The organism is Sinorhizobium arboris LMG 14919 (genome assembly GCF_000427465.1).
Taxonomy (GTDB): domain Bacteria; phylum Pseudomonadota; class Alphaproteobacteria; order Rhizobiales; family Rhizobiaceae; genus Sinorhizobium; species Sinorhizobium arboris.
The window spans coordinates 1,564,536-1,788,353 of the sequence record NZ_ATYB01000014.1 but is presented as its reverse complement, the minus strand read 5'-3'; the positions used below and the strand labels follow the sequence as shown (position 1 = coordinate 1,788,353).

Below are 223,818 nucleotides of genomic sequence, written 5' to 3'. Positions count from 1 at the left end.
GCCGCCGCCGAGCAGCGTGGTGTTCACCTTGACCTTGTCGGGCGTGGTTCCGAGCACCTCGGCTGCAAATGCCTGAGTGCCTGTGGGACCTTGCGTCGGCGCCCAGAGCTCGATTGTGTCGCCGTGCACGAGCGCCGTGGCATTCATCGGCTCCATGGCGGCGTGGGCGACGTGGTCGCTCATATAGTCGGCTTCGATGACTTTCGCTGCGCCGGCGATGGCGTCGGCGGCATCGCCTTCCGAGTGGGCGGCTACCCCTGCCTGGCCGAGATCGCGCGCGGCGGCGCGATATTCCTCGAGCAGGCGATCGCTGGTGTAGTTGCGCACCCGGGACGAGGTGCTCCATGTAACCTGGAGCAGTTCCTTGGCCCGCAGCGTCGCCTCGACCGTCTCGCCGATGATGCCGACGCCATAGGAAAGCGGGACGATGTGCAGGACGCCACGCGCGGCCCTGGCTTCGGCGTCTTCTATGGATTTCGGCCGCTCGCCCTGAACCGGCGCCCGTAGCACCGCGCCGTAGAGCATGCCGGGACGCTGCACGTCGATGCCGTAGATCGCGGTTCCGTTGACCTTTGACGGCACGTCCACGCGTGGAATGTCCCGACGTCCGATGTAGCGCCATTTGTCCGGCGACTTGAGATCGGCTTCCGTCGCCTGCGGCAAAGGGTCGGGAAGATAGCCCGCCGCCGCCACCTCGCCGTAGTCGAGTCGGCGGCCGGAGGACTTATGCTCGACCTTGCCGAGGTCGGTCGTGAGCTCCCCCACGGGCACGCGCAGCATATCGGCCGCAGTCGCCAGAATCACCATGCGGGTTTGGGCGCCGACGAGGCGCAGCATTTTGTAGTAGCCCCGGGTGGACTCGCTGCCGCCGGTGAGCTGGACCCCGTAAAAGCCTGGATTGCCATATTTCTCCGCATCGGAAGGCGATTGGACGACGCGGACCTTGTCCCAGTCGGCGTCCATCTCTTCGGCGATGATCAGCGGCAGGGTCGTCATGATGCCTTGCCCCATCTCCGAAGCCGGCGAGACGATGCTGATGGCACCATCCGCATCGAGGAACACCCATGCGTTCGGCCTGTAGTCACCTGCGCCAGCAGGCGCGACGGTGGCGCTGAAGGCGGCGCCGGGCAGTCCGGCGAAGGCGACCGTCAGGCCAACCCCGCCGAAAGTGATCAGGAAATTCCGCCGCGAGAGCGCGGCGTCACCAGGTCGCAGACGTATGGTCACGGTTCAGGCCTCCCGGGCGGCGCGCTCGATGGCGCTGATGATCCGCACATAAGTTCCGCAGCGGCAGAGATTACCGTCCATGTGCTCGACGATCTCCTGCCGCGTCGGCTTGGGATTGCTCCTGAGGAGCGCCGCCGCCTGCATGATCTGGCCGGACTGACAATAGCCGCATTGCGGCACCTGCTCGGTGATCCAGGCCTTCTGCAGCGGGTGGCTGGCGTCGGGCGAGAGGCCTTCGATGGTAGTTATCTCCCGGCCGGCAACATCTTCCAGAAAAGTCTGGCAGGAACGCACAGGCTGGCCATCCATGTGAACGGTGCACGCGCCGCATTGCGCGATGCCGCAGCCGAACTTGGTGCCGGTGAGCTTGAGATGCTCACGGATCACCCAGAGAAGAGGAGTGTCGGATTCGGCGGCGACATCCACCGCACGCCCGTTGATCGTAAAGGCTGTCATGCCGGCGTCTCCTTGGTTTGAAGGCTGGTGGTCGAGGCAGCCGATGATCGCCGCCCGTTGCGCAGCGTCAGGGACGCTGACGGTCGTTCTCGTGCCGGCTGGGGGAGGAAAGTGTCGGGCGACTGCCTGTCCCCGTTGACGCCTGCGGACGGCAGCGCCCGCACTTGTCTGCCAGGGTGGGGCTCCCATATGCCGACGGATCATGAAGTCTGCCGCAGATCATTTGATTGCCTCATTGCTTTGCGACCACGATAAGCAGCCGCTGGAATACGAGCTATGCTTCGAAATCCAGAATATCTCTCCGGTCGTCCAGGATGGCTTCGATGGATCCTCTTTCAGACGTGCTTTCTTTGCTCAAACCGCGCAGCCACGTCTCGTCCGGCTTCGATGCCGGCGGGGACTGGCTGATCCAGTTCTCCGACCTTCATGAGCGCATCAAGTGTTATGCGGTCGTGTCCGGCCGGTGCTGGCTGTCGGTCGACAATGTCGCCGATCCCGTTCGCCTGGAGGCCGGAGAGTGCTTCGTGCTGCCGAGCGGCAGGCCGTTTCGGCTCGGAAGCGACATGGCCCTGACGCCGGTCGATGCCGTCAGCATATTCCCGCCGGCGCGGGCGGGGGGCGTGGTCACGGTGAATGGCGGCGGCGACTTCTTTCTCGTCGGCAGCCGGTTCACGGTGAGCGGGCAGCACGCCCGCGCCCTGCTGCGAACGCTCCCGCCCATCGTCCACATCAGGAAGGAGTCGGATCAGGCGGCGCTGCGCTGGTCCGTGGAGCGGATGATGGCGGAACTGCGAGAGCCTCAGCCCGGCGGTTTCCTCGTCGCCCAGCACCTCGCCCATATGATGCTGCTTCAGGCGCTGCGGCTGCACCTTGCGGATGGAGTGGGAAATCAGGTGGGGTGGTTCTCGGCGCTCGCGGACAGACAGATGTGCGCCGCGATCACCGCGATGCATGCCGAGCCCGCCTATCGCTGGACGTTGCAGGACCTGGCCGAACGCGCCGCCATGTCGCGATCGGCCTTTGCAATGAAATTCAAGGCGACGGTGGGAGAGACGCCGATGGACTATCTGACCCGCTGGCGCATGACGCTGGCGGCGGAGAGACTCGAGAACTCGGGCGATTCGGTTTCGACGATCTCCTTTTCGCTCGGCTACGAATCCGAGAGTTCGTTCAGCGCGGCCTTCAAACGGGTCATGGGTTGCTCGCCGCGGCAATATCGCCGGAATCCGAATGGCGTTCCATTTGCGCCGTCGGGTACGAACGTGGCGAGGGAAACGCAGATCGAGATGACCGCGAACTGAAGCATTCTCAAGCATAGAACTGCTACGGGAGCGCGCCGGCGGATCGGCTCTTTCCATCGGAAGGGGGCTTTCGCCGACGGGTCACAGGTCGGCTTCGGAAAACAGTTTGACGACCCAGTCGATAAAGACGCGCACCCGCGGCGAGAGCTGGCGGTTCTGGGGGTAAAGCGCCGAAAGTTGTGTCGGCGGGGGAGGAAACTCGGCAAGGACCTCGACCAGGGTTCCTTCGTCCAGGTCTCGCTGCAGGCGGTAGCGCGGCGCCTGAATCAGACCGAAGCCGCGGCGGGCGAGATCGGTCATCGTGTCCGAGTCGTTGACGGTCAGCCGGCACGGCAACGCCACGTAGCGGACATTGCTCCCGATCGTGAATTCGAGCGGCATGACCTGTCCGGTGCGGGAGGAGATGAACCCGACGGCGCGGTGCCCATCCATCGCATCGGGGGAGCGGGGTCTTCCGCGCCTTTCTATGTAGGCCGGGCTGGCGCAGGTGATTTCAGTGATCATCCCGAGGCGGCGCATGATCAAGCCGCTATCCGCAATCTCTCCGGCGCGGATGACGCAGTCGATACCCTCCCGGACGAGATCCACCAGCCGGTCGCCCTGACCGATCTGCAGGTCCAGCAGTGGATAGCGATCGAGGAATTCGTTGAGGCGCGGCAGCAGGAACGTGCGTGTCAGCAGGGGATGCGCATCGACGCGCAGCAGGCCGCGGGGCTGCATGTCGCGGAAGGCGTTTTCCGCCTCGTCCACCTCGGCGAGGATCGCAATGCAGCGCCGGTAGAAGGCCGCGCCGTCCAGCGTCGGCGCCACATGCCGGGTCGTTCGCTCGAGAAGCCGTGCGCCGAGATCGTCTTCCAGCTGCTTGATCGCTTCCGTGGCGGTGGATCGGGCAAGGCCGAGGTCGGACGCCGCAGCAGCGAAGCTGCGCCGCTCGACAATCCGGATGAAGAGCTGCATGCGGTCAAGCCGGTCCATAGCTTTGTTCACCACAGCCGAATTCTCATGTCAATCTTTGCCCAATTGTTCTGAAGCGGTGCCGGGAATATCTCCTGTTCGTCAAACAGGAGAGTATGACATGACCATCAAAGGACAACGCGCCGGGATCGTCACCGGAGCATCCAAGGGCATCGGCCGGGCCATCGCGCTACGGCTCGCAAAGGACGGCATCGCCGTCGTGGTGAATTATTCAAGCAGCAGTGAAGCTGCGGCCGCCGTGGTTGCGGAGATCGAGGCGGGCGGCGGCAAGGCGGTCGCGGTGCAAGCTGACATAAGCAGCCCGACCGCCGCTGCTGACATGTTCAATGCTGCCGAAGAGGGCTTCGGCGGCGCCGACATCCTCGTCAACAATGCGGGCATCCTGAAGCTGGCGCCGCTTGCCGATACCGACGACGCCAGCTTCGAGCAGCAGATAGCGATCAATCTCACCGGCACGTTCCGGGCCATGCGCGAAGCAGCCAGCCGGCTCCGTGACGGTGGCCGCATCATCAACTTCTCGTCCAGCGTCGTCGGCGCCTATGGGCCGACCTATGGAGCCTATGCTGCCAGCAAGGCGGCCGTCGAGGCGATGACCCACGTTGCCTCGAAGGAACTCGGTCGCCGGGGTATCACGGTCAATGCTGTCGCGCCCGGCCCGGTCGAGACCGAGCTTTTCATGACTGGCAAATCCGACGAACTGGTCCAGAGGATTGTCGGCACGATTCCGCTGGGGCGTCTGGGTCAGCCGGACGACATTGCCTCGGTCGTTTCCTTCCTTGCCGGCCCCGAAGGCGGCTGGGTGAACGGTCAGGTGCTCCGCGCCAATGGCGGCATGATCTGAAGCAGACCTCAGGAAGGGAGAATCCCATGCCATTCGTGAACATCAAGACGCCGGAAGGTGCGCTCAGCCGCGCCCAGAAGGAAGAAATCATGCACCGCACGACCGACATGCTCGTGGAGTATTTCTCCGAAGCGGCAAGGCCGCACACAATGGTGCTGATCGAGGAAGTGAAGGATGGCGGATACTGCCGTGCCGACGAGGTCTTCATCGTTCCCGACGATTACCGTGCGAAGGAAAGCAGTTGATTCCGAAGCTCATCGAGAGGCGGCGCGGACCTCCCGCGCCGCCTCTAGACTGCGAAAGCTCATGGCAACAACCAGCCCGGAAGCCTTCCGCCAAGGCTTGCAATCTCGTCCCGGTTTCTTCCTGCGTCATGCCATCCTCCTGTCGAGTGGCCGGATGAAACGGGCATGTCCGTCGACCGCCGCGCCCCGGGTCCATTCGCGGTCACCTTCAGGCGGGTACCATTCCGTCGAGTTCGGCTATTGCTTCTTCCGGGAGATCGACTTCGGCGGCGGCGAGGTTCTCCCTCAGATGCACGCGCGAGGAGGTGCCGGGGATCAGCAGGATGTTTGGTGCGCGTTTCAGCAACCAGGCGAGCGCCACCTGCATCGGCGTTGCGCCGAGCCGGGCAGCCACGTCGGACAGCGTCGAGGACTGCAGGGGCGAAAAGCCGCCGAGCGGGAAAAAGGGCACATAGGCGGTGCCGTCGGCGGCGAGCCGGTCGATCATGGCGTCGTCGGCGCGGTTGGCGAGATTGTACATGTTCTGCACGCAGACGATCTCCGTGATCCTGCGGCCGTCCTCGACCTGCCTCGCGGTCACGTTCGAAAGGCCGATATGCCGGATCAGCCCCTGCCGCTTGAGATCGGCCAGCACCGTGAGCGGCTCCTCGATCGAACCCTCGGCCGGGCCGTGCACGCTGAACATGGCGCGCAGGTTCACGACCTCGATGACGTCGAGTCCGAGATTCCGCAGATTATCATGCACGGCCTGCGTCAGTTCTTCCTTCGTGAAAGCCGGTATCCATGAGGCATCCGCGCCGCGCCTGGCGCCCACCTTGGTGACGATGACGAGATCGCCGCGGTAGGGGCGGAGCGCCTCCCGTATGATCTCGTTCGTCACGTGCGGGCCATAGAAGTCGCTGGTGTCGATGTGGTTGACGCCGCTCTCAACGGCTTCGCGCAGGACGGCGACCGCTTCCGCGCGATCCCGCGGCGGACCGAAAACGCCCGGGCCGGCGAGCTGCATCGCGCCATAGCCGAGCCGGTTCACCGCCCGGTCGCCGAGCATGAAAGTTCCTGATTCTACAACACTGGACATGCGCTGATCTCCGTTTTGAGCCACGAAAACGGGATTAAGCCTGTTCCATTGGCAGGACAATCAGCTAGCATCCGAACGGCCTGTACGGCACGCCGTACAATTGGTGGAGCGGGTATATGAAACGGGACAGGCCCGACATGGCGGATGTGGGCGCTTTCATGAAGGTGGCCCGGGCCGGCGGGTTCCGGGAGGCGGCTCGGGCGAGCGATATCAGCGCGTCGGCGCTGAGTGACGCCGTGCGGCGCCTCGAGGCGGAACTCGGCGTCAGGCTTTTCAACCGCACCACGCGCAGCGTGGTGCCGACCGAGGCTGGCCGCGGGCTGATGGAGCGGCTCGGACCGGCATTCGGCGAGATCAATGCCGCGATCGATTTCGCCCGCGGCTTTCGCGACCGCCCCGCCGGCGTCCTGAAACTCAACGTGCCGGTGAGCGCCGCACGGCTTGTACTGCCGGACATCGTGCCGGCCTTCCTCGCCGCCTATCCCGACATCCGGCTGGAAATCATGACCGACGAGAGTTTTGTCGACGTCATCGCCGCGGGCTGCGATGCCGGGATCCGCTACGACGAGCGGCTGCAGCAGGACATGATCGCCGTGCCGATCGGGCCGCGCGTCCAGCGCTATGCGAGCGGTGCCTCACCGGCCTATCTCGACGCGCATGGCCGGCCGCAGCATCCGCGCGACCTGCTTTCTCACAGCTGCATCCGCGGCCGTTTCGCGGGCCGGCCAGTCAGTCCCTGGGAGTTCGAACGCGACGGCGAGGCGGTGACGATCGACCCGCCCACGTCCCTCGTGGTGCAGGCAGGCGGTGGCTCGGATCTCGGGATCGCAGCGGCGATTGCCGGAACCGGCATCGTCTCGATCTTCGAGGACTGGCTGCGTCCGCACTTCGAAAGCGGAGCGCTGGAGCCCGTGCTGGAGCCGTGGTGGCTGAGCTTTGCCGGCCCTTTCCTTTACTATCCCGGGCGCCGGCTGGTGCCGGCGCCCCTGCGGGCCTTCATCGACTTCATCAGGGCCATGCCGCCAGGTGGAGCCGGTTGAGCAATGAAGGCCTCGTATCGGCATCTTGGAGGCTTAATCAAGCGGTTACGGGCGATATCGCTCCAGGGGCATCAGCGCCTGTCTGCCAGTTCGCCGCCGATCCTCAGGGAATGCGGGCGATCACCTTGATCTCGAAGTCGAATCCCGCGAGCCAACTGACGCCCACCGCCGTCCAGTTCGGATAGGGAGGTCCGCCGATCTCTTCAGCCCGGACAGCCATCACTGTCTCGAGCTGCTCGACCGGGTCGGTGTGAAAGGTGGTGACGTCGACGACGTCGTCAAGGCTGCAGCCGGCGGCCGCCAGGACCGCGCGCAGATTGGCGAAGGCTCGCCGAACCTGACCTTCGAAAGTCTGCTCGGGCGAGCCGTCTTCACGGCTGCCGACCTGACCCGATACGAAGAGAAGATCGCCGGAGCGAATGGCTGCTGAATATCGGTGGACATCGTACAAGGCGTGGCGGTTGGCCGGATAGACGGCTTCACGTTTAGGCATCTTATTTTTCTTTCTGTGCTGGTTGAGGAAAGACCGGCAGTGGCTAGACTCTCGGGGACACCCCATCTTGGGCAAAGAGGCTGAATGGCGCGGCGGCGCCGCTCCGTCGTGACAAGCGGCGCGCGGATCACAGCCGCGCCAACTCCCCGCCCGTGAAATCCGCGGCGACCGCGAGATCCTTCTGTCCGTCGAGCTCGTCGATGCGCCCACCCAGTGCCTTCCGGATTCCGGCATAGGCGTCGGCACCTAGCACCAGCCGCTTCGGAAGTGGTCCCGCCTGATCGGCAAGCCTGATCATAGCGTCCGTCATGCGGTCGGGATCGCCCTTGATGATCCAGGAGCCGCGGGTGGCCTCGCGAATCCGATCGGCAGGGGTTCCGTCATAGATCGCGAGCGGCTCGGTCCGCACAAGATTGCCGCCGAAGGCGGTTCGCGCCGGTCCCGGTTCTATCAGTGTGAACTCGATGCCGAAGGGAGCCGTTTCCTGCGCTACGGACTCGACGAAGCCCTCGATTCCCCACTTGCTCGCGTGATAGAGGCTGAAAGCCGGGTAGGCGATCTGGCCCCCCTCGCTCGACACCTGCAGAATCCGGCCGCCACCCTGGTCGCGCAGATGCGGCAATGCTGCCCGGATGAGTGTGATCGAGCCGACGAGGTTGGTGTCAATGATATCCCGCACCTGAACGTCGCTGGCTTCTTCGGCGGCGCCGAGCAGGCCATATCCCGCGTTGCTGACGAGGATGTCGATGTGAGCTGACGCCGCGAAGGCGCGGTCGACTCCGGCGCGGACCGAGCGCTGATCCTTGAGGTCCATCGCGACGATGTCGAGCCGTTGAGGATAGCGTGAACGCAGGTCGGCAAGCGCGTCTTCGCTGCGGCTGGCGCCGACGACGCGGTCCCCTCGGGCGAGCGCCTTCTCCACCAGTAGCCGGCCCAGGCCGGACGATACACCTGCTATGAGCCAGGTCTTCTCCATTTCCATATCTCCGAGTTGATGGCAGGCAGGAGATAGGGCGGCCGCATTACGAACATTAGCCCTTGAAATCGGCATGAGCTGATGCAAAATCCCCATCAATGCCCCGCCCGTCGCTCAACGATCTCGCTGCCTTCATGGCCGTCGCCACGCACCGCAGCTTCCGCCGGGCGTCTGATGAGATCGGCATGGCGCCTTCCACCTTGAGCCATTCCATACGGGGGCTGGAGGAGCGCATGGGCGTGCGTCTCCTGAACCGCACCACACGCAGCGTCTCGCCGACGGAAGCTGGTTTCCAGTTGCTCGACCGGCTTCAGCCGGCGCTCGCCTCATTGGATGAGGCGCTCGACAGTATCGCTGGGTTCCGGGGGCAGGTCGCGGGAACGGTTCGCATCAATACGCCACGGCTATTGGCCGGGCTTCTGGTCCGCAGGGTTCTCCCGAAAATGGCGAAACTCTATCCGGAGGTGACGGTGGACATCGTCGTCGAGGGACGGCTCATCGATATCGTCTCAACCGGGTTCGATGCCGGCATACGCCTCCTGGGATCTGTTCCCAAGGACATGATCGCAGTACGGTTTGCACGTCCCTTGACATTCATCTGTGTCGCGTCGCCCGCTTATCTCGATCAGTTCGGCGAGCCTGGTACCCCTGAGGAACTTCAGCGCCATCGTTTGATCGGCCACCGCATGCCCAGCGGCAAACTCTATCGATGGGAGTTCGAGCGCGCCGCTCAGGAGATCGTCATCGACTCTAACGGCTCCGTCATTCTCGACGACGAGGAGTTGATGGTGGACGCGGCGACAGAGGGTCTGGGCGTCGCCTATGTGGCCGATTGGGCCGCCGAAGCAGCCCTGTCCGATGGCCGGCTGCGCAGAGTCCTCGCCGCATGGATGCCCGCTCCGGAAGGCGTTGCAGCCTATTACCCTGGACATCGCGCCGTGCCGCCGGCGCTGCGAGCCTTTCTGGATGTCGTGGGCGAGTTGCGGAAGCAAGAGCCTTGACCGGAGGTCGAGCGGCCGTCCCGCTATCTGGCTGGCCGCTTGCGGGATAGCGGGCTCGCCCCCTTTCGGGGTCAACACCTGCCCTTTGTTCGGCCCATCTCCCCCGATCGATTCCTCTGGTGTATCGCTCGATCGCTTTTGCTAAGGTCGGATCGAGGGCGACAGCACCGGCAATCGGCGGATCTGGCACAAAATGAGCGTGAACGAGACGGAGAAGACACCATTGCAAGCGGCCGAAAAAGAGAACTATTTCAAAGCGCCCGTCTTCGCCGTGGCGCCTATGCTCGACTGGACCGATCGTCATTATCGGTTCTTCGCACGCCTGCTTTCGCGGCACGCTCTGCTCTACACCGAGATGATCGTTGCGGATGCTATCCTGCGCGGCGACCGGGAAAAGCTGCTCGGCCACGACGCTTCGGAAAATCCGGTCGCCCTGCAGCTCGGCGGCAACGATCCGGCGAAGATGGCGCAGGCCGCGCGTATTGCCGAAAGCTTCGGCTACGACGAAATCAACATGAATGTCGGCTGCCCGTCCGACCGGGTGCAATCCGGCACCTTCGGCGCGTGTCTGATGCAGGAACCGGTGCGGGTCGCCGACTGCATCGCGGCAATGAAAGCGGCAGTCAAGATTCCTGTTACGGTCAAATGTCGCATCGGCGTCGACGATCAGGATCCGGAAGTGGCGCTTCGCGACCTTGTCCAGGGTGTCAAGGATGCGGGAACGGATGCCGTCTGGGTGCATGCGCGTAAGGCGTGGCTGCAGGGCCTTAGCCCAAGAGAGAACCGCGAAATTCCCCCGCTCGATTACGGCCTCGTGCACCGGCTCAAGGCGGAAAACGCGAATCTTTTTATCGGTCTCAATGGTGGTCTTCAAGGGCTGGACCAAGCGCTCGCCCATCTCGATCCGCGGTCGCTGCCTGCTGGGAGAGACATGAAGTCCGCGCCGAAGGCTGTGGACGGCGCTCCTCTCGACGGCATTATGCTCGGCCGCGCGGCCTATCACGACAGCGGACTGCTGACGGCTGCCGACGGCTATTTCGGTCATCCGCTGACGGGTGCCGGGCCCGTGCCGATCGATCCGGACGACTTTTCCGATCGCAACCATAATCTGTCGCTCGAATTCTGGTCCGGTATCCGGGACGTCATGGCGGACTATGCTGCCGCGCATCTCGACAATGGCGGCCGGCTGATTCACGTCACCCGCCATATGGTCGGGCTTTTTCAAGGCTGGCCAGGCGCACGGCGCTACCGCCAGATTCTCTCCACGGCGCCCGCACGCAAGGAAGCCGGGCCGCAGGTCATCCATGAGGCGTTCGAGGCCGTGTTCGAAGCCGTGACGGCAAGGCAGGCGGCAGAGTAGGGCGCCGGGACGGGGGCCCTGCGGCAGCGCCGGTTATTTTCGATTCGGGGCGGTCCCTCATCCCGCGCCGCGACCTACCGCCCTTTACGGGAAGCAGGTTCCGGCAGGTGGATGACGGGCAGCTGTCCAAAGAAAAACGGCGCCTCCTGCGAAGCGCCGTTCTTCAAACTCTGTCGAACGCCAGGCTTAGAGGGCCTGGAGGTTGACAGCCTTCGGGCCCTTGCCCATGCGATCCGGCTCCGTGTCGAAGCTGACCTCCTGGCCATCGTTCAGCGTAGTGAGGCCTGCGGCCTGAACAGCGGTGATATGGACGAAAACGTCCTTCGAACCGCCTTCCGGCGTGATGAAACCAAAACCCTTGTCCTGGTTGAAGAATTTGACGATGCCTTTGGTGGCCATGGAAGAAGTCCTTTTCCTTCAGTCTGTCTTTGCCGCAACCCTGCGCTTCATTAGCACGCATCGGTTGCTTTAGGTAGTGTGTCCGCGCCCCCGGGAGGAAGCGAACGTATCGTCTTCAGCGAAATGCGCTGAGAGGCGTCGAGTGGTCACGATATCGGGGAAAAGACGTCTACGATGCCGCTTGCGGCTGTCCCGGCGTCAAGCCGGGCTCAAAGCGAAAGTCCAGTCTCCGGGATTGAAAACGCCCGAACAGAGATAGGAGTGGCAGTATTCGGGGAAAAAGGCAAGCGGGGAGTTCTTGCGATCTCGCGCCGGCTGCAATGCCCTGCGCAGAAAGACCTGCGTGATTTCCCGGCGGCACGTGCCGCAAGGCAAATATCGTGGATTGCCTCGTTTCGACCATATTTTCGTCGCGGCTCTGAGCTGAGCGTGCGTTCTCCCTGCGAGCCTCACGGGCTTGCTGCTGCCGCGGTGAACCGGTAGGTCTATATTGGAGACGAATATGACGATGAGCAGGTGGCCGGCGTGATCGATCCCTATGCCCTTCTTGGAATTGACCGCGACGCCGACGAACGGGCGATCCGGACAGCCTATCGCCGGGCGGTGAAGACTGCACATCCGGACCGCGGTGGTGACGCTGAGCAGTTCGGCAAGCTGCAGGCGGCCTACGATCTCCTGAAGGACCCGGTGCGCCGCAAAGTCTATGACGATACCGGCTACGATCCGCAGCTTGCCGATCCGAAAGACTTGAAGGGCCTGATGATGCTCGAGACGCTTGTCAACGATTTCATCCTCGACGAGCGTGAGCCCGGGAGTTTCGATCCGGTCGCGGCGATGCGGCGCAAGCTCTCCGACGACATCGTCAAGAATCGGTTCCACATCCTGGAACTGGAGCGTCACCGCTCCCGCGTGCGCAAACATCTCGACCGCCTCGGCCGGCGGCCGGAGACGGACGTGCTCGGCTCCATGCTGCGCGCCCGCAGCCAGTCGATCGCAGAGGCGATCAAGAATGCCGAAGGGCAGATCGAAGCGATCGAGCAAGCCTACACGATGCTCGAGGGTTATTCCTATGAACTGGAGGCAGTGGAGGCGAAGGCGCGCGCGGCGGAATAGGTCAGGGTCGTAACGCATTTCCGCACGCGAGTGCGTCGTTCAAAGCGTTTAAATGCTCGTCGGGGAGTCGAGCGTTGCCGCGCGTACCGGTAGGGGCACGCCGTGCCGGCTGCTACGGGCCGGACGCGGCGTGCGGGGTCTCATTTGCCGTCGGCGTTGTCGAGCGTTCCTGCAACCAATCCTTCAGTCGCCTGACCTGCCCGCATCGCTGTGATCGCTGTCCTGGTTGCCTTTGAGGCCGCGATCTTGGCTGCCTTTACTGGGTATCTTGATTACCTTTGCCGGTATCTTGATTACCCTTGCCGGTGTCTTGATTACCCTTGCCGGTATCTTGATTACCCTTGCCGGTATCTTGGTTACCCTTGCCGGTGTCTTGGTTACCCTTGCCGGTGTCTTGGTTACCCTTGCCAGGGTCTTGGTTGCCCTTGCCGGGATCTTGGCCACCGCCGCCGCCGGGATCGCCGCCGTTACCGCCGCCACCGCCGCCACCGCCGCCGCCGCCGTTGCCGCCGTTGCCGCCGCCGTTACCGCCGCCGCCATTACCGCCGCCGCCATTACCGCCGCCGCCGTTGCCGCCGCCACCGCCGCCACCGCCGTTACCGCCGCCACCGTTATTGCCATCCCCGTTCCCGGGTCCGTCGGTAGACGTCGTGGAAAAGGCGTTGCCAATGGCCGCCGTGGAGAGGGGCGGACACTGCTCTATTTGCCCGGCTGTGAGGAGTTCAGCTCTGTTCTGAGCCATGCAGCAGGCTTCATAATTCGCGTCCGTCAGAGGGGTGCACTGTTCGGCCATGAGTATTGGACCCGTAGTGGCCTGGGCGCGCGCGGGAACAGTTGCGGATGCGAAAAAACCGACCGAGATGAGAGCGAGGCCGGTGCTCGTGAGAAAGACATTCAGGGTCTTCATTGTTTCCTCCCTAAATTAGTGACAACTTAAATTCGTATCGGGAGGAAAATGTTCCGTAAAAATTTATGGGTTACATGGCCGTATCCGGGCTAATCCTTTTGGGTTACCCTTAAAAATGAAGGCTGCATGTCGTCGCGCTCATCCTCGCGGTCGCTCTCGCACTTTCCCTGAATGCGATGACGGCTACGCGCAGCGTATGGCCGGCTGCTGCGGCGGCGGCAGCTGGTAGTATTCTGTAACGGGTAAGCGCCCCAGAGCGTCCTCGGAATCCGGTGCGGCTGGCTCACCGCCCCGGCCGGCCCGTCTTCCCTTTCGTCCGCCCCTTGCGCCCTTTCTCCTCTGCCGGGTCTTCGTAGGAGCCGACGCCTGGCTTGGCGCGGGTGAGAGTCGGTTTTTCCGGGGCCTGTCCCGGCACCGGCTTCTCCGTGCGGCCGACGGTCATTTCGTCCAAGGTGTTTTTCCTGAACAGCGACCGCCCCTCATCCGCCTTTCGAACACCGTCTTCCTGCCCGCGGGGAGAAGGGACCGCCACGTCGCGACCCATTTCGTCGAGCTCGGGTTTGCGGAAGAGGGGGCGTTCGGTGTCGGTCCCCGGACCCATGTCGTCGAGCGAGGGTTTCTGGAAGTAGGACTCTGATTGCGCCACATCCTTGTGGGGAGCATGACCCGGCGGGAGAGAGGCTGTGGTGCCGGACGCACCCTGGCTGCCTCGTTTGCTGTTCTCCTGCGATTTCGCTTCCTCTCGCGCCATCGGGTCGTCCAACACGGCCAGCTCCGCGGCCTTGAGGCGCTTGATCTCGTCGCGCAGGCGTGCGGCCTTTTCGAAGTCGAGATCGGCGGCGGCGTCGCGCATCTGTTTTTCGAGCGCGTTGAGATGTGCCTGGAGATTATTGCCGACGAGGTGGCCGCCATCAGCAAAGCCCTTGCCGGCGACGCCGGAGATGTCGGCGCGGACATGGTCGCGTTCGTAGACAGAATCGAGAATGTCGGAGATCTTCGCCTTGACCGATTCCGGCGTGATGCCGTGCTCGGCATTGTAGGCCATCTGTTTCTCGCGGCGGCGGCTGGTCTCGTCCATTGCCCGCTGCATCGAGCCGGTGATCGTGTCGGCATAAAGGATGACCTTGCCGTCGACGTTACGGGCGGCGCGGCCGATCGTCTGGATGAGGGAGGTTTCCGAACGCAGGAACCCTTCCTTGTCCGCATCCAGGATCGCGACGAAGCCGCATTCGGGAATGTCGAGGCCCTCGCGCAGGAGGTTGATGCCGACCAGCACGTCGAAGGCGCCGAGGCGCAGGTCGCGGATGATCTCGATGCGCTCCAGCGTGTCGATGTCGGAATGCATATAACGCACCCGCACGCCCTGTTCGTGCAGATATTCGGTGAGGTCCTCGGCCATGCGCTTGGTGAGCACGGTGACCAGGGTGCGGTAACCCGCGGCGGCGGTCTCGCGGATCTCGCCGAGCACGTCGTCCACCTGCGTCTTGGCGGAACGCACCTCCACCGGCGGATCGATGAGGCCGGTCGGGCGGATGACCTGTTCGGCGAAGACGCCGCCGGATTGCTCCATCTCCCAGGCACCGGGGGTGGCCGATACGGCGATCGTGTCCGGGCGCATCGCGTCCCATTCCTCGAAGCGCAGCGGCCGGTTGTCCATGCAGGACGGCAGGCGGAAGCCGTATTCCGCAAGCGTTGCCTTGCGGCGGAAGTCGCCGCGATACATGCCGCCGATCTGCGGAATGGTGACATGACTTTCGTCGATGAAGATCAGCGCATTGTCCGGAATATACTCGAACAGCGTCGGCGGCGGCTCGCCCGGCCTGCGGCCGGTGAGATAACGCGAATAGTTCTCGATGCCCTGACAGGAACCGGTGGCTTCGAGCATTTCGATGTCGTAACGGGTGCGCTGCTCCAGCCGCTGCGCTTCCAGGAGGCGTCCGGCGCGCTCCAGCTCGGCAAGGCGCTGGCTCAGTTCGTCCTTTATCGCCTTGATGGCGGCGTTCAACGTCGGACGCGGCGTCACATAGTGCGAATTGGCGTAGATCTTCACCGACTTGAGGTCGCCGGTCTTCTGGCCAGTGAGCGGATCGAATTCGGTGATGGAGTCGATCTCGTCTCCGAACATGGAGATGCGCCAGGCGGCATCCTCCAGGTGGGCGGGAAAGATCTCGATCGTGTCGCCGCGGACGCGGAAGGACCCGCGCTGGAAATCCATGTCACGGCGCTTGTACTGCTGCGCCACAAGATCGGCGAGCAACTGCCGCTGGTCGAGCCGGTCGCCGATGCTCATCTGAAAGGTCATCGCCGTATAGGTCTCGACCGAGCCGATACCGTAGATGCAGGAAACCGAGGCGACGATGATGACGTCGTCGCGTTCGAGGAGCGAGCGCGTCGCCGAGTGGCGCATCCGGTCGATCTGCTCGTTGATCGAGGATTCCTTCTCGATATAGGTGTCCGAACGTGGGACGTAGGCTTCCGGCTGATAGTAGTCGTAATAGGAGACGAAATATTCGACCGCGTTGTCGGGGAAGAAGTTCTTGAACTCGGAATAGAGCTGCGCGGCGAGCGTCTTGTTCGGCGCCAGAATGACGGCGGGGCGCTGCGTCGCCTCGATCACCTTGGCCATGGTGAAGGTTTTTCCCGAGCCGGTGACCCCGAGCAGCACCTGGTTGCGCTCGCCGGACGAGAGGCCGTCGACCAGGTCTGCGATCGCCGTCGGCTGGTCGCCCGCGGGTTCGTAGTCCGATTGCATGCGGATGGCGATGCCGCCTTCGGACTTTTCGGGCCGGGCCGGGCGGTGCGGCGTCCAGAGCGTGCCGTCCTTGAACAGCGGATTGCCGCTCTCGATGAGCTTGGCGAGTGCCTCGACGGTGGCGGTGACGCCCGAGCCCGACGTGAGCTTGTCGGCATCCTCCAGCGCCACATCGAGGCCGGCGACGGGATTCAGCCCCGCAGCCGCGCGCGTCTTCGGATCGGTCGTTCCGCCCATCGATGTGCCGCGCGCGGATTTCGAGGCGGAGATTTCCACCTTCTTGCGATGCCGGCCCGCCTTCGAGGCTACCTCGCGCCGGCTTTCGAAGGTGCTCGCTTCCGCTTCCGATTCGAGCTGCCTGACCCAGTCGGAGACATTGCCGGAGAGCGGCGTGCCCGAAAGCGGCGCCTGCGGGGTTTCTTCGAAACCGCCGGGTGCCGGCGCCTTCTTCGGAGTATTTTTCGGTGATCGGGCCATGGCGGGAATATGGACAGAGTCAGTTCGAAAGGGAAGGGGGAACGAGTACAAAAGGGAAACGGACGCGCGATTTTTCAATGGCCGCCGGACCTGTTGGGCAGCCGATCGAATCGTCGCACCGAGAGCCGAAGATACTTGCAACGCCGGCGTCCGGCAGAGCATTCTCGGCTGGCGATTCGCGCTCTCCCGAGGTTTCCATGCCATTTGCCGTCAATCCCGCCTATGTCTGGCCGGTCATCCTGCTGCTTCTCTCCAATGTCTTCATGACCTTCGCCTGGTACGGCCATCTGAAATTCACTTCGTCGCCGCTGTACATCGTTATCGCCGCAAGCTGGGGAATTGCCTTTTTCGAATATTGGCTGGCGGTGCCGGCGAACCGCATCGGGCATTCGGTCTATTCGGCGGCCCAGCTGAAGACGATGCAGGAGGTGATCACGCTCACCATTTTCGTGCTCTTCTCGATCTTCTGGCTGAAGGAACCGATTGGCTGGCATCAGTTCATCGGCTTCGCCCTGATCGCGCTCGGGGCGTCGTTCATCTTCAAAGGGTGAGACATCGCCGTGGTCTGCCCCTCATTCCCCTGACGGGACCTTCTCAATCGAGCAGGTCGAAAGCGCGATACATCCATGTGAGCTGGTAAAGAACCGCGCCCACCAGAAACGACGCATGGAAGCGCCGATTGGGCGTGACCGCCGCGACGATGCAGAGCGCGATGTAGGCCCCGTTGCGCAGCGGATATTCGATCCCGAAGGACTGGAAATAGGCTTTACCTTTCAAGGCCGTATCGATGAGATCGACCGCGAATGCGAGGGCAAGGAAGCCGAAGAACCAGGCGCGCCTGGAAATGAAATAATGTTCGTAGCCGCTGTACTCGTCGAGCGTCGTCGGGAAGAGGAACACGCATAGAAGAAAGAAGACGCAGCTATAGAGGATGACGAACAGGTAGACGCTGACATCGATCACCGCCAGCGAGTGCAGGTGGTACTCCCACCACCAGAAGTGGATCAGGAAGACGAACATGAACAGCACCCAGCCGAGATGTATCCAGTAGACCTTCGTCTTGCCCGGGTGCTGCACGAAAAGCGCAACGCCGCTGAGGAGCCGTGCAAGCGAGAGGCTGATCACCATGCCCATGACGACGCGTATGTGCGAAAAGATCGCCGGATCGGGCTGCACCTGCTCCATGGACGTCCGCCTATTGCTCGGCAGGAACCGGCGTCGGCTTGCCGGTCGAGTCGAGCGCCACCATCACGAAGATCGCGTCGGTAACCTTCTCCATGACATGGGAGAGGTAACGCTGTGCCCAGGCCTCGACCTTGAGCGTCATCGACGTCCGCCCGACCTTGACGATATCGGTATAGATGCAGAGCGTGTCGCCGATCTTCACCGGCAGCGCAAAGGCCATTTCCTTTACCGCCGCAGTCACGACGCGGCCCCTTGCACGCTCGGCGGCCCGGATGCCGCAGGAAAGGTCCATCTGCGCCATCACCCAGCCGCCGAAGATGTCGCCGGCGGCATTGGCGTCGCCGGGCATTGCGAGCGTGCGCAAAGTCAGTTCGCCGTTCGGCTTGCTTGCTGCATTCATGCGGCCTGTCTCCCTTGCTGACGAACAAGGTTTAACCCACTGCCGTCGGGCGAGCAAAGAGCGCCGGAACAATTTCACGCTGAGGCAGCAAAGACGCCGCGCGTGACGCTTCAATCGTTAATTCGATCACCCTCAAATCTAGTGAGCGTTTGTTAGGAGCTTTGCAAATAGCCGCTCATATTCTGCATGCCTCGAAATGGAGGCAGGGGATGAGAAGAATTCGGATTTCGGCGCGTCTTTACGCGCTGGTCGCGTTTGCGCTTTTGACGATGGCGGCAGCGCTGACCTTCGGGCTGATCCAGGCGCAGGACAAGCTCGTTGCCGAGCGCAAGGCCATGCTCGCGGCGATGAACGAGAACGCTATCACTGTGTTCGATGCCTATCATAGCCAGGAAAAGGCCGGAACACTCACGCGCCAGGAGGCGCAAAGCCGCGCTCTGGAAGCGATCAGGGCGATGCGCTACCAGGACAGCGGCTATTTCTGGGTGAACGACATGCATCCCAAAATGGTGATGCATCCGATCAAGCCTGAACTCGACGGCGCCGACCTGACGCAGAACAAGGATCCGAACGGGAAATTCCTGTTCGTTGAATTCGTGAAGACGGTGCAGGCGCATGGCAGGGGCTTCGTCGATTATTACTGGCCGAAGCCCGGTGCCGACGAGCCGGTGCTGAAATATTCGCATGTGGCCGGCTTCGAGCCCTGGGGTTGGGTGGTCGGGACCGGCGTTTATGCCGACGACCTCGCCGCCATGTTCCGCGAGCGCGCCTGGCAGATGGCCGGCATTCTGGTGGCTGCGGCTCTCGCGATCCTCATGGCGGCCCTGGCGATCGTGCGCAGCGTGGTTCGGCCCATCGAAAAGCTGAAGGTCTCCATGCGGGCAATCGCAGACGAAGACCTTTCCTCGGAGGTTCCGGAGACCGATCGCGGCGACGAGATCGGCCAGATGGCGAAGGTGCTCGTCGTCCTGCGTGACTCCGTCAAGGAGCGCCTCGAACTGCGCTCCCGCGAGGCGGAGCAGCAGGATCGCCTGGAGGCCGAGCGGCGCGGCAACGAAGACCGCCAGCGTACCACTGCCGCAACCCAGGCCGAGGCCATGGAGACACTCGGCGCCGCGCTCGAGCGGCTGGCAAACGGCGACCTTACCGCCGAGGTTGCCCGGATCGCGCCGGAATACGCCAAGCTCAAGGACGACTTCAATACGGCGGTCGCCGCGCTTCGCGACGTCATAGGCGCCATATCGCAGTCCACCGAAGTCGTCCACGGCAGCGCCGCCGATATTTCAGAGGCGGCGAACAACCTGTCGCGCCGTACCGAGCAGCAAGCGGCCGCTCTCGAAGAGACAGCGGCAGCGCTCGACGAGATCACCTCAACGGTGCGCCATGCGTCGGACCGCGCCCTCGAGGCACGCGACATGGTGGACGAGACAAGGGCGAGTGCTGCGAAATCCGGCGGCATCGTGCGCAATGCGATCGATGCCATGGGGCGGATCGAAGCCTCGTCGAGCCGCATCAGCCAGATCATCGGCGTGATCGACGAGATCGCCTTCCAGACAAACCTGCTGGCGCTCAATGCAGGCGTCGAGGCGGCGCGGGCAGGGGAAGCCGGCCGCGGCTTCGCCGTGGTTGCCCAGGAGGTCCGCGAGCTCGCGCAACGCTCGGCCGGCGCGGCAAAGGAGATCAAGGAGCTGATAGGCACTTCGGTGAAGCAGGTCGGTGCCGGCGTCGAACTCGTCCGCTCGACGGGCGATGCGCTGATGGAGATCGAGGTTCTGGTCAACCGCGTCAACGAGCAGGTGGCCTCGATCGCCACCGCGGCTCGGGAACAGGCCACTGGACTGCAGGAAGTCAACACCGCCGTCAACAGCATGGACCAGATGACGCAGCAGAACGCGGCCATGGTCGAGGAGACGACCGCGGCAAGCCAGACGCTGGCGCAGGAAAGTCGTGAACTGAAGGCGCTGCTCGAACAGTTCCGGCTCGCGGAACAGGACGTTCAGCCGGCCTATGGCAGGGCAGCCTGACGATATCGGCGGGAGAGTCGGAAATGGCCCGCAGCCGGAAGGATGCGGGCCTCTTCCTACGGTTGACGACCCGTCGGGATGGCCTCCTCATGTCGGTAGCGGTGTGGATGGCGTATCCCGCGGCAGTTGACGCGAGACCGCAAGAGAGGCGAGATGGGTGAAGGGAGGATGGGCATTCGCACCCGATCCCGAAACGCCAAACAAGGGGGAGACCTGTGTTGCCTTTCAAGCGTTTCATCATGAAGTCGGCCGCCGTTTTCCTGGTCGCCGTCGGCTTCCTTTCGGCCTGTACCGTCGTGGTCGACGAGCCGCGGCCCGGCCCGGGACCGATCCGCCCGCCGGGTCCGCAAATGTGCACCATGGAATTCGCTCCGGTCTGCGGCGAACGCGGCAACCGCATGCGGACCTTCCCCAATGCCTGCCAGGCACGCGCCGACGGCTTCCGTGTCGTTCATCGCGGTGAATGCCGGCCGGCGTCCCGTCCGCCGGAAGAACAGGCCTGCACGCGTGAGTTTTCGCCGGTTTGCGGGCAGCGCGGGCCGAGAAGGCAGACCTTCCCCAACTCCTGCATGGCGCGTGCCGAGGGCTTCCGCATCATCGCACCGGGTGAATGCCGCCGCGAGGACGATCGCCCGCAGCAACCGCAATTCTGCACGCGGGAGTTCGCGCCGGTCTGCGGCGAGCGAAACGGACGTTCGAGAACGTTCCCGAATGCCTGCGAGGCACGAGCGGACGGCTTCCGCGTCGCCCATCCCGGGGAATGCCGCTAAGCGTTACGCGCACTCCGGTCGCGCCCTACAGCGCCGCGCGTCCTATCAGACGCGCAAAGGTCGCAGCAGCCGGACGGAAACCGGCAATGACGAGGACCGCAGTCGCGAGAATGCGGACCCCGTCATTTCCGGCAGCTCGCCCGATTTGGCGAGCCGCACGAAAGGCTTCGTTTACCACGTTTGCATAAATTAGGTCGCAAGGCCGACTTTCTCGACCGTGCGCCCGTTTGGCGACATCCCGCACGTTCATTCTCGGCCGTGGGCAGGCGGCGCACTGACAAGGCCGAAGCTTTGTCATGGATGAAGGCGGCAATCAGTATGGCGTATGTTTCTCTTCTCCATCGTCCATTGGCGGCGCTGCTATTGTCCATTCCGCTCGTTGCCTGCACGACCGACGTGCTTGCGCCGCCGGCCCGGATCGACGGGGGGTCCCGTGTCGGCGCGATCAGACCGGCGCCTGCCGCCATGCCGGAACAGGGAGTCGCTGCCTATCCGTCGTCAGACCCCGTCGCTATGACCAGCCAGAGCTCGGTTGCCCCGGTATCCGATGACGCGATGCCTGTGCCGCAAGACCAGCTTGCCGCGGCCGGGCCGATGACGATTCCCTCCGAGGGAGTGAACATGGATACCATGCTCGGCGTCGAGCCGGTCGTGGGATTGGCGCAGGAACAGGCCGGCGAAATCGCCGAGGGCAACACGACGCAGCCGGTCGTGGCCGGTATCGGCGAAAACGATCTGCGCCAGCTTGCCGGAGCGCCGCAGCCGATGCCGGTGGCCAAGGCCGATCCCGGCTATGATCCCGACTTGCCGCCGCTGGCCCCACAGGGCGCCGCGCAAGCGAACAGGGCCGGTATGCTCCAGCCGCAGCGGGCGGCGCGGACGCAGGAGCCGCAGCAGGTCGCTTTCATACCACGCGTCCGCAGCCCGCTGTCCGCGCCGGAATATACCGGCGAAATGCCGGGTTCGGAGGTCGCGTGCCGGCAGCGGTTGAAGAAGCTGGGCGTCGTGTTTCGCGACGTGCCGCGCATCCAAAACGGTCCGTCCTGTGGCATCGACTACCCGATAGAGCTCAGCGGGCTTTCCGGCAATATCGCCGTCAAGCCAGCGGTGAAGCTCAACTGCCAGGTGACCGAAGCCTTTGCCAAATGGGTGAAGTACGAGCTCGCGCCGTCGTCGCGCTACCGTTACTGGTCTGGCGTGAAGACGATCAAGCCTCTCGGCGGCTATTCCTGCCGGACGATGAACTCCCGTCGCGGCAATCCCATGTCGGAACATGCGCGCGGCAATGCGATCGATGTCGGAAAATTCGTGCTGAAGAACGGCAAGGAAATCGATGTGCGCAGGAAAGGCCTCTTCGCATTCCGCGAGCGAGGGCTGTTGAAGGCCGTGCGCACCGATAGCTGCAAGTACTTCAACACCGTGCTCGGGCCCGGCAGCGATCCTTTCCACAAGGACCATTTCCATTTCGATCTGAGGACGCGCAAGTCCGGTTACCGGCATTGCGACTAAGACCTCCCTGTGCTCGCCACAAGGATGCCAGCCAGACCAAGTTCCCCGCGCCGAGGACGCGGTGCTGCTCTCATTCATGATTTTGGGCCGACCCGGCCTAAAATCATCGTGATCTAAGCGCGGCCGGGCCGGGCGACCTGAATGCGGAGTTTGGACATGACCGGCCTCCGGCGCTCAATAAACCAGATTCGGTATTAGCGGTCGGAGAAGCGGTGCGGTAAGTTTCCTTTGCGGCCGGTACTGGCTGGATACTGGCCGGATCGACGCATCTTCATAGCTGGATTGACGATATTTATTATATTTAATCGTATATTTATAATGGAGGGCGACCATGCCTGCAGCGGCGACGGCACGACCAAGTGTCAAAGGCTTCTACGAAGCCCGCTCGGGGAGCATCCAATATGTCGTTGCAGATCCACTGACGAAACGCTGTGCGATCATCGACCCGGTGCTCGACTTCGACGAGAAGTCAGGATCGATCAAGACCGAGCAGGCGGACTTGATCCTCGGCCATATCGCCGAAAATGGCCTGACGGTCGAATGGATCCTGGACACCCATCCCCATGCGGATCATTTTTCAGCCGCCGCATATTTGAAGGAGAAGACGGAGGCCCCGACGGGTATCGGATGCGAGGTGGTCCGCGTCCAGGAGCTCTGGAAGAAGATCTACAACTGGCCGGAGCTTGCGACGGACGGCTCGCAATGGGATCACCTTTTCGCGGACGGCGAGCGCTTTTTCCTCGGTTCGCTCGAAGGCCGCGTGATCTATTCGCCGGGCCACACACTTGCTTCGATCACCTATGTCATCGCCGACGCGGCCTTCGTGCATGACACGATCTTCATGCCGGACGGCGGAACCGCGCGCGCGGACTTTCCAGGAGGGGACGCGCGTCAACTGTGGCGCTCCATAGGCGCAATTCTCGCCCTGCCGGATGAAACCCGCGTTTTCACCGGCCATGACTACCGGCCGAACGGGCGTGAGCCGCGCTGGGAAAGCACGGTCGGCGAAGAGAAGCGCTGCAATCCGCATGTTGCCGGCATGAGCGAGGATGCCTTCGTCAAGCTGCGAGAGGCGCGCGACCGCACGCTGCCGATGCCCAAGCTGATCCTGCATGCGCTTCAGGTCAATGTCCGCGGCGGCCGCTTACCGGAACCGGAGGCCAACGGCGCTCGTTACCTGAAGTTTCCACTCAACGCGCTCAATGGAGCGGCGTGGGGCTGAGGGCATGACCATGGGAACGGTGACGAAATTCCGGAACTTTCGCCCTTGCATGAGCGAGCGGGCAGACGAAGCTGCGGCGCTGCTCAAGGCGGCCGCGAACCAGAACCGGCTGATGATCCTGTGCACCCTCATCGAAGGCGAGCACTCGGTCGGTCAGTTGGAGGAGACGCTCGGCATCCGCCAGCCGTCCTTGTCGCAGCAACTGACCGTGCTGCGTGAGGCCGGGATCGTCGCGACGCGACGCGACGCTAAGCAGATTTTCTACCGTCTCGCCGAGGAGAAGGCCGTGAGGCTGGTAATGGCGCTATACGAAATCTTCTGTCGCCAGGGGAGTGGACGCTGAGTGCGGTCTCAATCCGTATAAGGCGCCATTTCGCTGGCCTTTCGTCTCATTCGGCATCGGCAAGGGGCCGCTGAAGCAACTGCTTTGACGGAGTGTCAACGGAAATTTGGCGTAGATGGGCTGCAAATCCGTGTGAATCGGCCCATATAGAGCAGCACCCCGCCGAGTTTGTACCTCTTCCCGGATAAATTTCATGGCGCCAATCGTTTCCGTTTCCAATCTGTCGAAGACCTATGCCTCGGGTTTTCAGGCTCTGAAGGGCGTCAGCCTCGCCATCGAAGAGGGCGAGATTCTAGCGCTCCTTGGTCCGAACGGCGCCGGCAAGACGACGCTGATCTCGATCGTCTGCGGCATCGTCAACGCGACCGGCGGCACGGTTACCGTCGGCGGCCACGATGTCGTTCGCGACTTCCGCCAGACGCGGGCGATGATAGGCCTGGTGCCGCAGGAACTGACGACCGATGCTTTCGAGACCGTGTGGAACACCGTTTCCTTCTCTCGCGGGCTTCACGGCAAGAAGCCGGACCCGGCACATATCGAAAAGGTGCTGAAAGACCTGTCGCTCTGGAACAAGAAGGACAGCACGCTGCGCGAGCTGTCCGGCGGCATGAAGCGGCGCGTGCTGATCGCCAAGGCGCTCTCGCACGAGCCCCGCGTCCTTTTCCTCGACGAGCCGACGGCCGGCGTCGACGTCAGCCTGCGCAAGAGCATGTGGGAGGTCGTGCAGCGGCTGCGCGCTTCGGGCGTGACGATCATTCTGACGACACATTACATCGAAGAAGCGGAGGAAATCGCCGACAGGATCGCGGTAATCAACAGCGGCGAGATATTGCTGGTCGAGGACAAGAACGCGCTGATGACGAAGCTCGGACGCAAGCAGCTGCGCGTCGATCTGGCCCAACCTTTGGATGGGATTCCCGATTCCCTCGCTTCCTACAATTTGCAGCTCGAGGACGATGGCGAACGACTGATCTACGAGTACGACACCAGCGCGGAGCGGACGGGCATCACGGCGCTGCTCGCGGCGCTGGCCGAGGCGGGAATAAGGCTCAGGGACATTTCCACGAGGCAGAGTTCGCTCGAGGATATATTCGTTGAAATCGTGGAGGCGGGGCGATGAATATCGAGGCGGTCAAATCCATCTATTTCTTCGAAATGGCGCGCACGCGCCGCACGCTTCTTCAAAGCGTGGTTTCGCCCGTCATCTCCACCTCGCTTTACTTCATCGTCTTCGGTGCCGCCATCGGCGCGCGCATCCAGGAAATTGACGGGATCTCTTACGGCGCCTTCATCACGCCGGGCCTCATGATGCTGACGCTTCTGACGCAATGCATCGGCAACGGCTCCTTCGGCATCTACTTCCCGAAGTTCACCGGCACGATCTACGAGGTGCTGTCGTCGCCGATATCCATGCTGGAGATCGTGCTCGGCTATGTAGGGGCGGCGGCGACGAAGGGATTGATGATCGGTACGATCATTTTGATCACGGCATCGCTCTTCGTCGATCTCAGTATCGCCCACCCCTTCGTAATGATTTTCTTCTTCGTTCTGACGGCGGTGACCTTCAGTCTTTTCGGCTTCATCATCGGCATCTGGGCGAAGGATTTCGAGCAGCTCAACCTCATCCCGATGCTGGTGGTCCCGCCGCTCGTCTTCCTCGGAGGCAGTTTCTATTCGATCGATATGCTGCCGCCATTCTGGCGGGCGGTGAGCCACTTCAATCCGGTCCTCTATCTGATCAGCGGTTTCCGCTGGAGTTTCTTCGAGATCTCCGACGTCAATCCGCTTGCCAGTGCGGCGATCATCCTCGTCTTTCTCGCTTTGTGCATGTCAGTTCTGACGTGGATTTTCCGGACCGGATACAAGCTGCGCAATTAGAGCACTTTCAGGAAACGTTGAAATGCTCCAACCGGAACCCGGCGGCCTCAATCCCTGAGCCGCAGCTGGTCGCTGCGCATCTGCAGGAAATCGAGTGTCGAAAGGAAGCTCATGCCGAGCAGGCTGCTGTCGAGCCTGCCTTCGGCCGCCACCATGGCACGGATATTCGTTCGCCGGATCGGCCCGATGGCGATTTCCGGCAGGACGACCGGTGCCGCGAGCGCCGGCCCGTTCGCGGTCATGACCGATATCGTATAGGCGAGCGCTGCCACGTCGAGACCGACATTTGCCGCGTCCTCATGGGTGAGCACGACGCTGCTCGCGCCGGTGTCCACAAGCATGTTGACTTCACGCCCGTTGATCGTTGCATCGGCGGTAAAGTGGCCGTCGATCCGCTTATGCAGCACCACTTCCTGCAGACCCTCGCTGTCGGTGATGACCATGGCCCGGCCAGGCATAAGGCCGGCCAGCAGCCGGTCGCCCACCGACTGGAGTTCGAACCGGTAGACATAGAGCGCCACGAGGACGGTCGCGATCAGCAGCCAGATCGCGATCTGCGTCAGCCCTTCGCCGAGCGTTCTGCGGCTTCTGACGATACCGGCCGCAAAAAGCGTTGCCAGCGCGCCGAGAGCTACGAGCTGACCGAAGTCGTCATTGTTCATGCCAAAGGTTCGGCCGGATCCGTGATTGAAGATCAGCAGCACGAGGCCGATACCGAGAATTGCGAGGAGGATGATCAGCCTGTTCATGCGTCGTTTCGTTCTCGGGCCATGCGCGACCGGCGTGTCTCCCGCCGCGGTTTGCGCTCGACCGTTTCCAGTCGTGCCGGCAGGGCCTGCATGATGCTGTGCCGCTCGGTATCGGTGTAGAGCGTCCAGGCGCCGATTTCCTGGCGTGTGCGTCCGCAGCCGAAACAGTAGCCGGTCCTGTCGTCGATCGTGCAGACGAGAATGCAGGGAGATTCCATGATCAGGACAGTGCTCTGCTGGATCACGATGATTCCGGGCCGGATCGGCCTGAAATCATGAACGCGATCGTTTCCATAAGAGCGGAATGCGGGCGGCAAACCGAACACACTTCCTCATCCCGCTCCGGTTTCGTTCGAAAATATATCGGCCTTTCAGATCGCCAGCGCAAGAGCACCCAGAACGGCGATTTCCGTCAGTTGCTGGGTGGCGCCGATCGTGTCGCCGGTATGGCCGCCGAGCTTGCGTTCGGCAAGCCGCGTGAAGCCGGGCACGATAAGTCCGAAAGCACCGAAGGAGAGTAGGACGGCAACAGTCGGGGCGCCGGCGAGGAAAAACAGCACGAGTGCGAGGAGAACGCCAGAGCCGAGGGCAACCGACGTCGCCCGCGCCTCGGGAACGCCCGCCGAGGCAGCCACCCCGCTACGGCGGGCAGGCGGGAGACGGGACCAATGCCAGACCATCGCGGCGCGGCTAAGCGCAGCCGTGGCAAGCACCGCAATTCCGCCGCCCGCCGGCGTCAGCAGCGGCAGAAAGGCGGCAAGCGCCGAAGCTCGAAGCCCGAAGGAAAGAATGAGGGCAACCGCACCGTACGTCCCGATGCGGCTGTCCTTCATGATCTCCAGCGCTCCTTCCCGGTCTCGCCCGCCGCCGAAACCGTCGGCCGTATCGCCAAGGCCGTCTTCATGCAATGCGCCGGTGACCATCGCCTGAGCCGCGACGACGAGAAAGGCGGTAAAGAGCGAGCTCGCATGAAACGCGCCCAGAAGTGCCGCTATCGCGGCGGCGGGAAGGGTGATCAGGATGCCCGCAAGCGGGAAGGCGCGCACGGCGCGGCCGAGCCCGCCGTCATAGCCGCGGAAATATCGATCCGGCAGTGGGATTCGGCTCAAGAACGCAACCGACCGTGCGACGTCGGCCCAGAGTTCGCGAATATCTGTCATCTCGTCTCCCGCACCCGAATCGCCCGGCGTTCCGCGGGATCATGCGAGACGACGGCAAATGGCGCAAATGCCGTTGCCGCGAGCGGTCTCACGCTCTATGACGAGCCCGAACGAGTTTCCTATTGCAAGGGTGATCCATGAGCGCCAGCGGCCTGCCGTTTGATGATTTCCGCGAACTACTGCGCAATCTGCCGGGGCCGGACACGGCGGCACTCGTCGCGGCGCGCGAGCGGGACGGACAATTGACGAAGCCGCCCGGCGCCCTCGGGCGCCTCGAGGAAATCGCCTTCTGGCTTGCCGCCTGGACGGGGCGTTCGCCGGCGGTCAACCGACCGCTGGTCGCGATTTTTGCCGGCAATCATGGCGTGACCCGCCAAGGGGTGACGCCCTTTCCCGCTTCGGTGACGGCGCAGATGGTCGAGAACTTCGCCGCCGGCGGGGCTGCCATCAACCAGATTTGCGTAGCGCACGATCTCGGCCTCAAGGTCTTCGATCTGGCGCTCGATTATCCGACCGGCGACATCACCCAGGAAGCCGCTCTCTCCGAGCGCGACTGCGCCGCGACCATGGCTTTCGGCATGGAGGCGATCGCCGGCGGTACGGATCTTCTGTGCATCGGCGAAATGGGCATCGGCAACACGACGATCGCAGCTGCCATCAATCTCGGCCTTTACGGCGGCACGGCCGAGGAATGGGTCGGCCCGGGAACCGGCTCGGAAGGCGAGGTGCTCAGGCGCAAGATCGCCGCTGTTGAAAAGGCGGTTTCGCTGCACCGCGACCACTTGTCCGATCCGCTGGAAGTCATGCGGAGGCTTGGCGGCCGCGAGATCGCGGCAATGGCGGGCGCAATCCTTGCAGCGCGGATGCAGAAGGTTCCGGTTATCATCGACGGCTACGTCGCGACGGCAGCCGCGGCGATCCTCAAGGCAGCCAATCCGTCAGCGCTCGACCATTGCCTGATCGGCCATGTTTCGAGCGAGCCCGGCCATATGCGGGCGATCGAGAAGCTCGGCAAGACTCCGCTGCTGGCTCTCGGCATGCGGCTCGGCGAGGGCACGGGTGCGGCCCTTGCTGCGGGAATCGTCAAGGCGGCGGCAGCCTGCCACAGCGGCATGGCGACCTTCGCTCAGGCTGGCGTGAGCAATAAGGAGTAGCGCAGGTCGCCCGGCGCGCGCTCCACGCTTGCTGTCGATTGGCCGTCATGCGTGCTAAGCTCGTGTCGCGCAGCTATTGATGCGGGGCGGCTTCTCGCATATCCGGGAAGCGTCGGGTCATTCGGTCGGGTGGTCTCGCAGATGCGGCACTGATGCCGCCTTGGATTCGCCTAAATCGGAACGTCGAAGCTGTGCCCTCTCCCAACCCGCGAGACGAAATGGACGCCAAGAACACAACCTCCCGCAACGGCACTGCCGGGCCCGTCAACAAGCATACCGGCATCCGGCACCTTTTCGCGGCGGCCAGCTATTCCTTCGGCGGTGCCAAGCGTCTGATCGGCGAGGCGGCTTTTCGGCATGAGCTTATCGCCTTCGCCGTCGCGATGGTCGCATTCGCGATCGTCGGAGCCAACCTGTTCCAATATGTCGCCATGGCGATCCTGTTTCTGCTGATGATGGCTTTCGAGGCGATCAATACGGCGATCGAGGAGATCGTCGACCGCGTCTCGCCGGAAATCTCCGAAATGGGCCGGAACGCCAAGGACCTCGGCTCCTTCGCCTGCCTCTGCCTCATTCTCGCCAATGCCGGCTATGCCCTCTACGTGATATTTCTCGCGCGTTTTCTCGGATGATCCGCGACGCCGTCGCTCGTCAACAGGGAGATCCAGCAGCGCCGCGCATGCGGCGGGGAAGAGTCTTTCCAGCCCAATGACTTGGTCTGGCGGGATTCCTGTGACGGGCACAGGAGTGGGGGACGCTCAGCAAGCGTTCAGGCAAAGCTTCTTCGCCGGCGGGTGAGGGAGGGGACGTCCTCGACCGGTGGCAGGCTCTGCAGAACCCGCCGCGGCGGCAGGATGGCGATCGCTTCGGTGCCTTCCCGGAGTTTCGAACGCAGAATGAACTGGCCATTGTGCTTTGCGAGGATCGCCTGGACGATCGGCAGCCCGAGACCGGTGCCCTGCTCGGCGCTCTTGATGGCGATCGAGCCCTGGCCGAAGGCGGACAGGACGATCGGAATTTCCTCTTCCGGAATGCCCGGACCGTTGTCCCGGATCGAAAGATATTGCCCGCCGCCGGCGGTCCAGCCGACCTTCACGGTGACTTCACCGCCCGACGGGGTGAACTTGACGGCATTCGACAGCAGATTGAGGGTCACCTGGCGCATCGCCTTTTCGTCCGCCCAGACCGACGGCATCGCCTGTTCGAACTGCAGGCTGATCGTTATGTTCTTGCCGCGAGCGCGCAGCTGAACCATGCCGATGCAATCCTCGACGATTTCAGCCAGGTTCACCGCATCCTCGCTGAGCTCGTATTTGCCGGCTTCGATCCGCGAAAGGTCGAGAATTTCGTTGATGAGGTTCAAGAGGTGCTCGCCGGAGCGATGGATGTCCAGCGTGTATTCCTTGTACGTCGGATTGCTGAGCGGCCCGAGCACCTCCGTCGACATGACTTCGGAGAAGCCCAGGATCGCATTGAGCGGTGTGCGCAGCTCATGCGACATCGAGGCGAGGAAGCGCGACTTGGCGAGATTCGCTTCTTCCGCGCGGCGGCGGGCCTCGTCCGACATGGACTTCGCCACCTCGAGCTCGGCGATGAGGTCGTCCTTCTCAGACTGGACTGAAAGGATATGGACGTTGGCGCGGTTCATCCTGGCGGTCATGAACGCCAGGAAGACCAGCGAAATCGCCAGAATGCCCGTAAGGCCGATATCGATCGGGTCCCCGGTCGTAAGCGAGGAGAATCCGAGCGCAGCGAGCACTGGTAGAAACGTGTAGTAGAGAGCGTTGCGCAATAGAAAAGTGCCCATGGCGGTGGCCGCAAGAGCAATGAAGAGCACCGTTCCCTCGAAGAGCCCGGAAGCGATGCCGCCGCAGGACGGACAGTCCGGGAGCGTGAAGATCGCCCAGCACAGGCCGGTCAGCATCTGGCCGGCGAGGAAGCGGCGGCGCCAGACGGAGACTTTTTCGGCGGCGACATCCTCGCGCTTGGCCTTTCGCGCGAGCAGGACGGTCACCGCATGCGCCGCCAGGGCCATCAACGCCCAGGCGAGAATAATGGGGTCGCCCGAGAGATGAATGCCGCTGGCCGCGATCAGTATCACGAGTAGGGGCAGGGCCATCGCGCCGTGGAGCACGGACTCGATGTGGAGCAGGAGCATCTCCCGTTCGAAGCCGGATGGTGCCGAAGAGCCGGTCTGCAGCCGCTGTCGCGTCGCGCGAACGGTCTTCGAAACAGCCTTGTTTCGATGGTTCCGCGACTTGTCGACGATGATCTTGTCGGTCGATGTGCTGCCGGCGATGCTCATGCTTCTGGTCAGGATTGCGTTCAGCTTGCACTGTAGGACGCAATCCTTAAGAAGTTGCTGCCCCCATGAAGGATTCGAAAACCATTGTGGCGCGATTGCGGTTTCGGAGCCGGGACGGGTGCAGACAGGACGAGGAGGCGCTGGGCGTGAAGTCGCAGAACCGCAGATTTCGAATTGGCGGCGGCAGCGGTGCAGGCCAGCGCTCCTCGCCAAGACGTTTTGCCTTCGGTCGATCAGGTGTTCCCGCGCCGCGCAGGAGGCCTTCCGGCAGCGGCGGCATGGCCGGCGGCTGGATATTCCTCGTCCTGCTCGGCATCGGCGCCTACGTGGCATCGCAGCTGCCGCCGCCGGAACGCCCGATGACAGGTGAGTTGCGAGGACTGGCGTCGGCCAGTGATGGCGACAGCCTGCGGATCGACGGGCGTCGTATACGCATCGAAGGCATCGATGCCCCGGAGATCGGCCAGATGTGCCGACGCGGGGAGGACGTGTGGGACTGCGGTGCGCAGGCGCGGCAACGGCTGGCGGATCTCGTTGCGGGAGCCATGATCGTCTGTCGCCTTCATGGCCACGACCGTTACGGTCGGGAACTGGGCGTCTGCGCAGCCGATGGGACCGACCTCGGGAGAGAGATGGTCCTCTCCGGTCATGCCGTCAGCTACGGGCTCTACCGCGGCGAAGAGGAAACGGCGCGGGCCGGGCGGTCAGGGCTCTGGGCCGGCGATTTCGTGAGGCCGCAAGAATGGCGGCGCTCGAAGGGCCGAGCGGCCGAGGGTCCGCACCGGGCGACCGGCTGGCTAGAGATCATTCTCGAATGGCTTCAGGAACACGCGAGCGCGATCATGGCGAGGTTCGACATTGACTGAGGAGGACCTGGAGGCGTTACGGGCGGCGATCTCCGCCTGCCGCCGCTGCCGCGACCAGCCGGCGCGCGGCGAGGCTTACCGGCTGCCGCACGAGCCGAGGCCGGTGGCGGTGCTTTCCGCTTCGGCGCGGATATTGATCGCCGGGCAGGCGCCGGGGTTGCGGGTGCATGAAAGCGGGCTTCCCTTCAACGATGCGTCGGGCGACCGGCTGCGGCAATGGCTGTCGGTGGACCGGGCGGCATTCTACAATCCGCAAAACTTCGCCATCGTGCCGATGGGTTTCTGTTTCCCGGGTTACGACAGACATGGCAGCGACCTGCCGCCGAGGGGTGAGTGCGCGCCGCTCTGGCGGCAGAGGGTCATGGATGCCATGCCCCAGATCGAGCTGGTGCTGGCGGTCGGCCGCCATGCGCAGCGTTGGCATCTCGGAAAGCACTGTCCCGGATCCATGACGGAGACGGTACGCGACTGGCAACGCTGCGCGAAAAGCACTTCCGGCGTCTCCGTATTGCCGCTGCCGCATCCGAGCTGGCGCAATACCGGCTGGCTCCGGCGCAATCCCTGGTTCGAGGCCGAGTTGTTACCCTTTCTGCGTGAACGGGTGAGGGCGCTGACGATCTGAAACAATTTTCTTTATTTTCATAAATCCCGCGCTATAGAGGGAAAAATATTCGAGAGGACTTTCGATGGATCGTCTAGACCGCAAGATTCTGCGCCTTTTGCAGGAAGACTCGACCTTGGCTGTGGCCGACCTCGCCAAGAAGGTTGGGCTTTCCACGACGCCATGCTGGCGGCGTATCCAGAAGATGGAAGAGGAAGGCGTGATCCGGCGCCGTGTTGCGCTTCTCGATCCGGTGAAGGTGAACACGAAGGTCACCGTATTCGTGTCGGTGCGCACCAATTCGCATTCGATGGAGTGGCTGCGGCGGTTCTCCGAAGTCGTGGCGGATTTCCCGGAAGTGGTGGAATTCTATCGCATGAGCGGCGACGTGGATTATCTCCTGCGCGTGGTCGTGCCGGATATCGCGGCCTATGATGCCTTCTACAAGCGTCTGATCGCCAAGATTGAGATCCGGGACGTTTCCTCGGCCTTCGCCATGGAACAGATCAAGTATACGACGCAGTTGCCGCTCGATTACATGGTCATCGATCAGGCAAAGTCGAGCGAGGATTAGAAGATCCGGTCGCATCTTCGGGTCAAGCCTGGATTGACGACGTGCTCTCGGGAAGCCCCAGCCGCTGGCGGACCTTGCCGGTCGTCAGCTCGCGCAGCGCATCCTTGCCAGTCCATCGGGCGGCGCGATCCGTGCTTGCCGCGAGTTTTTCCGCGAGCGCCAGGGCGGGGGCGTGGCAAGCGGGGCTGCGCTTGCCGATCTGCCTGAGCGCCCAGTTGACAGCCTTCTTCACGAAATTGCGCTGGTCGGTTGCATGCGTCTCGATCAGCGGCAGCCAGGCAAGCAGCGTCGCATCCGGCTCGTTCTTGAGATGCACGGCGGCTGTTGCGATCATCGCAAAAGCCAGGCGGCGAACGAATTCCCGCTCATCAGCGGCGAATTCGGGAACGAGCACGGCCTCCAGTCGCGCTCCGACGAGGAGATCGGCGACGGTATCCACGACCTCCCAGGAGTCGCAGCTGTCAGCCCATTGCCGCGCCGCCTCAAGCGTCAGCGCCTCCGGGTCCACGGTGAAAGCTGCCAATAGCCGCGCTTCGCGGATGCCTGAGTTCCAGAGGGCCAGCGCGCGGGCATGATCGGTCTTTACCAGGCGGGCGACGCGGCGGAGCTCTACATTTGAGACCCCCAGGGCGGTTTCGATCGCAATGCCGAAGCGCGCCATGCCGGCAATGTTCTCGTCCGAGCCAAGGGTGCGGAGGCGCTTGATGATGTCTTCTGCCGTCGACGCCGGGCCAAGCGTCATTTTTCGAGACGGGCAAGCAGGGAGGACGTATCCCAGCGATTGCCGCCGAGCGCCTGAACTTCGGCGTAGAATTGGTCGACGAGAGCGGTTACCGGCAGCTTGGCGCCGTTGCGCCGGGCTTCGGCGAGGACGATATCCAGATCCTTGCGCATCCAGTCGACGGCGAAGCCGAAGTCATACTTGCCTTCGTTCATGGTCTTGTGGCGATTTTCCATCTGCCAGGAGCCGGCCGCCCCCTTGGAGATCACCTCGATGACTTTCTCGATGTCGAGCCCGGATTTCTTGCCGAAGTGGATTCCCTCGGCAAGTCCCTGAACGAGGCCGGCGATACAGATCTGATTGATCATTTTGGTCAGCTGGCCGGCACCGGCGGGGCCCATCAAGCCGACCATGCGGGCGTAGGCCTCGATAACCGGCTTGGCCCTGTCGAAGGCGCCCGCATCGCCGCCGCACATGACGGTGAGCACGCCATTCTCCGCTCCGGCCTGGCCGCCGGAGACAGGGGCGTCGATGAAATGCACGCCCTTCGCCGCTGCGGCCGCATAGAGCTCGCGCGCAACCTCGGCCGATGCCGTCGTGTTGTCGATGAAGATCGCCCCGGGTGCGATCGTTTCGAAGGCGCCGTTCTCACCGGTGGTAACGGAACGGAGGTCGTCGTCATTGCCGACGCAGGCGAAGACGAAGTCCTGGTCCTTGGCCGCTTCGGCCGGCGTCGCCGCAGTCCCGCCGCCGAATTCGGCCGCCCATTGCTCCGCCTTGGCCGCGGTCCGGTTGTAGACCGTGACCTCATGCCCGCCGCGGGACTTCAGATGACCGGCCATCGGGTACCCCATGACGCCGAGACCGATGAATGCGACTTTGGCCATTTCCTACTCCGTTTGCAGTGGCATGTTCCGGCCGACGATAGCGGCGGCCGCGGCCGGCTGCAATCAGGGTTTGAAACGGGCGATCACCAATTGACCGGCAATCGGCTCGCCTTCCTCCATGCGCACCGTAATGTCGTTGATGTCCACAATCCCGAACCCGGTGGCCGCAAGCCGTTCGCGCAGGTAGGTTTCCGAGTGAGCGAAGCGCTGGTGCGGGCCGACGGCGAAGCCTTGCCCTGCAGGGGTACTCTCTTCCAGGCTCTCACTCGAGAAGATCAGGAGCCCGCCCGGCACCAGATTGTCGACCGCACCGAAGAACAGCGGCTCCAATGCGCCGATATAGGGCAGAACGTCGGTTGCGGCGATCAGGTCGAACGGTTCGTCGTCATTGTCGTCGAGAAAGTCGACCGCCTCTGCGACATAAAGCGTCTCGTAGAGATCCTTCTCGTGGGCGATTTCCACCATGTTTTCCGAAAGATCCACGCCGGTTATGTCCTCGGCCATGTCGCGCAGCGCGCCTCCGGTCAGTCCGGTGCCGCAGCCAAGATCGAGGACCCGCTTGAACGGTCCGAGCCCGAGCGCCTGAATCCGCTGGCGCACCAGAAGCGGTACACAATAGTGGAGCTGGTCGACGAGAACATTGTCGAAGACGTCGGCATGCTGATCGAAAAGCGTTGCGACATAGGCATCCGAAGCCTTGAGTGGCGTCTCGCCGCGCCGCATCGAAGCCAGCCGGACGGCAGCGCCGCCGTGGTCCTCCGGGTCGATTTCCAGCACTTCCCGGTAGGCCGCGGCGGCCGCGTCGAAATGCCCGGACTTTTCCAGGCCAAGCGCGCGGTTATATGCCTCCGCAAGAGCTTCCTCGTCGATCTTTTTGCTTTTCTGCGTCATGGGCGCTTCTTACGACCCCCGGCGGACTTTGACAATCGCCGGTCGCGGTCGTTCCTGTAACTGGCCGATTCAGCTCGATAATAACCTGTTTCTTGCCGGAGCTGGCGAGGGCATCCGGCGCAGGCGGAATCATAGACCTTGCGGCCCGAGGCGAGGGGTCGTCTGAGTCGGTGAATAGGGGGAACATTTGCCTGCGGCAAAGATTTTGTCGAGGTCGGGGCGCGCGCCATTTATCCTCGATCGAAAAGGAGTCATCATTCCGAAAAAGAATGAAAAATCAGGAGGAATGCCGATGTCTGCCGAATTGAGCCCGTTGACATTGGAAACGGAGATGCCGGAGCGCCAGGCGCCGCCTTTGCCGCAGACACCGCAGGAGACGATCAACACGATCATTCATTACTATCGCGGCGAAATCGGGCGTATGGCGGGATGGCGGGACCGCATAGATCGGACTTCGAACTGGGCGATCACCGTCGTCGCGGCGATGCTTTCGGTCTCGCTCTCGACGCCGTCGTCCCATCACGGCGTACTCCTCTTCGCTATGCTGCTCATCAGCCTGCTCCTGCTGATCGAAGCTCGGCGTTATCGGTTCTTCGACGTCTATCGTGCCCGCGTGCGCCAATTGGAGCGCGGCTATTTCGCGCAGATTCTTTGTCCCGAAGGCTCGCCGAGCTTCAAATGGTCGGTGTCGATCGCCAAGAGCCTGCGCCAACCTGCGTTTCTGATGAGCTATCGGGAGGCCGTCTGCCGGCGGCTGCAGCGCAATTATTGCTGGATGTACCTGATCCTGCTCCTGGCCTGGGCCGTCAAGATTTCCTCGCCGAAGATTGCCGCGAGCGGCGAGCCTTTCGGCCATGTCCGCTCCTGGGCCGATGTGGCCGAGAACGCAGCCCTCGGTCCGGTACCGGGCTTTGCAGTGGCGATCGGCGTCGCGCTGTTTTATGCGGTCGTGCTCTACGGTTCGCTGCATAGGGCGACGGGCGCCGGCGAACTGGCTCATGGCGAGGTTCATGTCTGACAAGCTGCGGGCGCGCATTGCTGATGCTGCCTGCAGAAATTCTCATTTGATACCGGCGCGCAGGCCTGCTTCAACTGCGCGTATCGGGGTAAGACCAAATGGAGCGCAAGATGAGCGAACAGAAGGTGGCAATCGTCACAGCCGGCGGTTCCGGTATGGGAGCCGTCGCGGCACGGAGGATGGCAGCGGAGGGTTATCGGGTGGCCATCCTCTCCTCGTCCGGCAAGGGCGAGGCGCTCGCCAGGGAACTCGGCGGCATCGGTGTCACCGGATCGAACCAATCGACCGACGATCTGAAGCGGCTCGTCGATTCGGCCTATGGTGCCTGGGGGCGGGTCGACGCGCTGATCAATTCGGCAGGGCATGGCCCACGGGCTCCGGTGCTCGAACTCACCGACGAGGAATGGCACAGGGGAATGGAGGTCTATTTTCTCAATGTCGTGCGGCCGACCCGTCTGGTGACGCCGATCATGGTGGAGCAGAAATCCGGCAGTATCGTCAATATATCGACCTATGCCGCTTTTGAGCCCGACCCTCTCTTTCCGACATCGGGCGTGTTCCGTTCCGGGCTTGCCGCCTTCACCAAGCTCTTCTCCGACCGGTATGCCGCCGACAACATCCGCATGAACAATGTTCTGCCCGGCTTTATCGACAGCCTGCCGGAGACGGAGGAACGGCGTCAGCGTATACCCATGGGGCGTTACGGAACGTCGGAGGAAGTGGCCGAACTGATCGCACTGCTCGCAAGCGATCGCGGAGGCTATATCACCGGCCAAAACATCCGGATCGACGGCGGGATCACCCGTTCGGTCTGACGCCTCTGAGCGGGCATCAATGAAGGACGAACTCGCCTTTCAGTGCACGCCACTCGGTGGCCGAGATCAGCTTGCGGTGTACGTAACGTACCGAATGCAGCGGGCCGTCCAGCTTCTCCTGCCAGAACTTCAGAAAGCCGCGCATTTCCGGAAAGTCCGGCGCGATGTCGTAGTGCTGCCAGATGTAAGTCTGCAGGAGAGCAGGATGGTCGGGCATCCGATAAAGTATCTGAGCGGTCGTTAGGCCGTAACCCTTGAGCTGCAGTTCCATGTCGTTCGTCATGCGGACCTCACTTTTCACAAAGGTGGTCTCTATGATGAAGCGCTTGATTGCTTAATCAAGCCTTAATGCGCCTCGTGGAAGCGAAAAATCCCGCGCAAAAACAAAGGTTTGGCAGCGGTCAGCAAAGAGTGCTGCCAAAACGCGGCGCAGTCGCAGGCCGCGCCGCATCGCGATCAGCGCTTCAGATGGCGCGTCAGCCGAGCCTCCAGCCAACCCCAGATGTTGCGCAGCAATTCGACCATCAGCAGGTACAGGATCGCTGCCCAGATATACATCTGGTAGTCGAAGGTCCGGGAGAAAGCGCGTCGCGTTTCACCCATGAGGTCGAAGACCGTGACGATCGCCACGATCGCCGAGCCTTTGATCATCAGGATGATTTCGTTGCCGTAGGGACGCAGCGCCACGATCATCGCCTGGGGCAGAATGACCTTGAAGAAGGCGACGCGCTCCGGCAGGCCGAGGGCGGCCGCGCCCTCGCGCTGGCCGCGCGGCACGCTCTCGATGGCGCCGCGCAGGATTTCCGCCTGATAGGCGGCAGTGTTCAGCGTGAAGGTGAAGAGCGCGCAGTTCCAGGCATCGCGGAAGAACCACCAAAGCCCGACGGTTTCGAGTTGCGGACGGAAGCTGCCGAGCCCGTAATAGATGAGGAAGAGCTGTGTGATCAGCGGCGTGCCGCGGAAGAAATAGACATAGACATAGGCAAGCCAGCCCCAAAGCCTGTTCTTCGACATGCGGCCGAGCGCCACGGGCAGCGAAAGAACCGCGCCCATAAGGATCGAGCAGATGACGAGCGTCAGTGTCACGCCGAGGCCGGAGAGAAAACTCGGTCCGTAGCGCGTGAATTTTTCCGGGTCCCAGCCGTTGACGACCGTCAGGAAGATGCCGACTCCAAGGGCCAGCCAGATACCGAGCGCCACGCTGCCGAAAAACCGCGAGAAGGTGTAAGGCTTCGGCGGTGCGGGCGGCGGCGCCTGGGGAGGGATTATGGTTTCGGCAATGCTCATCGGCCCGCCTCCGCGCGTTTGGTCGAACGCTCGAGCGCCGAGAATACGATGGAGGAGACCATCGCCAGGACGAGGAAAAGAATGCAGGCGATGCCGAAGAACTCGAAGGCATGCTTGGTCACGCGCGCCGCAATTCCGGTTTGCCGGAGAATGTCGGGAAGGCCGACGACCGACACGAGGGCGGTATCTTTCAGCAGCGCCATCCAGAGATTGCCGAGGCCGGGCAGCGCGATGCGGACGAGCTGCGGCAGGATGATGAGACGCATCGTCTTGCCCCGATGCAGCCCGAGCGCGTCACCGGCTTCGTACTGTCCCTGGGGAATGGCCTTGAAGGCCGAAAGCAGCACCTCGGAACAATAGGCCGAAAAGACCACTCCGAGTGCGATCATCCCCGCCACGAAGGCGTTGATCTCGACCGCACCCTCATAGCCGACCGTCGCGAGGAACTGCTGAACCAGGATCTGCAGGCCGTAATAGACGATGAAAAGGGTGAGGAGTTCCGGCAAGCCCCGAAAGATCGTCGTATAGATGTTGCCCGCCAGTCGCAGGGATTTTTCCTCGGATCGTTTTGCGAGCGCGACGAAGAAGCCGATGATCAGCCCCACCGGAAGCGTTGCGACCGCCAGGCTGGCGGTGACCAGGAAGCCATAGGCGATTTCATCGCCCCAACCCGCATCGCCGCACGCAAGAAGCGTTCCAGAGCCGAACCAGCGAAAAACCCCTGCAGGACCGCATAGCGGATCGATTATCGCACCGATCCAGGCGAGACCGGAGGAAAGTGCGGCAAACAGTCCGCTCATGCCAATAGTTCCCCGTACCGTTTTTGGCGTCTGCTGCGTGTTTCCTGTAGTCGCAAATAATCGAAGGAAGACATGCAGCAACCTTAAGGGCTGCAGCGCGTCTCTGCGCATCTATAGGATGCGCGGCGCTGCAAACGCTTATTTTCGAGGTTCCTTGTCAAACAAAAACGGCGGAAGGGCAAGCCCGTCCGCCGTTGCATTTTTCTCATCAACCGAGATTTTCCCGGCATTAATGCTTGAATACGCGCAGGAATCCCTGCGATCAGCTGCCGTAGACGTCGAAGGGGAAGTATTTTTCGTTGATTTGCTTGTACTTGCCGTTCGCGCGGATGGCCTCGATTGCCTTGTTGAGTTTTTCGCGTAGGGCGTCGTCGCCCTTGCGCACTGCGATGCCGGCGCCCTCGCCATTGATGACGGGATCGATCGGCAGCGTGCCGAGCAGCTTGCAGCAAGCGCCATCGTCGGTCTTGAGCCACTCGGAGAGCACGACGACGTCGTCGATCGCCGCGTCGATGCGGCCGTTTGCGAGGTCGAGCTTGTATTCATCCGCAGTCGGATAGAGCTTCACCTCCGACTCCTTCATATGCGCTTCCGCATAGTTGGAGTGTGTCGTCGAGCCCTGCGCGCCCAGCAATTTGCCGGAAAGGGCGGCAGCGGTCGCCTCGGTGATCGGCGAGTCCTTCGGCACGACGATTGCCGGTGGCGTATTGTAGTATTTGTTGGTGAAGTCGACCTTCTGCTTACGCTCTTCCGTAATCGACATCGAGGCGACGATAGCATCGAATTTCTTGGCGATCAGCGCCGGAATGATGCCGTCCCAATCCTGCGTCACGAAGGTGCAATCGGCTTTCATCTCTTCGCAAAGCGCCTTGGCGATGTCGATGTCGAAGCCGGTCAGCGTGCCGTCGGACTCGAGATTGTTGAAGGGCGGATAGGCGCCCTCGGTGCCGATCACGACCTTCTCGCCTTCCGCCATGGCAACGCCGGTCATAAGCACGAAAACGGCAGCCGATGCGGTGGCTGCCAGCCGTCTGGAAATACGCATGATGTCCTCTCTGTTGGCTCGGCATCCGGTTCTTCTTGTGTCGCGGATGCCAAATGGCGCCGGGGCTTTTCGCCGCCGGTTGCCGCGATATTCGTACGGTTTTCCTGCAAAAATCAACAGGAAAGCATCGCTGCCCACCGCTTGACGCGAATCACGTCCTTCGATCGTCGCGGCGGTTGCGCGTGAAGATGAACGGGTCGTTCAGGAGCGGTTAATGTCAGCTTCGATAGGCCTTGACGCGGAACCGATCCGCGGCTGCAGCGTTGCGGCTACGGCATTTCGGCCGAGGCAAAAAAGGCCGGACCGCGGATCATGGCCCTGTGACGAGGGCGCCATGGGGGCACCGCGACGGATCGCGGGTGCACACCGGGCGTCAGGACCTCCGAACAAGAGGAAGAAAACAATGTCGATTCGATCCAGACTTTTCGCAACAGTGGCCTTGCCCGTACTTTCGGCTTCCCTGATGATTCAGCCGGCGTTCGCTGACAGCTTGGCCGCACCGTTCGAAGTCGCTCAGGAAGGTGCGGAACAGTCGCCCGAGGATCTGCTGTTGCTGAAGCGCAAGCGGCGCCAGGCCGAGGAGGAGTCCCAGGGACAGGCGCAGGAGCAACAGCCGCAGGCCGAAGAAGAGGCACCTAGACGCAAGAAGCGCCAGCAGCAAGCCGAAGAGCAGCAGCCGGCGGCCGAAGAGCGCGCCCCGCAGCAGGCCGAGGAAGAGGCCCCGAGACGCAAGAAGCGCCAGCAGCAGGCCGAAGAGCAGCAGCCGGCGGCCGAAGAGCGCGCCCCGCAGCAGGCCGAGGAAGAGGCCCCGAGACGCAAGAAGCGCCAGCAGCAGGCCGAAGAGCAGCAGCCGGCGGCTGAGGAGAGCGCCCCGCAGCAGGCCGAGGAAGAGGCCCCGAGACGCAAGAAGCGCCAGCAGCAGGCCGAAGAGCAGCAGCCGGCAGCCGAGGAGAGCGCCCCGCAGCAGGCCGAGGAAGAGGCCCCGAGACGCAAGAAGCGTCAGCAGCAGGCCGAAGAGCAGCAGCCGGCAGCCGAGGAGAGCGCCCCGCAGCAGGCCGAGGAAGAGGCTCCGACGCGCAGGAAGCGCCAGCAGCAGGCGGAAGAGCAGCAGCCGGCGGCCGAGGAGAGCGTCCCGCAGCAGGCCGAGGAAGAGGCCCCGACGCGCAGGAAGCGTCAGCAGCAGGCCGAAGAGCAGCGCCAAACGGACGAACAGAAGGCCGCCGAACAGCCGCGTGCCGAACCTGAAGGCGGTGCAACCGCTGAGCAGCCCGCGACGGAGGCGCCTGCCGAACAGACCGGCGAGGGCGAGCGGCAGCCGCTACCAGGCGCCGAACAACCGGCAACAGCAGAGCAGCAGCGTGAGCAGCCCGAAGGTCAACCGGCTCCCGAAGTCGTCGACGAGCGCACGACGGAAGAGAAGCAGAAGATCGCTGAGGATCCGGCAGCCTCAGACGAGACCGTCGTGCTTCCGGTGGAGAGGGGCGCAGCTGTCCTTGATAGCGACAAGGACGCCGACATCGCCGGTGGCAACCAGGGGCGTGAAGCACGACGCAAGCAGCGCGAGGAACTGCGCGCCAAGCAGGAGAGCGTAGAACCGCCGGCCGACGATGCGTCAGCACAGGCGGCGATTCCGGCCGAAGTCAGGGAAGAGATTCCCCAGAAGATCGAGGCTGCGCTCAGCGAAGAGGGCGAGCGCGTTGAAGAAGCTCCGACCTTCGCCGTGCCGCAGACGACGAACATCGTCAACAACACCATCATAAACAATACGGTCAACAACACGACCATCAATAACATCACCGAGAACAATGTGACGGAAGTGCGCGTCGTCGAAGAGGTCGACAATCGTGTCATCCTCGGGGTTGGCGATCGCATCTTCGTGCGCGGCGACGACCGGCCGCGTCTGCGCCTGAATTCGGAGGAGAGCTACTACGAGAATCTTTCGCGAGGCCGCGTTCGCGAGACGATCGTTCGCCCGGGCGGCTATCGGATCGTCACCATCTACAACCAGTATGGGGACATCCTGACGCGCACGCGCGTCGATCGTGACGGCAACGAATACGTCATGATGTACGCGCCGGAATATGAAGAAGACCGGCCAACTATCGTCGACGTGGGTTACGACCTGCCGCCGATGCGTCTGACGATACCGGTGGACGAATATATCGTCGATGTCGCCGAGGATCCGGATCGGGACTATTACGAGTTCCTGTCCGAGCCGCCGGTAGAGAGGGTCGAGCGGGTCTACACCATCGATGAGGTCCGCCACTCCGCTCGCCTGCGCGACAAGGTTCGTCGTGTCGATCTCGACACCATCACCTTTGCAACGGGAAGCGCCGAAGTGTCGATGTCGCAGGCGAAGACCATGCGCAAGGTCGCGGAAGCGATGAACAAGATCCTGGACAAGGATCCGGGTGAAACCTTCTTTATCGAAGGTCACACCGATGCCGTCGGCAGCGACCAGTCCAATCTCGTCCTGTCCGACGAGCGTGCCGAATCGGTAGCGGTGCTCCTGACCGAGGTCTATGGGATCCCGGCTGAAAATCTCGTCACCCAGGGCTATGGCGAACGATTCCTCAAGATCCGGACCGATGGGCCGGAGCAGGAGAACCGGCGCGTCACGATCCGCCGCGTAACGCCGCTGGTCCGCCCGGTGGCGCAACGGTAAGCATCGACCGCTACAGACCTCCCTGGAGGTGCTCCAAGAACTGAGATCGGGGTCGGGAAACCGGCCCCGATTATCCGAGTCACGGGTTATGAATCACTCGACATGGTGCTGTCCGCCCGTCGCTCAGCCTCGTAGCCTGGTGACCTTTTGGACGAAATCGGCAATCGCCTGCGTGTCGTCCAGATCGAACACGGGGAGCCCGGCGTTCGCGACCGGGTGATCGGCGGCGATGGCCAGGATATGCGGATCGCTCGGTGCAAGCGGCTCGCGGTTGGCCGATTCCTTGCGGCGCGCCTCGATTTTCGGGACAGGTTCGCGCTTGTAGCCCTCGATGAGCACCAGGTCGCAGGGAGCGAGGCGCGACAGGATCTCTTCAAATGTGGGTTCCGGCGTCCCGCGTAGTTCATGCATGATCGCGAAACGCGTCGCGGAAACGATCGCCACCTCATGGGCGCCGGCCTCGCGGTGGCGGTAGCTGTCGGCGCCGACCTTGTCGATATCGAAGTCGTGATGCGCGTGCTTGATTGTGGAGACCGCATAGCCGCGCCGCGTCATTTCGCTGACGAGACGGACCATGAGGCCGGTCTTCCCGGAATTCTTCCAGCCGGCGATGCCGAAAATCTTCGGTGGGTGCAACGGGTTGTTCATGGTTCGCGGTCCTCGAGGTAGGGCAACCACGCTTCGGCCTGCCGGAGCTCTTCGGGGGTGTTGATGTTGAAGAAGGGGTCCAGCGGTCCGGCCGTCGTCGGGATCAGGGGAAACTCCACCGCTGCCGATCCGTGCCGCGCGATGAAGGCGCGAACGCGCCGCTTCTCGTCGGCATGAATCCACGCCTCCAGGTCGTCCGCGAGCGTTACAGGCCAGAGTGCGAAAAGCGGATGTATTTCACCGCCCGAGAAAGCGACGGCGATTTCACTCTCGGAGGTGACGGCAGTCCGGAGCCGGTCGGCAAGGCTGGCGGGAAAGAAGGGCGTATCGACCGGAGCGGTGAGCACATGGGTCGCCTCGGGGAATTTGCGCGTGGCATGGCGCATTGCGGCCAGAACGCCGGCGAGCGGGCCGACGAATCCGGGTATCGTATCCGGCAGTGCCTCGAGGCCCGTCGCCGCAGCAAGAACCGGATCGGCATTCAGATTGATGGCGATGCCGGAGACCTGCGGCCGGAGGCGCTCGATCACGCGCGCAAGCATGCTCCTGCCACCGAGCATCAGCCCGGCCTTCGGGCGTCCCATGCGCGAAGAACGCCCGCCGGCGAGGATGACCGCCGGCGGGTGGGAAATGGCATATGAGGGTCCGCCTGTCATCGAGCACCTCCTCAGTTATTCCAGGGGGCCGGCGAGTGCGCGCCGTGCAACCGCCTGCCGACCGCGCTTGCTTTCGCGATAGAACGTATAAAGGCCCGAACCGATGATGATGGCGACGCCCGCCAGCATCCAGCGGTCCGGCGTTTCTGCGAAGAAGACCACGCCGAGGGTGACCGACCAAAGAAGGCTCATATAGCGAAACGGCGCAATCACGGAGATCTCGCCCTCGCGCATGGCCAGCACGATCGTCTGGTAGCCGAGCATCAGAAGCACACTGGCGCCGGCGATATGGATGAACGACGTCGTCGACATCGGTTGCCAGCCACCGAGCGGAACTATGAGGGCTGCACCGACCAGCGTCGTTACGAGTGAGGTCGTCACCGTGATGTACAGCGACGGCACGTCGGTGCCGATGCGACGGGTACAGAGATCGCGGGTCGCGGTGAAGAAGACGCAGGCGACGACGGTGAGGGCGGCTGCAGTGAAGCCCTCAGGACCGGGACGCAGCACGATGAGGACGCCGGCAAAGCCCACGATGATCGCGGCCCACCGCCGCCAGCCGACGGGTTCGCCGAGGAACAGCGCGGCGCCGAGCGTGACCGCCAGCGGCAGTGCCTGCATGATCGCCGAAGCATTGGCGAGCGGAATCTGGCCGAGCGCGGAGATGTAGGTCACCGAGGCAAGCGCCTCCATGGCGATGCGCAGCAGGATGGCCGGTCTGAAGATAGTCCGAACCGGCCGAAAGGCGCCGAAGCGATATGCGACCACGACCACCATCAGCGTCGTCAACAAACCGCGCATGAACATGATCTGACCGGTGTTCATGGCACCGGTGACCGATTTTACCAGCGCGTCGTTGCAGGCGAACCCGATCATCGCGACGCACATGAAGATGATGCCGCGGAAATTGGCTGACGAGCGCATTGTCGTTCCCGGTGAACTTCTGACCGAGCGGCACTGGGCTCTCGGCAGTAATGGCGAATCCCTGCTTCGAAGGGCAAGCCAATGTTTAAGCATCGGCCGCAAAAAGGTGCAAACCCAATTGCGCTTTTCCCAATCAGGGCTGTGGAAGGCAGGGGCGCGGCCGCCGGGAGAACACCTCTGTCATGCCGCTCATTCGCCGAATCTTAATGTTCGCTGCCTATCGTTTCGCGGACTCCGCAACCAATCGCATGACGCGATCGGCGGATGACGGCCGCATTCGGCCCGTCAGTCCGGAACAGCCCCGCGATAGCAGACCTGGGAGGCGCTCAGCCGGCTGTTCTAAGATGCTTCCGCCAAGAGAAGCACACCGCGCGGACATGTTCCTCATAAAAAGAATCAGGGGTTCGCAATGTCTGTCCTCGACCGCCTTCTGCAGCGTCTGCGTATCGTCACGAAAGTTCTCCTCTTCGTGGTGCCGCTCGTCGCGCTGATCGCCGGCATCGGTCTCGTCGGGTTCTTCACCGCACGCACCCTCAACGGGCACATGACCGTGACGCGCGAGACCATCAGCAGTCTTTCAGACTTTCAGGCACTCCGCAGTGCTCTCCAGAGCTTTATCGACGAGCGGGACGAGGCATCGCGCGACGCGCTTCTGAAAGGCATCGACGATCAGGAGCAGGGCGTGAAGGCCCTCGAGGCGCTTCTGACGCGTGACGCCGACAGAGGGCAGATCGCTTCCGTTGTCGCTCTTGGCGGCGCGATGCGTAGCCAGACGGAGAAGCTCTGGGCCGTGAAGCTCGAGCAGGATGCAGTGACCCAATCGCTGGAAGCGGCGCTTGCCGAAATGACGAAGAACGGCAACAGTGCCTACAAGCAGATCGACATCATTCAGGAGGAATCGGGCGAGAAGGAAGCCTTCGCCAAGGCCTTGCTCTTCGACGCCGCCGCCTATCAGGGTCTTGCGGAACGGATAAAGAAATTCCGCCTGCCGGTGACCATGGCGGTCAGTCCCGATGCGAAAGTCGATCAGGCTGAAAAGCTGCTGCCGCATCTCATGAAGCAGATAGAAGAATCGGAGAAGATCGCGTCCGACAAGGTCAGGAAGCCGATCGGCGAGCTCAAGCAGCAGGCGCAGAAGATCGAAGCGATCCTGGCAAGCGCCGAAAGTAACGAAACCAAGAAGAATGCGCTCGTGCCCGTCCTCGGCAAATTCTCGAAATACGAGGCCGACTTCGCCAAGGAGGCAGCCCGGAACTCCGATACGGCCGCCAAGCGCTTCGTCAGCATGGACGGCGAAATTTCGACGCTTAAAACGCTGATTTCGCTGATGGGTGATACCTTCAAGGGACTGGACAATACCCGCCTCCACATCAGTGAGTTGCACCGTCAACTCGGCGAGGAACGCCGTGCGCTCGTGATCGGTGATATCGAAGCGGTCCGCGGAACAGCGCTCAAGCTTTCCGAACTCGGCGGCAGGAACGCGGCGTTGCGGGATCTTCCGGCGAAGCTCGGGCCATCACTCGACAATATCGGCAAGGGCACGGCTGCGCTGATCGAAGTCGGCGCTCGCTGGCAAACCGCACGACGCGAGGCCGCGTCTCTCGTTGCCGAGGCCAGCAGCACGCTCGAGGGCTTCGTGAGCCACGCCCAGGAGGCGGGCAAGCAGGATAGCCAGCGATCGGCCACCGTTTCGATCGTCGCTATGGTGGCCGGCACTCTTCTCGCGATCGTTGGCGGCCTGATGCTCGTCGAAACGCTCAGGGCCCCGCTGAAACGCGTCAACGAGACGATGACCCGGCTCGCCAGCGGCGACCTGGAGGTGCCGATCGAGGGCCGCAACCGCGGCGATGAGATAGGCGACATGGTTCGTTCGGTCGCCGTGTTCCGCGACAATGCGCTTGAGAACGTCCGCCTCGAGAAAGAGGCTGAAGCGGCGCGTGCGCTCTCCGCCCGCGAGGAGGCTCGCCGGGCGGAGGAGCGGGTAAGGATCGAGGCCGAGCAGATGCAGGCGCTCACCGCTCTCTCGGACGTGCTCGCCAAACTCGCCGCCGGCAATCTCGAGGCGGGAATGGCGGAAGATCTGCCGGCCGACTACATCGTGATGGCCCGCACCTACAACAATGCCGTCGAGGCGCTCCGCGCGACGCTCATGGACGTGCGCCTGTTGACCGAAGAGATCACTGGGGGCACCGGCAACCTTTCGGCCGCGGCGGACGATCTCGCCCGCCGCACCGAGCAGCAGGCGGCTGCGCTCGAAGAAAGTTCACGGGCGCTGCGGCAGCTCACGGAGATCGTCCGGGCGACGACCGAGACCGCCCGCCAGACGACGGTTTCGGTGGACGAGACAAATTCCTATGCCCGGCATTCCGGCAAGGTCGTCGCCAAGGCGATCGACGCGATGGCGGAGATCGACCGATCCTCCGAAAAGATCGGAACGATTATTGGGGTGATCGACGAAATCGCATTCCAGACCAACCTGCTGGCGCTGAATGCGGGCGTCGAGGCGGCACGGGCAGGCGAAGCAGGTCGGGGTTTTGCCGTGGTGGCACAGGAAGTCCGCGAGCTGGCGCAACGCTGTGCCGGGGCAGCGCGCGAGATCAAAGGGCTGATTTCCGCAAGTTCGGCCCAGGTGCGCAGCGGTGTCTCGCTCGTACAGGAGACCGGCGATGCACTTGCGGTGATCAATGACCACATCGCCACCATCCACCAGCTCGTCAGCAATATCGAAGCCGCCGCCGCCGACCAATATACGGGTCTCAGCGAAGTCAATGCGGCGGTGCAAGAGGTCGAACTGATCACTCAGCAGAACGCCGCCATGGTTGAGGAGAACACGGCGGAAATTCACGGCCTGCGCCGGCAGGTGGAAGTGCTGAATGAGAAGATCGAGCGCTTCAAAACCGGCACGGGCGGCAATGAAGGGCCGAGCCGTCGTCTCTACAGGTCCGGCTACGCCGCCTGATTTGATCGGGGAAACTGCCGCTCCCATCGGGTTTGACCCGATGACCCCGCTAGCGGAACGCGCTGCGTGCCGCATCGGGACGGGGCGGTGCGGCACGTCCCTTCGTCCGCCACCGCATCCACAAGCACGGCCGTTCCGGCTAATGAGACTTTGCAAGGTGCCGGCAGGCGGATGAAGGGGAGACTCACCCGCCGGTGACGCTCATGTGCCGGGCGACCGCAGGGCGGTTGTGCTCGCGGTCGATGATGAAGTCGTGGCCCTTCGGCTTGCGGCCGATCGCCTCGTCGATGACCTGCGAGAGGTAGGCGTCGTCGTCGGTGGCGCGCAGTGCGGCGCGCAGATCGGCGGCGTCGTTCTGGCCGAGACACATATAGAGCGTTCCGGTGCAGGTCAGCCGGACGCGATTGCAGCTCTCACAGAAATTGTGCGTAAGCGGTGTTATCAGTCCGAGCCGGCCGCCCGTCTCTGCGACCTCGACGTAACGGGCGGGGCCGCCGGTGCGATAAGGGATGTCGTTGAGTGTGAAATCGGCCTCGAGCCGCGTGCGCATCTCCGAGAGCGGCAGGTAATGGTCGGTCCTGTCCTCGTCCACTTCGCCCATCGGCATGGTCTCGATCAGCGTCAGATCCATGTCTCGACCATGTGCCCAGCGCATCAGTGCAGGTATTTCGGCGTCGTTGAAGCCCTTGAGGGCAACCGCGTTGATCTTCACCTTCAAGCCGGCAGTCAGCGCCGCATCGATGCCTTCGAGCACTTTTGCCAACTCGCCCCAGCGGGTGATCTGGCGGAACTTGTCCGGATCGAGCGTGTCGAGCGAGACATTGATCCGGCGCACGCCGCAATCGACGAGTTCGGCGGCGAATTTCGACAGCTGCGAGCCGTTGGTGGTGAGCGTCAGCTCGTCCAGTCGGCCTGCCTCGATCTCCTTGCCGAGTTCGCGAATGAGGAACATGATGTTCTTGCGCACCAGCGGTTCCCCGCCGGTGAGCCTCAGCTTACGCACACCCTTGGCAATGAATGCGGAACAGAGGCGGTGGAGTTCCTCGAGCGTCAGCAGTTCCTTCTTCGGCAGGAAGGTCATGTGCTCCGCCATGCAATAGGTGCAGCGGAAGTCGCAGCGATCGGTGACCGAGACACGCAGATAGGTGACCGCACGGCCGAATGGATCGACCATCGGGGCAGTGGCGGTGTCGAGCGGTCTGGCGTTCGTCTGGTTTATGGCGGCCGTATTCAAGTCTCTTCTCCCTGCCGATGCAATGTCGTGGTCAAAAAGGGTCGCGTCAAGGCGCATCCTGTCGCAAACTGTTTCGAATATAGGGAAAGTTGTCCTCGGGCGATTTCCGACCGTTCAATTCTGCTTTACTTGAGCGGTGACGAACACGGAGCAAATGACGATGAGCGAATTCTGGCCAACCGAACTGCGGGTATCGAAGGATCGTCACCGCCTGTCCGTGACTTTCGACGACGGCGCCGCTTTCGACCTTTCCGCGGAACTCCTGCGGGTCCTCTCGCCCTCGGCCGAGGTGCAGGGGCATGGGCCTGGCCAGCGGGTGACGGTTCCCGGCAAGCGCAACGTCCAGATCATCACGGTCCAGCCGACCGGGAATTACGCGGTGCGAATCGGTTTCGACGACGCTCACGACACCGGCATCTATACCTGGACCTATCTGCGTGAACTCGGCGAGAAGGGCGAAGAGCTGTTCCGGGCCTATGAGCAGGAGCTGGCCGAAAAAGGCATGTCGCGCGACAGGGCCGAAAGGCCACGCTGAAGCTTTTCCGCGCCGGCCCCCGACGTATGGACGGGAGGATCTCAGTCTCCGGACGCGGTTTCATCCTCCTTGAGCAAGACCGCGATGATCCGCTCCATCGACTCTGCGACCTTGACGCAGTCCTCGATGGGCGCGCCGCCATGCGAAGTCTCGATGAGAGCCGTCTGAATTTCCATCGCCTCCTCGGTCAAAGCCCTTCCTGCTGAGGTGAGCGATAGACGCAACACCCGTTTGTCCCTTGCATCTCCACGACGCTCAATAAGGCCGCGCTTTTCGAGCTGCGGCAGCAGCATGCTCATGTTGGAGCGTCCGACCAGCAGCTTGCGCGCGAGCTCCTGCTGGGTGATGCCGTCGAAGCGGTAGAGGTTGACCAGGATGTCCAGGTGCGGCGGCTTCACGTCGAGATGGCTCAGGCGTCGCGTCAATGTCTGCTGCATCAGCTGACAGGCGCGGGCGACGGCGATCCAGCTACGAAAACGAGGATGATCCCAAGGGAAATGGTGGTTTTCGTTCGGCACTTGCATTTTGTTCATCGTTGTACAAATATGTTCATTGTTGAACATTAGAGAGCCCCACTATGGCATCCTTTTCGATCAGGGTCATCCGTCTATCGTTAAAGGCCGTTTCCGCGTTTTCGGCCGACAAGGCGGGCAAGGCCGCGTTCTGGATCTTCTGCCGCACTCCCAGCCGAAAGCCGAAAAGCGGCAAGGAGGCAGCTCTGTTGAAAGCGGCAGCGCCGATCATGCAACACTCGCGCAAGGTCACATTGTCCTTTGCGGGCGGTTGGGTCGCCGCTCGCCATTTCGAACGCCGGCGGGGCGCTGGCGGACCGCGGGTCCTGGTTGCACATGGCTGGGGTTCTCGCAGCGAATATCTGGCGACGCTTATCGATGGCCTGCTCTCCGCGGGTGCGGAGGTGGTCGCGCTCGACTGGCCGGGCCATGGCGCGTCGCCCGGCCGGACATTGACCATGCCGCAGGCGGTGAGGGCGGTCGATGCGGCCTGGCGACACTTCGACGGTTTCGATGTCGGTGTCGGCCATTCTTTCGGGGGCGCGAGCCTTGCCTGCGCGGCCGGGGCGGTTCTCTGCGACGTGCCGGCGCGCGTTCCGGGAAAGCTGGTCCTGATCGGTGCACCAAGCGAAATGACATGGCTGTTCAGGGGGTTCGGCCGGGTGCTGGGGCTTGCACCGAAGGCACAGGCAGCTTTTGAGGGCATGGTGGAGCGGCTATCCGGGCGTCGCATCGACGGCTTCGATGCCTCCCGCATCCTGGCGACGCTCCGCAAGCCCGTCCTGGTCATCCATGCCGAGGACGACAAGGAGGTTCCTGCCGATCATGCGCGCCGCTATGACGCGGTCGGGCCGAATGTGGAACTGCACTGGGCGAACGGCCTCGGTCACCGTCGCATCGTCTCCGCCGCTTCCGTCATCGAGAAGATCACGGAGTTTCTCCGGGAGCGTGGAAAAGAGGCCCCCATGTCAAAAATCGCCTGATTGCGTCATCAGCCCGTCATGCTAATCCTCGAAACGGGCGCGCAGACATCGCGTTTTTCTGCGTTGCGGCCGCAGCACCGCACAAGGAGGGATGAAATGACGATTATCGGAACGGTCGAAGAGCTGCAGGCGCTCTATGGCGAAACGAGCGAGGCCTCGATCGTCAAGGTGACAAGTTCCCTGACGGCCGAGTACCGGCAAATGATCGAGGCGTCGCCCTTCGCAGCGCTCGCGACCGTCGGTCCGGAAGGGCTCGACTGTTCGCCGCGCGGCGACGATCGATGCGTCGTCCGCATCGCCGACGACAAAACCGTGCTGATGCCCGACTGGCGCGGCAATAACCGGGTGGACTCGCTTGCCAATATCGTGCGCGATCCGAGGGTGGCGCTGCTCTTTCTCGTGCCGGGTTCGAATACGACTATCCGCATCAATGGTACCGCCGTCGTCAGTGTCGACCCTGCCTTGACCGGTTCCTTCGAGATTGATGGGAAGCACCCGCGCAGCGTCATCGTTGTCACGATCGGCGAGGTCTATTTCCAATGCGCTCGGGCTCTGATCCGTTCACAGCTCTGGAACGCGGAGCGCTTCGCCAATCCGGCGTCGCTGCCGTCGCCGGGCGCGTTGCTGAAGGCTGCCAAGGCCGATTTCGACAAGGAAAGCTACGATCGGGAGTGGCCCGACCGCGCGGCGAAGACGATGTGGTAGGCGGCCGCGGCGACATCTGGAGCCGCGGCCGGATGAAGTGCGATCAGGCCGGGCCGATCATCGTTTCCGGACGGACGATCGCATCGAACTCCTCGTCCGTGACATAGCCGCCGCCGACGGCCTCTTCGCGCAGCGTGGTGCCGTTCTTATGCGCGGTCTTTGCGATCTTGGCCGCATTGTCGTAGCCGATCTTCGGCGCAAGCGCAGTCACCAGCATGAGCGAACGGTCGAGCGCCGCCTTGATGTTGTCCTCGCGGGCTTCGATTCCCACGACGCAATTGTCGGTGAAGGAGACGGCCGCGTCGGCGAGCAACTGCACCGACTGCAGGAAGTTGTAGGCCATTAGCGGATTGTAGACGTTGAGCTCGAAGTGCCCCTGGCTGCCGGCGAAGGTCAGGGCGGCATGATTGCCGAAGACCTGGACGCAGACCTGTGTCAGCGCCTCGCATTGCGTGGGGTTCACTTTGCCCGGCATGATGGACGAGCCCGGCTCGTTTTCCGGCAGCGAAAGTTCGCCGAGACCGGAACGGGGCCCGGAGCCGAGGAAGCGGATGTCGTTGGCTATCTTGAAGAGCGCGGCGGCCGTGGCGTTGATTGCGCCGTGGCTGAAGACCATCGAGTCATGGGCCGCCAGCGCTTCGAACTTGTTCGGCGCGGAAGTGAAGCCGATACCCGTAATGGCCGCGATTTCCTCGGCGACCTTCTCGGCAAAGCCGACGGGCGCGTTAAGCCCGGTGCCGACGGCAGTTCCGCCCTGGGCGAGTTCGCAAAGGCCGGGGAGCGTCATCTCGATCCGCTTGATCGAGGAGGCGACCTGCGCGGCATAGCCGGAAAACTCCTGGCCGAGTGTCAGGGGCGTTGCATCCTGCGTATGGGTGCGGCCGATCTTGATGATGTGATCGAACGCCTTCACCTTCTCTTCGAGAGCCTTGTGCAGGTGCTTGAGCGCCGGCAGCAGGTCGTGGATAACGCGCTCCGCGCAGGCAATGTGCATGGCCGTCGGATAGGTGTCGTTCGACGACTGGCTCATATTGACGTGATCGTTCGGGTGAACCGGCTTCTTCGAGCCCATGACGCCGCCGAGCAGCTCGATCGCGCGGTTGGAGACGACCTCGTTCGCGTTCATGTTCGACTGGGTTCCGGAGCCCGTCTGCCACACCACGAGAGGAAAGTGCTCGTCAAGCTTGCCGTCGATCACTTCCTGCGCGGCCTTGACGATGGCCTCGCCGACCGTCGGGTCGAGACGGCCGAGCGCCATGTTGGCACGAGCAGCCGCCTGCTTGACGATGCCGAGTGCGCGCACGATCGCCAGAGGCTGTTTTTCCCAGCCGATTTTGAAATTGCCCAGCGATCGCTGGGCCTGAGCGCCCCAATAGCGGTCGCTCGCCACTTCGATGGGGCCGAACGTATCAGTTTCCGTGCGGGTCGATGTCATCGCGATACCTGCTTTCATCATGCGGTTCATGAAGCCGAGGCGGGGAACCGGGTGAAGGCCGATCTTCCTCCCCGCTGCCGGGCATTTCTCTGCCCCGGCCATGCCGCCTTGTAAAGAGGCGGCCAGGGGGTGGAACCCCTACAATCGTTTGAATTGCAGCCAAGCGCACGCTGCCGGTCATTCACCGGCCGTGCGGATTTCCGGCTGCCGACGATGTGGCCTTTCCGTCACATCCGCAATCTTCCGTTGCGCATCCTGCCTGTGTCGCAGGGAACATCGGGACCGCGCCTGACCAGGCAAAGTAGATGCAAATCAAATTTTTAGGCGGGGGGGCATGGCTGAAAACAGGACGCGGCGACGATCGGAGCGCGGATTCGGGAGGCTTCGTTTCCTTTTCATTCACCATCCTTTTCTATAACTCTCCAAGCACGAGGGCGTGGCGAGAATCTGGCGGCGGCTGCATTCGGCAGCAACGCAATACGGGGACGTTTATACTTATGAGAATTATCAAGTCGGCAGCGATTGTCACACTCATGAGCGGCTGTGCGGCTGCAACCATGGATGTGCAGCCGGCGTCTGCGATCACCTTCATGGATTTCATCCGCGGGGGGAAGAAGCGGGACGTGCAGGAGCAGGTGCAGCCTCGCCAGCAGCCTCCGGGCGTGGATATGTTCGCGCCGCAGCGGCTCAATGAGAAGGCGGCGAAACCCCCGCGCATCACCGGCCCGCGCTATTATACCTATAAGGCGGATCCTTTGCGCCGGATCGCAACGGATCGGCTGCTCGATCCTGTCGTCACCGGTTCGGTGCAGAACGGAGGGCTGCCGCCTATCCTGCGCACGCCGCTTTCCGACGCGCGTCAATTTCTCCCGGAAATCGATGTACGCGCCTCCGGAGACGTCGCGAAAGCGGTCGAGAGCTTCTACGGCACGCGGTCGGATTTCCTGTGGATCGAGGGGACGGGCGTCAACGGCCGCGCCAAGGCAGCGCTCGACATATTGTCGGACGCTGCGAAGGTAGGGTTGGATCCGCTCGACTACGCCGTCGCTGTGCCGCCGGACAATTTCGATCGCGGCGACATGATTGCTCGTGAGAAGGATCTTGTGCGCTTCGAAATTGCGGTGTCGGCCGCCGTCCTGACCTATGTCCAGGACACCGTCCGTGGCCGTATCGATCCGAACAGAATATCCGGCTATCACGACTTCAAACGGAAGAATGTCGATCTCCTTGGCTTTCTGGAGAAGGTAGAAACGAGCAGCGACGTCGCCGCACTTGTCGAAAGCCAGAATCCGAAGAGCGTGCAGTTCACCGCATTGAAGCAGGAACTGGAGCGGCTCCGGACGCGGGTGGAATCGACGGCGCGGGTCGAAATCGCGCCAGGGACGCTGTTGAAGCCCGGCGAGAGCAATCCGGAGCTCGCGAATGTGATCGCCGGGATCAAGCTGAAAGCCTCGGAAGCGTTGAAGACGGAACATGCGGTCGTGCTCGCGGCCTATGACGGGACGCCGGACTACACGCCGGAACTCGTACCGGTCGTCGAGGCCTTCCAGAAGGAACATGGCCTGAAAGCCGACGGCATCGTCGGGCAGGCGTCGATCCGCGCCCTCACCGGCGGTGATACGACCGAGGAGAAGATCAACAAGGTTGAAATCGCGATGGAGCAGGCGCGCTGGCTGCCGGACGGGCTTGGCGACCGCTACGTCTTCATCAACCAGCCGGCCTTCACTGCGTCCTATGCGGAACAGGGCACCGAGCAGTTCTCCATGCGCGTGGTCGTCGGTTCCAAGGCCAACCAGACGTATTTCTTCCAGGACGAAATCCAGACGGTGGAAGTAAATCCCTATTGGGGCGTGCCGCAGTCGATCATCGTCAACGAAATGCTTCCGAAGCTCAGAAACGATCCCGGTTACCTGGACCGCATGGGGTATCAGGTGGAAGTCGGCGGCCGCGTCGTACCTTCCACCGCGGTGAACTGGTACGGATCGACAGCCTCGGTTGCCGTGCGGCAGCCGCCGAGTAGCGACAATGCGCTTGGCGAACTCAAGATACTCTTCCCCAATGCGCACGCGATCTACATGCACGATACGCCGTCGAAGAGCTTCTTCAAACGCGATCAGCGGGCGCTCAGCCATGGCTGCGTGCGTCTTGCCGATCCCCGCCGCATGGCGGCGGCCGTTCTGGGCGTGAGCGTCGACGAGGTCGGCAAGGAAATAGCGGGCGGCCGCAACAAGGCCCTGCCTGTGTCCGCGAAGATACCCGTCTATGTTTCCTATTTCACCGCCTGGCCGAACAAGGACGGAACCGTTGAGTATTTCAACGATGTCTATGAGCGCGACACGTACATGAATCGCGCTTTCGAGGCGACGGGCAAGGTGCGGCACTCGGAAATATGATCAAGCGGGGCCGCGCTGAACTGCGGCCCCTTTTCATTTGGGCTTGCGGGAGAGTACCGTCTCCACCAGATCCGGGGTCAACTCGTCGAAGTGCCCGATGATGCGATCGGGCAACAGGCTTTCGATCGGCACGTCGGAATATCCGAACGGCACGACGATCGACGGAACGGCGGCGTTTCGGGCGACGAGGACGTCGTTGAGGCTATCGCCGACCATCACCGCACGTTCGGCCAGGCCGCCGGCATTCGCGACCGTCGACAGCAGGTGGTCGGCATGCGGCTTGCGAACGGTGAAGGTATCGCCACCGGATATCGCCGCGAAGCGGCCAAGCAGACCCAAGCCTTCCAAAAGTCGCTTTGCCAGCATTTCCGGCTTGTTGGTGCAGACGGCGAGTTTTAGCCCCGCATCCTGCAGCCGGTCGAGCGCTTCGACGAGCCCCGGATAGGGCAGGGATTCACCCGGCATCGATCCGTGATAAAAATCGACGAATTCCTTCATTTGCCAGGTCAGTTCCTCTTCGGCGATCGTTCTGCCGCGAAGCGCGAAAGTCCTCTCGATCATGGCCCGTGCGCCGTGGCCGACCAGATGCGTGAGATCCGCGTAGGTCACCGGCTCGATACCGGCTTGCGTCACCGCATGGTTCAAGCTGGCGACGAGATCGGGCGCCGTGTCGACAAGCGTACCGTCGAGATCGAAGACGACTAGGGGCAGGGACACCGGCAACCTCGCTCTGTAAAACTTTTATTCGTCCGGGTAGGCGAAGTCGGCGCCGAATGCAATGGCGACCTAGGTCGTAGCGCAGCCGGAATCCGGTCCGGGCCATGCATTTTGGCTTTTGTTTGCCGCGGCGGGCGTGTAAGTGTCTCAGCGGAATTGGACGGTGGCGGCCAAGGGCGACGCCCCGCCTGACGTGGATCGAGAGGGAGCGAGTGGCGTATGGACGCCCGCCAAATGAAGATCAAGGCCGCCGAAGCGGCCCTTGAACATGTCGAAAACGGTATGCGGCTTGGAATTGGCACAGGCTCGACCGCTGAAGAATTCGTCCGGCTGCTGGCCGAGAAGGTCGCATCCGGCTTTCAGATCTCCGGCGTTCCGACGTCGGAGCGGACTGCGCGCCTCTGCGTCGAGCTGGGCGTGCCTCTTAAGTCGCTCGACGAGCTGCCGGAATTGGACCTGACCATAGACGGGGCCGACGAGGTCGACGGAAAGCTGCGCCTCATCAAAGGTGGCGGCGGTGCGTTGCTTCGGGAGAAGATCGTCGCGAGCGCTTCGGCGCGGATGATCGTCATTGCCGACGAAACGAAGGTCGTGGATGTGCTCGGCGCTTTCAAGCTGCCGATCGAGGTCAATCCTTTCGGTCAGCTCGCCACGAGGCTGGCGATCGAGAAGACCGCTGCGCGTCTCGGGCTGACCGGGGATATCGTCGTGCGGGCCTCCGGCGACGGACCCTTCATGACCGATGGCGGACACCTCATTCTCGATGCATCATTTGGCCGTATTCCTGATGCAGATGCGCTCGCGGTGGAGCTGAACGCCATCCCGGGGGTTGTTGAGCACGGGCTTTTCATAGACATCGCGTCGATGGCGATCATTGCCGGTCCTGAGGGAGCGCGCACGCTTACGGCGTCTTGAGCCGCTTCGGCCGGGGCCGCGCCGGGGCGTATCGAGAGACAGACTTTTGCACAGGTCAGCCTGGAGGCGGCTATCGGCCGGGCGACACGTGCCAACACAGGAGCATGGATAAATATGAACAAATTCGCAGGTCTTGCCCGCACTTTCGCTACCGCTGCAATTCTCGTTTCGGTTTCGGTTCCGGCGGTACAGGCACAGGACGTGACGGAAGATCAGATCAAAGCCGCGCGTGCGACGATCGCAGCGCTTGGCGTGACCAACAGCTTCGACAACATTCTGCCGAACCTCGCCGAGCGTCTGAAGAACACGCTGATCCAGGCATCGCCGAACCATCAGGAACTGATCACAGCGACGGTGGATGAGAAGGCGCTCAGCCTCGCCGGGCGGCGCTCGGATCTTGAACGCGAAGCCGCGACCATCTACGCGAAGACCTTTACCGTCGAAGAGCTGAATGCCATTGCCGATTTCTACAACTCTACCGCGGGCAAAAAGCTTCTCAACGACGGCCCGATCGCCTCGCGCGAGATGTTGAAAGCAGCCGACATCTGGGCGGCCGGCGTTTCCCGCGACCTGACCACCGAAGCAACAAAGTCGCTGGATGAAAAGATAGGCGACGTTCCCGCCGCAAACGCCGGCACCGCGGCGCCCGCGCAGTAAGGCTGAGGCGACCCGGCGGATCGACCGCCCGATCCCTGCCGCACGACGTCGACCACAGGACAGAAGCCCGGAGCGATCCGGGCTTTTCTTTTTTTGCATTGCAATACTATATCAGGGGCGAAAGGCGACGCCGCTCGCGCTTTCCAGCCCGACGCTTGCGGCCGACGGCCTATTCGACATTCGTTTCTTGCAGGAGTTCCCATGAGCGCTTTCGACTATGACCTCTTCGTGATCGGCGGCGGTTCCGGCGGTGTGAGAAGCGGCCGGCTGGCTGCGGCGCTCGGCAAGAAGGTGGCGATCGCCGAGGAGTTTCGGTACGGCGGGACGTGCGTCATTCGCGGCTGCGTGCCGAAGAAGCTCTATGTCTATGCATCGCAGTTCGCGGAACATTTCGAGGATGCGGCGGGATTCGGCTGGACCGCCGGCGAGAGCCGTTTCGACTGGTCCAAGCTCGTCGCTGCGAAGGAACGGGAGATCGCCCGGCTGGAGGGCCTTTACCGCAAAGGCCTTGCGAATGCCGGCGCCGAGATACTGGATACGCGGGCCGAGCTCGTCGGCCAACACACAGTAAAGCTGCTCGCAAGCGGCAAGACCGTCACGGCGGAGCGCATCGTTATCGCGGTCGGGGGGCATCCGAGCCCACACGACGCGCTGCCGGGCCATGAACTGTGCATCACGTCCAACGAAGCCTTCGATCTTCCGGCGCTGCCGGAATCGATCCTCATTGCCGGCGGCGGTTACATAGCGGTGGAATTCGCCAATATCTTCCACGGCCTGGGCGTGAAAACGACGCTGATCTATCGCGGAAAGGAAATTCTCTCCCGCTTCGATCAGGACATGCGGCGCGGCCTGCACGCAGCCATGGAGGAAAAGGGAATCCGCATCATCTGCGAGGACATCATCCAATCGGTGTCGCCGGATGCGGATGGGCGGCGCGTGGCGACGACGATGAAACATGGCGAGATCGTCATCGATCAGGTGATGCTGGCGCTCGGCCGCGTGCCGAACACGAAAGGTCTCGGGCTGGAGGCAGCGGGCGTCAGGACCACGGAACTCGGCGCGATCATCGTCGATGCCTTTTCGCGCACGAACGTGCCGGGAATCTACGCACTCGGCGATGTGACCGATCGCGTGCAACTGACCCCTGTCGCCATTCATGAAGCCATGTGTTTCATCGAAACGGAATACAAGAACAATCCCACCTCGCCGGATCACGACCTGATAGCGACTGCCGTGTTCTCACAGCCGGAGATCGGCACGGTCGGGATCACGGAAGAGGAAGCGGCGCGGAAATTCGAGGAGATCGAGGTCTATCGCGCCGAGTTCAGGCCGATGAAGGCGACGCTTTCCGGCCGCAAGGAAAAGACGATCATGAAGCTCCTCGTCAATGCCGCGGATCGCAAGGTCATCGGGGCGCATATTCTCGGCCATGATGCGGGCGAGATGGCACAGCTGTTGGGGATTTCGCTGAAGGCCGGCTGCACGAAGGACGATTTCGACCGGACAATGGCGGTGCATCCCACGGCGGCGGAGGAGCTCGTGACCATGTATCAGCCGAGCTATCGCGTCAGGAACGGAGAGAGGATCGGCTGAGCTCCTTGCGCCGTCGCTGTAGCGGCCCACGTTTTCTGGCAGGATGGCTTTCCAAGCCCCCTGTTAACGTTTATAAGCCCGCATCCGCGAAGTGGTCCGCCCGGGCGAGGGTGGCAGATTGCTGGAATCGGCGGGGCTGCCGACGCGGGCGCATGCAAATCCGGATGCCGGGCGGGGTGACCGCCGCAGGGGCGCGACGCGGGCCGATCCGCGTCAGACAACAGGTGATGGAAATGGCACAGACTTGGACTCCGAACAGCTGGCGGCAAAAACCCATTCAGCAGGTGCCGGATTATCCCGACCTCGCAGTGTTGGAAAGCGTGGAAGAACGCCTCGCCAAGTATCCGCCGCTGGTTTTTGCCGGAGAGGCGCGCCGTCTCAAAAGCGCGCTTGCCAACGTCGCGGAAGGTCGCGGTTTCCTGTTGCAGGGTGGCGACTGTGCCGAGAGCTTCGCCGAACATGGCGCCGATACGATCCGCGATTTCTTCCGCGCCTTCCTGCAGATGGCCGTTGTCCTGACCTTCGGTGCGCAACAGCCGGTCGTCAAGGTCGGCCGCATTGCCGGCCAATTCGCCAAGCCGCGTTCCTCATCGATCGAGAAACAGGGTGACGTTTCGCTGCCGAGCTACCGCGGCGACATCATCAACGGCATCGAGTTCACGGAGGAGGCACGCGTGCCCAATCCGGAACGGCAGGTCATGGCCTATCGCCAGTCCGCGGCTACGCTTAACCTGCTGCGCGCCTTTGCCATGGGCGGTTGCCAATCTGGAGAACGTCCATCAGTGGATGCTCGGCTTCGTTAAGGACAGCCCGCAGGCAGAGCGTTACCGCAAGCTCGCCGACCGGATCTCCGAAACCATGGATTTCATGAAGGCGATCGGCATCACGGCTGAAAACCATCCGAGCCTGCGCGAAACGGATTTCTTCACCAGCCACGAAGCCCTGCTGCTCGGTTACGAGCAGGCGCTCACGCGCGTCGATTCCACCTCGGGTGACTGGTACGCGACGTCCGGTCATATGATCTGGATCGGCGATCGCACGCGCCAGCCCGACCACGCCCATATCGAATACTGCCGCGGCATCAGAAATCCGCTTGGCCTGAAGTGCGGCCCGTCGCTGACGGCGGACGGACTTCTCGAACTGATCGACATCCTCAATCCCGCCAACGAGGCGGGACGGCTCACGCTGATCTGCCGCTTCGGCCACGACAAGGTCGCCGAGCACCTGCCGCGCCTCATTCGTGCAGTCGAACGGGAGGGCAAGAAGGTCGTGTGGTCCTGTGATCCGATGCACGGCAACACGATCACGCTCAACAATTATAAGACCCGGCCGTTCGAGCGGATTCTGTCCGAGGTCGAGAGCTTCTTCCAGATACATCGCGCCGAAGGCTCGCATCCGGGTGGCATCCATATTGAAATGACCGGCAACGACGTAACGGAGTGCACCGGCGGTGCGCGTGCGCTTTCCGGAGACGATCTTGCCGACCGCTACCACACTCATTGCGATCCGCGCCTCAATGCCGACCAGGCACTTGAGCTTGCCTTCCTGCTCGCCGAGCGCATGAAGGGCGGTCGCGACGAAAAGAAGATGGTCGTCAACGGCTGATCCGCTGCGCATCATGATGCCCGTTCAATATTTCTGAACCTGCGGCTCATTCTCTGAATTTGACATTGGCCGGGCCAGCTTGAAAGCTGGCCCGGCTTTCATGCTGTGGAGGGGAATGATGGAAATAAACCAGGGCGGTTGCCTTTGCGGTGCCGTGCGCTTCAAGACGCGCGGAAACCTTCGCGAACTGATTTTCTGCCATTGCTCTCAATGCCGAAAGCAGACCGGGCTTTACTATGCGGCAACCAATGTGCTCGACAGCGAAATGGAACTTAGGGGCGCCGACGACGTGACCTGGTACCGTTCCAGCAAGGAGGCGCAACGCGGTTTCTGCCGGCATTGCGGGTCGGCGCTGTTCTGGAAAGCGGACGGACTCGACTACACGTCAATCCTTGCCGGCACGTTCGACAGCTCGGTGAAGCTCAAACCCGGCTATCACATTTTTTGCGCGGACAAGGGCGACTATTACGAAATCGACGATGACTTGCCGCACTTCGCCGGGCCAAGCGCCTAGAGCACTTCCACGAAAATTGTATGACGGTTTTTCGGCCGGAAGTGCGTCGTGGTTCCAATCGGCGAGAGCGGTATCGCGGGTTCAATGAAACGGTCAGACGTTCGCTAACGCGACCGCTCGGCCGCCTGCTCAAAGGCGTGGGCCAACGCCTCGACCTTGACCGCCTGCCAGGAGACATACTCCTCTATCAGTTGTGCGCTCAGCCAGAACCGCCCGCGGCTGCCGTCACCGGCTTTGCCGAGAAAGCCGGCCGCGTCGGCTTTGGCAAATATCCGGCGGACGTGGGTATTTGATATGAGGTAGTGTTCGGCCAATTTCGCCAGGCTGACATCGATCCAGACCTTGCCGTCGATTGGCGTAAAGCTCGAGACGCGCGTCATGAGATCGTCGAGGATCACGCCGCCCGATTCGGACCAGACAAAGATCGCAACGCCCTTCGGCGGCGCCGTCCACCTGCTGTCCGAGAGGAGGCGCCGTGCGGCAAGCGGCTGGGCATGTTCGAAAATCGACTTATCTGCTTCGACGCGGTCGACCCTCGTGCCGCAGTCGAGGAGATCGAGCGTCCTCATCTGACTCTTGAACCAGAGCCGCATTGCGGTTTCGCTGACCTCCGTCGGCTCGAGCGGCCGCGCTCTCCTGGTCCGCCCGCCGGATGCGGGCTGAAGCAGCTTGTAAGCGACCAGTTCCGCAAGGAAAGCAGCCGCCGTGTTGCGGCTGGCGGCCCCGGTTTCGCGCATGATTTTGAGCAATCGTGCGGCAGTGATGCCCGATTCCGGGTTGTTGAGGTCCCGTTCGAGATGCAGGGAATAGGCTGCCTGCGTCAGCATCCATTTCTGGTGCGAAGCCACCAGGCGGGCAACGCGCGGGAACTGGTCGTTGACGGCGATCAGCGTTTGCGCGGCTGCTTGCAATATCTTCGGGAAATCCGGATTTTCCAGCAAGTCGCGGACCGTCAACCCGCTCGGTACCTGCTGCTCAGAACTGTCCTTCTCCGCGACCCGCTGCATCTGCTGCGCGTGCCCCCACTGCTGCGCCGGGGGCACTACGATGGTCCCTTCGCCCCACACTTAACATTCACGCGTTATGCTCAATGCGCAAGGCCACCATTTTGTTTCACACGAAAATTGAAATCAGTACGTGTGGAAACGCCCTATTGAACGAGAACGGGCTGCTGGCATTTGACGCCGGTGACGCGCACGTCGGCCTCGCCGACGCGCACGCCCACCAGAAGCAGCAGATTGTAGAGCAATTGATCGACCGGTGCGGTGACGGCGCCGAGCGTTTGCGCCAAAGCCTGCTGCAACAAAGCCGGGCTTCCGAGCGAGAGGAGGTTGCCGACACTGATCTGCGCGTCGAGATTGCCGAGCAGCGTCCTGGTCGTCGATGAGAGGATATCCCTGGTGGAGACGCTCTTGATCGTCCGCGAGGCGACCTCGGTGGGGCTGAATGTCAGACGCGAGGGCTGAAGGTTCTTGGATTCGACATGTGCGATGCCGTCAATCTTGATGAGACCGTCGAGGAGCCGCGCCCGCGTTACCCGGGCCTCGGACGAAAAGCTCGACAGAACGGTCGGGTCGACGTCGCCGAGTGCGATCTCCGCCACGCCGGGAACCGCATCTATGAGGACGCCGGCGTTCTCCGGCGTTCCGCCATAGCAGCGGATGTCCGAGAGTTTCGCTTCCGCATGGGCGAGTTCGACATAGATCGGCAGGCGAATGCGGGTCCCGGCGAGAGCTGCGAGACCGTCGACATTGACTTCGACTGCGAGGCGCGTTTGTGCGGTTCTTACTGCCGCACCGGGTGTACCCAGCCGATGGCTCGGCATTTCCACCGGCGGCTCACCGATCGCGAGCCTGACTTTTACCGCGGCGATGCCCGGCAAGCCCGCAACGGCGTCGAGCGCGATCTGACGTTCGCCGTTGGCAATCACCGCAGCCGCGGAGACGATCTGCAATGCGCTCACTCTCATCGCCCAATCCGAGCCGGCATCGATCCTAAGGCTCTTCTTCGGGTCGATGTTGAGAATCTGCGCCAGAGTGAATGTCCGCTTGTTTCCGGCAGTCGCGAATTCGAGGGTCTTGACCGCTGATGTCACCGTTCCGGACAGACCATGCACAAGTCGAAGCGATCCGAGCAATTGCGGCATCGTCAGCTTCGCCGTCAGCACGTCTTCGTAGGAAGCGGCCGTAAGGCTGAGGCGAGTGGCGATGATCTTGAGGAAGGGCTGGATGTCGATGTCGGCGTCGATCAATGCCTCGTAATCCATGACCTTCAATGCGACGCTGGTGCCGAGCATCTGGCCGAGGATCGCGTTCAAAAGACCGCCATTGAGGCTGGCAAGGCGGGAGCCGACGGAAAAGGCAGCCACCTTCGAGCTCGCCGCGGTGCCGATGACACTCAAATCCGGAGGATCGCTGAACAGCGCCGCGAGATAGATGTCGCCCTTCTTCTCGAGCCTGACCTGGACGGCATCGGCGGGCACGGCGTCCTTGACGAAGCGCTGGCCGGCATCGATCGACGGATCGGGGACATAGCGTCCGCGCACGACGGTCGCCACCCCCTTGGCTGCGGTTTCGACGTCGTTGGGGAGCACCTTGCCGTCGACCGTCATCAGCCCCGAGGGTGTCGAGACGGCGAAGCCGAGGCCGTTGTTCTTGAAGTGGGCGAGCACGGCCCCTTCGGCGGAGCTCACATTGGCGGCGGCGGCGATCGAGGCAAGGTCTGCGACAGACTGCATCTCCCGCCGTTGGAGGGTGAGATAGCCGTAGTCGATGCCGAGCCCCATCGACGTGACGAGCAACGGCATGACGAGGGCTGCCGAGACGCCGATGTTGCCGGCGCGGGACTTCAGGTATCGCCGGAAGGCGGGTGCCGCTTCACGCATTTCAGATTCCTCCTACCCGTATCGTCGCGTAACGCTCGATCTGCTCGCCCGGCAGGGCAAAGGTAAAGAGTTTCCAGATTGGAAGATCGCTTGCGTCGTATGAGATGGTGACGGTGAACTGATTGGTGTTGTTGGCGTCATCGCGAACGGTGACGTTCATGCGCGCGGAATTGATGAAGGTCTGGTTCATCGTCGTGCGCCGAATGTAATCGGTCGCAAGGCGCTCCCGTTCATCCTCGGAAAGGCCCGCAATCGCAGTCCTTGCCGCATCCGCGGCGATCTGCTGGATGGAGTGTGCGGCACTCAGATAGATCCCGTAGGCGATCAGCGTCAGCACGCACATGAAGAAGAGCGGCGCAATGACCGCGAATTCGATGGCGGCGGCGCCTCTACGGCTGGCGAGCAGGCGCTTGAAAACGGGCATGCAACATCTCCAAGTATTTTGTGTATCGTGGTCTTAAAGTTTTCCTGCATCTTCAAGGTGCGCCTTAATAGTTAATATTCCTATACTTTCGAGTATGGCGATTTTTCTTGTGGATTGTTGGAATTGAATAAATGTTGATTCGAATTTTAACTTCCAGGCATGCTCTTTGATCCACCGCGATCGAGCGTCGGGCTCGGCGGAAAATTTTTCTCTCCGCCATGCCTGCGCTTGTTGTCGCAAGGATCCGGCAGCGCCGCTTCCCGGTGCGGAGGAGGTCCTTTCAGCGCAGGGAGTTGGTCTGGCTGGATTCCTGTGACGAGAACAGGAAATGGGCCAGAAGCCAGAGGACAGAGACGGAGGGGGAGGTTCTGCTGCAGGGCTGCGGCCGGAGCGGATGGTCCGTTCCGGCCGGGACGGTCACAGGCCGGCGCTGTAGAGCTCGGCGTGGGACTTGAAGAAGCGCTCGGTGCTGTAGCGCTTTCCGAACATCATGTCGTGCTGCAGGAAACGGTAGTCCCGCAGCGATGCTGGGATCTTGGGCTGACGCTGCCAGTCGGCGACCTCCTTGCCGTTCTTGCGGATCAGCATGTAACGGTCGAGGACGCGGTAGTGATCGTAGACCTTGCCGAGGAACGCCGTGTAGTAGGGGTGCTCGTAGCCGGCCTGTTTCAGGACTTGATAGGACAGGAAGGCCGGGCTGATCGTGCCGATGTCCTTCTTCGGACCCGTCTTGTTCGACCAGACGACGAGCGGCGTCTCGTGCTCGGCCTTCATCTGATCCTTCGGTCCTTTGCGTTCGGCCGTAAAGCCCTTCATGTATCCGGTGTTGGTATAGACGGAATTCAGCGGCGGCAGGTGATCGCCGAAGAGAACGATGATCGTCTCCCGGTCCCGCTCTTTCGCCCAGTCCATCAGCATCTTAAGGCTGTCGTCGGCCTCCTTGACGCCCTGCGCATAGGTGGCGAGCACCCGGCGATCGGCTTCGGGGAGATCGCCCTCGACCTTGATCGTGTTCTTCGCGTAGCGGTTGGTCTCATAGGGACCGTGGCCCTGCAGGGTCACTGCGAAGAAGAAGAAAGGATCTTCCACTTCGTCCGCCTGGCGGATGATCTCCTTCGTCAAAGACTCATCCGAAGCGAAGATGCCGCGCTTCTGCATAGGCGGCATGTTTTCTTCCGAGCGGAACATGTCGAAACCGAAGGACTTGTACACGGCGGTCCGGTTCCAGAACCATCCCTGGAAAGGGTGGATGGCGCGCGACACATAGCCTTCGCTGCGGAAGAAGGTGGCAAGCGAGGGAATCGGGTTGCGGATATATTGCTGGTAGGGGATGCTGCCATAGGGCAGGAACGCATTGGAAAAGCCGGTCAGCGCCTCGAATTCGACATTGGCGGTCATGCCACCGAACTCCGGAGAGAAGACGTCGCCGCCCTGCAGTTCGCGGATCGTCGGCATGGGATCGGGCGTCAGCTTCACCTTGGGAAGACGGGTAGGATCCCAAAGGGATTCGCTCATCAGCACGATGACGTCCGGCTTACCGCGATGGGTCGTGCCGGCGGGAAGCGGCTTTACCGGAATTCGGTCGATGGCGTCCGCCATGTAGCCGGCCGGCGCGTTTACATTAGCCATCGGGAGGTTGATGGCGAAGGCAAGCGCAAAACCGTTATGGCGGTAATTCTCGGTCTGGTCCCACATGATGGGGATGACCCGGAGCCGGTCACGGACCCACGAGAACTGGTTGTAGTCCATGATGTTCCAGAAGGCGACCAGCAACGGCAGGGCGAATGCGATCCGCGCCAGCCGCTCCCAGCGCGTCAGCCTGGGAAAGTTCTGCCACGCATACCGCAGCAGGATAATGGAAACGACGGTGGCGGCGATGAGCCCGGCAACGATGCCGACCGCGGTCCACGGCCTGTCCTTCACGAGTACCGGCATCAGCTCCATGATCTGCCGGCCGAAAAGAAAATCGGTGGGATAGAGTGGATCGGAGAGGAAGACCTGTTTCTGCTGACTGATGAATGCCGGCACAACGGCAAGCGGCGCAACGAGCAGCGCGGCCTTGTGTTCGCGGCCGAACAGGGCATCGACGCCAAGCAGGGCGAGAAAGAAGACGGCGACCGTGGTCCAGGCCGGACGCATGGGGTCGGTGAAATATGCGACCGTGTCGGGCCAGGACCAGCGCACGATCAGTTCCACGGTGAAGACGAGCGCTATCGCGATCAGAAGCGTGAAGAGCGCACTTCGGACGCCCGACAGAGTTCTGGTGTATCTTGCGGAAGAGCCTTGCCCATCGGCGTAGACTTGAGAGCTGCTCACGGCGGAATCGATACGGGCCAACGGCTTCTCCAATTTCACAAATATTTCACCCTACCGTCATACGACTGTCATCTTGAACAGGGGATGAATGGCGGAAACGGCGCCGTCGTCGCCAGGTTCCTGACGCTTTGAAAGATTTTGTGCGCCGATACTAAGAGGCCGGAATTGTGCGGCTTTTCGGTTTTTTCCGCCCCAGCTTGATTTGTGTGTGGGTTTTTTTCCGCCGGATGCGGTAAGAACTACGCGAACGACACATGCATTCGCTGACGAGAGACGACGGGCCCGCTCATGACCGCACAGAAAGCCGCTCCCTCAACGCTACGGATCGCCGTGGCACAGCTCAATCCGACGGTCGGAGACATTGCCGGAAACATGGCAAAGGCTCGCGACGCGCGGGCGGCGGCGGCGCGCGAAGGCGCCGATCTGCTGCTCCTGACCGAGCTCTTCGTCTCCGGCTATCCGCCGGAGGACCTGGTTTTGAAACCCGCCTTCCTGAAGGCGTGCGAACAGGCGGTGGAGAAGTTGGCGGCGGAAACGGCGGACGGCGGGCCGGGTGTCGTAATCGGCTTCCCCCGGCGGGCCGCCGGGCTCCGGCACAATTCCGTTGCGGTCCTCGACGGTGGCAAGGTCATCGCGATCCGCGACAAGGTCGACTTGCCGAACTACGGCGAATTCGACGAAAAGCGCGTCTTTGACGCGGGTGAGATGCCAGGCCCGGTGAACTTTCGCGGCGTGCGCATCGGAATACCGGTATGCGAGGACATATGGGGCGATCTCGGCGTCTGCGAAACCCTCGCGGAGAGCGGTGCCGAAATTCTCCTCTCGCCGAACGGTTCGCCCTATTACCGCGGCAAGGTCGACGTGCGCCATCAGGTGGTTCTGAGGCAGGTGATCGAGACCGGCCTGCCCATGATCTATGCCAACCAGCTGGGCGGCCAAGACGAGCTGGTCTTCGACGGCGCGAGTTTCGCCTTCAATGCGGACAGGTCGCTGGCCTTTCAGATGAGCCAGTTCGAGGAGGCGGTGGCCGTCTCCGAATGGAAAAGGGGGGCGGACGGCTGGATCTCGGCCAACGGGCTCAAGTCGCGCATACCGGAAGGCGAGGAGGCGGATTACCGCGCCTGCATGCTGGGCTTTCGCGATTACGTCAACAAGAACGGTTTCAGGAACGTCGTTCTTGGCCTGTCCGGCGGCATAGATTCGGCGATCTGTACGGCGCTTGCAGTGGACGCGTTGGGTGAGGAACGGGTTCGCACGGTCATGCTGCCGTACCGCTACACCTCGCGTGAATCATTGCGGGATGCCGAGGCATGCGCCAAGGCGCTCGGCTGCCGCTACGACGTCGTTGCAATCGAGGAGCCCGTCGAGGGCTTCCTGAGCGCGCTCTCCGACGCATTCGAGGGAACCGAAGCGGGCATCACCGAGGAAAACCTCCAGAGCCGTACGCGCGGGACGATCCTGATGGCGATATCCAACAAGTTCGGCTCCATGGTCGTGACGACGGGCAACAAGTCCGAAATGTCGGTCGGCTACGCCACGCTTTACGGCGACATGAACGGCGGCTTCAATCCGATCAAGGATCTTTACAAGATGCAGGTCTACGCGCTGGCGCGCTGGCGCAACGGCACCGTCCCGCCGGGAGCACTCGGGCCTTCAGGCGAAGTCATCCCGCAGAACATCATCGACAAGGCGCCGTCGGCCGAACTCCGTCCCGACCAGACGGATCAGGATTCGCTGCCGCCCTATCCGGTGCTCGACGATATTCTCGAATGCCTGGTCGAGAAGGAGATGAGCACGGAGGAGATCGTCGCCCGCGGGCATGAGGAGGCAACCGTCCACCGGATCGAGCATCTGCTCTACATCGCGGAATATAAGCGCCGCCAGTCGGCGCCGGGTGTGAAGATTACCAGGAAGAATTTCGGCCGCGACCGGCGTTATCCCATCACCAACCGCTTTCGCGACAGGGGGTAATCATGCGCAGTTCGGTGGAGGTCTTCGACATAGCGGCCGGCGAGACGCGCGTCGTGTGGCAGACGGAGCGGCTTGTCGAGGCACCGAACTGGTCGCCCGACGGCAAATTCCTCATCATCAACGGCGACGGCAGGCTCTATCGGCTTGGCTTCGATGGCTCCGAGCCTCAGGAGATCGATACCGGTTTTGCCCGGCAATGCAACAACGATCACGGCATCTCGCCCGACGGCAGCACGCTTGTGATCAGCGACAAGACGGAATTCGGCAGTTCGGCGATCTATCTCCTGCCGGCCGAGGGCGGCACGCCCCGGCTCGTCACGCGCAACCTGCCGTCCTACTGGCATGGATGGTCGCCCGACGGGCGCATGCTGGCCTATTGCGGAATCCGAGACCAGGTTTTCGACATCTACACGATTCCGGTCGAAGGCGGGGAGGAGCACCGCCTGACGCGCGGGGAAGGCCGCAATGACGGGCCGGACTGGTCTGCGGACGGAGAATGGATTTATTTCAATTCGAGCCGTACCGGCCGCATGCAGATCTGGCGGGTGAGGCCGGACGGCAAGGATGTCCAGCGTATCACCGACAGCCCTTATGGCGACTGGTTTCCGCATCCTTCGCCGGACGGCAGACGCCTGCTCGTGCTCTCCTATGACGGCGATGTCTTCGATCACCCGCGCGATCTCGACGTGCGTCTCCGCCTGATGGACCCGGACGGCGGCAATGCTCGCGTACTGTTCGAACTCTTCGGCGGGCAGGGGACGGTGAACGTCCCGAACTGGTCTCCGACCGGTGATCACTTTGCTTTCGTTCGCTACGAACCGGAGCGCTGAGCGGCTGGACAAGAATATGGCTGCGTGCTAGCGATCGTGTCGTTCGCAGGGCGCACCCGATCCGCGGGAAGGGCAAAGCCCACCTGTTTCACTGAACTTGGTTGCCACACCTCTTTTCAGTCTGTGGGCGCGGATACCGGACGTGAATGAAAGGAGGTCTTTCATGATCACGCGCGATCTTCCCGCGAATGCTTCCCTCGAATCCATCCGCAAACAGGCGCTCTAAAGGCTGGTGATCCCGCAGGGCGCCAGCGGGCTCTGCCCTGTTTCAACGAACCAGCCGCAATCGGTCTCCAGGATGCCCAATTGGTCATTGCCCGGGAGTTCGGCCTCTCCAGTTGGAAGCGATTGAAAACACATCTCGAACGCGCGCAACCGGGAAAGCCCGCGACCGAACAGCTCGCTAACCGTTTTCTCGCTTTGGCGACCGCGCGTCAGGCGACGGGCACGTTGTAGGGAGTAATTACCTCAACGGCGGACAGCCGGCTTCCGCCCAACTTCTGGCCAGCGCCGTTGCGTCGCGCGAGAATGGCCCGAAAAGTCGTGCGGGCGTCGCTGCGCAGGTCATGATGCAGGACAAAATGGATCCGGCGCTGGCGCAGCAGCACCAGATTGTCCTGGTCAAGGTCATGGGCGATGAACAACGCGCAGTCGCGGCCGAGGCGCTCGAAGGCGGCCAAAACGGCGTGGTTCCCGCCGCCGATCGAATAGGCGGCATTGATGTCGGCGTCTGCCGCAAGCGCCTTGGCGGCAAGGACACCCGTCTCGGCGTCCCTGCCATAGCCTTCGCTGATCTCGACGATGCGTATTGCCGGATAATGTTCGCGCAGCACGCGGCGAAAGCCGATCTCTCGTTCTTCCTCGCCACGAAAGCGGCTGCTCGAAATGGTGACGAGCACGGTCGCGGCTTGACCGGCGAACCGTTCGCCGACGAGATAGGCAGCCGTCTCGCCAGCCGCGCGATTGTCGGCTCCGGCATAGGCGGAACGCGCCGAGTTCGGCAGATCGGTGACAAGCGTGATGACCGCAATTCCCGTTTGTTCGAGGCGGGCGACAGCACCGATGATTTCGGGCACATCCGGTGCCTTCAGCACGACGCCGTCGGTGCCGCGCAGGCGGATTCGATCGAGCAGCTGGGCGATGTCGTGCGGCCGCATAGTCTCGGCGAAGTGGAAGCGGCAACGGAAGGTCGTCGGCATGAAAGTCGGTGCCTCGGTTTCGAATGCCTGCCTGACCGCCTCGGTGAAGCGCTCCGGTGCCTCCATCACGATGTCGATGGCGCGCTTCTGGCCGAGAATTTCCGATACCGATTGCTGCTTCTCCAATTCGCGGATTGCCGCCTGTACGCGGGCTGCCGTCTGCCGACGCACGCCGGGACGGTCATTCAGGACGCGATCGACGGTCGCGGTGCTGAGTCCCGCCTGAAAGGCGATATCCTTGACCAGAAACGGATGAGCCAACGGCGATCTCTCCTGATGGCTTTTTGATGGATATCTGCTCTATATCACAATCTCACGCCGCCTATAGTCGGGGCATTGAAGTTTCCTGGGAGGAACGAAATGAAGACCGACAACAATGCCCGCGAGCGGCTCAATCGTGTTTGGCTAAGCGAGGATGCCTGCGATATCGAAGCGTTTCGGGCAGAAGTGGAGCGCCAGACAGACCTTGCTGACTATCCCTACGCGCTCGCCTGCGAGAAAAATGTGCTGATCTATGACAGCGCCAGCCTGACTGCCGCCTGCGCCACGGCCGACGGGCGCCGCGCCGCCCTGGCCGAGATTTGTGAGGTGCTTGCGGGCGGCCCCGGCGTGGCCGTGTTCAAACGCGCCTATGCCGACACAGCCGTCATTGATGCCGCAAGCCGCATTTTCGATGCCATCATCGATGAGCAACGCCGCACCAACAGCGGCGGCGGCGACCACTTCGCCAAGCCCGGCGCTAACGACAGGATCTGGAATTCACTCGAGAAGCACTGCCTGAAGGACCCTGAGAATTTCGCGGCCTATTACGCCAACGCCATCATCGCGCTCGTCAGCGAAGCCTGGCTTGGTCCGAATTACCAGATGACGGCGCAGGTCAACCGCGTCAATCCCGGCGGCGCGTCTCAATCGCCGCATCGCGACTACCATCTGGGCTTCCAGACCGCGGCCGCTATAGAGCAGTATCCGGCACATGTGCACAGGCTTTCGCCGGTCCTGACCCTCCAGGGCGCGGTCGCCCATTGCGACATGCCGATCGAAAGCGGGCCAACTCTGTTCCTCCCCTATAGCCAGACCTATCTGCCCGGATATCTCGCTTTGAAACGGCCGGAGTTCAGTGCCTATTTCGAACAGAACCACGTGCAGTTGCCGCTGGAGAAGGGCGATGTCGTGTTCTTCAACCCGGCGCTTTTTCACGCAGCGGGCAGCAACCGGTCTGCCGGGATCAGGCGTGTGGCCAATCTTCTGCAGGTATCCTCCGCCTTCGGCCGGGCGATGGAAACGGTGGATCGCGAACACATGTGCGTCGTGCTCTTCCCGGCTCTGAAAGTCCTTGCGGCCGACGGCAAGCTCACGCAGGACGAAATTGCCAATGCAGTTGCCGCGTGCGCCGAAGGTTATTCGTTCCCGACCAATCTCGATCGTGATCCCCCGGTTGGCGGTCTGGCGCCCAGGACGCAGGCACAGCTGATGCACGAAGCGCTCGCCGGCGAATGGAGTGCTGAAGCGTTTGCCGAGGCGCTGGCTGATCAGGCGGCGAAAAAGCTAAGCTAAACCACCTTGGCTCAATGCACGGCCATTAACATTTCAAAGGGAGGAACAGGATGAGCACGGACCAAGCCGGACTGGACGGGAAGATCGCCATCGTGACAGGGGGCACGCAGGGGCTCGGTGCCACGATTGCCGCACTCTTCGCGGAGCGTGGCGCCGCCGGCGTCGTCATTTGCGGGCGCAACGCGGCGAAAGGCGAGGCGAAGGCTGCCGAGATCGCCGCGGCGACCGGTTCGAAGGTCGTCTACGTACCGGCGGATCTCGAGCGGGTGGAGGATGCCCGTGCCGTGGTAGCGGCTTGTGACCGCGCCTTCGGGCGGGTCGATGCGCTGGTCAACGCCGCAGCGATCACGGACCGGGGCACGATCCTCGATACCAGCCCGGAGCTCTTCGACCGGATGTTCGCGGTCAATGTGCGCGCGCCATTCTTCCTTATGCAGGAGGTGGTGAAAGTGATGCGGCGAGAGAAAAGGGAAGGCACGATCGTCAATATCGGCTCGATGTCGGCGAAGGCAGGTCAGCCATTCATCGCCGCCTATTGTGCGTCGAAGGGGGCGCTGGAGACGCTGACCAAGAACACTGCCTATGCCGTTCTGCGCAACCGCATCCGCGTGAACGGCCTGAACATCGGCTGGATGGCCTCGGAAGGCGAGGACCGGATCCAGCGCGAATATCACGATGCCCCGGCGAACTGGCTGGAAAAGGCGGCAGCCAGCCAGCCCTTCGGCAGGCTCGTCGACCCGGCGGAGGTCGCGCGCGCCTGCGCCTATCTTTCGTCAGCAGAATCCGGCCTTATGACCGGTTCCGTCATCTGCTTCGATCAGTCGATCTGGGGCGCCTACGACGCGTCGCCTCATCCGGAGGAACCGCTCTGAGTTGGCCACCTTGCCGGCTTGCGTTTCGCCGGCGCCTATGGCCATATGCACCCGCCAGGTGCCCGCGAAAATGCGGGAGAATCGGGAAGCCGGTGCAGTTCCGGCACGTGCCCAACGCTGTGACGGGGACGTTCTCGCCAAATCAAGGTCTGAATCTTTTCAGAGCTTTGCCACTGAATATTGAACTTGTTCGGGAAGGCGGTGCGAACGGATGATCCGAAGTCAGAAGACCGGCCTGGCGAGATAGACCGGCCCCGCGCGGACGGCGGGAGGTTGCCGCATTGTTGGGGATCGAACGATGCTGCCTGAACAGAACGGCTGCCTTGCGGCCGCCGGAGCCTTTTCGTCGGACGAGCGCGCCGCCGTCTATCGCGCCATCGAGACGCGCCGGGATGTACGCGACGAATTTCTGCCCGAGCCGCTGCCCGAGGAGTTGGTCGCCCGGCTGCTCGGTGCGGCGCATCAGGCGCCGTCCGTCGGTTTCATGCAACCCTGGAACTTCGTGCTCGTGCGGCAGGACGCGACGCGGGAGAAAGTCTGGCGGGCATTTCAGCGCGCCAATGATGAGGCCGCAGAGATGTTTTCCGGCGAAAGGCAGGCGAAATATCGCTCGCTGAAACTCGAAGGCATTCGCAAGGCACCGCTCAGCATTTGCGTGACCTGCGACCGGACGCGCGGCGGAGCGGTCGTCCTGGGCCGCACCCATAACCCGCAGATGGACGTATATTCTACCGTTTGCGCCGTGCAGAACCTGTGGCTCGCCGCGCGGGCGGAGGGCGTGGGCGTCGGTTGGGTCAGCATTTTCCACGAGAGCGAGATCAAGGCCATCCTCGGCATCCCCCGGCATATCGAAATCGTTGCCTGGCTATGCCTCGGCTTTGTCGACAAGCTGTATCGGGAGCCGGAGCTCGCCGCCAAGGGTTGGCGGCAGCGGCTGCCGCTCGAAGATCTCGTCTTCGAGGAAGGTTGGGGGGTCCGTTAGAAGCATGTATTGATTCAAGAAGATGCGCGCCGTTCTTGCAGCGCGCTCGCAGCTGCGCGCTTCAATTGTCCTGCAGCGGCTGGTATCGCGGCCCAAGCGGATGCTTGAGGTCGATCGCGCTCTCCTCCTGCGGAAGGAACGTCGGACCGACGACGCGGACCTTGCTGTTGGCCGGGTCGTAGGGTCGCTCTTCGATCGGTTTGGGCGGCGTCTTCTTTTCACTGCCGATCGTTATGACGGACGGGCTGACGACCGTGAGCTTGCCGGCCGGGCTTGCCTTCTGCTCGTTGGTATCCGTTGCGAGGTCCGGAATTCCGCAGCCGCATATGCCTGGAGCCCCGACGCCACGCGCCCTGTAGGCGAAGGCCGCTGGGAGTTCGGCGTAAGGCCGTCCGGTCGACGCCGAAACCATCTGGTCGGCCTCTTCCGTTGCGAGCACATGGTAATAGAGCTCCGTCTCCGCTCCGGGGCAACGCGCGCGGCAGAGCTCGGCGTCGCGGCCGAAGTCTGCCGGCGTGGCATGCGAGGAGATGGGAAAGAAGGCACCGTCGCACGTTCTTACGCATATGGTCCTGAGGCTGCCGGCGAAATCTTGCCCCATGAGCGGAAGATCGGTCCCGGGGGCGTCGAGCAGAAGCGGATAGGCATCGCTGTCCGGCGGCAGGTCCCGCAGGATGTTACGGTGGACCTCAGTCGCGCCGGCGGCGGCGTTCGCAAATTGACGCTCGGTGGCACGGGCCTCCCGATTCTCCGGCGGCGCTCCTGAGCAGCCGTTGAGTTCCATGGCAGCGAGAATGCGCCGGCGAATGTCCTCGCCACCGTCGCCGATCAGATGCCGGCGCTGCGCCTTGAGTGTCCGCAGGTTCTGCTCCATCCGCGCGATCGTGTCGTCGATCTCTGCGCAAGCGGCCTCGTCATCGCCGCCGATGATGATGACGCTGCCGCTGCTGCAGTTCATCCGGCGGCGATCGTTCCTCGCGCGGCGCAGCTCGATATTCTGGCGAGCGACCGCGCCTGTAAAATCGCGCAGGCTGGCATTCGTCGTGAAACCCGTGGGAAGGTCGGCGAGACGCGCGCCCAGCCGTTCGCAAACGCCGGATGCAGAGACCGGGCCGGCCGTCGCCAGCGCCAGCGGTATGCAAACCGCCGCGATGCGCCGGATCTTGCGGGATGCGACCTTCGGGGAGGCGAACACTTGCTTCTTCCTGCGTTGCAGCGGACCGCTCCATCATAGGGCGTTGTCATGATGGCGCAACGGGAAGAGGGGATTTGCGTTAACAGGCAAGGCCCCGTGGATGGAGGCCCTGGGCCGCGCGAGATGCACGGCCCGGACCGTCGCTCAGGCGGCGCGTGCCGTTTCAAGCGACATCGGGCGCTCGAGAACGGTACCTTCGATGGCGGCCACGGCCTTCATCGTTTCGAGCAGGGTCTTGCTGACCTCCCAGGCGATGGCGACCGCATAGACGGAGCCGATCCTGTGCGGGTCGGCAATGCGTTCTCCAGGGCAACCCATGCGGCGGAACATCCGCTCCAGGAACACGTCGGTTACCGTGACGATATGGCTGATGCCCGAGGCAAGGCTCATCTCGCCGACGCCGCACATCAGTTCGGCCGCAGCGATCGTGACCTGGTTCGATGAGCGATCCTGGGAGATGTCGGGATCGATGCAGAAGCGGCTCGATTCCCACACCGACGCACTGCGGATTTCCGGATTGTCCCCGAGCAGGATCGGAAACGTATCGTCAAGCATGTTCGGGCCGAGCGTCGGAAGCAGCCTCAGGGAACCGCGAATCTTGCCCGTTTCCGGTGAATACGACATGACATAGAGCGGATTGGCTCTGTCGTAGTGATCTATCTCCCAATCCCCTTCGGTCTTGACGTCCCATTTCAAGAAGTCGTGGAACACGCGTTTGCGCAGCCGGAACATCTCGTCGATGGCCTGGGGATGCTGGCTGCGACCATTTCCGTTCACTATTCTGATCATTTTTCGCTCCATAGCGTCATTACGCGATGTAGCGATGCTGTCAGGCTCGGATGACACATGTAACTGTCTATAGTGACAGTTTATTTCCGCATTTTTTCCCAATAGTTTTGTGGGGGAATCGGCGGGCGGCCGGTCCCACTCCGGGCCGGCAACCCGTCAGATCGTGGGGATCAGAGCGTGTCGAACAGCGTGCGCTACAGCTTGCGTGTTGGACACTACATTGAGTTTGCGGCGGGCATTGGTCATGAAGAAGCGTACGGTTCGCTCGGATATGCCGAGAATCGTCGCAATCTCCCAGTAGCTCTTGCCGGCCGCCGACCAGGTAAGCACCTCTGTCTCCCGCCCGGTCAGGCGGAGGTCGCGCTCGTCGATCGCCCCGGCCATGGCCGAGTGTTCGAGCATGGAGGCGTGGAAGAGGTTGGCAGCAAGCTGGAAATCGCGCAGATGACAACGGCGGTATGCCGACCATTCCACCGGCGACATGTTGGCGCTGATCGCGAGAAGCGCCATGCGGCCCGCGGGCGAAGGGAGCGGTAAGGCCACGCCCTCGGTGGAAAGCCCGATTTCCTCGGCTGCCTCGAAGAGAGGCTCGCACTCAGGAAAGCGCCGCCGCGCCGTCGCCCACTCCACCGGTCTGACGCCGCCGAGCGCAAGCTTGAGGATCGGATCGATTCTATGAAGCCCTCTTGCGGCGTAGACTTCGGCGGCATAGGCGCCGAAGGTGTGATGCAGGCGGCAGATTCTCAACCCATCCGGAAGGGACTCCGCCTCCAGATACAAGAGATGGGCGATGTTGAAGGTTCGACGCATCAGGGCGAAGAATCGCTCGGGGTCCGCGCAACCTCCATATTCCACGATATCCAGCAGATTGAGGACAGCCTGTTCATTAGTCATGCCGTAACACCGAAACTTGCCCCTATAATAAACATGGTTTACGGCGGCCGGTTTTGTCTAGTGCAATATTTCGTAAACGGTGCAGCAATCCCGCTAATGCAATCTGAAATTGCATTTTGAGCGGAGATATCGCTGATGCAGCTGCGTCCTTACCGGTGGAAGGGTGTCCGCCATCCGCTGTGAATGAGGAGGCGCGCCACCCCTCAGTCGGGGTGGCTCGATTCGACAACGGCCAGCGCCGCCATATTGACGACGCCGCGCGAGGTGACGGACGGCGACAGAATGTGCGCCGGCAATGCCGAGCCCAGGAGGATCGGACCGACATGCAGGCTGTCCGTCATGGTTTTGACCACGCCGAGCGTGATGTTGGCAGCGTCGAGGTTGGGGAAGACGAGCAGATTCGCTTCGCCGTTCAGCGTGCTGTCCGGCATTACACGCTGGCGCAGGACCTCGGAGATGGCGGAATCGCCATGCATTTCGCCATCGACTTCAAGATCGGGAGCGAGCTGGCGCACGAGCTGCAGCGCGGTGCGCATCTTGAAGGCGCTCTCGGAATCGCGCGAGCCGAAGTTCGAGTGGGAGACGAGGGCTGCGCGCGGCGTGATGCCGAAACGGCGAATTTCGTTTGCCGCCATGACCGTCGTCTGAGCGATCTCCTCCGCGCTGGGGCTGAAGCTGACATAGGTATCGGTGAAGAAGGTCGCGCCGCGTTGTGAGATCAGGAGGCTGAGCGCCGAAAAGTCGAGCACGCCCGCACGCTTGCCGATGATCTGCGACACATCGCGCAAATGCTTGCTGTAGCGGCCTTCGACCCCGCAGATCAGCGCATCCGCTTCGCCGCGCTTGACAGCGAGCGCGCCGATAACGGTCGTGTTCGTGCGGACGATGGTGCGGGCTGCTTCGGGAATGACGCCGAGACGTCCGACGAGCGCGAAATAATCGTCGACATAGTCGCGATAGCGCGGGTCGCCCTCGGGATTGACCACCTCGAAATCTGCATCGGGACGGATCCTGAGGCCGTAGCGCCGCAGTCGCGTTTCGATGATTTGCGGACGGCCGATCAGGATCGGCTTGGCGGTGCCTTCTTCCAGCAGCACCTGGGCCGCACGCAACACCCGCTCGTCTTCGCCCTCGGCAAAGATCACGCGGTTCTTCGCCGCGTTCTTCGCCGCCGCGAAGACCGGCTTCATGATGAAGCCGGAGCGGAAGACGAAACGGTTGAGCTTATCGAGATAGGCGTCGAAGTCCTGGATCGGGCGTGTGGCGACGCCGCTTTCGGCCGCAGCCTTTGCAACGGCCGGCGCAATGCGCAGGATCAGCCTCTGATCGAAAGGTGAAGGAATCAGGTAATCGGGGCCGAACACCGGCGTCTCGCCGGAATAGGCGCGCGCCGCGACATCCGACGGCTCCTCGCGGGCAAGACCGGCGATTGCGCGCACGGCCGCCATCTTCATCTCTTCGTTGATGGTGCGCGCGCCGCAATCGAGCGCGCCCCGGAAGATATGCGGGAAACAGAGGACATTGTTGACCTGGTTCGGAAAGTCCGATCGTCCGGTGCAGATCATGGCGTCGGGGCGCGCGGCACGGGCCACCTCGGGCATGATCTCAGGCGTGGGGTTGGCCAGCGCCATGATCAGTGGCTTTTCGGCCATCTGCGCCAACAGTTCGGGCTTGAGAACGCCTGCGGCCGAAAGGCCCAGGAACACGTCGGCTCCGCCGATGCTGTCGGAGAGTACGCGATTGTCGCTGTCCTGCGCGTAAACGGCTTTCCACTCGTCCATGAGGGCCTCGCGTCCCTTGTAGACGAGACCTTCGATGTCGTGGACCCAGATGTTTTCGCGCCTCGCGCCCAGCGTGACGAGGAGGTTGAGGCAGGCAAGCGCCGCCGCTCCGGCACCGGAGGCGACGATCTTGGCCTCGGCAATGTCCTTGCCGGCGAGTTCCAGGCCGTTCAATACCGCCGCCGCAACGATAATCGCGGTCCCATGCTGATCGTCGTGGAAGACCGGTATTTCCATTTTTTCGCGCAGACGCCGCTCCACCTCGAAACATTCAGGTGCCTTGATGTCCTCGAGGTTGATGCCGCCGAAGGTCGGCTCCAGTGCCGAGACGACGTCGACCATCCGGTCGACCGTCGGTGCGTCGATTTCGATGTCGAAGACGTCGATCCCTGCGAACTTCTTGAAGAGAACGGCTTTCCCTTCCATCACCGGTTTGGAGGCGAGGGGACCGATATTGCCGAGACCGAGAACGGCGGTGCCGTTGGATACCACGGCGACGAGATTGGCGCGGGCGGTGAAATCGGCTGCGGTCTCGGGGTTGTCTCTGATGGCGAGGCAGGGTGCGGCGACTCCGGGCGAATAGGCGAGCGCCAGGTCGCGCTGGTTCCCGAGCGGTTTGGTCGGCTGTATCTCGAGCTTGCCGGGGCGAGGATAGCGGTGAAAGAAGAGCGCCTGCTGATCGATGTCACCGCTGGCGGGAACGGCTTGGGATTTCGCTTTATCGCCCGTGCTCATGCCTTTGCATTCCTTGAATTCTTGCGTGGGACGCGAGAGCGCGGCTGCGAGATCGCGTTCACGTCCAGTGCTGATCGATGTCGTGCCTTTTGGCATGAATCGACCAGCAGGTACAGTTTCGAGGCGGTTCTTTCCGCGGCATTCGCTGCGAATGCGCTTCGCCCGAATTGCACGACGGTTTTGAAGAGCGCGCCCCGTGTCATCTTCCTGAAACACGAGTCTGATTTTGACGGTCCTGAAACGGCTAACCAGGATGAGGCTGGCATGGCGGCGGCATCGGCACCCCAACAGGATTCCGTTCGGAAACTGCGGACGCTCTTCATTTCCGATGTTCATCTGGGCTCGAAGGCGGCCAAGACGGACTTTTTGCTGGATTTCCTGCGGCACCACGAGGCCGAGACGATCATCCTGGTCGGCGATATCGTGGACGGTTGGCGGCTGAAGCGCAGCTGGTACTGGCCGCAATCGTGCAACGACGTCGTGCAGAAGCTTCTGCGCAAAGCGCGAAAAGGCACGCGGATCATCTACATCCCCGGCAATCACGACGAATTCCTCCGCGACTTTCCGGGCGTTCATTTCGGCGGCATCGAAGTGGCGCAGCGCCACCTCCATCGGGGCGCCGACGGGCGGACCTATCTCGTGCTGCACGGCGACGAGTTCGACGTCGTCGTGCGCAATGCACGCGTTCTCGCCTATCTCGGCGACTGGGCCTACGACATGGCGATCGCCATCAATATCGGCCTTGCGGCGGTACGCCGTCGTCTGGACATGCCGTACTGGTCATTCTCCTCCTGGGCCAAGCTGCAGGTGAAACATGCCGTGAACTTCATCGGCGAGTTCCAGAAAGTCGTGGCCGAGGAAGCCCGTCGCCACAATGCGCAAGGGGTGATCTGCGGTCACATCCATCATGCGGTCATCGAAGAGATCGACGACATCAAATACATCAACACAGGCGACTGGGTGGAGAGCTGCACGGCAATCGCCGAACATCACGACGGTACGATGGAGCTTATCACCTGGCACCAGGTGCGCGGCGACACGGAGGCAAAGCAACACGCCGGCGAGGCAGAGGCGATGCCCGTCAGGCGGTTTGCGCCGCAGGCCGCCTGAGAGATCTTGGGGTGACGAAGGCTTGGCCGGCATGGCGGTTATCGTGGCGGTGGACAAGCTTCCGCTGTGACAACTAGCCGATGGCAAACGCACGCGCGGTTGTGTTAATGGTGGTGTACAGCCATCAGGTTTCTCCATGATTCCCTCATCTGCTCCCGCATTCGTCGCGGGGCCCCCGCCGCGCCATTTCGCACTCCGCATCGCGCTGCTCTTCTCAGCGCCGCTGATCGTCAACGGCTTCGCGATGCCGTATTTCCCGGTCTGGCTCAGCGGCCTGTCGCTCAGCGACTTCGAAATCGGCGTGGTGCTTGCGGTCCCGATGTTCATCCGGGTGATCACCGCCCCGCTGGCGGGCGTTCTCGCCGACCGCATTGGCGAGCGGGCGATCGTCCTGATCTGGTCCGGTATCCTGTCCTTCGCCGGGGCCATCGTTTTATTCTATGCGCAGAGCTTCTGGCCGGTGCTCGTCATCTACACTCTGCAATCGGCGGTTTATTCGCCCTATGTGCCGATTGTGGAGGCGATCGCGCTTTCCGGAGTGCGGCGCTGGGGTTTCGACTATGCGCAAATGCGTGTCTGGGGATCGGTCGCTTTTATCGGGGCGACGATGTTGGGCGGCTGGCTGATTGGGATTGTCGGGGGGCAGGTGGTCCTGCCGGCCATGGCGGCGGGCTTCGCGCTCACCATCCTGTTGGCCGTGGCGGCGCCGCGTGTCGGCCGGCCGCGCAGGCCCTCACCGATTACCGCGATCACCGAGCCGCCGCCGCAGTCGCTGCGCCAGTCCGATCTGCAACTGCTGCTGGTCGGCGTGACCCTGGTCAACAGCAGCCACGCGATGCTTTTCGCCTTCTCTGCCATCTACTGGCAGCATATCGGCTACAGCGGCACGCAGATCGGTGTCCTCTGGAGCGCCGGCGTGGCGGCGGAAGTGCTGATGTTCTTCTTCGCCAAGGCGATCGTCCGTCGTTTCAGCGTCTGGACCATGATCTTTTCCGGCTGCCTGCTCGCGGTCGTGCGCTGGCTGATTTTTCCGATGGATCTCGGCTTCTCGGGCTATTTCGTCCTGCAATGCCTTCACGCCTTCACCTATGCGATCATGCATACGGGCATGCAGCACAAGCTCGTCGAGCGTGTCGCCGAGGAGCAGGAGGCGGCGGCGCAAGGGCTCTATTTTTTCTACACCGGCATCTTCACGGCGATCTTCACCTTTCTGTCCGGCTATTTCTACGCCTGGTTCGGCGTCGACGGCTTCTACTCCATGTCGGTGGTCGCGCTCTCGGGCTGCCTGTTCACTTTCCTCGGCTGGTATCTTCAGCCCCAGAGGCTGGCCTCCGGCGGCAAGACGAGCGAGGTCTCGTAGCGCAGGCCCGGCGAACGGTCTTTGGAGAGCAGCAGCGGACCGTCGAGATCGACGAAATCCGCGCCCTGGGCGACGAGGACCGCCGGTGCCATGGCAAGCGAACTGCCGACCATGCAGCCGACCATGATCTTGAGGCCGAGGCTCTCGGCGGCTGCGCGCATGCGCAGTGCCTCGGTGAGCCCGCCGGTCTTGTCGAGCTTGATGTTGACCGCGTCGTAGCGGCCGACAAGCCTCTCGAGGTCTTCCGTGGCATGCACGCTTTCATCGGCACAGACCGGCACCGGCCGGGCCAGGGAGGCGAGTATCTCGTCGTGCCCGGCCGGCAGCGGCTGTTCGATGAGGCTGATGCCGTGCTCGGCGCAGGCGGCGAAGTGGGCGGCAATATTGTCGGCGGTCCATCCCTCGTTGGCGTCGAGAATGATCCGGCTGTCGGGTGCGCCGCTCCTGACGGCGCGAATGCGCGCCGTGTCATCCGGCGTTCCGACTTTCACCTTGAGAAGCGCCCGATGGGCGTGTTTCGCTGCCTGGGCTTTCATCTCCTCCGGCTCGGCGAGCGACAAGGTGTAGGCGGTGGTCAACGGCGTCGGGTCAGCCAGGCCGGCGAGCGCGGCAGCGGAGCGTCCACTGCCTTTTGCCTCGAAATCCCACAGGGCGCAGTCCACCGCGTTTCGAGCAGCGCCGGCTTTCATCGCCTGCTGCAGGTCCGTGCGCGTCATGCCCTCTTCGATGAGCGGCCGAACCGCCTCGATGGCACTCAGCACCGATTCGATCGATTCGCCGTAGCGGCCATAGGGGACGCACTCGCCCCATCCCGATAGCTCGCCGTCGGCAAGGCGGCAGGTGACGACGCTTGCCGTGGTTTTCGAGCCCCGGGAAATGGTGAAAGCACCGGCAATCGGGAAATGTTCGACGGTGGCTGTAAGAGAAATCGGCATAGGGGACCCTTTGACTGATCCGCTCCGGTCGCGGACGGCGGACTTTTCGCGAAGCTTGTGACCCATTGTGTCATTTCTGTCGCACCAGGGGCACTGTACGACTTTGAATTCCCGCACGATTTTGTCATCAAGCGGAATCTGGTTTAAGAGACTATGAGGAGAACGAGCTGAAAGACTGATATCACGTGACGCGTGCCCAGACAGAGACCGCTGCCGACGTCGTCGTCGAGGAGGGCGCCGCCGGAAACGGTCGGCGATATGTGTTTAGCGGCGACTGGCGGCATGAGACGGCGGAGGCGATGGCTGCCAAGTTGAAGCGGCTTGAAAAACCCGCCGGCGGGCAGAACGAGTTCGACTTTTCCGGCATCACGGCGATGGACACGGCCGGCGCGTGGATCATTCGTCGTTTCATGAATGGGATAGCCGACGAGGTTCGTTTCGCGGGCGGCCAGCGCTACGCCGAATTGGTCCGCGCCCTGCCGAAGCAACTGCGCCGCCCGGAAGAGAATGCGGCCAGAATGCCGCTTTTCCAGCGGCTGTTCACTCCAGTGGGTGAGTTGACGGTTTCCATATGGACCGACACGGTAGCGGCCATGTTCATCCTGGGGTCCGCAGTACGCGGCGCTCAGATGAAGCTCGGGCGTCACGCCGGCGTTTCGCCTGCTGCGATCGTTCACCAGATCGATCGTATGGGTGTCATGGCGACGCCGATCATCACTCTGATGTCGTTCCTGATCGGCGCCATCATCGCTCAGCAGGGAGCATTCCAGCTTCGCTCGTTCGGCGCGGAAATCTTCGTCGTCGATCTTGTCGGCATTCTGCAATTGCGCGAGATCGGCGTGTTGCTCACTGCAATCATGATCGCCGGCCGGTCGGGCAGCGCGATTACCGCCGAGATAGGCTCCATGAAAATGCGCGAAGAGGTCGACGCGCTCAAGGTCATGGGCCTGAGCCCGGTGGGCGTCCTGGTCTTTCCGCGTCTCGTGGCGCTGACGATTGTGTTGCCGCTCCTGACGATCATTGCGAACTTTGCCGCCCTTACCGGGGCCGCCATGGTGGCCTGGGCCTATTCCGGCATCACGATCCCGACCTTTCTGGCGCGATTGCAGGAGGCGGTCGATTTCTCTTCGGTCGCCGCCGGTATGATCAAGGCGCCATTCATGGCGCTCATCATCGGCGTCGTGGCCGCGGTCGAGGGACTGAAGGTCGGGGGCAGCGCCGAGTCGCTCGGGCGGCGCGTGACGTCGTCCGTCGTCAAATCCATATTCGTCGTGATTCTGATCGACGGATTGTTCGCCATGTTCTACGCGGCAATCGATTTCTGAGGTAGCGAACATGGTTCAAGCGGCAATCGAGAAGCAAGAGGATGCAAGGGAACAGCGAGAGGCGGTCCTCTCCGTTCGCGATCTTACCGTCGGATTCGGCGACCATATCGTTCTCGACAACCTCAATCTCGAAGTGCTGCGGGGCGAAATCCTCGGCTTTGTCGGCGCCTCCGGAACCGGAAAGTCGGTGCTGATGCGCACCGTCCTCCGGCTCCTGCCGAAGCGTTCCGGCACGATCGAAATTCTCGGCGCCGATTACGACAAGATGGGCGAGGCCGAGCGCATCGCGCTCGATATGCGCCTCGGCGTGCTGTTCCAGCATGGCGCGCTTTTCTCCGCCTTGACGGTGCGTGAGAATATCCAGGTGCCGATGCGCGAATATCTCGATCTGCCGCAAGATCTGATGGACGAACTGGCGCGGTTGAAGATCGAACTGGTAGGCCTGGCGCCGGAGGCGGCGGAGAAGTATCCGTCCGAGCTTTCGGGCGGAATGATCAAGCGTGCGGCCCTGGCGCGTGCGCTTGCGCTGGATCCCGACCTCGTCTTTCTCGACGAGCCGACATCCGGCCTCGATCCGATCGGGGCGGCGGAGTTCGACGAGCTGATCGCCAAGCTGCGGGACACGCTTGGTCTGACCGTGTATATGGTGACGCACGATCTCGACAGTCTGTTTTCGGTTTGTGACCGGATCGCCGTGCTCGGCAAGAAACGCGTTCTTGTCGAGGGCACCATCGAGGACATGCTCGCCTGTGACGAGCCCTGGGTGAAGTCGTATTTCCGGGGCAAGCGCGCAAGGGCGATCGTGCGCGAGCACGATTGAAACGAGAATGCTGGGGCAGGGAGCTATGGCAAAGCTGCTCGCAGAGGCACATGAACAGGCGGCCAGGACCGCAAGGGTAGGTAATGCCGATGGAAACTAAAGCGAATTATGCCATTGTCGGCTTCTTCACCGTCCTGGTCATCGCCGCGGCTTTCGGTTTCGTTTACTGGATGTCGCAGTATGGCCGGACCGGCCAGATGGTCGAGCTCGTCGTCAACATTCCAGGATCGGCAAACGGTCTCTCGGTTGGCTCGCCGGTGCGCTTCAACGGAATCAACGTCGGCAGCGTCCGCAATCTTGCGATCGATGCCAATGACCCCCGCTATTCCATCGCGATCACCGAGGTCTCGGCCGATGCGCCTGTCATGAAATCGACAAAGGCGACGCTCGAAGTGCAGGGACTGACGGGCGCGGCCTATATCGAACTCAGCGGCGGGCGCAAGGGGGACGAAAATATTCTGAAGACCGCTCTGGAGAGCGGCACCCAGGCGCATATCCTTGCCGATCAGTCGAGCGTCACCAGCCTGCTGGCGACCGCCGATCAGATTCTCGACCGAGCGAATTCGGCGATCACGGATATTCAAAGCTTCGTCACCGACGTCCGCGGTCCGCTGACCGCAACCATCGGCAATGCGGAACGGTTTTCCAAGGCACTGGCGGACAATTCCGATGCGATCGACCAGTTTCTGAAGAGCGTCGAGCAACTGTCGGGATCGGTCAGCGCAGCTTCGAAGAAGCTCGACGATACGCTTGCGAGCGCCGACCGGCTGATCAAGTCGGTCGACCCGAAGAAGATCGATAACATCGTCAGTAACGCCGAACAGGTGAGCAACGATCTGAAGGATGCTTCGGGCGGGGTTTCGGAAGCGATCGCCGGCTTCCGGCGAACGGTGGATACCTACGATCAGTTCGGCAAGAATGCGCAAGAGACGTTGAAACGCGTCGACGCCCTGGTTGCCGCCGTGGACACGCAAAAGGTCGGACTGGTCGTCAACGATATTTCTGCCGCGAGTGCGGACGCCCGCAAGATCGCCGCGCAAGTTTCGGACTTTGCCGAGAAGATCTCCGCCCGGCAGGAGGACATCGATCAGACAATTACCGATTTCACGCAAATGTCCAACAAGCTGAATGCGGCTTCGAATCGGGTCGATAGCATCCTCGTGAAGATTGACGGCTTCCTCGGAGACGCGGATGCTCCCTCGCTTTCGGCACAGGCGCGCGAAACGCTCGAGTCGTTCCGGCGGGTGGCGGAAAATCTCAATGCGCAGCTGGGCCCGATCGCTGAAAACCTGAAGCGTTTCTCCAATTCGGGACTGCGGGACGTTGAGGCGCTCGTCGGCGATACGCGCCGTACGGTTCAAAGCCTGCAGAATACGATTTCCGATTTCGATAAAAATCCGCAACGCCTTCTGTTCGGCGGCGAGACGGTTAAGCAATATGATGGCCGCACGCGGCGGTGATTCGCTGATCGAGGGTCGCGGGCTGGTTGTGTTGGGGGCGGGGAGCTGAACGGCGCCGCGTTGCAAGGGGAAATTTGGCGTATGGAGTTTCGGTGTCTGGTGGGTCTTCGTGGCGGAGGGGGGGGCCGGTCTGCTGTGGTTCTTGGATTGGCGATGGTGCTGGCGGGTTGCGGTACGCGCCAGGCGGCCAACGATACGTACAGCCTGGCATCCGTTCCTGCCGTAGAGCGTCCGGGAGCGACGAACCGCCAGCTTCTCGTGCCAGAGCCGACGGCGCTTAAGACCTTGGGCAGCGATCAGATCGTCGTTCGCCTTTCAAGGTCGGAGCTGCAATACCTCGCCCGGGCGCAATGGGGCGACAGCCTGCCCCGCATGGTGCAGGACAGACTGGTCCAGACTTTCGACAACACCGGCAAGATCCGCGTTGGCAAACCCGGCCAGGGGCTGGCCATCGATTACCAATTGATAACCGAACTCCGGGCCTTCGAGATATCGACCGATGGGGCGGCAACCGCGGTGGTCGAGATATTCGCCAAGTTGCTGGACGATCGGAACGGCACCGTACGGAAGCAGCAGGCGTTCCGCGCTGTCGTGCCGGTCAGGGGCGCCGGCAATCCCGCCTTCGTCACTGCGCTCGATGCCGCTTTCGCCCGGGTGGCGGCCGACATTGTCGGCTGGACGCTCGGCTCCATCTGAGGGAAGTCGTCTCGGAGCTTTCGCCCTCTGCCCTATCTGAGATAGCCGCTTTGTGGAAGGCTGTTCAACCGCTCCCGACCTTCGCGAGTTCGATGCGGTTGATCACCTCGGTCACCCCTTCGACCGATCGGGCCGCCTCCTCGGCGCGGGCAATCTCCTCCTCGGTCGCTACCGTACCGGCGAGCAGGATCGTGGTGCCCGAGCCGGTCACCGTGACCCCTATGGCGTCGAGGCCCGGCGCGACTGCAAGGCAATGAGCGACACGGCGCTCGAGTTCGGCCGGATCTCCGGCAGGCAGTCTCTCGGGGTCACCGCCGAAGAATGTCCGTTTCTTGAAGACCATGCGTCGCTCCCTTTCTCCTGGAGAGGGAAACGCCGATGCGGCGCATTTGTTCGCCTTTGCAACGGTGGTCGAATAAGCCGCGGCTCACGGCCAGCGCACGAGGGGAGGCAGGGAGGAGAGGATCGACTCGACGTTGCCGCCGGTCTTGAGGCCGAAAATCGTGCCGCGGTCGTAAAGGAGGTTGAACTCGACATACCGACCGCGCCGCACGAGCTGTTCGTTGCGGTCCTGTTCGCTCCAGGGTTTGCCGAAATTGTTCCGGACGATCCTCGGATAGACGAGTGCGAAGGCCTTGCCGACATCGCGCGTGAAGGCGAAATCCGCGTCCCAGCCGCCGAGTTCCTCCGGAGAGTGCAGCCAGTCGTAGAAGATCCCGCCGGTGCCGCGCGGCTCGTTTCGGTGTTTCAGGAAAAAATACTCGTCACACCACTGCTTGAACTTCGCATGATCGGCGACCTGGTGCCGATTGCAGGCGATCTCCATGGCGCGATGAAAGAGCACGGTATCCGGATCGGTCATGATGCGCCGGCGGTCGAGGACCGGCGTCAGGTCCGCGCCGCCGCCGAACCAGTTGCTGGTGGTCACGACCATGCGCGTGTTCATGTGCACGGCAGGGACATTGGGGTTGATCGGGTGTGCGATTAGCGAAATCCCCGATGCCCAGAAGCGCGGATCTTCGCTCGCGCCGGGTATCTGATTGCGGAACTCCGGCGAGAACTCGCCGAAGACGGTGGACGTGTGAACGCCCACTTTCTCGAAGACGCGGCCTTCCATCATGGACATGCGGCCGCCACCGCCCGTGCCTTCCTCGCGCAGCCAGTCCTTGGCGACGAAACGGCCCGCCGGGCGATCCGACAGCGGACCGGTCAGATCATCCTCTATCGCCTCGAAGGCCGTGCAGATCGTGTCGCGGAGACTTTCGAACCAAGCCCTCGCCGCTGCCTTCTTGTCTTCGATGTCGGCCGGCAGGCCCTGTGGCAGTTGCGGTCGTTCCATGGGGATGTGCTTCCGTTCGCGGACTTCCTGTCGGAATCCGCCGATTCGATATTTGCCGCCACAGTCCATATTTTCACCTGCTTGGCAACGGTGCCACGGCGGTAGCGACAGTCTAACGCATTGAACCGCTCCCGCGGAGGATCGGGACAAATGACTGGCAATAATGCGGCGCTCATCCTATCTTTTCGCAAGAGGTACAGCCCATGGCGAAGATACCCCCAGGACCGCCGCTGGACGGCTTGCGGCGCCAGATCGCCCGGCATCGCCGGAAATATCCGGCACGAAGCGACCGGCTTTTCGTGCGCGAGACGTTTCGGCTCGAGCGCGACGCCGCGCGTGCCAAGGCGCGTGAGTGGTTCGAAACCTGGCCAAAGGCTGCCTATTGGACGGAGGTCGAGAGCTGGCGCCAGCTCGAGGGCGGCGAGATCGAGTTCACGATGCGCCGTCTTCCGAGTGCAGACTGAGCGCGCGCAATCCCGATGTGACACCCGGCCAGGCGAGAAAAACCTTCGGCGGCCGATAAATGGCGTGGTCAAGACCATGGCGGCGCGGTAAACCATTTGGTGTTTCCTCTCGCCATTACGCGCACTCCGTTCGATCCCGCCCCGATGCCTGTTCTCCGTTCCATCATCGTGCTCTCCATCACTCAGATCGTTGCTTGGGGAGCGATGTTCATGTTCGTCTCGGTGACGGCCTCAGCAATGGCCGAGGACCTTCTCCTGAGGCCTTCGACCATCTATCTGGGCCCGACCGCCATGCTGGTCGCGATGGCCTTCTGCTCGCCGCTGCTTGCGCCAATCTACGCCCGTCACGGGGCGCGGCTCGTGCTCGCTGTCGGTTCGGCGGCTGCGGCTCCCGGCCTGTGGATGCTGGCCGGCTCCGAGGGACCGCTTTCCTACTTTGCGGCCTGGGGCATCCTCGGCATGGCCGGGGCGGCTGCGCTCACGACGTCGGCTCAAGTCTTCCTGACGGAGGTCGCGGGCGAGGGCGCGCGTCGGGCCATCGGGGCACAGATGCTCGCCATGGCGCTCGCACCCACGATCGCCTGGCCGGCCACGACCTTCTGCGAGGCTGCTCTCGGCTGGCGCGGCACATTCGTCCTCTACGGCGCGGTGATGCTCCTCGTCTGCGCGCCCTTGCATTTTTTCGGTTTACCCAGATGCGGGCCGCCGCAACGCAATCCCCCGGTACCCAATTCGAATCAATCCGCGTCTCCGGCTGTGGGGCGCCGGTGGCACATCGTTGCCCTGATCACGGCGGCGGTCGCGCTGAACGGCTTCGTTACCTGGGGTTTCCAGCTTGTAGTAATCGATCTTTTCCGCAGCTTTGCCGTACCGGGATACCTGGCTGTCGGTTTCGGATCGGCCATCGGTTTCATCCAGCTCTCGGCGCGGCTTTTCGATTTCCTCGGCGGCAATCGCTGGGACGGGTTGACGACGGGCCTGGTCGCGGCGGCGATCATGCCGCCGGCTCTGCTGGCGCTCGCGCTTGGCGAAGGGGCGGAATGGTCGATCGTTCTCTTCCTCGTGCTCTATGGCCTTTCGAGCGGCGCCATGTCCGTCAGCCGTGCTACGATGCCGCTCGTCTTCTTTTCGTCTGCGGAATACGGAGCGGTGGTGGCGCGCCTCGGCCTGCCGCTCAATCTCGCTTTCGCGGCGGCCCCGCCGTTCTTCTCCCTCCTGCTCGGCGAGGCGGGCAACAGGTGTGCGCTGGCATTTGCGCTTCTCTGCTCTTTCGGTGCATTGGCAAGCATCGTTCTGCTCTCGCGTATGAGGCCTGCGCGTTCGGGTGGACCCAGTTAGCCCGCCTCATGCTCCGCCCCATCGGCGGGATCGATGAGGCGTGGTCCCGTGCCTTCGGAGGCGAGAACGTCCCATGGATTGCGCAAGGGACAGTCGCGCATCGACAGGCAACCGCAGCCAATGCAGCCTGTGAGCTGATCGCGCAGCGCCGTCAGCTTTGCGATCCGCTCATCCAGCTGCTGCCGCCAGTTCTTCGAGAGTCGCCCCCAGTCTTCGACCGTCAGTGGCCGGTCGTCGGGGAGCACCGACAGGGCCGCCTGAATCTCGGCAAGCGGGATACCTGTACGCTGGGCAACCTTGATCACGGCAACCCGCCTCAGCACGGAACGCGGGTAGCGCCGCTGATTGCCCCGGCTGCGATTGCTGCGGATGAGCCCCTTGGTTTCGTAGAAATGAAGCGTCGACACCGCGAGGCCGCTGCGTTCGGCCACTTCGCCGACGGTCAGCTCGCGCTTGATATCATTGGACTTGTCTTTTTTCACGGCTGCTATTGACCTCAACTATAGTTGAGGTTCTATAGCATGAGCTCCCTGCAACCGACAACATGGAGCCGACACAGCATGACTGAGAAGATGACCCTTGCCTTGATCTACGGCAGCGCACGGCAGGGCCGTTTCTGCGACACGATCGCGAGCTGGCTTATTCGTGAGCTCGAGACATCCGACGTGTTCAGCCTGACGATCATCGATCCCGTCAGAATGAAAAGCACGCGTGGCGACAAATCCGTCGGTCCCGCCGAGTGGATGGAACGCAAGGTCGCAGAGGCGGACGCATTCATCGTCATCACTCCGGAATACAACCACGGCTACCCGGCGGCGTTGAAGGAGATGATCGATGCGGTCTATGAGCCCTGGCATGCGAAGCCGGTAGCCTTTGTTTCCTATGGCGGCGCATCGGGCGGCATACGGGCCGTCGAACAATTGCGGCAGGTCTTCGGCGAATTGCATGCCGTCACCCTGCGCGACGGCATCTCCTTCGCCAAGGCCTGGTCGAAGTTCGATGCGGCGGGAAATCTTTACAAGCCGGAAGAGATGCGAGCGCCGCTGTTCCTGATGATCGACCGGCTGACCTGGTGGGCGCGCACGCTGAAATACGCGCGCAAGGCAACGCCCTACAACGAGATTGCCGCATGACCGCCGTCAGGACGCCGGACTCCGGTGCCGCAGATGGCCGCCCGTTTCGGCTCAGAAGACACCGGTCTGCCGCAGCGCTTCTCCGGCGATCATGGCGGTTGCCATGGCGATGTTGAGCGAACGCTGGCCGGGCACCATCGGTATGAGGATGCGCGCGTCGGCCCGCTCATGAACGGGATCGGGAACCCCGGCGCTTTCCCTGCCGAAGAGCAGGACGTCGTCCGGCCGGAAGCTGAAGCGCGTGTAGGGCGCAGCCGCCTTGGTGGAGGCGAGCACAAGGCGTCTGCCGGTGCTCGACCGCCAAGTCTCGAAACGTTCCCAGCTGACGTGCCGGGTCATGGTCACAGCCGCGATATAGTCCATTCCCGCACGCTTGAGATTGCGGTCAGAAAGATCGAATCCGGCAGGCTCGATGATGTCGACCGAAAGGCCGAGGCAGACGGCGAGCCGCAGGATCGTTCCGGTATTGCCCGGAATGTCGGGCTGGTAGAGGGCGATGCGCAATTCGTTCATGGGCCGATCGAGAGATTGGGACGCGTGGATCAGTATGGCTGCTCCTATGCCACCGATCTCCTTTCCGATCCATGGCCGTATGTGCTCCGGCGCGGTTCGTTCGGCACCGCTGCTTTTGCTGTCGCTAATTTGTGCCGTATTGGCAACAGACCTGTGGCTGGTGAAGAAATGGGCACGAAAATGCCTGCGACAATCTGGCATGGCGGCGCGAATAAGGGTAATGCTCAGTCCTCTTCAACGCGAACCGAAGGAGGCATGCATGACCGTTGTGATGTTGACACGCCTCTCACGAGTAACACGGCCTTTCCTGGCCTGACCGGTTCCGCGCTTCTCCTTCTTTCGATCGGCCGATGCGCGCTCCGGTTCATCCGGAGATCAAGGTCCGCTCGCGGGCGTCATTTCCGGATTGCATTTACAAACATAACGAATGCGGGGCGACCCGCTTTCCTTCAAAATATCTGAAGGGGCTAGATAATGTTCGGCTGGTTTGAATCCCGCCTCAACCCTTACCCGACGGAGGAACCGACGCTTCCGCCAAAGGGTCTGTTTGCCTTTTGCTGGCACTATACGAAGCCCGCGGCTCCGTGGCTCTTGATCATGTCGGTCTGCACCATGCTGATAGCGATCGGCGAGGTCGCCCTGTTCCAGTTCCTGGGCAACGTGGTCGATTGGCTGTCCAATGCCGATCGCGATACCTTTCTGTCGGCCGAAGGCGGCAGGCTCGCCTGGATGGCAGCGCTGATCCTCATAGGTCTGCCGGGACTGGTCGCGCTCGACTCTTTTGTGATGCATCAGGTGTTGCTCGGCAACTATCCGATGATCGCGCGCTGGCAGATGCATCGCTATCTGCTCAGGCAGAGCATGACCTTCTTTGCCAACGAGTTCGCCGGCCGCGTGGCGACGAAGGTTATGCAGACCTCGCTCGCCGTGCGTGAAACAGTGATGAAGATCCTCGACGTCTTCGTTTATGTGGTGAGCTATTTCGCAACGATGTTGATTGTCGTGGCGGCTGCGGATTGGCGCCTCGTGATGCCGCTCGCCTTGTGGCTCGTCATCTATATCGTGATCGTCACCTATTTCGTGCCTCGGCTGCAGAAGATCTCCAAGGAGCAGGCCGACGCGCGATCGATGATGACCGGGCGCATCGTCGACAGTTACACCAATATCGGCACGGTCAAGCTCTTCTCCCATGCGGGACGGGAGGAGACATACGCGCGCGCGGGCATGGACGAGTTTCTGGGCACGGTCTACCGACAGATGCGCAAGGTCACGCTCTTCCACATATTCGTCTACGCAAACAACTGTATCGCCCTTTTCTCCGTCGGCGCCCTCGGGATCTATCTGTGGCTGACGAGCGGGATTTCCGTCGGCGCGATCGCCGTCGGGATCGGGCTTGCCATGCGTGTCAATGGCATGTCGCAGTGGATCATGTGGGAAGTTTCGGCGCTGTTCGAGAACATCGGCACGGTCTATGACGGCATGGGCATGATGACCAAGGCGCACGACGTCGTCGACAAGCCGAGTGCCGTGAAGCTCAGCGCCGACAAGGGTGCGATCAGTTTCGAGGAGATCCGCTTCCATTACGGTAAGGCCAAGGGCGTCATAGACCGGCTGTCGCTTGACATCCGGCCCGGGGAGAAGATCGGCCTGGTCGGCCGATCGGGGGCGGGCAAGACGACCTTGATGCACCTGCTTCTGCGCTTCTACGATCTGGAATCCGGCACGATCCGGATCGACGGCGTCGACATCTCGACGGTCACGCAGGACAGCCTGCGTTCACAGATCGGCGTCGTGACACAGGACACATCGCTTCTGCATCGGTCCATTCGCGACAACATCGCCTATGGGCATCCGCAGGCAAGCGACGACGACATCATCGCCGCTGCGAAAAAGGCGAATGCCTGGGACTTCATTCAGACGCTGGAAGACAATCTGGGCAGGCGAGGGCTGGACGCTCAGGTCGGCGAGCGCGGGGTCAAGCTCTCGGGCGGCCAGCGGCAGCGAATCGCGATCGCCCGCGTCTTCCTGAAAGACGCGCCGATCCTCATCCTCGACGAAGCGACGTCCGCGCTCGACTCGGAGGTCGAAGCCGCGATTCAGGAGAACCTCTTCGCCCTGATGTCCGGAAAGACGGTGATCGCCATCGCGCACCGCCTGTCGACGCTGACGGAGATGGACCGCCTGGTCATCCTCGAAGCAGGCCGGATCGTCGAGACCGGTTCTCACGGCGAGCTCGTCGCCAGGCGCGGCATTTATGCCGATCTCTGGTCGCGCCAATCCGGCGGCTTCATCGCCGACGAAGCCGAAAAGGAGGAAGCGGCGGAGTAACCCGCCGCTTCCCGCGCCTCCGCCGACAACGCCTTAGGCGGCTCGGAGTTACGCAATTGTAATGGACGCGGCAGTGAAAACGGATTGCCCGGATTTCAGAACCGCCTATATCGGAACAATGCTGCGCGCCATCGTCAAGATTTTCGAGGACTGGATTGACCCTTTCGCGCCGCGCGAACGGCTGCAGCCGCCGCGATCGCTCTGGCGCTTCGCCTGGTTCTATGCGAGCCAGGCAAAGGGTCCGTTCCTCGCCATGGCAGTGCTCGGCGGGCTCGTGGCAATGCTGGAGGCGGGGCTCTTCTATTTCGTCGGGCGGCTGGTCGATGTGCTCGATACGGTCCGACCGGAGGACGGCTGGCAAGGGCTGATATCGACCAACGGGCCGGAACTGCTCTTCATGCTGCTGACGGTGCTGGTTTTCCGCTTCGTCGCGGTGGCGCTTGCCGCTCTGGTGGAAGAACAATCGATCATCACCGGCTTTCTCAACCTGGTGCGCTGGCAGTCCTATGTTCATGTCGCCCGGCAGTCGCTCGCCTTTTTTCAGAGCGATTTTTCTGGACGCATCGTCACCAAGGTCTGGTCCGGCGCGCAGGCGACGAGCGACCTGATCGTTTCGCTGTTGCAGGTGGTCTGGTTCATCGTCATCTACACGGCCTCAACCATGGCGTTGATCGCTCAGCTGGACTGGCGCCTGGCGGCGATGGTTGCCTTCTGGATCGCGATCTTCCTCGTACTTGCCCGCTACTTCGTGCCGCGCGTGCGCAAGCATGCCCGTGAAACCGCGGAAATGGCATCGATGCTGAACGGCCGCATGGTCGACGCCTATGCGAACGTTCAGACGCTGAAGCTCTTCGGAAGCGACGAGGAGAACGATCGCTACATCCGCGCCGGCTTCCACCGGTTCCAGGGAGCCGTCATCCCATTCACCCGGCTGCTGACCGGAGTGAGGGCGTCGCTCGCGCTTCTGTCGGGTCTGATGATCGCGGCGATTGCGATCTATGCGGTACATTTGTGGCTGGCGGGCGCGGTCAGTTCCGGCGCCGTCGCCTTCACCCTGGCGCTGGTGCTGCGTCTCAACATGTTGCTCGGGCGCATGATGTCGCAATTCAATGCGATCATGCGCAATATAGGAACGATTCAGAATTCGGCCGAGCTGGTATCCCAACCGATCGGGCTGACTGATCGGCCGGGCGCACCGGAACTCAAGGTCAAACGGCCGGAAATCCGCTTCGAACAGGCGACGTTCCACTACGGCAGGGGCGGCGGGGTCATCGAGGACTTTTCCCTCACCATCCGCCCGGGAGAGAAAGTCGGCATCGTCGGCCGTTCGGGTGCCGGCAAGTCGACGCTCGTCAATCTGCTGTTGCGCTTTTACGATCTCGAAGGAGGGCGTATCCTCATCGACGGGCAGGACATCGCTGCCGTCCGGCAGGAATCGCTGCGCAGCCAGATCGGCATGGTCAGCCAGGACACGTCGCTTCTGCACCGATCGATCCGCGACAATATCCTCTTCGGTCGGCCGGGGGCGGGGGAGGAGCAGTTGATCGAGGCGGCCCGCCGGGCGGAAGCCTATGACTTCATCGTCGACCTGCAGGACCAGCACGGACGCAGAGGCTTCGATGCACATGTGGGCGAGCGTGGCGTCAAGCTTTCCGGCGGCCAGCGCCAGCGTATCGCGATTGCCCGTGTCATGCTCAAGGATGCGCCGATTCTCGTACTGGACGAGGCGACTTCGGCGCTCGACTCGGAAGTGGAGGCGGCGATCCAGTCCAATCTGGAACGGCTGATGCAGGGCAAGACGGTACTGGCCATCGCGCATCGGCTATCGACGATCGCGGCGCTCGACCGGCTCGTCGTCATGGATAGAGGCCGCATCGTCGAGGACGGCACCCATACCGAACTGATCGCCAATGGTGGTCTCTACGCCGATCTCTGGTCGCGCCAATCAGGCGGTTTCATCGCGCGGGAAGAGGCCGCGGAATAGGGCGCTTCGCGGCGCGGCTACGACCCGTCAAGTCCTTGTGCCAATTGGTCGCGCCTTTCCCCGCGACAATCTGCCCGCCGCCCCTTGTCAAGGCTGGACATAATCTGCGATCAGGCATAGAACGCGCCGGATTGATGGGGAATCTGCGTGCAGAATTTTTCCCGGATTCTGACATCCGATCCGTGGCTTGCCTCAATGGGCCGGATAGGGTGCCAGCGTTTGACGGGGCGTGGTTCCAGGCTCGGGACGGGGCAGGAAGCGCGCCGGGGGCGGATGCGGTTTCCGCAACATTTGCGTGAGAGGATGTTTTAGCCGTGAGCGAACACGAGACTTCAAGCGAGACCATGGGCGAGCCCACTCGCCGCGATTTCCTATACCTGGCTACCGGTATGGCCGGCGTCGTCGGCGCCGGTGCGGCGGCGTGGCCGTTCATCGACCAAATGCGTCCGGACGCATCGACGCTGGCGCTCGCTTCGATCGAAGTCGACGTTTCGAGCTTGCAGCCGGGCATGTCGCTGACGGCGAAGTGGCGCGGCAGGCCGGTCTTCATCCGCAACCGCACCGATAAGGAAGTGGAAGACGCCAAGGCCGTCGCACTCGATGATTTGAAGGATCCGGTGGCGCGCAACGCCAACCTTCCGGCCGATGCCGAGGCGAACGATCTCGATCGTTCCGCCGGCGAAGGCAAGGAAAACTGGATCATCATGGTGGGTGTCTGCACCCATCTCGGTTGCGTGCCGCTCGGTCAGGCGGGCGACTTCGGCGGCTGGTTCTGTCCCTGCCACGGCTCGCACTACGACACGGCCGGCCGTATCCGCAAAGGCCCGGCACCGGAAAACCTCGCCGTGCCGACCTTCTCGTTCGTTTCCGACACAGTCATCAAGATCGGTTGAGGGGACTACTGATAATGAGTGCTGATCATTCAACCTACACGCCAACGACAGGCATCGAGAAGTGGGTTGACTCCCGTCTTCCGCTGCCCCGGCTCGTTCACGACTCGTTCGTCTCCTATCCGGTTCCGCGCAACCTGAATTACGCTTACACCTTCGGCGCCATGCTTTCGGTGATGCTGATCGTGCAGATTCTCACCGGCATCGTCCTGGCCATGCACTATGCCGCAGAAACGAGCGTCGCCTTCAATTCGGTCGAGAAGATCATGCGCGACGTCAATCACGGTTGGCTGCTGCGTTACCTGCACGCCAACGGCGCGTCGTTCTTCTTCATCGCGGTTTACCTGCATATTGCCCGCGGCCTCTATTACGGCTCCTACAAGGCGCCGCGAGAGATCCTCTGGATTCTCGGTGTGGTCATCTATCTCCTGATGATGGCGACCGGCTTCATGGGCTACGTTCTGCCCTGGGGTCAGATGTCCTTCTGGGGTGCGACCGTCATCACCGGCTTCTTCTCGGCCTTCCCGCTGGTGGGCGAATGGATCCAGCAGTTCCTGCTCGGCGGCTTCGCAGTCGACCAGCCGACGCTGAACCGCTTCTTCTCGCTGCATTACCTGCTGCCCTTCATGATCGCTGGCGTCGTCGTCCTGCACATCTGGGCGCTGCACGTCACCGGCCAGACGAATCCGACCGGCGTCGAGGTCAAGTCCAAGTCCGATACCGTGGCCTTCACGCCCTACGCGACGCTGAAGGATGCACTCGGCGTGTCGGTCTTCCTGATCGTCTATGCGTGGTTCGTCTTCTACATGCCGAACTATCTGGGGCATCCGGACAACTACATCCCGGCGGACGCGCTGAAGACCCCCGCTCATATCGTTCCGGAATGGTATTACCTGCCGTTCTACGCGATGCTGCGCGCGATCACCTTCAATATCGGCCCGATCGACTCCAAGCTCGGCGGCGTCCTGGTGATGTTCGGCTCGATCATCATCCTGTTCTTCCTGCCCTGGCTCGACACGTCGAAGGTTCGTTCGGCCGTCTACCGCCCGTGGTACAAGCTGTGCTTCTGGATCTTCGTTGCTGACTGCATCATGCTCGGCTGGCTGGGCTCGCGCCCGGCGGAAGGCCTCTACGTCGTGATGTCGCAGCTCGGCACGTTGTACTACTTCGCCTTCTTCCTCGTCATCATGCCGGTCCTCGGTCTGATCGAGACGCCGAAGCGCATTCCGAACTCCATTACCGAAGCGGTGCTGGAAAAACAGAATGCCAAGGCGCAGTTGAAGCCCGCACGCGCCTGACCGGAACAGCGATCGATAAGGAACCCACAACAATGAAAAAGCTTGTTACAGGCATTCTGTCACTCGCTGTCGTCGCCGGTCTCGGGTTTGGAGCGGCTATCGCCCAGGACGAAGCAGGCGGCGAAGAGCACGGCGGGGGTACGCCCCACTACCCGATTCACAAGCCGGAACAGCAGGACTGGAGCTTTGCCGGCCTGTTTGGCCACTACGACAAGGGGCAGCTGCAGCGCGGCCTGAAGGTCTACACGGAGGTCTGTTCGGCCTGCCACTCGATGGAGCTCGTCTCCTTCCGCACGCTCGAAGGCCTCGGTTACTCCGATGCGCAGGTGAAGGCCTTCGCAGCGAACTATGAGGTCGAGGACGGACCGAACGCCGATGGCGAGATGTTCACGCGCAAAGCGATTCCGTCCGATCACTTCCCGTCACCCTTCCCGAACAAGGAAGCGGCTGCCGCGGCCAACAATGGGGCGGCACCGCCGGACTTCTCGCTGATCGCGAAGGCACGGGGCATCGAGCGCGGCTTCCCGCAATTCGTATTCGACATTTTCTGGCCCTATCAGGAAGGTGGCCCTGACTACATCCACGCACTTCTGACCGGTTACCAGGATCCGCCTGCGGGTATGGAAGTCGCCGAAGGCACGCACTACAACCCGTATTTCGCCGGCGCCGCGGCACTGGCGATGGCGCCACCGATCTCCGACGATCAGGTTACCTATGACGACGGCGCCCCCCAGACCGTCGACCAGTACTCCAAGGACGTTTCGGCGTTCCTGATGTGGGCCGCCGAGCCGCATCTCGAAGATCGCAAGCGCACGGGCTTCATGGTCATGGTGTTCCTGCTCATCTTCACGGGTCTCATCTACCTGACGAAGAAGTCGGTCTACGCGAACAAGGAACATTGATCCCTATGCTGGCATAGCCAGCCTCGAGATCACCGACAGAGCCCCGGTCTATCCGGGGCTTTTTCCGTTAGGCGCCGGGCATTGCGCGTAATGCCGCAACGGAGGTCGTCTTGGCCGCTGTGTGCCGGCCGGGGTGAATTGCAGGTGCATGTCCTCGGCGAGCCTGGCGATGGGAACCGCCAGGCGAAGGCTGGATCTGGACGAGGAAGAGTGTGTGCGGTCTTCCGTGCGCAAGCCGCCCAAATCTGTCGGAGGAGGGTCGCCCTCATGATTTAGCCCGATCCGGGCATCGCGATGTGACTGAACAGCAAGGGTGTCGGCGCGAGGAACTCGACGGGTAGCTGCCGGCGTTTGCGCGGCTGAACTCGAAACGGCGCCCGCCGCATCGTCATGTCGAGCCGCCGACTTATTCGGCCAAGGTCCATTCCGGATTCCAGGCGATCTCCCAGAGGTGGCCGTCCGGATCATGGAAGTAGCCGGAATATCCGCCCCAGAAGCGGTCGCGGGCCGGGTTCGCAATAACCGCGCCTGCGCTTGCGGCCTGCGCCATCACCGCATCGACTTCCTCCCTCGAATTCACTATATGCCCGATCGATACCGCACCAATCCGCGCCTGCGTCACTTCGATGCCGGCGTCTCTGGAAAGCGACGTGGCGGGGAAGAGAGCCAATATCAGATCGTCCCCCATGTGGAAAAAGGCGACGGCTCCGTCTTCGTACTGGTCGCCGACGATTCCCTTTGTCGGCAGCCCCATGCCGTCACGATAAAAGGCGAGGGACCTTTCAAGATCATCGACGGCGAGCGTAATGACCTTTATCCGGGGTTTCATCTCAGCCTCCCGACTGCTGCGCGTGAAGGGCTTCATGGGCGTCAGCGATTGGTTTCGCTTTGATTTGACCAATTCCCGACGGAAGCAGTTTCCCATCAGCGGCCCCTGACGTCAAAGAGTCGAGTGGGCGGGCAGCCGGCGGTCGCTCCAATACAGAACGGCCCCGTCTTGCGACGAGGCCGTTCCTGAAGGGCGGTTGCTTTCCGAAATCAGCTGAAGCGTCCTGCCGCGTGGGCGAGCATCGTGTAGACCTTGCCCGTATCGGACGTCAGATAGGTCTGCGTGATGCGCTTGTCGGGGTCGTTGCGTGCGACATCGGCGAGCAGCTTCTCGAAATCGGCGATGTAGCGGTCGACGGCGGTGCGGAACTCCGGTTCGCGATCGTATTTGCGTTTGATCTCGTCGAAGGTCTGCTGCCCCTTCAGCGTATAGAGGCGGCGTGTGAACACGTCGCGCTCGCCGCGCTGATAGCGCCGCCAAAGCTCGACGGAGGCATCGTGATCGATAGCACGCGCGATGTCCACCGAGAGCGAATTCAGCGATTCGACGACGTGGCGGGGGTTGCGGCTGTCGCCGGCTTTTGCAACCGGCTGGCTCTCAGTCTGCCGGGGTCTTGCCACCACCGGCTCTTCCTCGCGAGAGGCGGCGCGCAGGAGATCGCGCATCCAGCCACCGCCCTCTTCAGCGCGTTCCTCAGTTGCCGGCGGACGGGCAGGCTGCAGCGGGCGGGTGGCCTGCTCTATTCCCAGGCTTCCGCGCAGCGCCGCATTCGGAGCCGGCTGCGGCGCGGCCGGCTGCGGCGCGGCGGCTTGTGGGGCGACGACGCGGGCGGCCGGGACAGCGGGGGCTTCCGGCTGGCGAACGGGCTGGGCGACCTCGAGCTGCGAGGAAGACTTGCCGATGATCTCGGACAACTCCTGCAGCGCCTTGATCTGCTCGCCAACGGCACGCCGCATCATTGCCGCGTTTTCCTTGGCCTCTTCCGGAAGGTCGAAGGCGCCGCGCTTCAACTCTTCGCGCGTCATGTCGAGTTCCTTGCGGATTTCCCCGGCGGAACGACGGATGTCGTCGGTGGCGCCATTGAAGCGGCCGATCGCATCTTCGATCGCCTGGCGGACGGCTTCGCGCAACTGGGCGGCAACGCCATCGGACTTCTTGCCGCTGTCCGCGAGCATGCGCTCGACGTCGGAGACGGAAGCACCGATGGTGCCGCGCAGCCGCGATGCCGCGTCCTTGGCACGCTCTTCCGCGGTCGCGAACGCTCCTTCGAGCGCTTGTCCGGCTTCCTCGCCAGCCTTGGCTACCGCTTGCCGCAGGACCTCGGAGGCGCTGAGTGCGCGGCCTTCGACTTGCGACAGCGTCGTGTTTGCATCGGCGAAAGAGGTTTCGACACCGGAGCGCAGCCTGTCGGCGATCTGGCGCGAGCGTTCCTCGGCTTGCGAGAAGACCCCTTCGACGGAAGCAGCGGCTTCATCGCTTGCCTTGACAAGCGTATCGCGCAGCGCCTCGGCAGCTTCGGTCGCCCGCTGTTCGGTGTTCGACAGCAGCCGGCCCACATCGGCGAAGGAGGACTGTATACCGCTGCGCAGATTGCCGGCGACCTGGCCGGAGCGCTCCTCGGCGCGCTGGAAGGCGCCGTCGACGAAGCCCTCGAGCGCCCTCATGGTCCGCTCGATTTCTTCCGAGCGCTGGACGAGGCCGACGGACAGCGTCCTGAGTGCGTCCTGCCGTTCTTCGAGCGTGCTGACCAGGTTCGATTGGGCAGCAGCCAAGAGGTCGGAAGCCTGTCCGAGAACCTTCGAATGGTCTTCGAAGCGGCCGACGATGCCGCCGATCTGCGATAGCGTCGAAGAGGAAATGTCCGACAGCTTGTCGACTTTGCCTTCGATCAGGCGGGTCGAGGTGGAGAGCATGTCGGAGGCTTGCCGCGCCGTCTCCGATACCCGTGCGGCCGTCGCCTCGAGCCGCTGGTCCATATCGCCGAGATTGCCGCTCGCCTGGTCGATCACTGTGGCGATCGCCGAATTGCTTGACGCGAGCTGGTCGATCAGGCCCAGCGCCGTCGACTGCAGCCGGTTCTCTACCATCTTCATCGCTTTGGCGGTCTCTTCCGCACGCAACGAGATGGCGTCGAGCGTCTCGCCGGTCCGTTCGGTGATGGCGTTGACGAGCGCTGCATTTTCGGCACGCAAGCGGTCGGCGCTTTCACGGGTGAGCGCGGCGATGCGCTCTGCGGCCTCCTTGCCGGTAGCGGCATATTGTTCGATGACCGGGCGAGCCTGTTCGTCGAGAAGACGTGACAGTTCCGTCGAGCGCCCGGCGAGCATCGAGTTGAGCTCGCGGGTGCTTTCGTCCAGCGTGCTGCGGATGGACTGGCCGCGCGCATCGAGCGCCTTCTCCGCATCGGTCAGGCTCTGCTGGATGCTCTTGGCATGGCTTGCGATCTGGCTGTTGGTCGAGGCTAGACGGGCCGTCGCCGTTTCCGCAGCTTCCGTGACCGAACGGGCGAGATCAGCGTGGCGTGCGGCCGTAGCCGATGCGGTTTGCTCGATCGAAGATGCAAATTCGGCATTGCTCGCGGCCAGAGCGCCCGCGAAGTCCGCGCCCGCCTTGGACAGGAGCCCGGCCGACCGGGCGGCCTCCGCGTCGATCTCCTGAGTGGCGTCGCTGACGGCACCACGCAAGCTGGTGACGAGCGCGGCAGCCTTCCCTTCGATCGTACGGTTTACGTTCTCGAGGCCGATATTGAGGGCTCGATCCATCGTGCCGAGACGCTCTTCGATCCGGCCAGTGCCGGCCTCGATCGCAGTCGATATCCGCGTTGCCGCAGCCTCGCTGATCCGGTCGATCTCGCCCGCGCGGTCGCCGAGACTGTCGGCGATCCGCTGGCCGGCATTGTCGACGATGGCATTGACGCTGCCGACGCTGTCGCGAATGCGCTCCTCGAGGGAGCCGAGACTCGTTTCGATGCGGGCGCCCGTATCGCCGAGAACGGCATCGACATCGCCGACGCTGCTGCGGATGCGCTCCTCGAGCGAGCCGAGGCTTGTCTCGATCCGGGCGCCGGTCTCGTCAAGGCGGCTATTGACGCCGCTGATGGAAATGTCGACGCGGTTGGTGAGCGTGTCGGCCGCGAGACTGATCTGATCGGCTGTTTCGGCCAGGCGTTCGGCGATTTCGCCCGTCGTCGAGCGCATGCGTGCGTCGAGCGATTCGGCACTGCGGTCGATCGCACCGGCGATGGATGCCTGACGCTCCTCGAGCGACATTTCCAGCATGCTGGCGCTGGTCGCCAAAGTGGTGGCCATCGCGATCGATTGATCGGACAGCAACTCTTCCAGCCGCTCGCGGCCCTGTCCGACGGTCAGGTCGATGGTGTTGATGCGGTCGTCGAGCGTCGAGCGCAATTGCTCATGCGTGTTCGCCAGCGTGTCGCGCAGCTGGGCGGCCTTGCCGGATAGCGTCTGATCGATCTCGGTGGCCTTGCTGGCAAGCGAAGCCGTGGCTTCCGACGTGCGGGCGGCAAGCGCTTCGGTGCTGCGCTCGATCGCTCCGGCAATCGAGGCCTGACGCTCTTCGAGTGACATTTCCAGCATGCTGGCGCTGGTTGCAAGCGTCGTCGCCATCGCCATCGACTGGTCGGACAGCAGTTCTTCCAGCTGCTCGCGGCCCTGGCCGACGGCGAGGTTGATCGCCGTGATCCTGTCGTCGAGCGTCGAGCGGATCTGCTCGTGCGTCGTCGTCAAAGTGTGGCGCAGGTGTTCGGCCCTGCCGGAGAGCGTCTGTTCGATCTCGGCGGCCTTTCCTGCAAGCGAAGCCGTGGCTTCCGACGTGCGGGCGGTAAGCGCTTCCGCGATCTCCGCGCTGGTCCCGGCCAGTGTCTCCGAAATCTTGCCGACGCGGCCGCTCAGGTCCTCGGCGATGCGGGCGCTGGTGTCGGTGAGCGTATCCGCGATCAGGCTGACGCGACCGCCCAGGTTCTCCGCGACTTCGGACACGCTCTGCGAAAGCTTGTTTTCGATCTCGCCGACGCGGTCTGTCATGGTCTCGGCTACCGCCATGGCGCGGAACGTCAGGCTATCGGCGACGTCTTCGGCATGACGGCTGAGCGAGTCGGCCATTTCGTTGGCGCGCGCCGACATGGTCGAGTTGATTTGCGCCGCGCGTTCGGCGAGCACGCCGTCGAGCGCTGCGGTCTGCGTCGACAGCGCTTCGGTGATCGTCTGGCCGCGCTCGGAGAGAACACGCTCCAGTCGGTCTGCGGTGTCGCCGACGGTGCTTTCGATGACGCTCGCTCCCGAGGTGAGGGCGGTTGACAGCGCGGCGGTACGTTCCGAAAGCGTGTTGTCGAGTCGGTGCTGGCTTGCAGCGATCGCGCTGGTGATCTCGTCGGTGGATCCGGTGAGAGTCTGTTCGATGCGGGCGTGAGCAGACTGCAAGCCCTCGATGAAGGCGGACGTACGGGAGTCGAGCCCGTCCGTCAGGCGTTGTTCGCTCGTCGTCAGCGCGTTGGCGAGCGCATCGGCGCGCTGGCCGAAGCCGTTCTCGATGCGCGCCTGCGCTTCGGTCAAGGCTCCCATCAGCGAGCCCGTCTTGTCCGAAAGGACGCTCTCGATGCGGTTGTGGGCGTTGCCGACCAGATTGCTGAGTTCGGAGGTGCGGCTACCGATCGTCTCTTCGATGAAGTCCTGCGTCGCGCCGAGCGCCGTTGCCAGGGTGAGCGACTGATCGGAGAGCGCCGAACTGATCTTGTCTACGCTGCTGTCAAGCGCCCCACCGATCGCCTCCGAGCCGCCCGAAACGGTCTCGTTGATCCGATGGAGGCTTTCCATGAGCTTCGTATCGAGCTGGCTGGCCCGCTTGTCGAAGGCGCTTGCAAACTCGTGGAAGCGTTCGTCGAAAGCGCTTGCCAGTTGGCCGACCGTCGTTTGCAGCTTCTCCTCGAAAAAGCCACCGCGCAGATCGAGGTCCATGATTGCGTCGTCCGCGCTCGATTTGAGGCTCTGGCGGAAACTCGCACCCTTTTCGTCAAGTGCCGAGTTGAGCGAGGAAAGCACGTCGTCGAGGCCGCCGGAAATCGCCTCCTGACCGATCCGGAGGCTTTCATTGAGGTCACGCGTCCGGGCGATCAGCGTCTCGTTGAGTTGACGGGCGCGTTCGTTCAGGGCGGCGTTGAGCTTCTCGGTATTCGCATCGAGCGTGGACGCGCGGGTTTCGAACTGGCTGAGCAACTGCTCGCCGCGCTGCGTCAGGTTCTCGCTGAGCGCATCGAGACGCGCGTCGAACTCGTTGCTGAGCGCCACTCCGGCGGTCGTCAGGCCCGAAAGCAACGCGTCGGTCCGGGTGGTCAGCATGGTGCTGAGGTTTTCGAGCGCATGGTCCGATTTGTCGGTAAGTGCCGCGGCCCGCGTATCGATGAGCGAAGCGAAGGCTTCGCCCGAAACGGCGATACGCGACGCGATGTCCTCGCTCGCCGTCTCAAGGTCGTCCCTCAGCTTGGTATGTGCGCCGGCGATAGCCGTGCGGATCCGCTCCGAATGGCCGATGATCGCTTCGCGTTCGAGGCCGAGCTCCTGGACGAGCGTGCGGACGCGCAGCTCGTTTTCGCTGTAGCTGCGCTCAAGTGCGCTGACTTCGGAATGCACCAGCGCTTCGAGCTCGGTTGCCCGGGCGATGGTGCGCTCTATGCCCTCGTTCATCGCCGAGACTTCGCGGCGTACGGCCTGGCCGACCGTCATTACGCGGTCGGCCGCATTGGTTTCCGGCTCGGCGAGCCGCATCGCGACCTCGGCCATCGACCGCGCGGCGCTGCGCAGTTCCTGAGAGCGCGCGATCATGATCGCGAAGGAGAAGAAGAGCATGACGGGCAGGGCGATGCCGAGAAGAACACCGATCGTTCCAGGCATTGCCGCCAGGTCGCCGAGAGAGCGAATCTGCCAAATCTCCGGCGCATAGAGAAGGTGGGCGACGCCAAGTCCGGCGACCGTCCAGAACAGCGAGACGATCGCTGCGACCCGGATCGCCGCGCGGCTGGAGCGCACCTCCAGCGAGCGCAGCATGGCGGCGGGAGACTTGCGCGTGTCGTCGTTGGCGGGCGCCAGCGGAGGCTGCTTCGGCGCCATCTCGCTCGCAAAACTGCGCGGCGCCTCGGTGCTGTGTGCGGGCTTCTGAGCTTCCTGTTGGGCTCGTGCGGCGCGGGCCTCAGCGGATCCGGCAGCCTGCCTGCCGGGCTCGGACACGCTCTCGTCCGGCTCGTCCAGGGAAGTCTCGTCCTTCAAGGCCGACTTCAGGTCGTCAAAGTCGATCTTCAGGGCAGCTTCCAGCGCCTGGAATGCCTTTTCGTCGATCGACTCGTTGGTCTTCTTCGTCGCCATACGGTTACGCCTCACTACTATTGCCCGATGATGGCCGTCTTCCTGTGCCGCCAGGTGCCCAGCGGAACATCCGAACCAGGGCGGTGACCGCAAGGTCCGAGCTTCGCAAGGAAGCCGGGCCCGACCGATCACCCATTGCATCGCCTCGATGGATAGCCGCAGCCTATGCCCTGCGACACCGTGGGACGCAGCTTATCCACCGGAACAGTTGCCATTTTCATATACAGACCCGTTCCTAATCGTATCGTAGTGACACATTAGCCGGGCTCTTACAATTATGAGCGTTCCGCATTCATTAAAATCCTAATGATTTCTTAACGGAAACTCGGCCTTGTGGCCGGAAAAGCCAAGGGAATCAGCCGGTTTAATGGCCGTTAACCATCTCCTCAATTTTTCTGCCTCCTTTGCGCCGCGTTTTAGGTCAATGGCAGTGCCGCGCACCGATAATCCTGTCTGAAAACGGTGCGATTGTTTATGCGAAATCGATTGTAGGAAACGAGCCCATGGCGGCACTCAAGATTGCCTTCGAGATACCGGACAACCCCGGAAACAGCATTCCTTCTGGCAAGAACCCTATCGACCTTGCTCACCTCTACAGGCAGACGATGGGCGACAAGATGCTCGAGATCGAAGTGCTCACGCTCTTTGCACGTCAGGCGCGCCAGGCGATGGCCCAGATGGCGGAGCGTGATGCAGAGGCCCGTGGCCAGGAGGCCCATCGCCTGAAGGGGGCGGCTCTCGCGGTCGGCGCCGTCGCGGTCGCCGAGGCTGCAGCTGCGATCGAAAAGTGCCCCGAGGACGCCGGACTGCAGAGCGCTCTCGCCGCCGCCGTTCTCGAAGCGGAACTCTTCGTTCTAAAGCTCTGCCGCTGACCTGAAGCGCGTCTTGTCAGGCGCGCAAGGGTCGTTGCAGCAGCTTGTCGGCATCGTGCATGTCGTCGTCCCGAAACCGCTGCGCATATGGCCGAGATGCTTTGAGACCGGTTATCAAACGCGATCTGCCCAGCCGCCGCGGCAATTTGCGGCTGTGCGGATGGGCCGCATCATGTTGACTGATTGGCTGATTTGTTGGAAGACGTGCCCTGATTCAAAGCCGGGGCACGCCTAGTACGAGCAAGCCCGGCGCCAGCCCGGCCCCCTCAATTCGTTCCGGAAAGAGAAATGACAAAACTTACGATCGTAGCCTTTGACGGCGTGCGCCACGAACTCGATGTCGAGAACGGCTCCACGGTCATGGAGAATGCGGTTCGCAATTCGGTCCCCGGGATCGAAGCGGAATGCGGCGGCGCTTGCGCCTGCGCGACCTGTCATGTCTATGTCGACGAGGCCTGGGCGGCCCAGGTCGGCGCACCCGAAGCGATGGAAGAGGATATGCTGGACTTCGCCTACGACGTGCGTCCGACCTCGCGTCTCTCCTGTCAGATCAAGATGAGCGAAGCTCTGGACGGGCTCGTCGTTCATGTTCCGGAGCGCCAGGCCTGATCGGCTAATCGCCTGTTCCGATAGCCCAGCTGCCTTCCGTCGATCTGATGGCAGCCCGTGTCCTGATGTTCGGCGCCGTGAACGCAAAAAAAGCCTCGCTGGTCGATCGACAAGCGAGGCTAGGAGGGCGCATCGCATGCAGATGAGGGAGGGAACATCTGCCGCACCAGGACACGCCAGGAGAACCTGTGCTGCTCCATCACCCGGATAATGCTGCAATATCCGAAGATGACGAAGCCAAACTCACGCCAGTTGCCACTAAAACGCGAGATCTCGGTGTTGATCCGCAATCCAATGTCAACTTCCTTCAGCAGTTGAACTTCGGTTCCTCTGCTCGTTGCATGACTTCAATATAGCTGAGTCGGTTGCTGCTCGCTATCGTTAGATTCCGCCAATAAAATACTGTGGGTTTCTGGCGTCTTCTTCTGGAGCCGAAACTACACCCCATCGTTTCTTTGGGGTATTTCGATCCAAAGGGCGTACACGGCAGCGAGTATCGCCCGACGGCGATGCGCGGCCGGTCTCATATCATCAACGGGTCTTCTCGTTTTTCTTCAGGGTTTCAAGGCGGTATTGTAGCAGCCGGATCATCCGCCGGTCGAAGTTGGCCGCTTCGGTGCGGTCGAAGCGCGCCTGATCCTTGTCGTGCCGCTCGACTTCTTCGGCGCTTACTTCCGCGACCCGGGCCTGCATGCGCTCGCAACTGTCTTCGGCTTTCAGTGCAAGCAGGGCCTTTTCCATCCGACGCGCATGAATGCGCGCGATCTCCGCGTGACGCTCTTCGTGGCGCTTGATGTCGCTCGCCAGCGTGTCCCAGACCAGGGCCAAATCGCGTCCGGCCTGTGGACGGTACTTCCATCGCGGCAGAATGATGCGGGTGCTGAGCGTAACCTTGGCCGAGCCGACCGCGCAGCGGTCGTCGCGACTGACATAGGTGACCGTGCCGCCGAACTTGATCCGGGTGGCGCCCGGATGCCGCGTGCCGGTGCTCTTCATCATGGGGCCGGATGCCGAAAGCGCCTTGTCGAGCTCCGCGGCCGTGCGTCCGCCGATCGAGAAATAGGAGATTCTCTTGCTGATCAGCGTTTCTCCCGAGGCGGCGCCAAGCGGGAGGCCTACGAGCAAAGCGATCAAGGCTGCACGTAACGGGATATTTAATCGAGGCATGGAAGCGCATTCTCGCCGATTGAACTTCGTTGAAGCTTGGGGCATAGCCAGGGCCAGCGCAACACAAATCGGCCAGAACCGAAGTCGACAAGCCTTCAAAGTGTATGAGAACCAAGTCATAACGCGTTGCTTTCGAAAGAGATCATCTGCACCATGAACGATCGGCGAATTCGACGCCGTTCAGCCGCGGACCGGAATAATGACATACGATCCACTTCAGTCCTCTCGCTGGCAATTGGCGCATGGACGCGATCTCGAACTCGGGCCGCGTGGCGTTTTGATGGCGATCATCAATGTTACACCGGATTCTTTCTCCGACGGCGGTCGCTTTGCCGATCCCGGCGCCGCTGTCGCGGCTGCTTTGAGCGCAGTCCAGGCGGGTGCGGAAATCCTCGACATCGGCGGCGAGTCCACGCGCCCGGACGCCGAGCCGGTCAACGCCGGTGAGGAGCAGGCCCGCATCCTGCCGGTTATAGCCGCCGTCGCGCGGCAGTCCCGGGCCATTATTTCCGTCGATACCTATCGCGCCGAGACCGCGCGACTCGCAGTGGAGGCCGGCGCCCACATCGTCAACGACGTGCACGGCCTGCAGCGCGAGCCGGCGATCGCGGCAGTGGCAGCCGAGACAGGCGCGGGGCTCTGCATCATGCACACGGGGCGCGATCGGGAAAAGCTGAGCGATGTGATCGAAGACCAGTTTCATTTTCTCGGCCGGTCCCTGCAGATCGCGACCGACGCCGGCGTGGCGCGGGAACGGATCGTTCTCGATCCGGGTTTTGGCTTCGCGAAGGACACGAACGAGAACCTGGAACTGATGGGCCGCTTCGGGGAGTTGCATGGATTTCGACTGCCGCTTCTCGTGGGGACGTCGCGCAAGCGCTTCGTCGGCGCGGTGACGGCACGGGAGGCGCAGGACCGGGACGTCGGTACCGCTGCGACGACAGCACTTCTCAGATTTGCGGGTGCTGCGATTTTTCGGGTACACGATGTCGCAATCAACAGGGATGCGCTAGCCGTTGCGGATGCTATGCTGGCGACAAAGAACCGTTGACGGGACAGGAATGCGATGACTGCGACCTACACAATCACCCTGAAGAACTGTGCGTTCTTCGCCCGCCATGGCGTGCTCGACGAAGAGGAGTTCCTCGGGCAGCGGTTCTTCGTGGATGCGGAACTCGAAGTCGAGCAGGGGACCGCGCTTGCCGAGGACTGCATCGACGACACCGTGCATTATGGCATCGCCTTCGCCGAGATCGAGAGAATCGTCACGGGACGCCGGCGTTATCTGATCGAGGCGCTGGCGCTTGAGGTTGCCAAGACGCTTTGCGCCCGTTTCCGTCAGATTCGAAGGGCGAAAGTCTCCATCCGCAAGCCGAACGCGCCGGTTCCGGGAATACTGGACTACGTGGAGGTCACGGTCGAGCATGTCGCCGAATAGGAACTGGCGGCGCGCGATCCTCGGTCTTGGCGGCAACCTCGGCGACCCGCGCCGGTCGATGGCGGAGGCCTTACGGGCGCTCGACGCGCGGGCGGATTGCCGGGTCGCTGCGGTGTCGCGGCTCTACCGCACACCCCCATGGGGCAAGACGGATCAGGATTGGTTCTTCAACGCCTGTGCGCAAGTCGAAACGACGCTCGATGCCGAGGCATTGCTTGCGGCCTGTCTCGGGATCGAGCGGGCCATGAAGCGCGTAAGAAAGGAACGGTGGGGCCCGCGCACCATCGACATCGACGTCCTGACCTTCGGTGACCTCAACATGGAGAGCGCGGCGCTTACGCTGCCTCACCCGCGCATGACAGAACGTGGCTTCGTGCTGAAGCCGCTCGCCGACTTTGCGGCAGACCTCACCGTCGAAGGGCGAACCGTTGGAGAATGGCTAAGCAGGGCGGATGTCACCGGGATCGAAGTAGCCGACGAAAACGTCGAGTGGTGGCGTACGCAGGACTGAGATCCGGTCTTTCCGTCGCGAGCGCGGCGAAGGCGGTTACTCGATCGAGCCGACGGCTATGTCGTCCATCTGGCGGTTGAGGCTCACCCCGATGACGGGGACCATCGTGTCTTCGACCTTCACCGAGATGGTGATGTTCATCGTCTCTTCGTTCTGCAGGCGCGCAATCATAGCGCCGTTGAGCTGTTTGCGGTTGATGCCGACCACTACCTTGTCCTTGGCCACGGTGCCGGACACGACGTCCAGACCCTTGCCCTCGGCTCCGTCCAGGAACTTTCCGGTATAGCCGTTAGCTTTCCGGACGATCGTTGCCGACATGGGCTGTTTGAAAACCCCGACACGGCAGAAACCGTCAAGTTTCAGGCCGGCCTCATTGCCTGGCGTCGCTTCGCCGGTGAGATCGCAGGTGAATTTCGTGCCTTTGTACTTGCCGGCAACGATCTCGCCCGGACCTTTCCATTGTCCGGCAACCCTGTCGAAGAAAGCCTTGTCGCGGGCCCCGGACAATGCGGGCGTAGCAAGGCCCACGGCGGCGACAAGCGCGATAGCGGCAACGCCGCGAGCAATCGAAGAAGGGCGCGTGAGCATGAGTGGTCCTTGATGGGTCAAGCTGCAAATCTGACGACTACATTGCCGCGAAAATGGTTAACGGATGGTTTCGTCCTCGCTTATAAGCCGCTCTCGGGGGTAGGCGAGAGCAGGGTGCCGTCGCGATCGTCAACGGCTTCTCGATAGCGGCGGCTGACGATCAGCGCGTTGCGCTTTCGGATCGCGCGGCGCCGGGCGCCAGGTCGGTCAAAAAGTCGCCGATGCTGGGGCGCTTCAGCGCGCGGAACGGCATCGGCCTGCAGAGATCCATTGCCGCGATTCCGATGCGCGCCGTCATCAGCCCGTTGATGACGCCTTCGCCAAGTCGGGCGGAAAGCTTTGAAGCGAGGCCGTGGCCGAGGATCTGCTGGATGAGGCTGTCGCCGACGGCGATCGAGCCGGTGACGGCGAGATGGGCGATGACGTCGCGCATCAGGCGTAACAGTCCGAGCGTACCCGGCCGGCCGCCGTAGAGTTCCGCCATTGCACGGATCATCCGCGCGGATTCGTAGATCACATAGCCGAGATCGACGAGTGCGCGTGGGCTGACGGCGGTGACGATCGATACGCGTTTCGCTCCGGCCAGGATGAGCCGGCGCGCTTCGCGGTCGAGCGGCGCCAGCAATTCACGTTCCGTCAATTCGATGAGGTGGGGGGCGTCGATGATGTCGTCCTCGGTCTCCGCCAGGCGGGCACGGCCCCTGGCTGTCCGCGGATTGCCGGCGAGCAGGTGGGCAAGCCTCGCGGTGGCAGCGCGCGCGGCCTGCGTATTGCCGGCTGCGGCCGCTGCGGCCAGATCGCCTTTCAGCGTCTGGACGGCGGTCAGTTGCATCATGCCGAAAACTTCGCGCGCGACCACGATCAGGAAAGCGACCGCGCCGATCGCCACGACTGCGACGGCCCCGTAGCCGAGCCAGTCGGCGCGCGAGAAGAGATCGCGTAGAAGCCGGTCGACCCAAAGCCCGACGGCAAGCGAAATCAGGATGCCGAAGGCGCTCGCGGCGATCTTGCCGAAGGAGAGTCGGCGCCGCTGCGGCTTTGCTTCCGGCAGGTCGAGCGATTCGATCGCAGCGGTCGTTCCGATGAACGGGTCCTCGGCGTCAGGAGTCATGACGACCCTTTCGCTGAAGCTGCCTGGCGCGCGCCGCGGCGTCTGTTTCGCCTCGCGTTCGATGGCTTCTTCGCCTTCGATGGAAAATGCGGCGGGCCTGCGTCGACGGTCCTTGAAATCGTCACTCATGCCAAACGATCTCCGAGGAGGAACTGCATGGCCCTGTCGAGCCGGATATGCGGCACCGAGAGTTTCAACCCGCCGCGTGTTTCTTCGAGGTGCGGTGGACGGAAGCGGACGAAGTTCAGTTCCGGCATTGAAGGATCCGTGGTCGAAGGGGATGTGGGTTGGCGATCGACGGCCTCGAAAAGAAGTTGAGGATCTTCCGGTAAGTCTCCAGGAAATATCGCTGTTTTCCTTTCACCATCGAAGATCTCACCGTTGATCTTCTCACCGGCGATCGGTGTTCCCACGATCACGGGCAAACGATGGCCGTCATGCTCAACCGTGGCTTCGCGTGTTGCCCTGACGGAGGCGAGCGCCATGACCTCCAGCCCCGCGCCGCTCATTCCTATCCGTTCGGTTGCCCGGCTGACGAGGCGGGCGGCAATGCGCTCGAGCCGATCGTGACTCTCGTGGTGCAGGTGATCGGCCTTGGTGGCGGCGATCAATACGCGGTCGATCCTGCGCGTGACGAGAGACGTCAGCCAGGAATTGACGCCGGGCCGGAAGCAGGCAAGCACATCGACGAGGGCCTGTTCCAGGTCCTTCAGTGCTTCCGAGCCGCGGTTGACCGCCTGGAGCGCGTCGACAAGCACGATCTGGCGGTCGAGACGGGCGAAGTGTTCGCGGAAGAACGGCTTTACGACATGCGTCTTGTAGGCTTCGTAGCGCCGCTCCATCATCGACCAGAGGGAATCCTTGGGGGCTCGGCCCGCAGGCAGGTCGGGGAGCGGCGAGAAGGTAAGGGCCGGCGACCCTTCGAGATCGCCCGGCATCAGGAAGCGGCCAGGCGGCAACGTGGAGAGGGACCGGTCGTCCTCCTTGCAGGCCTTTAGATAGCCGGTGAAGCTTTCGGCAAGCCGGCGGGCGCTGCCCTCATCGGCCGGCATCGCAGCCCCGAGTGTGGCGGCAAGTCCCAACCATTCGCGCGACAGACCGGCGCGCATGCCGGTGCGTGCGCGTTGAACCGTCGCGTCGCTGAACTGCCGAAAGTCCTGGCTGAGCAGCGGCAGGTCGAGGAGCCATTCGCCGGGATAATCGACAATGTCGATCGACAGCCTTCCGGGAGAGAGCAGCCGACTCCAGCCGCTGGCGCTTTCGTAATCGAGCGTGATCCGCAACTGCGATATGGCTCTCGTCGAATCCGGCCAGGACCGATCCCTGACCAGTGACGCGATGTGATCCTCATATTGAAAGCGCGGCACCGCGTCGTCGGGCTGCGGTTCGAGCCGGATTTTCGACACACGGCCCGAGCGGACCGGCTCGAAAACCGGCAGCCGCCCTCCGTTCAGCAGATTGTGGACGAGCGAGGAGATGAATACGGTTTTGCCGGCGCGCGAAAGGCCGGTGACACCGAGCCTGACGGACGGGGTGACGAGACCCGCCGCTCGGTCGGCGAGATTGTCCAGGGCGATCAGCGCGTCGTCTTTGAAGCTGGTGAGAATGGGCGCCAAATTCTTTCGTCCCTTCGGGAGTGCTATTGCAGGTTCCTATGATCCTGCCCGGTAGAAGGCAAAAACAGGCAGCAGATCAAAGTCCCGCATCGACCTTGCGTGACTGATGAGACGCGCGGCGCTGCAGAGCGTTGCAGCCCATTGCCGGTATACCAATGGGCGCCGCAATCCGCATTGCGCCGGGAGCGATATAGGAAATGTTTCCGTCAGCGCAACGACGGGAGGTGAATTCGGCGCTTTCGCAGGCCGGAAGCCGCGGGCACGCACTCATGGTTTTTCGGCTTCTTCAGGGGAGGGAATGAGCAGTTTCGACAGCGTCGCGGCCCATGCGGTTCCGGTCCTCGGCCGGGCAGTGAAATCGATCACCGCCAATCCGGCCGGCGGATATCCGTTCGCAAGTGCCGCAGCGGCCCGTTCGTCTCCCAGTATCCGGTGAAAGAGTTCCTCGATCATCGGATTGTGGCCGATGATCATCAACGAGGTTCGGCTCGCATACGCCTCGATAAGCTCGGCATAAACGCTTGTCGGACCGGTATAGAGCGGATCGAGGTAACGGATGGCGATGTCTTCGCCGAGCGCGCGGTAGAATGGCTCGGCCGTCTGTCGGCAGCGGACGGCTGTCGAGCAGAGGATCAGGTCCGGCCTGATGCGCTGGTCGGCCGCCGCTTGCGCCGTGAGTTCCGCCTCGGCAAAGCCGACGTCGTCGAGAGCGCGATCGAAATCCCGCTGGCCCGGCAAAGCCCAACCCGATCGGGCATGGCGAAGAAGCAGAAGGCGGAAGGCCGGGGCGACGCTGTCTTGCATGTATTCACCGGTGCTGGAAATCCCCAGGATGAAGGCGACCGTCCGCGCCGACGCTTCAAAACGCCTCGTGGATGCTCCGTTGTCCTGCCGGTTGGCATAAAGATCAAGTCGTGGCTCGCTGTTTTTTGATCCGGCACTCCCATTGAACCGACACTTGGCGCGCACCAAATGTCGCAATCCGAAATGCCGCGTGCTCGCCCACGGAGCGCCGAGCGGCTGGTGCGGTCGACGACGGGCGGTATTTCGGCGTTCAACACTTTGCGTGTAATTGTGATGAAATATTAGCCGGTTAGCCTGCGATGCGGGCAGTGTTAAAATGCAGTTAAGCGCTGATTACAAGGCTTGAAACAGAGCTTCCATGGGTCTATACACCGCCGCAATGAGATGTTCTTCAGGAGAATCGCGTTGAGTGAGAAGATCGATCTTAGTACCTATGTCCTTTCGGAGGACGAGGATTTTATGAATGCGAACCACCGGGCATACTTTCGTGCGAAGCTGAATGCCTGGAAAAACGACATCCTTCGCGAAGCCCGCGAGACACTGGACCACCTGGCGGAGGAGAGCGCCAACCATCCTGATCTCGCGGACCGCGCCTCATCCGAAACCGACCGGGCGATCGAGTTGCGCGCCCGGGACCGTCAGCGGAAGCTGATTGCCAAGATCGATGCCGCCTTGCAGCGGCTCGATGAAGGCACCTACGGCTACTGCGAGGAAACCGGCGAGCCCATCGGCCTGAAGCGCCTGGACGCCCGGCCGATCGCAACCCTCTCGATTGAGGCGCAGGAGCGTCACGAGCGTCGCGAGAAGGTCTACCGGGACGAATAGGTCCGGGACATCGTTGGGATTATCGAAACGGCGCGGTTCGCCCGCGCCGTTTTATTTTGTGCACAGATGTATCTTGCCGCCGGGATGCGCGATCTACAATTTGCGGCTCACGGAGATGTCGGCGAGCATCCTTTCCATCTCCTCTTCGATCGTCGGCTCCTTGCGTGCGTTCTGCGAAGGCGATCCGAGTACCGGCTCCTGGCGGCCGCCGGCGGCCGGCCTGATCTCCGAATGCGGCGCAACAGAGGGCGTCAGGCGTTGGAGATCGCCGCTGATCTCCGCATCGAGCATGCGCTCGAATTCAGCGGCAGGTTCCGGCGCGGCGGACCTTGGCGGGAGTGATTGTCCCGGCACGGCCTTCACCGGTTCAAGCGCCGCAAGCGGGACGGGGCGTTCGTCGCGAGCAGGTGGCTCCATCGCAAACGCGCGGTTACGCGCCGTGCCGAAGTCAGCATCCGACGGCTCCATGGCGGCGGACACCGGCGGAATGTGGGGCGCAGGTGAAGGCCTGGAAGCCTGCTGCGGCGGCGGTGAACCGAGCGCGGGGGGGTGCTGATCAGGGACGGCGCGCATCGGAGGCTCCGGACGCGCGGCCGCCCGCGGCGGCTCGCTCGGACGCGAAGGCTGCCGAACGGGTTCTGCGGCTGGTTCCGCCGGGAGAGGGGAAGAAACCGGCTGTGGCCGCGCTTCCGCCATCGCGGTGCGCGTGGTCTTTTCTTCCGGTTCCGCCTGGAGATTGGCCGGATTCGGAACTTCTCCCTCCGGCGCGATGCGGCTTTCGATCACGATGTCCGTCGGGCCGCCGATCATGATCAGGTGTTCCACGTCGTCGCGGCGGACGAGCACCAGGCGTCGGCGCGTGTCGACCGCGGCGGCATCGAGCACCGCAAGCCGCGGCTGTCTGTTCTTGCCGCCGCGCACGAAGGGAGAGGAAGGTCTGTTGCGCATGAGCCGAAGCACGGCCGCCAGGCACAAGAGGCCGATCGCAACCGCTCCGGCGGCGATCAGGAACCGGCTGGCGTTGTCCCCCAGGATTGTTTCCAACATAGGCTGAACTCCTTACTGCCGCCTCGCATGGCAACATTTGACGGCTTTTTTCGGGCTCGGACAAGCTTCGGCCCGACATTCCCTGTGAATTGACCGCAGCGCTTCCGCCGAGACGCTTTTTGCTGTTATCTCTGATTGTTAAAGATGATTCCAGGTCGATGCGCGAAAGCGCGGAGGGCGGCCGTCGGTATTCGCGACGATGCCTTCGGACCAGGCCACCGCATGGTTCCTTAAACCGGAAGCGGATTAGGGATAAATTATGCGGCAACTTCAAAATATTGCAGCCCTTGTACATCCACGGGACGTACGGCGCTGCAAGCGCTCGGGATCGCGTCCGAAGCGAACCGGCAGCAGGTGAGGACCCGATGACGAAATTGCGACAGGCAGATGACTACCAGATGCCGGTCGTCGACCGAGGCGTTCGTCCGGGAACCATCCTCAGGATCATTCTGCTTGCGATCGTCCTTACCGCGTCGGCAGCCGCTTTCGTCGTCTTCAAGAACCAGCTCGAAAACGAGATCGTGCTCGGCATTCTCGGCGTGCTGGCCATGGTGGGGATATTCTTCCTCGTTTCTTCCGTCATCGGCTTCATCGAAGTGATGCCGCAATCGCGGCCGGACGAATTGGCGCGCGCCTTCCTCGATGCGCACGAAGACGGGACGATCGTAACCGACCGCAAGGGACGCATCATCTATGCCAACGCCGCCTACGGCGCCCTGACCGGCAACAAGAGTGCGGCGGGCATTCAGTCGCTCGAAACGATCCTTTCTCGAAACCGCGAAGCGACCGAGGCTATCTACCGCCTGACCAACGGCCTGCATGAGGGCAAGCAGGGCCACGAGGAGTTCCGGCTGCTGAAGCCCCTGGCAAACGCCAAACTGGCCGGCTCCGGTGCCCATTGGTATCGCCTGAAGGCGCGGGTTCTTCCGCTCGAGGATGCCGGCAGCAATCCGCTCTACCTGTGGCAGATCGCCGACATCACGGCGGAGCGCGACGAGCAGGAGCGTTTCTTCAAGGAACTGCAGAACGCGATCGACTATCTCGACCACGCACCGGCGGGCTTCTTCTCCGCCGGGCGCAAGGGCGAGATCTTCTATATCAACGCGACGCTCGCCGATTGGCTCGGGATCGATCTGACCAAGTTCCAGCCCGGCTCCGTCAGTATTGCCGATCTCGTTGCGGGCGAGGGGCTGGCGCTCGTCCAATCGGTACAGGCAGAGCCAGGTCTCAAGAAGACCAAGATCCTGGACCTCGATCTCAGAAAGACAAGCGGCCAGAGCCTGCCGGTACGCCTCATTCATCGCGTCTCCTCCACACGCGACGGCGCGCCCGGCGAAAGCCGGACGATCGTGATGTCCCGGGAAGGCGACGATGGCGATCAGTCGGCGTCAAACGCGGCAATGCGGTTCACCCGCTTCTTCAACAACACACCCATGGCAATCGCCTCGGTGGATGGAAATGGGCGCATTCTCAGAACCAATGCACCGTTCATGAAGCTCTTCGCCGGGCTCGTTTCGCAGGACGAGGTCGAGCGCGGGGCTCAGATCGACGCTGTCGTGCACCAGTCCGAGCGAGGACGCCTGCAGGAATCGCTCGCCGCCGCGAAGGACCGGCAGAGCGATATCGCGCCGATCGACGCGCTTCATCCCAAGGATGAGGGGCGCCACTTCCGCTTCTATGTCAATGCAGTCATCGACCAGAGCGATCAGGCGCCCGAGGAGGCCGCGATCATCTATGCCCTGGAGATCACCGAGCAGAAGGCGCTCGAGAACCAGATGGCGCAGACGCAGAAGATGAATGCCGTCGGAACGCTTGCCGGCGGCATCGCCCATGATTTCAACAACGTGCTGACAGCGATCCTGCTTTCCGCCGACCATCTCCTGCTTTCGGCGCGGCCGGCGGATGCGACCTTCGCCGATCTCATGGAGATCAAGCGTAACGCCAACCGGGCCGCCGTTCTCGTGCGGCAATTGCTCGCCTTCTCGCGCAAGCAGACGATGCGGCCGACGGTGCTCAATCTCACCGACGTCATCGGCGACCTCAGGATGCTCGTCGACCGCATGACCGGCACCAATGTCAAGGTGGAGGTGGATTACGGCCGCGATCTCTGGCCAGTGAAGACCGACCTCGGCCAATTCGAACAGGTGCTCCTGAACCTCGCCGTCAATGCCCGAGATGCCATGCCTGCGGGTGGAATAATCACGCTTCGGACACGCAATCTGCCGGCGGGCGAAGTGGCGGCACTTGGGCGGCGCGAATTGCCCGAGGAAGACTTTGTCATGGTGGAGGTATCGGATCAGGGCACCGGTATTCCACCCGAGATCATGGACAAGATCTTCGAGCCTTTCTTCACCACGAAGGATGTCGGCAAGGGCACCGGGCTCGGCTTGTCGATGGTTTACGGCATCGTGAAACAGTCCGGCGGCTATATCTATCCCGAGTCGGAGATCGGTAGCGGAACGACTTTCCGGATCCTGCTGCCGCGGCACGTCGATGTTCCGGAGACGCGCGAAGAGGATGTGCACGAAGCTGAATCCGCGGCGCCGGCGAAGAGCGAACCGGTTGCGGTGCCCATGCCTCGAGCCGAGCCGGCCGACCTCACCGGGGATTCAGCGGTCGTGTTGCTGGTGGAGGACGAGGAAGCGGTCCGGCGCGGCGGCAAGCGCATGCTGGAGACGCGCGGCTATACGGTCTACGAAGCGGGATCGGGCGTGGAGGCGCTGGAGATCATGGACGAGCTCGACGGCGCCGTCGATATCGTCGTCTCCGACGTCGTGATGCCGGAAATGGACGGTCCGACGCTGCTGCGCGAACTGCGCAAGAAGTATCCGGACCTGAAGTTCATCTTCGTATCCGGCTATGCCGAGGATGCTTTTGCCCGCAATCTGCCGGCCGACGCGAAGTTCGGCTTCCTGCCGAAGCCATTCTCGCTGAAGCAGCTTGCCGTCGCCGTGCGCGAGATGCTCGACAGCTGACAAGATATATCGATTCTACATCTGTGCGGCGCGCATGCCCTCAACCGCCTGCCGGTCCCTTCTCCCGATTTTCGATGGGGAGAAGGGAGAAGCGGCGGCGCTGCGCGTACCCTTCGTCCCGCCTGCGGCAAGAAGGTGCCGGCGGGCGGATGAGGAGAAAAACCGGGGCGATATGACCCTTTCGCTTCGCTCTATTGCGTGGCGCTGCCGCCGTCACCTCGCGGCGAGAGCGACGGCGATCTCGGCAGCAAGGCGCGCATTGTTTTCGACCAGGGCGATGTTGGTTTCGAGACTGCGCCCATCCGTCAAACGGAAGAGGTTGTCGAGCAGATACGGCGTGACCGCCTTGCCGGAAATCCCTTCGCTGGCCGCGTTGTCCAGCGCGCGGGTGATGTAGATTTCCATCTCCTCGCGGGGGATCTCGCTTTCTTCGGGAACCGGATTGGCGATAAGCATCCCCCCGTCGATTCCGAGCAGCTCGCGCGTCTGCTGGAAACTGGCGATCGCTGCCGGGCTGTTCAGCATCAGCGGGCTCTTGAGGCCGGAATCGCGTGACCAGAAGGCCGGGAAGTTCTCGCTGTCATAGGTTACGACCGGGACGCCGCGGCTTTCGAGCACTTCGAGAGTTTTGGGAATGTCCAGAATGGCCTTGGCGCCGGCACAGACGACGATCACGCCGGTCCGTGCGAGTTCGTCGAGATCGGCCGATATGTCGAAGCTCTGTTCCGCTCCGCGGTGAACGCCGCCGATGCCTCCGGTCGCGAAAACCCTGATGTCGGCGCGGGCGGCAGCGATCATCGTTGCGGCAACCGTCGTGGCGCCGGTGCGGCGTTCGGCGATGGCAAAGGCGAGATCGGCGCGCGAAAGCTTCATCGCGCCCTGAGTCTTCGACAGCGCCTCCAGCTTTGCGCCGTCCAGGCCGATATGCAGGACCCCGTGGATCACGGCGATGGTCGCGGGCACCGCGCCCTGTTCCCGAATGATCGTCTCGACGCTGCGGGCCATGTCGAGGTTGCCGGGATAGGGCATGCCATGCGTGATGATCGTCGATTCCAGTGCAACGATGGGCGCACCGCGTTGCTTGGCGGCCGCGACTTCATCCGAATATGCCATCGGCAGGGACGGGGAGGAGAGGTTGGTCATGGTCTTTTCCTTGAGTCACGACCTCCTCGAGGAGAATCGCTCGGGAGGTCTGGTCGATTCCGGAGCCTGGAACAGCGGGATGGGGAAGAACTGCCCCCATTTCCGCGCTACCGGCTCCCCAATTCAGCCGCCAAATCTCATGACAGCATTTCCGTTCCCGGCACAAGGTGCAGAACCTGCTCCAGCATGTCCTGCGACATCCCGTCGGAAGCCGCGAAGGGCGAGTGCAGCGTTATGACGGCGGCCGCTATGCCGCAACGCAAGGAAGCGGAAAGATCGCTGCCTGCAAGCCGGGCGGTGAGAAAGCCCGAGGCCAGCGCGTCGCCGGCGCCGGTGACGTCGGCGAGCGCTGGAAGAGCCGGTGGGGTCCCGAGGCAGGCACTCTCGCGATCGAAGGCTACCGCGGCGCGGCCTCCGCGCGTCACGACGCCTCCGGAGAGGCCGACGGAGCGCAGCAGCGACGGCCATTCTTCGGCGGTCGAGGCTTCGGTTTCGGTAAGCGCACGTGCTTCCGTCTCGTTCAGGAACAGGAAATCGAGCTGCTCCAGGCATTCCCGGTAGCGGACCACCTTTGCCGGCGAAACGGCGATACCGGCACGTAGCTGGCTGTACCCCGCGGTGCATCCGACGAGGGCCGTCAAGGTCTCCCCCGGCAGATTGGCGTCCATCAGCACGAGCTCGCTCGCAGCCAAAATCTCACGCGTGGCACGCTGCTGCAGCCGGCGCGGTGTAAACAAAGCGTAGAGATCCATGTCCGCGAGCGCGATGACCAGATTGCCGTCGTTTTCGAGGATTGCCGTATAGCTCGGCGTCTTGCGGTCGAGAAAGATGAAAGGACGGTCGATCACACCCGCAGCTTCCGCCGCTGCCGCCACCGTGTCGCCGGCGGCATCGCCGCCGCGCGGGCTGATCATCGTCACTCGATGGCCGAGACGCGAGAGATTTCGTGCGGCATTGAAGCCGCCGCCGCCGGCCTCCTCGAACCACGTGCCCGGATTGCTCGCGCCCGGTGCCGTCGCGCCGCTGATCCGGCCGCGTCGGTCGATATGCGCGCCGCCGAAAACGGCGATATTCCGCGGCTTCACCAGTTTCTGCATCTGATCCTCGACAAAAGGCGGAAAAAGGAGGCGAAGCCTCGCTTCCGCCGGCATCCCGATCTATCGTTCCGGACTATGTTCTATGGCTTTGTCCGGATTTGATCCACTGCGATTCACGACGCGAATCGGGACTTTGGGAAAATGCCCGGGCGAGTTGACGCGCCGCCTGTGGATACAGTGGTCGCGCGGCGTGAACAAGAGTTGAACGCAACGAAATAAAGTGAGCATTTTCAACTCTTTGAGGTGCCATTGCCAAATTGGAACAAAACATGTACAAAAACGCTTGCGGCGGCTTCATTGCCTCGATAGCTCCAATAACCTAAAGGTGGACCAATGGCACAAAATTCTTTGCGGCTCGTAGAGGACAAATCGGTGGACAAAAGCAAGGCACTTGAAGCGGCTCTTTCCCAGATCGAACGTTCGTTCGGCAAGGGATCGATCATGAAGCTCGGAGCGAAGGACAGCGTGGTTGAGATCGAAACCGTCTCCACCGGTTCGCTCGGTCTCGATATCGCGCTCGGAATAGGCGGTCTGCCGAAGGGCCGCATCATCGAGATCTATGGTCCGGAAAGCTCGGGCAAGACCACGCTGGCGCTGCAGACCATTGCCGAGGCCCAGAAGAAGGGCGGCATCTGCGGATTTGTGGATGCCGAGCATGCACTCGACCCGATCTATGCGCGCAAGCTCGGCGTCGACCTCGAAAATCTCCTGATTTCGCAGCCCGATACGGGGGAACAGGCGCTGGAAATCACCGATACGCTGGTCCGCTCCGGCGCAATCGACGTGCTTGTCGTCGATTCGGTGGCCGCACTCGTGCCGCGCGCCGAAATCGAGGGCGAGATGGGCGACAGCCTGCCGGGCATGCAGGCGCGGCTCATGAGCCAGGCGCTGCGCAAGCTGACGGCCTCGATCTCCAAGTCCAATTGCATGGTGATCTTCATCAACCAGATCCGCATGAAGATCGGGGTGATGTTCGGCTCGCCGGAAACGACGACGGGCGGTAATGCGCTCAAGTTTTACGCTTCCGTTCGTCTCGATATCCGGCGCATCGGCTCGGTCAAGGAGCGTGAGGAGGTCGTCGGCAACCAGACGCGGGTCAAGGTCGTCAAGAACAAGATGGCGCCGCCCTTCAAGCAGGTCGAGTTCGACATCATGTATGGCGAAGGCGTTTCGAAGACGGGCGAGTTGATCGACCTCGGAGTCAAGGCGGGCATCGTCGAGAAATCCGGTGCATGGTTTTCCTATAACAGCCAACGCCTCGGCCAGGGGCGGGAGAACGCCAAGCTCTTCCTGCGGGAAAATCCCGATCTGCTGCGCGAAATCGAAACGGCCTTGCGGCAGAATGCCGGTCTCATCGCGGATCGGTTCCTGGAGAATGGCGGGCCGGAAAGCGAAGGCGACGAAGCCGCCGATATGTAAGGGGCGGCGACCGTCTCCTTGAAGCATGCAAAACCGGCCCTCGTCGCGTGCGGCCGGTTTTTTGCTGCCGTCTGGACAGCATGATATGCGGACGATAAAAGCCTGTGGTTCCGACGGCTCCGCCGGCGGAGAGTGCGGCTACGACGATGCATGCCGCCTGAAAGCGCGCAGCGCTTTTGGGACGACGACATGTACGAAAACAAGAGCAATAAGCGCGCCGCATGAATTCGATTGAACGCGACGCGCTTTTGCGCGGGGTTGAAGAGTGCGGCTGGCGGCCCGAATACGTCCGGTTGCCGCCGGTGCAGTACACAGATAGGACGCAAGATGAGCGGCGTGAATGAAATCCGGTCGATGTTTCTCGACTATTTCCGCAAGAACGGTCACGAGATCGTGCCGTCCAGCCCCCTCGTGCCGCGCAATGACCCGACATTGATGTTCACCAATGCCGGCATGGTGCAGTTCAAGAACGTGTTCACCGGCCTCGAGCAGCGTCCTTACTCGACCGCGGCCACGGCGCAGAAATGCGTGCGCGCCGGCGGCAAGCACAACGACCTCGACAATGTCGGCTATACCGCCCGGCACCACACCTTCTTCGAAATGCTCGGCAATTTCTCCTTCGGCGACTATTTCAAGGAGCGCGCGATCGAGCTTGCCTGGAACCTGATCACCAAGGAATACGGGCTCGATCCGAAGCGGCTGCTCGTCACCGTCTATCACACGGACGACGAGGCTTTCGGCCTCTGGAAGAAGATCGCCGGCCTGAGCGACGACCGTATCATCCGCATCCCGACGAGCGACAACTTCTGGGCTATGGGTGATACCGGCCCATGCGGCCCGTGCTCGGAGATATTCTACGATCACGGCGAACAGATATGGGGCGGACCTCCCGGCTCGGCCGAGGAAGACGGCGATCGCTTCATCGAGATCTGGAACCTCGTCTTCATGCAGTACGAGCAGGTCACGAAGGAAGAGCGCGTCGACCTTCCGCGGCCCTCGATCGACACGGGCATGGGGCTGGAGCGCGTTGCCGCCGTGCTCCAGGGCCAGCACGACAACTATGACATCGATCTTTTCCGCGCATTGATCGCTGCTTCCGAGGAGGCGACCGGCGTCAAGGCCGAAGGCGACCGCCGCGCGAGCCATCGCGTGATCGCAGACCATCTGCGTTCGTCGGCCTTCCTGATTGCCGACGGGGTTCTGCCGTCGAACGAAGGCCGCGGTTACGTGCTGCGCCGAATCATGCGTCGCGCTATGCGCCATGCACAGCTGCTTGGCGCGCGGGATCCGCTGATGTGGAGGCTCCTGCCGGCACTTGTGGGTCAGATGGGGCGCGCCTATCCGGAACTGGTCCGCGCCGAAGCGCTGATCTCGGAAACGCTGAAGCTGGAGGAAACCCGCTTCCGCAAGACCCTGGAGCGCGGCCTCAACCTTCTGGCGGAAGCCTCGGCCGATCTTTCGGAAGGCGATCAGTTCAACGGTGAAACGGCCTTCAAGCTCTACGACACCTACGGTTTCCCGCTCGACCTCACGCAGGATGCACTGCGTGCCAAGGGCATCGGGGTCGATACGGACGCATTTGCGGCCGCCATGCAACGGCAGAAGGCCGAGGCCCGCGCCAACTGGACCGGCTCCGGCGAAGCCGCGACCGAGACCATCTGGTTCGAACTCAGAGACAAGCACGGTGCGACCGACTTTCTCGGCTACGACACCGAGTCGGCCGAAGGGGTCATTCAGGCGATCGTCCGGGACGGCACCGTCGTCGAGTCGGCCGCCAAGGGCGAGACTGTCCAGTTGGTTTTGAACCAGACGCCTTTCTACGGCGAATCCGGCGGCCAGGTGGGCGACACCGGCGTCATCACCACCGAGACCGGCAAGCTTGCAGTGACCGACACGCAGAAGCGTGGGGAAGGGCTCTTCGTCCACTATTGCACCGTGGAGGAGGGCAGCGTGAAGACCGGCGAAGCGGCCGCCCTGGCGGTCGACCATGTGCGCCGTACGCGTCTGCGCGCAAACCATTCCGCGACGCACTTGCTGCACGAGGCGCTGCGCGAGGTGCTTGGTACGCATGTTGCGCAGAAGGGCTCGCTGGTCGCGCCTGAGCGCCTGCGCTTCGACGTCTCTCATCCGAAGCCCATGACGGCGGAGGAGTTGAAGGTCGTCGAGGAGATGGCGAACGAAATCATCGTCCAGAACACGCCGGTCGTCACACGGCTGATGAGCGTCGACGATGCGATCGCCGAGGGCGCCATGGCGCTCTTCGGGGAGAAGTACGGCGACGAGGTGCGGGTCGTGTCCATGGGGCAGGGCATTCGCGGCTCCAAAGCCGGCAGGCCTTATTCGGTCGAGCTTTGCGGCGGCACGCATGTGTCCGCCACGGGGGATATCGGCCTTATCCGCGTCGTTTCCGAGAGTGCGGTCGGAGCCGGCGTCCGCCGGGTGGAAGCGTTGACCGGTGAAGCGGCGCGCGCCTATCTCGGCGAGCAGGACGAGCGGGTGAAGACACTCGCCGCGGCACTCAAGGTCCAGCCTGCGGAGGTTCTCGGTCGGGTCGAGGCTCTCCTGGACGAGCGGCGCAAGCTGGAGCGGGAACTTACCGAAGCGAAGAAGAAGCTCGCGCTCGCGGGTGACGGCCAGAACGGTTCCGGGGATGCTGCCCGGGAGATCGGCGGCGTCCGTTTCCTCGGCAGGGTCGTGTCCGGCGTCGAGCCGAAGGATCTGAAAAGCCTAGCGGACGACGGCAAGAAGACGCTCGGTTCGGGAGTCGTTGCCTTTGTCGGCGTCAGCGGCGACGGCAAGGCAAGTGCCGTTGTGGCGGTTACCGACGACCTCACCTCGAAAGTCAGCGCCGTGGATCTGGTGCGCGTCGCTTCCGCCGCGCTCGGCGGCAAGGGCGGTGGCGGGCGGCCCGACATGGCACAAGCCGGCGGTCCGGACGGCGGACGTGCAGCGGAAGCGATCGAGGCCGTTGCGGTCGCGCTCGCAGGCTGAAATGCTTCCCTATTGATATCCGCAAAGGGCGCTGCGGCGCCCTTTTTCATGACGCTCGTTCGTTTCGGATGGTGTCTAGCGCTGCGGTGACAGAGGCGCGCATCAGCACGCGCGGCGGCCGGACGTGGTGCTGGTAGAGAGTGCGGCGCACCTGCGATCTCGCGCCCGTGATGATGAAGCGTACGCCGGTTCGTTCCGCTTTGCGCAAGGTGCCCTCGATGACATTGGCAGCGGTGGAATCCATGAAGGCAACGTCGGAGCAATCGAGAATGAAATTGCGGCGCTGGTCGGCGATGCGATCGAGAACGGTGCCCACGGTCGCGGCCGAGCCGAAGAAGAAAATCCCCGAAACGCGATAGACGACGGTATCGGGATCGTCGGCGACCACGGGGCGTTCCTCGCCGTTCTCCTGTTTCAGGCCGGAGAGCGGCTGCGCCTCATCCACGGAGATGCTCTTTGCCATGCGATCGATGAAGAGCACGGCGCCGAGCGCGAAGCCCACGACGATGCCTTCCGTAAGCTCGCGAAAGACGACGATGAGGAAGGTGGCGAGCAGAACGACCGCATCGCCGTAGGAGGACCGCAGAAGCGCCATGAAGGCTGGTTTCTCGATCATGTTCCAGGCGACGATTGCAAGCACGCCGGCGAGCGAGGCCAACGGTATGTAGCTCGCCAGCGGGCCGGTGAGCAGCATGAACAGCAGAAGAAAGACGGAATGCAGCATGCCGGAGACAGGGCTCGTCGCACCGGCGCGTACATTCGTAGCGGTGCGGGCAATGGTCCCGGTGACGCAGATGCCGCCGAAGAGCGCCGAGCAGATATTCGCGGCTCCCTGTGCGATCAGTTCCATGCTCGATCGATGCCGGCGCCCTGTCATGCCGTCGGCGACGACGGCGGAGAGTAGCGATTCGATCGCGCCGAGGAGGGCGAAAGAGACGGCATCCGGAAAGACGGCAGCGGCTTTTTCGAGCGAGAGCGGCGGCAGGGCGGGAAGTGGCAGGCCGCGCGGAATGCCGCCGAACCGGCTGCCGATGGTTTCTGTCGGCAATTGCAGCAGGGCGACCAGTGCGGACGCGGCCGCGACTGCGATCAGCATGCCCGGCCAATGCGGCCGCATGTGTCGCAGCGCGAGGATGACGCCGACGGTAAGGGATGCAGTCAATATCGCCGCCCAATTGGCCGTTCCAGCGGCTTGCGCGAGCGCTGCGATCTTGTCGACGATTGGGCCGGGCTCCGCGGTCGCAAGCGTCAGGCCGAAGAGGTCGCGCAGCTGGCTCGCAAAGATGATCACTGCGATCCCCGCAGTGAAGCCGACCGTGACAGGGTAGGGGATGAACTTGATGTATCGCCCTAGCCTGAGATAGCCGGCGGCGATCAGCATGAACCCGGACATGAAAGTCGCCAGCAGCAGGCCGTCGACGCCGTGCCGCGCAACCGTGGCGGCGACGAGCACGATGAAGGCACCGGCGGGACCGCCGATCTGGACACGGCTGCCGCCGAGGAGCGAAACGAGGAAACCGCCGACGATCGCGGTATAAAGCCCGCGATCGGGCGTTACGCCGGATGCGATTGCGATCGCCATAGAGAGCGGCAGAGCGACGATTGCGACAGTCAGACCTGCGAGCGCGTCCGCTTTCAAGCGGGCGGGTCCATATCCTTCTGCGAGAACGCTGACTGTTTTCGGCACGAGGGAATCGGGCATGGGCGAGACTTTCCGGATCCGCCGCCTGGGCTGGACGGTGCGCGGCAGGCATGCTCAGCCTATCTGAGTCGTGGTGCGGCACAAGCGGACGGACCGAAGCGGACGACGCACCTTCGCGCTTCGAGCGGGCAAAAAGAAACCCGGCGCGAGGCCGGGTTTCGAATTCTGGCGATGAGACAGCTGATTACGCCGCCATGGCCTTCCTGAGGTTCTCGTCGATCTTGTCGAGGAAACCGGTGGTCGACAGCCAGGGCTGGTCGGGACCGATCAGGAGCGCCAGGTCCTTGGTCATAAAGCCCGATTCGACCGTGTCGACGCAGACGCGCTCCAAGGTTTCCGAGAACTTCGCGAGTTCGGCGTTGCCGTCGAGCTTGGCGCGATGCGCGAGGCCACGGGTCCAGGCGAAGATCGATGCGATCGAGTTGGTCGAGGTTTCCTCGCCCTTCTGATGCTGACGGTAGTGGCGCGTGACCGTGCCGTGAGCCGCTTCCGCTTCCACTGTCTTGCCGTCCGGCGTCATCAGCACCGACGTCATCAGGCCGAGCGAGCCGAAGCCCTGCGCTACGATGTCAGACTGTACGTCGCCGTCATAGTTCTTGCAGGCCCAGACATAGCCGCCGGACCACTTCAGCGCCGAGGCGACCATGTCGTCGATCAGACGGTGTTCGTACCAGAGCTTCTCGGCCTTGAACTGATCGGCGAACTCTTCTTCGAAGACCTTCTGGAAAATGTCCTTGAAACGGCCGTCGTAGGCTTTCAGGATCGTGTTCTTGGTCGAGAGATAGACCGGAACCTTGCGCTGCAGACCGTAGTTGAACGAGGCGCGCGCGAATTCGGTGATCGATTCATCCAGGTTGTACATGGCGAGTGCCACGCCGGCGCCGGGCGCATCGTAAACGTCGTGCTCGATGGTCTGGCCGTCTTCGCCGACGAACTTGATCGAAAGCTTGCCCTTGCCGGGGAACTTGAAATCGGTCGCGCGGTACTGGTCGCCGAAGGCGTGGCGGCCGACGATGATCGGCTTGGTCCAGCCGGGGACGAGCCGCGGCACGTTCTTGCAGATGATCGGCTCGCGGAAAATGACGCCGCCGAGGATGTTGCGGATCGTGCCGTTCGGCGACTTCCACATCTTCTTCAGCTTGAACTCCTCGACGCGGCCTTCGTCCGGCGTGATCGTGGCGCATTTGACGCCGACGCCGTGCTTCTTGATGGCGTTCGCGGCGTCGATCGTCACCTGGTCGTCGGTCGCGTCGCGGTTTTCGACGCCGAGGTCATAATATTCGAGATCGAGGTCGAGATAGGGATGGATCAGCTTGTCCTTGATGAACTGCCAGATGATGCGGGTCATCTCGTCGCCGTCGAGCTCGACGACCGGATTGGCGACCTTGATCTTTGCCATTTACGTGCCTCATGCTTTGCGGGACACCGGCGCGATGTCCCTCCGGTGGGAGAATTCCACAGCCCTATAGCACTGTGAGCCAGCAAGGCAAAGCATGCACGGCCGAAACTTTGGACCAAGCAGGGGCCCTCCGAATCGGGCCGCTGTGGACGCCCGTCAGCAGCGGCAGACGCTCACCTCTCAGCTTTGAAAAGGCCGCGGGAAAGGCTATTCAGAGATCGGGCGGCGGCATGCTTCAACTGTGTTGTGCGCGTCGTCATCCCGGAAACGCTGCACGCTGCGGGCGTGCGGACAGGCGGAGGCGCCATGACGTTGAGGCTTCGCTTGCGGGACTGGCTCCTTGCCAACGATCCGGCCTTTTCCCGGCTGCGGCAGGCGTCCCGCATAACGGCGACCGTGGTGATCTCGGTCGCTCTGCTGATCGCCTTCCATTTCATCGCCGCACCGCTGCCGCCGGCCGCCTACGGGCTCGCGATAACGCTTTCGATCGAGAGCGGTCTGGCGGTTCGCGACCGGACGGCATCGGAACAACTGGTCACGCGTATTCTGGCGGTCGTCACCGGCGTCGCGATGGTCACGCTCGCCTCGGCGCTGGAAAACCACCGACACGTTTCCGACGTGGTTTTCCTCGCGATCATCTTCGTGGCAGTCTATGGCCGGGCCTTCGGCCAGCGCTGGTTCGCCGTCGGCATGTTCGCCTTCATGTCCTACTTCACCGGAGCCTATCTGCGACCTTCGCTGGACCAGTTGCCGGCGCTCGTTCTGGGCGCCGGGATTTCAGCGGCTATCGCGCATCTGGTGCGAACCGTCTTTCTCCGGGACGACCGCTACCGCGATCTCTTGCGGGCGATCGCAAGCGTTCAGCAGAGGGTGGATCAGATCCTCCACGAGATCGCGGCCGCTGCCCGCAGACCCGTTCAGCAGACCGTCGATCGCCGCAGGCTGCACGCGCTGGAGGAGCGGCTGAAGGAAGCCGTGCTCATGGCGGAGAGCTTCATTCCGACGGACAACCGTCGCCCGGCCCCGGAGCCTGGCGTCGTCTCTGCGGACATCGCTATCGGGCTTTTCGACCTTCACCTCGCGGCCGAGAGCGTGATCGTGCTCAGCCTTCAAGCGATGCCGCCCGCGGCCCTTGTCGAGGCGGTGCTCGCGCACGACGCCGAGAAAGTGGGCGAGGGAATGCGGTCCCTGGACGGAGCGAACGTGAAACAGGTCGAAGCAGCCAAGGCTTTGCATTGGCTCCACAACGTGCGGGGCCGGCTGCGTTCGAGCCTGGCCGCTCTAAAAGAGTCCGACCTGGATGAACCGCCTCCGGCGTCATTTCCAGAGTCATCGGCAGCAACGGCTCGCTTTTCCATCGCCGATCCTGCATTACGAAGCGCGATCCAGATCACGCTCGCCTCCGGAATCGCAATGGTATTCGGCCTGATGCTTTCACGCGAGCGTTGGTTCTGGGCGGTTCTCGCAGCCTTTCTCGTCTTCACCAATACACGCTCGCGCGGCGACACCGCAGTGAAGGCCTTGCAGCGGTCCGCCGGCACGCTGGCGGGTATCGTCGTCGGACTTGCGGCGGCAAGCGCAATCGGCGGGTCGATCTACATCGTCCTGCCATTGGGTGCGGTCTGCATCTTTCTGGCCTTCTATTTCCTCCCGGTATCCTACGCGACCATGACTTTCTTCGTCTCGGTCGTCCTCTCTCTCGCGTACAGTCTTCTGGGCGTCCTGACACCGCAGCTTCTGGAGCTGCGCCTCGAGGAAACGCTTGTCGGCTCCGTTGCCGGTGCTGCGGTGGCGTTCGTCGTATTTCCGACGAGAACCCGCACGACATTGGACGCGGCAATCAGGATCTGGTGCGACATGCTCGTCGAACTGCTGGAGGCGGCAAAAATGGGAGCGTCCGGCCTGAGGCTGGTCAGCGGATCGCAGGCGCTCGACCGCGTCTACAGGGACCTCGCCGCTGCCGCCAAACCGCTCGGCGTCTCCTGGCAGCTCGTCACCCGCCCGGGCCACGTGCGCCAGACGCTGGCGGTGTTCATGGGCTGTACCTATTGGGCGCGCATATTCGCCCGAAAGATGTCGCAGGCCGCGGAAAACCCCTCCGATCTCGCCGCCCGGATCGAAGAGAATCTGAAGCTCGCACGCGAGGTGCGCGAGAATGGGGCGGACTATTTCTACCGGTCCCGGAGCGTCGCCGCGCCGGTCGAGCGTCATCTGCCGGTGTCGCGCGACGATGCCCGCCTTGGACTGGAGATGGTCGCCGTTTCGCTCGAGCGCCTTCATTCGCCGCGAGCGGAGCCCGCCGGCGAGGAGCGCGGGCTTTAAATCCGCGTGCATATATGCGAGGGAAGCGCCGAACAGAAGGCACAGGACAATGGCAGGCACCAACAGCGAGCGCGAACTTTTGACGGAGGGCCCGGCGATCATCCTCGCCTTTCCCCAGCTCGGGGAGAATATCGGCATGGTGGCGCGTGCCATGGCGAATTTCGGCCTGTCGGAACTGCGCCTCGTCAGCCCGCGCGACGGCTGGCCGAGCGAAAAGGCACGCTCCGCCGCCAGCCGCGCCGATCACGTGATCGATGGCGCCAAGCTTTATGAAACGCTTGAAGAGGCGCTTGCCGATCTCAATTTCGTCTATGCCACCACGGCACGCGACCGCGACGGCTTCAAACCCGTGCGGTCGCCGATCGTCGCTGCCCGGGAACTCCGCCACCGGTTCAAGAGCGGTCAGAAGGTGGGAATCATTTTCGGCCGCGAGCGGACGGGGCTGACCAATGCCGAGGTCGCGCTTGCCGACGAGATCGTGACTTTCCCGGTCAATCCGGCCTTCGCCTCGCTCAACCTCGCCCAGGCCGTGCTGCTCATGTCCTATGAATGGCTGAAGACCGGCATGGCGTCCGAGGACGAGACGTTCTTCCAGGCGAGCGATCAGCGGCCGGCGACAAAGGAGCAGCTGCACGCGCTCTGCGAGCATCTGGAGGAGGCGCTCGATGCGCGCAACTATTTCCGTTCCGCCGACAAAAGGCCGAAATTGGTCGAAAATCTGCGTGCGGTTCTGACCAGACCATCCTTTACCGAATCTGAAATCCAGGTGCTGCGCGGCGTCATTTCATCGCTCGACCGTTTCACGCGCGAAAATCCGCGTGGCTCCGCCGCACCCCCCGGGCACAGCAGGCCCGGGCACAGCAGGAAAGAACAGAGCGGCGGTGACAAAGACTGAGCTGAAGCCCATCCTCGTCTTCGACAGCGGGATCGGTGGCCTGACGGTACTGCGCGAGGCGCGCGTACTGATGCCGGAGCGGCATTTCATCTACGTGGCGGACGATGCCGGTTTTCCCTATGGCGGCTGGGAAGAGGCCGCACTGAAGGAGCGGGTGATCGCTCTTTTCGGCCGGCTCCTTGCCGAGCATGCTCCGGAAATCTGCATCATAGCCTGCAATACGGCCTTCACGCTTGTCGGCGCGGATCTGCGCGCCGCCTATCCGCAGATGACCTTCGTCGGTACGGTGCCCGCCATTAAGCCTGCGGCCGAGCGCACGCGTTCGGGCCTTGTTTCGGTGCTTGCGACGCCGGGCACGGTGAAACGCGCCTACACCCGCGATCTCATTCAATCCTTCGCCTCGCAATGCCACGTCAGGCTCGTCGGCTCGGAAAACCTGGCGCGCATGGCCGAGGCCTATATTCGCGGGGACGCATTGGCCGACGAGGCGGTGCTCGCCGAGATCGCGCCTTGCTTCGTGGAGGTGGAGGGAAAGAGAACCGATATCGTCGTGCTGGCCTGCACGCATTATCCTTTCATGGCCAATGTCTTCCGCCGGCTGGCGCCCTGGCCGGTCGACTGGCTGGATCCGGCCGAAGCGATCGCAAGGCGGGCGCGCTCGCTGGTGCCGCTGCCGAACGGGTTCGAACCATTGAACGGCGAGGACCCGGCGATCTTCACATCGGCTGATCCCGATTTCGCGACACGCCGTTTGATGCAGGGATTCGGCTTGAGAGTTGTTGCGGCCACCGCAACTGCGGGCAGGCGCGAAGCGTTCACCTAGATCGGCGCGCGGCATTGCTGCGGACGTGCGAGAGGCGGCATTCGAACCCAACTATTCCCTGTGGGTTTCCATAATCGGCGGCACGTTCGAGCGCGATCCATGCTAGGTGTTGCCCGTTTTGGCGACCCGTTCGCGGCCGCGAATCAACCCGTCACGAAGAGGTAAGGATGAAAGTCGGCATCGACATGGGAACGACGTCCGAAGGGACTTCGGCCTCGCTCGATATCGAAGAGCTTCTGGCGACGCGTCTTCTCGTGCAGGGCAATTCCGGTTCCGGCAAGTCGCATCTGCTCCGCCGTCTGCTGGAACAATCCGCGCCCTGGGTGCAGCAGTGTATCATCGATCCGGAAGGCGATTTCGTCACGCTTGCCGACAAGTTCGGTCATGTGGTGATCGAGGGGGAGCGTACCGATGCGGAGCTCATCGGCATCGCCACCCGCATCCGTCAGCACCGCGTTTCCTGCGTGCTTTCCCTCGAAGGGCTGGACGTCGAGCAGCAGATGCGCAGCGCCGGCGTGTTTCTGAACGCGATGTTCGATGCGGACCGGGAATATTGGTATCCCGTTCTGGTGGTCGTCGACGAGGCACAGATGTTCGCGCCGTCCGCCGGCGGCGACGTTTCGGAGGAAATACGCAAGGTTTCGCTTGGCGCAATGACCAATCTCATGTGCCGCGGCCGCAAGCGCGGGCTTGCCGGCGTCATCGCCACGCAGCGCCTCGCCAAGCTCGCCAAGAACGTGGCGGCAGAGGCCTCGAACTTCCTGATGGGACGCACCTTCCTCGACATCGACATGTTGCGCGCCGCCGATCTGCTGGGCATGGACCGGCGCACGGCCGAGATGTTTCGCGACCTGAAGCGCGGTTCCTTCGTGGCGCTCGGTCCCGCGCTTTCCCGCCGCCCGTTGAGGGTGACGATCGGTTCGGTCGAGACCTCGGCACGGTCGATGAGCCCGAAGCTGGTGCCGCTGCCCGAAGCGCCGCAGGACGTCGCAGACCTGATCTTCACGCCCGACCCGGAGGAATTCACGCGCCCGGCCGTACGCCGGACAGCACCGCAGCCGCGCCCTGCGAGCGATATTCTCGCGGAGCTGTCGCGGCCAAGGCCCGAGCCCGCAGCGCCCGTGGAAGCCAAGCCGGCGCAACCGGAAATCTCGGCGGAGGAGCGGGAGGCGCTGATCGGCAGCCTCTTTGCCGAAATCGTCGCAAATCCGGAAGCCGCGTTCCGGCCCGATGCGGAGCTCTACCAGGATTTCCTCGTTCGCTGCCGCATTCGCCGCGTCCCCGGACCCGCGCTCTCCTTGAGCGCATTCCGCCGCAAGATGGCCGTCGCCCGATCGGGCATCGATGCCGAGACGGCGGAAAGCGAGGATTGGGCCTCGGCGCTTGGGCTGGCCGACCGGGTGACGGAAGACCTGCAGGCGGTTTTTCTGATGCTGGCACAGGCGGCGCTGCGCGGGCTGCCATGCCCGTCGGACGCGATGATCGCACGTGCCTACGGAACGCATTCGGCCCGCCGTGCGCGGCGTTTGCTCGGCTATTTCGAAGAGCAGGGGCTTGTCGTGGTGCATGCGGATTTCTCCGGCAAGCGCATCGTCGCTTTCCCGGATCTCGGAAAAGAGACGGCGCCGGGCGACGCCAATGCCCCGGACACAGGCAATTCGACGCGCGCGGCCGCCGAGTGAATTCGCAGCCGCAAGTGCGGCTGAAATAGCGATCGGGACCGTCATATTCCGTTGACAATTCGGCGCCTAGTGCTTAAAGACCCGCTCAACGCCGGGCAGCGATGCCCGGTGTTTCATTTGACATGTCCCGTGATTTCTCCGGCAGCGTGATCGTGAGAGGTCTGTCAGAACTCTAAAAATGGGTTCAGAGGAGGGCGTGTTTCCTTGATCCGGTTTAGCAACGAACCGGTGTAACACTTTGAAAGGAAATGCGATGAGCAAGCGCGAATCGTCCAAGTACAAAATCGACCGCCGCATGGGCGAAAACATCTGGGGCCGTCCGAAGTCCCCGGTAAACCGTCGTGAATACGGCCCGGGCCAGCACGGCCAGCGCCGGAAGTCCAAGCTTTCCGACTTCGGCGTGCAGCTGCGCGCCAAGCAAAAGCTGAAGGGCTACTACGGCGATATCCGCGAAAAGCAGTTCCGTGCGATCTTCGCAGAAGCATCGCGCCGCAAGGGCGACACCCCGGAAAATCTGGTTGGCCTGCTCGAATCGCGCCTTGACGCGATCGTGTACCGCGCCAAGTTCGTCCCGACCGTTTTCGCCGCGCGCCAGTTCGTCAACCACGGCCACGTCAAGGTCAACGGCGTTCGCGTCAACATCGGTTCCTACCGCTGCAAGCCCGGCGACGTCATCGAAGTCAAGGAAAAGTCCAAGCAGCTCGTTACGGTTCTCGAAGCCGTACAGCTCGCCGAGCGCGACGTCCCTGACTACATCGAAGCTGATCACAACAAGATGGTTGCGACCTTCGTCCGCGTTCCCGCCCTCTCTGACGTGCCGTACCCGGTCGTCATGGAGCCGCACCTGGTCGTCGAATTCTACTCGCGTTAATCGGGCCTTGTCCGACGAGTTGCAGAACCGCCCGGAGACGGGCGGTTTTTTTGTATCGGGATGCCCGACGAATCCCATAAGCTTGAGGCGGATGCAGGACTGACCGTCCTGCCGGAGACCGCTGCCGAAGTGAGAAGTGCCGTATGCACGAGCCGAAACCGCAAGAAGACCTTCAGGCGATCATCGACGACATCTATCGGGAACTGACGCCGCGCCTCGGCGAAGGGAAGGTCGCCGACTATATTCCTCAGCTTGCGCGCGTCGATGCCCGTCACTTCGGCATGGCGGTCGTCACCACCGCCGGCGAGATCTATCGCGTGGGCGACGCGGAGGTGCCGTTCTCCATTCAGAGCATTTCCAAAGTGTTCACGCTTACGCTGGCGCTCGGAAAGCACGGAGAGAACATCTGGAACCGGGTGGGTCGCGAGCCGACGGGCTCGGCCTTCAATTCGATCGTCCAGCTGGAGCATGAGGGCGGCAAGCCGCGCAATCCGTTCATCAATGCCGGCGCGATCAGGATAAGCGACCTCATTCTCGCCGGTCACACGCCTAAGGAGCTGATCGGAGAGATCGTCCGGTTCGTTCGTTACCTCGCGGATGACGAGACCATCGTGATCGATCACGAAGTCGCTCGCTCGGAGACGGCGACCGGATACCGCAACATCGCACTTGCGAACTTTATGCGGTCCTTCGGCCGGCTCGATCATCCGGTCGAGCACGTGCTCGGCGTCTATTTCCATCATTGCGCGCTCGCGATGACCTGCAGCCAGCTTGCAAAGGCGGGGCTGTTTCTCGCAGCGGGCGGCACCAACCCGCTGACCGGCCATTCGGTCGTGTCGCGCCAGCGGGCACGGCGCATCAATGCCCTGATGCTCACCTGCGGCCACTACGACGGTTCCGGCGATTTCGCCTATCGCGTCGGCCTGCCCGGCAAGAGCGGCGTCGGCGGCGGCATCATGGCGGTTGCGCCGGGCAGGGCTTCCATCGCCGTCTGGTCGCCGGGGCTCAACGACTACGGCAATTCGCTGCTGGGATCGCTGGCGCTCGAAATGCTGGCTGCCCGTACGGGCTGGTCGGTGTTCGGGCCGTGAGGGGCAAAGACGAGGCCGCGGGCGCAGGCGCGTTTTCTCTTGATCTTCCCGGCCTGACGGGGCAAGTGCTGCTTCAGAAACGCAGCGTAAAAAGCGCCCCCCGGAACCGAGACTGCCATGGAACTCGCACAATCCTCCCCGGCCGAGACTGAGGGCTTCATCGAAGGCGATGCAGCCTTCGACGGCGCGGCGCATCCGCTCTTCTCGCGCATGCCGTCCTCCGTCTCCTTCAACAAGCTGCGCAAACGCCTGCTGAGGCAGGTACGCCAGGCGCTCGACGAGTTCGGCATGCTCAAGGGCGCCAGACGCTGGCTCGTCGGCGTGTCGGGCGGAAAGGACAGTTACAGCCTGCTGGCGCTGCTGATGGATCTGCAGTGGCGGGGCCTCCTTCCCGTCGAACTCGTCGCCTGCAATCTGGATCAGGGACAGCCGAACTTTCCGAAGCATGTATTGCCCGACTATCTCCGGTCTATCGGCGTCAGGCACCGCATCGAATACCGCGACACCTATTCGATCGTGAAGGAGAAGGTGGCGGCGGGAGCGACCTATTGTTCGCTCTGTTCACGGCTACGGCGAGGCAATCTTTATCGCATCGCCCGGGAGGAGGGCTGCGACGCATTGGTGCTTGGCCATCATCGAGAAGACATCCTCGAGACGTTTTTCATGAACTTTTTCCATGGCGGGCGTCTGGCGTCGATGCCGGCGAAGCTTCTCAACGACGAGGGCGACCTGATGGTCCTGCGGCCGCTTGCCTATGCGGCGGAAGACGACCTTGCGAAATTCGCGGCGGCAATGAAGTTCCCGATCATCCCCTGCGACCTCTGCGGCTCGCAGGACGGGCTCGAGCGCAATGCGTTGAAGGCGATGCTTGCGGATATCGAACGACGCATGCCGGGCCGCAAGGACACGATGCTGCGCGCGCTCGGACATGTGAACGCCTCCCATCTGCTCGACCCGAAGCTTTTCGATTTCCAATCCCTCTCTCCGGAGCCTAAAGAATGAGCCATTCCGTCGACATCGCCGCACTTGCCAATCTGCTGCAAGAGGCGGCGGTAAAGGAAATTCTTCCGCGCTTTCGCAATCTTGGCTCCGGCGATGTGCGGATGAAATCGGAAGCGATCGATCTGGTGACGGAAGGCGACGAGGCCGCCGAGAGGCTGATCAAGGCGAAGATCGATGCGATTGCGCCGGGTGCCGTATTCATCGGCGAGGAATCCGTCGCGGCCGATCCGGCGCTTCTCGACAAGCTGGCCGACGCCGATCTCGCGATCGTCGTCGATCCTATCGACGGCACGTTCAATTTCGCGGCCGGCCTGCCGCTCTTCGGTGTGATGGCAAGCGTCGTCGCCGGCGGAGAGACCGTTGCCGGGATCATTTACGATCCCCTCGGCAACGACTGGGTTATCGCCGAGCGGGGCTCCGGCGCGTGGATGTGCCGGGCCGACGGCACGCAGGAGAGATTGTCGGTCACTGCCGGAGTCGACGTCGAAAACATGGTAGGCGTCGCATCGGCCGGGTTCTACAAGCAGACCGAGCGCCGCATCGTCATGGGCAATATGGCCAAGGTGCGGATGGCCACGAGCTATCGCTGCGCGGCGCACGAGTACCGCATCTTCGCGGGCGGTCATCTGCACTTCCTGATGTACCAGAAGCTGATGCCCTGGGATCATCTTGCCGGTACCCTGATCGCCGAGGAGGCGGGCGCCTATGCGGCCCGTTTCGACGGCTCGCGCTATCTGCCTGCGCATACCAATGGCGGGCTGCTTCTGGCGACCGACAAAGAGAGCTGGGAAGAGCTACGGCGGGAGGTCTTCACCGTCTGATTGGAAAACACCTTCAGGGGGAAAGGGGCCGACCGGTCGTTCCGGCCGGCCGCTTTCGCCAGTCTAAAGGTGGCCGCCGCCGTGTTCGTGTGCCGTATCGCTGTCGCCCGGATGGGTGAACAGTTTCCCATTTTCGGCCCAGAGCGTTGCCAGGATGGTCAGCAGTCCGAACAGCGCGTATGCGCCGAAGAGTGGCTGCAGCGTGCCGTCGAAGAGCTGTCCGACGGCTCCGCCGATCAGCGCACCGCCCGTGGTGGAGACGAAACCGGTGATTGCCGTCGCCGTCCCCGCCAGGTGTCCCATCGGCTCGAGGCTGATGGCGGTGAAGTTGGTCGCGATAACCGCGAAGAACATCAGCAATAACGAAAACAGGAGATAGCTGATGGTGAAAGCCGGAGTGCCTGCGAGCGACAGGACGTAACCGATCGCGGCGAAGAGGGTGAAGAGGATCATCGCGGCATGCGAGATGCGCCGCATGCCGAAACTGCGCACGAAATAGCCATTGGCGAAATTCGCGACAGCTATCCCGCCGGCGGTCCCCGCAAAGGCGATGGGGAGCCAGTCACTGAGATTGTAGACCTCGCCGAAGACCTGCTGAACGCTGACGACATAGGCGCAAATGACGGCGGTAAACAGGGTCATTCCGATCATGTAGCCGCAGGTGATGCGATTCGTGAGCACCGTGCGGAAGCCCGAAAGGACCGCGCTCACCGAAAGCGGCAGACGCTCCTCCTTCGGGAGGGACTCCTTCATTCGTGTCAGCGCCCAAACGAACAGGACGGCGCCGACCACTCCGATCAGGATGAAGATCCAGTGCCAGTCGGCATAGGCGATCACCACCTGGCCAAGTGTCGGAGCGACGATCGGCACGATCATGAAGACGATCATGACGTACGACATGACGCGCGCCATCTCGCGGCCCCCGAAACAGTCGCGGACGATCGCCATGGTGGTGATACGCACGGCGGCACCGCCGATCCCCTGGACGAAGCGGAGCACGAGCAGCGCCTCGATGCTTTCGACCCGGGAGGCGGCGAACATCGACAAGCTGAAGAGGGCGAGGCCGCCAAGGAGAACGGACCGGCGGCCGAAGGTATCGGAGAGGCTTCCGAAGAAGATCTGGGAAAAGCCGAAGCCAAGGAAGAAGACCCCGATCACGAGTTGCGTATCGTTGGTGCTGGTGACGTTGAGGGTCTGGCCGATGCTTGGCAGAGCCGGCAGCATGCTGTCGATCGCGAGCGCTATGCTCGCGGTCATGACCGCTATGGTGACGATGAATTCGACGAGGCCCATTCCGAGGCGCGCAGCGCCCGAGGCCTGGTCCACATGTCCTGATGATTGCTCACCAAGCGAAGATTGTTGGGAAACGGATGTCATGTTCGAAAAATCCGAAATGGATGGGGAGGAAAACGGCGTGCAGAAGACAATCCGGCTAGCTCGCCGGATTGTGCGGTTTGAAGAGCTTACCGCCCTCTGCGATCAGCACGCAGACGAGGGCGACGACGGCGACCGCGAAAAAACCGATCGCAAGCGGCGTGACGCTGTTGTCGAAGGCTTGGCCGATGAACGCGCCGATGATCCCGCCGCCTATCGTCTGCGTGAAGCCGAGAACCGACGAGGCGGTGCCGGCCACGTGGCCGAGCGGCTCCATCGCCATGGCGTTGAAGTTCGCGGCGATCAGCCCGAACTGGAACATGGTGGCGGCGTGGAGAAGCATGAAGAGCGGCAGCGGCAGCGGCCCCATCAGGGAAGCCGACATCCAGATGAAGCTCGCCAGCGTGAAGCCGAGAAGTGCGGCATGCGACAGGGCCCGCATGCCGAACGTGCGGACAAGACGCGAATTGGTGAAAGAGGCGACCGCCATCATGCCGGCAAAAGCGGCGAAGACGGCCGGAAACCAGACGCCGAGACCATAGACGCCGACGAGAATCTGCTGCGCCGAATTGATGAAACCGAAGAGACCGCCGAGGAGAGCCGACGTCGCCAGGGTGTAGAACAGTGCCAGCCGGTTCGTCAGAACGATGCGAAAGCCCGCAAGTATGGACGAGGCCGTGAAGGCGCGCCTGTTGGCGGGCGCCAAAGTCTCACGAAGGCGAAAGGCGACCGGAAGCGCTACGGCGACCGCGAACAGGGCAATCACGACGAAGATCATGTGCCACTCGGAGAAAAGCATGATCAATTGTCCGATGCTCGGCGCAATGACCGGGACGATCATGAACACCATCATCACCAGCGACATGATCTCGGCCATCTGCCTCCCGCCATAGACATCGCGCACGACGGAGACCGTGATGACGCGGGTTGCCGCCGCGCCTATGCCCTGCACGAGCCGAAGGAATAGAAGTGTCGTGAAGGTCGGTACGAAGACGATTGCAAGGGCGCATGCGCCGTAAAGAGCCAGACCGCCCAGCAACGGTGCCTTTCGCCCGAAGCGATCGGACAGCGGTCCGAAGAACAGCTGCGCAAACCCCATGCCGAGCAGATAGGCGGTTATGACGTATTGCCGATGATTCTCGTCGGCCACGCCGAGGCTCGCTCCGATTTCCTGCAGCCCGGGCAACATGATGTCGATCGAGATCGCGTTGATGGACATCAGCATGGCCATCAACGCAATGAACTGGACTCTCGTCAGTCCGGAGAGGGTGGCGGTTTGGTCTATCGGCCTTGTCATTTCATATATCCCGCCGGCTGCAGCTTTCCCGCAGCCGGTTCTTTGCCGCGCTGAGCCAGTGCGTGGCACGTTTCGCAATGATTTGAGTTCGCTGAATGATTCAGTCTTTTGTTATGTCGGGTCGAAAAGGACGCAGTACTCGATGGTGAAAGTCGAAGAAGGCCGCGTCCAAGGGCCGGGCGGCGGACCGGACCGCGCGCCGGCCGTCCAATGGCACTCCATGATTGGCGTGAATTCACCGCATGCTCATGAAGGGCCTTGAAAATTAGCCGCGCGGCATATTGCCTCGGAATCAAAAAAGGCGGTTACCCGCCTTTTCCGATAATCGCAAAGATGCGGTTCGGAGGCGTTAGGCGGCACCCTTGACGGAGATACCCTGTCCCTGAAGAAGCGACTGCAGCTCGCCTGCCTGGAACATTTCGCGCACGATGTCGCAACCGCCGACGAACTCGCCTTTCACGTAAAGCTGCGGAATGGTCGGCCAGTTGGAATAATCCTTGATGCCCTGGCGCAGATCCGCATCGGCGAGCACATTGATGCCCTTATAGTCGACGCCGACGTAATCCAGAATCTGCACCACCTGACCGGAGAAACCACACTGCGGAAACTGCGGCGTTCCCTTCATGAATAGAACGACGTCGTTGTTCTTGACCTCGTTGTCGATGAAATCGTTGATTCCGCTCATCTCGTCTTCCTTCCTGCGCCGGTTTCAAGGACCGGATATCAATTGGGGTCTAGATAGCACGCATGGACGCGGTTTTCACCACCCAATCGTAAAATTATTGATGGTCCTCAAAGTTCGGCTTCCGCACCACACGCAGAGCGGATAAGAACTAACTCGCCGTGATCTAGGCCGAACGTCGGCGCAGTTTGCTTCGGGAGGCCGCCGTCCGGCGACGGCTCACCTGCTTTTTTGCCGGCTTGCGGAAGGCCGCTTCGACGATATCCGCCAGGATGCCGCCCCCTGACGTGGTTTTCCTGCCACGCCGTTTCGTCCGCTTGGACGCGGTCCCTCCCGTCTTCCTGAGAATCTCTTTCAATGCGGTGTTAACGACCCCGCCTACGAATTCCTTGATCAGGTCGGCCATTTCCGGCCTATTCCGGCGCGCTGGTTTGAAGGGCAAGTGCATGAAGGATGCCGCCCATGTTGCCCTTCAGAGCGTTGTAAACCATCTGGTGCTGCTGCACGCGCGTCTTGCCACGAAATGCCTCGGCCACGACTTCGGCGGCATAGTGGTCGCCGTCGCCGGCCAGATCACGAATCGTGACCTTCGCACCGGGAATCCCGGCCTTGATCATGTCTTCGATATCGCCTGGTGCCATGGGCATGATACGCCAACTCCCTTTTCATTTTGCGGCGCGGCAGCATTGCTGCCGCGTGCCATGACCTCAAGGGAAACACGATTCAGGCGAGGAAGGCAAATACTGAATTGACCGTCCTCCCCGTTGGCGGGGTCAATTGTCGGGCGCGAGATCGCCGCCCATGTAATCGGGGAACCAGGCTTCATGGGCGGAACGCAATTCATCGACGGAGACCGGCTTGGCGTCTCCGAGCTTAACCGCATTCCCGCCTGTCCTGCCGATCACCGGCAGCGCAATGCCGGCGGCTTTCGCCCGTGCGACCACCGTTTCCGTCGCGCCGTCTGCGACGGTAACGACATAGCGGCCCTGATCCTCGCCGTAGAAGACCGGGATCGGATCGTGTTCCGCTGGCGGGTCGATCGTCGCGCCGATGCCGGAGGCGATCGCCATCTCGGCTACGGCCAGCGCAAGTCCGCCGGAAGAGCAGTCGTGCACGGCCGTGACCAGGCCGTCCTCGATCAGTCCGCGAACGAAATCGCCGACCTTTCGTTCATGGGCGAGGTCGACATACGGAGCCGGACCATCGGTGCGGCCGTGAATATCGCGCATGTAGACCGACTGAGCGATGTGCGTCCCCCAGCTCTCCGGAGCACCGGCGAGCAGGATGGCTTCGTCCGCGGCCGCAAAGCGAATCCGCGCCATCTTCGACCAGTCGCGGATGAGGCCGACGCCTCCGATGGTGGGGGTCGGCAGGATCGCCTGGCCGTTGGTCTCGTTGTAGAGCGAGACGTTGCCGGAGACGATCGGAAAGTCGAGTGTCTGGCAGGCTTCGCCGATGCCTTTGATCGCATGGACGAGCTGGCTCATGATCTCGGGGCGCTCGGGGTTGCCGAAATTCAGATTGTCGGTCGCAGCGAGCGGCAGCGCGCCGGTCGCAGTGAGGTTCCGCCAGCACTCGGCCACCGCCTGCTTGCCTCCCTCGAACGGATCGGCTTCGACATAGCGCGGCGTCACGTCCGAAGAAAAGGCAAGCGCCTTGGTCTCATGGCCCTCAACGCGGATCACGCCGGCGTCGCCGCCCGGCAGCTGCAGTGAATTGCCCTGGATCAGCGTGTCGTATTGCTCGTAGACCCAGCGGCGCGAGGAATTGTTGGCGGAGCCGACAAGCTTCAAAAGGGCATCGGAAACATCAGCCTGCGGGATGTCGTTGGTGGCGAGCGGCGAGGGCGCCTTTGCCGGCGTCCAGGGGCGGTCGTATTCCGGCGCCTCGTCGCCGAGTTCCTTGATCGGCAGGTTAGCAACCTCTTCGCTCTGATGCAGGATGCGGAAACGCAGATCGCCAGTGGTCTTTCCGACGATCGCGAAGTCGAGGCCCCATTTGACGAAGATCGCTTTGGCTTCCTCTTCCTTTTCCGGGCGCAGCACCATCAGCATGCGCTCCTGGCTTTCCGAGAGCATCATCTCGTAGGCCGTCATGCGCTCTTCGCGCACCGGCACCTTGTCGAGATCGAGCTCGATGCCGAGATCGCCCTTGGCGCCCATCTCCACGGCGGAGCAGGTGAGCCCTGCAGCGCCCATGTCCTGGATCGCGATGACCGCGCCGGTCTGCATCAACTCCAGGCAGGCTTCGAGCAGGCACTTCTCGGTGAAGGGATCGCCGACCTGAACGGTCGGGCGCTTCTCCTCGATCGACTCGTCGAACTCTGCCGACGCCATAGTCGCGCCGCCGACGCCGTCGCGTCCGGTCTTGGCCCCCAGATAGACGACCGGAAGGCCGATGCCTTCCGCTTTCGAGTAGAAGATCGCGTCGGTCCTGGCGAGGCCGGCGGCGAAGGCATTGACGAGAATGTTGCCATTGTAACGCGCGTCGAACTCGACTTCGCCGCCCACCGTAGGCACGCCGAAGGAATTGCCGTAGCCGCCGACGCCTGCGACGACCCCGGAAACCAGGTGGCGTGTTTTGGGATGATCCGGCGATCCGAAGCGCAGCGCGTTCATGGCTGCTACGGGGCGCGCACCCATGGTGAAGACGTCGCGCAGGATGCCGCCGACGCCCGTTGCCGCGCCCTGGTAGGGCTCGATGTAGGAGGGGTGGTTGTGGCTCTCCATCTTGAAGACGACGCAGTCGCCATCGTCGATGTCCACCACGCCGGCGTTCTCGCCGGGGCCCTGTATGACGCGCGGCCCCTTGGTCGGAAGCGTGCGCAGCCATTTTTTCGAGGACTTGTAGGAGCAATGCTCGTTCCACATGGCCGAGAAGATGCCAAGCTCCGTAAAGGTCGGCTCGCGCCCGATCAGGTTCAGGATCCGTTCGTATTCGTCGGGCTTGAGCCCGTGCGAGGCGATCAGGTCCGGGGTGATGGGGCGGGTGTTGGAAATCGTCATCGTCGACCGTCAAATCCTTCGGGCGGCGCGCAACCCTCGCTTCAAAGGGACGGCGCGTGCGAACCGCAACATAACACAGGGGGCGCTTTGCGGCTTCTTTAGCCTATGCTGCGGCGCGGCGCGACAGAAAAATACGGTCGGTCAACAGGGCTGCAGCGGTGGTGTCGAACGGATGGAGCCACGGTCCTAGAACTTATAGCCGAGCATCAGCCCCGCACGCGTCAGGCCGTCATTCGGACCGTCGCAAAAGTTGGCATTAGACGCGTGCTCGACCGTGGCCGAGAGGTTCCAATGGTCGTCGAAACGGTAGCCCGCGGCGGCATATTCGCGGAACAGCAGCCGACAGCCGAGTTTCGGGCCGTCGGAGCCATCGTCATTGAGATCGCCGTCATGCACCGTGGCACCAGCTCCGAGTTCGATGAAGAAGCGCTCGGTGATATTGGCGTCCCAACTGAAGCCGGCGAAGATTTCGTTTACGCCGCTGGACGAAGTTGCAACGGAGGCTCCGGCGTGGATACGCGGACGCAGGATTTTTTCCGCCACGCCGGTCGCGCTGTCGGCGCCGAGCGGATCGAAGAAGACCGTGACGGAGGGGAACGCGCCGTTTTCGTGATTTGAGCCGTCGCCGATCGATGCCGTGGCGCCGAACCGCAACTCGTCGAAGACGTTTTCTGCTGCGGCCGCCGGCGAGACGATTCCGCTCAATGCGCTCGAAAAGCCGATGACAGATGCAATGAGTGTGAGCCTGCCCCGACCTGCGACCGAGCGGAAATTTGTCATGCTGAAGCCTTCCAGTGCGAATCAGACTACGCGGGATCCAACGCGAGGATAGATTGCCGGGGCTCGCGCAAAAGTCACGTACAAAAAGGGACGATCAATCGAAGCTGTCGTATCCGGCACGCCCGCTGTCGAGCAGCCGCCGCAGAATACCGAAGCCTCTCTCCACTTCCGACCGCTCGACGGGTGAGGAGAAGCCCACGCGGATGCGATGGAAGACCCGGTCGGAGCGTCCGGCCTTGAATTCGTCCTCATCGTCGATCAGCACCCCTTCCTGCAGGGCGGCCTGCTTGAAGGTTCCGGAAAGCCACGGCTCCGGCAGCTTCAGCCAGAAGAACGGAATCTTCGGATGCGAGTTGAATTCGAAGCCGGTGAAGATCTCGCGCGCCATTGCTTCGCGAGCTCCGATTTCCTCGACCCCGCGATTGCGCAATATTGACGCCGATCCGGAGAGGACCAGCCGGGCGCAGAGTTCAGCCAGAATGAACGGCAAGCCGCCGCTGACCATCTTATGCGCTACGCGAATGCGCTGGCTGAAGTGCGGCGGGCAGGCGACCCAGCCGCCGCGTACGCCGGCCGCAACGGACTTCGAAAGGCCGCCGACGAGGAAAGTCCGCTCCGGCGCAAGCTCCATGAGCAGGGGGATCGGGTCCCCGGTCATGGAACCGTAGAGATTATCCTCGACCAGCCAGACGCCATATCTTCGGGCGATGTCGGCGATGGCCTGGCGCCGGTCGAGCGGCATGACCGCGACGGTCGGATTCTGTGCGCCGGGCATGAGAAAGGCGAGTTTGGGGTGCTGCTGGGCGCAGACCCGCTCGAAATCCTCCGGCCGCATCCCGAATTCGTCGCTTTCCACCAACGCAATCCGCCGGCCGATGAGGCCCGCACTGCGGCTGATCTGGGAATAGGTCAGCGTCTCAAAGGCGATCCGGTCGCCAGGGGAGGTGACCGCAGAGATCACCGCGACGACGGCGGCGTGGGCGCCAAGTGTGGGGACGACCGTTTCCGGCGGCGGGCGGAAATTCCCGCGCGCCAGCCATTGAGACCCGGCCTCGAACCAATGGTCCGGAAAGTTGCGGGCATAGCTTGCAATGTCCCCGTGATGGTCGCGGCTGATGTCTCCAAGCAATCTCGCGAGAATGTCACCCTGGCCGATATCAGGGGCGGCCGTGCTGTCGAAGCGGAGCTTTCCCGCGGGGGCTATGAGCGGGCGCGTCCCGGAAAGCGACGTCGTCAGCGGATCCGACTGCTCCGGTGGCCGGCTCTCCGGGTGGTCGAGAACGTAGGTGCCGCGGCCGACCTCACCGCTGACCAGGCCACGCTCGCGGACAATGCCGTAGGCGCGCCCGATCGTGCCGATCGTCACCCCCACGTCAAAGGCGAGATTGCGCTGGGGCGGCAGCTTCGTACCCGCGGGCAGGGTGCCGTCGCCAATCGCCTCTTCGATCTGGTCGGCGATGCGCGCGTAAAGCGGCCCGTGACCTTGCTCAATGTCCGGAAGCCAAGTTGTCATAGTGACAATTATCTATATTGCGCGACATTCCGTGTCAATTATCTCTTGGAGATCAGAGGTTGCTAGGACAATGGTGGTCATAATGGGTGCAATTGATGCAATTCAGCCCTCGAAGCGGATAGCGCGTTCTCAGGTTCGATTTGGCATTGAATCAGGCAGCGGTACCGGAAATGTGTTGTCGCGGATCTGGCGGTTCTATTGCGCGGTGGCTGCCAAAAGGCGCAGCCGTTTGGCGCTTGATGAACTGAGCACGCATCTGCTCGACGATATAGGCGTGAGTGCAGAGGAGGCGCGGCGCGAGTCGGCCGTCCCGTTCTGGCGATAGGAGATGTCTGGCAAATGTCCGTGTCCCTGTCACAGGGACCCGGCAGCGCCGCGCCTGCGGCGCGGAAGAGTCAGTCCAATGACTTGGCCCGGCTGGATTCCTGAACGAGCACAGGAACGGCGTTGGGAAGGGGCTCAGTCGCAGCCTTTGCCGCCGGCGGCCCAGCGGCGCACGTCCGCGGCGATGCGCGTCCCAACGGGCTCGCTCATCAGCGGGCCGAAGGCCTGCAAGCGGGCCGGGTGACCCTCGGCCTCGACGACCGCTAGCGGGCGTGCTTCGGGTGATTGGCGGGGGACGATCAATATGCGCGGGCGTCCGGAGAACGAGTTGAGTTCGGGTGCGAGGCGGTAAGCTTTGAACGCCGCATCGCCCGACTTGAACCAGCAGCCGTTCGCGCCGAGAGCGACGCGCTCCATCGTCGGCAGCGCAGCGGAACTCGCGGCGGGCGCGGCGGGACGCCCCGACTGGCAAGCGGCAACAAGCGTCAGGCTGCCGGCGACGCAGGCGAGCGCAAGGATACGTCCGTAGCTGATGGATGACATAGGCGTCTCGCGAGAGGTCGTTGCGGATGCCGCCTTCTGGCAGCAACCGGAGCAATTCCGGGAAAGCCGTGTAGCGGTTTCCCGTCCGGATTTGCGCCAAGACGGAGCGGAGATTAAGCAGCGATGACGTCGAGCGCGGAGGCGAAGAGTCCTCGTCCGTCCGCGCCGCCATGGGCGGATTCGATCAGGTTCTCCGGATGCGGCATCATGCCGAGCACGTTGCCTTCCGCGTTCATGACGCCGGCAATGTCGTTGACCGAGCCGTTCGGATTGGTTCCTTCGGCATAGCGGAACACGACCTGGCCATTGCCTTCTATCGCCTTCAGCGTTTCCGCATCGGCGAAATAGTTGCCGTCATGATGGGCGACGGGGCTGCGGATCACCTGGCCTTTGGCGTAGGCGCGGGTGAATGCGGTCTCGGCGTTGACGACTGCGAGCTTCACCTCGCGGCAGACGAACTTCAGCGAGGCGTTGCGCATCAGCGCGCCGGGCAGGAGACCAGCCTCGACCAGGATCTGGAAACCGTTGCAGACGCCGAGAACGCGCACGCCTTGCTTCGCCTTGGCCTTGATCGCCTGCATCACCGGCATGCGTGCAGCGATCGCGCCGCAGCGCAGATAGTCGCCATAGGAAAAACCGCCGGGAATGACGATCAGGTCAACATCCGGGATTTCGGTCTCGGTCTGCCAGACGGTGACCGGCGCTTTGCCGGAAATCTTCGTCAGCGCCGCGATCATGTCGCGGTCGCGATTGAGACCAGGAAGCTGAACGACGGCGGACTTCATGAGGTACCTATCTTGCCTTTGCCCCCGGCATGTAGGAGTTTCCGGGGCCGTTTCAACGCTGCAATGACTGCCCCCGCCATCAGGCGAGGGAGATGCTGTAGTTTTCGATAACGGTATTCGCGAGCAGCTTTTCGCACATGGCCTTGAGGTCGGCTTCCGCCTTGGCCTTGTCGGCGGTTTCCAGCTGCAGATCGAAGACCTTGCCCTGCCGCACCTGGCCAATGCCGTCAAAGCCGAGGGCGCCGAGTGCGCCTTCGATCGCCTTGCCCTGCGGGTCGAGAACACCGTTTTTCAGCGTCACGGTTACGCGTGCCTTGATCACTTTATTTTTCCCCGAAATTACTTGACCAGCACCGGACCCGAACCGCGCGGCGGCTCGTTTTCATTGATGATGCCGAGGCGGCGGGCCACTTCCTGATAGGCTTCGACAAGCCCGCCCATATCGCGGCGGAAGCGGTCCTTGTCCATCTTTTCCTTCGTCTCGATGTCCCAGAGACGGCAGCTGTCGGGGGAAATCTCGTCGGCAAGGACGATGCGCATCATGTCGCCCTCATAGAGGCGGCCGCACTCGACCTTGAAGTCGACGAGCTGGATGCCGACGCCGAGGAAGAGACCGGAAAGGAAATCGTTGATGCGAATGGCGAGCGCCATGATGTCGTCGAGTTCCTGCGGGCTCGCCCAGCCGAAGGCCGTGATGTGCTCTTCGGAGACCATCGGGTCGTCAAGGGCGTCGGCCTTGTAATAAAACTCGATGATCGAGCGCGGCAGAACGGTGCCTTCCTCGATGCCGAGGCGCTTGGCAAGAGAGCCGGCAGCAACATTGCGTACGACGATCTCAAGCGGGATGATTTCCACTTCCTTGATCAACTGCTCGCGCATGTTGAGGCGGCGGATGAAATGGGTCGGAATACCGATCTTGTTCAGGTGCGTGAAGATGTACTCGGAGATCCGGTTGTTGAGCACGCCTTTGCCGTCGATGACGTCATGTTTCTTCTTGTTGAAGGCGGTTGCGTCATCCTTGAAGAACTGGATCAGCGTGCCCGGCTCCGGACCCTCGTAAAGGATCTTGGCCTTGCCCTCGTAGATACGGCGGCGACGATTCATGGATTTGTCTCTGTGGTTGTTGGCGCTCTTGGGAGGCGCATTGGGAATTTTCTCAGCGGGTCCATATCCGAAAAGAAGACATTTAACAATCGGCGTGTCTTTCCATCCCCGAATTAGATTAGGCTATCATGAAAGTCGCCGAAGGCGAAAAGGCGCATTGCACTTTCGACGGCCTTTTGGTTTATGGCGATGGTGCTTCCGGCAGCACATTTTTGATGGAGATCGATTGATGACCACGATGCAGGATCGCGAGAAGGCCTTCGAGGCGAAGTTTGCGCTGGACGAGGAATTGAGGTTCAAGGCCGTCGCCCGCCGTAACAAGCTGCTTGGCCTCTGGGCCGCCGGCCTACTCGCCAAGTCGGACCCGGACGCCTATGCAAGCGAAATCATCGCCGCGGACTTCGAAGAGGCAGGCCACGAGGATGTCGTGCGCAAGATCAAGGCGGATTTCGACGCCGCTGGCGTTGCCATTTCCGAGGACGACATTCGCGTCCGCATGATCGAATTGCTCTCGGAAGCGGTCGCCCAGCTGCAGAAAAGCTAAACGATACCTGCATGCCGCCGCCCGGCAGAGACCGGGCGGTGTTTCTTTCAGCGGCGCCCGCCGTCATGCGAAGACGCGACCATCGAAGAGCTTTCGCGCGGTACGCAGAAACGAGCATTCCTCCACGCTGCCGGCGTTATCGAGTCGAAGCAGGATTTCCATACGGGGACGAGCTTTTTCGAGACGTCGCCCAAATTCATCAGCGGTCCTGCGGCGAGGCGGATGCGCTCGATACGCGCCGTGACAGGCTCGTTCGCCTCGAGCTCTTCGCGGCTCCCGTATCCCGTCGGGCGAAAATCCGCCGCCGGGACGCGGACAATCGGTATCACCGTTCGGGAGAACTGGTTGCCGAGCCGGCTTCAGAAGACTTTTCTCGAATATCTGCGGGTCGCAGCAGCGGGTCTCGGCCAGGCGTGAGTTGCGGTGCCCGACACGGACGTGTCTTACGCCCGCAGGCGGCTCAGGAACTGGGCGAAGACCATCGAGCCTTCCGGCCAGGGGCCGTGGCCGGACTCCGTATTGATGTGGCCGGCGTCGCCGGCATCGACGAGCAGTGATCCCCAGGCGTTGGCGATGTCGCCGGCGTGTTCGTAGGATCCGAAGGAATCGTTGCGGCTGGCCACCATGATCGACGGGAAGGGCAGCGGATCGCGCGGATAGGGGCCGAAGGTCATCAGGTGCTTCGGCCGGATCTTCGGATTGGCGACATCCGGCGGGGCAACCAGGAATGCACCGGCAATCTGCCGCGTGCAGTGTGGCAGTGCGTGGATCGCCGTGGCAACGCCCAGGGAATGCGCGATGATGACGACCGGCTTCTCTGCGGCGTTAACCTCTTCGATCATGCGCGCCACCCAATCCTCCCGCACCGGCTTCGACCATTCCGCCTGCTCGACGCGGCGCGCGGTCGAAAGTTTGCGCTCCCATCGGGTCTGCCAATGGTTCGGACCCGAGTTGGTGTAGCCGGGGACGATGAGGATATGCGTTTCGGAAACCTTCATGATCGTCGCGATTTGACGGTGAAACGGGCCGAAGTCAAGGCGGAGGCGACAGAGGCCGCATTTTCTGTATAATCGCACTCACGGTCGCGGTTCGGCAGCGGCCCATTTTTTACTCCGCTGTCGCGGGTCCGTGGCCGCTCTGGTTCGTTGAGGAGTGTGAGCCATGACAACCTTCCATGTTCTGTCGGGGGCAGATCCAACTGTCACGCATCCCGGCATACGAAAGATTGGCATTGCAGATGTGTTCGACGCGTTGCGTCTCGGATTGGATGATTTCCGGGAAAAGCCGTCGCATTACGTTTTTCTGTGTCTCATATATCCGGTCGCCGGCGTCGTGCTGATGACGTGGAGCGCGGGAGCGAACATGTTGCCGCTGCTCTATCCGCTCGCCTCCGGCTTCGCCCTCATCGGGCCGGTTGCTGCCATCGCTCTGTACGAGGTCAGCAGGCGTCGTGAACTCGGCATGGACGCGCGATGGCCGCACGCCATGCGATTGCATCGCCACCCGGCAATTCCGTCCATCCTTGCGGTCGCCGCCGTCCTCTTCGTCCTCTTCGTTGTCTGGTTGCTGGTCGCCCAAGGCCTTTACATAACCATGTTCGGCCCGACCCCTCCCGCTTCGATTTCAGAGTTCTGGACCAATGTGACAAGCACGGAACAGGGTTGGAATCTGATCCTCGTGGGCAACCTCGTCGGCTTCATCTTTGCCGTCGTCGTGCTGTCGATCAGCGTCGTCACTTTTCCGCTGCTGCTCGATCGTGACGTCGGGGCGCTGACGGCGATGGAGACCTCGGTCAGGGCGACACTCGCCAACCCGGTACCCGTGGCCCTGTGGGGTCTGATCATCGCGGCCGGACTGGTGATCGGCTCCATCCCGATCTTCGTCGGTCTGGCCGTCATCATGCCGATCTTCGGCCACGCCACGTGGCATCTCTACCGCAAGCTGGTGGAACAACCGGCCGGGGCGGCGCGGTAGCCCCTCTCGCTCCAGCGGGACGTTGGACCGGCAACAGCCTTCAGCGTCCCGTTCCTCGGTCGGTCATTCTTCACTGCCGATCAGCGAAAGAACTTGTAATAGGACGAGATCTGAGCCGCCGTGTTCGAGGACAGGTTCAGCTTGATGCCGATCCTGTCGCCACGGACCCAGCGCACCATGCCCGAAAGAAAGCCGAGCTCCTCGCTGCGGATCGCAACTTCCTGGCCGGTCCGCGCGCCGATGTCGAAGAGCAGCTTGAAGCAGACGCCTTCGTCGGAAAGATCAACCACGATCCCGCTGGTCGAACCCGTCTTGCAGGTAACGGTACCGGTTATCCTGGTCTCTTCGCGCGAAGAGGCGCGCTGAACGCTGTCCTTGTAAACCATGGTTTCCTCGAAACCTGATTGCGCAGGCCACGATCGTCTCACGGAGCACCTAAGAGAGCGCTAAAGACTTCGACCGCATTTGAGCGAAGGACGTCAAAAGCACCCGCCGTCCTTCATAGGCTTGACCCGCGAAATGAATCGCGGGCTGCAATTCCGGACGGAATATCGTTGCAGGCGCTTCCTGGAAGCGCCTTGGCTAAACCGAACCGAAGACGCGTCGGAAGATCGTGTCGACGTGCTTGGTATGGTAGCCGAGGTCGAATTTCTCCCGGATGTCCTCTTCGGAGAGTGCTGCGCGGACTTCCGTATCGGCGAGCAGCTCTTCAAGGAAGTCCTTGCCCTGTTCCCACACTTTCATGGCGTTGCGCTGGACGAGGCGGTAGGCGTCCTCGCGCGACACACCGGCCTGGGTAAGAGCGAGAAGAACACGCTGCGAATGAACAAGCCCCCGGAACTTGTTCATATTCTTCAGCATGTTCTCCGGGTAGACGAGAAGCTTATCGATGACGCCGGTCAGGCGGGCCAGCGCGAAATCGAGCGTAATCGTCGCATCCGGACCGATCATCCGTTCGACGGACGAATGGGAGATATCGCGTTCGTGCCACAGCGCAACGTTTTCCATGGCCGGGACGACGAAGGCGCGGACCATGCGGGAGAGGCCCGTCAGGTTTTCCGTCAGCACCGGATTGCGCTTGTGCGGCATGGCGGAAGAGCCCTTCTGGCCCGGAGAGAAATATTCCTCCGCCTCAAGAACTTCGGTGCGCTGCAAATGCCGGATCTCGGTTGCGAGACGCTCGATGGAGGAGGCGATGACGCCAAGCGTTGCGAAATACATCGCGTGGCGATCGCGCGGAATCACCTGGGTCGAAACGGGCTCAGGCTTAAGACCGAGCGCCTTTGCGACGTGCTCTTCGACACGCGGATCGATATTGGCGAAGGTGCCGACCGCTCCGGAAATGGCGCAGGTGGCGATCTCCTCGCGGGCGGCGATAAGGCGCTGCCTGCACCGGTCGAACTCGGCATAGGCGAGCGCGAGCTTGACGCCGAAGGTCGTCGGCTCGGCGTGGATTCCGTGCGAGCGGCCGATCGTCACGGTGTCCTTGTGCTCGAAGGCACGCCGTTTCAGCGCTTCGAGCAGCTTGTCGAGGTCGGAAAGCAGAAGATCGCTCGCGCGGACGAGCTGAACGTTGAAGCAGGTGTCCAGCACGTCGGAAGAGGTCATCCCCTGATGGATGAAGCGGCTGTCCGGGCCCACGAATTCCGCGAGATGGGTGAGGAAGGCGATGACATCGTGCTTCGTGACCGCTTCGATCTCATCGATGCGAGCGACGTCGAATGTCGCTGCTCCGCCCTTTTCCCAGATGGTCTTCGCAGCTTCCTTGGGGATCACGCCGATTTCAGCCAAGGCATCGCAGGCATGCGCTTCGATCTCGAACCAGATGCGGAACTTGGTTTCCGGCGACCAGATGGCCACCATTTCCGGCCGGGAGTAACGGGGGATCATGGGCTTCAAGCTTTCGTCGAGAGTGGAGGATGGCTGTGCCTCTATCAAAGATGGCGCTGAAGCTCAACGGCGTTGCCGCGCATCCGATCGCGCGAGCAGCAGACACGTCGCTACGAGCGCGACGGCGCCAAGCGGCAGGTAAAGGCGAACGCCGAGGACCAGAAACTGGTAGAAGGCGCCAAGCGACGTGAACGCGAACTGAAACAGCCAGGTGCGCGTGCCTGTCATCGCATGCCACTGCGCATAGAATGTGCGGTAATCGAGAGCGAACAGGAATGCCGTCGTTCCGATCGTGCCCGCAACGAGGCACAGGAAAAAGGCCGCGAAGCGCGTTTCGACCGGTCTGTTCTTCGACAGGCAACGGGCGGCAAACAGCGACAGCGGCCATGCGATGAGGCCGCCCGATGCGTATAGAATCAGGATGCTTCCAAGGTGGAACGTGGCGGCATTTTCCCGGCACCAAAGTGCAAGCCACGCCGAGAGCGCCATCGCGATCCCCCAGCAGAGCGCGCCCAGGATCGTTTCCCGCAGGCTCGGAACCGTATGCGCTAGGCGGAGACGCTTCGGCCGGCCCGGGTCCGCTATGAGCACCTTGGCCCGGACGTCGGCCTTCCCTTCCATCAACCGGGAATCCGCACCGGCACCGCGATCCAGCGGCCGTCGGTCGTGCCCTCGAATCCGAGCGACTCGACCAGGATCATGACTGCATGGACCTCGGAGCCATCGGCGTTGACATGCGTCACGACGCCGCCGATGCGGTAGCCCGTCGGGCAACGGCGGCTCAGCGGGATCCGCGGATCGTCTTCGAGCACTTCCGACACGGGCTCCCCGGCCTTTTCGGTCATCGTCAGGCGGAAGCCTTTGACCTCTTTCAGAAATTCCTTGCAGATCCCTTCCGGTTCGAAGGACTTCTCTTCGAGCTTCAGCGCATAGACCTTACGGAAGGATGCATCGGCGGGAAATGAGGAATAGGTCAGTGTGCGCGGCTCCGCGTCGAGCTCGGTCACGGGATTATAGGCAGCGAGCACTCCCGGCCTGTCGTGGAGGCGGTAGGCATCGATGAGCGGCGCCGAGCGCCTGTGGGCCTCGCCGCGCGCTCTGTGCAGATCGGAGCCGTCCTCTTCCGCCACGGCGCGCACAGGAGCGCCGGGCAGGAATTCGTCGGTATTCGTGTCAACAACGTAGACCGTCGAATAGGGGAAGCCGGAGCCGTCCTGGATGCCGTATTCCTCGAAAGCAAAGACATCGCCGTCCGATGAGAAGCCGATCGGTTGAAACGCGGCATAATCGCCGGCGGCAGCGCCCGAGGCGGCAAGCATGCTCACAATGATGCCTGCAGTCGCTGCGCGCGCCGTCATCCGCGCCCCTTTTCCGCCTGTACGCGGAGCGCGTCGATGGCGCTGCGATAGGCATCGACGGAACCGCCCTTGAAGATGGCGGAGCCGGCGACGAGCACATTGGCACCCGCCTTGGCGGCGACGCCGGCCGTATCGGGTGCTATACCGCCGTCCACCTCGATCTCGATCGCCCGGCTGCCGATCATTGCTTTGATCCGCCGGATCTTCTCTTCCGTGGCGCCGATGAACTTCTGTCCGCCGAAGCCGGGGTTCACCGTCATCACGAGAACGAGATCGACGGTGTCGAGGACATATTCGATGACGCTTTCCGGCGTCGCCGGATTGATGGAGATACCGGCCTTCTTTCCAAGCGACTTCACCGTCTGCAGCGAGCGGTGCAAATGCGGGCCCGCTTCGGCATGGACGGTGATGATGTCGCACCCGGCCTTCGCGAAGGCCTCGAGGAAGGGGTCGGCCGGCGCGATCATCAGGTGACAGTCGAAGGTCGCCTGGGTGTAGGGGCGCAGCGATCTTATGACATCAGGTCCGAAGGTGATGTTGGGCACGAAATGCCCGTCCATGACATCGAGATGGATCCAGTCGGCGCCGGCCTCGACGACGTCGCGAACCTCCTGTCCGAGCTTGGAAAAATCAGCCGCCAGGATAGACGGGGCAATGCGAATGGGGTGGGTCATCATCAGGCTCCGGCTCTCTCCCGCGCCACAAAGCGCCGCGTCTGTCGAACGCGTAAAGGTCGCTGCAGTCGTTTGATCTGCATGTTTTTAAATCGACTACGATTCAGGGAAAATGCAGTAGCATTCCGGAGCCTTCCGAACAACCGGCGGGAAGATTACGAGTGCGAGCACCAGGCAGGTATCGGATCGTCGCCGGTATCTCGGGCGTCGTGGATACCGCGCGCGATCGCGCGGGCCATGGTGGCGGCTGCCGCGGCGCTGAGATCGATGAAATCCTGAAGCAACGGCGTCTTTCCGCTCGTGCCCGTCGAAAGCGCGAAGACCAGATCGCCGTCAAGCGGCGTATGGGAGGGCCAGAGGGCACGCGAAAAGCCGTCATGGGCCGCGATCGCCAGGCGCTTTGCCTCCGCCTTGGTGAGAAGGGCATCGGTGGCGATGACCGCGATGGTCGTGTTCGTCGAAGAGGCTTGCCGCTCCCGGAACTTGAATCGAGGGGTAGCGGCGTCCTGCGGCCAGGGCAAGGCCTGGCCAAGCCCGCCGAACTCGCCGTCCATTTCGAAAGGCGCGGCCCAGAAATGACGTGTGTCGCCGACGGTCGCCGAGCCGACGGCATTCACTGCCACGAGGGCGCCCACAGTCGTCCCGTTGGCGAGCACCGTCGACGCGGAGCCGAGACCCCCTTTGAAGGTCGCCGTAAGCGCGCCAGTGCCTGCGCCGGTACTGCCGGTCGCGAAATCCGCAGTTGTCGCATACGCCGCTTCGTAACCGAGATCGCGATAGGGAGCGTAGCGTCCCCATTCCTTGTCGCCCCCGTTTGCCAGATCGAAGAGGATCGCCGCGGGCACGATCGGCACGCGGTGCGGCCCGACCGCGAAGCCGCGTCCCATCTCCCGCAGCGCCGCCTGCACCCCCGACGCCGCGTCGAGGCCGAAGGCCGAACCGCCGGACAGTACGATCGCGTCGACTGCCTGGACCGTGTTGTGGGGAGCGAGAAGGTCGGTCTCTCGCGTTCCGGGAGCGCCGCCCAGAACCTGGACGGCGGCTGTCGCTGGCGGATCGCAAAGCACGGCGGTGACGCCGGATTTCAGGCGATGGTCTTCCGCATTGCCGACCAGCAGCCCCGGGACGTCCGTGATGAGATTTTTGGGACCTTTGCGCATCATTCCATATTGCCCGTATCGGCTGCATCGACGAAACGCCCGTCCTGCCATCGCATCAGCCTGTATGGGGTCTCGGCCAGTTCGTGCGCGCGGTTGAACCGGATCGGCCCGAGAACTGTCGGATAAGGTCCTTTCGTCAGGGCATCGGAGAGCGAGCTGCCGTCTTTCGCCGCCTGGTCCTTTGCCTGTTCGAGGAGCGACACTGCGGCAAAGGCGGGGAGAACATAACCCTCCGGCTCGATCCTGGCGGCGCGCATGGCGTTTGCCACCGCGGCGGCCTCCGCCGATCGTGCGGGATCGGGTATCGTCATGGCGAGTACCCCGTCCTCGAGCGGGACGTCGAGATCGGCGGCGTTCAGCGTATCGCCGCCCAAAAGGGTTATCGGGACGTTTTCGGCTTTGGCGTCCCGTGCGATGACTGCCGTGTCGTTGCGGTCGCCTCCGGTAAAGACGTGCGTTGCACCGCTCTTTGCCAGTCGCCGCACGAGGCTCACCTGCTGTTCCTGCGAGGGACGGTAGGTGTCGGTGAAAACAGGGGTTATGCCGATCTCGGCCAGCCCATTGCGCACGCTCTCGACGAGTTCGCGGCTGTGGATCGTTCCGTCGTCTATCAGAGCGAGCGGCCGGCCTCTCCAGTGCGCGACGATGGCATCGGTTATCGCCGCGGCTTCCGCCTTGCCGCTTGGCGCCAAGCGGTAGAACGGCCACTTTTTCTTGAGCGCATCCTCCATGAGAATGTCGGAGCGGACGCTGACAGTGATCGTCGGAATTCCGGCTTCGGCGAGGGCCGGCAGTGCGGCCTCAAGGCTCTCGGTGCACATAAAACCGATTGCGGCTTCCGCGCCGCTCTCGAGCAGGGCTTTCGTCAGAGCCTCGCCGCCGGCGGGATCGCAGCTTTCGCTGATAGGGATAACCTGGCTCCCGCGGTCGCCGGCCTGGAACGCTGCTCCGGCAGAAATCTGCCTGCCGAGAGAGACGAAAGGCCCCTCTGCGGGAGCCACGACCGCGACCTTTACGCCGGCAGCGAAAGCAGGACCGCTCAGCGCAAGTGCAGCGACGAAGAGGCTGGTGACGATTGATTTAGGCATGGTTTTTCCCGCTATCGACCGCCATGTTTTAAGGATGTCGCCGCGCCCGTCAAAGGAAAAGATCGAGCTATGGCGAGGCTTTGTCGCCGCATCGATTGCAAGAGGCGCTGATCCGCAAGATTCTCGCATCGCCGGGTTTCATATTTTCCGCGAGAGTCTATGTATGTGCGAGATATCGTTCCGGAGCGAGATGTGTTGGAGAAGACCCGGCTGGACCCGATAACCTACCGTGACGCGATGAGCCGCATGTCGTCGCATGTGCAGCTGATCACGGCGGCCGATGGCAATGAGCGGCGCGGCGTGACGATTACCGCGTCCTGCTCGGTCTCTGACGATCCGCCGACCGTTCTCGCTTGCCTCAATGCAGCCAACCGGCGCAACGACATCTTTTCGCGCGGCGGCAGCTTCGCGCTGAACCTTCTGGGTGCCCAGCACAGCGCACTGGCTCACGCCTTTTCGGGCCGCGATCAGCTCGATATGGAGCGACGTTTTGCCCTCGGTCGATGGACGCAGCGCACGACCGGCGCGCCCATCCTCGTCGAGGCGATCGCTGCCTTCGATTGCCGTCTGATCGAAGTCAAGGTCGTGGCCACGCATCTCATCCTCATCGGCGAAGTCGTGGACGTTCAGCTCGGCCCCAAGCAGCCACCGCTCATTTATGTGGACCGCGGATATCGCACGCTATAAGTTTCCTTCGTGCGGAGGCAGCATGGCGAGACAGATGACAGGAAAGCAGCCCCAGTCCATCGATGAGACGAAGGCGATGCTTGAGGCGCAGGACTATCTCGCCGGAACCGCGCTCGCGACCGTCCTCTTCCTCGCGCTCAGGATGAAGCGCCCGCTTTTCCTCGAAGGCGAAGCCGGCGTCGGCAAGACCGAGATCGCTAAGGTTCTGGCGCGCGCTCTCGACCGCCCCCTGATCCGGCTTCAGTGCTACGAGGGACTTGATGTCGCTTCGGCCGTTTACGAATGGAATTATCCCGCCCAGATGCTGGAAATTCGCCTTTCGGAGGCGGCTGGCATGGTCGACCGGCAAAGGGTGGAAAGCGACATTTTCTCCGAACGGTTCCTCATACGACGGCCGGTGCTGCAGGCGATATCGACGACGGCCGGGCGGGCGCCGGTGTTCCTGATCGACGAGCTCGACCGGACCGACGAGGCCTTCGAGGCCTTTCTCCTGGAGGTGCTTTCCGATTTCCAGGTCACAATTCCCGAACTCGGAACGATCAGGGCCCACGAGCCGCCGATCGTCATCATCACCACCAACCGGACCCGCGAAATCCACGACGCCCTGAAGAGGCGCTGCCTCTATCACTGGGTCGATTACCCGCAGGCGGCGCAGGAACTGGAGATCATCCGCCGTAAGGTCCCGGGCTGCAACGCGGCGCTTTCACGCGAGATCGTCGCTTATGTTCACAGGTTGAGAGCGCTCGATCTCTTCAAGAACCCTGGCGTTGCGGAAACGATCGATTGGGCCACTGCGCTCACGGAACTCGACGCGCTGGCGCTCGATCCCGAGACGGTGGCCGATACCCTCGGGACGCTTCTCAAATACCAGGACGACATCGCCCGGATTGAAGGCGCCGAAGGCCGGCGCCTTCTTGCCGACGTTAAGGCCGAGTTGCTGGCGCAGGACTGAGCATGATCACCGGCGGCGCCCATTCGGATGAAGGAAGGCTTGCCGACAATATCGTCTTCTTCGCCCGTGCCCTCAGGCGTGCGGGACTGCGGATCGGCCCGGCCGCCATCGCGGATGCCATCGATGCGGTAAGATTGATCGGCATCGGTTCCCGTCGCGAATTCTATGCGGCGCTCCAGTGCACCTTCGTCAAACGCCACGAGGACCAGGCCGTCTTCGACGAGGCGTTCCGGCTCTTCTGGCGTTCGCCGGATGCGGTGAGCAAGATGATTGCGCTCATGTCGCCTGTTGCCCTGCCGCGCTCCGGGGAGGACCGATCTAGGCGCGCCGGCGAAGCACGCGCTCGTGATGCGTTCCTCGCCGGCCGGGACGGCGCGCAGCAGCCGAGCGAAGCGCCGGAGGTGGAGGTCGATGCACGCTACACCGTCTCGGGCCGCGAACTCTTCCGCAAGGCGGATTTCGGCCAGATGACAGCCGAGGAGATCGCAGAGGCAAGAAAGGCATTGTCCACAATGCTGCTGCCGCTCGACCGGGTACGAACGCGCCGCTACCGGCGGTCCCGCCGCCCGGTGCGCATCGATCCGCGCGCCACCATGCGCGACGCGATGCGATTTGGCGGGGACTTCATTCTGCCGCGCTTTCGCGAACCGCGACTCGTCCATCCTCCAATTGTCGTGCTTGCGGACATTTCCGGATCGATGAGCAGTTATACCCGGATATTCCTGCACTTCCTGCACGCGCTCACCGAACAGCGCCACCGCGTTCATACGTTCCTGTTCGGGACCCGGCTGACGAATGTGACGAGGCAGATGCGCAACCGAGACCCGGACGAGGCGTTGGACGACTGCGTCAGGGCGGTCAAGGACTGGTCGGGCGGCACCCGTATCGGAGAGACGCTGCACGAGTTCAACCGCCGTTGGTCGCGCCGGGTGCTCGGGCAGGGGGCGGTCGTGCTTTTGATGACCGACGGGCTCGAGCGCGACGATACGGCCGAACTGGAGACCGAGATCGATCGCCTCCATCGTTCCTGCCGCCGGCTCGTCTGGCTCAATCCGCTGCTGCGTTTCGAGGGTTTCGAGGCGCGCGCCCGAGGCGTCAGGGCCATGCTTCCGCACGTCGACGAGTTCCGCCCGATACACAATCTCGAATCCGTCGCCGATCTGGTGAAATCTCTGTCCGGAGGCGGGGCGCGCGATGCCGATCCTCGGCCTTTCCTGAGCCGTGGAGGGCCCGCCGTTGACCGCGCGCCGGCGAATGCGTCACAGTGATGTGACTTGATCCGGCGCAGGATTATCGCCTGAGTGCAATTTTCGGAGTCGCAGTATGCAGAACGAGCCGAACATCCTCGATCCTCTGGCGGTCGCTGAAACCTGGCACGGACAAGGTCGCTCCGTGGCACTTGCGACCGTGATCGAAACCTGGGGCTCGGCGCCCCGTCCGGTCGGCAGCCATCTGGTGATCGACGGGGAGGGCAATTTTCAGGGCTCCGTTTCCGGCGGCTGCGTAGAGGGCGCGGTCATTGCGGAGGCGGCCGACGTGATCGCGTCCGGCAGGCCGCGGGTCCTCGAATTCGGCGTCGCCGACGAGACGGCCTGGCGTGTCGGCCTTTCCTGCGGCGGCCGGATCCGCGTCTATGTCGAACGAATTGACGGTTGAACATGGAACTAGGCACACTGCAGATCCTCAATGAGGCCCGCGCGTCGCGCCGCGCTGCCGTCGTCGTCAGCGATCTTGCGGATGGCAGCAGTCAGGCTTTCGTCGAAGGCGAGCGCATTCCCCCTGAATGGGCCGAGCCCGTCTCCGAGGCACTGCACTCGGGCCGGCCCCGCCTCGTCGACATCGGGGAACGGCCCCTTTTCTTCAACGTTCATCTGCCGCCGCCACGGATCGTCGCGATTGGAGCCGTTCATATTTCGCAGGCGTTGGCGCGCCTGGCGCCGGTCGCGGGTTTCGATATGGTCGTCGTCGATCCGCGCACCGCCTTCGCAACGGCCGAGCGTTTCCATGGCGTCGAGCTTCTCGCCGACTGGCCGGAAGATGTGCTGCCCGAGCGGCCTCTCGACCGCTATACGGCGCTTGCCGCTCTCACGCACGATCCGAAAATCGACGACTATCCCCTCAGGGCGGCGCTGGAAGCGAGGTGCTTCTATGTCGGCGCACTTGGGAGCCGCAAGACCCATGCGTCGCGGGTCGAACGCCTTCGGACGCAAGGCGTGGCCGGGGAAGCGATCGCGCGCATCAAGGCGCCGATCGGCCTCGATATAGGTGCTGCGAGCCCTGCGGAAATTGCCGTCGCCGTGCTGGCTGAGATCATCATGTCTCTGCGGCGCCGGGACGTGGACCTGCCGGCGGAGGGCGCCAGGTGAGGTTCGGACCCGTACGGCTTGCCGATGCCGAAGGCGCTCTCCTGGGCCATTCGGTAAAAGTCGGCGCACTGAAATTGTCAAAGGGGCATCGCCTGAGCCCCGACGATGTCGCGGCACTTGCCGAAGCGGATGTAGCGGAAGTCATCGCGGCGCGGCTCGAGCCGGGCGATCTCCCGGAGGACGAAGCAGCGGCGCGCATAGCTGCGGCGATCGCACCGGATCACTTGCGATTCTCGAGCGCCACGACCGGCCGGGTCAACGTCTATGCTACCGCCACCGGTCTTTTCGTTGCCGATCGGGTTATCGTCGACCTGCTTAACCGTATCGATCCGGCGATCACGCTCGCCTGTCTTGCCGATCATGTTGCGGTCGAAGCAGGCGACATGGTGGCGACGATCAAGATCATTCCTCTCGCCGTGCCGCAAGCGCTCGTCGAGCAAGCGCAGGCGCTCCTTCGAGCGGATCGAGCCTTCGAGATCAAGCCGTTCACGCCCCGACGCGCGGCCCTGGTGGCAACCGAGTTGCCTTCCCTCAAGACCCAGGTGATGGACAAGACGCGCGCCGTTCTCACCGCAAGACTCCTGCAATCGGGCAGCAGCCTCGAAAGCGAGCAGCGTGTGGCGCACACCACGGAAGCAGTCGCAGCTGCAATCTCCGAGGCCGCCGCTTCGCATGACCTGATCATCGTCTTCGGCGCTTCGGCCGTGGCCGATCCGAACGATGTCATTCCCGCCGCCATTCGACTCGCGGGCGGGGTCGTCGACCACGTCGGAATGCCCGTCGACCCGGGCAATCTGCTTGTGCTCGGGCGGCTCGGGGAAATCCCGGTCCTGGGTGCTCCAGGATGCGCCCGAAGCCCCAAGGAAAACGGTTTCGACTGGATTCTCGACCGGTTGATCGCAGGCGAGTGGCCGAGCAATGCCGACATCACTGGTCTCGGCGTCGGCGGGTTGCTCAAGGAAATTCCGACACGTCCGCAGCCGCGGGAAGGCAGCGCCAGCAGGCCGCCTGGTCCCGCCGGGATTGTGGTGCTCGCGGCCGGCCAGGCGAGCCGGATGGGGCCGGAAGGCCGGCATAAGCTGCTGGCGGAGTTCGAAGGCGTGCCGCTCGTGCGCCGGTCGGTGGAGACCGCCATCGCCGCGGCTCCCGGCAGGGTGACTGTCGTCACCGGACATCGGGAAGCGGAGATTCGGGCGGCACTCGCCGGACTCCAGGCCACATTCGTCTCAAATCCCGATTACGCGAGCGGGATGGCCTCTTCGCTGGTTGCGGGGCTCTCCGCCCTCGACGCCGGTGCCGGCGGCATGCTCGTCATGCTTGCCGACATGCCGGGCATCACGTCGGAACACCTGGAAAAGTTGATCGCTGCCTTCGAAGCCGAGTCCGGCCGCGCCGTGATCCGTGCCGCTGCCAGCGGGCAGCGCGGCAATCCCGTCATTCTGCCGAAGGAGACCTTCCATGCCGTCCGGCAGCTCGTCGGCGACGTCGGCGCGAGACACATCGTCGAGCGGTGCGGCTTGCCGGTCATCGACGTCGAACTCGGTGCCGCGGCGCGTCTCGATCTCGACACGCCGGAGGCGATTGTGGCGGCCGGCGGGATATTGAGGGGGTGAGCGATGGACAATGCGGCAATCGAGGAGATGTTCGAAACACTGGGCCCGGTCAAGATCCGCCGGATGTTCGGCGGCAAGGGCATCTATTTCAATGGGACCATCCTCGCTTTGGAAGTGAACGGCGAAATTCTTCTGAAGGGAGATGCGGAATCGGCGCGGGAACTCGAGGAGGCGGGCGGGCGCCAATGGACCTATGAAGGCAAGGGAAAGCCGGTGAAGATGCCCTACTGGAGCATTCCCGAACCGGCCTGGGATGATCCGGACGAGATGGCGCGTTGGGTGAGGCTTGCCTATGGGGCCGCTCTCAGGGCGACGAAATGACGCTCAAAGTCGCGAATGTCCTCGTCCTTCTGCCTTTTCGCGCAAGCGATGCGGCGCCAGGAGAAAGGTGGCCGGGAGGCAGGATGCGGGGAAACGGAATCTGGTTTGAAAGCCGCGCGCCGTATCGCCAAGTCAGGCGAGCGCCCGAACCGCGTCCGCAGCAAAGCGGGACAGAGGCTGGGGCAGGGCGGCCAGATCGAACCAGCGGATGTCGGAGAGCTTGTCCGGCTCCGTGAGGCGCGGCTCGCCGGAAAAATCCTCGGTAACATAGATCAGCGAAATCCAATGTTGCCGATCGGCTTCGATCATCTGTTCGCTGATGCAGAGAAAGCGGGTCGAGTGGATGGAAAGACCGCTTTCCTCCTCCGCCTCGCGTCGCGCCGCATCCTGCGCCCGCTCCATATGATCGACTTTGCCGCCGACGATGCTCCAGTGGCCGGCTTCAGGCGCCTTCAGGCGACGGCAGAGAAGGATCTGTCCATCGCGCAGGATCGCCAGACCACAACCGAGACCGGGAAAGTCGATGCCGGGCAGTGCCATGGAGCGAGGGATCAGGCCTTGCCGACGATCAGCATGAAGGCAGGAATATCGTCACCGAAACCGACCGGCGTCGGGCCGTCGTCGTGGTCGCGGCGGTTGCGCTGGCGACGATCGCGATTGTCGTCATTGGCGGCATTCTGCGCTCGGCCGGGACGGTCGCTGCGGCCATTATGGCGATCCTTGCTGTCGGCATTGCGTTCGATCTTCACCGCATCGACCCTTTCAGGGGCTGTTTCGAGTTCTTCCGTGTTATTGCCGAATGCCGTGACAGCTTTGTGATCGGCGCGAGCCTTGCCCGGACGCTCCCTCTTCCGGTCCTTGCGCCCATCGCTACTACGGTCGCGACGGCTGTCGTGACTCTCCATCGGCTCGGGCAGTTCCGAAAGATCGCCGTTGAACCATTCGACCGTCTGACCGATCAACTTTTCGATGGCATCCGCGAATTTCGCGTCGCGCTTGGTGACGATCGTAAAAGAAGCGCCGGAACGGCCGGCACGCCCGGTGCGGCCAATGCGGTGGACATAGTCTTCCGCGTGGATCGGCACGTCGAAATTGAAGACGTGGCTGACATCGGGAATATCGAGCCCTCGCGCCGCGACGTCGGACGCGACCAGGAGCTTGATATTGCCGTCCTTGAAGTTGGCGAGCATGGTCATGCGCGAGCGCTGATCCATGTCGCCGTGCAGCGCGCCCACCGAAAATCCGTGGCGATCGAGCGAGCGGAAAAGCTCGGCGACATCTTTTTTGCGATTGCAGAAGATGATCGCGTTCTTCAGATCCTCCTGGGACCGAATGAGATCGCGGAGAACAGAGCGTTTTTCGTAGTCCTTGCCGTGCGAGGCGACGAAACGCTGCGTAACCGTGATCGCTGTCGAGGACCGGCGTGCCACCTCGACGCGCTCCGGATTCTGCAGAAAGCGATCCGCAAGCTTCTGGATCTCGGGCGGCATCGTCGCCGAGAAGAACAAGGTCTGCCGCGTGAACGGAATGAGCTTTGCGATGCGCTCGATGTCGGGAATGAAGCCCATGTCGAGCATTCGGTCGGCTTCGTCGATGACGAGAATTTCGACTCCTGTCATCAGGAGCTTGCCGCGTTCGCAATGGTCGAGTAGTCGCCCGGGCGTGCAGATCAGTACGTCGGCACCGCGCTCCAGCTTGCGGTCCTGCTCGTCGAAGGAAACGCCACCGATCAGCAGCGCGATGTTGAGCTTGTGATTCTTGCCGTATTTGTCGAAGTTCTCGGCAACCTGCGCAGCGAGTTCGCGCGTCGGCTCTAGGATCAGCGTGCGCGGCATGCGCGCACGGGCACGTCCCTTTTCAAGAAGGGTCAACATCGGCAACACGAAGGATGCGGTCTTGCCGGTTCCGGTCTGGGCGATGCCGAGAATGTCGCGGCGCTGAAGCGCTGGGGGGATTGCACCAACCTGGATCGGTGTCGGTATCGTATAACCCGCATCGGTAACTGCGGAGAGTACTTTCTGGCTCAGGCCAAGGTCAGCGAAATTGGTCAAAGGGGAAACTGTTTCCGTTCCGGTTCTGGTGAACTCTGGTCGATCGATGGAAAATGCAGCAGCATATGGCGGCGCTCATACGACCAAAGGCGTCGAAAGTCAAGAAATCCAGAGCGTTGAAACACTGGAAGTTGAAATTGCTCGAATCCGTTGCATTCCCCGTTACGCGCGGGGGAGGTGGCGACGCGCCTTGCTCATCTCAATCGAGATAGCCGGCGAGCTCCGTTCCGGCTTTCAGGAAGCCGGCCGGATCGACGGCCTGCCCATTCAGACGGACCTCGTAATGGAGATGCGGTCCCGTCGATCGTCCGGTGCTTCCCGACTTGGCGATGACCGCGTCTGCCTTCACCTGATCGCCGACATTGGTCAGGATGACCGACAGATGCGCATAGCGGCTCGTGACGCCATTGCCATGATCGATCTCGATCATGTTTCCATAGCCGCCCGCCGGACCGGCGGCCGTAACGGTGCCATCCGCGGCGGCGCGAACGCGCGTGCCGGTCGGTGCTCGAAAGTCGATGCCGGCGTGCAGCGCCAGACGCCCGAGGAACGGGTCCAGCCGATTTCCGAAACTGCTCGTGACGACGGCCGCGGGCGCCGGGCTGCCCAGAGGAAGTTTTCGCGCGGCGTCGCGGGTCTGTTCGAGTTCGAGGAGGGCACTGTCGAAACCCAGCAGCGACTGATCGAACGAATCCCCGTTCTGAGGCTCCACGAACGGACCGCCGATCCCGGCTTCCGCCGCCGCATCCGCGTTCACCGCTTCCTCGATCGCCGGGAGTGTGAAGCCGGTACCTTCGACGATGGCCCTGATCGCATCGGACGTCCTGAGCGCGTCATTCGTCATCTGCCGGAGATGCGCCATTTGTTCGCGCTCCACGCCCTTGAGCGAAAGCGTGACGTTGGAGAAAATCCGGTCGGCCCGGTCGGAAGCGCTCTCGCCACCGGCGTTTCCGGAGGAGACAGGGGTGTAACCCAATGCGGCGGGACGGGGAGACCGGTTGTCCTGCTCGCCGACAATGCCCATGATCGACTCGATAGCCTTGACGCCGTCCCGGGCTTCTGTACGCCGATCATAGGCCAGGGCTCCGGTCGCCGGCAAAACGTCTTCCTGTGCTGTACGATCCGAAGCCTGGCGGCGTTCTGAGATCGCGCCGATCTTGCCACTCCTGGATGTCAGCGCCAGTTGCCGCTGGAGGAGCTTTTCGACTTTCTCCTCGACAATTTGCTGGTCCAGCAATTGCCGGCTCGTGACCCGGTCCACCTGTGCCCGCAACGCGGTGATCCGGTCTTCGTATACGTGCTGCATGCGCGCCTGCCGGGCGATCGTTCCGCCGATCAGGTCGTCGCGAAGCACCAGATAGGTGGTAGCGGCAAGATATCCCGTGCCGAACATGCCGACGAAGCAGATGGCGAGCGCCGACATCCATGGGCGGATCGTCATGTGCCGGACCCTGTCGCCGCTCGCAAGGATCAGGACATGACTTTGCCTTCGTTTCCCGAAGGCGTTTACCGGACCAACAGACACCACATCACCCCCGCCGATGCGCTACAGTTCGTGCGTCCGATGGACGCACGACGCCGTAGTTCGCCTTACCCGACGGCAATTACACTTTGTTAAGGTTAACAAAGCGTTTGCGCGGGGCGTGCTTCCTCAGATGTTGGTCGAGGCGGTCATCGAACGATAGAAGGAGGGCGTCAACCCCGCCTCCGCCCGGGCAATGTCGTTGAACGGAGGTTTCAGCGGTCCGCGGAAATTTGCCCGCACCAGCGTTTGGAAGGTTGCGGCGGGGTCCTTCTTCTGACGGGCGCAGAGAAAGCGGAACCATTTCGCTCCGACGGCTACGTGACCCTTCTCGTCCTCATAGATCACGTCGAGCACGGCAGCGCTCTCGTCATCGCCGGTCTCCCGCATCTTTGCACGCAGCGCCGGCGTTACATCAAGCCCGCGCGCCTCGAGAATCAGCGGCGCGACCGCGAGGCGGGCGGTCAGGTCGTTGCGCGTGTCGTGCGCCGCCTGCCAGAGGCCGTCATGCGCGGGAAGATCGCCGTAGTCGGCGCCGAGGTCGTTCAGCCTTTGCCGGACCATGCGAAAATGCTTGGCTTCTTCGAAGGCGACCTGCATCCAACCTGCAAAGAAGGAATTCGGCACTGGTTCGGACGCAAAGCGTGCGACGATGTCGAGAGCCAGATCGACGGCGTTCAGTTCGATATGGGCAATGGCGTGCAGCAGCGCGATCCGTCCTTTCAGCGAACCGAGCGAGCGGCGCTTGACGTGAGTGGGTGGCGTCAGAACCGGCTTTTCGGGGCGGCCGGGCCGCTCGGGTACGGCGCGGTCCAAGGGGGAGCGCAAGGACAGCGTTCGCGCCTGCCAGCGCCGCGCGGCTTCCTGGGCGAGCTCGGTCTTGACGGCAAGGTCGGGGGCGCGGATCGCTTCGACGGCCGCCCCGCGCAGGCTATGGAATTGCGGAAGCTGCGTCATCGCCGGCTCTGCTCAAAGCGCCTTTGCGGCGGCCAGAACTTCGTCGGCATGGCCGGGCACTTTGACCTTTTCCCAGACGCGGCTGATGACGCCCTGCCGGTCGATAAGGAAGGTGGTTCGCTCGACGCCCATGTACTTGCGGCCGTACATGCTCTTCTCGACCCAGACGCCGTAGGCGTTTGCCACGGCCTTATCCTCGTCAGAACCGAGCGCGACCGTCAGATTGTGTTTCTTGGCGAAGCGGTCGTGGCTCTTGGCCGAATCGGGCGATACTCCGATGAGCGCAATCCCGGCCCTCTGGAACGCCTCCGCCAGAGCGGAAAAAGAAATGGCCTCCTCCGTGCAGGCTTTCGTGTCGTCTTTCGGGTAGAAGAACAGAACGATCGGCTTGCCGCGCAGCGCAGCAAGCGAGATCGAACCACCGCCGTCGCGAGGAAGTTCGAACTCCGGGGCGACATCGCCTTGTCCCAATCCTGCCATGATCAAACCTTTCTTACGTCAAGTTTTGTGGACATTCCGCGGTTAATGCATGTCGCCAAAATTGTGCAGCGGTTTTGGATGACGGCATGCACGAGCAGTACCCCAGCGCATCGCATGACTCCGGTCGAATGCAATGTGCTTTAGGACATATCGAAGATCGTCGGAGCCCGTCCAGCGGATTTGTGATAGATTTGACAGGTGCCGGACGGCTTCGTAGCTACTGCTTGATCCTTTAACTCGGATTCGAGTGGAGGTGAAATCGTGCAGGGCTCAAAGCGGTGAGCGATCTTTGCGCAAAGGAGAAATGGCCGCGTTTCCGCGAGAGGCAAAGCGTGGTGACTTGGTTCGACGAGTTGTGATCTAGATGGGGCGAATGAAAGATCCGGCTATCGCTTGCGTGGCAGCGGGCCAGATGGGAAACATGCAACCGGGCAATCAGGTCGAGGACACTCGCGCCGATGAGTGAAATTCGCGGCGAAAGAGTCGACTTTCGCAGGGAAGACATCGTCGCGCTGCACGCATTGCCCTCGGCTCAAGCGCATGACCCGGTTATCGTGCACACGCCGCGCCCGGGCGGTGCCTGGCGCTTGTGCGCGCGTCTTCTCCTGTGCTGCTCGCTCCTTGTCTTCATCGCCTTGGCTTCGCTCGTGGCCGTCATAGAAAGCGGGATCGTCGACGGACCCTTGAACGCCCGGGCACGTAACGCCCTCAACGCAGCGCTCGGCCAGGGTTACAGCGCCGATGTCGAAAGCACGGTCATCCGCTTGACAGGCGGCGGCGCCCTTGCGCTCAAGGCGCGCGGCGTGACGCTGAAGGAGAGCGGTTCGGGCCGGCACCTCGCCAGGCTCGGTGCGATCTCGATCGCCCTCGATCCCTTTGCCCTTGCGACCGGCCGCATCGACGTCTCGAGGCTCGAAGCGGAAGGCGGCGAACTCGACACCGGCCTCTTGCCGCGCGGCGAGCCGATCGATCTCACGGCCATCCGCATCGCCGATGTGGGCAACGCGCTCGAAGAGTTGTTCGCGCAGGGCGACCGGATGTCACGGTTGACCGCGGGACGGGCGACGCAGACCGTGGTGCTCTCGGATTTCAGCCTGAAAGTCAGCGGCGTCCGGGGTCGCATTGTCCCGGTCGAGATCAAGACGCTCGAGTTCAGCCACGATCCGGACAGCTCGATGCGCGTCGACGGCACGATCGCAGTCGATGGTACAGAGTCGCTGCTGACGGCCAAGGCTCTCGGCAACAATGGGCGCATTGCTGCCTTCGAGGCCCGCCTCGACGCGCTCTCGCTCTCGCCGTTCCTCTATCACGGCAAATCGGCCAAGGAGGAGGCCTTCGGCATCGAGGCCGCCGCCGATGTGACCCTCAACGCAGCTCGCGCCACGGACGGCAGGAAGCCGGCACTGACGGCGACCGTCAAGACTTCGAACGGAGCCTTCCACGCCGGCGGACTCGTCTCGACTCTCAATTCCTCCGACCTCAACCTGTCTTACGATTTCGAGCGGGCCTCTGTCGAAATTCTGTCGTCGATGATCAGGATAGGCCGTTCGAGTTTCCCTTTTACCGGCGCCCTGATCGACCTCGACAAGGTTGCCGGCGCGGATCGGAAAGGTTTCGCGGTCGATCTTCTGCTCAGGAACGCCAGTTCCGATCCCGAAGACATTCAAGAACGTCCGCTTGCCTTCGATGCCAAGGCGAGCGGTCGGTTCGAGTCGGACAGCCACCGGCTGATCTTCGATCAGCTGGCAATATCGAGCCCGCTCGGTTCCATGGCTGGGTCCCTCTCGGTCGCTTTCGGCAAGACGTCTCCGCGCATCAGTTTCGCCGCACTCAGCGACCGGATGCACTCCACGGCAGTCAAGCAGTTGTGGCCGTGGTGGCTTGCGAAGGGTGCCCGCCGTTGGGCGATCGGCAACCTCTTCGGCGGCATTGTGAGCGATGCCCGCATCGAGGTATCGATTCCCGAAGGGCGCATCGCCAGCAGTGGTGGCGAATTGAGGCTCAACGAGAGAGAACTCAACATCAATTTCGCCATCGACGATACGCGTATCAACATCGCGGGAGAGATTCCACCGCTGCGCGACACGGCCGGGCATTTCAGCCTGAGCGGCGAACGGATGTCCGTCGCGGTGGAGAAGGGCGCTGCCTTTTTCCCCTCCGGCCACTCCGTCGCCTTGAACGGCGGCGATTTCGTCATTGCCGACGTCTATAGCAAGCCGCTCATGGCGGAGATGAAGATAGAGGTCGCCGGCCAGGCGGATGCGATAGCGGAGCTCGTCCGCTACAAGCCCATCCAGGCGCTGCAGAAGACGCCCTTCGTTCCGGAGGATTTCACCGGTCCGATGAAGGCGTTGGTCGGCGCGCGGTTCGGTCTCATATCCGACCAGAAGCCGCCGCCACCGCTTTGGCAGGTGGAAATGCAGCTCGAGGACGTCACGATAAGGCGGCCCATCGCGGGACGTTCGATCGCCAATCTCGACGGTACGATGCGGATCGACAACGAACGTGCCGTGCTTCAGGCAAACGCCCTGATCGATGGCGCGAAGATGCGCATCGCGCTCACCGAGCCGGTGGATGCCTCCGCCAATGTGAAGAGAACGCGCGAAATCTCCGGAACGCTCGACGAGGCGGCACGGGCGAAAATCGCTCCGGCACTGTCCGGTATCGTCAGCGGGCCCGTCGGCATCGACGTGTCGCTTGCGGAGGATGGCAGCCAGTCGGTGAAGGCCGATCTCGGCAAAGCCGTACTGTCGCTGCCCTGGATCGGCTGGAGCAAGGGCTCCGGCATCGCCGCAGAGGCACATTTCACCATCCGGGGTTCCGACGGCATCACGGAAATAAACGACTTTCATCTTACCGGTGAAGGCTTTGGCGGCAATGGCGAATTGCGCGTCGATGAGTCCGGCCTCGCATCGGCGCGGCTGAAGGATGTGCGGCTGGCCAGCGGCGACGATTTCGCCGTTGCGGTGGGTCGCAGCAAGGGGGGCTATTCGATAGATCTCACGGGCACGGCAGCGGATATCCGACCGGCGCTCGCCCGCGTGAAGGGCGGGGTCGGGTCGAAGGATGGCGGTAATGTAAAGATCAATGCGCGTCTCGACCGGGTCACCGGTTTCAACGGCGAGGTGCTCTCGAACGTGAAGCTGGCCTATTCGAGCCGCGGCCAGCAGATCGACGACATCGACCTTTCGGCGGTAACGGCAAGCGGTCAGGCTGTCGTCGCCAGGTTGGTCAAGGCCGGAGCCGACAACACGCTGGAGTTGACAACGAGCGATGCCGGGTCCTTTGCGCGGTTCATCGACATCTACCGCAATATGCGCGGGGGTCTGCTCAATCTGCGCCTGCGTGATCGGGGCGCCAACTCGTGGCGCGGAACCGTGGACATCCGCAAGTTCTCGCTCGTCGGCGAGCAAAGGCTGCAATCGATGGTCTCGACGCCGACAGGACAGGACGGGCGCAGTCTCAACCAGGCAGTCCGGCGCGATATTGATGTGAGCACGGCTCAGTTCGAGCGCGGTTTCGCGCAACTCTTCCTGGATCAGGGCACGATCCGCGTCGGCAGCGGGGTCGTCCGCGGCGTCGACGTCGGCGCGACCTTCCAGGGAACTGTTCGCGACGCCAATGGCCGTATGGATATGACGGGAACGTTCATGCCGGCCTATGGCCTGAACCGGCTCTTCGGCGAGCTGCCGCTGATCGGCGCCCTGCTCGGAAATGGCCGCGACCGCGGTCTGCTCGGCATCACCTTCAAGCTCGCCGGTCCGTTCAACCAGCCGAATCTGACGATCAACCCGCTGTCCATCATAGCGCCGGGCGTTTTCCGCAACATTTTCGAGTTTCAATGAGAAGGCCGGCACGACGGCCGGCCTCTCGTTTCTGAATGTCTTTCCTTCCCGGTCAGATGGGCCGGACCAGCAGATGCTTCTTCTTGCCGAGCGAGAGCTTGATGACGCCATCGCCGGTCACGTCGTCGCTTCCGACGACCCGACGTTCGTCGCTGACCTGATCGTCGTTGATCCGAACGGCACCGCCCTGAACATGGCGACGCGCTTCACCGTTCGAACCGGCAAGGCCGGCACGCACCATCAGTGCAAGCAGACCGAGCCCCGATTCGATCTCGGGAGCGGGCACGTCGACCGAGGGCAGGTTCTCGGCCAGCGCACCTTCCTCGAAGGTCTTGCGCGCCGTTTCGGCGGCCTGTTCCGCTGCCGCCCGCCCGTGCAGCATGGCGGTCACTTCGGTTGCCAGAACCTTCTTGACCTCGTTGATCTCGGAGCCGCCGAGCTTCGACAGGCGGTCGATTTCCGCCATCGGCAGCGTCGTGTAGAGCTTGAGGAACCGCGTGACGTCGGCGTCCTCGGTGTTGCGCCAGTACTGCCAGAACTCGTAGGGACCAAGCATATCCGGATTGAGCCAGACGGCACCGCTCAAGGATTTGCCCATTTTCGCGCCGGATGAGGTGGTCAGCAGCGGCGAGGTGAGTGCGTAGAGTTGCGGCGTTCCCATCCGGTGGCCGAGATCGATGCCGTTGACGATGTTGCCCCATTGATCCGAACCGCCCATCTGGAGCCGGCATCCGGTACGCTCGTAAAGCTCCACGAAATCGTAGGCCTGCAGGATCATGTAGTTGAATTCGAGGAAGGACAGCGACTGCTCCCGCTCGAGCCGCATCTTCACGCTGTCGAAAGACAGCATGCGGTTCACCGAGAAGTGCCGGCCGACATCGCGCAGGAACTCGAGATAGTTGATGCCGAGCAGCCAGTCGGCATTGTTGATCATCAGCGCGTCCTTAGGGCCGTCGCCATATTTCAGGTAGTTCGAGAAGACCGTCTTGATGCTTGCGATATTGGCTGCGATCGTTTCGGGCGTCATCAGCTGACGCGCCTCGTCCTTGAACGAGGGATCGCCTACCATGCCCGTGCCGCCGCCCATCAGCGAAATGGGCCGATGTCCGGTCGCCTGCAGCCAGTGCAGCATCATGATCTGAATGAGCCCGCCGGCGTGCAGGCTCGCAGCCGTTGGGTCGAATCCGATATAGGCAGTCACGGTTTCCGTGCGGAACAGCTGGTCGAGGCCGGCATCATCCGATGTCTGATGGATGAAACCGCGTTCGCTGAGAGTGTGAAGGAAATCGGACTTGAACTCGGACATAACCTGTCTCTTTCGGCTGGGTAGGACGTCTGCGCCGCGCCTTTATCACTGTTTCTTCGAAAGTGCACGTTTTTGCTTGGCGGGTGTTTTGCTATGAACACGGATACGGGGCGGTGCGCTTCGGCGGAGGATGATGCATGGGCAAGGTATTGACGGCGATCGGCCTGATGAGCGGCACGAGCATGGACGGTATAGATATCGCAGTCCTGCGAACGGACGGCGACGCCATCGTCGATCGCGGCCCATCTGCCGGATATGCCTATGATCCGCGGTTCCGGGAGCGACTGAAACAGGGCCTCGATGACGCGCGGTCGATTGTGAATCGAAATGAGCGGCCGGGAGCGCTCGCAGACCTCGAGCGCGAGCTGACGCTGCGGCACGCGGTTTCTGTCCGAGCATTTCTACAAGAAAACAATATTTTACAGGAAAGTGTCGATGTAATAGGTTTTCATGGGCAAACCGTCCTGCATCGCCCCGATCAAGCGTTGACGGTACAGCTCGGCGACGGCGATCTGCTGGCGCGGGAAGCCGGGATCGACGTTGTCTACGACATGCGAGCCAATGACATGGCCCATGGAGGCCAGGGCGCGCCGCTCATCCCCGCCTATCACGCCGCTTTGGCGCGCGGGCTCTCCCAGATCGGCGAGATCGCCGCGCCGGTCGTCTTCGTCAATATCGGCGGTATCTCCAATCTCACCTTCATTGGAGCAGGCGGAGAAATCGTCGCCTATGACAGCGGCCCGGGCAACACGCTGATCGACCAGTGGGTCGAGGCTCATGCCGGCATTCCCTACGACCAGGGGGGCATGATCGCGAGCGAGGGCGCAGTCTTGCCGGCACTTGCCGAACGCTATCTTTGCCACCCCTTCTTCACGGCGGAGAAACGCCGCTCTCTCGACCGGAACGATTTCGCGCCGCCACCGAGCGAAGCGGCAAGTCTCGCAGATGGTGCGCGTACGCTCGCACATGTGACGGCCGCCGCCATCATCCGGTCCGCACGGCATCTTCCCGAAAGGCCGGCGTGCTACATCATCTGTGGCGGCGGCCGGCTGAATGCCGTGATCATGCAAGACCTCAGCGCTCTTGCCGCGGCAGAGGCGGCGCGCGTGCTGCCGGCAGAAGCACTGAATCTCGACGGCGACTCGATGGAAGCGGAGGCCTGGGCCTATCTCGCCGTCAGGTCGCGATACGGCCTGCCCTTGACCTATCCCGGAACGACCGGCGTCAGCCGTCCGGTGAGCGGGGGCAGGTATGCCGCAAAGCCAGAGCGGATTGCGGAGGTTTCGTGATTTCCTCGGGCACGTCCTCGTCAGCCGCAGCGCTGCGCGTCGTATCAGACGCGCAAAGCCGGCCGTAGCGCGTCGACCCGGGTCATGGCTGCCGCACCTTCCTGACTCCCATAGCTTGCGCCGCCTTCACGAATTTCCTGTCGAAACTCACGAAACCCTCGCAATGCATGGACTTCCCCAGATGCAGCGCATCGGCGAAATCCACCCCTTTTTCCGCCAGGTCCAGTGCTTCGGCAACAATCGAGGCCTCTTCGACCGTCACGGTCGGCAGCCCCCCAAATGCGCGCAAAGCCCGCGCCACGTCCTCGGGCCGGTAGCCATAGGCGCTGCGCAGAACCCATTCGACTTCCAGCACCACGGTCACCGGCACGAACACCTGCCCGCCATCCACGACGGTACGCGCTTGCGGTGACTGTTCCGGATGATCGCCCGTGAGATAGCGGACGATCAGATTGGTATCAATTGCGTCCATGCCGCCGCCGGGCCTCGGTCAGGACAGCCGCCTTCATGTCCTCCAACGATTTCGGCTCACCGCTGAAGCCCAGCGACCCAAACACGTTCTTCGGCTCGGATGGTTCAAATGCAGGCGCGCGTTTCAGCAGGACACCCTCGGGTGTCTCCTCCACGATCAGGCGCGTGCCGGCTTCCCATTGCCGCCGCTGGCGGATGGCCTTGGGCAGAATGACCTGCCCCTTCGTCGAAACCGTCGTCTCGAGCTTCTCGGCTTTCGGCATTGACAGCCCTCAAGTAAGACGACGGTAAGATAATCGATTTAGGCAACGGTAACAAGGTAAAGAGGCAGAAGGCCGGTAGAGCTTCAGGCGGCGCGGAAGCGCCGCCGAAACGCCGGCGGTGCCAACGGAACTCTCGCATCTCTGCGGCGCGATGGCGCCGTTCAGCGAATGCGCTTCGCCGCCGGCTCAGGCACCAGTTCGCCGTTGAGACGGCGGTCGAGATAGTCTTCGCATTCGGCCATGAGGGTTTCGACCTGGCCATTGAAGAAGTGGTTGGCGCCCGATACCGTCTTATGCGTGATCAGAATGCCCTTCTGAGCCTTGAGCTTCTCGACAAGCCCATTGACGTCCTTCTCCGGCGCCACCTTGTCGGAATCGCCGTTGATGATCAGGCCGGAGGAGGGGCACGGCGCCAGGAAGGAGAAATCGTAGATGTTCGGTTGCGGTGCCACTGCCATGAAGCCCTCGATCTCCGGACGCCGCATCAGCAGCTGCATGCCGATCCAGGCGCCGAACGAGTAGCCGGCGACCCAGCAGCTCTTGGAATCGGGGTGCAGGCTCTGCACCCAGTCGAGTGCGGATGCCGCGTCGGAAAGTTCGCCGGCACCATGGTCGAATTCGCCCTGGCTGCGCCCGATGCCCCGGAAATTGAAGCGCAAGGTGGTAAAGCCGCGCTTTTGAAACATGTAGAAGAGCTGGTATACGATCTGGTTGTTCATCGTGCCGCCGAACTGCGGGTGCGGATGCAGGATGATCGCAATCGGGGCGCTCTTCTGCTTCGAAGGCTGATAGCGGCCCTCAAGGCGACCGGCCGGTCCGTTGAAGATGATTTCGGGCATTGGCTCTCCGGGAGTGCTTTGGTTCAATTCCGTCGTTCTTGGTGCCGATCTGTCTTGACTAAACCAGTCAGCTTTTCTAGAACCTACTTTAGAACCGTTCAAAACTTTGGTACGGACATCCGCATGAGCTTCGTCTCTTAAGGCAAGCGGCGCGGAAAATTCAAGGAAAATGCAACGGCGCCGCTAGAAGCGGTCGCAGCAGGCCCAGCGAAGGAATCGATGTCGGGATCGCGCATCTACATGGACTGGAACGCCACGGCGCCGCTTCTGCCGGAAGCGCGTGAGGCGCTCCTGTTCGCGCTCGATCAGCATGGCAATCCCTCTTCGGTCCACGGCGAAGGGCGTGCGGTGCGCGCCCTTGTCGAGAGCGCCCGCCGCGATGTTGCCACACTCTGCGGCGCGCAACCCGCAGCGGTCGTCTTTACCAGCGGCGCGACGGAAGCGGCGAACATGGTGCTGACGCCGCAGTTCCGCATGGGGCGCACGCCGCTCAAGGCAGGCAAGCTCTATGTTTCGGCGATCGAGCATCCGGCAGTGCGCGAGGGCGGACGTTTCGCGCCCGAGGATATTTGCGAGATAGCGGTGACCAGCGCCGGCGTCATCGACTGCGCGGCGCTCGAGGCCCTGCTTCAGGCGCATGACCGCGAGACCGGTCTGCCGTTGGTAGCGGTGATGCTTGCCAACAACGAAACGGGCATCATTCAGCCGGTCGCCGAGGTTGCGGCGATCGTGCGCGCACATGGCGGTATTCTGGTCGTCGATGCTGTTCAGGCTGCCGGCCGGCTACCGCTTTCGATCGAGTCGCTCGGTGCGGACTTTCTGATCCTGTCGTCGCACAAGATCGGCGGTCCGAAGGGAGCGGGCGCGCTCGTTGCCCGGGGCGAGATCATGATGCCTTCGCCACTGATCCGCGGCGGCGGACAGGAAAAGGGACACCGTTCGGGGACCGAGAATGCAGCGGCGCTTGCGGGCTTTGCTGCTGCAGCACGCGCGGCCGCTGGGAATATCGACGGGCGCATGGCCGCCATGGCCGCGCTGCGCGACGGCCTGGAGGCGGAAATGCGGTCCTCCGCCCCCGATGTGGTGATCCACGGGCGCGACGGGCCCCGCCTGGCAAATACATGCTTCTTCACTCTTCCGGGGCTGAAAGCCGAGACCGGACAGATCGCTTTCGATCTCGAGGGCGTCGCCTTGTCGGCAGGCTCGGCCTGCTCATCCGGAAAGGTCGGGCAAAGCCATGTTTTGACAGCCATGGGCTACGATCCGCGTCACGGTGCACTCAGGATTTCGATCGGCGAGACGACGACGCAAGCGGATATCGAGCGCTGCGCAGCGATATTCGCGAAAGTGGCTGCACGGCGACCCTCGACCGGACAGGCGGCGTGAAGCGGAGAGCATTGAATGAAATTGCGGAAAAGCAATTTTCCGCTTGGCAAATGGGGTGAAAAGCGCCTTTTAGCCATTACATATGCGGTGCGCGAATACTTGCATCGTGTTGACAAGCTGCCGGACCTTGGATCCGGCGAGATTGGAGAACGACATGCCTGCCGTGCAGGAAACCATTGACCAGGTCCGCCAGATCGACGTGGACCAGTATAAATACGGCTTCGAGACGACGATCGAGATGGACAAGGCTCCGAAGGGGCTGTCCGAGGATATCATCCGCCTGATCTCGTCCAAGAAGAACGAACCGGAGTGGATGCTCGAATGGCGCCTCGAGGCTTATCGCCGCTGGCAGACCATGGAGGAGCCGACCTGGGCACGCGTCCGCTATCCGAAGATCGACTTCAACGACATCCACTATTACGCGGCGCCGAAAGGCACAGCGGGGCCGAAGTCGCTCGACGAGGTCGATCCGGAGCTGCTCAAGGTCTATGAGAAGCTCGGCATTCCGCTGAAGGAACAGGAGATCCTCGCCGGCGTCGAGAAGTCGAAGATAGCCGTCGATGCGGTGTTCGATTCCGTCTCCGTTGTCACCACCTTCAAGGAAGAGCTGAAGAAGGCGGGCGTCATCTTCATGTCGATCTCGGAGGCGATGCGGGAGCATCCGGATCTCGTGCGGAAGTATCTCGGTACGGTCGTGCCGCAGTCGGACAACTTCTATGCGACGCTGAATTCCGCTGTCTTCACCGACGGTTCCTTCGTCTATGTGCCGAAGGGCGTTCGGTGCCCGATGGAGCTTTCGACCTATTTCCGCATCAACGAGAAGAACACCGGCCAGTTCGAGCGTACGCTCATCATCGCCGATGAAGGCGCCTATGTCTCTTATCTCGAGGGCTGCACGGCACCGCAACGCGACGAGAACCAGCTTCACGCGGCTGTGGTCGAACTGATTGCGCTCGACGATGCCGAAATCAAGTATTCGACGGTGCAGAACTGGTATCCGGGCGACAAGCAGGGCAAGGGCGGCATCTATAATTTCGTGACCAAGCGCGGCGATTGCCGCGGCAGGAACTCGAAGATCTCCTGGACCCAGGTCGAGACCGGATCGGCGATCACCTGGAAATACCCGTCCTGCATCCTGCGCGGCGACGGTTCGCGCGGCGAGTTCTACTCGATCGCGGTATCCAACGGTCACCAGCAGATCGACTCGGGCACCAAGATGATTCACCTCGGCAAGAATACGTCGAGCCGCATCATCTCCAAGGGCATCGCGGCGGGTGTTTCGGAAAACACCTATCGCGGTCAGGTTTCGGCGCATCGCAAGGCTGAGAACGCCCGCAACTTCACCCAATGCGACTCGCTGCTGATCGGCGACAGATGCGGTGCGCACACGGTCCCCTATATCGAGGCGAAGAATTCGACGGCGCAGTTCGAGCACGAGGCGACGACGTCGAAGATTTCCGAGGACCAGCTTTTCTACTGCCTGCAGCGCGGCATCCCGGAAGAGGCGGCGATCGCTCTGATCGTCAACGGCTTCGTCAAGGAAGTCATCCAGGAACTGCCGATGGAGTTCGCCGTCGAGGCGCAGAAGCTGATCGGCATCTCGCTCGAAGGCTCCGTGGGCTGAGGCCCCGGCCGAATACCGAACCGGCGCACGGATTGCGCGATTGAAGATTTCGTTTCCCAAGAGGACGAACGCATATGCTTGAAATCAAGAACCTGCACGCACGCATCGCCGAGGACGGCACCGAGATCATCCGCGGGCTGAACCTCACGGTGAAGGCCGGCGAAGTCGCGGCCATCATGGGGCCCAACGGCTCCGGCAAGTCGACGCTGTCCTATATCCTGTCTGGACGCGAAGATTATGAAGTCACCGAAGGCGACATTCTTTATAACGGCGAAAGCATCCTGGAGCTCGACGCTGCGGAACGCGCTGCGAAGGGCATCTTCCTCGCATTCCAGTACCCGGTCGAGATCCCGGGCGTTGCCACCATGCAGTTCCTGAAGGTGGCGATGAACGAACAGCGCAAGTATCGCGGCGAAGACGAATTGACGACGCCGGAATTCATGCGCCGCGTCAAGGAAGCTGCAGTGGAGCTGAAAATCGCGCCCGAAATGCTGCGTCGTCCGCTCAATGTCGGCTTTTCGGGCGGTGAGAAGAAGCGCGCCGAAATCCTGCAGATGGCTCTGCTCGAGCCGAAGCTCTGCGTACTCGACGAAACCGACTCCGGCCTCGACATTGACGCGCTGAAGATCGTCGCAGATGGCGTCAACGCGCTGCGCTCGCCAGATCGCGCGGTGGTCGTCATCACACACTACCAGCGCCTGCTGAACTACATCGTTCCGGACACCGTCCACGTCCTCTACAAGGGCCAGGTCATCAAGTCCGGCGACAAGACGCTGGCGCACGAGCTCGAGGCCAACGGCTACGCGGATATCATCGAGGCGGCAGCCTGACGCCTGTCGAAGGAGTGTTCGAATGAATATGCAACAGGCCATCAAGATGACGGCGGCCGAAACGGCGCTCGTCGATGCCTATACGGCGCAGATTGGCGACTTGCCGGGCGACGGGGCCGTGCTGTCACTGCGAGATACGCTGGTTCACGAGTTGAAGACCGCCGGTCTGCCGACGCGTCGCGTCGAAGCGTGGCACTATACGGACCTGCGGACGCTGCTGCGGGCGGTGCCCGCGGCCGATCCGACTGCCTTCGCCGAGCGCGTCGAGCCGGTCGTCCCGGGTTCGTCGGTTCTCTCCGTGCGCAACGGGCAGGCGGACATCAAGAGCGTTCCCGAGCAGCTTACGGTGCGCTCTTATACCGAGAGCCTTCTGGACGGCTCGGCAGCAGCCGGGCTCTCCGTGCTCGGCTCGGATGATGCGATCGGCCGGATCAATGGCGGGCTCGTGCGCGGCGGACTGGAGATCACGGTCGACGCCGGCGCGGAGATCGAAGCTCCGATTGAAATCCAGGTGGCTCAGAGTCATGGTCAGGCGCATACGCGCTTTCCGGTTTCCTTCGGCGCCGGCGCGAAAGCAACCGTGATCGAGCGCCATCTGTCGACCAACGCCGAGGCAAGCTTCGTTTCCTCGGTAAGCGATGTGACGCTTGCCGAGGGTGCCGACGTGATCTGGATCATCCTGCAGCAGCAGGGCCCGGCCGATACCCATCTCGGCCAGATCCGCTTCGATCTCGGCAAGGACGCGAAACTGCACCTCTTTGTCATCAATGCCGGCGGGAAGCTGGTCCGTCAGGAACTGCATGGCCGTGCGAGCGGCGAGCGCGCCGACCTCACGCTGCGCGGGATCAACCTGCTCGGCGGCGACAGCCACACCGACCTGACGTTCACGCTGAGCCACAACGTGCCGCACACGACGTCGAGCGAAATTATCCGCAACGTCGTTTTCGACCGGGCGAAGGGCGTATTTCAGGGCAAGATCCTTGTCGCGCAGGACGCGCAGAAGACCGACGCGAAGATGTCGTGCAACACGCTGCTCTTGTCCGACGACGCAGACTTCTCTGCGAAGCCGGAACTCGAAATCTTTGCAGACGACGTACAGTGCGGTCACGGTGCAACGGTTATCGATATCGACCACACGCAGCTCTTCTACATGCTCGCGCGCGGCATACCGGAAAACAAGGCACGTGCGATGCTGGTCAATGCTTTCGTCGCCGAGATCGTCGAAGAATTGGAAGACGACGCGGCGCTGGTCGAGTCGCTCGAGGGCGTTATCTCGGCCTGGCTCGAAAAACATGCCTGATTGGACAAAGATATGGAACATCCTGCGCCGCCGGTAGCGGCCTACGACGTCGAAGCGGTCAGAAAGGACTTCCCGATCCTTTCGCGGACGGTCTACGGCAAGCCGCTCGTCTATCTCGACAACGGTGCATCGGCGCAGAAGCCGCAACTCGTCATCGACGCCGTGGCCCAGGCCTATTCAAACGAATATGCCAACGTCCATCGCGGCTTGCACTTCCTGTCGAATGCCGCGACGGAGGCCTACGAGCAGGCGCGCGAAAAGGTTCGTCGGTTCCTGAATGCGCCATCGGTCGACAACATAATCTTCACCAAGTCTTCGACCGAGGCGATCAACACCGTGGCCTATGGCTATGGAATGCCGAAGCTTGGTGACGGGGATGAAATCGTCATTTCGATCATGGAGCATCACTCCAACATCGTTCCGTGGCACTTTATCCGCGAGCGGCAGGGCGCGAAGCTCGTCTGGGCGCCGGTCGACGAGGACGGCGCGTTCCACATCGAGGATTTCGTCAAATGCCTGACGGAGCGGACGAAGCTCATTGCCATCACGCACATGTCGAATGCGCTAGGCACGGTGGTCCCGGTGAAGGAGATTTGCCGCATCGCTCGCGAGCGCGGCATTCCGGTGCTGGTCGACGGCAGCCAGGGGGCGGTGCATATGCCCGTCGACGTGCAGGACATCGATTGCGACTGGTATGTGATGACCGGTCACAAGCTCTACGGCCCTTCCGGCATCGGCGTGCTTTATGGCAAAACGGACCGGCTGAAGGAAATGCGGCCCTTCATGGGCGGCGGCGAGATGATCGAGGAAGTGACCGAGGACCGCGTCACCTACAACGACCCGCCACATCGCTTCGAAGCCGGAACGCCGCCGATCGTCCAGGCAATCGGGCTCGGCTATGCGCTCGACTACATGGAGAAGATCGGCCGCGAAGCGATCAGGGCACATGAAGCGGACCTGACGGCCTATGCCCGCGAATGCCTGTCCTCGATCAATTCGCTGAAGGTCTTCGGCGACGCACCCGGCAAGGGAAGCATCTTTTCCTTTGAGATCGCCGGCATCCACGCCCATGACGTGTCGATGGTCATCGACCGCGCCGGCATCGCGGTCCGGGCCGGAACGCATTGTGCACAGCCGCTCTTGAAACGGTTCGGCGTCACCTCCACATGCCGGGCGTCCTTCGGTCTCTACAACACCCGGGCCGAGGTCGACGCGCTGGCGGACGCGCTGGAACACGCACGCAAGTTTTTCGCTTAGGGAGACGGACATGGGTCTCGAGCAAATGCAGGAAAAAGTGGATGTCCGCGAGGGTATCGTTCATTCGGCCATTCCGCCGGAGGAACTGGCGCGCCTTAGCGATGACATCATTGCCGCTCTGAAGACGGTTTACGACCCGGAGATCCCCGCCGATATTTTCGAACTCGGTCTCATCTACAAGATCGACATCGAAGACGACCGCATGGTGAAGATCGACATGACGCTGACGGCGCCGGGCTGCCCCGTCGCAGGCGAGATGCCGGGATGGGTCGAGAACGCCGTAGGCTCCGTCGAAGGCGTCTCGGGCGTCGAAGTCACGATGACCTTCGATCCTCCGTGGACGCCTGACCGGATGTCGGAAGAGGCGCAGGTCGCGCTCGGCTGGTATTGAGCACCTGCCGATATTGATCGGCAGGTCTACGGGCATTACATTCAGTTCTGGAAAGCGCCGGGCCTTTACCCCGGCGATACAAAGGAGATAGAGCCCATGGGCTTTGCCGTAATGAGCCTCACCGATGCCGCCGCCGGCCGCGTCCGGTCGATCGTGGAGAGTGCCGGAGGCGAGGCCAAGGGCATCCGCATCAGTATCAAGAAGGGTGGGTGCGCCGGCATGGAATATGCCGTCGATCTCGTGAGCGAACCCAATTCGAAGGACGATCTGGTCGAGCACGACGGCGCGAAAGTCTGGGTTGCTCCCGAGGCTGTGCTCTATCTTCTCGGTACCCAGATGGATTTCGAGAGCACGACGCTACGCTCGGGCTTCACCTTCAACAACCCCAATCAGACTTCGGCCTGCGGCTGCGGCGAATCGGTCGAGTTGAAACCGGCCGATCTGGCGGCACTCGCCGCGCGCGGCGATGCGGTGGTCCGCGCAAACTGATTTCTGCAGCCGCGGCGCTGTCCTAATCCAGGTGACTAGTCGCGCCGTCACTCGGCCTTGACCTCTCCCATGCGGTTCCATGCGTCCAAGCCGGCGATCTTGTAGGCTTCGGCGAGGGTAGGATAGTTGAAGGTGTTCTCGACGAAATATTCGACGGTGCCCTTCAGGTTCAGGACGGCCTGGCCGATATGCACGAGCTCCGTCGCACCTTCGCCGATGATATGGACGCCGAGCAGGCGCCGTGTCCTGAGCGAGAAGATCATTTTCAAGAGGCCTGAATCCAGACCCATGATGTGTCCGCGCGAAGTCTCGCGGAAGCGGGCAATACCGCATTCGTAGGGAATTCCACGCTCCTTGACCTCTTCCTCGGAGAGGCCGCAGGTGGAGATTTCCGGCACGGCATAGATGCCGTAGGGGAAATATTTCTGCGGCTCCTTGGCGATTGCGCCGACGGCGACGCGGGCCGCGACGCGGCCTTGCTCCATCGAGGTTGAAGCAAGGCTCGGAAAGCCGACGACATCACCCGCGGCGTAGATGTTCGGGACCGCCGTCTGAAACGTCTCCGGATTGACCTTCAGCCGTCCGCGCGCGTCGGCTTCGAGACCTGCCGCGGGGAGATTGAGCGCATCCGTCGCGCCCATCCGGCCGGCCGCGAACAGCACCATTTCGGTTGTGATCTTGCGGCCGTTGTCGAGGGAAAGCAGCACCTTGCCGTTTTCCAGCCGTTCGACCTTTTCTGCCTTCTGGCCGAGGTTAAGCTTCATGGCGCGGTCGCGCAATTGATAGGTGAAATCCTCTACGATCTCCCGATCGATGAAATCGAGCATGGTCGTCTTGGGGTCGACGACCGTCACCTGAATGTCAAGGGCGCTGAAGATGGTCGCGTATTCTATGCCGATGACGCCTGCCCCGATCACCACAAGCGAGCGGGGCAGTTCCCCGATATCGAGCAACTCGTCACTGTCGACGACCGTCTTGCCGTCGAACGGCATATAGTCCGGTCGAAAAGGTTTCGTTCCCACGGCAAGCAGGATGCTGGTGCCGGAGACGAGCATGCTCTCGTCGTCATCTTTGGCGATCTCGAGCGTCGTCGGCCCGACGAAGCTCGCCCTGCCGCGGATGTGCTGAACGCGGTTTCGCGCGAATTGATGCTCTAGCACCTCCACCTCGTGATTGAGGGTGATGATGAGACGCTGGCGCAGATCTTCGGCGCTGATCTCCTGTTTGACCCGATAGGAACGGCCGTAGAAGCCGCGCTCGCGCCAGCCGGTGAGGTTGAGCGCCGTTTCACGCAGCGTCTTCGACGGAATGGTTCCCGTGTGGACGGAAACGCCGCCGACCCGTTTTCCCTGTTCGATGACGAGCACCTTCTTGCCGAGCTTCGCGGCCTGGATGGCACCTCTGCGCCCGGCCGGACCGCTGCCGACGACGATGAGATCATACTGATTCATGGACGCTTCTCCTGACCCGCGTGAGAATCGTTGTGCGCTGCGGCATATTTCGCGCAGGCACAGCTATACCGTCAATCGCACCGTTTGATGACGTGCAATGCCGCAACGATCTGTCCTGGATGCGTCTGATGCATGCACCCTTCAGAACAATCGAAGCCCTTTGAGGCTGACGTGGCCGTCCTTGCCGATGATGACGTGATCATGAAGAGCAATGCCGAGCGGCCTGGCGGCGTCTGCAATCAATTTCGTCATATCGATATCGGCGCGTGACGGCGTCGGGTCGCCGGAGGGATGGTTGTGCACTAAGATCAAGGCGGTAGCGGAAAGCTCCAGAGCGCGTTTGACCACTTCGCGAGGGTATACGGGCGTGTGGTCGATCGTTCCTTGCTGCTGCACCTCATCGGCGATCAGCGTATTGCGCTTGTCAAGGAAGAGGATTCTGAATTGCTCCTTCGTCTCATGCGCCATTGCCGCATGGCAATAGTCGATCACGGCGCTCCAGGAGGACAGAACCTGCTTGTTGCGCAGTTCGCTCTTGAGCATGCGATGGCCGGCAGTGGCGATGAGCTTGAGATCGAGTGCGACGGATTCCCCCACGCCCTTTACTTCCTGAAGCAGGTGCAAGGGAGCGCCGAAAACGGCTGCGAGCGTGCCGAACCGGGCGAGCAGGGCCTTGGCGATCGGCTTCGTATCGCGCCGGGGGATGAGGCGGAAGAGAATAAGCTCGAGGATTTCGTAATCCGCCAGCGCCGCATCCCCGTGCTCGCGGTAGCGAGTTCTCAGGCGATCCCGGTGGCCGTGGTAGTGGGCATCGGCTGCCGGCGCGGGCGCAGGCCTGTTGTCCGTCGGCTGCTGCGGGAAAAACTGGCGTTCGTCCGCTGCGTCGAAAAGGTCGTCCGCTCCGGCGGGCGGCGTCTTCGTCACGCGTCGCCCGCAGCGTGAATGCCGGGCTTGAAGAGGCCGGCCGGTGAAAGCGTGAATATTTCGCAGCCGTCTGCCGTGACGCCGACGGTGTGCTCGTATTGTGCCGAGAGAGATCGATCGCGCGTGACCGCCGTCCACCCGTCCGAGAGGACCTTCACATGCGGACGGCCCAGATTGATCATCGGTTCGATCGTGAAGATCATGCCTTCCTTGAGCTCCGGCCCTTCTTTGGCGCTGCCGTAATGAAGGATGTTCGGCGCGTCGTGAAAGAGCCGGCCGACGCCGTGGCCGCAGAAGTCGCGCACCACGGAACAACGCTCGGATTCGGCATAGCTCTGGATCGCCTCGCCGATCGCGCCGGTGCGCGCGCCGGGGCGGACCGCGGCTATGCCGCGCATCAGGCATTCATGCGTTACGTCCAGCAACCGCTCGGCGGCACGCTTTATCTCTCCCACGGGATACATTCGGCTGGAATCACCGTGCCAGCCATCGACCACATAGGTCACGTCGATGTTGACGATGTCCCCTTCGCGTAGCGGCTTGTCATTGGGGATGCCGTGACAGACCACGTGGTTGATTGAGGTACAGGAAGACTTCGTGTAGCCGCGATAGTTGAGGGTTGCCGGGAGCGCGCCATGGTCCATGCCGAACTCGAAGACGAAGCGGTCGATCTCTTCCGTCGTCACGCCAGGGCTCACGCGCGTCACGAGTTCGTCCAGGCACCGTGCGGTCACCTGACAGGCCTTGCGCATGCCTTCGAACCCCTCCGGCCCGTAAAGACGAATGACGCCGGTGTTCTTGTAGGGAGCCGCGCCCGCCTCTATGTAGGTTACCATTCCAGGACTTTCGTTGTTTCAGGCGGTTTTCATAAAACAGCAGGGACCGGTTCGTCCACTGTCATCGGCCCCGCGGGCACGATTTGCGCGGGCGACACCGTGCATTTGACCGCATAGGCTTCGACCCCGCGTGCGCTCGCCCTTTCGAAGGCACGAGCATAGGCCGGATCGAGGTCACGGCAGATGCGGAAGCGACTGCAATCATCTCTCTGGACAAGATAGAGCATGATCGCGCGGTGTCCCGCATAGGCCATATCGCCCAGTTCCTCGAGATGTTTCGCGCCGCGTTGGGTCGGACTGTCGGGAAACTCGGCGAGGCCGTTGAGGCGGCTGAAATGAACGTTCTTCACCTCGACATAGGCGAGGCCCTTTTCCGGATCGCTGAGCAGGATATCGATTCTCGAGTTGCGGCCGTATCTCTGCTCGCGCCGGAGCGCTCCGTAGGTGTGAAGATTGCCGACCTGTCCGGCGACGATCGCCTCCTCGGCGATCCGGTTCGGCAAACCGGTGTTGATGCCGACCAGTGTGCCGTCCGCCTCGACGATCTCCAGCATGTGGCGATACTTGCGTGTCGGGCTGTCGTGTTCGGAAAGCCAGATTGGCGAGCCCGGTGTCGTCAGCCCTCGCATCGAACCCGTATTCGGGCATGAGCCGGTGATTGCCGTTCCATCGGCGAGAATAGCGTCGAAAAGGAAGCGCTTGTAGCGCTGCACAAGCGTCGCAGGGACGAGCGGGCGAGGGAAATTCAAGGAAATATACTCTCTGCGTTCAGGCGCGTACGCGCACGTATGAGCCGGGCGCTTCCTCAATGGATTTGAGCGGACCTCCGGCTTTTCGGGCCGGAACCCTGCGCTTGTCGAGCCGTTCGACCCATCCCTGCCAATGCGGCCACCAGGACCCGGCCGTTTCCTTCGCCTTGCCCATCCAGGTCTCGAGGTCGCCCTTGGGCGCCGCTCCGGTCCAGTATTGGTATTTGCTCCGCGCGGGAGGGTTGACGACGCCGGCGATATGACCCGAGCCGGAGAGCACGAACGTCACCTTGCCGCCGAAGCTGCTGCTGCCGAGGAACACAGACTTCGCCGGCGCGATGTGATCTTCCTTCGTCGCGAGATTGTAGATGGGGATCTTGACGTCGCCGAGGGATACCCGGCGGCCGGCAAGCACCATCTCGCCTTTGGAGAGCCTGTTCTCCAGATAGCAGTTGCGCAGATAGAACGAGTGGTTCGCCGCGGGCATCCGGGTCGAATCGGAGTTCCAGTAAAGCAGGTCGAAGGGCAGGGGCTCCTGCCCTTTGAGATAATTATTGACGAAGTAGGGCCAGATCAGTTCCGACGACCGGAGCATGTTGAACGCGGACGCCATTTTCGAGCCTTCGAGATAGCCGGTGGCGCTCATATTGGCTTCGAGATGGCGGATCTGGTCGTCGTCCACAAAGACCTTGAGGTCGCCGGCATGGGTGAAATCGACCTGTGTCGTGAAGAGCGTCGCCGAGCGAATGCGGTCGTCCCCTTCCGCTGCGTGGAGCGCCAAGGCGGCGGCGAGCAGAGTCCCGCCGACGCAATAGCCGATGGAATTGACTTCGCGCTCGCCGGTTGCCTGCTCGATGATATCAAGCGCGAAGCCGATCCCTTCACGTGCGTAGGCCTCCCAATCCTTGGAGGCATGGCGCTCGTCAGGATTCACCCAGGAGATGACGAAGACCGTGTGGCCCTGGTCGACCGCCCATTTGATGAAGGACTTCTCCGGATTGAGGTCCAGCACGTAGAATTTGTTGATCCAGGGCGGGCAGATGAGCAGCGGCCGCTTCAGCACGGTCTCGGTGCTCGCCTCGTATTGCAGCACCTGGCAGACATCGTTCTGCGCGATGACCTTGCCCGGCGTGATCGCGATGTTCTCTCCGATGGCGAACTTGCTGGTGTCCGTCTGTCGCAGCCGAAGCTCGCCGCGCCCGGCGGCGATGTCTTCCGCCAGCATCTGCATGCCCTTCACGAGATTGGCGCCGCTCGACGCTACCGTCTCGCGATAGAGCTGCGGATTGGTGGTGATGAAGTTGGTCGGGGAAAGAGCGCTGGCAATCTGACGAACGTAGAAGGCCGCCTTATGGCGGGTATGTTCGTCAAGACCCTCGGCATCCTTCACCATGCGCTCCGCCCAGTCCGAGGTGATGAAATAGGCCTGGCGGATGAAGTCAAAAAAGGGGTTCTTCACCCAGTCTTCGTCGGCGAAGCGCTTGTCGTTGCGCTGCAGGTTGGCCGGGTCTTCGACGGCGTCGCCTGCCATGCGGTGGAGCGTCCGCGACCACATATCGAAGAAGCTGCCGAGAAGATGGGTTTGGGCTTCCAGTGTCCGCCGGGGGTCGGAGAGCCAGTATTCCGAGACCTTGGAGAGAGTCTTGACCATGTCGGAGACAGGCTCGGCGAAACTGTCGGTCTTCTCGCCCGCTTCGCGGGGCGCGAGCCACGCAGAAGCGGCTTTTCCGAGCTGCTCTGCCGCGCGAGCCATGTTGATGGCCAGGCTTTCGGGATCCTTGACGATGTAAGGTTCGACTGATTTGGGGTCGAAGCCGGCAAAGCCCGTAGCGCCCTCGGCCTTCTCTGCTGTCACCCGGCGTCCTCCACAGCATCTTGTTTGTTTTGTATTTTTACATTCTGCCCGAAAATGATTACAAGGGCTAGCGCATCGTCGCGCCGCAGAAACAGAGGTCATCGCCAGCATGCTTGCCGTCGGAAAACAGCGTTCGCTTTCTCGGATTTGCGCACTGATACTCGCAGGCGTGCTCGCCGGCTGCAATTCGACGGCGGATCTTGCCACCTATCCCTCGGTTTACGGCCAGAAGCCCGCTGCCATGCAGCAGATGACTGATGAAGAGGCCCTGAACATGGAGGGGCGTTTGACCGCACTCGCCGGGCAGCGCCGGTCCGGCGCGATCTCCGAGACGGAGTATCGGCGCCGCCTGAAGGAGTTGCAGCTTCTGGCCGAGCAGCACGGCGCCGAAACGCTGAAACAGATCGAGAATTAGAGCTTGCCTTTCTCGTGATTTGGCCGCAAAGCGTTGAATGGCCGCAGGACGGCCGTTCACCCCGCGCATGTCGAGCGAAGAGCCCGAGGGCTCGCGAAGACGCGCGCCAAATGAGGTCTGGAGATGGAAGAGTTTCATAAAGTCCGGCGTCTGCCGCCCTATGTTTTCGAACAGGTCAACCGTTTGAAAGCTAGCGCGCGAGCGGCCGGTGCTGACATCATCGACCTCGGCATGGGCAATCCCGACCTTCCTACGCCGCAGTCGATCGTCGACAAGCTCTGCGAGGTGGTCCAGGATCCGCGGACCCATCGTTACTCGTCATCCAAGGGCATTCCGGGTCTGCGCCGTGCGCAGGCGGCCTATTATGCACGGCGCTTCGGCGTCAAGCTCAATCCCGAGACGCAGGTCGTAGCCACTCTCGGCTCCAAGGAGGGCTTCGCCAATATGGCGCAGGCGATCACTGCGCCCGGCGACGTAATCCTCTGCCCGAATCCGACCTATCCTATCCACGCTTTCGGCTTCCTGATGGCAGGCGGCGTCATCCGCTCGATTTCGGTCGAGCCGGACGAGAGTTTTTTCCCGCCGCTCGAGCGTGCCGTGCGGCATTCGATCCCCAAGCCGCTTGCGCTGATCCTCAACTATCCGTCCAATCCCACGGCGCAGGTCGCGACGCTCGATTTCTACAAGGATGTCGTCGCCTTTGCGAAGAAGCACGACATCATCGTGCTGTCGGATCTCGCCTATTCGGAAATCTACTTCGACGACGCGCCGCCGCCCTCGGTTCTGGAAGTGCCGGGCGCGACCGACGTGACAGTCGAATTTACGTCGATGTCGAAGACTTTCTCGATGCCCGGCTGGCGCATGGGCTTCGCCGTCGGCAATGAACGTCTTATCGCGGCACTGACGCGGGTGAAGTCCTATCTCGATTACGGCGCCTTCACTCCGATCCAGGTGGCTGCGACCCAGGCACTGAACGGTGACGGCAGCGACATCGCAGAGGTTCGCGCCATCTACAAGCGGCGCCGCGACGTGATGGTTGAGAGCTTCGGAAAAGCCGGCTTCGAGGTGCCGCCGCCGCCGGCGACGATGTTCGCCTGGGCGAAGATACCCGAGAAGTTTCGCCATCTCGGCTCGCTCGAGTTCTCCAAGCTTCTCGTCGAGAAGGCGGATGTCGCGGTTGCTCCGGGCATCGGCTTCGGCGAACAGGGGGACGACTACGTTCGTCTTGCGCTGGTGGAGAACGAGCATCGGATTCGCCAGGCGGCGCGCAACATCAAGCGCTTTCTTTCTTCGGCGGACGAGACGATGCACAACGTCGTCTCGCTCAACGCACATCGGTAAGGAGCCGGGCAGCCAGCCCGCTTCCGCACCAAAATGGCCCCGCCGTTCCGGCGGGGTGTCTTCTACCTGTTAGGAACTTGCTATGGCAGATGCCCTCAAAATCGGCATTGCGGGCTTGGGGACCGTCGGTGCCTCGCTCGTGCGGATTCTCCAGGATCGTCATGAGACGCTGGCGACCACATGCGGAAGGGCGATCGGAATTACGGCCGTGGCGGCAAGGGACCGGTCGAAAGATCGGGGCGTAAAGCTTGCGGATATCGCCTGGTTCGACGACGCGGTGTCCCTGGCGTCGGAAGCAGACATCGACGTCTTCGTCGAACTGATGGGGGGTGCCGGAGATCCAGCCTATTCCTCGGTGAAGGCGGCGCTCAGGCGCGGCGTCCATGTGGTGACCGCCAATAAGGCGCTTCTGGCGGCACATGGGGTCGAACTGGCGGAAATTGCCGAGAAGCATGGCGCGCTTCTGAACTACGAAGCTGCAGTCGCCGGCGGCATACCCGTCATCAAGGCGCTCCGCGAGTCGATGACCGGAAACACGATCTCTCGCGTCTACGGGATCATGAACGGCACGTGCAACTACATCCTGACGAAGATGGAGAAGGAGGGGCTCTCCTTCGAGGAATGCCTCAAGGAGGCTCAGCGTCTCGGCTATGCGGAGGCCGATCCGGCCTTCGACATCGAGGGCAACGATACGGCACACAAGCTTTCGATCCTGACGAGCCTTGCCTTCGGTACCGCGATCGCGGCCGACGACATCTATCTCGAAGGGATCACCAACATCTCGATCGAGGATATTCAGGCGGCTTCCGACCTCGGCTATCGCATCAAGCTTCTCGGAGTCGCCCAGCGAACCGATAGCGGCATAGAGCAGCGCGTCCACCCAACCATGGTGCCTCATGACACCGTCATCGCCCAGGTCGACGGGGTGACGAATGCGGTTGCGATCGAATCCGACATTCTGGGCGAGCTTCTGATGGTTGGCCCGGGCGCCGGTGGGGACGCGACCGCATCTGCGGTGCTGGGCGATATCGCCGACATCGCCAAGAGCCGCCCGGGCGCACAGCACGTTCCGGCATTCGGCCGTCCGGCGAAGGCGCTGCTGCCCTATAAGCGCGCCCGGATGCGGAGCCATGAGGGCGGCTACTTCATCCGGCTGAAGGTGGTCGACCGTACCGGCGTCTTCGCCAATGTCGCGAAGCATATGGCGGAGAACGACATCTCGCTGGAATCGATCATGCAGCATTCCAAGCACTATGCCGATCCGGCCGAGCCGAAGACGATCATCCTCGTCACGCATGCGACGTCAGAGGCTTCAGTGCGCAAGGCGATCGTCTCGATCAAGGGCGAGGGCTATCTCGTCGGAGAGCCGCAGGTGATTCGGATCGAGCGTCCGAAGGCCTGGTGATCGCGCGTACACATCAAATCTGTTGAGAAGCCGCTTCGACTCGCGACTTGCGGGCCGAAGTGCGCCCCCGCCGGTTTTTCAGGGCCGAAATCTTCGTTAAGAACGGAGGGACTTCGGGCGGGTGGACAGATGGACGTTTTGGCGGATCCGATCCAGCGGGCATTTCTCGGCGTTGATCGCTCGGTCAGCGGTCAGCGCTGGGTGTCGCGTCTCGATCAGGCGGGCCAGAACCGTGCGCTGGCCATCAGTCAGGTCCACGGCTATTCCGAACTGATCGCTCGCGTGCTTGCCGGGCGCGGCGTCGGACTGGACGACGCGTCCGCATTCCTCGAGCCCACGTTGCGCGCCCTGATGCCGGACCCCGACACCCTGACCGACGGGCGCAAGGCGGCCGAGCGGCTCGCGGACGCCATTGGTCGCCGCGAGAAAGTGGTGATGTTCGGGGACTACGATGTCGATGGTGCGGCCTCATCCGCGCTCATGGCGCGTTTCCTGCGGCATTTCGATGTCACGGCCGAGATCTACATTCCCGACCGCATTTTCGAGGGCTACGGTCCGAATCCGCAGGCGATCGATCAATTGATCGATCGCGGTGCCGGACTGATCGTCACGGTCGACTGCGGCTCGACGAGCCATGAGGCGCTGGCGGTGGCGGCAGAGCGCAGGATCGATGTCGTGGTCATAGACCACCACCAGGTCGGCTCGACGTTGCCGCCGTGCCACGCCCTCGTGAATCCCAACCGCGAGGACGATCTGTCCGGCCAGGGTCACCTCTGCGCTGCGGGCGTCGTCTATCTGGTGCTCGTCAATACATTGCGCGTGCTTCGCTCACGGGGCGACCCGCGCGCCGCATCCTTCGATCTCCTGTCGCTGCTCGACCTGGTGGCGCTAGCGACCATCTGCGACGTGGTGCCGCTCAAGGGCCTTAACCGCGCCTATGTCGTCAAGGGACTGATCGCGGCGCGGCATATGGGCAATGCAGGCTTGGCGGCGCTCTTGCGCAAGGCCGCCATCGGCGGACCCGTGACGCCCTATCATCTCGGTTTCCTGCTTGGACCGCGGATCAATGCCGGAGGGCGTATCGGAGACGCGGCGCTCGGCAGCCGCCTGCTGACGCTCGACGATGCAGCCGCGGCGGAGATTATCGCCAGCCAGCTCGACGAACTCAATCGCGAGCGCCAGGCGATGGAGGCGGCGATGCTTGCGGAGGCGGAAGCCGAGGTGCTGGCGGAATACGGAACGGGCGAGGGCGCGTCGGTGATCGTCACTGCCCGGGAGAATTGGCATCCCGGAATCGTCGGCCTGATTGCGGCACGCATCAAGGAGAAATTCCGCCGGCCGGCCTTTGCGATCGCGTTCGACCCGAACGGCCGGGGGACAGGATCCGGCCGCTCGATCAACGGCTTCGACATGGGGCGGCTGGTCCGCGCGGCCGTCGACAACGGCCTGCTGATCAAGGGTGGGGGGCACGCTATGGCTGCCGGGCTGACGGTCGAGCGCGGCAAGCTGGGTCAGCTTCGGCAATTCTTCGAAGAGCGCGCCGAAACTGCCGTTCGCGACCTCGTGGCCGTCCAAACGCTCAAGGTCGACGGCGCGCTCGCCGCTGCCGGAGCGACGCTCGGCCTGGTCGATCTTCTCGAACAGGCGGGACCCTATGGCTCCGGCCATCCACAGCCGCTCTTTGCCTTCCCGCAGCATCGGTTGCGTGACAGCCGGCAGGTTGGGGCCAACCATGTGAAGGTGACGCTCGAGGGGCAGGACGGCAGCCGTATAGAAGGCATCGCCTTCCGCGCGACGGAGACGCCGCTCGGCAATTTCCTGCTCGGCAACCGCGGCGCTACCGTTCATGTCGCGGGTTCCGTGTCAGCAGATCTGTGGCAGGGAACACGCAAGGTCCAACTGCGCGTGACAGATGCGGCGAAAGCAAACTGAGGCGCAATTCGAAACGCGACGGTTTCCAGTCGAATCAGCGGTTTGCGAAATTTTCTTAAAGACTTTGAAGAGGAATGGCACGCCCAACGGGAATCGAACCCGTGTTTCCGCCGTGAAAGGGCGGCGTCCTAGACCGCTAGACGATGGGCGCCTGCTGCAGCAATTTCGTCTATGAAAGACGTAAGTCGCTGTAAGACAAGGCGGCTTATAGAGAGCGCTTCGGATTCCTGCAAGAGACCACGAGCCGTAAATTTCGATTTTTCCTCGGAAAAAATCGGGCGCAGACGCACGCCCCATGAGGATCGAAATGATGCGACTGCAACGTAAGGGAATAGTATGCCAAACGGGCCCAACATGAACGTTGATTTTATTGCATATTTCGATTTGGGACTCCCAGCTTGGTTTTCCGTATGTTTCTGTTCCCTTGGGCCCCGGCTCATCCAACGACCCGGAACGTCGCCCGGCGCTTCATTTCATCGCGCTTGCGCTCACGCTCATTGAGTGCGCTTCGGGGTATTTGGGATCAAGCCAGTGTTGCAGCACGGGGCACGCGTTGCGGCGGCTTGCCGTCGTGATGGTCGATGCTTATGAATCCGGCATACAGTCGATGACATAATGAGCCCGATCCGGGCGAGGCAGATCGCCGGCAATCTCGCCGGCAGCAATTTACAGCAAAGCGTGCAGTCGCCGCACCCGCCTCATGCAAGGTCATCCACGGTGATGCGCAGCGCCGCCGCGATTTTCTTCATGGTCTCAAATGTCCCGTCGCGCTTGCCGCTCTCGATTTGGGAGAGGTACGCCGGGCTTATGTCTACCGTGGCGGCTAGGTCGCGCAGGGAAAGCTTCCGGTATTCGCGCCAGACCTTGATTTTGTTTTCGCCGTCTAGCATCCGGTTGACGAATTCGGCCGGAATCAATTCTTCCTCGCCGCGTGCCAAGCGCGCACTGAAACGCTCGACGGCGGCTCTATCGGCGGCGTCTTCGGCCGCCTCGGCGATCCTGTTAAATTCCGCCTCGGGCAAGACAACCATGCGCTCGCCGGCCGGGGTAGTAATGAACTGTAGTGCCATCTTTGGGCCCTCCTAATCGTATGCGCCGCCGCGGGGTGTGATCCTGATAATCGCAATGACCTTGCCATCCTCGGCAAAGATCACGCGCCAGTCACCAACCCGCAAACGATAGACGCCTGATTGACCTTGCAGCGCAATGACATTGTTTGCGAGGCTTGCCGGGTCCGATGCGTATTGCTCGATTTTGGCGCGTATGCGCTTGGCGATGTTTGCCGGCATGTGAAGCAATGTCTTGGTGGCGTCGCGGGAGTAGGTGACTGTTTTCATGTTTGTATGATAGCTAATCGCTAACATCTTGACAGAGAAATTAGCGAATCGCAAACACAATATCCGGGAGGGCTTGGGCCCCTTGGGGCCCGACCTTGGGCTCCTCTTGGAGCCAGCGTTAATTTATCCAATGAAATCAATGCTTATGGTACGCCCAACGGGACTCGAACCCGTGTTACCGCCGTGAGAGGGCGGCGTCCTGACCGCTAGACGATGGGCGCCCGCTGGTGACGATCAGCACCATACTATGAAAAATGTGAAATGGAAAAGAGGTGGTTTGGCACGCCCAACGGGAATCGAACCCGTGTTTCCGCCGTGAAAGGGCGGCGTCCTAGACCGCTAGACGATGGGCGCCTGCTGCAGCAATTTCGTCTATGGAAGACGTAAGTCGCTGTAAGACGAGGCGGCTTATAGAGAGGGCTTCGGATTCCCGCAAGGGTCAGTTTCTATTTTTTCGGGGAAAATGTCGGCTGATCGCGACCAATCCGTTGAAGCCGCGATGGCAGATCAGCCCTTGCGCCGGCGACAGCGCCAGTTCCAGTCCCGCTCGGGGCCGATATCGATATGGACGGAGTTCGTGTGGCAGTAGGTGCCGACGCCGCCGCGGCCGGTAACGCTGCGCAGGAAATTCGCGAGGTCCCACTTGCTGACGCCCGCCACCTGGATATCCGCTGCCTCGCAGCGCGTGTGGAGAGACTGGCGCTTGCGGTTGACGTTGATGGCGCGCAGCCCCGAGGTGACCATGACCTTGCGGCCGTAATGCCTTTCCACCGTTTTCAATATGTCGAGAAGCTCCGGCTTGAAACAGCCCGTCTCCACCTTCTCCGTTTGCAGGATGAGGCCGTTCGGCGTCAGTCGGGCCAGGCCGGAAAGGTTCGCCACCTCCACAGGTGCGTCGTCCTCGTCCGACTCATGCGCTTCGTGTTCCATGCTGAAGAGCGGGTTCATGTTGACGCCGGGAAGTGAGGTATAGGCGAGGGACGCGATCTGCGGCTGTCCCGCATTGCTGGGGGTGATCGTTTTCTTCTCGCGTGCTTGTGCAGTGTGCGCTGCGTCGGAGCGCGGCTTTTCCTTGCGCTTGGGTGCGAAGAGGCTGGCGAGAGTCCAGGTCTTCCTGGTCTTCTTTGTCTCTTCTGTCCCGTTCTCGCCTTCGCCGATGTCCGTCGATCGAGCCGCGAGCGAAGCCGCCGCGGAGGCGGCTTCGACCGGTTGCAGGGCCGGCACCGCCGCACCGGACAATGCGGCCTGTGCGCTCACAGGCAACGGTACGGCCGCGGGCACATCGCTTTCGTCTGCGGTTGCGGTGGATGCAGCGGCGATCGCCTCGTTCGCTGGACGAACTTCGCCTGCCGCGCCCTGTTGTGGTTGAATTGCCGGCTGAGTCGCGGATGGCTGATTGCTGAAGACGCTATTGGTCTTGGCGTTCATCGTTGGTGATTCGCCGGCCGGCGCCGTCGCCTGCTTGCTTGAGCCCGGCTGCGCTGGCCCGGATGGAGCCGCTGGCGATTGCCCGTAGATGCTCGCCGACGTCGCGCGCAGCGCGGTCCCCTGCATGGTCAGGCCGGGCTGCAGGGCAGCTCCCTCCTGACCGGCTTCGCCCGGCGGGCCCTCCGGCGCCTGCGCCGTCGTGCCGGCACCGGGCGCTGCCTCCTGCCCATCCTGCATCGTCTCCTCACCGGCCGGCGGCGCCTCTGCCATCTGCTGCGATTTGAGAGGGTCGATAGCCTCGCCGTCCGCAACTGCAGACACGCAGCCGGACAACGCCAGCAGCGACAGGGACAGCGCTGCGGCGCGTCCGATCGTCAGGGGCCGGTATCCTGTTTCCAGATGTTGCAACGCCTTATCCCCGCTCTCCGTGCATGCGGGCGGCTTTGCGCCGCGCGCATCACGTTCCAGTTCCGAACATCGCCCGGAATGGCAACAACAATTTCACGCGGAGGGCGCTCGGCTCCCCACGGGAAAGGTCAGGCAAGTATAGGGCTGTCCCCCGCAAGTGACGACGAAGCAGAGCCCCGTTTCAACGTCTGGCGCGGCAAGATAACGAAGGCCGCGTGATTTGTAAACTTGCACCAACCTATTTCAGCTTCGTAAAATATATGCGAAGGCCCGGCAATGGCCGGGCCTGAAGATCATCCGCTGTTCTATCGATCCTCTTGCGCCGGCACGGGTGCCGCGCCGCTCGGCAGAGCCGGCGACGGGTGAGAAATAGCCGGCCGCAATTGTGCGAGGCTTACCAGACCCCGGTATTGGCCATGGAGGCCCAGGGTTCCTGTGCGGGCAGGTGCTCGCCTTTCTGCAGTATCTCGATCGAGATGCCATCGGGCGATCGGACGAAGGCCATGTGGCCGTCGCGCGGCGGACGGTTGATGGTTACGCCGCTGTCCATCAGATGCTTGCAGAACGCGTAGATATCGTCGACTTCATAGGCGAGGTGGCCAAAGTTCCGCCCGCCGGTATATTCCTCGGGATCCCAATTATAGGTGAGTTCGAGGCATGGCGCGGCTTCACCCCTGGCGCGGTCGACATCGCCGGGGGCGGCGAGAAAGACGAGCGTGAAGCGGCCTTTTTCGTTCTCGTACCGCCGAATCTCTTCGAGCCCGAAAAGCTTGCAATAGAAGTGAAGGGCCTGGTCGAGGTCTTTGACGCGAACCATCGTATGCAGATACCGCATTGGAGAATGTCCCTGTTTCGTGGAAGATGGCGTATAGTGAAGCGACGGCAAGCCAGACGCAAGGCTGCGTCCCTATAAAGGTCCCAAGCCAAAATACGTCGAGGGGCTTGCACACGCGCTGCGGGACGATGTTATTCTGGCCCATAAGAATCAGTTAACCGTATCGAAGTGTTGCGCGTAACGAGGGGCTGCGAGAATGGCTGACAGGACATCTTCGAAAGACGTCATCCATAATGGCGAATTTGGCAACGACGCCCTTGACCTCATCGAAATTACCGGGGTTATCAAGTGGTTCGACGTCGCCAAAGGCTTCGGCTTCATCGTTCCGGACAACGGCATGCAGGACGTTTTGCTGCATGTCACCTGTCTCAGACGCGACGGCTATCAAACGGTGCTTGAAGGCGCGCGCGTCGTCGCTCTCATTCAGAAGCGGGACCGCGGCTATCAGGCCTTCCGCATCCTCTCCATGGATCAGTCCACCGCCGTTCATCCGTCGCAGCTTCCACCGGTCAGGACGCATGTCCAGGTAACGCCGACGAGCGGGCTCGAGCGGGTGCTGGTGAAGTGGTTCAACCGCACCAAGGGCTTCGGCTTTCTGACCCGCGGCGAGGGTACGGAAGACATTTTCGTGCACATGGAAACGTTACGCCGTTTCGGCCTGACGGAGCTGAGGCCCGGCCAAGTTGTGCTCTGCCGCTTCGGGGACGGGGAGAAGGGCCTTATGGCGGCGGAAATCCATCCCGACGGGCCGACGCCAACCACGCGGTCGCATTGATGCCCGGGGCCGTCGGCATTGCTGCAAGAAGCGCCCTGGCGGCGCTTTTTTTGTTGTCGCTGCTCGCCGCTTCGGCGATGGCAGAGGTTTCCTTTGCAAAGGAGCGGGTTCGGCTGATCACCGCGAGCGGCGGCACGCACGATCTTACGGTAGAGCTCGCGATCGACCCGGAGCAGCGCGAGCAGGGGCTGATGCATCGCCGCCAGATGGCACCAAATCACGGCATGCTGTTCGATTTCGGCGAGACGCGGCGGGTGATGATGTGGATGAAGAACACCTATCTGCCGCTCGACATGCTCTTCATCGCGCGTGACGGTACGATCCGAACCATCCACGAGAACGCGGTCCCGCTTTCCGAAGCGATTATCGATTCCGGGGAACCGGTGGCCTACGTGCTCGAGCTTAACGCCGGAACCGTGAAGCGGCTCGGCCTCAGCCCTGGCGACAGGCTTGAAGGTGCAGGACTTCCGGCAACGGAGAGGGCGAACTGACGCATCCACCGGCGCCGCTCACCCCGCGAAATTTGCTGTTGCAGGCGCAGGGCGAAGCGTGTATCTCCGCCTTCGTGGTGCGGAGTGTAGCGCAGTCTGGTAGCGCATCTGGTTTGGGACCAGAGGGTCGGGAGTTCGAATCTCTCCACTCCGACCATCTAATCATGTGAAAACATTGATCTCTTGGTCAACGGGAGCCGTTCGAAACAATGTCCGCGAAGATCTATCGTCCCGCAAAGACAGCAATGCAGTCCGGCAAGGCCAAGACGCATCTGTGGGTGCTGGAGTTCGATCAGGAAAGACCGCGCACGATCGACCCGATCATGGGCTACACGAGTTCCGCCGACACACGGCAACAGGTTCGCCTGACCTTCGAGAGTGCTGAGCAGGCGATCTCCTATGCCGAGAGAAACGGCATCGAATATCGCGTGATCGCCCCCAAGGATGCGGCGCGCAAGAACGTTTCCTATTCGGATAATTTCCGTTTCAACCGGATGCAGCCCTGGACCCATTGAGGCCCACGGCGCTCCGTCGGGCAAGGCCCAGACGGCCCCTTAGCTCAGCTGGATAGAGCACCTGCCTTCTAAGCAGGTTGTCGCAGGTTCGAATCCTGCAGGGGTCGCCAAACTTTTCAAGCACTTAGAGGACATTTCCACCTGCTGATCTGACCCCGTTTACAGCTTTTTTCGAGCCGTTTACAAAAGATATTCCCTAAGTGTTCTTTTCCATCCGCAGAATGACCGCATCGCTCGTCTGCTGGTCGGTCGCCAGATAGTGTTTTTCGAGCACTCTTCCCACCTCAGCAATCGAGTGCCCCGTAATCGACGCGATCTGCTCTGTGGTAGATCCTTCCCGCCGGCGTTCAGTGATGAACGTCCCGCGGAGATCGTGGAACGTCACGCCCTCGATCTTAGCGCCCTTGCACACTCATCCGCGACTATTGTGACGCACGCATGCGCTTCCTGCGCTCGCTCACGAATGTCAAGACCGGCTTTCCGGTCAACGGCCGCGGCTGGACCATCCGCGTCACCGGCAAGGATCCGAAGGGGGATTGGATGGATCAGCCGGGCGTCCTCGGTAACGCGCTGCGTTTGGCGGCGGATGCAAGCGGGCGGTCTGTCGAGAGGCCGAAAACGCCGCCGGAAGCCGGTGCGAAAGCCGACAGCCGTGATGCCGGCCTCGGCGAGGTTCTCAAGAAGCCCGAGGCGTGGGGCCCGTTCGCGTTGCCGTTGCTGTCGTAGAATAGCTTTCCGGTGTCGGTCTCGTAGATGATCGCCGATCAATTTGTCGTTGCCGGCACCGCCATAATGTTGGCTATCGGCACCACTCCAACCAGCAGTGATTTGTGTCGTCTCCGTCTCGCCATATAGGCGGTTTATTCTTGTCCCGCCGTCGATGATGTCGTTACCAGTGCCACCCCAGATGTAGTTGTCTGCGTGGAAGCCCCCGGTGAGAGTATCGTTACCGCCATATCCATAAACGTAATTCGAGACGCCGAAAACGTCGGTCTCGCCGATCAATTTATTGTTGCTATTGTTGCCTTTGATAACTGGGGATTTTTGCTCAGCCCCTCAGGTATTTGCCCGTCTACGTTGCGCATCCTGCGCATATCGTGAGCGCAGCGAAATCGCAGCGCGAGCCAGCGGGGACACGAAATCTGGTGGATTTCCGCGTGTGCTTGCCGGAGCTGCAGCGGTCCCACTGCAGCTCCTTATGTCAGGCCGTCGGGACGGCCTTCCCGACTGCAGAAGGAGAAACTCCGACGCCTCGATCGCGAGGCTCGCGACCGCTCCCACCGCATCGATTAAAGCAGAAAGTAGTTGCCCGCCAAGGTCACGGCGTCGTCCAGATGAATCTTGAGGTCTGCGATCCGATCACCGTTCACATCCGCGTATATGAAAGTGTCTGAAGACAGCTTCTCGTACCTCAGTTCGCCAGCGGTCCCCTTGAAAGCCGCAGTGCCAATGAAAGAGAATGCTTGATTACCCGATGTCTTGGTATTTGCATCGATAGCCGAGAGGTCAATCCTGTCCTGCTCGTTCGGCACGAAGTCGAGGATTGAATCGACCTTCGCCCCTGCTGATTCAGAGAGTGCCTTGAAGACGAACCTGTCGGCGCCCATTCCACCGACCAGCCGGTCTGCACCCGAGCCTCCATAGATCCAATCGTTCCCCGAGCCTGCGCCGATGATATCATCGCCGGTTCCTCCGGAAAGGCGATTTGCGCCCCCGTTGCCATACAGCTGGTCAGCGAAATTTGAACCGATCAAGCTCTCAACCGCAGAATAGGTGTCGCCTTTTGCGTCTCCTGTGTTGCTGCTCGGTCTGCCCAGATTGGCAATGACGCCCGTCGCGGCGGTCGCGTATGAGGCCGCGTCATTTCCGGTTCCTCCGTAAAGCTTGTCACCGCCCGCACCGCCGATCAGGATATCACTACCTTCGCCGCCCGTGAGTATGTTGACATAGGCGTTGCCTCCGAGAACATCGGCAAAGCGCGTTCCCGTCAGGTTCTCGATCCCGAAGTACGTATCACCGGCTGCATCGTTGGTATTGGTCGATTTGGAAGACAAGCTTGCTTTGACCCCTACGGTGGCGCTCGCATATGAAGCTGTATCATTGCCAGTGCCGCCATCTAGCCGGTCCTTACCAGCACCTCCTAAAATAGTGTCATTTCCGGATTCGCCGTAAAGAAGGTCGTCGCCGTCGTTCCCAAAGAGAGTATCGTTGCCGCCGCCAGCAAGGATTTTGTCGGCGCCGATGCCGCCATTCAAAGTCTGGGATGAGGAGTTCCCCACGATCGTCTCAAGCACGTCGGTGACACTTATCACGAAATTCTTCGTAAACGAGCCACTCGCGTTCGAAACTACCACTGTGATGGAGTAGGATTGTTGCGTCTCATAGTTCAATGTGTCGTTGAGATATAGTTTGTTGTCCACGATCCAAAACGTTCCACCGGCTGAGTCCTTAAGCCAGTAGTCCACCGGGTCGCCTTCTGGATCAACCGCGGAAAAGGTTCCGATCAAGGTGTCGACAGCGGCCGTTTCGGCTACCCTTGAATTAGACAATGTCAGCGCACTCGGCGCTTCGTTGACATCAGCGATATTGATTGTGAACGATTTAACGACCGTGAACTTTCCATCAGAAACTTCAAAGGTTACTGTTTTTGTCGGAGATTTCTCGAAGTCGACTGGCTTCGCAAGCTGAATGGCATTGGCGCCTACCAGTTTGAACGTGCCCCCCGCATCGTCTATCAATTTGAACGTTAGTACTGAATCTTCTGGATCCACCCCAGATACGTAGTCGAACACCGTGCCGACTTTCATATCTTCTGGGACCTCTGCTCCACCCATCCAAACTAGGTGCGGCGGTTCGTCAACATCTTCGATTGATACGAAGAACTTTTTGAGAACCTTGTTCACCCCGTCGGAGACCTCGATCTGGAACGTCTTCCCCTGCAGCTCCTCGTAACTGACCGGCTTAGCCAACTGGACTCTATTGCCATCGAGCTGAACCAAGCCTCCACCACTGTCCACCAGTCGATATGTCAGGGGCTGACCTTCTGGGTCAGTGGCCGATAGTGTGCCGATCGTCGTGCCGACGGGAGAGTTCTCCGCTATCGAGTTGTTGGACAGGGTGATATTGCTTGGGGGCAGGTTCTCAGTCATTGCGGCCACCGGCTGCAACTTGTCGCTGATGAATGCCCTACCGATATGCCCAGCGTGCTTTCCATTGTTCACCTTGATTCTTCGGCCAAATGATCCGGAGGGACCGTAGCTTCAATTGCAGCGCAATCAAGAGGGTGCAACCAAAGATTTAGCCTGGGGACTGGTCCTCCGCCGTCACCTCCATCAAGCCCGGCCATCAGCCCTTCTAATCGTCTCCAAGCGCTTCCTTCGCCTGATGGCCGCCCAGACGGGCGATGAGCATCTGCAGTTCGGGATCAGCAGGAAGACTCACGTTTCGCGCGCTTGGCGCGCGCACGGCAAGGAAGATCGAAGTCGCCACGCCAGATTCCAGCGGCGCGCGACTTCGCGATCTCTTGGGAAGGCGCGTACGCCTAAGGCGGCTCTCCCTCTAGAACGCCCAGGCATGGGCGCGGCGGATGACACGCAGCCAGTCCCGGGCGACAAGGAAGGCACGGCGCCGCTGCCGCGGATTGCGACTTGCGTCCATCACCGTCAGCAGGTGGACGTTGAGCGCACCGGCCAGGGCGTTGGAAGCGCCGGCCACCCAGTAGGCGCCTCGCGTCGCGTCGTCGATCCGGCGATCCCGCCCGAGTCCCGTCAGGTATTCCTTGAGCAGGAGGTCATGCCGCTGCAACGCACTCGGCTCGAAGAAGCGCAGAGATTGGAGCATCGAGCTCACGTCCTCCAGCGGCGAACCGGGGCGGGTCCGCCCCCAGTCGATCATCACGGGCCGGCGATCGATGCCCCTCCTCACCATCGCGTTGCCCGGATGCAGATCCCCGTGGATCGGGCGCTGGTTGAACGTGCTCTCGTCCAACAGGGCACCGCGAAGCCGAGCGAGGTTCGAGACAACCCGGTCGAGCATGCGGGCATGGCGCGCGAGCGGCCTCAGGTCCTCATAGTACCGGAAGTGCTCGAGCCGAGCGAGCGTCTCGGCGGCGCTGACGGCGAGTTCGCCCTCATAGTCCCAGTCCGTCAGCGGCAACATGCTTTGCATCGTCTCGACGTGAAATTGCCCCAACTGCCGCAATAGGACTGCCGTGAGGTCGAGGTATTGCCAGGGCCAGGCCATGGCCTGGTTGATGGCTTCCACCACCAGGAACGACGCCGCCTGTCCATCCTGCACATCCAGCAGCCGTGGCGCTATAGCGCTCGCGTGCGTGGCCACCAGGTCGCGGTAGATGGTCGCCTCGCGCCGTGTGCGCCCCTGCAGGTGCTTGACAACAAAGGTGATGGTCTGCGGCTTGCCCCTCCTGCCGGCAAAGCGGGCAGAGACGCGGACTACTTCGCTCGCTTCGCTGCCCAACGAAAGGCGGCGGTGGGTCAGAACGGCCTCGGCTGCAACCGGCCCGGCGACGTTGAGAAGGGCTTTGCGGGCGGCGTCCTGAATCTGGGTGGTCAAGGTCATGAGAGAATGATGGGGATGCGTCGGGGCCTGTTCAACGCTGCTCCCGGTTTTGCGATTGCGACATCGATAAGCCTTACCGCAGCGGCCGCGGAGATTGGTGGCAGAAGATCACCTGCAAGCGCCGGGATAGCTCGTCGTCGTCGGCTTCGAGCCGTCGACCTTGCCTGGCCATCTCGGCCGGCTGCTACTCGGCGCGTGGAAGGACGGACAGATGGTCTCTGTCGGCGGCTGCGGCACCGGCTGGTCAAGCGAGCTTTCGCGCGAGCTGCGGAAGCTGCTCGAAGGGATGGATCGCCGGCCGTAGCACTCAAAAGGAGAGTGGCGGTCTTCGTCGAGCCGGTCCTTGTCGCTGAGGTCGAGTATCGCACCTGGACGGACGAGGGGAAACTGAGGCATGCATCGTTCCAGGGGATACGCGAGAGGGCGGACGATGCAGTGGTTTTTACGCTAGCTTGAGAATTTTAGAAGTTTAAACCTTAATGCTGGTGGCGGGGTTTGTCGGGTCGTTCTCGACTAACCTCTACCTCTTCATAAGTCAGCGTGTCGATCAGTTGTCCCAGAAAGCGTCGGGCAATACACGGTGACAATCTCATGATTCGAGACGAGGTAATGATTTGATAGATATTGAGACCGTTGTCGATCAGCAAAGTCTCCTAAATTATTTGGCGTCGATGCGAACCGATTTCGAGAATGGCGCTGTCCGATGGGAAAACACTGACCTTGCAAGCTACCTTGAAGCTATGAGCGCCTGGCTAAAAGACGGCGCGCCACAATGCGAAACCAACCCATGGAAGCTCGTCGCTTTTTTATTACAAGCGGGAGCCTTCTATGAATGACTTCCAGCCAAATTCATTGTGGCCGTCTCTACATGAGACTTCGCTCACGATGGAAAGCTCCGGCACCCATCGTGCAAGGGCATCAGGCCGCGATAGGATGAGGCGACTGTGTTTCAGTTACAGTGGGTGGCGTTTTCCGTTTACATCGAACCCGGATTAGTCAATGAATTTCGGGGCGGAGATTGTAAACCGATCTCCCGCACAGCTTGAAAACCTTGGATTCGCTTTCTGCCTTTTAAGCAGGTTGTCGCAGGTTCGAATCCTGCACGGGTCGCCATCCATTTCCTTGTCCGACCCGGACACATAGGTAACAGTTCGTACCTAAGACATGGGTGACAACCTCGTGCCGAACGGGTTGTCGATGGTTTGCAAAGTCCTCTGCTCCAGATCGATATATCCCAGATCATAGTGCATGAAGCTGACGAGCCAAATACCTTCGTCGACTTCCCTGATTCCAAGCTTCTGGCCGGCCAGCACGGTGGAGATATTGATCTTCTTGCGATAGATGCAGAGACGCCCGCAATTTGTGACGAGTGCCTCCCTGTCATGAAAGGGATAGTCGATTTCCGGCAGTCCGGTATAGGGGCGGGTTGAGGCCGTGAAGATGTCGGACGGGGTCTTCATCTTGAGCGCCTCGTGTGGTCGTTCGTCATTGAATTGCCTGACGAATTCGTCGAACCGGGCCTGCTGCTGAAGGATGTTTTTTCCTGGCGGGCGGGTTGCCTCCCTCTTCAGCGTCAGGTGCATGCGTTCATGGCGTCCGTTCTGCTGCGGACGGCCGGGCCTGATCCGTTCGAGGCCGATCCCCAATCGCAGCCACCAGACGGACAGCTTGGAGAGATTGTAGAGGCCATTCGGGCTTGCGAAAGGCAGGCCGTTGTCGGAGCGAATGGCTGCTGGGAGGCCGCGTTCGGCAAAGACCCTCCGGAACGCTTCAAAGACGCCCTGTTCGCGCGTCGATTCGAAGGCTTCGCAGCAAAGAAGATAGCGTGAGGCCTGGTCTGTGATCGTCAAAGGGTAACAGTAGCGGCCGTTGCCGAGCTTGAACTCGCCTTTGAAGTCAGCGCACCACAGATCATTGGGCTCAAGCGCTTGCGAAAGGTGCGTGCCCACGGCCTTGTTCGCCCGGTTCCTCTTGCGGGCCTGGCGCACAAGGCCGTGTCGATCGAGCACGGCGTGCACCGTGCTCTTTGCTGGAATGCGCACATCGCCAGCGAGCCGTTTGACGAGCAACTCCCTGATCTTCCTGGCACCCCAGTGAGGCTTCTCCTTTTTGAGGCGAACAATCATTGCCTCAATCGGATCAGGTAACTGGTTGGCATAACGCACCGGTCGTCGAGATCGATCGGTGAGCGCTTCCACGCCATCATCCTTGTAGCGGTTGAAGATCTTGTAGCCGGTCTTGCGCGAGATGCCGAACGCTCGGCACACCTCGCTCATGCTTTCGCCCTCAAGCAGACGGGCGACAAATCGCAGACGCTCCTCCAACACCGAAGTCTCTTTCCACGGCATCAACACCTCCCGCAAAAAGCGAAAAGTGTTACCCATGTCTCCGGTACGTTCCGTTTACCTATCTCTCAGGTCGGGCACATCTAAGTTATTGATCTTATTTGAGGTGCGACCGAGCAGGAATTCAGGTGCGACCTACATTCTGTTCGCTAGGCGTTCCGAAGCAGCCTTCGCGAGGCGCCTCTTGTCCGCTTCCTTGGTGTAAACTCGGCCATCGCGAGGCGAGTCCAGCCGTACATCGCCATCAGCTTGATCTAATCGACCACAACCATTGGTGATTTGCAGGCTGTTCTGATCGCGGACCTCGATTAGAGGGAACACTCGCCGGCCTTAGGGAGGAACTCACCGCCTCCCGCCTTGGCAGAATATTGCCTGGATTTTTACGAGTTGCCCAGTTGCGGAAGCTAGCGGAAATCGCTTAGCTGGCCTAATGAGCTTCGCGGCAGCCCACTACCAAAAGTTTTTCGATGAAATTGGAGAAACTGGAATCGTCTGGACGATATGCGACGACACCGGTTTCCCGACTTCGACGAGCCAGTCAAATAAACCCGCCATGCCGTTTTGGTCTTCCGAAGCGCGGGCTCAGCGAATTATCGAGACTGTTCCTTCTTATCGCCGCTTCGGCACTCACAGGCTCAGCCTGGAGGTGTTCCGCGACAGGTGGCTGGAAGGCTTGGAGAAAGACTCCATAAGGGTTGGCATTAATTGGAGCGGGGAGCGTGCGACTGGGTTTGACGTTGAACCTTCTGACGTTCGCCGAAGGCTCACAATTGGCGCATAGGAGAAATGCGTCTTTTCCCAGATCGTCCGCTGATAGAGAGCGCCGTCCGCTTTTCGTTTGCCTCGCCATTTGCTAGCTTGCGCACAGGCGACTGATGGCGAGGCTGAGCCAATTTCCCGGCTGGACGATTAATGATCTTGACTGTCGAACTCGAGAGCGCAGAGCACCCCGAGGTTGCCCTTTGCTTTGACCGCGAAGGACTGGATTTGTTGATTGGTAAGCTTGAAGCGCTAAGGAATACTCCGGGTCACATGCATCTGAAGACGCAATCGTGGGCAGGAGACTCGCTCACCGAAGAAAAGCAGGGTGGCGAGCGATACGAGCTCGTGAACAGCTTGCGACTGGTGCGGGTCACTAGAGCCCGCCTTTAGACGGTGAATGCAATCACAATAACAATTCAGAACGGATCAATGTTCAAATCGCGAACGACCAGTCTGGTTCACCTGGTCATTGCTCTTGTGATCCCCTGCATTTTGATACTGTCAATTTATGTGAACTCGTGGATTTTATACCTAAACTATGTTATCTCTTGTTCTGATATTGCTCAGATCGTGTATATGGCGAACAAATATCGAAGTGCGGTAAAAGATCTTTTGAGGTCGTTTATTATCCCGCTCTCATTGTTTTATCTCGTCATAAATTGGCGCGCACTTCCGTCCGTTGCAATGCGCTTATCATACAGGATGGGATCGCAAAGCTATCGTCTTTATCGGAAGAGTATTCTCGGCGCGAAGGTCTTGTACTGGGAAGAATTGGTCAAAGAGTGCGAATCTGTACCCGCCAGCAAGGATCAGAGACCTACATAAGTTCAGATAGTCCCGACTGGGCAAGCGCGACCACCCGATGACCGCCGTCTATGCGGAGGGGCGGTCGCCTGCAAAAATCGCTTAGTCCGCACGGATTAGAAATCCACATCCGTACTGGACGTGTTCTCGCGCCGTTCCGTTCAGCATTAACGCTTAAACTGGCAGTAGAGGTTTCACTTTCAGCAGGCAGGGCAACTGGTATGCCACATGGCTCAGCCGGAGCTTGCAACTAGCGCATTGGTTGTTAAGTTGTTGGCATGCTGCCAACTGGTGACCCGAAGCTCGCATTCAAAATTATCGCCACCACCGCGGTCTACGGATTCGTGGTGATATTGATCGCCGAGTGGTTCGGTGGTGTCGTTGCGCTTTTTGCGGGCGCAGTCGGCTTTATCGCGTTTCTCGCGCATTTCGCGCTTACCGAGTTGGGTAAGACGCGAGAGCGTAAGTGACCACCCAAGATCGCCGCCTATGCGGTAGGGTGGTCGAATTTCATTCCCGCAGGCAGAGCAAATGGTAAGCCGCTTTAGTTCGAGACATCAATCGATGAACGCGAATGCCAATCCACGAGCGCGAATATAGAAGTTTGAGCGCTGAATCTCTTGTCGAGCGCAACGAGGTCAAACGAAGGCATGATTAGCACGCCTTGTGGAGAGCAGAGGGAGGTTGCGTGTTTCTTCAGGAAGCGGCGCGGTGAGCATACCTCTGCCGCAAAGGCGTCCGCTCCGCATCCGGATCCTGCATAGAAATCGATGCTGAACTCGAAATCTTCAGGGTCGTCCGGCTACCAGCCTGCACCTTGCTTGTCGTGATCCAGAATTCGGAAGCCGTGATAGCGGGCTTTCATGGAGTATGCTCTCTGTTCGAGGAATGAGCATCGGCATGGAACAGCTTATTTAATTATGGTCCACTTCTCTGTGGATCGCGGAGGTCTCACTTTGGTAATGAAGCGTTCGTCCGACGCGCCGAAAGCTGCATAGTCGGCCCGCGCAGCATGCAGTGACAAGCGGCCATTAGGCCCGCCTCTTACCACGTCGGCTTCATCCTCGTCCTGGCCGTCATCCTCCCAGAAGCAAACCGGATAAACTTCATGCTCGGCGCGAGCAGACAGCGTCCGGTGTTTGCAGCATGGGCAGTGATCGTGGCTCATGCGCTTTTATCCAGAATTCGTCAGCCTTAGCCAAGAGGTGATGCATGCTCTACCGTGTCATTGAACACGATTCCGGCCCTACGGGGATCCGGGCATGGAAGCTCTCATCAACGAGTGGGCGGCCAAGGGGTATCGCCTAGATCAGGTGGTCCGGAGATCGACATACCAGTGGCTGCTGATTTTCTCCCTCACTGCAGGCGCAGAGCATTTCGGTAGCTCAAGAGGCTCACGGGAGAAACTGTTTGCTGCGTTCAATCAGCAGTTCAACCGCTTCGAAAGGGATGTCTTCTTCACGGGCCCAGAAGGTCATTCGGCCCGTTTCGTCAGAGTAAAAAACTTCGGCTAAGGCTTTTTGAGCGTCGGTATCCGATAGTTCCAGATACATCCCATCACGCTGAACGTCACTGCCGCGGATCAGGCGAAATCTTCGCCCGTCAATCTCGATAGCTTCCAAGCTTGGTCTCCCTTGCGTACGGTACTGGGGTCTGCCTCATTTCCGCGTCCCCGCCCAATAATCTCTGAGCATGGCTTGAGGTCAGAGGTAGTCTAGTGTCTGGCCATTCGCGCCGTAGCCGAAGACCCGGAACCCTTGCAGCGCTAGAGCGGCCGCCGATCAAGCGCGTGCATCGGCCGGGCTGTTATTCCGCTGCGGCTGGTGCGAGGTGGTCGATGCCATCCCGGCCGGCGCGCGCTCGATGCGGGGCTGGGACCTTGGTGCAACGCCCAAGACCGAGAGCAACGATCCGGACTGGACCGCCGCTACCAAGATCGGAAAGTTTCCGGACGGCCGGTACATCATGGCTCACCACTGCCACGATCGGCTGTCGCCAACCGGCGTCGAGCGGCTGATAAAGAACACGGCCGAAGCCGACGGCAAGGAAATGCACATTTCTCTGCCTCAGGACCCGGGGCAGGCCGGCAAATCGCAGGTCACCAACCTTACGAAGCTGCTCGCGGGCTTCACGGTTCGGGCGACACCCGAATCCGGCGACAAGACCACGCGTTTCAGCCCGTTCTCTGCGCAGGCGGCGGGCAACGTCTGGGTGCTCCGCGGACCTTGGAACGAGACTTGGTTTTCATCGCTCGAGGCACGAGCCGGGCATTCAATGCGCTGCTGGGCGCAAGCACGTACACGCTGGCGAACGTCTAGCTTCCAGATTGTAGAAAGCGGCTCATTGGGTATCTTACAGGGCACGACTGAGGACCCGCCCGAGCTACTGTGATGAAAACCAACCAGAAAACACTTGGCGATGCGACTCCGGCCCAAAAAGGTGGAGTCCCCGGATTGGCATACCTGCACCCTTATGCCTGCTTTCAGTGTCGTAAGAGCTTTAAGCGAGCGAGCAAATCGGCTCCCGTTTTGCCGTGTCCTCATTGTGGCGGTCCAAGCATCGGCCTCACGCGCAAGTTCAAGCCGCCAAAGCAGTCCGACAGCAAGCAGTGGGCTAAGGTTGAGGCTCTGGTCCGGCATGGATTCTTGTTCTGGAGCTTAGGCGAACGCTATCCCGATACCCTGCAGGAAGTGGACGCCTTCGCCAGGAAGCATGCTCAATTTCTCCGTGACGAACGTGAACGCGCGCTAGAAGCATACGCGCAAATTGACGCCGCTCTCGCTGCGGTTCCAGTCCGAACTGGATAGTCGGACGCTATAAGCTGCGCGCGCGAGCGCTTAGGAGCGGACATGGGAAACATCATCGCTTTCGTCCGCGACAACCTGACAAACATGGTCTCCAGTCTCGGAACCGGCCGGGATAAGGCCGCGGCTAGCGTCTATTCGATGCCGATGCTCACCGACGAGGAGCTGCTCAACGCCTATCGCGGCGGTGGCTCCCCCGGAAGATCGTCGATATCCCGGCATTCGACAGCATCCGTGCCTGGCGGGACTGGCAGGTGAAGAAGCCGCAGATCGAGGCGATCGAAGCCGAAGAAAAGCGGGTCAACCTCATGGGCAAGCTGCTGGAGACCCGCATCAAGGCGCGCCTATGGGGCGGCGCTGCGATGGTTATCGGTACCGGCGACCAGGACCTGACACAGCCGCTCGTTGTCGATCGCATCGGGAAGGGCGGTCTGAAGTATCTCACGGTCATGACCCGTCGACACCTCACAGCCGGCGAGATCGATCGTGATCCGGCTTCCGAGTGGTATGGCAAGCCGAAGGTCTACCTGTTGAACTCTGCCGACGGCGCCCAGGTCGAAATCCATCCGTCGCGCCTGGTCATCTTCAACGGCAGCTAGCAGCCGGACGAGGATATCGTCACCACGACCTATGCCGGCTGGGGCGACAGTGTTCTGTCCGCCGTCGATGCGATCAAGCAGGCCGACGGTACCGCGGCGAACATCGCCAGCCTCGTCTTCGAGGCCAAGGTCAACGTGATCCGCATCCCGGATTTCATGCAGAACCTCGGCGATGAGCGGTACCGGGCCAAGATCTTCGAGCGCTACACGCTCACTGCCACGGCCAAGGGCATCAACGGCGACCTCCTCCTCGACAAGGAAGAGGAGTACAAGCAGAAGACGGCGAGCTTCGCCACGCTGCCCGACGTCCTGATGTCGTTCCTGCAGATCGTCTCGGGCGCCGCCGACAATCCGGCTACCCGATTGCTCAGACAGTCTCCGGCCGGCATGAACGCCACTGGTGAAAGCGACCTGCGCAACTATTACGACCGACTGCAGGCAATGCAGACCGTCGAGATGACGCCGGCGATGGCGCGCCTCGACGAGTGCCTCATCCGGAGCGCGCTCGGCTCTCGCGATCCGGACATCTATAACGAGTGGGCACCGCTCTGGGGCATGTCGGAAAAGGAAAAGGCCGACGTGTTCAAGACGAAGGCCGATGCTGCCCGCCAACTGGTCGGAACGTCGCCTGGACAGGAGATCATCCCGCGCGATGCCGTCTCTGATGCTCTGGTCAACACCTTCATTGAGGACGGATCGCTGCCTGGGCTCGATGCTGCGATTGAAGAGTACGGTAAGTTGAGTGAGCAGGAGCCGGACGATGACGAAGTCCGCGCAGCCGCCGGTGCTGATCAAATCACGTAATTTTTCATAAAGAGCACTTGGTCGATCGGGCAATCAGGGTAGACCCACTTTGACCAATTCGCCTTGAGCCAAGCCGTAGAAATGGACTTGGTTCGTAAGACGATTGCCTCCGGCTGAAGATGAACGATCGTGTGTCCAGCGCTATAACCTGTTGCCACCATAATCCCAAGCGGGCGTGCTGCGTCAGTCGTTTCGACGACCATAAAGTCTACAAGCTCTTCGTAAGGGTGAGAGCCTTTGACGCGGAAGATAGCGCCGCGCCAGATTTGTGGCTCTTCAAGGTCCACCAGCTTTTGCATTGATTCCTCGAGCCGGTTCTCGTCGCCGAAGTCGAGTATCGCGCCTGGACGGATGACGGGAGCTGCGGCATGCAGCGTTCAAGGGAATAAGGCCGCGAGAGGACGAGACGGCGATTTACGAGCCACGGTCGCACTGAGCCTGCTGAGACTCCTTGCTATCAGCCTGGCGGTGTTCCGCGACAGGTGGCTGGAAGGCTTGGAGGAAGACTCCATAAGGGTTGGCATTAATTGGAGCGGGGGGCGTGCGACTGGGTTTGACGTTGAACCTTCTGACGTTCGCCGAAGGCTCACATTCGGCGCATAGGAGAAAAGCGCCCTTTTCCCCGGCGAGTTTCCCGTTCCGCACCGTCTGCTACTAGGTCCAGACTCATCCAGCTGTCTTCTAGGTATACCGCCGCTTGGGGCGAACTCGACCTAGGTCGTCCAGTTCCATTACGCGTCTGCCCGGCAGCCCGAGATATTCATCCACCGAGCGACGGCCACTTTGGTCTTCGACCGTGACCACGAAACGGGGCCCTCGCGAATCCAGCGAGTAGCGGGTTTTTAGCTCGCGGAAAGCTTCAGCTCTACTTCCATGTCGCTGGCAGAGCCCGTCCAAGGCTCGTGCATAAAGTGAGATCGCTTTGGCTAACGAGTCTGAAGGCTGAGCGCCTGTAGAAGTGCCAGCGATGAAATCAACCAAAATGAACCCCTCAGGACTTGCGGCAGCCTCTCGAAATACATCCATCTCGTAGACGCCAATCAAGAAGCCCATCCCGCTTGCGAAAGAGTCGGCGATGTTGTGGCCGATAGATGTCAACTCTCTGAACTTCATGCTCCGAGCTTATGCGCGAGGGGCTGGTTTGCGAAGACCCAGCGTCAGCGCATGAGCATCTTTTTCAACAGACGGTTGAGAACGCAGGCAGGTCAACTGGTCAGCCGGGTGCCATGCTCGGCTCAATTCGGGAAGCCAGCCACTAAGTCGAGCCGTTCTAAGTCGAAGCCCCTACAAGCGGCCGCTATTATGAGCGAGGCGTCCGGATCGGTATCCGTCCGCAGCCCAAGAGGATCCTTGAGCTCTCCGCGAAGTCCGAGGATTTTAACAAGCGCGTGCCGCGCCGCGCTTCGGTCACGATTCTGAAAATCGCAGAAGATCACAAGCAGCGTCTTTTCGACATCTTCGTCTCTGAAATTCAACAGATACTCCGGGGCTAAGTGTATGGCGGCCATTTTGCTTCCGCCGAAGTCGAGATCGCCGTCGGCCAAGATGTATTTTCGAACGACCGCTCGATATCGGTCGATTAAGCCCAGGTAGCGGCACAGTGACTTGAGGGCCAACTCGCCATGAACGTCTTTGTGATTGCCGCGGAGGTACGGCTCGATCAGTGGCGCATCGCCGTGAGCGCCGCAAAGTCCGACAATGAACAAGGCGGCTCCAATGTCGCCCTCACCCGACCGCAATATATGGCGGGCAAATTCAAGCTCCTGTTCAGTAACAGGGCCGCTGTCGACGCCTTGCGCGCGATCTCGAATGCTGTTGATGTCCATATGTTGCCGCTTTTCAAAATTGGCGTCGACAGGCTCCAGACCACGAAAGACCGGGTTCGATTCCCGGGCCTGCAACCAGTTCGACGCAATCGCTCACAAACTGCCCCGGAGCGAGACGACTGTTCTTGCTGCACGTTCGCATCGCTCGACCAAGCCGTTATCGCTGAGCCCCATGTGCTCTGTGGCTATTTCGAGGAGGTAGTTTGCAATGTCTTCTCGGGCAGCGCCCTCGTTGACGAGCATACCGAGAACGACGTCGGCATAAACGTCGTACTCGTCCCTTGCCTCCGGAAGATCGGATATGCCGACGGGATCCCAGGAGTGAAGCAGCACCTCGCGAATTTCGGCGCGCGCTTTCTCGATACAAACCGTCTGGTCTTCAATTCCCATGACACTCCTTTCCTGTCGGCGTAGAGCAGCCCGGTAGCTCGCCAACCTCATGGGAGCATCTGTTTACTGCGTTCAATCAGCAGCTCAATCGTAAGCGCTGTCGCCCTCGCACATTGACCAAGAGCGTTGGCTCGTTTCGAGCACTACCGCTTTGATAGAGATGGCAAGAATGCGCCATCTGCGGTGATTGCAGGACTACTTGCCACGGTTTACTAAAAGACTGCCCAGCCCACTAAACCGGACGTCCTCATGCCCCCCCGCCTCACAAATCGTTTTGAAGGATATAGAAGGCTTCAGCCCGCTAAATTCGAACGAGACGCTGCTCTTTTAGAACTTGTTCAATCGCTAGGTATAGGTGGCTCCGTCTTCCATGTCCTAAATGAGATACCCGAACAGGGCGAAGACCTCTTCACACTGCTATGCGACGACCAACTTGTTATGTCGTTCCAGGTTCCTCGCGGAAAGATACCGCTTTGCGCCGAAGATATTGTCAAAGTTCCCATCGCGGAATATCGCAACAAGATCGGTCAAGGGAAACACCGAATACGTCTCGATGAGACGTTAAAGAACGCGCGAGTTCTACTGAGCAGGTAGGAGCGGTGCCCGCAATGGGCCGACAGCACACTTCAGTCGCTTGTTCGTCCTGCGTAATTCCACGGTATAAGCTCATTCACCCGGCTCTGCTTGTGGCCATTGACAAGGCGGTGAGCGTGCTGGCCAGGTAGGCCAGCGGATCGACAGCATTGAGCTTGCAGGTTTCTTCATTGAGGACGGATCGCTGCCTGGGCTCGATGCTGCGATTGAAGAGTACGGTAAGTTGAGTGAGCAGGAGCCGGACGATGACGAAGTGCGCGCAGCCGCCGGTGCTGATCAAATCACGTATTTTTTCATAAAGAGCACTTGGTCGATCGGGCAATCAGGGTAGACCCACTTTGACCAATTCGCCGTGAGCCAAGCCGTAGAAATGGACTTGGTTCGTAAGACGATTGCCTCCGGCGGAAGATGAGCGATCGTGTGTCCAGCGCTATAACCTGTTGCCACCATAATCCCAAGCGGGCGTGCTGCGTCAGTCGTTTCGACGACCATAAAGTCTACGAGCTCTTCGTAAGGGTGAGAGCCTTTGACGCGGAAGATAGCGCCGCGCCAGATTTGTGGCTCTTCAAGGTCCACCAGCTTTTGCATTGATTCCGCCTCCTGCAGCTTTAGGACATCTCTTTTACGGTTGGGAGGTTCTGAAGGTGATGACGATGTCCTCTAGCTCGAAATCAAGACGGGCAAAGATGTCAGGCCTGTCGCCGGGCCCCAACCACAACATCGCATTGAGCTGAATACGGTCCGAGAAAGGAGACGACGAGGGGAGCGGCAGAAGAGATAGTATTTCGCCGTCGAGGCTCGTGGCAAAGTCCTGTAGATCTCCCGCGACAATGCGGACACCGGACATTATGACAATGCCGGTTGCGTAGTCGTTGGGCCCAGGCGGCGGAAGCGGCCCGGGCATGCCGAGATTGTAGTATAGCTCTGTTCGGAATGTGATTGTCCCAGTCTCATAGCGGAAATCGAGAAGTGATGCGTCGTGAAGCCAGTAGCACTCGTTGAACACCGCTAATTTCATTCTTTCTCTAGCCTCTGACCACGTCGGGCGTTGACTCGCTCCGGCGTTAGCTCGGGGTCGATCTCCAGCTCGAAACCGAAGTTGTACCATGCGTCGTAAATGCTTCGCGCAGTCGCCGGAGGTTCCCAAGAATCGTCGACAATCCAAAACGAGTAAGCGCCATCGACTCCGGTCGCCGTAATCCCATGCCTCTCTGATAGCCAGTTCCTGGAGGCGTCGCGCTCACCGGACCAGATGTATTTGATCGTCCAGCCATTGCTTCTCAGCTTCGCTGCGATTTCGTCAAATTCTAGCGTGTCGAAATTCACCGAGATTCTCCATCCCCTACTTCCCGCACGCAATCGCGGGTAGCACGCGGCAAGGATTGACCACAATGAAATTTACTGACCTTGCACCGATCGCGGGCACGCGACGGACCGCTGACGGCTACCTTGTTGCGGACGTTCGCACCGCGTCCACCGGCATCCAGCTCTATGCCGGTCATGAGGTCGGCAAGCCGGAAATGCAGGTCGTGAAGGTCTATCGGCCCGAGGATCAGGTCTTCGACAAGGCAAGCCTCGGCAGCTACGCGCACAAGCCGGTGACGAACGATCATCCGGACGAGGCGGTGACGGCCGACAACTGGAAAGCGTTCTCCGTCGCCCGATCGGCGACGAGGTCGCCCGCGACGGTGAATTCATCCGCGTCCATCGTCATGGACGGCGCCACCATCGGCGAAATCGAGGGCGGCAAGCGTGAGCTCTCGGCCGGCTACACCTGCGATCTCGCATGGGAACCGCCACGCCCGAAGGCGAGAAATACGATGCCATTCAGAAGGATATCCGGATCAACCACGTCGCCATCGTGCAGCGCGGTCGCGCCGGATCACAAGCTCGCATCGGCGACGGTGTGAGGTCGTGGGGCGCTGCCCCGTTCACCAGTGATCAGAAACCGAAAAACGACAAGATCATGACCCTGAAGACGATTACCGTCGATGGCATCCCGGTTGAAGTAACCGACCAGGGTGCCACGGTGGTCGGCACGCTTACGTCTACACGGCGGAAACCGGGCAGCAGCTCGACATTCAGCCGCTGCGCGAGCTGGCGAATGCCTCTCAGGACGGCGGCGGCCGCATGGTCGTGGATTGCCGGGATTCGGAGGTTCTCCGTTTCCATCTGCCGATGCCACCCCGTGTGCTCCAGCCGCGCCAGAAGTCCATCATGGGCTTCGAGACCGGCATCATCGCCCGTACCGGCGGTACCGAATGGCGTCTGCCCGGTGCTGCCGCCTATTGCGACGAAATCACCGCTCCGTAACCAGAGGATCAGCCATGAAGGTCACCAACAACGGCAAGGCGCTGCAGGGCGTCCGCTCCCAGGGGCGGGCGGCCTACATCCGACCGGGTGAGACCCGCGACGTCGACCTTGAAGGCGTCGATCTCGCAAAGGCCAAGCGCCTTCGCTTCCTCAAGATTGAGGGCGTCTCGAAGGCTGCCGCCAACCAGGACGGCGACGGCCCGAAGACGGCACTCGAAGTGCTCGAAATGGCCAAGGACCAGAACGTGCAGTTCATGTCCTTCAAGTCGGTTGCCAAGAAGCTGCTCGGCGAAAAGACCCGTCCACCAAGGACGAGATCGTCGCCGCTCTCGAAGAGCTGGCAACGCAGCCCTGATAACTAAGCCCGGCGGGGGACTGCCGGGCGACCCTCCTAGAGCTTGCCAAATTTGCTTGGACTGCTAGTGGAGAGCGATACACCTCGAATAACTCGGCGCGCTCGGCGCGAAGCATCCATGTTTGAAAAGCACGACATCTGGGAGCGCCACCAAGGTTGCGTCGTTATCCACAGGATCTTCCGAGATCTGGATACTGGCCTTTATCACCTCCAACAAAGTGAAGCAGTCACTTTGGCTGAAAGTCGAACCCGCACCGTCACCGCTGAGCAATTCGCTTTGTCGGTCGATCTGTTTCTCGACGAACCGCCATCAATGCGCGCCACCGGGTACAAGACAGTTCCCGAAGCGATTGCCGCGCACTGGCGCGAATTTGAGCGACCAACGGGTCCTCGCACACGCTGACGCCTTGCCGCCAGCGCCTATTGCTGGAGCGAAAATGGCTAGATACGGCACCAACGACGGCTTCACGGCGTACGCAACCGAAGCCGGCTATGTCTTTCCCGATGGCACAACCGATGCCCAGAAGACCGCCGCACGTCAGCGCGGTTCTCTGGTGATCGATCGGTGTTAGCCGAAGTTCAGCGGGACGCGCACTGGCGGATATGCTCAAGAGCGCGCCTGGCCGCGCACAGGTGCCACGACCTATTACGGCGAGGCGATCCCATCGACCGAAATTCCGGCCCCATCGTCACCGGCACGCAAACGGTGAAACGCGAGAAAATCGGTCAGCTTGAGGTCGAGTATTCAACCTCTTCTTCAACAGACATCGATGATCTGGTCGTGCTCGCAACACCTGTCGTGACCACGATCGAGGGGCTGCTCTGGCCCTTCCTCATACCATGTACTGGCGCCTTGGTGTTCTAGGCGCTTCTTTTGACGGCATCCAAATACTGCGATCCACTGATCGTATGCATATTCAGATCGGGGAGTGACGTCACAGGTTCTTTGTCAGTCCGAAGGGAAAAAATGCTGTCGATCACAGCGCTTCTCTGGTCGATGGTGGATGCGATGTCACCCACGATTGCTTGGGAAATAAACTGGGCGGCATCACCGCCGGGAATAGACGTCGAGGCCACGCGATAGATGACGCCAATCCTTCCCGCCCGGATGTTGAGCGTTAAGTCGTCCGCCACAGCGCCGATTGATACAACCGTTTCTTCCGGTTTCCAGATGCCTGCTTGGAGCAGTGTCGAGGGACGAGTGGTGCCGGTGATACCTTCGAGAGCAAGGGCGATATCCTGCGTGATGATCTCGAAATCTCCTTCAAGGTCGCCGGCATCTTCGATCTGAAACCAATCCGTCCGATAGGGTGCATCGGCGTCAAATTGGATCTCGAGTTTGCCGTAGCACCAATAGGTGGGGACCGTTTCGGCATGCTCCGTTAGGAAACGGCTCGGAGCACCCAGGACTCGCGCCACGTCGAGGAGCGTGGTGTCAGTCGTCAATGGACCGAACGCGCCCGTGCGGAGGAACTCCCGCATCGATACCATCACCTTTTTCATGAGATTGGCTTGCTCCAGCTTTAATGCGGAAGCTTTGCTTCCACGGCGAGTGCACTGTCAAGCTTCCCTCAACTTACTGCTGTGGAGAGCTAGAGCATGATGCGGTTTGATTACTCCCGCGCGCCCGCGCCACTGGCGGACGCCTCATAGCAAAATTTGGCCAAGCCGGCTCACTCAAGCGAATGACACCACCTGACCAAGTCTACGACGGCGAACCCGTCACAACGTCCTATCCGGCCACCCTGGTGCCCGATGGCCTACGGGGCCCGC

General features: G+C 62.1%; 212 protein-coding genes, 5 tRNA genes, 8 pseudogenes and 1 riboswitch (2 of these 226 running past the window's edge). Of the genes and pseudogenes, 114 read left to right on the top strand and 111 right to left on the bottom strand.

What is annotated here, in order from left to right; genetic code table 11:
* A protein-coding gene (locus tag SINAR_RS0119915; RefSeq protein ID WP_028000696.1) for a xanthine dehydrogenase family protein molybdopterin-binding subunit crosses the window boundary here: on the bottom strand, positions 1 to 1,227 show its 5' portion. Its footprint begins 993 nt before the window's first position; only the first 1,227 of its 2,220 coding nucleotides appear in the window; the start codon lies at positions 1,225 to 1,227; its stop codon lies beyond the left edge, outside the window.
* 3 nt (positions 1,228 to 1,230) lie between these two features.
* Complete coding sequence (locus SINAR_RS0119910; protein ID WP_028000695.1) at positions 1,231 to 1,683, bottom strand: (2Fe-2S)-binding protein; 453 nt, start codon at positions 1,681 to 1,683, stop codon at positions 1,231 to 1,233.
* Positions 1,684 to 2,006: 323 nt separating this feature from the next.
* Between SINAR_RS0119910 and SINAR_RS0119905 the strand changes: the two genes are divergently transcribed.
* Entirely contained in the window at positions 2,007 to 2,984 is a 978-nt protein-coding gene (locus SINAR_RS0119905; protein ID WP_028000694.1) for an AraC family transcriptional regulator, read from the top strand.
* Positions 2,985 to 3,065: 81 nt separating this feature from the next.
* On the opposite strand, the gene SINAR_RS0119900 is transcribed toward SINAR_RS0119905, so the two are convergent.
* Positions 3,066 to 3,959, bottom strand: a complete 894-nt coding sequence (locus SINAR_RS0119900) for a LysR family transcriptional regulator (RefSeq protein ID WP_028000693.1) — start codon at positions 3,957 to 3,959, stop codon at positions 3,066 to 3,068.
* Positions 3,960 to 4,059: 100 nt separating this feature from the next.
* Between SINAR_RS0119900 and SINAR_RS0119895 the strand changes: the two genes are divergently transcribed.
* Both SINAR_RS0119895 and SINAR_RS0119890 read left to right on the top strand, forming a co-directional pair.
* Positions 4,060 to 4,800: an SDR family oxidoreductase gene (locus SINAR_RS0119895; protein ID WP_028000692.1), complete on the top strand. Its 741-nt coding sequence runs from the start codon at positions 4,060 to 4,062 to the stop codon at positions 4,798 to 4,800.
* Between the two features lie 26 nt (positions 4,801 to 4,826).
* On the top strand, positions 4,827 to 5,045 hold the full coding sequence (locus SINAR_RS0119890; RefSeq protein ID WP_028000691.1) for a tautomerase family protein: 219 nt from the start codon (positions 4,827 to 4,829) through the stop codon (positions 5,043 to 5,045).
* A 208-nt stretch (positions 5,046 to 5,253) separates the two neighbouring features.
* Here the strand turns inward: SINAR_RS0119890 and SINAR_RS0119885 are convergent, their stop codons facing one another.
* Positions 5,254 to 6,123, bottom strand: coding sequence for an aldo/keto reductase family oxidoreductase (locus SINAR_RS0119885; protein ID WP_084617540.1), 870 nt, complete (start codon positions 6,121 to 6,123; stop codon positions 5,254 to 5,256).
* A gap of 116 nt (positions 6,124 to 6,239) precedes the next feature.
* On the opposite strand from SINAR_RS0119885, the gene SINAR_RS0119880 reads away from it, so the two are divergent.
* Positions 6,240 to 7,163 carry a LysR family transcriptional regulator gene (locus SINAR_RS0119880; RefSeq protein ID WP_028000689.1) on the top strand — a complete coding sequence of 308 codons (924 nt, stop codon included), beginning with the start codon at positions 6,240 to 6,242 and terminating at the stop codon, positions 7,161 to 7,163.
* 103 nt (positions 7,164 to 7,266) lie between these two features.
* Here SINAR_RS0119880 and SINAR_RS0119875 read toward each other — a convergent pair whose 3' ends face one another.
* Positions 7,267 to 7,656, bottom strand: coding sequence for a RidA family protein (locus tag SINAR_RS0119875; RefSeq protein WP_028000688.1), 390 nt, complete (start codon positions 7,654 to 7,656; stop codon positions 7,267 to 7,269).
* A gap of 127 nt (positions 7,657 to 7,783) precedes the next feature.
* On the bottom strand, positions 7,784 to 8,632 hold the full coding sequence (locus tag SINAR_RS0119870; RefSeq protein WP_028000687.1) for an SDR family oxidoreductase: 849 nt from the start codon (positions 8,630 to 8,632) through the stop codon (positions 7,784 to 7,786).
* 98 nt (positions 8,633 to 8,730) lie between these two features.
* Between SINAR_RS0119870 and SINAR_RS0119865 the strand changes: the two genes are divergently transcribed.
* Together SINAR_RS0119865 and dusA are read left to right on the top strand one after the other, a co-directional pair.
* Positions 8,731 to 9,633: a LysR family transcriptional regulator gene (locus SINAR_RS0119865; protein ID WP_028000686.1), complete on the top strand. Its 903-nt coding sequence runs from the start codon at positions 8,731 to 8,733 to the stop codon at positions 9,631 to 9,633.
* Positions 9,634 to 9,826: 193 nt separating this feature from the next.
* Positions 9,827 to 10,993, top strand: a complete 1,167-nt coding sequence (gene dusA, locus SINAR_RS0119860) for a tRNA dihydrouridine(20/20a) synthase DusA (protein WP_084617537.1) — start codon at positions 9,827 to 9,829, stop codon at positions 10,991 to 10,993.
* Positions 10,994 to 11,179: 186 nt separating this feature from the next.
* On the opposite strand, the gene SINAR_RS0119855 is transcribed toward dusA, so the two are convergent.
* Positions 11,180 to 11,392 (bottom strand): cold-shock protein, encoded by a 213-nt coding sequence (locus tag SINAR_RS0119855; RefSeq protein WP_003535347.1) that lies wholly within the window; start codon positions 11,390 to 11,392, stop codon positions 11,180 to 11,182.
* A 525-nt stretch (positions 11,393 to 11,917) separates the two neighbouring features.
* Here SINAR_RS0119855 and SINAR_RS0119850 point away from each other — a divergent pair.
* On the top strand, positions 11,918 to 12,505 hold the full coding sequence (locus tag SINAR_RS0119850; RefSeq protein WP_028000684.1) for a J domain-containing protein: 588 nt from the start codon (positions 11,918 to 11,920) through the stop codon (positions 12,503 to 12,505).
* Between the two features lie 256 nt (positions 12,506 to 12,761).
* Here SINAR_RS0119850 and SINAR_RS01000000133705 read toward each other — a convergent pair whose 3' ends face one another.
* Together SINAR_RS01000000133705 and uvrB are read right to left on the bottom strand one after the other, a co-directional pair.
* Positions 12,762 to 13,412: a hypothetical protein gene (locus tag SINAR_RS01000000133705; protein ID WP_033057519.1), complete on the bottom strand. Its 651-nt coding sequence runs from the start codon at positions 13,410 to 13,412 to the stop codon at positions 12,762 to 12,764.
* Positions 13,413 to 13,695: 283 nt separating this feature from the next.
* Positions 13,696 to 16,641, bottom strand: a complete 2,946-nt coding sequence (uvrB, locus tag SINAR_RS0119840) for an excinuclease ABC subunit UvrB (RefSeq protein ID WP_028000683.1) — start codon at positions 16,639 to 16,641, stop codon at positions 13,696 to 13,698.
* Between the two features lie 197 nt (positions 16,642 to 16,838).
* On the opposite strand from uvrB, the gene SINAR_RS0119835 reads away from it, so the two are divergent.
* Positions 16,839 to 17,192, top strand: coding sequence for a DMT family protein (locus SINAR_RS0119835; RefSeq protein ID WP_028000682.1), 354 nt, complete (start codon positions 16,839 to 16,841; stop codon positions 17,190 to 17,192).
* 43 nt (positions 17,193 to 17,235) lie between these two features.
* Here the strand turns inward: SINAR_RS0119835 and SINAR_RS0119830 are convergent, their stop codons facing one another.
* On the bottom strand, positions 17,236 to 17,826 hold the full coding sequence (locus SINAR_RS0119830) for a hypothetical protein (RefSeq protein ID WP_028000681.1): 591 nt from the start codon (positions 17,824 to 17,826) through the stop codon (positions 17,236 to 17,238).
* A 10-nt stretch (positions 17,827 to 17,836) separates the two neighbouring features.
* Positions 17,837 to 18,226, bottom strand: a complete 390-nt coding sequence (locus tag SINAR_RS0119825) for an acyl-CoA thioesterase (protein WP_028000680.1) — start codon at positions 18,224 to 18,226, stop codon at positions 17,837 to 17,839.
* Positions 18,227 to 18,435: 209 nt separating this feature from the next.
* Between SINAR_RS0119825 and SINAR_RS0119820 the strand changes: the two genes are divergently transcribed.
* The 7 genes from SINAR_RS0119820 (at position 18,436) to SINAR_RS0119780 (ending at position 25,972) form a co-directional block, all read left to right on the top strand.
* The gene (locus tag SINAR_RS0119820; RefSeq protein WP_028000679.1) at positions 18,436 to 20,250 is read left to right on the top strand and encodes a methyl-accepting chemotaxis protein; all 1,815 of its coding nucleotides are present in this window, start codon (positions 18,436 to 18,438) and stop codon (positions 20,248 to 20,250) included.
* A 215-nt stretch (positions 20,251 to 20,465) separates the two neighbouring features.
* Positions 20,466 to 21,020, top strand: coding sequence for a Kazal-type serine protease inhibitor domain-containing protein (locus SINAR_RS0119810; RefSeq protein ID WP_028000678.1), 555 nt, complete (start codon positions 20,466 to 20,468; stop codon positions 21,018 to 21,020).
* Between the two features lie 318 nt (positions 21,021 to 21,338).
* The gene (locus SINAR_RS0119800; protein WP_028000677.1) at positions 21,339 to 22,529 is read left to right on the top strand and encodes an extensin-like domain-containing protein; all 1,191 of its coding nucleotides are present in this window, start codon (positions 21,339 to 21,341) and stop codon (positions 22,527 to 22,529) included.
* A gap of 331 nt (positions 22,530 to 22,860) precedes the next feature.
* On the top strand, positions 22,861 to 23,751 hold the full coding sequence (locus tag SINAR_RS0119795; RefSeq protein ID WP_028000676.1) for an MBL fold metallo-hydrolase: 891 nt from the start codon (positions 22,861 to 22,863) through the stop codon (positions 23,749 to 23,751).
* Positions 23,752 to 23,761: 10 nt separating this feature from the next.
* Positions 23,762 to 24,094 (top strand): ArsR/SmtB family transcription factor, encoded by a 333-nt coding sequence (locus SINAR_RS0119790; protein WP_028000675.1) that lies wholly within the window; start codon positions 23,762 to 23,764, stop codon positions 24,092 to 24,094.
* Between the two features lie 193 nt (positions 24,095 to 24,287).
* Positions 24,288 to 25,214 (top strand): ABC transporter ATP-binding protein, encoded by a 927-nt coding sequence (locus tag SINAR_RS0119785; RefSeq protein ID WP_028000674.1) that lies wholly within the window; start codon positions 24,288 to 24,290, stop codon positions 25,212 to 25,214.
* Positions 25,211 to 25,972 (top strand): ABC transporter permease, encoded by a 762-nt coding sequence (locus SINAR_RS0119780; RefSeq protein WP_028000673.1) that lies wholly within the window; start codon positions 25,211 to 25,213, stop codon positions 25,970 to 25,972. The genes SINAR_RS0119785 and SINAR_RS0119780 overlap by 4 nt, the downstream gene beginning before the upstream one ends.
* Before the next feature lie 47 nt (positions 25,973 to 26,019).
* Here the strand turns inward: SINAR_RS0119780 and SINAR_RS0119775 are convergent, their stop codons facing one another.
* From SINAR_RS0119775 to SINAR_RS0119765, 3 genes are all read right to left on the bottom strand, one after another.
* A complete protein-coding gene (locus SINAR_RS0119775; protein ID WP_028000672.1) occupies positions 26,020 to 26,721 on the bottom strand; it encodes a TIGR02281 family clan AA aspartic protease in 702 nt (233 codons plus the stop codon).
* Complete coding sequence (locus SINAR_RS0119770; RefSeq protein ID WP_028000671.1) at positions 26,718 to 26,939, bottom strand: DUF1289 domain-containing protein; 222 nt, start codon at positions 26,937 to 26,939, stop codon at positions 26,718 to 26,720. Before SINAR_RS0119770 ends, SINAR_RS0119775 begins: the two co-directional genes overlap by 4 nt.
* Positions 26,940 to 27,092: 153 nt before the next feature.
* Positions 27,093 to 27,881 carry an adenosylcobinamide-GDP ribazoletransferase gene (locus SINAR_RS0119765; protein ID WP_028000670.1) on the bottom strand — a complete coding sequence of 263 codons (789 nt, stop codon included), beginning with the start codon at positions 27,879 to 27,881 and terminating at the stop codon, positions 27,093 to 27,095.
* Positions 27,882 to 28,018: 137 nt separating this feature from the next.
* Here SINAR_RS0119765 and cobT point away from each other — a divergent pair, with 137 nt between their 5' ends.
* Complete coding sequence (gene cobT / locus SINAR_RS0119760; protein ID WP_028000669.1) at positions 28,019 to 29,035, top strand: nicotinate-nucleotide--dimethylbenzimidazole phosphoribosyltransferase; 1,017 nt, start codon at positions 28,019 to 28,021, stop codon at positions 29,033 to 29,035.
* A 218-nt stretch (positions 29,036 to 29,253) separates the two neighbouring features.
* Positions 29,254 to 29,667, top strand: coding sequence for a diacylglycerol kinase (locus SINAR_RS0119755; protein WP_028000668.1), 414 nt, complete (start codon positions 29,254 to 29,256; stop codon positions 29,665 to 29,667).
* 137 nt (positions 29,668 to 29,804) lie between these two features.
* Here SINAR_RS0119755 and SINAR_RS0119750 read toward each other — a convergent pair whose 3' ends face one another.
* A complete protein-coding gene (locus SINAR_RS0119750) occupies positions 29,805 to 31,340 on the bottom strand; it encodes a sensor histidine kinase (protein WP_028000667.1) in 1,536 nt (511 codons plus the stop codon).
* 146 nt (positions 31,341 to 31,486) lie between these two features.
* On the opposite strand from SINAR_RS0119750, the gene SINAR_RS0119745 reads away from it, so the two are divergent.
* The 3 genes from SINAR_RS0119745 to SINAR_RS0119735 all read left to right on the top strand — a co-directional run bounded on the left by SINAR_RS0119745 (position 31,487) and on the right by SINAR_RS0119735 (position 33,381).
* Complete coding sequence (locus tag SINAR_RS0119745) at positions 31,487 to 32,206, top strand: thermonuclease family protein (protein ID WP_028000666.1); 720 nt, start codon at positions 31,487 to 31,489, stop codon at positions 32,204 to 32,206.
* The gene (locus tag SINAR_RS0119740; protein ID WP_028000665.1) at positions 32,199 to 32,828 is read left to right on the top strand and encodes a uracil-DNA glycosylase family protein; all 630 of its coding nucleotides are present in this window, start codon (positions 32,199 to 32,201) and stop codon (positions 32,826 to 32,828) included. The genes SINAR_RS0119745 and SINAR_RS0119740 overlap by 8 nt, the downstream gene beginning before the upstream one ends.
* Positions 32,829 to 32,892: 64 nt before the next feature.
* A complete protein-coding gene (locus SINAR_RS0119735) occupies positions 32,893 to 33,381 on the top strand; it encodes an Lrp/AsnC family transcriptional regulator (protein WP_003535303.1) in 489 nt (162 codons plus the stop codon).
* 22 nt (positions 33,382 to 33,403) lie between these two features.
* Here the strand turns inward: SINAR_RS0119735 and SINAR_RS0119730 are convergent, their stop codons facing one another.
* The 3 genes from SINAR_RS0119730 to SINAR_RS0119720 all read right to left on the bottom strand — a co-directional run bounded on the left by SINAR_RS0119730 (position 33,404) and on the right by SINAR_RS0119720 (position 35,880).
* The gene (locus SINAR_RS0119730) at positions 33,404 to 34,123 is read right to left on the bottom strand and encodes a DNA alkylation repair protein (protein ID WP_028000664.1); all 720 of its coding nucleotides are present in this window, start codon (positions 34,121 to 34,123) and stop codon (positions 33,404 to 33,406) included.
* The gene (locus SINAR_RS0119725) at positions 34,120 to 34,989 is read right to left on the bottom strand and encodes an NAD(P)-dependent oxidoreductase (RefSeq protein WP_028000663.1); all 870 of its coding nucleotides are present in this window, start codon (positions 34,987 to 34,989) and stop codon (positions 34,120 to 34,122) included. Before SINAR_RS0119725 ends, SINAR_RS0119730 begins: the two co-directional genes overlap by 4 nt.
* 63 nt (positions 34,990 to 35,052) lie before the next feature.
* Positions 35,053 to 35,880 (bottom strand): class I SAM-dependent DNA methyltransferase, encoded by an 828-nt coding sequence (locus SINAR_RS0119720; protein WP_028000662.1) that lies wholly within the window; start codon positions 35,878 to 35,880, stop codon positions 35,053 to 35,055.
* A 292-nt stretch (positions 35,881 to 36,172) separates the two neighbouring features.
* On the opposite strand from SINAR_RS0119720, the gene SINAR_RS0119715 reads away from it, so the two are divergent.
* Positions 36,173 to 36,898 (top strand): DUF2270 domain-containing protein, encoded by a 726-nt coding sequence (locus SINAR_RS0119715; protein ID WP_028000661.1) that lies wholly within the window; start codon positions 36,173 to 36,175, stop codon positions 36,896 to 36,898.
* Positions 36,899 to 37,008: 110 nt separating this feature from the next.
* Positions 37,009 to 37,713, top strand: a complete 705-nt coding sequence (locus tag SINAR_RS0119710) for an SDR family oxidoreductase (RefSeq protein ID WP_028000660.1) — start codon at positions 37,009 to 37,011, stop codon at positions 37,711 to 37,713.
* Positions 37,714 to 37,729: 16 nt separating this feature from the next.
* On the opposite strand, the gene SINAR_RS0119705 is transcribed toward SINAR_RS0119710, so the two are convergent.
* From SINAR_RS0119705 to SINAR_RS0119690, 4 genes are all read right to left on the bottom strand, one after another.
* A complete protein-coding gene (locus SINAR_RS0119705) occupies positions 37,730 to 37,996 on the bottom strand; it encodes an usg protein (RefSeq protein ID WP_028000659.1) in 267 nt (88 codons plus the stop codon).
* Positions 37,997 to 38,169: 173 nt separating this feature from the next.
* Positions 38,170 to 39,000 carry an ABC transporter permease gene (locus SINAR_RS0119700; RefSeq protein WP_028000658.1) on the bottom strand — a complete coding sequence of 277 codons (831 nt, stop codon included), beginning with the start codon at positions 38,998 to 39,000 and terminating at the stop codon, positions 38,170 to 38,172.
* The gene (locus SINAR_RS0119695; protein ID WP_028000657.1) at positions 38,997 to 39,800 is read right to left on the bottom strand and encodes an ABC transporter permease; all 804 of its coding nucleotides are present in this window, start codon (positions 39,798 to 39,800) and stop codon (positions 38,997 to 38,999) included. Before SINAR_RS0119695 ends, SINAR_RS0119700 begins: the two co-directional genes overlap by 4 nt.
* 262 nt (positions 39,801 to 40,062) lie before the next feature.
* Positions 40,063 to 40,845, bottom strand: a complete 783-nt coding sequence (locus tag SINAR_RS0119690) for an ABC transporter substrate-binding protein (protein WP_028000656.1) — start codon at positions 40,843 to 40,845, stop codon at positions 40,063 to 40,065.
* Positions 40,846 to 41,248: 403 nt separating this feature from the next.
* Between SINAR_RS0119690 and SINAR_RS0119685 the strand changes: the two genes are divergently transcribed.
* On the top strand, positions 41,249 to 43,510 hold the full coding sequence (locus SINAR_RS0119685) for an OmpA family protein (protein ID WP_028000655.1): 2,262 nt from the start codon (positions 41,249 to 41,251) through the stop codon (positions 43,508 to 43,510).
* A gap of 123 nt (positions 43,511 to 43,633) precedes the next feature.
* On the opposite strand, the gene mobB is transcribed toward SINAR_RS0119685, so the two are convergent.
* Genes mobB through SINAR_RS0119670 form a run of 3 tightly spaced genes read right to left on the bottom strand, consistent with a single transcriptional unit; the run spans position 43,634 to position 45,738 of the window.
* A complete protein-coding gene (gene mobB / locus SINAR_RS0119680; protein WP_028000654.1) occupies positions 43,634 to 44,158 on the bottom strand; it encodes a molybdopterin-guanine dinucleotide biosynthesis protein B in 525 nt (174 codons plus the stop codon).
* The gene (mobA, locus tag SINAR_RS0119675; RefSeq protein ID WP_028000653.1) at positions 44,155 to 44,814 is read right to left on the bottom strand and encodes a molybdenum cofactor guanylyltransferase MobA; all 660 of its coding nucleotides are present in this window, start codon (positions 44,812 to 44,814) and stop codon (positions 44,155 to 44,157) included. The genes mobB and mobA overlap by 4 nt, the downstream gene beginning before the upstream one ends.
* Before the next feature lie 15 nt (positions 44,815 to 44,829).
* Positions 44,830 to 45,738, bottom strand: a complete 909-nt coding sequence (locus tag SINAR_RS0119670) for a DMT family transporter (protein ID WP_028000652.1) — start codon at positions 45,736 to 45,738, stop codon at positions 44,830 to 44,832.
* A 409-nt stretch (positions 45,739 to 46,147) separates the two neighbouring features.
* Here SINAR_RS0119670 and SINAR_RS0119665 point away from each other — a divergent pair, with 409 nt between their 5' ends.
* Positions 46,148 to 48,697 carry a methyl-accepting chemotaxis protein gene (locus SINAR_RS0119665; protein WP_028000651.1) on the top strand — a complete coding sequence of 850 codons (2,550 nt, stop codon included), beginning with the start codon at positions 46,148 to 46,150 and terminating at the stop codon, positions 48,695 to 48,697.
* A 184-nt stretch (positions 48,698 to 48,881) separates the two neighbouring features.
* On the opposite strand, the gene moaA is transcribed toward SINAR_RS0119665, so the two are convergent.
* A complete protein-coding gene (moaA, locus tag SINAR_RS0119660; RefSeq protein ID WP_028000650.1) occupies positions 48,882 to 49,931 on the bottom strand; it encodes a GTP 3',8-cyclase MoaA in 1,050 nt (349 codons plus the stop codon).
* A 160-nt stretch (positions 49,932 to 50,091) separates the two neighbouring features.
* On the opposite strand from moaA, the gene SINAR_RS0119655 reads away from it, so the two are divergent.
* On the top strand, positions 50,092 to 50,466 hold the full coding sequence (locus SINAR_RS0119655; RefSeq protein ID WP_028000649.1) for a gamma-butyrobetaine hydroxylase family protein: 375 nt from the start codon (positions 50,092 to 50,094) through the stop codon (positions 50,464 to 50,466).
* A gap of 41 nt (positions 50,467 to 50,507) precedes the next feature.
* Here the strand turns inward: SINAR_RS0119655 and SINAR_RS0119650 are convergent, their stop codons facing one another.
* The gene (locus tag SINAR_RS0119650; protein WP_150824021.1) at positions 50,508 to 51,029 is read right to left on the bottom strand and encodes a MarR family winged helix-turn-helix transcriptional regulator; all 522 of its coding nucleotides are present in this window, start codon (positions 51,027 to 51,029) and stop codon (positions 50,508 to 50,510) included.
* Positions 51,030 to 51,043: 14 nt separating this feature from the next.
* Here SINAR_RS0119650 and SINAR_RS0119645 point away from each other — a divergent pair, with 14 nt between their 5' ends.
* Both SINAR_RS0119645 and SINAR_RS0119640 read left to right on the top strand, forming a co-directional pair.
* Positions 51,044 to 51,961, top strand: a complete 918-nt coding sequence (locus SINAR_RS0119645) for an alpha/beta fold hydrolase (RefSeq protein ID WP_028000647.1) — start codon at positions 51,044 to 51,046, stop codon at positions 51,959 to 51,961.
* Between the two features lie 96 nt (positions 51,962 to 52,057).
* Positions 52,058 to 52,666: a pyridoxamine 5'-phosphate oxidase family protein gene (locus tag SINAR_RS0119640; RefSeq protein ID WP_028000646.1), complete on the top strand. Its 609-nt coding sequence runs from the start codon at positions 52,058 to 52,060 to the stop codon at positions 52,664 to 52,666.
* A 43-nt stretch (positions 52,667 to 52,709) separates the two neighbouring features.
* Here SINAR_RS0119640 and fumC read toward each other — a convergent pair whose 3' ends face one another.
* Entirely contained in the window at positions 52,710 to 54,203 is a 1,494-nt protein-coding gene (fumC, locus tag SINAR_RS0119635; RefSeq protein ID WP_028000645.1) for a class II fumarate hydratase, read from the bottom strand.
* A 395-nt stretch (positions 54,204 to 54,598) separates the two neighbouring features.
* On the opposite strand from fumC, the gene SINAR_RS0119630 reads away from it, so the two are divergent.
* Complete coding sequence (locus tag SINAR_RS0119630) at positions 54,599 to 56,494, top strand: L,D-transpeptidase family protein (RefSeq protein WP_028000644.1); 1,896 nt, start codon at positions 54,599 to 54,601, stop codon at positions 56,492 to 56,494.
* A gap of 33 nt (positions 56,495 to 56,527) precedes the next feature.
* Here SINAR_RS0119630 and SINAR_RS0119625 read toward each other — a convergent pair whose 3' ends face one another.
* Complete coding sequence (locus tag SINAR_RS0119625) at positions 56,528 to 57,211, bottom strand: HAD family hydrolase (RefSeq protein WP_028000643.1); 684 nt, start codon at positions 57,209 to 57,211, stop codon at positions 56,528 to 56,530.
* A 219-nt stretch (positions 57,212 to 57,430) separates the two neighbouring features.
* Here SINAR_RS0119625 and rpiA point away from each other — a divergent pair, with 219 nt between their 5' ends.
* From rpiA to SINAR_RS0119600, 5 genes and pseudogenes are all read left to right on the top strand, one after another.
* Positions 57,431 to 58,126: a ribose-5-phosphate isomerase RpiA gene (rpiA, locus tag SINAR_RS0119620; RefSeq protein ID WP_028000642.1), complete on the top strand. Its 696-nt coding sequence runs from the start codon at positions 57,431 to 57,433 to the stop codon at positions 58,124 to 58,126.
* Positions 58,127 to 58,240: 114 nt separating this feature from the next.
* Entirely contained in the window at positions 58,241 to 58,783 is a 543-nt protein-coding gene (locus tag SINAR_RS0119615; RefSeq protein ID WP_028000641.1) for a DUF2059 domain-containing protein, read from the top strand.
* 201 nt (positions 58,784 to 58,984) lie between these two features.
* Entirely contained in the window at positions 58,985 to 60,376 is a 1,392-nt protein-coding gene (gene gor / locus SINAR_RS0119610) for a glutathione-disulfide reductase (RefSeq protein ID WP_028000640.1), read from the top strand.
* 233 nt (positions 60,377 to 60,609) lie between these two features.
* Positions 60,610 to 61,981 (top strand): annotated as a pseudogene (locus tag SINAR_RS01000000133700) (class II 3-deoxy-7-phosphoheptulonate synthase).
* A 118-nt stretch (positions 61,982 to 62,099) separates the two neighbouring features.
* Positions 62,100 to 62,495, top strand: coding sequence for a GFA family protein (locus tag SINAR_RS0119600; RefSeq protein WP_028000639.1), 396 nt, complete (start codon positions 62,100 to 62,102; stop codon positions 62,493 to 62,495).
* A 104-nt stretch (positions 62,496 to 62,599) separates the two neighbouring features.
* Here the strand turns inward: SINAR_RS0119600 and SINAR_RS0119595 are convergent, their stop codons facing one another.
* From SINAR_RS0119595 to SINAR_RS0119580, 4 genes are all read right to left on the bottom strand, one after another.
* Positions 62,600 to 63,538 (bottom strand): hypothetical protein, encoded by a 939-nt coding sequence (locus SINAR_RS0119595; RefSeq protein ID WP_028000638.1) that lies wholly within the window; start codon positions 63,536 to 63,538, stop codon positions 62,600 to 62,602.
* A gap of 107 nt (positions 63,539 to 63,645) precedes the next feature.
* On the bottom strand, positions 63,646 to 65,379 hold the full coding sequence (locus SINAR_RS0119590) for a pilus assembly protein TadG-related protein (protein ID WP_028000637.1): 1,734 nt from the start codon (positions 65,377 to 65,379) through the stop codon (positions 63,646 to 63,648).
* Between the two features lies 1 nt (position 65,380).
* The gene (locus tag SINAR_RS0119585; protein WP_028000636.1) at positions 65,381 to 65,803 is read right to left on the bottom strand and encodes a TadE/TadG family type IV pilus assembly protein; all 423 of its coding nucleotides are present in this window, start codon (positions 65,801 to 65,803) and stop codon (positions 65,381 to 65,383) included.
* Positions 65,804 to 66,220: 417 nt separating this feature from the next.
* Positions 66,221 to 68,140: an LTA synthase family protein gene (locus tag SINAR_RS0119580; protein ID WP_028000635.1), complete on the bottom strand. Its 1,920-nt coding sequence runs from the start codon at positions 68,138 to 68,140 to the stop codon at positions 66,221 to 66,223.
* 267 nt (positions 68,141 to 68,407) lie between these two features.
* On the opposite strand from SINAR_RS0119580, the gene SINAR_RS0119575 reads away from it, so the two are divergent.
* Positions 68,408 to 70,090, top strand: coding sequence for an NAD+ synthase (locus SINAR_RS0119575; RefSeq protein ID WP_028000634.1), 1,683 nt, complete (start codon positions 68,408 to 68,410; stop codon positions 70,088 to 70,090).
* A 2-nt stretch (positions 70,091 to 70,092) separates the two neighbouring features.
* Positions 70,093 to 70,920 carry a TolB family protein gene (locus tag SINAR_RS0119570; RefSeq protein ID WP_028000633.1) on the top strand — a complete coding sequence of 276 codons (828 nt, stop codon included), beginning with the start codon at positions 70,093 to 70,095 and terminating at the stop codon, positions 70,918 to 70,920.
* Positions 70,921 to 71,354: 434 nt separating this feature from the next.
* Here the strand turns inward: SINAR_RS0119570 and SINAR_RS0119560 are convergent, their stop codons facing one another.
* Complete coding sequence (locus SINAR_RS0119560) at positions 71,355 to 72,380, bottom strand: LacI family DNA-binding transcriptional regulator (protein WP_028000632.1); 1,026 nt, start codon at positions 72,378 to 72,380, stop codon at positions 71,355 to 71,357.
* A gap of 99 nt (positions 72,381 to 72,479) precedes the next feature.
* Here SINAR_RS0119560 and SINAR_RS0119555 point away from each other — a divergent pair, with 99 nt between their 5' ends.
* From SINAR_RS0119555 to bluB, 3 genes are all read left to right on the top strand, one after another.
* Positions 72,480 to 73,673 (top strand): phytanoyl-CoA dioxygenase family protein, encoded by a 1,194-nt coding sequence (locus tag SINAR_RS0119555; protein ID WP_028000631.1) that lies wholly within the window; start codon positions 72,480 to 72,482, stop codon positions 73,671 to 73,673.
* A gap of 50 nt (positions 73,674 to 73,723) precedes the next feature.
* The gene (locus SINAR_RS0119550) at positions 73,724 to 74,545 is read left to right on the top strand and encodes an SDR family oxidoreductase (RefSeq protein WP_028000630.1); all 822 of its coding nucleotides are present in this window, start codon (positions 73,724 to 73,726) and stop codon (positions 74,543 to 74,545) included.
* Between the two features lie 39 nt (positions 74,546 to 74,584).
* Positions 74,585 to 74,798, top strand: a riboswitch (cobalamin riboswitch).
* A gap of 45 nt (positions 74,799 to 74,843) precedes the next feature.
* Positions 74,844 to 75,527 carry a 5,6-dimethylbenzimidazole synthase gene (gene bluB / locus SINAR_RS0119545; RefSeq protein WP_028000629.1) on the top strand — a complete coding sequence of 228 codons (684 nt, stop codon included), beginning with the start codon at positions 74,844 to 74,846 and terminating at the stop codon, positions 75,525 to 75,527.
* A 61-nt stretch (positions 75,528 to 75,588) separates the two neighbouring features.
* On the opposite strand, the gene SINAR_RS0119540 is transcribed toward bluB, so the two are convergent.
* The 4 genes from SINAR_RS0119540 to SINAR_RS0119525 form a co-directional block, all read right to left on the bottom strand.
* Positions 75,589 to 76,722: a DUF2865 domain-containing protein gene (locus SINAR_RS0119540; RefSeq protein WP_028000628.1), complete on the bottom strand. Its 1,134-nt coding sequence runs from the start codon at positions 76,720 to 76,722 to the stop codon at positions 75,589 to 75,591.
* A 144-nt stretch (positions 76,723 to 76,866) separates the two neighbouring features.
* A complete protein-coding gene (locus SINAR_RS0119535) occupies positions 76,867 to 77,511 on the bottom strand; it encodes an acyl-homoserine-lactone synthase (RefSeq protein ID WP_028000627.1) in 645 nt (214 codons plus the stop codon).
* 156 nt (positions 77,512 to 77,667) lie between these two features.
* Positions 77,668 to 78,405, bottom strand: coding sequence for a LuxR C-terminal-related transcriptional regulator (locus SINAR_RS0119530; protein ID WP_028000626.1), 738 nt, complete (start codon positions 78,403 to 78,405; stop codon positions 77,668 to 77,670).
* 203 nt (positions 78,406 to 78,608) lie between these two features.
* Positions 78,609 to 80,921 (bottom strand): NADP-dependent malic enzyme, encoded by a 2,313-nt coding sequence (locus SINAR_RS0119525; RefSeq protein ID WP_028000625.1) that lies wholly within the window; start codon positions 80,919 to 80,921, stop codon positions 78,609 to 78,611.
* Positions 80,922 to 81,185: 264 nt separating this feature from the next.
* On the opposite strand from SINAR_RS0119525, the gene SINAR_RS0119520 reads away from it, so the two are divergent.
* On the top strand, positions 81,186 to 82,031 hold the full coding sequence (locus SINAR_RS0119520) for a UDP-2,3-diacylglucosamine diphosphatase (RefSeq protein WP_028000624.1): 846 nt from the start codon (positions 81,186 to 81,188) through the stop codon (positions 82,029 to 82,031).
* A gap of 136 nt (positions 82,032 to 82,167) precedes the next feature.
* The gene (locus tag SINAR_RS0119515; protein ID WP_028000623.1) at positions 82,168 to 83,391 is read left to right on the top strand and encodes an MFS transporter; all 1,224 of its coding nucleotides are present in this window, start codon (positions 82,168 to 82,170) and stop codon (positions 83,389 to 83,391) included.
* On the opposite strand, the gene dgcA is transcribed toward SINAR_RS0119515, so the two are convergent.
* On the bottom strand, positions 83,343 to 84,326 hold the full coding sequence (gene dgcA / locus SINAR_RS0119510) for an N-acetyl-D-Glu racemase DgcA (protein ID WP_028000622.1): 984 nt from the start codon (positions 84,324 to 84,326) through the stop codon (positions 83,343 to 83,345). The genes SINAR_RS0119515 and dgcA overlap by 49 nt on opposite strands.
* Positions 84,327 to 84,511: 185 nt before the next feature.
* Between dgcA and SINAR_RS0119505 the strand changes: the two genes are divergently transcribed.
* From SINAR_RS0119505 to SINAR_RS0119490, 4 genes are all read left to right on the top strand, one after another.
* Complete coding sequence (locus SINAR_RS0119505) at positions 84,512 to 85,651, top strand: ABC transporter permease (RefSeq protein WP_028000621.1); 1,140 nt, start codon at positions 84,512 to 84,514, stop codon at positions 85,649 to 85,651.
* 10 nt (positions 85,652 to 85,661) lie between these two features.
* On the top strand, positions 85,662 to 86,471 hold the full coding sequence (locus SINAR_RS0119500; RefSeq protein ID WP_028000620.1) for an ABC transporter ATP-binding protein: 810 nt from the start codon (positions 85,662 to 85,664) through the stop codon (positions 86,469 to 86,471).
* Positions 86,472 to 86,560: 89 nt separating this feature from the next.
* The gene (locus SINAR_RS0119495; protein ID WP_028000619.1) at positions 86,561 to 87,931 is read left to right on the top strand and encodes an MlaD family protein; all 1,371 of its coding nucleotides are present in this window, start codon (positions 86,561 to 86,563) and stop codon (positions 87,929 to 87,931) included.
* A gap of 81 nt (positions 87,932 to 88,012) precedes the next feature.
* Positions 88,013 to 88,627 (top strand): ABC-type transport auxiliary lipoprotein family protein, encoded by a 615-nt coding sequence (locus tag SINAR_RS0119490; protein ID WP_028000618.1) that lies wholly within the window; start codon positions 88,013 to 88,015, stop codon positions 88,625 to 88,627.
* Between the two features lie 64 nt (positions 88,628 to 88,691).
* Here the strand turns inward: SINAR_RS0119490 and SINAR_RS0119485 are convergent, their stop codons facing one another.
* Positions 88,692 to 88,970 carry a BON domain-containing protein gene (locus tag SINAR_RS0119485; protein WP_028000617.1) on the bottom strand — a complete coding sequence of 93 codons (279 nt, stop codon included), beginning with the start codon at positions 88,968 to 88,970 and terminating at the stop codon, positions 88,692 to 88,694.
* Between the two features lie 84 nt (positions 88,971 to 89,054).
* Positions 89,055 to 89,966 (bottom strand): oxygen-dependent coproporphyrinogen oxidase, encoded by a 912-nt coding sequence (gene hemF / locus SINAR_RS0119480; protein WP_028000616.1) that lies wholly within the window; start codon positions 89,964 to 89,966, stop codon positions 89,055 to 89,057.
* A gap of 203 nt (positions 89,967 to 90,169) precedes the next feature.
* Between hemF and SINAR_RS0119475 the strand changes: the two genes are divergently transcribed.
* The gene (locus tag SINAR_RS0119475) at positions 90,170 to 90,430 is read left to right on the top strand and encodes a hypothetical protein (RefSeq protein ID WP_028000615.1); all 261 of its coding nucleotides are present in this window, start codon (positions 90,170 to 90,172) and stop codon (positions 90,428 to 90,430) included.
* A gap of 144 nt (positions 90,431 to 90,574) precedes the next feature.
* Positions 90,575 to 91,768, top strand: a complete 1,194-nt coding sequence (locus SINAR_RS0119470; protein WP_028000614.1) for an MFS transporter — start codon at positions 90,575 to 90,577, stop codon at positions 91,766 to 91,768.
* Here SINAR_RS0119470 and soxR read toward each other — a convergent pair.
* The gene (gene soxR / locus SINAR_RS0119465; RefSeq protein WP_028000613.1) at positions 91,765 to 92,250 is read right to left on the bottom strand and encodes a redox-sensitive transcriptional activator SoxR; all 486 of its coding nucleotides are present in this window, start codon (positions 92,248 to 92,250) and stop codon (positions 91,765 to 91,767) included. The genes SINAR_RS0119470 and soxR overlap by 4 nt on opposite strands.
* Positions 92,251 to 92,328: 78 nt before the next feature.
* On the opposite strand from soxR, the gene SINAR_RS0119460 reads away from it, so the two are divergent.
* Positions 92,329 to 92,901, top strand: coding sequence for an NADPH-dependent FMN reductase (locus tag SINAR_RS0119460; protein ID WP_028000612.1), 573 nt, complete (start codon positions 92,329 to 92,331; stop codon positions 92,899 to 92,901).
* A gap of 51 nt (positions 92,902 to 92,952) precedes the next feature.
* Here SINAR_RS0119460 and SINAR_RS0119455 read toward each other — a convergent pair whose 3' ends face one another.
* On the bottom strand, positions 92,953 to 93,414 hold the full coding sequence (locus SINAR_RS0119455) for a tRNA (cytidine(34)-2'-O)-methyltransferase (protein ID WP_028000611.1): 462 nt from the start codon (positions 93,412 to 93,414) through the stop codon (positions 92,953 to 92,955).
* 474 nt (positions 93,415 to 93,888) lie between these two features.
* Here SINAR_RS0119455 and SINAR_RS0119450 point away from each other — a divergent pair, with 474 nt between their 5' ends.
* The 5 genes from SINAR_RS0119450 to SINAR_RS0119430 all read left to right on the top strand — a co-directional run bounded on the left by SINAR_RS0119450 (position 93,889) and on the right by SINAR_RS0119430 (position 100,816).
* A complete protein-coding gene (locus SINAR_RS0119450) occupies positions 93,889 to 95,742 on the top strand; it encodes an ABC transporter ATP-binding protein (RefSeq protein ID WP_028000610.1) in 1,854 nt (617 codons plus the stop codon).
* A 118-nt stretch (positions 95,743 to 95,860) separates the two neighbouring features.
* Positions 95,861 to 97,726, top strand: coding sequence for an ABC transporter ATP-binding protein (locus SINAR_RS0119445; protein WP_033057761.1), 1,866 nt, complete (start codon positions 95,861 to 95,863; stop codon positions 97,724 to 97,726).
* Positions 97,727 to 98,040: 314 nt separating this feature from the next.
* Positions 98,041 to 98,619, top strand: coding sequence for a ubiquinol-cytochrome c reductase iron-sulfur subunit (gene petA / locus SINAR_RS0119440; RefSeq protein ID WP_028000608.1), 579 nt, complete (start codon positions 98,041 to 98,043; stop codon positions 98,617 to 98,619).
* A 14-nt stretch (positions 98,620 to 98,633) separates the two neighbouring features.
* The gene (locus SINAR_RS0119435; protein ID WP_028000607.1) at positions 98,634 to 99,914 is read left to right on the top strand and encodes a cytochrome b; all 1,281 of its coding nucleotides are present in this window, start codon (positions 98,634 to 98,636) and stop codon (positions 99,912 to 99,914) included.
* A gap of 32 nt (positions 99,915 to 99,946) precedes the next feature.
* Entirely contained in the window at positions 99,947 to 100,816 is an 870-nt protein-coding gene (locus tag SINAR_RS0119430; protein ID WP_028000606.1) for a cytochrome c1, read from the top strand.
* A gap of 406 nt (positions 100,817 to 101,222) precedes the next feature.
* On the opposite strand, the gene SINAR_RS0119425 is transcribed toward SINAR_RS0119430, so the two are convergent.
* Positions 101,223 to 101,645, bottom strand: coding sequence for a VOC family protein (locus tag SINAR_RS0119425; RefSeq protein ID WP_028000605.1), 423 nt, complete (start codon positions 101,643 to 101,645; stop codon positions 101,223 to 101,225).
* Between the two features lie 209 nt (positions 101,646 to 101,854).
* Complete coding sequence (locus tag SINAR_RS0119420; protein ID WP_028000604.1) at positions 101,855 to 108,019, bottom strand: apolipoprotein A-IV repeat region-like domain-containing protein; 6,165 nt, start codon at positions 108,017 to 108,019, stop codon at positions 101,855 to 101,857.
* 503 nt (positions 108,020 to 108,522) lie between these two features.
* Here SINAR_RS0119420 and SINAR_RS0119415 point away from each other — a divergent pair.
* Both SINAR_RS0119415 and SINAR_RS0119410 read left to right on the top strand, forming a co-directional pair.
* On the top strand, positions 108,523 to 108,891 hold the full coding sequence (locus tag SINAR_RS0119415) for an Hpt domain-containing protein (RefSeq protein WP_028000603.1): 369 nt from the start codon (positions 108,523 to 108,525) through the stop codon (positions 108,889 to 108,891).
* Between the two features lie 288 nt (positions 108,892 to 109,179).
* Positions 109,180 to 109,500 (top strand): 2Fe-2S iron-sulfur cluster-binding protein, encoded by a 321-nt coding sequence (locus tag SINAR_RS0119410; protein ID WP_028000602.1) that lies wholly within the window; start codon positions 109,180 to 109,182, stop codon positions 109,498 to 109,500.
* A gap of 531 nt (positions 109,501 to 110,031) precedes the next feature.
* On the opposite strand, the gene SINAR_RS0119405 is transcribed toward SINAR_RS0119410, so the two are convergent.
* Positions 110,032 to 110,667, bottom strand: coding sequence for a DUF922 domain-containing Zn-dependent protease (locus SINAR_RS0119405; protein WP_028000601.1), 636 nt, complete (start codon positions 110,665 to 110,667; stop codon positions 110,032 to 110,034).
* Between the two features lie 199 nt (positions 110,668 to 110,866).
* On the opposite strand from SINAR_RS0119405, the gene folP reads away from it, so the two are divergent.
* Genes folP through folK form a run of 3 tightly spaced genes read left to right on the top strand, consistent with a single transcriptional unit; the run spans position 110,867 to position 112,616 of the window.
* The gene (gene folP, locus SINAR_RS0119400) at positions 110,867 to 111,718 is read left to right on the top strand and encodes a dihydropteroate synthase (RefSeq protein WP_028000600.1); all 852 of its coding nucleotides are present in this window, start codon (positions 110,867 to 110,869) and stop codon (positions 111,716 to 111,718) included.
* A gap of 15 nt (positions 111,719 to 111,733) precedes the next feature.
* Positions 111,734 to 112,105 carry a dihydroneopterin aldolase gene (folB, locus tag SINAR_RS0119395; protein ID WP_028000599.1) on the top strand — a complete coding sequence of 124 codons (372 nt, stop codon included), beginning with the start codon at positions 111,734 to 111,736 and terminating at the stop codon, positions 112,103 to 112,105.
* Positions 112,092 to 112,616, top strand: a complete 525-nt coding sequence (folK, locus tag SINAR_RS0119390; protein WP_028000598.1) for a 2-amino-4-hydroxy-6-hydroxymethyldihydropteridine diphosphokinase — start codon at positions 112,092 to 112,094, stop codon at positions 112,614 to 112,616. Before folB ends, folK begins: the two co-directional genes overlap by 14 nt.
* 36 nt (positions 112,617 to 112,652) lie before the next feature.
* On the opposite strand, the gene SINAR_RS0119385 is transcribed toward folK, so the two are convergent.
* The 4 genes from SINAR_RS0119385 to SINAR_RS0119365 form a co-directional block, all read right to left on the bottom strand.
* Complete coding sequence (locus SINAR_RS0119385; RefSeq protein WP_028000597.1) at positions 112,653 to 113,204, bottom strand: hypothetical protein; 552 nt, start codon at positions 113,202 to 113,204, stop codon at positions 112,653 to 112,655.
* A 160-nt stretch (positions 113,205 to 113,364) separates the two neighbouring features.
* On the bottom strand, positions 113,365 to 114,444 hold the full coding sequence (locus SINAR_RS0119380; RefSeq protein ID WP_028000596.1) for a YcjF family protein: 1,080 nt from the start codon (positions 114,442 to 114,444) through the stop codon (positions 113,365 to 113,367).
* Positions 114,441 to 115,931: a YcjX family GTP-binding protein gene (locus SINAR_RS0119375; RefSeq protein ID WP_028000595.1), complete on the bottom strand. Its 1,491-nt coding sequence runs from the start codon at positions 115,929 to 115,931 to the stop codon at positions 114,441 to 114,443. Before SINAR_RS0119375 ends, SINAR_RS0119380 begins: the two co-directional genes overlap by 4 nt.
* A 267-nt stretch (positions 115,932 to 116,198) precedes the next feature.
* On the bottom strand, positions 116,199 to 116,735 hold the full coding sequence (locus SINAR_RS0119365; protein ID WP_028000593.1) for a SixA phosphatase family protein: 537 nt from the start codon (positions 116,733 to 116,735) through the stop codon (positions 116,199 to 116,201).
* Positions 116,736 to 117,140: 405 nt separating this feature from the next.
* On the opposite strand from SINAR_RS0119365, the gene dksA reads away from it, so the two are divergent.
* Complete coding sequence (gene dksA / locus SINAR_RS0119360; RefSeq protein WP_012708186.1) at positions 117,141 to 117,560, top strand: RNA polymerase-binding protein DksA; 420 nt, start codon at positions 117,141 to 117,143, stop codon at positions 117,558 to 117,560.
* A gap of 93 nt (positions 117,561 to 117,653) precedes the next feature.
* Here the strand turns inward: dksA and SINAR_RS0119355 are convergent, their stop codons facing one another.
* Positions 117,654 to 118,607, bottom strand: a complete 954-nt coding sequence (locus SINAR_RS0119355) for a flagellar biosynthetic protein FliO (RefSeq protein ID WP_028000592.1) — start codon at positions 118,605 to 118,607, stop codon at positions 117,654 to 117,656.
* A 365-nt stretch (positions 118,608 to 118,972) separates the two neighbouring features.
* Here SINAR_RS0119355 and cckA point away from each other — a divergent pair, with 365 nt between their 5' ends.
* On the top strand, positions 118,973 to 121,582 hold the full coding sequence (gene cckA / locus SINAR_RS0119345) for a cell cycle histidine kinase CckA (RefSeq protein ID WP_028000591.1): 2,610 nt from the start codon (positions 118,973 to 118,975) through the stop codon (positions 121,580 to 121,582).
* Between the two features lie 213 nt (positions 121,583 to 121,795).
* Here the strand turns inward: cckA and SINAR_RS0119340 are convergent, their stop codons facing one another.
* The gene (locus SINAR_RS0119340; RefSeq protein WP_028000590.1) at positions 121,796 to 122,725 is read right to left on the bottom strand and encodes a pseudouridine-5'-phosphate glycosidase; all 930 of its coding nucleotides are present in this window, start codon (positions 122,723 to 122,725) and stop codon (positions 121,796 to 121,798) included.
* A gap of 137 nt (positions 122,726 to 122,862) precedes the next feature.
* Entirely contained in the window at positions 122,863 to 123,822 is a 960-nt protein-coding gene (locus SINAR_RS0119335; RefSeq protein ID WP_028000589.1) for a carbohydrate kinase family protein, read from the bottom strand.
* Between the two features lie 333 nt (positions 123,823 to 124,155).
* On the opposite strand from SINAR_RS0119335, the gene recA reads away from it, so the two are divergent.
* Together recA and alaS are read left to right on the top strand one after the other, a co-directional pair.
* Positions 124,156 to 125,241 carry a recombinase RecA gene (gene recA, locus SINAR_RS0119330; protein WP_028000588.1) on the top strand — a complete coding sequence of 362 codons (1,086 nt, stop codon included), beginning with the start codon at positions 124,156 to 124,158 and terminating at the stop codon, positions 125,239 to 125,241.
* Between the two features lie 327 nt (positions 125,242 to 125,568).
* Positions 125,569 to 128,232 carry an alanine--tRNA ligase gene (gene alaS, locus SINAR_RS0119325; protein WP_028000587.1) on the top strand — a complete coding sequence of 888 codons (2,664 nt, stop codon included), beginning with the start codon at positions 125,569 to 125,571 and terminating at the stop codon, positions 128,230 to 128,232.
* A 46-nt stretch (positions 128,233 to 128,278) separates the two neighbouring features.
* Here alaS and SINAR_RS0119320 read toward each other — a convergent pair whose 3' ends face one another.
* Positions 128,279 to 129,934, bottom strand: coding sequence for a SulP family inorganic anion transporter (locus SINAR_RS0119320; protein ID WP_028000586.1), 1,656 nt, complete (start codon positions 129,932 to 129,934; stop codon positions 128,279 to 128,281).
* Positions 129,935 to 130,118: 184 nt separating this feature from the next.
* Entirely contained in the window at positions 130,119 to 131,333 is a 1,215-nt protein-coding gene (locus SINAR_RS0119315) for an NADP-dependent isocitrate dehydrogenase (protein WP_017271485.1), read from the bottom strand.
* 306 nt (positions 131,334 to 131,639) lie between these two features.
* Between SINAR_RS0119315 and SINAR_RS0119310 the strand changes: the two genes are divergently transcribed.
* The 8 genes from SINAR_RS0119310 (at position 131,640) to SINAR_RS0119275 (ending at position 140,840) form a co-directional block, all read left to right on the top strand.
* Positions 131,640 to 133,655 (top strand): FUSC family protein, encoded by a 2,016-nt coding sequence (locus SINAR_RS0119310; RefSeq protein WP_028000585.1) that lies wholly within the window; start codon positions 131,640 to 131,642, stop codon positions 133,653 to 133,655.
* A 49-nt stretch (positions 133,656 to 133,704) separates the two neighbouring features.
* Complete coding sequence (locus SINAR_RS0119305) at positions 133,705 to 134,550, top strand: RNA methyltransferase (protein ID WP_028000584.1); 846 nt, start codon at positions 133,705 to 133,707, stop codon at positions 134,548 to 134,550.
* Entirely contained in the window at positions 134,537 to 135,373 is an 837-nt protein-coding gene (murI, locus tag SINAR_RS0119300; protein WP_028000583.1) for a glutamate racemase, read from the top strand. Before SINAR_RS0119305 ends, murI begins: the two co-directional genes overlap by 14 nt.
* Positions 135,374 to 135,540: 167 nt before the next feature.
* Positions 135,541 to 137,055, top strand: a complete 1,515-nt coding sequence (locus SINAR_RS0119295) for an ATP-binding protein (protein ID WP_028000582.1) — start codon at positions 135,541 to 135,543, stop codon at positions 137,053 to 137,055.
* A gap of 253 nt (positions 137,056 to 137,308) precedes the next feature.
* The gene (gene rpsD / locus SINAR_RS0119290) at positions 137,309 to 137,926 is read left to right on the top strand and encodes a 30S ribosomal protein S4 (protein ID WP_003533017.1); all 618 of its coding nucleotides are present in this window, start codon (positions 137,309 to 137,311) and stop codon (positions 137,924 to 137,926) included.
* A 143-nt stretch (positions 137,927 to 138,069) separates the two neighbouring features.
* Positions 138,070 to 139,017 carry a glutaminase gene (locus tag SINAR_RS0119285; RefSeq protein ID WP_028000581.1) on the top strand — a complete coding sequence of 316 codons (948 nt, stop codon included), beginning with the start codon at positions 138,070 to 138,072 and terminating at the stop codon, positions 139,015 to 139,017.
* 117 nt (positions 139,018 to 139,134) lie between these two features.
* A complete protein-coding gene (gene ttcA, locus SINAR_RS0119280) occupies positions 139,135 to 140,019 on the top strand; it encodes a tRNA 2-thiocytidine(32) synthetase TtcA (RefSeq protein ID WP_028000580.1) in 885 nt (294 codons plus the stop codon).
* Complete coding sequence (locus tag SINAR_RS0119275; RefSeq protein WP_028000579.1) at positions 140,016 to 140,840, top strand: inositol monophosphatase family protein; 825 nt, start codon at positions 140,016 to 140,018, stop codon at positions 140,838 to 140,840. Before ttcA ends, SINAR_RS0119275 begins: the two co-directional genes overlap by 4 nt.
* 63 nt (positions 140,841 to 140,903) lie before the next feature.
* Here the strand turns inward: SINAR_RS0119275 and SINAR_RS0119270 are convergent, their stop codons facing one another.
* From SINAR_RS0119270 to SINAR_RS0119235, 8 genes are all read right to left on the bottom strand, one after another.
* The gene (locus SINAR_RS0119270; RefSeq protein ID WP_028000578.1) at positions 140,904 to 142,217 is read right to left on the bottom strand and encodes a multidrug effflux MFS transporter; all 1,314 of its coding nucleotides are present in this window, start codon (positions 142,215 to 142,217) and stop codon (positions 140,904 to 140,906) included.
* 55 nt (positions 142,218 to 142,272) lie between these two features.
* The gene (locus SINAR_RS0119265) at positions 142,273 to 143,511 is read right to left on the bottom strand and encodes a multidrug effflux MFS transporter (protein ID WP_028000577.1); all 1,239 of its coding nucleotides are present in this window, start codon (positions 143,509 to 143,511) and stop codon (positions 142,273 to 142,275) included.
* 349 nt (positions 143,512 to 143,860) lie between these two features.
* A complete protein-coding gene (gene grxD, locus SINAR_RS0119260) occupies positions 143,861 to 144,196 on the bottom strand; it encodes a Grx4 family monothiol glutaredoxin (RefSeq protein WP_028000576.1) in 336 nt (111 codons plus the stop codon).
* 163 nt (positions 144,197 to 144,359) lie between these two features.
* Positions 144,360 to 144,599: a hypothetical protein gene (locus SINAR_RS0119255; RefSeq protein ID WP_028000575.1), complete on the bottom strand. Its 240-nt coding sequence runs from the start codon at positions 144,597 to 144,599 to the stop codon at positions 144,360 to 144,362.
* Positions 144,600 to 144,606: 7 nt separating this feature from the next.
* Entirely contained in the window at positions 144,607 to 144,840 is a 234-nt protein-coding gene (locus SINAR_RS0119250) for a BolA/IbaG family iron-sulfur metabolism protein (protein ID WP_003531391.1), read from the bottom strand.
* A 126-nt stretch (positions 144,841 to 144,966) separates the two neighbouring features.
* Positions 144,967 to 147,198, bottom strand: coding sequence for a phosphoribosylformylglycinamidine synthase subunit PurL (gene purL / locus SINAR_RS0119245; protein WP_028000574.1), 2,232 nt, complete (start codon positions 147,196 to 147,198; stop codon positions 144,967 to 144,969).
* Positions 147,199 to 147,384: 186 nt separating this feature from the next.
* Entirely contained in the window at positions 147,385 to 147,978 is a 594-nt protein-coding gene (locus tag SINAR_RS0119240) for an acyloxyacyl hydrolase (protein ID WP_028000573.1), read from the bottom strand.
* A gap of 94 nt (positions 147,979 to 148,072) precedes the next feature.
* On the bottom strand, positions 148,073 to 149,491 hold the full coding sequence (locus SINAR_RS0119235; RefSeq protein ID WP_028000572.1) for an aminotransferase-like domain-containing protein: 1,419 nt from the start codon (positions 149,489 to 149,491) through the stop codon (positions 148,073 to 148,075).
* An 82-nt stretch (positions 149,492 to 149,573) separates the two neighbouring features.
* Here SINAR_RS0119235 and SINAR_RS1000000138500 point away from each other — a divergent pair, with 82 nt between their 5' ends.
* Positions 149,574 to 149,816: a DUF1127 domain-containing protein gene (locus SINAR_RS1000000138500; protein WP_209439309.1), complete on the top strand. Its 243-nt coding sequence runs from the start codon at positions 149,574 to 149,576 to the stop codon at positions 149,814 to 149,816.
* A gap of 134 nt (positions 149,817 to 149,950) precedes the next feature.
* On the opposite strand, the gene SINAR_RS0119225 is transcribed toward SINAR_RS1000000138500, so the two are convergent.
* The 4 genes from SINAR_RS0119225 to purC form a co-directional block, all read right to left on the bottom strand.
* Positions 149,951 to 150,358, bottom strand: coding sequence for a hypothetical protein (locus SINAR_RS0119225; protein ID WP_028000571.1), 408 nt, complete (start codon positions 150,356 to 150,358; stop codon positions 149,951 to 149,953).
* A 113-nt stretch (positions 150,359 to 150,471) separates the two neighbouring features.
* Positions 150,472 to 151,143 (bottom strand): phosphoribosylformylglycinamidine synthase subunit PurQ, encoded by a 672-nt coding sequence (purQ, locus tag SINAR_RS0119220; RefSeq protein WP_028000570.1) that lies wholly within the window; start codon positions 151,141 to 151,143, stop codon positions 150,472 to 150,474.
* 79 nt (positions 151,144 to 151,222) lie between these two features.
* Positions 151,223 to 151,465 carry a phosphoribosylformylglycinamidine synthase subunit PurS gene (gene purS / locus SINAR_RS0119215; RefSeq protein WP_003531405.1) on the bottom strand — a complete coding sequence of 81 codons (243 nt, stop codon included), beginning with the start codon at positions 151,463 to 151,465 and terminating at the stop codon, positions 151,223 to 151,225.
* Positions 151,466 to 151,482: 17 nt separating this feature from the next.
* Positions 151,483 to 152,247: a phosphoribosylaminoimidazolesuccinocarboxamide synthase gene (purC, locus tag SINAR_RS0119210; protein WP_003531407.1), complete on the bottom strand. Its 765-nt coding sequence runs from the start codon at positions 152,245 to 152,247 to the stop codon at positions 151,483 to 151,485.
* A 229-nt stretch (positions 152,248 to 152,476) separates the two neighbouring features.
* Between purC and SINAR_RS0119200 the strand changes: the two genes are divergently transcribed.
* A complete protein-coding gene (locus tag SINAR_RS0119200) occupies positions 152,477 to 152,791 on the top strand; it encodes a DUF1476 domain-containing protein (protein WP_028000569.1) in 315 nt (104 codons plus the stop codon).
* A gap of 443 nt (positions 152,792 to 153,234) precedes the next feature.
* Here the strand turns inward: SINAR_RS0119200 and SINAR_RS0119185 are convergent, their stop codons facing one another.
* Entirely contained in the window at positions 153,235 to 153,789 is a 555-nt protein-coding gene (locus SINAR_RS0119185) for an RBBP9/YdeN family alpha/beta hydrolase (RefSeq protein ID WP_028000567.1), read from the bottom strand.
* A 163-nt stretch (positions 153,790 to 153,952) separates the two neighbouring features.
* On the opposite strand from SINAR_RS0119185, the gene SINAR_RS0119180 reads away from it, so the two are divergent.
* Positions 153,953 to 154,765 carry a DUF2189 domain-containing protein gene (locus SINAR_RS0119180; protein ID WP_028000566.1) on the top strand — a complete coding sequence of 271 codons (813 nt, stop codon included), beginning with the start codon at positions 153,953 to 153,955 and terminating at the stop codon, positions 154,763 to 154,765.
* Between the two features lie 80 nt (positions 154,766 to 154,845).
* Here SINAR_RS0119180 and SINAR_RS0119175 read toward each other — a convergent pair whose 3' ends face one another.
* From SINAR_RS0119175 to SINAR_RS0119145, 7 genes are all read right to left on the bottom strand, one after another.
* Positions 154,846 to 155,151 (bottom strand): PilZ domain-containing protein, encoded by a 306-nt coding sequence (locus tag SINAR_RS0119175; RefSeq protein ID WP_028000565.1) that lies wholly within the window; start codon positions 155,149 to 155,151, stop codon positions 154,846 to 154,848.
* A 196-nt stretch (positions 155,152 to 155,347) separates the two neighbouring features.
* The gene (gene purB, locus SINAR_RS0119170) at positions 155,348 to 156,655 is read right to left on the bottom strand and encodes an adenylosuccinate lyase (protein WP_028000564.1); all 1,308 of its coding nucleotides are present in this window, start codon (positions 156,653 to 156,655) and stop codon (positions 155,348 to 155,350) included.
* Between the two features lie 63 nt (positions 156,656 to 156,718).
* On the bottom strand, positions 156,719 to 157,276 hold the full coding sequence (locus SINAR_RS0119165; protein WP_028000563.1) for a hypothetical protein: 558 nt from the start codon (positions 157,274 to 157,276) through the stop codon (positions 156,719 to 156,721).
* Positions 157,276 to 158,013 (bottom strand): DUF2259 domain-containing protein, encoded by a 738-nt coding sequence (locus SINAR_RS0119160; RefSeq protein ID WP_028000562.1) that lies wholly within the window; start codon positions 158,011 to 158,013, stop codon positions 157,276 to 157,278. Before SINAR_RS0119160 ends, SINAR_RS0119165 begins: the two co-directional genes overlap by 1 nt.
* Positions 158,010 to 158,690 (bottom strand): ribulose-phosphate 3-epimerase, encoded by a 681-nt coding sequence (rpe, locus tag SINAR_RS0119155; protein WP_028000561.1) that lies wholly within the window; start codon positions 158,688 to 158,690, stop codon positions 158,010 to 158,012. The genes SINAR_RS0119160 and rpe overlap by 4 nt, the downstream gene beginning before the upstream one ends.
* 152 nt (positions 158,691 to 158,842) lie before the next feature.
* Positions 158,843 to 159,850, bottom strand: a complete 1,008-nt coding sequence (locus SINAR_RS0119150) for a P1 family peptidase (RefSeq protein WP_028000560.1) — start codon at positions 159,848 to 159,850, stop codon at positions 158,843 to 158,845.
* On the bottom strand, positions 159,847 to 160,935 hold the full coding sequence (locus tag SINAR_RS0119145) for a branched-chain amino acid ABC transporter substrate-binding protein (protein ID WP_028000559.1): 1,089 nt from the start codon (positions 160,933 to 160,935) through the stop codon (positions 159,847 to 159,849). The genes SINAR_RS0119150 and SINAR_RS0119145 overlap by 4 nt, the downstream gene beginning before the upstream one ends.
* A 159-nt stretch (positions 160,936 to 161,094) precedes the next feature.
* On the opposite strand from SINAR_RS0119145, the gene SINAR_RS0119140 reads away from it, so the two are divergent.
* From SINAR_RS0119140 to SINAR_RS0119110, 7 genes are read left to right on the top strand one after another with little or no spacing between them, the layout of a single operon-like run.
* Positions 161,095 to 161,622 carry a flavin reductase family protein gene (locus tag SINAR_RS0119140; protein WP_028000558.1) on the top strand — a complete coding sequence of 176 codons (528 nt, stop codon included), beginning with the start codon at positions 161,095 to 161,097 and terminating at the stop codon, positions 161,620 to 161,622.
* Positions 161,623 to 161,644: 22 nt separating this feature from the next.
* Positions 161,645 to 162,574, top strand: coding sequence for an AAA family ATPase (locus tag SINAR_RS0119135; RefSeq protein ID WP_028000557.1), 930 nt, complete (start codon positions 161,645 to 161,647; stop codon positions 162,572 to 162,574).
* 5 nt (positions 162,575 to 162,579) lie between these two features.
* Entirely contained in the window at positions 162,580 to 163,842 is a 1,263-nt protein-coding gene (locus SINAR_RS0119130) for a vWA domain-containing protein (RefSeq protein WP_028000556.1), read from the top strand.
* A 55-nt stretch (positions 163,843 to 163,897) separates the two neighbouring features.
* Positions 163,898 to 164,230 carry an XdhC family protein gene (locus SINAR_RS0119125; RefSeq protein ID WP_028000555.1) on the top strand — a complete coding sequence of 111 codons (333 nt, stop codon included), beginning with the start codon at positions 163,898 to 163,900 and terminating at the stop codon, positions 164,228 to 164,230.
* Positions 164,231 to 164,232: 2 nt separating this feature from the next.
* Positions 164,233 to 164,940, top strand: a complete 708-nt coding sequence (locus SINAR_RS0119120; RefSeq protein ID WP_028000554.1) for an XdhC family protein — start codon at positions 164,233 to 164,235, stop codon at positions 164,938 to 164,940.
* Complete coding sequence (locus SINAR_RS0119115; protein ID WP_028000553.1) at positions 164,937 to 166,553, top strand: NTP transferase domain-containing protein; 1,617 nt, start codon at positions 164,937 to 164,939, stop codon at positions 166,551 to 166,553. The genes SINAR_RS0119120 and SINAR_RS0119115 overlap by 4 nt, the downstream gene beginning before the upstream one ends.
* A gap of 3 nt (positions 166,554 to 166,556) precedes the next feature.
* Entirely contained in the window at positions 166,557 to 166,874 is a 318-nt protein-coding gene (locus SINAR_RS0119110; RefSeq protein ID WP_028000552.1) for a TfoX/Sxy family protein, read from the top strand.
* Positions 166,875 to 167,006: 132 nt separating this feature from the next.
* On the opposite strand, the gene SINAR_RS0119105 is transcribed toward SINAR_RS0119110, so the two are convergent.
* The 5 genes from SINAR_RS0119105 to SINAR_RS0119085 form a co-directional block, all read right to left on the bottom strand.
* Complete coding sequence (locus tag SINAR_RS0119105; protein ID WP_028000551.1) at positions 167,007 to 167,414, bottom strand: NUDIX hydrolase; 408 nt, start codon at positions 167,412 to 167,414, stop codon at positions 167,007 to 167,009.
* An 11-nt stretch (positions 167,415 to 167,425) separates the two neighbouring features.
* On the bottom strand, positions 167,426 to 168,925 hold the full coding sequence (locus tag SINAR_RS0119100; protein ID WP_028000550.1) for a DEAD/DEAH box helicase: 1,500 nt from the start codon (positions 168,923 to 168,925) through the stop codon (positions 167,426 to 167,428).
* Between the two features lie 199 nt (positions 168,926 to 169,124).
* Positions 169,125 to 170,450, bottom strand: coding sequence for a M23 family metallopeptidase (locus tag SINAR_RS0119095; protein WP_028000549.1), 1,326 nt, complete (start codon positions 170,448 to 170,450; stop codon positions 169,125 to 169,127).
* A gap of 126 nt (positions 170,451 to 170,576) precedes the next feature.
* Entirely contained in the window at positions 170,577 to 171,404 is an 828-nt protein-coding gene (locus SINAR_RS0119090) for a ferritin-like domain-containing protein (RefSeq protein ID WP_028000548.1), read from the bottom strand.
* A gap of 12 nt (positions 171,405 to 171,416) precedes the next feature.
* The gene (locus SINAR_RS0119085) at positions 171,417 to 171,884 is read right to left on the bottom strand and encodes a peroxiredoxin (RefSeq protein WP_028000547.1); all 468 of its coding nucleotides are present in this window, start codon (positions 171,882 to 171,884) and stop codon (positions 171,417 to 171,419) included.
* A 458-nt stretch (positions 171,885 to 172,342) separates the two neighbouring features.
* Here SINAR_RS0119085 and SINAR_RS0119080 point away from each other — a divergent pair, with 458 nt between their 5' ends.
* Complete coding sequence (locus SINAR_RS0119080) at positions 172,343 to 175,729, top strand: YhdP family protein (protein ID WP_028000546.1); 3,387 nt, start codon at positions 172,343 to 172,345, stop codon at positions 175,727 to 175,729.
* A 52-nt stretch (positions 175,730 to 175,781) separates the two neighbouring features.
* Here SINAR_RS0119080 and tyrS read toward each other — a convergent pair whose 3' ends face one another.
* Positions 175,782 to 177,035, bottom strand: coding sequence for a tyrosine--tRNA ligase (tyrS, locus tag SINAR_RS0119075; RefSeq protein WP_028000545.1), 1,254 nt, complete (start codon positions 177,033 to 177,035; stop codon positions 175,782 to 175,784).
* A 137-nt stretch (positions 177,036 to 177,172) separates the two neighbouring features.
* Here tyrS and SINAR_RS0119070 point away from each other — a divergent pair, with 137 nt between their 5' ends.
* Positions 177,173 to 178,324: an anhydro-N-acetylmuramic acid kinase gene (locus SINAR_RS0119070; RefSeq protein WP_028000544.1), complete on the top strand. Its 1,152-nt coding sequence runs from the start codon at positions 177,173 to 177,175 to the stop codon at positions 178,322 to 178,324.
* A gap of 82 nt (positions 178,325 to 178,406) precedes the next feature.
* On the opposite strand, the gene SINAR_RS0119065 is transcribed toward SINAR_RS0119070, so the two are convergent.
* The 3 genes from SINAR_RS0119065 to SINAR_RS0119055 all read right to left on the bottom strand — a co-directional run bounded on the left by SINAR_RS0119065 (position 178,407) and on the right by SINAR_RS0119055 (position 179,897).
* A complete protein-coding gene (locus SINAR_RS0119065) occupies positions 178,407 to 178,796 on the bottom strand; it encodes a type II toxin-antitoxin system VapC family toxin (protein WP_028000543.1) in 390 nt (129 codons plus the stop codon).
* On the bottom strand, positions 178,783 to 179,058 hold the full coding sequence (locus tag SINAR_RS0119060; protein WP_028000542.1) for an AbrB/MazE/SpoVT family DNA-binding domain-containing protein: 276 nt from the start codon (positions 179,056 to 179,058) through the stop codon (positions 178,783 to 178,785). The genes SINAR_RS0119065 and SINAR_RS0119060 overlap by 14 nt, the downstream gene beginning before the upstream one ends.
* A gap of 161 nt (positions 179,059 to 179,219) precedes the next feature.
* Positions 179,220 to 179,897, bottom strand: coding sequence for an alpha/beta hydrolase (locus tag SINAR_RS0119055; protein WP_028000541.1), 678 nt, complete (start codon positions 179,895 to 179,897; stop codon positions 179,220 to 179,222).
* A 219-nt stretch (positions 179,898 to 180,116) separates the two neighbouring features.
* Between SINAR_RS0119055 and SINAR_RS0119050 the strand changes: the two genes are divergently transcribed.
* The 8 genes from SINAR_RS0119050 (at position 180,117) to sufA (ending at position 187,174) form a co-directional block, all read left to right on the top strand.
* Complete coding sequence (locus tag SINAR_RS0119050; protein WP_028000540.1) at positions 180,117 to 181,283, top strand: cysteine desulfurase family protein; 1,167 nt, start codon at positions 180,117 to 180,119, stop codon at positions 181,281 to 181,283.
* Between the two features lie 15 nt (positions 181,284 to 181,298).
* On the top strand, positions 181,299 to 181,463 hold the full coding sequence (locus tag SINAR_RS1000000137205) for a hypothetical protein (RefSeq protein ID WP_158500200.1): 165 nt from the start codon (positions 181,299 to 181,301) through the stop codon (positions 181,461 to 181,463).
* Positions 181,438 to 182,907 carry a Fe-S cluster assembly protein SufB gene (sufB, locus tag SINAR_RS0119045; RefSeq protein WP_028000539.1) on the top strand — a complete coding sequence of 490 codons (1,470 nt, stop codon included), beginning with the start codon at positions 181,438 to 181,440 and terminating at the stop codon, positions 182,905 to 182,907. The genes SINAR_RS1000000137205 and sufB overlap by 26 nt, the downstream gene beginning before the upstream one ends.
* A 74-nt stretch (positions 182,908 to 182,981) precedes the next feature.
* Positions 182,982 to 183,737 carry a Fe-S cluster assembly ATPase SufC gene (gene sufC, locus SINAR_RS0119040; RefSeq protein ID WP_028000538.1) on the top strand — a complete coding sequence of 252 codons (756 nt, stop codon included), beginning with the start codon at positions 182,982 to 182,984 and terminating at the stop codon, positions 183,735 to 183,737.
* Positions 183,738 to 183,759: 22 nt separating this feature from the next.
* Positions 183,760 to 185,037 (top strand): Fe-S cluster assembly protein SufD, encoded by a 1,278-nt coding sequence (gene sufD, locus SINAR_RS0119035; protein ID WP_028000537.1) that lies wholly within the window; start codon positions 183,760 to 183,762, stop codon positions 185,035 to 185,037.
* Between the two features lie 12 nt (positions 185,038 to 185,049).
* Positions 185,050 to 186,294, top strand: a complete 1,245-nt coding sequence (locus SINAR_RS0119030; protein WP_028000536.1) for a cysteine desulfurase — start codon at positions 185,050 to 185,052, stop codon at positions 186,292 to 186,294.
* A 10-nt stretch (positions 186,295 to 186,304) separates the two neighbouring features.
* The gene (locus SINAR_RS0119025) at positions 186,305 to 186,685 is read left to right on the top strand and encodes an SUF system Fe-S cluster assembly protein (protein ID WP_028000535.1); all 381 of its coding nucleotides are present in this window, start codon (positions 186,305 to 186,307) and stop codon (positions 186,683 to 186,685) included.
* Positions 186,686 to 186,781: 96 nt separating this feature from the next.
* Positions 186,782 to 187,174 (top strand): Fe-S cluster assembly scaffold SufA, encoded by a 393-nt coding sequence (gene sufA, locus SINAR_RS0119020; RefSeq protein WP_028000534.1) that lies wholly within the window; start codon positions 186,782 to 186,784, stop codon positions 187,172 to 187,174.
* A 47-nt stretch (positions 187,175 to 187,221) separates the two neighbouring features.
* Here sufA and sthA read toward each other — a convergent pair whose 3' ends face one another.
* From sthA to phaC, 5 genes are all read right to left on the bottom strand, one after another.
* The gene (gene sthA / locus SINAR_RS0119015) at positions 187,222 to 188,625 is read right to left on the bottom strand and encodes a Si-specific NAD(P)(+) transhydrogenase (protein WP_028000533.1); all 1,404 of its coding nucleotides are present in this window, start codon (positions 188,623 to 188,625) and stop codon (positions 187,222 to 187,224) included.
* Positions 188,626 to 188,766: 141 nt separating this feature from the next.
* Positions 188,767 to 189,549 (bottom strand): RadC family protein, encoded by a 783-nt coding sequence (gene radC / locus SINAR_RS0119010; RefSeq protein ID WP_028000532.1) that lies wholly within the window; start codon positions 189,547 to 189,549, stop codon positions 188,767 to 188,769.
* Positions 189,546 to 190,385: a type I methionyl aminopeptidase gene (gene map, locus SINAR_RS0119005; protein WP_028000531.1), complete on the bottom strand. Its 840-nt coding sequence runs from the start codon at positions 190,383 to 190,385 to the stop codon at positions 189,546 to 189,548. Before map ends, radC begins: the two co-directional genes overlap by 4 nt.
* 29 nt (positions 190,386 to 190,414) lie before the next feature.
* Positions 190,415 to 191,134, bottom strand: coding sequence for a DNA/RNA nuclease SfsA (gene sfsA, locus SINAR_RS0119000; protein WP_028000530.1), 720 nt, complete (start codon positions 191,132 to 191,134; stop codon positions 190,415 to 190,417).
* A 19-nt stretch (positions 191,135 to 191,153) separates the two neighbouring features.
* Complete coding sequence (gene phaC, locus SINAR_RS0118995) at positions 191,154 to 192,989, bottom strand: poly(3-hydroxyalkanoate) polymerase subunit PhaC (RefSeq protein ID WP_028000529.1); 1,836 nt, start codon at positions 192,987 to 192,989, stop codon at positions 191,154 to 191,156.
* Positions 192,990 to 193,098: 109 nt separating this feature from the next.
* Between phaC and SINAR_RS0118990 the strand changes: the two genes are divergently transcribed.
* The 4 genes from SINAR_RS0118990 to recJ all read left to right on the top strand — a co-directional run bounded on the left by SINAR_RS0118990 (position 193,099) and on the right by recJ (position 198,082).
* Positions 193,099 to 193,404, top strand: coding sequence for a hypothetical protein (locus tag SINAR_RS0118990; protein ID WP_028000528.1), 306 nt, complete (start codon positions 193,099 to 193,101; stop codon positions 193,402 to 193,404).
* 123 nt (positions 193,405 to 193,527) lie between these two features.
* Positions 193,528 to 194,745 carry an LL-diaminopimelate aminotransferase gene (locus tag SINAR_RS0118985; protein ID WP_028000527.1) on the top strand — a complete coding sequence of 406 codons (1,218 nt, stop codon included), beginning with the start codon at positions 193,528 to 193,530 and terminating at the stop codon, positions 194,743 to 194,745.
* 82 nt (positions 194,746 to 194,827) lie between these two features.
* A complete protein-coding gene (locus tag SINAR_RS0118980) occupies positions 194,828 to 196,150 on the top strand; it encodes a homoserine dehydrogenase (protein WP_028000526.1) in 1,323 nt (440 codons plus the stop codon).
* A 129-nt stretch (positions 196,151 to 196,279) separates the two neighbouring features.
* Positions 196,280 to 198,082 carry a single-stranded-DNA-specific exonuclease RecJ gene (gene recJ, locus SINAR_RS0118975; protein WP_028000525.1) on the top strand — a complete coding sequence of 601 codons (1,803 nt, stop codon included), beginning with the start codon at positions 196,280 to 196,282 and terminating at the stop codon, positions 198,080 to 198,082.
* A gap of 75 nt (positions 198,083 to 198,157) precedes the next feature.
* On the opposite strand, the gene SINAR_RS0118970 is transcribed toward recJ, so the two are convergent.
* From SINAR_RS0118970 to SINAR_RS0118940, 7 genes are all read right to left on the bottom strand, one after another.
* Positions 198,158 to 198,233: transfer RNA gene (locus SINAR_RS0118970), tRNA-Glu, on the bottom strand.
* A 547-nt stretch (positions 198,234 to 198,780) separates the two neighbouring features.
* A complete protein-coding gene (locus SINAR_RS0118965; RefSeq protein ID WP_028000524.1) occupies positions 198,781 to 199,152 on the bottom strand; it encodes a helix-turn-helix domain-containing protein in 372 nt (123 codons plus the stop codon).
* Positions 199,153 to 199,164: 12 nt separating this feature from the next.
* Positions 199,165 to 199,419 carry a type II toxin-antitoxin system RelE family toxin gene (locus tag SINAR_RS0118960; RefSeq protein ID WP_028000523.1) on the bottom strand — a complete coding sequence of 85 codons (255 nt, stop codon included), beginning with the start codon at positions 199,417 to 199,419 and terminating at the stop codon, positions 199,165 to 199,167.
* Positions 199,420 to 199,565: 146 nt separating this feature from the next.
* Positions 199,566 to 199,640 (bottom strand) — tRNA-Glu (locus tag SINAR_RS0118955).
* Positions 199,641 to 199,697: 57 nt separating this feature from the next.
* Positions 199,698 to 199,773, bottom strand: a tRNA-Glu gene (locus SINAR_RS0118950).
* A 153-nt stretch (positions 199,774 to 199,926) separates the two neighbouring features.
* On the bottom strand, positions 199,927 to 201,255 hold the full coding sequence (locus SINAR_RS0118945) for a YcbK family protein (RefSeq protein ID WP_028000522.1): 1,329 nt from the start codon (positions 201,253 to 201,255) through the stop codon (positions 199,927 to 199,929).
* 394 nt (positions 201,256 to 201,649) lie between these two features.
* On the bottom strand, positions 201,650 to 202,090 hold the full coding sequence (locus SINAR_RS0118940; protein ID WP_028000521.1) for a VOC family protein: 441 nt from the start codon (positions 202,088 to 202,090) through the stop codon (positions 201,650 to 201,652).
* A gap of 196 nt (positions 202,091 to 202,286) precedes the next feature.
* Between SINAR_RS0118940 and SINAR_RS0118935 the strand changes: the two genes are divergently transcribed.
* The 6 genes from SINAR_RS0118935 to SINAR_RS1000000137860 all read left to right on the top strand — a co-directional run bounded on the left by SINAR_RS0118935 (position 202,287) and on the right by SINAR_RS1000000137860 (position 204,597).
* Positions 202,287 to 202,865, top strand: a complete 579-nt coding sequence (locus SINAR_RS0118935) for a cold-shock protein (protein ID WP_003530922.1) — start codon at positions 202,287 to 202,289, stop codon at positions 202,863 to 202,865.
* A complete protein-coding gene (locus tag SINAR_RS0118930; RefSeq protein ID WP_028000520.1) occupies positions 202,865 to 203,356 on the top strand; it encodes a DUF192 domain-containing protein in 492 nt (163 codons plus the stop codon). Before SINAR_RS0118935 ends, SINAR_RS0118930 begins: the two co-directional genes overlap by 1 nt.
* Positions 203,357 to 203,436: 80 nt before the next feature.
* Positions 203,437 to 203,513 (top strand) — tRNA-Pro (locus SINAR_RS0118925).
* Between the two features lie 52 nt (positions 203,514 to 203,565).
* On the top strand, positions 203,566 to 203,871 hold the full coding sequence (locus SINAR_RS0118920; RefSeq protein ID WP_028000519.1) for an ETC complex I subunit: 306 nt from the start codon (positions 203,566 to 203,568) through the stop codon (positions 203,869 to 203,871).
* Positions 203,872 to 203,904: 33 nt separating this feature from the next.
* Positions 203,905 to 203,981 (top strand) — tRNA-Arg (locus tag SINAR_RS0118915).
* Positions 203,982 to 204,309: 328 nt separating this feature from the next.
* Entirely contained in the window at positions 204,310 to 204,597 is a 288-nt protein-coding gene (locus tag SINAR_RS1000000137860; RefSeq protein ID WP_234710622.1) for a hypothetical protein, read from the top strand.
* Positions 204,598 to 205,160: 563 nt separating this feature from the next.
* Here SINAR_RS1000000137860 and SINAR_RS1000000134715 read toward each other — a convergent pair.
* From SINAR_RS1000000134715 to SINAR_RS01000000133685, 3 genes are all read right to left on the bottom strand, one after another.
* Positions 205,161 to 207,020, bottom strand: coding sequence for a M10 family metallopeptidase C-terminal domain-containing protein (locus SINAR_RS1000000134715; RefSeq protein WP_234710621.1), 1,860 nt, complete (start codon positions 207,018 to 207,020; stop codon positions 205,161 to 205,163).
* A 205-nt stretch (positions 207,021 to 207,225) separates the two neighbouring features.
* Entirely contained in the window at positions 207,226 to 207,360 is a 135-nt protein-coding gene (locus SINAR_RS1000000138495) for a hypothetical protein (RefSeq protein WP_272913692.1), read from the bottom strand.
* Between the two features lie 69 nt (positions 207,361 to 207,429).
* Complete coding sequence (locus SINAR_RS01000000133685; RefSeq protein WP_050577524.1) at positions 207,430 to 208,449, bottom strand: aminoglycoside phosphotransferase family protein; 1,020 nt, start codon at positions 208,447 to 208,449, stop codon at positions 207,430 to 207,432.
* 6 nt (positions 208,450 to 208,455) lie between these two features.
* Between SINAR_RS01000000133685 and SINAR_RS1000000138490 the strand changes: the two genes are divergently transcribed.
* Complete coding sequence (locus SINAR_RS1000000138490; protein WP_441004986.1) at positions 208,456 to 208,905, top strand: ATP dependent DNA ligase; 450 nt, start codon at positions 208,456 to 208,458, stop codon at positions 208,903 to 208,905.
* A 158-nt stretch (positions 208,906 to 209,063) separates the two neighbouring features.
* Positions 209,064 to 209,285, top strand: coding sequence for a DUF7660 family protein (locus SINAR_RS1000000136770; protein ID WP_150852029.1), 222 nt, complete (start codon positions 209,064 to 209,066; stop codon positions 209,283 to 209,285).
* A 321-nt stretch (positions 209,286 to 209,606) separates the two neighbouring features.
* On the opposite strand, the gene SINAR_RS0118880 is transcribed toward SINAR_RS1000000136770, so the two are convergent.
* Entirely contained in the window at positions 209,607 to 210,797 is a 1,191-nt protein-coding gene (locus tag SINAR_RS0118880) for an IS481 family transposase (protein ID WP_028000517.1), read from the bottom strand.
* A 427-nt stretch (positions 210,798 to 211,224) separates the two neighbouring features.
* On the opposite strand from SINAR_RS0118880, the gene SINAR_RS1000000138485 reads away from it, so the two are divergent.
* Positions 211,225 to 211,575 (top strand): DUF2750 domain-containing protein, encoded by a 351-nt coding sequence (locus SINAR_RS1000000138485; RefSeq protein WP_028000516.1) that lies wholly within the window; start codon positions 211,225 to 211,227, stop codon positions 211,573 to 211,575.
* A 1,063-nt stretch (positions 211,576 to 212,638) separates the two neighbouring features.
* Positions 212,639 to 212,830, top strand: a complete 192-nt coding sequence (locus SINAR_RS0118865) for a hypothetical protein (protein ID WP_027997156.1) — start codon at positions 212,639 to 212,641, stop codon at positions 212,828 to 212,830.
* Positions 212,831 to 213,270: 440 nt separating this feature from the next.
* On the opposite strand, the gene SINAR_RS1000000138480 is transcribed toward SINAR_RS0118865, so the two are convergent.
* Both SINAR_RS1000000138480 and SINAR_RS0118860 read right to left on the bottom strand, forming a co-directional pair.
* Positions 213,271 to 213,528, bottom strand: coding sequence for a CPCC family cysteine-rich protein (locus SINAR_RS1000000138480; protein WP_084617519.1), 258 nt, complete (start codon positions 213,526 to 213,528; stop codon positions 213,271 to 213,273).
* 226 nt (positions 213,529 to 213,754) lie between these two features.
* Positions 213,755 to 213,982, bottom strand: coding sequence for a hypothetical protein (locus SINAR_RS0118860; RefSeq protein WP_050577523.1), 228 nt, complete (start codon positions 213,980 to 213,982; stop codon positions 213,755 to 213,757).
* Positions 213,983 to 214,190: 208 nt separating this feature from the next.
* Between SINAR_RS0118860 and terL the strand changes: the two genes are divergently transcribed.
* From terL to SINAR_RS01000000133665, 3 genes and pseudogenes are all read left to right on the top strand, one after another.
* On the top strand, positions 214,191 to 214,751 hold the full coding sequence (gene terL, locus SINAR_RS01000000133675) for a phage terminase large subunit (protein ID WP_028000513.1): 561 nt from the start codon (positions 214,191 to 214,193) through the stop codon (positions 214,749 to 214,751).
* Positions 214,751 to 215,167, top strand: coding sequence for a hypothetical protein (locus tag SINAR_RS1000000136760; RefSeq protein WP_150852028.1), 417 nt, complete (start codon positions 214,751 to 214,753; stop codon positions 215,165 to 215,167). Before terL ends, SINAR_RS1000000136760 begins: the two co-directional genes overlap by 1 nt.
* A gap of 42 nt (positions 215,168 to 215,209) precedes the next feature.
* Positions 215,210 to 216,567 (top strand): annotated as a pseudogene (locus SINAR_RS01000000133665) (DUF1073 domain-containing protein).
* Here SINAR_RS01000000133665 and imm45 (SINAR_RS0118840) read toward each other — a convergent pair.
* Positions 216,555 to 216,866, bottom strand: coding sequence for an Imm45 family immunity protein (gene imm45, locus SINAR_RS0118840; protein WP_028000512.1), 312 nt, complete (start codon positions 216,864 to 216,866; stop codon positions 216,555 to 216,557). The pseudogene SINAR_RS01000000133665 and the gene imm45 (SINAR_RS0118840) overlap by 13 nt on opposite strands.
* A 3-nt stretch (positions 216,867 to 216,869) precedes the next feature.
* Here imm45 (SINAR_RS0118840) and SINAR_RS1000000138680 point away from each other — a divergent pair.
* Positions 216,870 to 217,003 (top strand): annotated as a pseudogene (locus SINAR_RS1000000138680) (ATP dependent DNA ligase); the annotation flags it as partial.
* Positions 217,000 to 217,170: a DUF2750 domain-containing protein gene (locus SINAR_RS1000000138475; protein ID WP_150852034.1), complete on the top strand. Its 171-nt coding sequence runs from the start codon at positions 217,000 to 217,002 to the stop codon at positions 217,168 to 217,170. The pseudogene SINAR_RS1000000138680 and the gene SINAR_RS1000000138475, both read left to right, overlap by 4 nt.
* Positions 217,171 to 217,248: 78 nt before the next feature.
* Here SINAR_RS1000000138475 and SINAR_RS0118835 read toward each other — a convergent pair whose 3' ends face one another.
* The 7 genes and pseudogenes from SINAR_RS0118835 to SINAR_RS0118805 form a co-directional block, all read right to left on the bottom strand.
* Positions 217,249 to 217,680: a hypothetical protein gene (locus SINAR_RS0118835; RefSeq protein ID WP_028000511.1), complete on the bottom strand. Its 432-nt coding sequence runs from the start codon at positions 217,678 to 217,680 to the stop codon at positions 217,249 to 217,251.
* A gap of 122 nt (positions 217,681 to 217,802) precedes the next feature.
* Positions 217,803 to 218,393: a hypothetical protein gene (locus tag SINAR_RS0118830; RefSeq protein ID WP_028000510.1), complete on the bottom strand. Its 591-nt coding sequence runs from the start codon at positions 218,391 to 218,393 to the stop codon at positions 217,803 to 217,805.
* 93 nt (positions 218,394 to 218,486) lie between these two features.
* Positions 218,487 to 218,783, bottom strand: a complete 297-nt coding sequence (locus SINAR_RS0118825; RefSeq protein WP_234710620.1) for a hypothetical protein — start codon at positions 218,781 to 218,783, stop codon at positions 218,487 to 218,489.
* 626 nt (positions 218,784 to 219,409) lie between these two features.
* A pseudogene (locus SINAR_RS1000000137405) lies at positions 219,410 to 219,543 on the bottom strand (transposase domain-containing protein); the annotation flags it as partial.
* A 110-nt stretch (positions 219,544 to 219,653) separates the two neighbouring features.
* The gene (gene imm45, locus SINAR_RS0118815) at positions 219,654 to 219,965 is read right to left on the bottom strand and encodes an Imm45 family immunity protein (protein ID WP_028000507.1); all 312 of its coding nucleotides are present in this window, start codon (positions 219,963 to 219,965) and stop codon (positions 219,654 to 219,656) included.
* A gap of 34 nt (positions 219,966 to 219,999) precedes the next feature.
* On the bottom strand, positions 220,000 to 220,395 hold the full coding sequence (locus SINAR_RS0118810) for a hypothetical protein (protein WP_028000506.1): 396 nt from the start codon (positions 220,393 to 220,395) through the stop codon (positions 220,000 to 220,002).
* Entirely contained in the window at positions 220,392 to 220,703 is a 312-nt protein-coding gene (locus SINAR_RS0118805) for a hypothetical protein (protein ID WP_028000505.1), read from the bottom strand. Before SINAR_RS0118805 ends, SINAR_RS0118810 begins: the two co-directional genes overlap by 4 nt.
* Positions 220,704 to 220,768: 65 nt before the next feature.
* On the opposite strand from SINAR_RS0118805, the pseudogene SINAR_RS01000000133660 reads away from it, so the two are divergent.
* From SINAR_RS01000000133660 to SINAR_RS01000000133650, 5 genes and pseudogenes are all read left to right on the top strand, one after another.
* A pseudogene (locus tag SINAR_RS01000000133660) lies at positions 220,769 to 221,220 on the top strand (DUF2213 domain-containing protein); the annotation flags it as partial.
* A gap of 191 nt (positions 221,221 to 221,411) precedes the next feature.
* A pseudogene (locus SINAR_RS1000000135550) lies at positions 221,412 to 221,690 on the top strand (major capsid family protein); the annotation flags it as partial.
* Between the two features lie 14 nt (positions 221,691 to 221,704).
* A complete protein-coding gene (locus tag SINAR_RS01000000133655) occupies positions 221,705 to 222,052 on the top strand; it encodes a hypothetical protein (RefSeq protein ID WP_234710618.1) in 348 nt (115 codons plus the stop codon).
* A 111-nt stretch (positions 222,053 to 222,163) separates the two neighbouring features.
* Positions 222,164 to 222,448 (top strand): hypothetical protein, encoded by a 285-nt coding sequence (locus SINAR_RS0118790; protein ID WP_028000504.1) that lies wholly within the window; start codon positions 222,164 to 222,166, stop codon positions 222,446 to 222,448.
* 34 nt (positions 222,449 to 222,482) lie between these two features.
* Positions 222,483 to 222,910: pseudogene (locus SINAR_RS01000000133650) on the top strand (DnaT-like ssDNA-binding protein).
* Here the strand turns inward: SINAR_RS01000000133650 and SINAR_RS0118775 are convergent.
* Positions 222,907 to 223,548, bottom strand: coding sequence for a hypothetical protein (locus tag SINAR_RS0118775; protein WP_028000503.1), 642 nt, complete (start codon positions 223,546 to 223,548; stop codon positions 222,907 to 222,909). The pseudogene SINAR_RS01000000133650 and the gene SINAR_RS0118775 overlap by 4 nt on opposite strands.
* A gap of 96 nt (positions 223,549 to 223,644) precedes the next feature.
* Here SINAR_RS0118775 and SINAR_RS01000000133645 point away from each other — a divergent pair.
* Positions 223,645 to 223,818 (top strand): annotated as a pseudogene (locus tag SINAR_RS01000000133645) (hypothetical protein) (it continues 194 nt past the right edge of the window).

Excerpts from the sequence above, each read along its gene's own strand:
- SINAR_RS0119315 (WP_017271485.1), bottom strand. The coding sequence starts at position 131,333 with ATGGCAAAGATCAAGGTCGCCAATCCGGTCGTCGAGCTCGACGGCGAC.
- SINAR_RS0118835 (WP_028000511.1), bottom strand. The coding sequence starts at position 217,680 with ATGAAGTTCAGAGAGTTGACATCTATCGGCCACAACATCGCCGACTCT.
- SINAR_RS0119265 (WP_028000577.1), bottom strand. The coding sequence starts at position 143,511 with ATGACAAGGCCGATAGACCAAACCGCCACCCTCTCCGGACTGACGAGA.
- SINAR_RS0119295 (WP_028000582.1), top strand. The coding sequence starts at position 135,541 with ATGAAAGTCGGCATCGACATGGGAACGACGTCCGAAGGGACTTCGGCC.
- recA (WP_028000588.1), top strand. The coding sequence starts at position 124,156 with ATGGCACAAAATTCTTTGCGGCTCGTAGAGGACAAATCGGTGGACAAA.
- SINAR_RS0119485 (WP_028000617.1), bottom strand. The coding sequence starts at position 88,970 with ATGGTCTTCAAGAAACGGACATTCTTCGGCGGTGACCCCGAGAGACTG.
- rpsD (WP_003533017.1), top strand. The coding sequence starts at position 137,309 with ATGAGCAAGCGCGAATCGTCCAAGTACAAAATCGACCGCCGCATGGGC.
- SINAR_RS0119060 (WP_028000542.1), bottom strand. The coding sequence starts at position 179,058 with ATGCCGAAAGCCGAGAAGCTCGAGACGACGGTTTCGACGAAGGGGCAG.
- hemF (WP_028000616.1), bottom strand. The coding sequence starts at position 89,966 with ATGGAACGACCGCAACTGCCACAGGGCCTGCCGGCCGACATCGAAGAC.
- purL (WP_028000574.1), bottom strand. The coding sequence starts at position 147,198 with ATGACGATTTCCAACACCCGCCCCATCACCCCGGACCTGATCGCCTCG.
- SINAR_RS0119500 (WP_028000620.1), top strand. The coding sequence starts at position 85,662 with ATGGTTCAAGCGGCAATCGAGAAGCAAGAGGATGCAAGGGAACAGCGA.
- SINAR_RS0119285 (WP_028000581.1), top strand. The coding sequence starts at position 138,070 with ATGCACGAGCCGAAACCGCAAGAAGACCTTCAGGCGATCATCGACGAC.
- dusA (WP_084617537.1), top strand. The coding sequence starts at position 9,827 with ATGAGCGTGAACGAGACGGAGAAGACACCATTGCAAGCGGCCGAAAAA.
- SINAR_RS1000000137205 (WP_158500200.1), top strand. The coding sequence starts at position 181,299 with ATGAAATTGCGGAAAAGCAATTTTCCGCTTGGCAAATGGGGTGAAAAG.
- gor (WP_028000640.1), top strand. The coding sequence starts at position 58,985 with ATGAGCGCTTTCGACTATGACCTCTTCGTGATCGGCGGCGGTTCCGGC.
- sufD (WP_028000537.1), top strand. The coding sequence starts at position 183,760 with ATGAATATGCAACAGGCCATCAAGATGACGGCGGCCGAAACGGCGCTC.
- SINAR_RS0119830 (WP_028000681.1), bottom strand. The coding sequence starts at position 17,826 with ATGGAGCAGGTGCAGCCCGATCCGGCGATCTTTTCGCACATACGCGTC.
- SINAR_RS0119750 (WP_028000667.1), bottom strand. The coding sequence starts at position 31,340 with ATGAGCATCGCCGGCAGCACATCGACCGACAAGATCATCGTCGACAAG.
- SINAR_RS0118810 (WP_028000506.1), bottom strand. The coding sequence starts at position 220,395 with ATGAAATTAGCGGTGTTCAACGAGTGCTACTGGCTTCACGACGCATCA.
- SINAR_RS0119165 (WP_028000563.1), bottom strand. The coding sequence starts at position 157,276 with ATGGAAGGGAAGGCCGACGTCCGGGCCAAGGTGCTCATAGCGGACCCG.
- SINAR_RS0119025 (WP_028000535.1), top strand. The coding sequence starts at position 186,305 with ATGGGTCTCGAGCAAATGCAGGAAAAAGTGGATGTCCGCGAGGGTATC.
- SINAR_RS1000000134715 (WP_234710621.1), bottom strand. The coding sequence starts at position 207,020 with ATGACTGAGAACCTGCCCCCAAGCAATATCACCCTGTCCAACAACTCG.
- sthA (WP_028000533.1), bottom strand. The coding sequence starts at position 188,625 with ATGAATCAGTATGATCTCATCGTCGTCGGCAGCGGTCCGGCCGGGCGC.
- sufB (WP_028000539.1), top strand. The coding sequence starts at position 181,438 with ATGCCTGCCGTGCAGGAAACCATTGACCAGGTCCGCCAGATCGACGTG.
- SINAR_RS0119435 (WP_028000607.1), top strand. The coding sequence starts at position 98,634 with ATGAGTGCTGATCATTCAACCTACACGCCAACGACAGGCATCGAGAAG.
- SINAR_RS0119430 (WP_028000606.1), top strand. The coding sequence starts at position 99,947 with ATGAAAAAGCTTGTTACAGGCATTCTGTCACTCGCTGTCGTCGCCGGT.
- SINAR_RS0119515 (WP_028000623.1), top strand. The coding sequence starts at position 82,168 with ATGATTCCCTCATCTGCTCCCGCATTCGTCGCGGGGCCCCCGCCGCGC.
- SINAR_RS0119575 (WP_028000634.1), top strand. The coding sequence starts at position 68,408 with ATGACCGCACAGAAAGCCGCTCCCTCAACGCTACGGATCGCCGTGGCA.
- SINAR_RS0119800 (WP_028000677.1), top strand. The coding sequence starts at position 21,339 with ATGGCGTATGTTTCTCTTCTCCATCGTCCATTGGCGGCGCTGCTATTG.
- SINAR_RS0119585 (WP_028000636.1), bottom strand. The coding sequence starts at position 65,803 with ATGCCCGTTTTCAAGCGCCTGCTCGCCAGCCGTAGAGGCGCCGCCGCC.
- SINAR_RS0119640 (WP_028000646.1), top strand. The coding sequence starts at position 52,058 with ATGACGATTATCGGAACGGTCGAAGAGCTGCAGGCGCTCTATGGCGAA.
- SINAR_RS0119615 (WP_028000641.1), top strand. The coding sequence starts at position 58,241 with ATGAACAAATTCGCAGGTCTTGCCCGCACTTTCGCTACCGCTGCAATT.
- SINAR_RS0118825 (WP_234710620.1), bottom strand. The coding sequence starts at position 218,783 with ATGGGAATTGAAGACCAGACGGTTTGTATCGAGAAAGCGCGCGCCGAA.
- SINAR_RS0119255 (WP_028000575.1), bottom strand. The coding sequence starts at position 144,599 with ATGGCCGACCTGATCAAGGAATTCGTAGGCGGGGTCGTTAACACCGCA.
- SINAR_RS0119650 (WP_150824021.1), bottom strand. The coding sequence starts at position 51,029 with ATGTTCAACAATGAACATATTTGTACAACGATGAACAAAATGCAAGTG.
- purQ (WP_028000570.1), bottom strand. The coding sequence starts at position 151,143 with ATGAAGTCCGCCGTCGTTCAGCTTCCTGGTCTCAATCGCGACCGCGAC.
- dgcA (WP_028000622.1), bottom strand. The coding sequence starts at position 84,326 with ATGCCGATTTCTCTTACAGCCACCGTCGAACATTTCCCGATTGCCGGT.
- SINAR_RS0119140 (WP_028000558.1), top strand. The coding sequence starts at position 161,095 with ATGTATGTGCGAGATATCGTTCCGGAGCGAGATGTGTTGGAGAAGACC.
- rpiA (WP_028000642.1), top strand. The coding sequence starts at position 57,431 with ATGGACGCCCGCCAAATGAAGATCAAGGCCGCCGAAGCGGCCCTTGAA.
- SINAR_RS1000000136760 (WP_150852028.1), top strand. The coding sequence starts at position 214,751 with ATGAAAACCAACCAGAAAACACTTGGCGATGCGACTCCGGCCCAAAAA.
- SINAR_RS0119030 (WP_028000536.1), top strand. The coding sequence starts at position 185,050 with ATGGAACATCCTGCGCCGCCGGTAGCGGCCTACGACGTCGAAGCGGTC.
- SINAR_RS0119225 (WP_028000571.1), bottom strand. The coding sequence starts at position 150,358 with ATGTCATCCATCAGCTACGGACGTATCCTTGCGCTCGCCTGCGTCGCC.
- uvrB (WP_028000683.1), bottom strand. The coding sequence starts at position 16,641 with ATGGCCCGATCACCGAAAAATACTCCGAAGAAGGCGCCGGCACCCGGC.
- SINAR_RS0118880 (WP_028000517.1), bottom strand. The coding sequence starts at position 210,797 with ATGCCGTGGAAAGAGACTTCGGTGTTGGAGGAGCGTCTGCGATTTGTC.
- alaS (WP_028000587.1), top strand. The coding sequence starts at position 125,569 with ATGAGCGGCGTGAATGAAATCCGGTCGATGTTTCTCGACTATTTCCGC.
- SINAR_RS0119655 (WP_028000649.1), top strand. The coding sequence starts at position 50,092 with ATGAGCGAATTCTGGCCAACCGAACTGCGGGTATCGAAGGATCGTCAC.
- SINAR_RS0119905 (WP_028000694.1), top strand. The coding sequence starts at position 2,007 with ATGGATCCTCTTTCAGACGTGCTTTCTTTGCTCAAACCGCGCAGCCAC.
- SINAR_RS0119690 (WP_028000656.1), bottom strand. The coding sequence starts at position 40,845 with ATGCGTATTTCCAGACGGCTGGCAGCCACCGCATCGGCTGCCGTTTTC.
- SINAR_RS0119765 (WP_028000670.1), bottom strand. The coding sequence starts at position 27,881 with ATGACAGATATTCGCGAACTCTGGGCCGACGTCGCACGGTCGGTTGCG.
- SINAR_RS0119160 (WP_028000562.1), bottom strand. The coding sequence starts at position 158,013 with ATGACGGCGCGCGCAGCGACTGCAGGCATCATTGTGAGCATGCTTGCC.
- SINAR_RS0119700 (WP_028000658.1), bottom strand. The coding sequence starts at position 39,000 with ATGAGCATTGCCGAAACCATAATCCCTCCCCAGGCGCCGCCGCCCGCA.
- SINAR_RS0119785 (WP_028000674.1), top strand. The coding sequence starts at position 24,288 with ATGGCGCCAATCGTTTCCGTTTCCAATCTGTCGAAGACCTATGCCTCG.
- SINAR_RS0119120 (WP_028000554.1), top strand. The coding sequence starts at position 164,233 with ATGGAACTAGGCACACTGCAGATCCTCAATGAGGCCCGCGCGTCGCGC.
- SINAR_RS0119385 (WP_028000597.1), bottom strand. The coding sequence starts at position 113,204 with ATGCTCACGCGCCCTTCTTCGATTGCTCGCGGCGTTGCCGCTATCGCG.
- SINAR_RS0119890 (WP_028000691.1), top strand. The coding sequence starts at position 4,827 with ATGCCATTCGTGAACATCAAGACGCCGGAAGGTGCGCTCAGCCGCGCC.
- SINAR_RS0119135 (WP_028000557.1), top strand. The coding sequence starts at position 161,645 with ATGGCGAGACAGATGACAGGAAAGCAGCCCCAGTCCATCGATGAGACG.
- SINAR_RS0119460 (WP_028000612.1), top strand. The coding sequence starts at position 92,329 with ATGACTGAGAAGATGACCCTTGCCTTGATCTACGGCAGCGCACGGCAG.
- SINAR_RS0119320 (WP_028000586.1), bottom strand. The coding sequence starts at position 129,934 with ATGCCCGATTCCCTCGTGCCGAAAACAGTCAGCGTTCTCGCAGAAGGA.
- SINAR_RS01000000133655 (WP_234710618.1), top strand. The coding sequence starts at position 221,705 with ATGAAGGTCACCAACAACGGCAAGGCGCTGCAGGGCGTCCGCTCCCAG.
- SINAR_RS0119305 (WP_028000584.1), top strand. The coding sequence starts at position 133,705 with ATGGCAGGCACCAACAGCGAGCGCGAACTTTTGACGGAGGGCCCGGCG.
- SINAR_RS0119270 (WP_028000578.1), bottom strand. The coding sequence starts at position 142,217 with ATGACATCCGTTTCCCAACAATCTTCGCTTGGTGAGCAATCATCAGGA.
- mobB (WP_028000654.1), bottom strand. The coding sequence starts at position 44,158 with ATGAACAACCCGTTGCACCCACCGAAGATTTTCGGCATCGCCGGCTGG.
- SINAR_RS0119405 (WP_028000601.1), bottom strand. The coding sequence starts at position 110,667 with ATGCCTCGATTAAATATCCCGTTACGTGCAGCCTTGATCGCTTTGCTC.
- tyrS (WP_028000545.1), bottom strand. The coding sequence starts at position 177,035 with ATGTCCGAGTTCAAGTCCGATTTCCTTCACACTCTCAGCGAACGCGGT.
- SINAR_RS0119550 (WP_028000630.1), top strand. The coding sequence starts at position 73,724 with ATGAGCACGGACCAAGCCGGACTGGACGGGAAGATCGCCATCGTGACA.
- SINAR_RS0119665 (WP_028000651.1), top strand. The coding sequence starts at position 46,148 with ATGTCTGTCCTCGACCGCCTTCTGCAGCGTCTGCGTATCGTCACGAAA.
- SINAR_RS0119720 (WP_028000662.1), bottom strand. The coding sequence starts at position 35,880 with ATGACGCAGAAAAGCAAAAAGATCGACGAGGAAGCTCTTGCGGAGGCA.
- SINAR_RS0119250 (WP_003531391.1), bottom strand. The coding sequence starts at position 144,840 with ATGCCCATGGCACCAGGCGATATCGAAGACATGATCAAGGCCGGGATT.
- SINAR_RS0118990 (WP_028000528.1), top strand. The coding sequence starts at position 193,099 with ATGCTTGCCGTCGGAAAACAGCGTTCGCTTTCTCGGATTTGCGCACTG.
- SINAR_RS0119490 (WP_028000618.1), top strand. The coding sequence starts at position 88,013 with ATGGAGTTTCGGTGTCTGGTGGGTCTTCGTGGCGGAGGGGGGGGCCGG.
- SINAR_RS0119780 (WP_028000673.1), top strand. The coding sequence starts at position 25,211 with ATGAATATCGAGGCGGTCAAATCCATCTATTTCTTCGAAATGGCGCGC.
- SINAR_RS0119555 (WP_028000631.1), top strand. The coding sequence starts at position 72,480 with ATGAAGACCGACAACAATGCCCGCGAGCGGCTCAATCGTGTTTGGCTA.
- rpe (WP_028000561.1), bottom strand. The coding sequence starts at position 158,690 with ATGATGACCCACCCCATTCGCATTGCCCCGTCTATCCTGGCGGCTGAT.
- grxD (WP_028000576.1), bottom strand. The coding sequence starts at position 144,196 with ATGAGCGGAATCAACGATTTCATCGACAACGAGGTCAAGAACAACGAC.
- SINAR_RS0119910 (WP_028000695.1), bottom strand. The coding sequence starts at position 1,683 with ATGACAGCCTTTACGATCAACGGGCGTGCGGTGGATGTCGCCGCCGAA.
- fumC (WP_028000645.1), bottom strand. The coding sequence starts at position 54,203 with ATGGCCGGGGCAGAGAAATGCCCGGCAGCGGGGAGGAAGATCGGCCTT.
- SINAR_RS0119050 (WP_028000540.1), top strand. The coding sequence starts at position 180,117 with ATGTCGGGATCGCGCATCTACATGGACTGGAACGCCACGGCGCCGCTT.
- SINAR_RS0119365 (WP_028000593.1), bottom strand. The coding sequence starts at position 116,735 with ATGCAAGACAGCGTCGCCCCGGCCTTCCGCCTTCTGCTTCTTCGCCAT.
- mobA (WP_028000653.1), bottom strand. The coding sequence starts at position 44,814 with ATGACAGGCGGACCCTCATATGCCATTTCCCACCCGCCGGCGGTCATC.
- SINAR_RS0119790 (WP_028000675.1), top strand. The coding sequence starts at position 23,762 with ATGGGAACGGTGACGAAATTCCGGAACTTTCGCCCTTGCATGAGCGAG.
- purB (WP_028000564.1), bottom strand. The coding sequence starts at position 156,655 with ATGATCCCCCGTTACTCCCGGCCGGAAATGGTGGCCATCTGGTCGCCG.
- SINAR_RS0119825 (WP_028000680.1), bottom strand. The coding sequence starts at position 18,226 with ATGAATGCAGCAAGCAAGCCGAACGGCGAACTGACTTTGCGCACGCTC.
- SINAR_RS0119710 (WP_028000660.1), top strand. The coding sequence starts at position 37,009 with ATGAGCGAACAGAAGGTGGCAATCGTCACAGCCGGCGGTTCCGGTATG.
- SINAR_RS0119410 (WP_028000602.1), top strand. The coding sequence starts at position 109,180 with ATGACAAAACTTACGATCGTAGCCTTTGACGGCGTGCGCCACGAACTC.
- SINAR_RS0119275 (WP_028000579.1), top strand. The coding sequence starts at position 140,016 with ATGAGCCATTCCGTCGACATCGCCGCACTTGCCAATCTGCTGCAAGAG.
- SINAR_RS0119520 (WP_028000624.1), top strand. The coding sequence starts at position 81,186 with ATGGCGGCGGCATCGGCACCCCAACAGGATTCCGTTCGGAAACTGCGG.
- SINAR_RS1000000138490 (WP_441004986.1), top strand. The coding sequence starts at position 208,456 with ATGATGGGGATGCGTCGGGGCCTGTTCAACGCTGCTCCCGGTTTTGCG.
- SINAR_RS0119875 (WP_028000688.1), bottom strand. The coding sequence starts at position 7,656 with ATGCCTAAACGTGAAGCCGTCTATCCGGCCAACCGCCACGCCTTGTAC.
- SINAR_RS0119900 (WP_028000693.1), bottom strand. The coding sequence starts at position 3,959 with ATGGACCGGCTTGACCGCATGCAGCTCTTCATCCGGATTGTCGAGCGG.
- SINAR_RS0119085 (WP_028000547.1), bottom strand. The coding sequence starts at position 171,884 with ATGGCAGGATTGGGACAAGGCGATGTCGCCCCGGAGTTCGAACTTCCT.
- SINAR_RS0119200 (WP_028000569.1), top strand. The coding sequence starts at position 152,477 with ATGACCACGATGCAGGATCGCGAGAAGGCCTTCGAGGCGAAGTTTGCG.
- SINAR_RS0119590 (WP_028000637.1), bottom strand. The coding sequence starts at position 65,379 with ATGCGTGAAGCGGCACCCGCCTTCCGGCGATACCTGAAGTCCCGCGCC.
- SINAR_RS0119310 (WP_028000585.1), top strand. The coding sequence starts at position 131,640 with ATGACGTTGAGGCTTCGCTTGCGGGACTGGCTCCTTGCCAACGATCCG.
- SINAR_RS1000000137860 (WP_234710622.1), top strand. The coding sequence starts at position 204,310 with ATGCGCTTCCTGCGCTCGCTCACGAATGTCAAGACCGGCTTTCCGGTC.
- imm45 (WP_028000512.1), bottom strand. The coding sequence starts at position 216,866 with ATGCAAAAGCTGGTGGACCTTGAAGAGCCACAAATCTGGCGCGGCGCT.
- SINAR_RS0119175 (WP_028000565.1), bottom strand. The coding sequence starts at position 155,151 with ATGGTTTACAAGGACAGCGTTCAGCGCGCCTCTTCGCGCGAAGAGACC.
- recJ (WP_028000525.1), top strand. The coding sequence starts at position 196,280 with ATGGACGTTTTGGCGGATCCGATCCAGCGGGCATTTCTCGGCGTTGAT.
- SINAR_RS0119630 (WP_028000644.1), top strand. The coding sequence starts at position 54,599 with ATGAGAATTATCAAGTCGGCAGCGATTGTCACACTCATGAGCGGCTGT.
- SINAR_RS0119125 (WP_028000555.1), top strand. The coding sequence starts at position 163,898 with ATGCAGAACGAGCCGAACATCCTCGATCCTCTGGCGGTCGCTGAAACC.
- SINAR_RS1000000138480 (WP_084617519.1), bottom strand. The coding sequence starts at position 213,528 with ATGAGCCACGATCACTGCCCATGCTGCAAACACCGGACGCTGTCTGCT.
- SINAR_RS0119645 (WP_028000647.1), top strand. The coding sequence starts at position 51,044 with ATGGCATCCTTTTCGATCAGGGTCATCCGTCTATCGTTAAAGGCCGTT.
- SINAR_RS0119185 (WP_028000567.1), bottom strand. The coding sequence starts at position 153,789 with ATGAAGGTTTCCGAAACGCATATCCTCATCGTCCCCGGCTACACCAAC.
- SINAR_RS0119470 (WP_028000614.1), top strand. The coding sequence starts at position 90,575 with ATGCCTGTTCTCCGTTCCATCATCGTGCTCTCCATCACTCAGATCGTT.
- SINAR_RS0119870 (WP_028000687.1), bottom strand. The coding sequence starts at position 8,632 with ATGGAGAAGACCTGGCTCATAGCAGGTGTATCGTCCGGCCTGGGCCGG.
- SINAR_RS0119065 (WP_028000543.1), bottom strand. The coding sequence starts at position 178,796 with ATGGACGCAATTGATACCAATCTGATCGTCCGCTATCTCACGGGCGAT.
- SINAR_RS0118985 (WP_028000527.1), top strand. The coding sequence starts at position 193,528 with ATGGAAGAGTTTCATAAAGTCCGGCGTCTGCCGCCCTATGTTTTCGAA.
- SINAR_RS0119685 (WP_028000655.1), top strand. The coding sequence starts at position 41,249 with ATGTCGATTCGATCCAGACTTTTCGCAACAGTGGCCTTGCCCGTACTT.
- SINAR_RS0119145 (WP_028000559.1), bottom strand. The coding sequence starts at position 160,935 with ATGCCTAAATCAATCGTCACCAGCCTCTTCGTCGCTGCACTTGCGCTG.
- SINAR_RS0119755 (WP_028000668.1), top strand. The coding sequence starts at position 29,254 with ATGGACGCCAAGAACACAACCTCCCGCAACGGCACTGCCGGGCCCGTC.
- imm45 (WP_028000507.1), bottom strand. The coding sequence starts at position 219,965 with ATGCAAAAGCTGGTGGACCTTGAAGAGCCACAAATCTGGCGCGGCGCT.
- SINAR_RS0119415 (WP_028000603.1), top strand. The coding sequence starts at position 108,523 with ATGGCGGCACTCAAGATTGCCTTCGAGATACCGGACAACCCCGGAAAC.
- sufC (WP_028000538.1), top strand. The coding sequence starts at position 182,982 with ATGCTTGAAATCAAGAACCTGCACGCACGCATCGCCGAGGACGGCACC.
- SINAR_RS0119670 (WP_028000652.1), bottom strand. The coding sequence starts at position 45,738 with ATGCGCTCGTCAGCCAATTTCCGCGGCATCATCTTCATGTGCGTCGCG.
- SINAR_RS1000000138485 (WP_028000516.1), top strand. The coding sequence starts at position 211,225 with ATGAGCTTCGCGGCAGCCCACTACCAAAAGTTTTTCGATGAAATTGGA.
- SINAR_RS0119775 (WP_028000672.1), bottom strand. The coding sequence starts at position 26,721 with ATGAACAGGCTGATCATCCTCCTCGCAATTCTCGGTATCGGCCTCGTG.
- SINAR_RS0119425 (WP_028000605.1), bottom strand. The coding sequence starts at position 101,645 with ATGAAACCCCGGATAAAGGTCATTACGCTCGCCGTCGATGATCTTGAA.
- cckA (WP_028000591.1), top strand. The coding sequence starts at position 118,973 with ATGACGAAATTGCGACAGGCAGATGACTACCAGATGCCGGTCGTCGAC.
- SINAR_RS0118940 (WP_028000521.1), bottom strand. The coding sequence starts at position 202,090 with ATGCGGTATCTGCATACGATGGTTCGCGTCAAAGACCTCGACCAGGCC.
- SINAR_RS0118935 (WP_003530922.1), top strand. The coding sequence starts at position 202,287 with ATGGCTGACAGGACATCTTCGAAAGACGTCATCCATAATGGCGAATTT.
- SINAR_RS0119355 (WP_028000592.1), bottom strand. The coding sequence starts at position 118,607 with ATGTTGGAAACAATCCTGGGGGACAACGCCAGCCGGTTCCTGATCGCC.
- SINAR_RS0119865 (WP_028000686.1), top strand. The coding sequence starts at position 8,731 with ATGCCCCGCCCGTCGCTCAACGATCTCGCTGCCTTCATGGCCGTCGCC.
- SINAR_RS0119880 (WP_028000689.1), top strand. The coding sequence starts at position 6,240 with ATGAAACGGGACAGGCCCGACATGGCGGATGTGGGCGCTTTCATGAAG.
- SINAR_RS0119445 (WP_033057761.1), top strand. The coding sequence starts at position 95,861 with ATGCTGCGCGCCATCGTCAAGATTTTCGAGGACTGGATTGACCCTTTC.
- SINAR_RS0119180 (WP_028000566.1), top strand. The coding sequence starts at position 153,953 with ATGACAACCTTCCATGTTCTGTCGGGGGCAGATCCAACTGTCACGCAT.
- SINAR_RS0119055 (WP_028000541.1), bottom strand. The coding sequence starts at position 179,897 with ATGCCCGAAATCATCTTCAACGGACCGGCCGGTCGCCTTGAGGGCCGC.
- cobT (WP_028000669.1), top strand. The coding sequence starts at position 28,019 with ATGAGCGCCAGCGGCCTGCCGTTTGATGATTTCCGCGAACTACTGCGC.
- SINAR_RS0118930 (WP_028000520.1), top strand. The coding sequence starts at position 202,865 with ATGCCCGGGGCCGTCGGCATTGCTGCAAGAAGCGCCCTGGCGGCGCTT.
- SINAR_RS0119420 (WP_028000604.1), bottom strand. The coding sequence starts at position 108,019 with ATGGCGACGAAGAAGACCAACGAGTCGATCGACGAAAAGGCATTCCAG.
- SINAR_RS0118960 (WP_028000523.1), bottom strand. The coding sequence starts at position 199,419 with ATGAAAACAGTCACCTACTCCCGCGACGCCACCAAGACATTGCTTCAC.
- SINAR_RS0119795 (WP_028000676.1), top strand. The coding sequence starts at position 22,861 with ATGCCTGCAGCGGCGACGGCACGACCAAGTGTCAAAGGCTTCTACGAA.
- SINAR_RS01000000133705 (WP_033057519.1), bottom strand. The coding sequence starts at position 13,412 with ATGAAGACCCTGAATGTCTTTCTCACGAGCACCGGCCTCGCTCTCATC.
- SINAR_RS0119495 (WP_028000619.1), top strand. The coding sequence starts at position 86,561 with ATGGAAACTAAAGCGAATTATGCCATTGTCGGCTTCTTCACCGTCCTG.
- SINAR_RS0118965 (WP_028000524.1), bottom strand. The coding sequence starts at position 199,152 with ATGGCACTACAGTTCATTACTACCCCGGCCGGCGAGCGCATGGTTGTC.
- SINAR_RS01000000133685 (WP_050577524.1), bottom strand. The coding sequence starts at position 208,449 with ATGACCTTGACCACCCAGATTCAGGACGCCGCCCGCAAAGCCCTTCTC.
- folB (WP_028000599.1), top strand. The coding sequence starts at position 111,734 with ATGACTGCGACCTACACAATCACCCTGAAGAACTGTGCGTTCTTCGCC.
- SINAR_RS0119450 (WP_028000610.1), top strand. The coding sequence starts at position 93,889 with ATGTTCGGCTGGTTTGAATCCCGCCTCAACCCTTACCCGACGGAGGAA.
- SINAR_RS0119235 (WP_028000572.1), bottom strand. The coding sequence starts at position 149,491 with ATGACAACTTGGCTTCCGGACATTGAGCAAGGTCACGGGCCGCTTTAC.
- SINAR_RS0119570 (WP_028000633.1), top strand. The coding sequence starts at position 70,093 with ATGCGCAGTTCGGTGGAGGTCTTCGACATAGCGGCCGGCGAGACGCGC.
- SINAR_RS0119455 (WP_028000611.1), bottom strand. The coding sequence starts at position 93,414 with ATGAACGAATTGCGCATCGCCCTCTACCAGCCCGACATTCCGGGCAAT.
- purC (WP_003531407.1), bottom strand. The coding sequence starts at position 152,247 with ATGAATCGTCGCCGCCGTATCTACGAGGGCAAGGCCAAGATCCTTTAC.
- SINAR_RS0119695 (WP_028000657.1), bottom strand. The coding sequence starts at position 39,800 with ATGAGCGGACTGTTTGCCGCACTTTCCTCCGGTCTCGCCTGGATCGGT.
- SINAR_RS0119820 (WP_028000679.1), top strand. The coding sequence starts at position 18,436 with ATGAGAAGAATTCGGATTTCGGCGCGTCTTTACGCGCTGGTCGCGTTT.
- SINAR_RS0118980 (WP_028000526.1), top strand. The coding sequence starts at position 194,828 with ATGGCAGATGCCCTCAAAATCGGCATTGCGGGCTTGGGGACCGTCGGT.
- SINAR_RS0119835 (WP_028000682.1), top strand. The coding sequence starts at position 16,839 with ATGCCATTTGCCGTCAATCCCGCCTATGTCTGGCCGGTCATCCTGCTG.
- SINAR_RS0118830 (WP_028000510.1), bottom strand. The coding sequence starts at position 218,393 with ATGGACATCAACAGCATTCGAGATCGCGCGCAAGGCGTCGACAGCGGC.
- SINAR_RS0119600 (WP_028000639.1), top strand. The coding sequence starts at position 62,100 with ATGGAAATAAACCAGGGCGGTTGCCTTTGCGGTGCCGTGCGCTTCAAG.
- SINAR_RS0119090 (WP_028000548.1), bottom strand. The coding sequence starts at position 171,404 with ATGACGCAGCTTCCGCAATTCCATAGCCTGCGCGGGGCGGCCGTCGAA.
- SINAR_RS0119335 (WP_028000589.1), bottom strand. The coding sequence starts at position 123,822 with ATGCAGAAACTGGTGAAGCCGCGGAATATCGCCGTTTTCGGCGGCGCG.
- SINAR_RS0119380 (WP_028000596.1), bottom strand. The coding sequence starts at position 114,444 with ATGAGTGACGATTTCAAGGACCGTCGACGCAGGCCCGCCGCATTTTCC.
- SINAR_RS0119110 (WP_028000552.1), top strand. The coding sequence starts at position 166,557 with ATGGACAATGCGGCAATCGAGGAGATGTTCGAAACACTGGGCCCGGTC.
- SINAR_RS0119735 (WP_003535303.1), top strand. The coding sequence starts at position 32,893 with ATGGATCGTCTAGACCGCAAGATTCTGCGCCTTTTGCAGGAAGACTCG.
- SINAR_RS0119240 (WP_028000573.1), bottom strand. The coding sequence starts at position 147,978 with ATGACAAATTTCCGCTCGGTCGCAGGTCGGGGCAGGCTCACACTCATT.
- SINAR_RS0119530 (WP_028000626.1), bottom strand. The coding sequence starts at position 78,405 with ATGACTAATGAACAGGCTGTCCTCAATCTGCTGGATATCGTGGAATAT.
- SINAR_RS1000000138500 (WP_209439309.1), top strand. The coding sequence starts at position 149,574 with ATGGGTGCAATTGATGCAATTCAGCCCTCGAAGCGGATAGCGCGTTCT.
- SINAR_RS0118790 (WP_028000504.1), top strand. The coding sequence starts at position 222,164 with ATGTTTGAAAAGCACGACATCTGGGAGCGCCACCAAGGTTGCGTCGTT.
- SINAR_RS0119475 (WP_028000615.1), top strand. The coding sequence starts at position 90,170 with ATGGCGAAGATACCCCCAGGACCGCCGCTGGACGGCTTGCGGCGCCAG.
- SINAR_RS0119525 (WP_028000625.1), bottom strand. The coding sequence starts at position 80,921 with ATGAGCACGGGCGATAAAGCGAAATCCCAAGCCGTTCCCGCCAGCGGT.
- SINAR_RS0119715 (WP_028000661.1), top strand. The coding sequence starts at position 36,173 with ATGTCTGCCGAATTGAGCCCGTTGACATTGGAAACGGAGATGCCGGAG.
- SINAR_RS0119080 (WP_028000546.1), top strand. The coding sequence starts at position 172,343 with ATGAGTGAAATTCGCGGCGAAAGAGTCGACTTTCGCAGGGAAGACATC.
- folP (WP_028000600.1), top strand. The coding sequence starts at position 110,867 with ATGACATACGATCCACTTCAGTCCTCTCGCTGGCAATTGGCGCATGGA.
- SINAR_RS0118865 (WP_027997156.1), top strand. The coding sequence starts at position 212,639 with ATGCTGCCAACTGGTGACCCGAAGCTCGCATTCAAAATTATCGCCACC.
- map (WP_028000531.1), bottom strand. The coding sequence starts at position 190,385 with ATGGTAACCTACATAGAGGCGGGCGCGGCTCCCTACAAGAACACCGGC.
- SINAR_RS0119340 (WP_028000590.1), bottom strand. The coding sequence starts at position 122,725 with ATGACCAACCTCTCCTCCCCGTCCCTGCCGATGGCATATTCGGATGAA.
- SINAR_RS0119730 (WP_028000664.1), bottom strand. The coding sequence starts at position 34,123 with ATGACGCTTGGCCCGGCGTCGACGGCAGAAGACATCATCAAGCGCCTC.
- bluB (WP_028000629.1), top strand. The coding sequence starts at position 74,844 with ATGCTGCCTGAACAGAACGGCTGCCTTGCGGCCGCCGGAGCCTTTTCG.
- ttcA (WP_028000580.1), top strand. The coding sequence starts at position 139,135 with ATGGAACTCGCACAATCCTCCCCGGCCGAGACTGAGGGCTTCATCGAA.
- SINAR_RS0119855 (WP_003535347.1), bottom strand. The coding sequence starts at position 11,392 with ATGGCCACCAAAGGCATCGTCAAATTCTTCAACCAGGACAAGGGTTTT.
- SINAR_RS0119535 (WP_028000627.1), bottom strand. The coding sequence starts at position 77,511 with ATGATCAGAATAGTGAACGGAAATGGTCGCAGCCAGCATCCCCAGGCC.
- SINAR_RS0119725 (WP_028000663.1), bottom strand. The coding sequence starts at position 34,989 with ATGGCCAAAGTCGCATTCATCGGTCTCGGCGTCATGGGGTACCCGATG.
- SINAR_RS0119705 (WP_028000659.1), bottom strand. The coding sequence starts at position 37,996 with ATGACGAACGACATGGAACTGCAGCTCAAGGGTTACGGCCTAACGACC.
- SINAR_RS0119885 (WP_084617540.1), bottom strand. The coding sequence starts at position 6,123 with ATGTCCAGTGTTGTAGAATCAGGAACTTTCATGCTCGGCGACCGGGCG.
- SINAR_RS0118775 (WP_028000503.1), bottom strand. The coding sequence starts at position 223,548 with ATGAAAAAGGTGATGGTATCGATGCGGGAGTTCCTCCGCACGGGCGCG.
- SINAR_RS0119070 (WP_028000544.1), top strand. The coding sequence starts at position 177,173 with ATGGGCAAGGTATTGACGGCGATCGGCCTGATGAGCGGCACGAGCATG.
- SINAR_RS0119150 (WP_028000560.1), bottom strand. The coding sequence starts at position 159,850 with ATGATGCGCAAAGGTCCCAAAAATCTCATCACGGACGTCCCGGGGCTG.
- sufA (WP_028000534.1), top strand. The coding sequence starts at position 186,782 with ATGGGCTTTGCCGTAATGAGCCTCACCGATGCCGCCGCCGGCCGCGTC.
- SINAR_RS0119770 (WP_028000671.1), bottom strand. The coding sequence starts at position 26,939 with ATGGAATCTCCCTGCATTCTCGTCTGCACGATCGACGACAGGACCGGC.
- SINAR_RS0118920 (WP_028000519.1), top strand. The coding sequence starts at position 203,566 with ATGTCCGCGAAGATCTATCGTCCCGCAAAGACAGCAATGCAGTCCGGC.
- SINAR_RS0119895 (WP_028000692.1), top strand. The coding sequence starts at position 4,060 with ATGACCATCAAAGGACAACGCGCCGGGATCGTCACCGGAGCATCCAAG.
- SINAR_RS0119105 (WP_028000551.1), bottom strand. The coding sequence starts at position 167,414 with ATGGCACTGCCCGGCATCGACTTTCCCGGTCTCGGTTGTGGTCTGGCG.
- folK (WP_028000598.1), top strand. The coding sequence starts at position 112,092 with ATGTCGCCGAATAGGAACTGGCGGCGCGCGATCCTCGGTCTTGGCGGC.